At 36.1% G+C, this 177,236-nt stretch carries 148 protein-coding genes, 1 tRNA gene and 1 rRNA gene; 78 read left to right on the top strand and 72 right to left on the bottom strand.

Annotated elements, in window-relative coordinates; translation table 11 throughout:
- The 13 genes from C1634_RS20420 to lpxB all read right to left on the bottom strand — a co-directional run.
- Positions 1-4,796, bottom strand: a 4,796-nt coding sequence (locus C1634_RS20420) for a GEVED domain-containing protein (RefSeq protein WP_109739048.1), incomplete at its 3' end; no start/stop codon positions are given.
- Between the two features lie 228 nt (positions 4,797-5,024).
- Positions 5,025-9,455, bottom strand: a complete 4,431-nt coding sequence (locus C1634_RS20415) for a GEVED domain-containing protein (protein WP_165835367.1) — start codon at positions 9,453-9,455, stop codon at positions 5,025-5,027.
- Between the two features lie 168 nt (positions 9,456-9,623).
- The gene (locus tag C1634_RS20410; protein WP_109739046.1) at positions 9,624-11,642 is read right to left on the bottom strand and encodes a M43 family zinc metalloprotease; all 2,019 of its coding nucleotides are present in this window, start codon (positions 11,640-11,642) and stop codon (positions 9,624-9,626) included.
- A 337-nt stretch (positions 11,643-11,979) separates the two neighbouring features.
- Positions 11,980-12,645, bottom strand: coding sequence for a DUF6048 family protein (locus tag C1634_RS20405; RefSeq protein ID WP_103232030.1), 666 nt, complete (start codon positions 12,643-12,645; stop codon positions 11,980-11,982).
- Complete coding sequence (locus C1634_RS20400) at positions 12,611-13,087, bottom strand: DUF6452 family protein (protein ID WP_103232038.1); 477 nt, start codon at positions 13,085-13,087, stop codon at positions 12,611-12,613. The genes C1634_RS20405 and C1634_RS20400 overlap by 35 nt, the downstream gene beginning before the upstream one ends.
- Before the next feature lie 79 nt (positions 13,088-13,166).
- Positions 13,167-14,573: a 23S rRNA (uracil(1939)-C(5))-methyltransferase RlmD gene (rlmD, locus tag C1634_RS20395; protein ID WP_109739045.1), complete on the bottom strand. Its 1,407-nt coding sequence runs from the start codon at positions 14,571-14,573 to the stop codon at positions 13,167-13,169.
- A 160-nt stretch (positions 14,574-14,733) separates the two neighbouring features.
- Entirely contained in the window at positions 14,734-16,275 is a 1,542-nt protein-coding gene (locus C1634_RS20390) for a TlpA family protein disulfide reductase (protein WP_109739044.1), read from the bottom strand.
- 309 nt (positions 16,276-16,584) lie between these two features.
- The gene (locus C1634_RS20385; RefSeq protein ID WP_103232032.1) at positions 16,585-17,352 is read right to left on the bottom strand and encodes a succinate dehydrogenase/fumarate reductase iron-sulfur subunit; all 768 of its coding nucleotides are present in this window, start codon (positions 17,350-17,352) and stop codon (positions 16,585-16,587) included.
- A gap of 24 nt (positions 17,353-17,376) precedes the next feature.
- Complete coding sequence (locus tag C1634_RS20380; protein ID WP_103232033.1) at positions 17,377-19,389, bottom strand: fumarate reductase/succinate dehydrogenase flavoprotein subunit; 2,013 nt, start codon at positions 19,387-19,389, stop codon at positions 17,377-17,379.
- A gap of 15 nt (positions 19,390-19,404) precedes the next feature.
- Positions 19,405-20,067 (bottom strand): succinate dehydrogenase cytochrome b subunit, encoded by a 663-nt coding sequence (locus tag C1634_RS20375; protein ID WP_103232034.1) that lies wholly within the window; start codon positions 20,065-20,067, stop codon positions 19,405-19,407.
- 146 nt (positions 20,068-20,213) lie between these two features.
- Positions 20,214-21,986: a ComEC/Rec2 family competence protein gene (locus C1634_RS20370; RefSeq protein ID WP_228410124.1), complete on the bottom strand. Its 1,773-nt coding sequence runs from the start codon at positions 21,984-21,986 to the stop codon at positions 20,214-20,216.
- A gap of 142 nt (positions 21,987-22,128) precedes the next feature.
- On the bottom strand, positions 22,129-23,220 hold the full coding sequence (locus C1634_RS20365; RefSeq protein ID WP_103232036.1) for a glycoside hydrolase family 99 protein: 1,092 nt from the start codon (positions 23,218-23,220) through the stop codon (positions 22,129-22,131).
- A 40-nt stretch (positions 23,221-23,260) separates the two neighbouring features.
- The gene (gene lpxB / locus C1634_RS20360; RefSeq protein WP_103232037.1) at positions 23,261-24,364 is read right to left on the bottom strand and encodes a lipid-A-disaccharide synthase; all 1,104 of its coding nucleotides are present in this window, start codon (positions 24,362-24,364) and stop codon (positions 23,261-23,263) included.
- A gap of 78 nt (positions 24,365-24,442) precedes the next feature.
- Here lpxB and C1634_RS20355 point away from each other — a divergent pair, with 78 nt between their 5' ends.
- The 3 genes from C1634_RS20355 (at position 24,443) to C1634_RS20345 (ending at position 26,954) form a co-directional block, all read left to right on the top strand.
- Positions 24,443-24,952 (top strand): DUF2480 family protein, encoded by a 510-nt coding sequence (locus C1634_RS20355; protein WP_109739043.1) that lies wholly within the window; start codon positions 24,443-24,445, stop codon positions 24,950-24,952.
- A 1-nt stretch (position 24,953) separates the two neighbouring features.
- Complete coding sequence (locus C1634_RS20350) at positions 24,954-26,213, top strand: protein O-mannosyl-transferase family (protein ID WP_103235195.1); 1,260 nt, start codon at positions 24,954-24,956, stop codon at positions 26,211-26,213.
- Positions 26,214-26,294: 81 nt separating this feature from the next.
- Positions 26,295-26,954 (top strand): DUF937 domain-containing protein, encoded by a 660-nt coding sequence (locus C1634_RS20345; RefSeq protein ID WP_103235196.1) that lies wholly within the window; start codon positions 26,295-26,297, stop codon positions 26,952-26,954.
- A 59-nt stretch (positions 26,955-27,013) separates the two neighbouring features.
- Here C1634_RS20345 and C1634_RS20340 read toward each other — a convergent pair whose 3' ends face one another.
- Positions 27,014-27,133 (bottom strand): 30S ribosomal protein THX, encoded by a 120-nt coding sequence (locus tag C1634_RS20340; RefSeq protein ID WP_065119703.1) that lies wholly within the window; start codon positions 27,131-27,133, stop codon positions 27,014-27,016.
- Between the two features lie 57 nt (positions 27,134-27,190).
- On the opposite strand from C1634_RS20340, the gene C1634_RS26135 reads away from it, so the two are divergent.
- On the top strand, positions 27,191-27,367 hold the full coding sequence (locus C1634_RS26135; RefSeq protein ID WP_165835366.1) for a hypothetical protein: 177 nt from the start codon (positions 27,191-27,193) through the stop codon (positions 27,365-27,367).
- Here C1634_RS26135 and C1634_RS20335 read toward each other — a convergent pair.
- Positions 27,364-28,758, bottom strand: a complete 1,395-nt coding sequence (locus C1634_RS20335; RefSeq protein WP_103235198.1) for an MATE family efflux transporter — start codon at positions 28,756-28,758, stop codon at positions 27,364-27,366. The genes C1634_RS26135 and C1634_RS20335 overlap by 4 nt on opposite strands.
- Before the next feature lie 112 nt (positions 28,759-28,870).
- On the opposite strand from C1634_RS20335, the gene C1634_RS20330 reads away from it, so the two are divergent.
- The 3 genes from C1634_RS20330 to C1634_RS20320 all read left to right on the top strand — a co-directional run bounded on the left by C1634_RS20330 (position 28,871) and on the right by C1634_RS20320 (position 32,973).
- Positions 28,871-29,233 carry an ankyrin repeat domain-containing protein gene (locus tag C1634_RS20330; RefSeq protein ID WP_123921524.1) on the top strand — a complete coding sequence of 121 codons (363 nt, stop codon included), beginning with the start codon at positions 28,871-28,873 and terminating at the stop codon, positions 29,231-29,233.
- Positions 29,234-29,370: 137 nt separating this feature from the next.
- Positions 29,371-31,125 carry an aspartate--tRNA ligase gene (gene aspS, locus C1634_RS20325; protein WP_109739042.1) on the top strand — a complete coding sequence of 585 codons (1,755 nt, stop codon included), beginning with the start codon at positions 29,371-29,373 and terminating at the stop codon, positions 31,123-31,125.
- A 516-nt stretch (positions 31,126-31,641) separates the two neighbouring features.
- Positions 31,642-32,973, top strand: a complete 1,332-nt coding sequence (locus C1634_RS20320; RefSeq protein WP_103232147.1) for a M12 family metallopeptidase — start codon at positions 31,642-31,644, stop codon at positions 32,971-32,973.
- Positions 32,974-33,059: 86 nt separating this feature from the next.
- Here C1634_RS20320 and C1634_RS20315 read toward each other — a convergent pair whose 3' ends face one another.
- Both C1634_RS20315 and C1634_RS20310 read right to left on the bottom strand, forming a co-directional pair.
- Positions 33,060-34,334, bottom strand: a complete 1,275-nt coding sequence (locus C1634_RS20315; protein WP_103232148.1) for an adenylosuccinate synthase — start codon at positions 34,332-34,334, stop codon at positions 33,060-33,062.
- Between the two features lie 179 nt (positions 34,335-34,513).
- Positions 34,514-35,083, bottom strand: a complete 570-nt coding sequence (locus tag C1634_RS20310) for a Crp/Fnr family transcriptional regulator (RefSeq protein WP_103232166.1) — start codon at positions 35,081-35,083, stop codon at positions 34,514-34,516.
- A gap of 182 nt (positions 35,084-35,265) precedes the next feature.
- Between C1634_RS20310 and C1634_RS20305 the strand changes: the two genes are divergently transcribed.
- Positions 35,266-35,796 carry a hypothetical protein gene (locus C1634_RS20305; RefSeq protein ID WP_103232149.1) on the top strand — a complete coding sequence of 177 codons (531 nt, stop codon included), beginning with the start codon at positions 35,266-35,268 and terminating at the stop codon, positions 35,794-35,796.
- Between the two features lie 69 nt (positions 35,797-35,865).
- Here C1634_RS20305 and C1634_RS20300 read toward each other — a convergent pair whose 3' ends face one another.
- Positions 35,866-36,711 carry a mechanosensitive ion channel family protein gene (locus C1634_RS20300; protein WP_109739041.1) on the bottom strand — a complete coding sequence of 282 codons (846 nt, stop codon included), beginning with the start codon at positions 36,709-36,711 and terminating at the stop codon, positions 35,866-35,868.
- A 331-nt stretch (positions 36,712-37,042) separates the two neighbouring features.
- Between C1634_RS20300 and C1634_RS20295 the strand changes: the two genes are divergently transcribed.
- Positions 37,043-37,591, top strand: coding sequence for a hypothetical protein (locus C1634_RS20295; RefSeq protein WP_103232151.1), 549 nt, complete (start codon positions 37,043-37,045; stop codon positions 37,589-37,591).
- Here the strand turns inward: C1634_RS20295 and C1634_RS20290 are convergent.
- From C1634_RS20290 to C1634_RS20275, 4 genes are all read right to left on the bottom strand, one after another.
- On the bottom strand, positions 37,588-38,322 hold the full coding sequence (locus C1634_RS20290; protein WP_103232152.1) for an SDR family NAD(P)-dependent oxidoreductase: 735 nt from the start codon (positions 38,320-38,322) through the stop codon (positions 37,588-37,590). The genes C1634_RS20295 and C1634_RS20290 overlap by 4 nt on opposite strands.
- 292 nt (positions 38,323-38,614) lie before the next feature.
- A complete protein-coding gene (gene yajC / locus C1634_RS20285; protein ID WP_103232153.1) occupies positions 38,615-38,977 on the bottom strand; it encodes a preprotein translocase subunit YajC in 363 nt (120 codons plus the stop codon).
- 10 nt (positions 38,978-38,987) lie between these two features.
- Positions 38,988-39,494: a DUF1573 domain-containing protein gene (locus C1634_RS20280; protein ID WP_109739040.1), complete on the bottom strand. Its 507-nt coding sequence runs from the start codon at positions 39,492-39,494 to the stop codon at positions 38,988-38,990.
- 1 nt (position 39,495) lies between these two features.
- Positions 39,496-40,401, bottom strand: coding sequence for a transcription antitermination protein NusB (locus C1634_RS20275; RefSeq protein ID WP_103232154.1), 906 nt, complete (start codon positions 40,399-40,401; stop codon positions 39,496-39,498).
- A gap of 90 nt (positions 40,402-40,491) precedes the next feature.
- Here C1634_RS20275 and C1634_RS20270 point away from each other — a divergent pair, with 90 nt between their 5' ends.
- A complete protein-coding gene (locus C1634_RS20270) occupies positions 40,492-42,153 on the top strand; it encodes an ABC transporter ATP-binding protein (protein WP_103232155.1) in 1,662 nt (553 codons plus the stop codon).
- A gap of 99 nt (positions 42,154-42,252) precedes the next feature.
- Positions 42,253-42,588: a DUF3276 family protein gene (locus tag C1634_RS20265; protein WP_034701927.1), complete on the top strand. Its 336-nt coding sequence runs from the start codon at positions 42,253-42,255 to the stop codon at positions 42,586-42,588.
- Positions 42,589-42,803: 215 nt separating this feature from the next.
- Here the strand turns inward: C1634_RS20265 and C1634_RS20260 are convergent, their stop codons facing one another.
- The 13 genes from C1634_RS20260 to C1634_RS20200 all read right to left on the bottom strand — a co-directional run bounded on the left by C1634_RS20260 (position 42,804) and on the right by C1634_RS20200 (position 57,862).
- Positions 42,804-45,134: an FG-GAP repeat domain-containing protein gene (locus C1634_RS20260; RefSeq protein ID WP_123921520.1), complete on the bottom strand. Its 2,331-nt coding sequence runs from the start codon at positions 45,132-45,134 to the stop codon at positions 42,804-42,806.
- A 223-nt stretch (positions 45,135-45,357) separates the two neighbouring features.
- On the bottom strand, positions 45,358-46,974 hold the full coding sequence (locus C1634_RS20255; protein ID WP_165835365.1) for a T9SS type A sorting domain-containing protein: 1,617 nt from the start codon (positions 46,972-46,974) through the stop codon (positions 45,358-45,360).
- 204 nt (positions 46,975-47,178) lie between these two features.
- Positions 47,179-47,254 (bottom strand) — tRNA-His (locus C1634_RS20250).
- Positions 47,255-47,289: 35 nt separating this feature from the next.
- Positions 47,290-48,009 carry a bacillithiol biosynthesis deacetylase BshB1 gene (gene bshB1, locus C1634_RS20245; RefSeq protein WP_103232158.1) on the bottom strand — a complete coding sequence of 240 codons (720 nt, stop codon included), beginning with the start codon at positions 48,007-48,009 and terminating at the stop codon, positions 47,290-47,292.
- A gap of 82 nt (positions 48,010-48,091) precedes the next feature.
- Complete coding sequence (locus C1634_RS20240) at positions 48,092-49,744, bottom strand: tetratricopeptide repeat protein (RefSeq protein ID WP_103232159.1); 1,653 nt, start codon at positions 49,742-49,744, stop codon at positions 48,092-48,094.
- Positions 49,745-49,834: 90 nt separating this feature from the next.
- On the bottom strand, positions 49,835-50,707 hold the full coding sequence (locus tag C1634_RS20235) for a PstS family phosphate ABC transporter substrate-binding protein (protein WP_103232160.1): 873 nt from the start codon (positions 50,705-50,707) through the stop codon (positions 49,835-49,837).
- Positions 50,697-50,894 carry a DUF308 domain-containing protein gene (locus tag C1634_RS20230; RefSeq protein WP_185145152.1) on the bottom strand — a complete coding sequence of 66 codons (198 nt, stop codon included), beginning with the start codon at positions 50,892-50,894 and terminating at the stop codon, positions 50,697-50,699. The genes C1634_RS20235 and C1634_RS20230 overlap by 11 nt, the downstream gene beginning before the upstream one ends.
- Before the next feature lie 76 nt (positions 50,895-50,970).
- Positions 50,971-51,810: an energy transducer TonB gene (locus tag C1634_RS20225; RefSeq protein WP_103232162.1), complete on the bottom strand. Its 840-nt coding sequence runs from the start codon at positions 51,808-51,810 to the stop codon at positions 50,971-50,973.
- A gap of 29 nt (positions 51,811-51,839) precedes the next feature.
- On the bottom strand, positions 51,840-52,406 hold the full coding sequence (locus C1634_RS20220; RefSeq protein ID WP_103232163.1) for an ExbD/TolR family protein: 567 nt from the start codon (positions 52,404-52,406) through the stop codon (positions 51,840-51,842).
- 11 nt (positions 52,407-52,417) lie between these two features.
- Entirely contained in the window at positions 52,418-53,026 is a 609-nt protein-coding gene (locus C1634_RS20215; protein WP_103232164.1) for an ExbD/TolR family protein, read from the bottom strand.
- Positions 53,027-53,087: 61 nt separating this feature from the next.
- Positions 53,088-53,951, bottom strand: coding sequence for a MotA/TolQ/ExbB proton channel family protein (locus tag C1634_RS20210; protein ID WP_109739038.1), 864 nt, complete (start codon positions 53,949-53,951; stop codon positions 53,088-53,090).
- A 240-nt stretch (positions 53,952-54,191) separates the two neighbouring features.
- Complete coding sequence (locus tag C1634_RS20205; RefSeq protein ID WP_109739037.1) at positions 54,192-57,206, bottom strand: leucine--tRNA ligase; 3,015 nt, start codon at positions 57,204-57,206, stop codon at positions 54,192-54,194.
- Positions 57,207-57,388: 182 nt separating this feature from the next.
- Positions 57,389-57,862, bottom strand: coding sequence for a lipocalin-like domain-containing protein (locus tag C1634_RS20200; RefSeq protein ID WP_103233856.1), 474 nt, complete (start codon positions 57,860-57,862; stop codon positions 57,389-57,391).
- A 145-nt stretch (positions 57,863-58,007) separates the two neighbouring features.
- On the opposite strand from C1634_RS20200, the gene C1634_RS20195 reads away from it, so the two are divergent.
- The 3 genes from C1634_RS20195 to C1634_RS20185 are packed head-to-tail and all read left to right on the top strand — an operon-like array spanning position 58,008 to position 60,443.
- Positions 58,008-59,039, top strand: a complete 1,032-nt coding sequence (locus C1634_RS20195) for an acyltransferase family protein (RefSeq protein ID WP_103233855.1) — start codon at positions 58,008-58,010, stop codon at positions 59,037-59,039.
- Between the two features lie 22 nt (positions 59,040-59,061).
- The gene (locus C1634_RS20190) at positions 59,062-59,817 is read left to right on the top strand and encodes a glycosyltransferase family 2 protein (protein WP_103233854.1); all 756 of its coding nucleotides are present in this window, start codon (positions 59,062-59,064) and stop codon (positions 59,815-59,817) included.
- A complete protein-coding gene (locus C1634_RS20185; RefSeq protein WP_109739036.1) occupies positions 59,817-60,443 on the top strand; it encodes a deoxyuridine 5'-triphosphate nucleotidohydrolase in 627 nt (208 codons plus the stop codon). Before C1634_RS20190 ends, C1634_RS20185 begins: the two co-directional genes overlap by 1 nt.
- Here the strand turns inward: C1634_RS20185 and C1634_RS20180 are convergent.
- From C1634_RS20180 to C1634_RS20155, 6 genes are all read right to left on the bottom strand, one after another.
- Positions 60,435-61,673: a 3-deoxy-D-manno-octulosonic acid transferase gene (locus C1634_RS20180; RefSeq protein ID WP_103233852.1), complete on the bottom strand. Its 1,239-nt coding sequence runs from the start codon at positions 61,671-61,673 to the stop codon at positions 60,435-60,437. The two genes, C1634_RS20185 and C1634_RS20180, sit on opposite strands and share 9 nt — an antisense overlap.
- A 6-nt stretch (positions 61,674-61,679) precedes the next feature.
- Positions 61,680-62,024 carry a cupin domain-containing protein gene (locus tag C1634_RS20175; protein WP_103233851.1) on the bottom strand — a complete coding sequence of 115 codons (345 nt, stop codon included), beginning with the start codon at positions 62,022-62,024 and terminating at the stop codon, positions 61,680-61,682.
- Positions 62,021-62,488, bottom strand: coding sequence for a DUF1648 domain-containing protein (locus C1634_RS20170; protein ID WP_103233850.1), 468 nt, complete (start codon positions 62,486-62,488; stop codon positions 62,021-62,023). The genes C1634_RS20175 and C1634_RS20170 overlap by 4 nt, the downstream gene beginning before the upstream one ends.
- Positions 62,489-62,510: 22 nt before the next feature.
- On the bottom strand, positions 62,511-63,227 hold the full coding sequence (locus C1634_RS20165) for a C40 family peptidase (RefSeq protein WP_109739035.1): 717 nt from the start codon (positions 63,225-63,227) through the stop codon (positions 62,511-62,513).
- 86 nt (positions 63,228-63,313) lie between these two features.
- On the bottom strand, positions 63,314-63,961 hold the full coding sequence (locus C1634_RS20160; protein ID WP_109739034.1) for an O-methyltransferase: 648 nt from the start codon (positions 63,959-63,961) through the stop codon (positions 63,314-63,316).
- A gap of 140 nt (positions 63,962-64,101) precedes the next feature.
- Positions 64,102-64,254 (bottom strand): CCPGW family putative bacteriocin, encoded by a 153-nt coding sequence (locus tag C1634_RS20155; RefSeq protein WP_103233847.1) that lies wholly within the window; start codon positions 64,252-64,254, stop codon positions 64,102-64,104.
- An 857-nt stretch (positions 64,255-65,111) separates the two neighbouring features.
- Here C1634_RS20155 and C1634_RS20150 point away from each other — a divergent pair.
- Genes C1634_RS20150 through C1634_RS20140 form a run of 3 tightly spaced genes read left to right on the top strand, consistent with a single transcriptional unit; the run spans position 65,112 to position 67,297 of the window.
- The gene (locus C1634_RS20150) at positions 65,112-65,705 is read left to right on the top strand and encodes a hypothetical protein (protein WP_103233846.1); all 594 of its coding nucleotides are present in this window, start codon (positions 65,112-65,114) and stop codon (positions 65,703-65,705) included.
- Positions 65,706-65,757: 52 nt separating this feature from the next.
- Entirely contained in the window at positions 65,758-66,330 is a 573-nt protein-coding gene (locus tag C1634_RS20145) for a hypothetical protein (protein ID WP_103233845.1), read from the top strand.
- A 4-nt stretch (positions 66,331-66,334) separates the two neighbouring features.
- The gene (locus tag C1634_RS20140) at positions 66,335-67,297 is read left to right on the top strand and encodes an HTTM domain-containing protein (protein WP_109739089.1); all 963 of its coding nucleotides are present in this window, start codon (positions 66,335-66,337) and stop codon (positions 67,295-67,297) included.
- Between the two features lie 52 nt (positions 67,298-67,349).
- Here the strand turns inward: C1634_RS20140 and C1634_RS20135 are convergent, their stop codons facing one another.
- Positions 67,350-68,183, bottom strand: coding sequence for an OmpA family protein (locus tag C1634_RS20135; RefSeq protein WP_109739033.1), 834 nt, complete (start codon positions 68,181-68,183; stop codon positions 67,350-67,352).
- 87 nt (positions 68,184-68,270) lie between these two features.
- Between C1634_RS20135 and tilS the strand changes: the two genes are divergently transcribed.
- The 7 genes from tilS to C1634_RS20095 all read left to right on the top strand — a co-directional run bounded on the left by tilS (position 68,271) and on the right by C1634_RS20095 (position 76,188).
- Positions 68,271-69,623 (top strand): tRNA lysidine(34) synthetase TilS, encoded by a 1,353-nt coding sequence (gene tilS / locus C1634_RS20130; RefSeq protein WP_109739032.1) that lies wholly within the window; start codon positions 68,271-68,273, stop codon positions 69,621-69,623.
- Positions 69,596-70,171 carry an RNA polymerase sigma factor gene (locus C1634_RS20125; RefSeq protein WP_109739031.1) on the top strand — a complete coding sequence of 192 codons (576 nt, stop codon included), beginning with the start codon at positions 69,596-69,598 and terminating at the stop codon, positions 70,169-70,171. Before tilS ends, C1634_RS20125 begins: the two co-directional genes overlap by 28 nt.
- A gap of 63 nt (positions 70,172-70,234) precedes the next feature.
- Positions 70,235-71,191 (top strand): redoxin domain-containing protein, encoded by a 957-nt coding sequence (locus C1634_RS20120; protein ID WP_103232305.1) that lies wholly within the window; start codon positions 70,235-70,237, stop codon positions 71,189-71,191.
- Positions 71,192-71,548: 357 nt separating this feature from the next.
- A complete protein-coding gene (locus C1634_RS20110; RefSeq protein WP_109739088.1) occupies positions 71,549-73,618 on the top strand; it encodes a protein-disulfide reductase DsbD family protein in 2,070 nt (689 codons plus the stop codon).
- A 275-nt stretch (positions 73,619-73,893) separates the two neighbouring features.
- A complete protein-coding gene (locus C1634_RS20105) occupies positions 73,894-74,421 on the top strand; it encodes a biopolymer transporter ExbD (RefSeq protein ID WP_109739030.1) in 528 nt (175 codons plus the stop codon).
- A 109-nt stretch (positions 74,422-74,530) separates the two neighbouring features.
- Complete coding sequence (locus C1634_RS20100) at positions 74,531-75,313, top strand: alpha/beta fold hydrolase (RefSeq protein WP_103232324.1); 783 nt, start codon at positions 74,531-74,533, stop codon at positions 75,311-75,313.
- Positions 75,314-75,384: 71 nt separating this feature from the next.
- Positions 75,385-76,188: a patatin-like phospholipase family protein gene (locus tag C1634_RS20095; RefSeq protein ID WP_103232307.1), complete on the top strand. Its 804-nt coding sequence runs from the start codon at positions 75,385-75,387 to the stop codon at positions 76,186-76,188.
- Between the two features lie 35 nt (positions 76,189-76,223).
- Here the strand turns inward: C1634_RS20095 and C1634_RS20090 are convergent, their stop codons facing one another.
- A complete protein-coding gene (locus C1634_RS20090; RefSeq protein ID WP_103232308.1) occupies positions 76,224-77,228 on the bottom strand; it encodes a DHH family phosphoesterase in 1,005 nt (334 codons plus the stop codon).
- Positions 77,229-77,462: 234 nt separating this feature from the next.
- Here C1634_RS20090 and rpmH point away from each other — a divergent pair, with 234 nt between their 5' ends.
- Positions 77,463-77,621, top strand: a complete 159-nt coding sequence (rpmH, locus tag C1634_RS20085) for a 50S ribosomal protein L34 (protein ID WP_040997588.1) — start codon at positions 77,463-77,465, stop codon at positions 77,619-77,621.
- 153 nt (positions 77,622-77,774) lie between these two features.
- Positions 77,775-78,485 carry a cell division ATP-binding protein FtsE gene (locus C1634_RS20080; RefSeq protein WP_103232310.1) on the top strand — a complete coding sequence of 237 codons (711 nt, stop codon included), beginning with the start codon at positions 77,775-77,777 and terminating at the stop codon, positions 78,483-78,485.
- An 11-nt stretch (positions 78,486-78,496) separates the two neighbouring features.
- On the opposite strand, the gene C1634_RS20075 is transcribed toward C1634_RS20080, so the two are convergent.
- The 3 genes from C1634_RS20075 to C1634_RS20065 are packed head-to-tail and all read right to left on the bottom strand — an operon-like array spanning position 78,497 to position 81,229.
- Positions 78,497-79,189 carry a tRNA1(Val) (adenine(37)-N6)-methyltransferase gene (locus tag C1634_RS20075; protein ID WP_109739029.1) on the bottom strand — a complete coding sequence of 231 codons (693 nt, stop codon included), beginning with the start codon at positions 79,187-79,189 and terminating at the stop codon, positions 78,497-78,499.
- On the bottom strand, positions 79,189-80,643 hold the full coding sequence (locus C1634_RS20070) for a sensor histidine kinase (protein ID WP_103232312.1): 1,455 nt from the start codon (positions 80,641-80,643) through the stop codon (positions 79,189-79,191). Before C1634_RS20070 ends, C1634_RS20075 begins: the two co-directional genes overlap by 1 nt.
- A 1-nt stretch (position 80,644) precedes the next feature.
- Positions 80,645-81,229: a riboflavin synthase gene (locus tag C1634_RS20065; RefSeq protein ID WP_103232313.1), complete on the bottom strand. Its 585-nt coding sequence runs from the start codon at positions 81,227-81,229 to the stop codon at positions 80,645-80,647.
- Positions 81,230-81,277: 48 nt separating this feature from the next.
- Between C1634_RS20065 and pdxA the strand changes: the two genes are divergently transcribed.
- The 5 genes from pdxA to accC all read left to right on the top strand — a co-directional run bounded on the left by pdxA (position 81,278) and on the right by accC (position 85,320).
- Positions 81,278-82,369, top strand: a complete 1,092-nt coding sequence (gene pdxA / locus C1634_RS20060; protein WP_109739028.1) for a 4-hydroxythreonine-4-phosphate dehydrogenase PdxA — start codon at positions 81,278-81,280, stop codon at positions 82,367-82,369.
- An 84-nt stretch (positions 82,370-82,453) separates the two neighbouring features.
- Positions 82,454-82,984 (top strand): YceD family protein, encoded by a 531-nt coding sequence (locus C1634_RS20055; RefSeq protein ID WP_103232314.1) that lies wholly within the window; start codon positions 82,454-82,456, stop codon positions 82,982-82,984.
- Positions 82,985-83,051: 67 nt separating this feature from the next.
- Positions 83,052-83,255: a 50S ribosomal protein L32 gene (gene rpmF, locus C1634_RS20050; RefSeq protein ID WP_002976251.1), complete on the top strand. Its 204-nt coding sequence runs from the start codon at positions 83,052-83,054 to the stop codon at positions 83,253-83,255.
- A gap of 127 nt (positions 83,256-83,382) precedes the next feature.
- Entirely contained in the window at positions 83,383-83,865 is a 483-nt protein-coding gene (gene accB, locus C1634_RS20045; protein ID WP_103232315.1) for an acetyl-CoA carboxylase biotin carboxyl carrier protein, read from the top strand.
- Between the two features lie 99 nt (positions 83,866-83,964).
- Positions 83,965-85,320, top strand: a complete 1,356-nt coding sequence (accC, locus tag C1634_RS20040) for an acetyl-CoA carboxylase biotin carboxylase subunit (RefSeq protein ID WP_109739027.1) — start codon at positions 83,965-83,967, stop codon at positions 85,318-85,320.
- Between the two features lie 50 nt (positions 85,321-85,370).
- Here accC and C1634_RS20035 read toward each other — a convergent pair whose 3' ends face one another.
- On the bottom strand, positions 85,371-87,038 hold the full coding sequence (locus C1634_RS20035) for a hypothetical protein (RefSeq protein WP_103232317.1): 1,668 nt from the start codon (positions 87,036-87,038) through the stop codon (positions 85,371-85,373).
- Between the two features lie 109 nt (positions 87,039-87,147).
- On the opposite strand from C1634_RS20035, the gene rocD reads away from it, so the two are divergent.
- Genes rocD through C1634_RS20000 form a run of 7 tightly spaced genes read left to right on the top strand, consistent with a single transcriptional unit; the run spans position 87,148 to position 94,170 of the window.
- Positions 87,148-88,395, top strand: coding sequence for an ornithine--oxo-acid transaminase (gene rocD / locus C1634_RS20030; protein WP_103232318.1), 1,248 nt, complete (start codon positions 87,148-87,150; stop codon positions 88,393-88,395).
- Positions 88,396-89,178 carry a glycosyltransferase family 2 protein gene (locus C1634_RS20025; protein WP_103232319.1) on the top strand — a complete coding sequence of 261 codons (783 nt, stop codon included), beginning with the start codon at positions 88,396-88,398 and terminating at the stop codon, positions 89,176-89,178.
- 1 nt (position 89,179) lies between these two features.
- On the top strand, positions 89,180-89,944 hold the full coding sequence (locus C1634_RS20020; RefSeq protein WP_103232320.1) for a polysaccharide deacetylase family protein: 765 nt from the start codon (positions 89,180-89,182) through the stop codon (positions 89,942-89,944).
- Between the two features lie 52 nt (positions 89,945-89,996).
- Positions 89,997-90,743 (top strand): glycosyltransferase family 2 protein, encoded by a 747-nt coding sequence (locus tag C1634_RS20015; protein WP_103232321.1) that lies wholly within the window; start codon positions 89,997-89,999, stop codon positions 90,741-90,743.
- A 4-nt stretch (positions 90,744-90,747) separates the two neighbouring features.
- Positions 90,748-91,734 carry a glycosyltransferase family protein gene (locus C1634_RS20010; protein WP_103232322.1) on the top strand — a complete coding sequence of 329 codons (987 nt, stop codon included), beginning with the start codon at positions 90,748-90,750 and terminating at the stop codon, positions 91,732-91,734.
- A 3-nt stretch (positions 91,735-91,737) separates the two neighbouring features.
- Positions 91,738-92,925, top strand: a complete 1,188-nt coding sequence (locus C1634_RS20005; RefSeq protein ID WP_109739026.1) for a glycosyltransferase — start codon at positions 91,738-91,740, stop codon at positions 92,923-92,925.
- Positions 92,926-92,928: 3 nt separating this feature from the next.
- On the top strand, positions 92,929-94,170 hold the full coding sequence (locus C1634_RS20000) for a glycosyltransferase (RefSeq protein ID WP_109739025.1): 1,242 nt from the start codon (positions 92,929-92,931) through the stop codon (positions 94,168-94,170).
- Here C1634_RS20000 and C1634_RS19995 read toward each other — a convergent pair whose 3' ends face one another.
- The 4 genes from C1634_RS19995 to C1634_RS19980 all read right to left on the bottom strand — a co-directional run bounded on the left by C1634_RS19995 (position 94,171) and on the right by C1634_RS19980 (position 98,479).
- Positions 94,171-95,430, bottom strand: a complete 1,260-nt coding sequence (locus C1634_RS19995; RefSeq protein WP_103233347.1) for a glycosyltransferase — start codon at positions 95,428-95,430, stop codon at positions 94,171-94,173.
- A 27-nt stretch (positions 95,431-95,457) separates the two neighbouring features.
- Positions 95,458-96,111 (bottom strand): glycosyltransferase, encoded by a 654-nt coding sequence (locus C1634_RS19990; protein WP_103233346.1) that lies wholly within the window; start codon positions 96,109-96,111, stop codon positions 95,458-95,460.
- A 2-nt stretch (positions 96,112-96,113) separates the two neighbouring features.
- Positions 96,114-96,911, bottom strand: coding sequence for a glycosyltransferase family protein (locus C1634_RS19985; RefSeq protein ID WP_109739024.1), 798 nt, complete (start codon positions 96,909-96,911; stop codon positions 96,114-96,116).
- 182 nt (positions 96,912-97,093) lie between these two features.
- Positions 97,094-98,479, bottom strand: coding sequence for an MAC/perforin domain-containing protein (locus tag C1634_RS19980; RefSeq protein WP_103233344.1), 1,386 nt, complete (start codon positions 98,477-98,479; stop codon positions 97,094-97,096).
- Between the two features lie 433 nt (positions 98,480-98,912).
- On the opposite strand from C1634_RS19980, the gene gltX reads away from it, so the two are divergent.
- Positions 98,913-100,421 carry a glutamate--tRNA ligase gene (gltX, locus tag C1634_RS19975; protein WP_103233343.1) on the top strand — a complete coding sequence of 503 codons (1,509 nt, stop codon included), beginning with the start codon at positions 98,913-98,915 and terminating at the stop codon, positions 100,419-100,421.
- Between the two features lie 49 nt (positions 100,422-100,470).
- Positions 100,471-101,427 (top strand): acetyl-CoA carboxylase carboxyltransferase subunit alpha, encoded by a 957-nt coding sequence (locus tag C1634_RS19970; protein ID WP_109739023.1) that lies wholly within the window; start codon positions 100,471-100,473, stop codon positions 101,425-101,427.
- A 56-nt stretch (positions 101,428-101,483) separates the two neighbouring features.
- Here C1634_RS19970 and C1634_RS19965 read toward each other — a convergent pair whose 3' ends face one another.
- Positions 101,484-102,257, bottom strand: coding sequence for a DUF6759 domain-containing protein (locus tag C1634_RS19965; RefSeq protein ID WP_103231241.1), 774 nt, complete (start codon positions 102,255-102,257; stop codon positions 101,484-101,486).
- A 145-nt stretch (positions 102,258-102,402) separates the two neighbouring features.
- Between C1634_RS19965 and tsf the strand changes: the two genes are divergently transcribed.
- The 10 genes from tsf to C1634_RS19915 all read left to right on the top strand — a co-directional run bounded on the left by tsf (position 102,403) and on the right by C1634_RS19915 (position 120,148).
- Entirely contained in the window at positions 102,403-103,227 is an 825-nt protein-coding gene (tsf, locus tag C1634_RS19960; protein WP_109739022.1) for a translation elongation factor Ts, read from the top strand.
- 194 nt (positions 103,228-103,421) lie between these two features.
- Positions 103,422-106,769, top strand: coding sequence for a T9SS type B sorting domain-containing protein (locus tag C1634_RS19955; protein WP_103231243.1), 3,348 nt, complete (start codon positions 103,422-103,424; stop codon positions 106,767-106,769).
- Positions 106,770-106,848: 79 nt separating this feature from the next.
- The gene (locus C1634_RS19950; protein ID WP_103231244.1) at positions 106,849-109,671 is read left to right on the top strand and encodes a T9SS type B sorting domain-containing protein; all 2,823 of its coding nucleotides are present in this window, start codon (positions 106,849-106,851) and stop codon (positions 109,669-109,671) included.
- Between the two features lie 143 nt (positions 109,672-109,814).
- Positions 109,815-112,667 (top strand): T9SS type B sorting domain-containing protein, encoded by a 2,853-nt coding sequence (locus C1634_RS19945; RefSeq protein ID WP_103231245.1) that lies wholly within the window; start codon positions 109,815-109,817, stop codon positions 112,665-112,667.
- A gap of 113 nt (positions 112,668-112,780) precedes the next feature.
- Positions 112,781-116,179: a T9SS type B sorting domain-containing protein gene (locus C1634_RS19940; protein WP_165835364.1), complete on the top strand. Its 3,399-nt coding sequence runs from the start codon at positions 112,781-112,783 to the stop codon at positions 116,177-116,179.
- 203 nt (positions 116,180-116,382) lie between these two features.
- Positions 116,383-117,177 carry a hypothetical protein gene (locus C1634_RS19935; protein WP_103231246.1) on the top strand — a complete coding sequence of 265 codons (795 nt, stop codon included), beginning with the start codon at positions 116,383-116,385 and terminating at the stop codon, positions 117,175-117,177.
- 288 nt (positions 117,178-117,465) lie between these two features.
- Positions 117,466-118,230 carry a DUF6759 domain-containing protein gene (locus tag C1634_RS19930; RefSeq protein ID WP_103231247.1) on the top strand — a complete coding sequence of 255 codons (765 nt, stop codon included), beginning with the start codon at positions 117,466-117,468 and terminating at the stop codon, positions 118,228-118,230.
- A 96-nt stretch (positions 118,231-118,326) separates the two neighbouring features.
- Positions 118,327-119,004 carry a tRNA (guanosine(46)-N7)-methyltransferase TrmB gene (trmB, locus tag C1634_RS19925; RefSeq protein WP_103231248.1) on the top strand — a complete coding sequence of 226 codons (678 nt, stop codon included), beginning with the start codon at positions 118,327-118,329 and terminating at the stop codon, positions 119,002-119,004.
- A gap of 17 nt (positions 119,005-119,021) precedes the next feature.
- Positions 119,022-119,717, top strand: a complete 696-nt coding sequence (locus C1634_RS19920; RefSeq protein ID WP_228410123.1) for a DUF6759 domain-containing protein — start codon at positions 119,022-119,024, stop codon at positions 119,715-119,717.
- Complete coding sequence (locus C1634_RS19915; protein WP_103231249.1) at positions 119,714-120,148, top strand: DUF6759 domain-containing protein; 435 nt, start codon at positions 119,714-119,716, stop codon at positions 120,146-120,148. The genes C1634_RS19920 and C1634_RS19915 overlap by 4 nt, the downstream gene beginning before the upstream one ends.
- A 259-nt stretch (positions 120,149-120,407) precedes the next feature.
- Here C1634_RS19915 and rpsB read toward each other — a convergent pair whose 3' ends face one another.
- The 3 genes from rpsB to rplM form a co-directional block, all read right to left on the bottom strand.
- Positions 120,408-121,169 carry a 30S ribosomal protein S2 gene (rpsB, locus tag C1634_RS19910; protein WP_045501217.1) on the bottom strand — a complete coding sequence of 254 codons (762 nt, stop codon included), beginning with the start codon at positions 121,167-121,169 and terminating at the stop codon, positions 120,408-120,410.
- A 182-nt stretch (positions 121,170-121,351) separates the two neighbouring features.
- The gene (gene rpsI / locus C1634_RS19905; protein ID WP_045501218.1) at positions 121,352-121,738 is read right to left on the bottom strand and encodes a 30S ribosomal protein S9; all 387 of its coding nucleotides are present in this window, start codon (positions 121,736-121,738) and stop codon (positions 121,352-121,354) included.
- 6 nt (positions 121,739-121,744) lie between these two features.
- Positions 121,745-122,200, bottom strand: a complete 456-nt coding sequence (gene rplM, locus C1634_RS19900) for a 50S ribosomal protein L13 (RefSeq protein ID WP_027375420.1) — start codon at positions 122,198-122,200, stop codon at positions 121,745-121,747.
- Between the two features lie 348 nt (positions 122,201-122,548).
- Here rplM and C1634_RS19895 point away from each other — a divergent pair, with 348 nt between their 5' ends.
- Positions 122,549-123,658: a DUF3667 domain-containing protein gene (locus C1634_RS19895; protein ID WP_103231250.1), complete on the top strand. Its 1,110-nt coding sequence runs from the start codon at positions 122,549-122,551 to the stop codon at positions 123,656-123,658.
- Positions 123,659-123,700: 42 nt separating this feature from the next.
- On the opposite strand, the gene C1634_RS19890 is transcribed toward C1634_RS19895, so the two are convergent.
- Positions 123,701-124,033, bottom strand: a complete 333-nt coding sequence (locus C1634_RS19890) for a hypothetical protein (RefSeq protein ID WP_103231251.1) — start codon at positions 124,031-124,033, stop codon at positions 123,701-123,703.
- A gap of 280 nt (positions 124,034-124,313) precedes the next feature.
- Between C1634_RS19890 and C1634_RS19885 the strand changes: the two genes are divergently transcribed.
- From C1634_RS19885 to C1634_RS19855, 7 genes are all read left to right on the top strand, one after another.
- Complete coding sequence (locus C1634_RS19885; protein WP_123921518.1) at positions 124,314-124,712, top strand: hypothetical protein; 399 nt, start codon at positions 124,314-124,316, stop codon at positions 124,710-124,712.
- The gene (locus C1634_RS19880) at positions 124,709-125,995 is read left to right on the top strand and encodes a hypothetical protein (protein ID WP_109739021.1); all 1,287 of its coding nucleotides are present in this window, start codon (positions 124,709-124,711) and stop codon (positions 125,993-125,995) included. The genes C1634_RS19885 and C1634_RS19880 overlap by 4 nt, the downstream gene beginning before the upstream one ends.
- Before the next feature lie 258 nt (positions 125,996-126,253).
- Positions 126,254-129,601 (top strand): methylmalonyl-CoA mutase family protein, encoded by a 3,348-nt coding sequence (locus tag C1634_RS19875; RefSeq protein ID WP_103231255.1) that lies wholly within the window; start codon positions 126,254-126,256, stop codon positions 129,599-129,601.
- Positions 129,602-129,774: 173 nt separating this feature from the next.
- Positions 129,775-129,975 (top strand): hypothetical protein, encoded by a 201-nt coding sequence (locus tag C1634_RS19870; RefSeq protein ID WP_103231256.1) that lies wholly within the window; start codon positions 129,775-129,777, stop codon positions 129,973-129,975.
- Positions 129,976-130,054: 79 nt separating this feature from the next.
- On the top strand, positions 130,055-130,939 hold the full coding sequence (locus C1634_RS19865; protein ID WP_103231257.1) for a hypothetical protein: 885 nt from the start codon (positions 130,055-130,057) through the stop codon (positions 130,937-130,939).
- Positions 130,940-130,997: 58 nt separating this feature from the next.
- The gene (locus C1634_RS19860; protein WP_109739020.1) at positions 130,998-131,708 is read left to right on the top strand and encodes a Dph6-related ATP pyrophosphatase; all 711 of its coding nucleotides are present in this window, start codon (positions 130,998-131,000) and stop codon (positions 131,706-131,708) included.
- 307 nt (positions 131,709-132,015) lie between these two features.
- Complete coding sequence (locus C1634_RS19855; RefSeq protein ID WP_103231259.1) at positions 132,016-133,125, top strand: serine hydrolase domain-containing protein; 1,110 nt, start codon at positions 132,016-132,018, stop codon at positions 133,123-133,125.
- Positions 133,126-133,139: 14 nt separating this feature from the next.
- On the opposite strand, the gene C1634_RS19850 is transcribed toward C1634_RS19855, so the two are convergent.
- Positions 133,140-133,859 carry a hypothetical protein gene (locus C1634_RS19850; RefSeq protein WP_103231260.1) on the bottom strand — a complete coding sequence of 240 codons (720 nt, stop codon included), beginning with the start codon at positions 133,857-133,859 and terminating at the stop codon, positions 133,140-133,142.
- Positions 133,856-134,179, bottom strand: a complete 324-nt coding sequence (locus tag C1634_RS19845; protein WP_103231261.1) for a PadR family transcriptional regulator — start codon at positions 134,177-134,179, stop codon at positions 133,856-133,858. Before C1634_RS19845 ends, C1634_RS19850 begins: the two co-directional genes overlap by 4 nt.
- A 90-nt stretch (positions 134,180-134,269) precedes the next feature.
- On the opposite strand from C1634_RS19845, the gene C1634_RS19840 reads away from it, so the two are divergent.
- Entirely contained in the window at positions 134,270-134,785 is a 516-nt protein-coding gene (locus tag C1634_RS19840; protein WP_228410122.1) for a 2'-5' RNA ligase family protein, read from the top strand.
- A gap of 29 nt (positions 134,786-134,814) precedes the next feature.
- Here C1634_RS19840 and C1634_RS19835 read toward each other — a convergent pair whose 3' ends face one another.
- Together C1634_RS19835 and C1634_RS19830 are read right to left on the bottom strand one after the other, a co-directional pair.
- Entirely contained in the window at positions 134,815-136,173 is a 1,359-nt protein-coding gene (locus tag C1634_RS19835) for a T9SS type A sorting domain-containing protein (protein WP_103231263.1), read from the bottom strand.
- Positions 136,174-136,175: 2 nt separating this feature from the next.
- Positions 136,176-136,667 carry a hypothetical protein gene (locus C1634_RS19830; RefSeq protein WP_123921516.1) on the bottom strand — a complete coding sequence of 164 codons (492 nt, stop codon included), beginning with the start codon at positions 136,665-136,667 and terminating at the stop codon, positions 136,176-136,178.
- Between the two features lie 100 nt (positions 136,668-136,767).
- Between C1634_RS19830 and ruvC the strand changes: the two genes are divergently transcribed.
- The 4 genes from ruvC to C1634_RS19810 all read left to right on the top strand — a co-directional run bounded on the left by ruvC (position 136,768) and on the right by C1634_RS19810 (position 139,991).
- Entirely contained in the window at positions 136,768-137,322 is a 555-nt protein-coding gene (gene ruvC / locus C1634_RS19825; protein WP_103231265.1) for a crossover junction endodeoxyribonuclease RuvC, read from the top strand.
- A gap of 151 nt (positions 137,323-137,473) precedes the next feature.
- Positions 137,474-138,544, top strand: coding sequence for a DUF4407 domain-containing protein (locus C1634_RS19820; protein ID WP_103231266.1), 1,071 nt, complete (start codon positions 137,474-137,476; stop codon positions 138,542-138,544).
- 161 nt (positions 138,545-138,705) lie between these two features.
- A complete protein-coding gene (locus tag C1634_RS19815) occupies positions 138,706-139,299 on the top strand; it encodes a phage tail protein (protein WP_103231267.1) in 594 nt (197 codons plus the stop codon).
- Positions 139,300-139,304: 5 nt separating this feature from the next.
- A complete protein-coding gene (locus C1634_RS19810; protein WP_103231268.1) occupies positions 139,305-139,991 on the top strand; it encodes a T9SS type A sorting domain-containing protein in 687 nt (228 codons plus the stop codon).
- A gap of 202 nt (positions 139,992-140,193) precedes the next feature.
- Here the strand turns inward: C1634_RS19810 and C1634_RS19805 are convergent, their stop codons facing one another.
- From C1634_RS19805 to C1634_RS19770, 8 genes are all read right to left on the bottom strand, one after another.
- Positions 140,194-142,062 carry a GEVED domain-containing protein gene (locus tag C1634_RS19805; protein WP_103231269.1) on the bottom strand — a complete coding sequence of 623 codons (1,869 nt, stop codon included), beginning with the start codon at positions 142,060-142,062 and terminating at the stop codon, positions 140,194-140,196.
- A gap of 350 nt (positions 142,063-142,412) precedes the next feature.
- Positions 142,413-143,873 carry an IMP dehydrogenase gene (gene guaB, locus C1634_RS19800; protein ID WP_109739018.1) on the bottom strand — a complete coding sequence of 487 codons (1,461 nt, stop codon included), beginning with the start codon at positions 143,871-143,873 and terminating at the stop codon, positions 142,413-142,415.
- A 185-nt stretch (positions 143,874-144,058) separates the two neighbouring features.
- Complete coding sequence (locus tag C1634_RS19795; RefSeq protein ID WP_103231271.1) at positions 144,059-144,565, bottom strand: DUF4252 domain-containing protein; 507 nt, start codon at positions 144,563-144,565, stop codon at positions 144,059-144,061.
- Between the two features lie 11 nt (positions 144,566-144,576).
- A complete protein-coding gene (locus tag C1634_RS19790) occupies positions 144,577-145,905 on the bottom strand; it encodes a DUF4252 domain-containing protein (protein ID WP_228410121.1) in 1,329 nt (442 codons plus the stop codon).
- Complete coding sequence (locus C1634_RS19785; RefSeq protein ID WP_103231272.1) at positions 145,880-146,554, bottom strand: hypothetical protein; 675 nt, start codon at positions 146,552-146,554, stop codon at positions 145,880-145,882. Before C1634_RS19785 ends, C1634_RS19790 begins: the two co-directional genes overlap by 26 nt.
- Positions 146,529-147,038, bottom strand: a complete 510-nt coding sequence (locus C1634_RS19780) for an RNA polymerase sigma factor (RefSeq protein WP_103231273.1) — start codon at positions 147,036-147,038, stop codon at positions 146,529-146,531. The genes C1634_RS19785 and C1634_RS19780 overlap by 26 nt, the downstream gene beginning before the upstream one ends.
- 100 nt (positions 147,039-147,138) lie before the next feature.
- Positions 147,139-148,299 carry a GlmU family protein gene (locus tag C1634_RS19775; RefSeq protein WP_109739017.1) on the bottom strand — a complete coding sequence of 387 codons (1,161 nt, stop codon included), beginning with the start codon at positions 148,297-148,299 and terminating at the stop codon, positions 147,139-147,141.
- A gap of 278 nt (positions 148,300-148,577) precedes the next feature.
- Positions 148,578-148,829 (bottom strand): type B 50S ribosomal protein L31, encoded by a 252-nt coding sequence (locus tag C1634_RS19770; protein ID WP_103231275.1) that lies wholly within the window; start codon positions 148,827-148,829, stop codon positions 148,578-148,580.
- Positions 148,830-149,012: 183 nt separating this feature from the next.
- Here C1634_RS19770 and C1634_RS19765 point away from each other — a divergent pair, with 183 nt between their 5' ends.
- The 5 genes from C1634_RS19765 (at position 149,013) to C1634_RS19745 (ending at position 154,129) form a co-directional block, all read left to right on the top strand.
- A complete protein-coding gene (locus C1634_RS19765) occupies positions 149,013-150,422 on the top strand; it encodes a hypothetical protein (RefSeq protein ID WP_103231276.1) in 1,410 nt (469 codons plus the stop codon).
- Positions 150,422-150,748 carry a nucleotide pyrophosphohydrolase gene (locus tag C1634_RS19760; protein WP_034692883.1) on the top strand — a complete coding sequence of 109 codons (327 nt, stop codon included), beginning with the start codon at positions 150,422-150,424 and terminating at the stop codon, positions 150,746-150,748. Before C1634_RS19765 ends, C1634_RS19760 begins: the two co-directional genes overlap by 1 nt.
- A 69-nt stretch (positions 150,749-150,817) precedes the next feature.
- Positions 150,818-152,041 (top strand): 3-phosphoshikimate 1-carboxyvinyltransferase, encoded by a 1,224-nt coding sequence (locus C1634_RS19755; protein ID WP_103231278.1) that lies wholly within the window; start codon positions 150,818-150,820, stop codon positions 152,039-152,041.
- Positions 152,042-152,118: 77 nt separating this feature from the next.
- On the top strand, positions 152,119-152,796 hold the full coding sequence (locus C1634_RS19750; RefSeq protein ID WP_103231279.1) for a hypothetical protein: 678 nt from the start codon (positions 152,119-152,121) through the stop codon (positions 152,794-152,796).
- A 349-nt stretch (positions 152,797-153,145) separates the two neighbouring features.
- Entirely contained in the window at positions 153,146-154,129 is a 984-nt protein-coding gene (locus C1634_RS19745) for a phosphatidylinositol-specific phospholipase C (protein ID WP_228410120.1), read from the top strand.
- Between the two features lie 207 nt (positions 154,130-154,336).
- Here the strand turns inward: C1634_RS19745 and C1634_RS19740 are convergent, their stop codons facing one another.
- The 3 genes from C1634_RS19740 to C1634_RS19730 all read right to left on the bottom strand — a co-directional run bounded on the left by C1634_RS19740 (position 154,337) and on the right by C1634_RS19730 (position 160,743).
- The gene (locus C1634_RS19740) at positions 154,337-156,163 is read right to left on the bottom strand and encodes an alkaline phosphatase (RefSeq protein WP_109739087.1); all 1,827 of its coding nucleotides are present in this window, start codon (positions 156,161-156,163) and stop codon (positions 154,337-154,339) included.
- Between the two features lie 156 nt (positions 156,164-156,319).
- Positions 156,320-157,828 (bottom strand): RagB/SusD family nutrient uptake outer membrane protein, encoded by a 1,509-nt coding sequence (locus C1634_RS19735; protein ID WP_109739016.1) that lies wholly within the window; start codon positions 157,826-157,828, stop codon positions 156,320-156,322.
- Positions 157,829-157,854: 26 nt separating this feature from the next.
- Positions 157,855-160,743, bottom strand: coding sequence for a SusC/RagA family TonB-linked outer membrane protein (locus C1634_RS19730; protein WP_103232628.1), 2,889 nt, complete (start codon positions 160,741-160,743; stop codon positions 157,855-157,857).
- 394 nt (positions 160,744-161,137) lie between these two features.
- On the opposite strand from C1634_RS19730, the gene C1634_RS19725 reads away from it, so the two are divergent.
- From C1634_RS19725 to C1634_RS19680, 10 genes are all read left to right on the top strand, one after another.
- Complete coding sequence (locus C1634_RS19725; RefSeq protein ID WP_103232629.1) at positions 161,138-161,926, top strand: SDR family oxidoreductase; 789 nt, start codon at positions 161,138-161,140, stop codon at positions 161,924-161,926.
- Positions 161,927-161,995: 69 nt separating this feature from the next.
- On the top strand, positions 161,996-163,672 hold the full coding sequence (locus tag C1634_RS19720; protein ID WP_228410119.1) for a BamA/TamA family outer membrane protein: 1,677 nt from the start codon (positions 161,996-161,998) through the stop codon (positions 163,670-163,672).
- A gap of 207 nt (positions 163,673-163,879) precedes the next feature.
- Positions 163,880-167,020, top strand: coding sequence for a SusC/RagA family TonB-linked outer membrane protein (locus C1634_RS19715; protein WP_109739015.1), 3,141 nt, complete (start codon positions 163,880-163,882; stop codon positions 167,018-167,020).
- 20 nt (positions 167,021-167,040) lie between these two features.
- On the top strand, positions 167,041-168,561 hold the full coding sequence (locus C1634_RS19710; RefSeq protein WP_228410118.1) for a SusD/RagB family nutrient-binding outer membrane lipoprotein: 1,521 nt from the start codon (positions 167,041-167,043) through the stop codon (positions 168,559-168,561).
- A gap of 82 nt (positions 168,562-168,643) precedes the next feature.
- Positions 168,644-170,989, top strand: a complete 2,346-nt coding sequence (locus tag C1634_RS19705) for a phosphocholine-specific phospholipase C (RefSeq protein WP_103232631.1) — start codon at positions 168,644-168,646, stop codon at positions 170,987-170,989.
- A gap of 187 nt (positions 170,990-171,176) precedes the next feature.
- Positions 171,177-171,755 (top strand): hypothetical protein, encoded by a 579-nt coding sequence (locus tag C1634_RS19700; protein ID WP_103232632.1) that lies wholly within the window; start codon positions 171,177-171,179, stop codon positions 171,753-171,755.
- A 108-nt stretch (positions 171,756-171,863) separates the two neighbouring features.
- Positions 171,864-172,664 (top strand): WxL protein host-binding domain-containing protein, encoded by an 801-nt coding sequence (locus C1634_RS19695; protein ID WP_103232638.1) that lies wholly within the window; start codon positions 171,864-171,866, stop codon positions 172,662-172,664.
- Entirely contained in the window at positions 172,657-175,410 is a 2,754-nt protein-coding gene (locus tag C1634_RS19690; RefSeq protein ID WP_109739014.1) for a COG1470 family protein, read from the top strand. Before C1634_RS19695 ends, C1634_RS19690 begins: the two co-directional genes overlap by 8 nt.
- Entirely contained in the window at positions 175,407-175,940 is a 534-nt protein-coding gene (locus C1634_RS19685; protein WP_103232634.1) for a hypothetical protein, read from the top strand. The genes C1634_RS19690 and C1634_RS19685 overlap by 4 nt, the downstream gene beginning before the upstream one ends.
- Before the next feature lie 9 nt (positions 175,941-175,949).
- Complete coding sequence (locus tag C1634_RS19680) at positions 175,950-176,519, top strand: hypothetical protein (protein ID WP_123921514.1); 570 nt, start codon at positions 175,950-175,952, stop codon at positions 176,517-176,519.
- A 644-nt stretch (positions 176,520-177,163) separates the two neighbouring features.
- Here C1634_RS19680 and rrf read toward each other — a convergent pair.
- Positions 177,164-177,236: ribosomal RNA gene (gene rrf, locus C1634_RS26595) — 5S ribosomal RNA — on the bottom strand; the annotation flags it as partial.

Below are 177,236 nucleotides of genomic sequence, written 5' to 3'. Positions count from 1 at the left end.
AATACTGAACTTACAGGGTTTGGATAAATCATGATTCCAGTCTGATCTATCGGGTTAGAAACGATAGGCTTAGAGATTCTTACCGTGTAATCCTCTACTTCTCCATTCTTGAAGTCTGCACAGTTTACAGGAATACCATCTCTTGACATTGCTACTCTCATGACAACATACTTATAGTCTGTCATGCTTACAAAAGCATCGGCAGGTACATTGAACTTACCGGAAACAGGGCTGTTTGAATTTGGAGAAGAAGTGTACACTCTTTCGTTAATATCAAACTCTCCATTTCTGTTGAAGTCAATCCATACAGCAATTCCTTCGTTATAAGTAGTTCCCGTCCATTTCTTCTCAATGATAATCTCATTGTCTGTAGAACCCTGGATCATTTCGATGAACGTTTTAGGAACTCCTGTATAATCTGTATACGTGGAAGCTCCGGATTCATTCTCCATCGTTTTCTTACCTGTAGGCTTCACTGTAACTTTAGAAATATGCTCTCCTGTAGAACTTTCTGATTTCATCTTACAGTAAATCACTGTAGGAGTCGTGAAATAGTAAGGAGGAGTATAATTTCCTGGAGTACCACTACAGATATTCACAACCTGCATTTCATATTTCGTTAATTCTGTAAGACCTGTCAATACAAGGTTATTAACTACAGATGGTACTTCTGTCCAGCTTGGAATACCTACTTTTCTATATCTAAGAACATAAGTTGCTCCCGGGAATGGATCCCATGTAATCTCTGCTGATGTTGGAAGCAATTGTGTAATGGTTAATCCTGGAGGAGGAATCTGACATATTCTTTCGGTTGTAAATACTTTAGGATTAGAATATGGATTCAGAGTAGTTTCTCCGTTACACTGATTAGCAATCTGAACTTCATAAGTGGTGTAAGGCTCTAAAGGTGTTACACTTCCTAACACATACGTGTTTGCAGGAGCTGCAGGTAAACTTACAATATTCCATGTTGTAGTTCCTACTTTTCTCCATCTCATCGTATAAGTAGAACTTGGTACTATCGGAGCCCATGTAATCAAGGCTGTAGTTGGAGTAATATTACCCACGGTCACATTTGGAGGCGTTGGATCACATCTTGTCGTAAATGTCTTGATTGGAGTGGCGGTTCCCACAATATCTCCACAAATAGCAGCTACTTCTACTTCATAAGTGGTAGCAGGTATCAATCCATTAATGACTAATGGAAGGTTACCCAATTGGGTAGAAGCATATACTTGTGTCCATGCTGTTGTTCCCTGAACTCTGTATCTTACCACGTAGCTTACTCCTGTTCCTGTAATGGTAACAGTAGCCGTTGTATGAGTGGTAGTAAATGTAGGAGCATTAGGCATTGCATTGCTGCAAGGTCTTATTCTTACCCGGTAATCTTCTACTTCTCCATCTACTGCATTCTGACACATAATAGGAGCACTTGTACGTTTCAGTACAACTCTCATCGTTGTTGTCAGTGGTCCTGTATATGCATTTGAAGGAACAGCAAAAGTGGCAGTAACCGGAGTTGTTGTATTGGCAGGAGAAATTAAGATTCTCTCAGCATCTGTGAACTGTCCGTTTCTGTCAAAGTCAATCCATGCTGTTACAGCATCGTTTCCTGTTGCACCGGTCCAGCCTTTTGCTACGGAGATTTTATTATTTTGAGAATTAACATCTAAAGTAATAAGAGTCTCTGGAGTAGTATAGCTTATATAATTAGTCTGTACTGAAGTATTATTCATTAGAGGAACTCCAAGGTTCGAAGAGGTAACAGTTACATTCGAAATATGGTCATTCGTTCCAGAACCTGTCATCTGACAGTAAGACAACGGCGGCGTTGTAAATGCTACTGATGATGAGTATGATCCTGTAGAACCTCCACAAGTGGTTGAAACCTGAACTTCATAGTTTGTCTGCTCTGTAAGACCCGTAATTCCATAGAAGTTCTGACCAGCTGGTACAGTAGCAGTCTGCCATGCACCACTTGGAGCAACTCTCCATCTTACAGTATATGTAGCTCCTGTTGTCGAAATCCATGATACAGTTGCATTATTTGCAGAAATATTATTTACTGTAATACTCGTTGGTGGAGCTGTTGTACAGGTTTGAGGATCTACAAATCTTACCGGATAATCTTCCACCTCTCCCTGAGTGAATGTTCCACAAGGAGTGTTAGTACTGCTTGTACTCATTACGACACGCATACGCGTTGGTTGAGTTCCTGTATAAACTCCACCTGCAGCATTAGGAACAGGGAAAGTAGCCGTTACAGGAGTAGTTGTACTGGCTGTCGTATTCAGAACTCTCTCATTTGTTTCAAATGTTCCGTTTCTGTTAAAATCGATCCACGCTGAAATTCCATAAGAGCTGCTAGAACCTGGCCAGTATTTGTTCACAGAAATTTTATTTGTATTTCCTGAACCTCTTTCCAAGATCACTATTCTTGTAGCATCTGTTGTATAATCTTTATATCCGTCCGATCCTGAATTACTAAACATAATAGGCGTATTCGTCGGAGTAACTGTTACATTATTAATATAACCACTTGTACCAGTATTACTTGTAGGAGCAGCTGTACAATAAGTAAGAGGCGGAGTTGTAAAGTTCACACTTGGTGAGAACGCTCCTGTAGTACCTCCACAAATAGTAGCTATCTGAACTTCATACTGGGTCTGATCTACTAAGTTAGTAAGAAGCTGACTACTTGTAAGTGGGGTTGTAATGTTAATCGTTGTCCATGTAGCATCGGTAACCTTTTTGTATCTCAATGTATACGTTGCTCCTATGGCAGGAACCCAGCTTACAACAGCTGTACTTGCAGTAAGATTTGAAACGGCAATATTACTTGGAGGAGTCGCTGAACACGGTTGTAAAGCAATAACATTTAATGTAAAGTCCACATAGTTACCAGCATTCGCCGGTCCACAAGCAGTAAGAACTCCCAACTCTGATGTCGCCATTCTTACTCTATAGTTACCAGGAGCCTGTCCTGCTGCTATTGGGATAGTACCCGTAGCAGTTGCAGTATAGCTGGTAGTAGCAAGAATAGTTTCTCCAGCGCCGTTGAAATTCATATCATTATTCCAGTCAACCCAAATATAATAGTAATAAGTATTGCTTCCTGCAGCTGCAAGGTTCACATTTACTGAAGTACTAGGTATTGCGGAAATAACAGTCGCAGAATTATTGACATATGCTGTATAGCTGTTTGCAGTATAATTCAAGTTTGAAATACCCCCTGTTGTTGTAATATTATTCAGATAATATGACGTACTTGAAGTACCTCCTGTAGGTATACAATATCCTGTATAGAAAGAAAGAGCGCCTTTCCATGTACTTTGATCCGTAGCACTACATCTTGCTCTTACCCATGCATAATATGTTGTATTAGGTACTAATGGTGAAAGTGTTGCAGTGGTTCCGGAAGGAACATTTAGTGAGGGTACAGTTGCCCCGGTTGGAGCCGTATTGCTTGTACTGTAATAAATATCATACCCTCCTGCCGGCACGTATCCAAAAGCGGTCCAGTTTAGTACTGCACTTGTAGGCGTTACCGTACCAATAGATAATGATCCGGTTGCAGGCATAGGTGGACATGTAGGAGGTGTAGTGATCGTTATTGACCCTTTCCATGTACTTTGATCTGTAGCACTACATCTTGCTCTTACCCATGCATAATACGTTGTATTAGGCACTAATGGCGAAAGAGTTGCAGTGGTTCCGGAAGGAACATTTAGTGAAGGCACCGTTGCTCCTGTTGGAGCCGTGTTGCTTGTGCTGTAATAAATATCATACCCACCAGCTGGCACGTATCCAAAAGCTGTCCAGTTTAGTACTGCACTTGTAGCGGTTACCGTACCAAGGGATAATGACCCTGTTGCAGGCATAGGTGGACATGTAGGAGGTGTGGTAAGGGTTATTGGTCCTGACCATGCACTCTGATCTGTAGCACTACATTTTGCTCTTACCCATGCATAATACGTTGTGTTAGGCACTAATGGTGAAAGAGTTGCCGTAGTTCCGGAAGGAACGTTTTGTGACGGAAGTGTCGCTGCCGTCGGAGCAGTGTTCGTCGTACTGTAATAAATATCATATCCCCCTGCAGGCGCAGATGAATAAGCTGTCCAATTCAGTACTGCGCTGGTAGCCGTTATTGTTCCCGTAGATAAAGATCCTCCGGGAGGCATAGGTAAACATGTAGGCGGGGTACCAAAAGTTAATTGAACATTTGGTCTGCTGGCCGATAATGTACCATTTCCTGTAGGTGCTGTAGTATCCGCTTCGAAATACATATGACTTGCCGTGGCAGTACTATATTTAAAGCCTGCTCCAGCCGTTCCTGAGCCTCCTCCGGATCCTCCATAATTGGTTTCAACTAAAACCAAAAGATTATCCGTTCCATTATAATTGTATGGAAGCTGTAGTTGAAGGGTATTCCAACCAACCGCTAGGCTGGTTACGTTCGCACTGTATACTAGAGTAGCTCCAGTAGTTATCGTGTTCCAGCTTTGAGCCGTGATGGCTGTAGTAGCAGCTGGTACAGATTTTAAATACACTTTGACCGGGAAGGTAATATTCATCGTTGCGGTAGCCTCCCATCCAACGGATAAAATGCTTCCTCCACCCGGAGTGTTTATTTCTGCAGCAGTATAAAGCGATGCAGACCTCTGATACCCATAATAGGGAGTCAAAGGATACCGCTGTGTACTAGTTCCTGTTCCAATGGTGACTATCTGGGCATGCAATGACATCCCAAAAACCAACCCGAGAAACAGAAGTAAAGAGGTAAAGAGTTTCTTCATAATGTTTTGGTTAGAAATATATGTTAATCTTACAAAATTAATTATATTTTTATCAATAAACAATTAGATAACTCAAATCATTAGCACATATTAATAAAAGAGTTATTCAATTTAAAGATCCACACTTACGGGCTATAATTGAATAATAATTCGTAAAAAATATCATTTATTATTACAAAAAATGAGCCTCCATTTCTGAAGGCTCATTCTATTTGAAATTTAGTTTATTTATTCTTTGATAAATTTCTTCTGAACTGTTTTACCGTTATCATCGATATCAATCACATAAACACCGTTGATCAATCTGCTTACATTGATCTGGCTGTTGAGTAAAATACCATCTCCGATTACCTGTCCTGCAGAATTGTAAATCTTATATTTAGCTCTCTTGCTAATATTCTTCACAAATAATACTGAACTTACAGGGTTTGGATAAATCATGATTCCAGTCTGATCTATCGGGTTAGAAACGATAGGCTTAGAGATTCTTACCGTGTAATCCTCTACTTCTCCATTCTTGAAGTCTGCACAGTTTACAGGAATACCATCTCTTGACATCGCTACTCTCATTACAACATACTTATAGTCTGTCATGCTTACAAAAGCATCTGCAGGTACATTGAACTTACCGGAAACTGGACTGTTTGAATTTGGAGAAGAAGTGTACACTCTTTCGTTAATATCAAACTCTCCGTTTCTGTTGAAGTCAATCCATACGGCGATTCCTTCGTTATAAGTAGTTCCCGTCCATTTCTTCTCAATGATAATCTCATTGTCTGTAGAACCCTGGATCATTTCGATGAACGTCTTAGGAACTCCTGTATAATCGGTATACGTGGAAGCTCCGGATTCATTCTCCATCGTTTTCTTACCTGTAGGCTTCACTGTAACTTTAGAAATATGCTCTCCTGTAGAACTTTCTGATTTCATCTTACAGTAGATTACTGTAGGAGTCGTGAAATAGTAAGGAGGAGTATAATTTCCTGGAGTACCACTACAGATATTCACAACCTGCATTTCATATTTCGTTAATTCTGTAAGACCTGTCAATACAAGGTTATTAACTAATGATGGTACTTCTGTCCAGCTTGGAATACCTACTTTTCTATATCTAAGAACATAAGTTGCTCCCGGGAATGGATCCCATTTAACCTCTGCTGATGTTGGAAGCAATTGTGTAATGGTTAATCCTGGAGGAGGAATCTGACATATTCTTTCGGTTGTAAATACTTTAGGGTTAGAATATGGATTCAGAGTAGTTTCTCCGTTACACTGATTAGCAATCTGAACTTCATAAGTAGTGTAAGGCTCTAAAGGTGTTACACTTCCTAATACATACGTGTTTGCAGGAGCTGCAGGTAAGCTTACAATATTCCATGTTGTTGTTCCTACTTTTCTCCATCTCATCGTATAAGTAGAACTTGCTGCTAGCGGAGCCCATGTAATCAAGGCTGTAGTTGGAGTAATATTACCCACGGTCACATTTGGAGGCGTTGGATCACATCTTGTCGTAAATGTCTTGATTGGAGTAGCTGTCCCAACAATATCTCCACAAATAGCAGCTACTTCTACTTCATAAGTGGTAGCAGGCGTTAATCCATTAATGACTAATGGAAGGTTACCCAATTGAGCAGAAGCATATATTTGTGTCCATGCTGTTGTTCCCTGAACTCTGTATCTTACTACGTAGCTTACTCCTGCTCCTGTAATGGTAACAGTAGCCGTTGTATGAGTGGTAGTAAATGTAGGAGCATTAGGCATTGCATTGCTGCAAGGTCTTATTCTTACTCGGTAATCTTCTACTTCTCCATCTATTGCATTCTGACACATCGTAGGAGCAGTGGTACGCTTAATTACCACTCTCATCGTTGTTGTCAATGGTCCTGTATATGCATTTGAAGGAACAGCAAAAGTGGCAGTAACCGGAGTTGTTGTATTGGCAGGAGAAATTAAGATTCTCTCAGCATCTGTAAACTGTCCGTTTCTGTCAAAGTCAATCCATGCTATTACAGCATCATTTCCTGTTGCACCAGTCCAGCCTTTTGCTACGGAGATTTTATTATTTTGAGAATTAACATCTAAAGTAATAAGAGTCTCAGGAGTAGTATAGCTTATATAATTAGTCTGTACTGAAGTATTATTCATTGGAGGAACTCCAAGGTTCGAAGAGGTAACAGTTACATTCGAAATATGGTCATTTGTTCCAGTACCTATCATCGGGCAGTAAGACAACGGCGGCGTTGTAAATGCTACTGATGATGAGTATGATCCTGTAGAACCTCCACAAGTGGTTGAAACCTGAACTTCATAGTTTGTCTGCTCTGTAAGACCTGTAATTCCATAGAAGTTCTGACCAGCTGGTACAGTAGCGGTCTGCCATGCACCACTTGGAGCAACTCTCCATCTTACAGTATACGTCGCTCCTACAGTAGAAATCCATGATACAGTTGCTGTAGTAGCTGCAACATTATTTACGGTAATACTTGTTGGAGGAGACGTTGTACAAGGTTGAGAATCTACAAACCTTACTGCATAATCTTCCACCTCTCCCTGAGTGAATGTTCCACAAGGGTTAGCATTATCGAAATATCTCATTACGACACGCATACGGGTAGGAAGAGTTCCTGTATATACATTACCACTCGCAACTGTTGGTACTGCAAAAGTAGCTGTTACCGGAGTGGTTGTATTATAGGTAGTATTAAGAATTCTCTCACTTGTCTCAAATGTCCCGTTTCTGTTAAAGTCTACCCAAGCTGAAACTCCATAAGATGTAGGAGAACCTGGCCAGTATTTGTTCACAGAAATTTTATTATTGGCAGAACCTCTTTCAAAAGTAACGACTCTTGTAGCGTCTGTTGTATAATCTTTATATCCGTCCGATCCCGAATTACTTAGCATAATAGGCGTATTCGTCGGAGTAACTGTTACATTATTAATATATCCACTTGTAGCAGTATTACTTGTAGGAGCAGCTGTACAATAAATAAGAGGCGGAGTTGTAAAGTTCACACTTGGTGAGAACGCTCCTGTAGTACCTCCACAAATAGTAGCTATCTGAACCTCATAGGTAGTCTGTTCCAATAATCCTATAAGCAATTGATTACTTACCAAAGGAGTATTGACTGCAATCTGCTGCCATGCACCAGAAGGCGAAACTCTATATCTTACAATATAAGTAGCTCCTGTAGTTGACGTCCATGTAACATTAGCTGTTGAAGGGGTTACATTATTTACAATGATATTAGAAGGCGGAGCCGTAGTACATGCTGATAAATCAATAAATTTCACCGCATAGTCTTCGGTCTCACCATAAGAATAAGTACCACAAGCAGCAATCGGGCTGTATTCATTCATTACAACACGCATTCTTGTTGTCAGGTTTCCGGTATAAACACCACCTGCAACGTTTGGTATAGTGAATGTGCCTGTTACCGGAGTTGTTGTATTACTTGGAGAAGTTAACACTCTTTCACTCGCTTCATAGATACCATTACGGTTAAAGTCAATCCAAACTCCCGTTAAGAAGCTATATTGATAACCTGGCCATGCTTTTGAAACTGAAACAGTAGCAGTACCTCCTCTTACCAAAGTAACTAATCTTGTAGGGTCTGTACTATAATCCGTATAGCCACTTTGATCAGAATTACTTACCATAGAAGGAGCACCCTGTGCATTGACAGAAACCTGGTTGATGAACCCATCAATAAAAGTACTTGTAGCTGATGAAGCACAATAACTAAGTGCCGGAGTTGTAAAAGTTACGCCGGAAGAGAATGCTCCTTGAGTACCTCCACAGACAGTAGCCACCTGAACTTCGTACTGGGTCTGTTCTGTCAGCCCCGGAATTGTCGCACTCCCCGAAAGAGGAGCCGTGACGTTAATTTGCTGCCATGCGCCAGCAGGTAAACTTCTATATCTTACTACATAAGTAGAACCTGTAGCCGTATACCAGTTAACAACTGCTGATACAGTAGTTATATTGTTCACCGTGATATTCGTAGGCGGTGCAGTGGTACATGCAGTCAACTGATGACTCACCAACTGTACTCTCGGAATATCCGAATACCTATCCGATGCCGAAGGAGGCGAGGCAGGATTTGGGTTCGTTGTATCTTCATAATAGAGAATACCTCTATTAGCTCCTGCATTATAAGATCCCCAAGCTGTACCTGGAGATGATGAATAACCTGATGTCTTTTCATTGACAGCAATCACAAGATTATCAGTTCCATTCCAAATAAATGGAGTGGTCAACTGAAGAGTCACCCAGTTTCCATTTGTTATGGTAGGCAAATCTCCGGTATACACTTGAGTTAAAGAACCCAGTGGAATCCAGTTTGTATTGCTCGAAAAGCTATTTTGGGTGGTGTTACCCATGTAAACTACCCAATCCTTATAACTATCCTGAGGAGTTGATAAGGTGTTTACATAAAACTTTACGGCCGTGATATAGGTCGACGTACCAATGGCAGTCGAAACTTCCGCAGCTGTATAAATCTGCTGGGAATAACTATATCCATAATAGGAACGTATGGGGAGATACACCGAGGTACCTGTTCCTGTCCCGATCTGGCCTGCCTGGGCTGAGACCTTTGATACAAGGCCTGTACAGATCAAACAGAGAAACAGAATTAAAGAGGTAAAGAGTTTCTTCATAATGTTTTCATTATTAATATTAATCATACAAATCTAAACATTTTTTATTATTAATTTATAGGTACAATTAGCTTTTTTTTGAAAAAAAACAACAATATCTCCACTTATGCTTTAAATAAAGAAATCCCCGGGAAAGCCCGGGGATTTAATAATATTCAAAGATTACTTCTATTTCTTGATGAATTTAAAGTTTTCAGAAATATTATTATCTTTTATAGTAATAATATAATTTCCTTTTAGCAGCTCACCCACATTCACTTTATTGTTGTCAATTGTGCCTTTTTTCACAAGTTGACCTACTGTATTGTGGATTTCAAAAGTTGCCTTACCTGAAACTTTAGTAACATTAATAATATCATTTACAGGGTTTGGATAAATTCCGAAATTGTCTTTCTTATTAACTTCACTTGTACCTAAAACCTGAGCTTTCATTACCTTTCTTTGAGAAGTTGTAAAACTACCACCTGACATTAAAACAGTTCCAGATTGAGTTGAAATGTTATAATATCCTCCATCAAGACCAATCCCGTCACCATAAACATCATTAATAGTGAAAGTATAACAGTCATCTGTACTTAATGTCCAGTTTTGAGTAATTAATGCTGGAAGAGACGTAGCTGTTTGTGGAGAATTAGGATAACCATTTCCACTATATACAGTAGTTCCTGCACTGTTCTTTAATGTCCAGTTTGTTTCTGCTCCATAAAAGTCTAACTGTAGATTAAATACTACATTTTGAGCTACAGGCATTGGTGCCCCTACATAAGTATCATTAACAGTATTGTTGGAAGCTCTTTGATCCGCTCCTCCATTTACAGTACCAATACTGATTGTCATTGGTCCACCTAATGTACCAGCAGTAACCGGAAGGCTAAGTAACTGAGATTTATCCTGACCTAGGTTACCCGTCCAGTTATAAGGAGTTTGTGCAACACCGTTAATTGTATAATTGATCTGTGCTGAAGTAAGCGCTCCTGTACCTCTGTTGAATAAAGATACCGGTACATTCAGTGATCCTGAACAAGTAACTGCAGAACAGGTTCTTTCTAATTTAACCTCTGCATCATTTGCGAACAAAGGAATTGCGATATCTTTAACTGAAGTCTTCAATGAAGCTCTTCTAGGAGAATTATTCATCACAGCTGTAATTCTATCTTTTTGATTAATTGTAAAGATATTCATACATGTGTCATTGGTATAATCCATATAGTTTTGAACCATTTCCATCACTGAAACATCATTACAACTTGCAATGGAAGGACAACCGCCATTTGCATCATGAGCGGTAGGAGTATCAGCACAGTAATCATCCCCACAAGCAGCATCTCCCCAAATATGTCTTAATCCTAAGAAATGTCCCACCTCGTGAGTCATTGTTCTTCCTTTATCATAAGGAGCGGATAACATGAAAGTACCATTAGTATTCAAATCACTAGTTCCAAATGTCGCAAAATTAGCTACAACACCATCTGTTTTACCATATCCACCCAGCGGATCTAACCCTTGAAGGTTTGAGCCATCCGGAAACTGAGCATACCCTAATAAGTTCGTATTTGGAGAAGCAAATTTCACACTCCACATGTTCATATATTGAGTAGGATCCCAAATAGTTTCAGGTTTCACATAAGCATCAATAGCATCTTTCTTAAAAGAATTTTGACATAAATTTACTCTGTCAATTCCATTGGTTGGGTTTCCATTGGGATCTACTTTTGCCAAAGCAAACTGAATTTGAACGTCTGCTCCTACAGCATTAGTATTAAATCCTGGAGTTCCTGTCAATTTGCGGTAATCCTGATTCATTACTGTAATCTGAGACATTACCTGCTCATCAACAATATTCGGAGCAGTACCCACTGCCTCTCCACCATGAATCACGTGAACAACTACAGGAATGGTAACAATACCTCCATTCTGTGACTTTTCATTTTTAGCTTTTTGAATTAATGGTCTCAACCAATCTTCAAATTGTTCTGTAGTAGGCCTTCCAGGAAAATGTTTTCTTAAAAAGTCTTCATATTCTGTTGTTCCACATCTGTCGAAACCATAAAATTTCGCAAGTTCCTGTGGAGATTTCGAAACAGACTCTGTCTTCTGTCTAATCCCACTAGTATTTTGTGCACTCATTAAACCGGCACATAATAAAGGTAATAAAAAGAGTGATTTTGAAGTAGTAGATTTTTGCATCTTTAATTTTTATAAACTTTACAAATATATTAGTTTTTAACAAAAGTTGTAATATATTTAAAAAAAATAATCCACAAATTAAGAAAAATATAAATATCAAGCCACAATTTATATAAATATTTACTTTTCACATACCTATTCACATCCATAATCATTTACAACAAAAAGAATATATTCATATAAATACCATAACACATGTCACACAATGATTAAAAATTAAAAATCAGGATTAAGATCATATTTCAAGATATGTACATCTTAAGGATATACCTATAGTTAAAAAGAGTAACCCCGAGGAAATTCCCCGGGGTTTATACTTATATAAAATATCTTTAATTTAGAATTTATATGCAATATTCCATGCAAATCCCATATTGAATTTTGATGAACTTTTTCCGAACCCAGGAACTATCATTGGAGAGATATCATCCTGCTTAGAAGTATATACCAAATATCTCGGCTGAAGATTCACATCAATATAGAAGTTGGAGCTGAATAACTGTACTCTGCCTCCTATGGTTCCTTCCAGCCAAAAAGAAGACTGAGATGAGGAAGGAAAGGCTTCAGAAGAACTACTTCCACCGAATCCACGAACGGGAATTGCCATATATTCCTGATTATAAAAAGATCCAGCAACTTTTCCTCCGGCATAAAATCCGTTGAATTCATTTTCTGCATCTTTTGCCAGCATATAAAACGCTCCTAGCTTAACAAAGGGACCGCTTGCTTTAGCATCATATCCATTCTTCTGATATACATTTTTTTCAAAACCAGCTTCTGCAATGGCATGAACATTTCCTCTGATTTTTGAAGAAATAAATCCCTGATACAGTTTTCTGTCCGAAAAAAATCCGGCTCCGGTGTTCAATACATCAAGGCCAACCATAAAATTGGGTTCATATTTTTCGTGAACCTTCTTCTCTGCTTCCTTTTTTTTGTCTTGTGCCCAGCTTATTACTCCAAATAAACTAAAAAGAAAGGTAAAGATTAGTCTTGTCTTCATTCTCTATTTGATTTTGTCCGATTTCTACCTTTTGAACAGGATTCGGAGTTACTAATTCTGAAGTTAAATTCTCATAAGACTTCTTGATCCCACATCCTGGAGATACATAGGTCGACTTTGTAGTATAATTGACCCTTACTTTAGATTCTACTCCTTTAACTCTAACTTTGAAATAAACGTCTGTATAAGGCGAGTTATCCACGCGTAAAGGAATTAGTCTGGAATCAATGTTTACAAGTTTACCCAGATCCACTTTTCCTGCACCATAGTCTACTGCTACATATAGTGTATCCACAGTCATTTCCTTTCCAGTTGATAGTGATCTGAAAGCAACCTTCATTCTGGGAGTTCCTTCACCACTTTCGCAGATATCATCATCTCCTCCACAGGAAAAAAGCATTCCTAAAAAACAGATCGCTATGAGAAATTTAAAGTACTTCATCTGTACATTTTTATTTTTTAATTGAGTCAGATGGAACTGACGTTTCATATTAAGATTTAAAATTCAAATTTAAATAAATTTATTTTTTAATCAGCAATGCAATGTTCTCAACATGGTGTGTTTGTGGGAACATATCTACCGGAAGTATTTTCACTAAAGTATAGTGATCTTTCATCAAAGCAAGGTCTCTCGCCTGCGTTGCCGAGTTGCAGCTTACATAAACTACTTTTTCCGGTGAAAGCTTTAAGATCTGCTCTACTACCTTCTGGTGCATTCCGTCTCTTGGTGGATCTGTAATCAAAACATCTGCTTTTGGATGATTTTCTAAAAACTCGTCATTAAAGACGTTTTTCATATCTCCACAATAGAAAGTTGTATTGGTTAAACCATTCAGTTCAGCATGTTCAATTGCCGCATCGATTGCTTCCTGAACAGATTCGATTCCGATAACCTGTTTTGCATTTCTTGCCACATATTGAGCAATCGTTCCAGTTCCTGTGTATAAATCGTAAACAACTTCATCACCTTTTAGATCGGCAAATTCAAGCGTTTTTCTATATAATTCTAAAGCTTGTTTGTAATTGGTTTGAAAGAAAGATTTTGGTCCTATTTTAAACTTCAATCCGTCCATTTCTTCCATAAGGTAACCTTCTCCGAAATACACGTTGATATTTAAATCATAAATAGAATCATTCTGTTTAGGATTAATGGCATACACCAATGTTTTTATCTGTGGAAACTGCTCCAACAAATAATCAAAAAGCTGAGTGCGGTTTTCTTTTTCTTCTCTGTAAAGCTGGAATAAAACCATCCATTCTCCTTTAGAGTTTTGTCTCATCATTAAAGTTCTCAGGAAACCTTTCTGCTCTCTCACATCAAAGAAATCTAGCCCTTTATTCTCAGCAAATTTTTTGACTGCCAAACGAATGGCATTCGACGGATCTTCCTGAAGGAAACATTCTTTTAAATCTAAAATCTTGCTCCACATTCCCGGAATATGGAAACCAAGCGCATCTCTGCTTCCGAAGTTTTCTTCAGAACTGATTTCGTATTGAGTCAACCATCTTGCATTAGAAAAAGAAAATTCCATTTTATTTCTGTAGAAATATTGTTCTTCAGCGCCTAAAATTGGAACCGTTTCAAAATCTTCAATTCCTCCGATTCTTTTAATATTATTGTAAACTTCTTCTTGTTTAAAATCAAGCTGCTTTTCGTAGCTCATATTCTGCCATTTGCACCCACCACAAGTTCCGAAGTGAATACATTTTGGATCAACTCTGAATGGTGATTTCTCAACGATTTCTTTTACTTCAGCCTCAAAATATTTTGACTTTGATTTTTTAACTCTTGCATTTACAACGTCTCCGGGAATCGCACCGGAAACCAAAACAGTTTTCCCTTCTTCAGTTTTTCCGATAGCCACACCTTTCGCTCCTGCTGCGAAAAGCTTTATATTTTCAAGAATTACATCTTTCTTCTTTCTCATATCAATTTCTTGTGACGAAGACAGCTTTCTACTCTATACTTCATCTATTTTCTATTTTTTCTAATAAACTTTAAAACCTTTCAGTTCCAATTTCGTTTGCAAAAATACAATAAAAAAAACCTTATCCGAAGATAAGGTTTCTATACTGTGTTAAAGTTTATTATTTTGTTGGAGCCGGCTGCGGATTTGCAGGTTGTGGAGCTTGCTGCATTGCAGAAGGGTCAAGCTGTAATTGTGGCTGCATCTGCACATTGGGTTGTGCTTTCGGAGCAGAAAGCCCAGTCTGCTTATCAAGAACTGTTACCAGTTCCTGCTCACCAAGATTCACAAAAGATCTGCTGGCAATTTTACCGTCTTTATCGATGATCACAAAGCAAGGTAATTTGAATCCGTATACACCATATTTCTTGGCAATATCAGAATTAAGACCTCCTTCTCCGTAAACATTTACTCCTTGAATTCCTTTTAAAAGAGAATTGCTTGTTTTAATAAACTGATCTTTTGTATCGTCTACGTTTACAAATACAAAATTCATTTTAGATTTGTAGAAGTTTACTACTTCTTTTAATACAGGTACTGTAGCTTCGCTGATATAAGGATTCCATGAAGCATAGAAGAATACCATATAAGGTTTTCCTTTGTTTTCAGAAAGCTTATACGCTTTTCCGTCCTGTTTTGTTAAAGCTACATCTGGAGCTGCTTCTCCAATTTTAAGTCCTGTAATTGCTACCTGCATTTTTAAAAGGTCACTTTTAATAGTAGCATCTTTGATATCTGAATCGATGATTTTTTTAATCTTGTCAATGTTTGCCGCTGGGCTTGTTGGATGAATATCAGCCTGAGCCATTACAAACGCTAAAAGATAATCTTTTGCAGTCTGAGATAAATCTTTCTTAGTTTTTAAATATTGAGCGAACATCTCAGAAGTTGTAACTCCGGTTTTCCCTTTGCTGTTTGCTTCTGCATACTTCTGAAAATCAGGAGTCATTTTTACAAGAAGATATTGTCTGTAAAGAGGGATCGTTTTCACCATCGCTTCTTTGTCAGTTTCCAATTGAGTTTCGTAATCTTTGAAAGCTTTAGAAGCCTTATAAGATGGATTCCCTGACATTGGTCCGTGAGACATTTCATAGTTAGCAAGCAGGTTAAGAATAGTTACTTTCACGTCGTTTTTCTTCCACTCTAAAAGCCCTTTGCTTGGGTTGTTTTTCTTTGCAAGATCATCAACATTTTTATTAATGTCTGCTTCAACTTTATGCATCCCTTTTAGAAAAGCTGCTTCGTCTCCACCCATTAATGCTCCTAAGTTCACTTTGCTACCGTACTCTGCAAGGAATTTCATAGTTGCTGTAAGGAAATCATTATTCTTTTTAGCGTCTCCAGTAATTACGTATTCACTTGGGAAAGTAGTTCCGTTTCCTGAAATATTTACTTTTTGTCCTCCTTCAAGATAGATCAGGTTTTGTCTGCCTGCATAGTTGATTACATACATTCCGTCTTTAGGAGCATCGAAGTTTCCTGAGAAATTTCCGTCTTTATCTAAACCAATATTAACCAAAGGCAGGGTTCCTACTCCTGAAGCTTCTACAAATTCAATTCTTTCTAATGATGAGCTTCCGGTAATTTTCCCTTTTACTTCTACTTTTTTTGAACAAGACATCACAAAAACTGTGATGATAAACAATAAAAGATATTTTTTCATTTCAATTTTTAATATTACACAAAAATAAGCTTTTTAGGGCTTGTTAATTCACACTAATTATTTTTTTTAAAAATTTTATTATTACGGTTCAAAAGGGATATTCCAATTATTTCATGGTTCTCTTTTGTCACGGTAAGACGTTTTTGAAAGTTTTTGAAAAAACGATTCAACTACCCTTCAAATATATACTTATTAAATAAAGAATGACTCAAATCTATCAATAAGTTAACAAACTTTAACAAGGCTATGCCTTTCATAAAAAAATCGCCTCCAAAAATGAAGGCGATTTTTTATGTATTTGAATCAATTCTATCCTTGATCTACAAGAGCAGCCATATATTCTCTGTTCATTCTAGCGATGTTTTCAAGAGAAATACCTTTAGGACATTCTACTTCACATGCTCCGGTGTTTGAACAGTTTCCGAATCCTTCTTCGTCCATAGCTTTTACCATGTTCAGAACTCTTCTCTTCGCTTCTACTCTCCCTTGAGGAAGTAATGCATATTGAGAAACTTTAGCTCCTACAAATAGCATTGCAGATCCGTTTTTACATGTCGCTACACAAGCTCCACATCCGATACAAGCAGCAGCGTCCATTGCTTTGTCTGCATCTTCTTTTGGAACCGGAATTGCGTTAGCATCCAATGTATTACCGGAAGTATTCACAGAGATGAAACCTCCTGCTGCCATTACTCTGTCGAATGCGCTTCTGTCTACCATCAAGTCTTTGATAACAGGGAAAGCAGCACTTCTCCAAGGTTCAATTACGATCGTTTCTCCATCTTTGAACATTCTCATGTGAAGCTGGCAGGTTGTGATACCCGTATCAGGACCGTGTGCTCTACCATTGATGTAAAGAGAACACATACCGCAAATTCCTTCACGACAGTCGTGATCGAAAGCGATAGGCTCTTTTCCTTCTTTGATAATGTTTTCGTTCAGAATATCCAACATTTCCAAGAAAGAAGAATCTGTGGAAACATCTGATATTTTGTAGGTCTCAAACTGACCTTTAGTTTTGCTATTTTTTTGTCTCCAAATTTTTAGGGTAAGATGAAGGCCTTTTTTTGCACTCATAATTATTTATTTATAGGTTGGAGATTATTTGTAACTTCTTGCTTTAACTTCAATGTTTTCGTAGATCAGCTCTTCTTTATGCAGAACTTCTGTTGTGATATCATCAGTCTGATATTCCCAAGCTCCTACATATTTAAAGTTGACATCGTCTCTTTCTGCTTCACCTTCAGGAGTCGCATGATCTTCTCTGAAGTGTCCGCCACAAGATTCATTTCTGTGTAACGCATCGATAGCCATTAATTGTCCTAGTTCGATAAAATCTGCCACTCTGAATGCTTTTTCAAGCTCAGTGTTCATTCCATCAGCATCACCAGGAACTTTCACATCTTCCCAAAATTCTTTTTTCACCTGAGCAATTTCAGCAATAGCTTCTTTTAATCCTTCAGGAGTTCTTCCCATCCCCACTTTATTCCACATGATGTGTCCTAGTTTTTTATGGAAATGATCTACAGAATGTGTTCCTTTATTATTTAAGAAGAAATCTACTTTTCCTTTAATGTCTTTTTCAGCTTCATCAAATGCTGCTGAATTAGTAGGAATTGTTCCCGTTCTGATATCTGCAGAAAGGTAATCTGCAATCGTGTAAGGAAGAACGAAATATCCATCCGCCAATCCTTGCATCAAAGCAGAAGCTCCCAATCTGTTTGCTCCGTGATCAGAGAAGTTAGCCTCCCCAACAACGAAACATCCAGGGATTGTAGACTGAAGGTTATAATCAACCCATACACCACCCATTGTATAGTGAACTGCAGGATAGATTTTCATTGGAGTTTTGTAAGGATCATCAGCAGTAATTTTTTCGTACATAACGAATAAGTTACCATACTTCTCCTCAATCCAAGCTTTTCCTAAATCATAAATCTGCTGATCTGTAGGATTATGAATATGTTTTTCGATAGCGGCTTCTTTACCTTTTTTGATGATCTCTGTGGAGAAATCTAAGTAAACACCTTCTTTCGTTTCATTATTTTCGATTCCGAAACCAGCATCACATCTTTCTTTACCAGCTCTAGACGCAACGTCTCTAGGTACTAAGTTTCCGAATGCAGGATATCTTCTTTCTAAATAATAATCTCTATCTTCTTCTTTAATATTTTCAGGTCTCAATTTACCATCTCTGATGGCTACAGAATCTTCAATCTTCTTAGGAACCCAAATTCTTCCTGAGTTTCTAAGGGATTCAGACATCAAAGTAAGTTTAGACTGCTGCGTTCCGTGAACAGGAATACAAGTAGGGTGTATCTGTACATAACAAGGGTTTGCAAAATACGCTCCTTTTTTGTGGATCTTCCAAGCTGCAGAAACATTGGATCCCATTGCATTGGTAGAAAGGAAATAAACGTTTCCGTATCCTCCTGAAGCGATTACTACAGCGTGAGCAGAGTGTCTTTCGATCTCACCTGTTACAAGGTTTCTTGCGATGATTCCTCTTGCTTTTCCGTCAACAATAACAAGATCTAGCATCTCATGACGGTTGTACATCTTGATTCTTCCTTTACCGATCTGACGGCTCATTGAAGAGTATGCTCCTAATAATAACTGCTGTCCTGTTTGTCCTTTTGCATAGAAAGTTCTTTTTACCTGAACCCCACCAAATGAACGGTTATCTAGCTGACCGCCGTAATCTCTACCGAAAGGAACCCCTTGGGAAACACATTGGTCAATAATATTTGCAGAAACTTCAGCTAATCTGTAAACGTTAGCTTCTCTTGCTCTATAGTCACCACCTTTGATGGTATCATAAAACAATCTGTAAGTAGAGTCACCATCACCTTGGTAATTCTTAGCTGCGTTGATCCCTCCCTGAGCTGCAATAGAGTGTGCTCTTCTTGGAGAATCCTGGTAGCAGAATGCTTTTACGTTATATCCTTGCTCAGCTAGTGTAGCTGCAGCAGAACCTCCTGCCAAACCTGTACCTACAACAATAATATCAATCTTATCTCTGTTGTTTGGTGCAACAAGGTTCATATGGTCTTTATGATTTTTCCACTTGTCTTTAAGAGGACCCGCTGGAATTCTTGAATCTAATTTACTCATACTAGTATATTGATATTATTGAGTTATAAAATGGTAAACTGCTACGATGATAAATCCTGCAGGAATAATGATTGAATACCATTTCCCGAAAGCTTTGATCACCGGAGTATATTTTGGATGTCTTGCTCCGATTGACTGGAATGAAGACTGAAACCCATGAGCTAAGTGTAATCCCAATAGAACAAAAGAGATCACATACAGAGCCACTCTCCAAAGATCAGCAAACTTCTCATGAAGCTCGGGCCAGAAACGTTCTGCATCAGGAGTCAATCCGTCCACATACTTGTAATTAATTTCATGCAGCCAGAAATCATATAAGTGAAGCGCCAAGAAAGCTAAAATAACAGCTCCTGAAATAATCATATTTCTGGACATCCATGAAGAATTCACTGATGCGTTGTTTGCTGCATACTTTACCGGACGCGCTTTATTATTCTTGATCTCCAATACAAATCCCATCGCAAAATGGAAAATTACTGCAAAGCCAAGAATAGGCTGCATTAAGAACTGCACAAAAGGATTATAGCCCATAAAGTCAGATGCTGTATTGAACGCATCCTTATTCAGAACTGATAACAAATTGGTTGTCAAATGCAGTATAAGAAAAACCAGCAAAAACAGAGCTGATAATGCCATAGCGTATTTTCTACCTATCGTAGAACTCGTTAAACCTGCCATATAAGTTTAAATTTGAATTTCCCACAAAATTAAGAAATGTTAACAAGATCGAAAAGTGAGAAATCTCACAATTAGACAGTTTGTAATCTTTCTAAATAAGAATGATACACATTATAAGTGGAGGAAAACGTATAAATTATAGAGCATTATTTCAGATCATACACCTTATCTCTGAAAACAACTTGCTGAGTAGAGGGTAAAAAGGTTTTTATTTCAAAATACCCCACTCTTCTGGAAGCGCAATAAGGCCTCACAATATACTGTAAAACCTTTGTCTTATTTTCCCTATTTGAAATCCAGAAACAAGCATTATTTCCTTTTTTTATTGAAAAAATTTTGCTTTTACTAAAGGTATGAACCAATACCTCTTCTTTCTGATTTTCAAAGACATTGCTTCCGACTCTTATCATCAGAAACACAACAACAGCCATCATTAATCTCATAGAATTTTTAAAATTAAATTTTAAGATGACCGGCCTTAATAAACAGATAACTGCTGACACGGAGAGAACCTCTACCCCATTCATAGAGATATTTTCAAAGAATAATAAGTCTATATCAGCAAACCAATGGATCATTTTCAACAATATCTGAATAACGAAATCATATATTCCATTTATAAGCCCAAAGTCAATTCCACAGGAAAAAAGAGCAGTCATCAGGAATGAAAAAACGATAATTATTTCAGAAAAAGGAACGATAACAAAATTTGCAATGATGGAGATGAATGAAAACTGATGAAAATAATACAATACCAGAGGCAGCGTTGCCAACTGCGCTGATAAAGATATTGTGATCGTGTTAAAGAGAATCTTTTTTAAATAATTATCCTGCTTTGGAAAATGTTTCAAAAGAGGCTGATTCAACCAATATATTCCCAAGACGGCCAGAAAACTAAGCTGAAATCCCACCTCAAAAAGCTGCTGCGTGTCTCCAATTAAAATACAAAAAGCTGATAATGCCAAGGAGTGAAGTAAATCGGGTTTCCGCTGAAGCAACACAAATATAAAATAGACCGTCAGCATGATACACGAACGCAAAACAGAATTTCCAAATCCTATGAAAGCAGCAAACAGCCAGATAAAAGACAAGCTTAGAATAATTGCATATTTCCTGAACCTTAGGGGAATAAAATGGATCAGTAAAAAGTAAACCATTCCAAAAATAACCACAATATGAGTCCCGGAAATCGCCAAAAAATGAATCAAACCGGACCTATTGAAATCCAGTATAGTATCCGCATCCATTTCTGTACGATCCGCCAGAATAATACCTTTTAAAAACTCTTTGGTTTTCACCGACATTCCGGCTTTATCAATCTTCCTGAGAACTGTAAGTCTATATTGCCGTAGTTTATCTGGAATTGTCAGATCATTCCGTTCTGCAGATACAATTTCTTCTGAAAGATAAACCTGGTAGTCAATATGTCTTCTTTTCAGGTATTGAAAATAGTTAAATTGAAAATCATATTGAGGCGCTTTTGGTGATGTTATATACCCTTCAGCTTTATAGTAATGGATAAAATCCAGCTCTTGATGACCCTTAGGAATATAAAAAATTGAATTTAAAACCCCATTTCTTACCCTGGCTGCCCCTTCATACTTTCTATATTTCTCAGTAGAATTTAATTTTTGAGAGATTTTAAAAGTAACGGATTCTTTTTTCTTTACCAGCAAATGAACATCCCTTGAAGAAATAGTATAACCATGAAGAATAATCCCCGTTCCAAAGAACAAAAGTGCAAGTAAAATAACTTTAATTTTGTGCAGAAAATAAGAATGAAAACATATGGTGGTGAGTATAACCAGGCAAATCGCAATACCTAAATAAAATATAATTCCTGACAGTAGAATCTTATCCTGAAAAAGAATTCCAAGAATAAAAAATATTACCAGAATGAGGAGAGGCTGCTTTTGCAATTTCAATTAATTATCCTTGGAAAATAGATAATTAATCAATGAAATATGATCTCTTAAATAGCTAAATAAGTACTTTACTTTTCACCAAAGGTATTAAAAGAGCACTTGATTTTTTGCTATAAAATTAAAGTTTGAAAGTATGTTATTTCTTTTTCAAAAATTTATCCGTCAAACGCTTCGTTTCTTTGATATAAAATAAGGGATCTTTCCCATAATCTTCATATTTGAAGTTCCCCACTTTTTTAGGGATAGCCGGTTCTATTTGTGTCCCTTCATGCCATTCGTTGAATGATGTGATTCCGATAAAATCGGGGTTTACTTTGATGGCAGCATCAAACATATTTTCGTAATACTTACCACCATTTCGGCTTTTGAAATTCGCTTCGTTCCATGGACGGATTCTGGTATCTGAATACCCGGGACCCACACAAGGGATAAAAATCAGATGATGATCATTGGCATATTTGGATAAGAAATCCCAATTTGCCGTTGTGCTTCCATATACAAAACCTTCGCTGGCAAAATAGGTATAGAAGCCATCAAAACCGGATGAATCAAAAAATTTCGCATCATCTTTCTCTACCCACAATCCAATATAAAGAGCATCCAAATCTGTATTTCTAACCGTTTTCTCTCCATCTTTGGATAATATTTTCACCCATTCTTCTTTAGGAATTTTATAGCTGTCATATACGTAAAACAAAGGTTTTCCTTCTTTTTTATAGAAAGCATGATGGTGGGAATACGTTTTTACAAGATAGGAAAGCTGCTCTTTTAATTCTGAAGTACTTTTATAGAACGGCTCAATGTGAAATGCAATTTTTAAATCAAAACGATCGGCAATATCCAGGTATTTGATGAGACTTTTATCGGTAAACGAATCTTTTCCAAGCCAGCTGACTACAACTACCCCTACTCCGGATTCTTTGATCATCTTCATATGTTTTTCAATGATCTTCGTGTCATTGGAACTATAATTTCCAAGGGCAGGATAAAAATTAGCACCAATATCATCGCCCCCTTTATGATGTCCCAGATTATTCCACTTCGGATTGCTCCAGTGAGGAATGATCTCATGCTTCCAGTGTTGATAACTTCCGTCATTTGCTGGATTTCCATACCATCCATAATAGAATATCTGAACTTTATCTCTTGAACTGTTCTGCTGGGCAAAACTTTTTGAGAAAAACAATGTAAATGTCAATAATAAAAGAAAGCGGACAGAATAATTCATAGTTAAAAAGCAGATTAAATTCTTAGATGTTTGATAACAATTATACTTTTAAAATTACCTCAGCAGCATGCTCACTGGCTCCTTTCCCTCCAAGCTTTTCTCTTAAAAGAGTATAATCATTCAGGACCTGTTCTCTTTTTTCTCCGGTAAGGATTTTGTGAAGTTCTGCCACCAGATTTTTAGTATTCAGATCATTTTGAATCAATTCTTTAACAACTTCTCTATCCATAATCAGATTGACAAGGGAAATGTAATTGATATTTTTAACTAATCTTTTAGCAATAGCATAGGAAATTTTGCTTCCACGATAGCAAACTACTTCAGGAATATTCAGCAGAGCGGTTTCAAGTGTCGCTGTTCCGGAAGTCACAAGAGCGGCTTTGGAGCACCTCAGCAAATCATATGTTCTATTGGATACAAAATGAACATTGTCATCCACATATTTCTGATAAAATTCTTTAGGAAGACTAGGAGCACCGGCAATGACAAACTGGTAGTCTTTAAAATGAGGTCTCACAGAAAGCATTATTTCAAGCATTTTCTCAACCTCCTGTTTTCTGGAACCGGGTAAAAGAGCGATAATTTCTTTTTCGTTCAGCCCGTTTTCCGATTTGAATTTCTCAGTGCTGATTTCTTTCAGATCAGAAATAGCATCCAGCAAAGGGTGACCTACAAAATGGGAATGCACTCCATGTTTTTTATAAAACTCTTCTTCAAAAGGAAGAATTACCATCATTTCATCCACATATTTTTTAATCGTCTCCACTCTGCCTTCTTTCCAGGCCCAAAGTTGTGGGGAAATATAATAAACGACTTTGATTCCCAATTCTTTGGCAAATCTGGCAATCCTCAGATTGAAACCCGGATAATCTACCAAAATCAAAACATCAGGTTTATTATTCAGGATATCTTCTTTACATATTTTAATATTATTCAGAATTGTGCGTAGGTTCATCACCACTTCCAGGAATCCCATAAAAGCCAGGTCCCGATAATGTTTTACCAGTGTTCCGCCCTGAGCTTTCATCAGATCACCACCCCAGAACCTGAATTCTGCATTTGGATCTTTTTGCTTTAAGGCTTTCATCAAGTTGCTGCCGTGCAAATCACCGGAAGCTTCTCCTGCAATAATGTAATACTTCATTTCTATAGTAAGGATAGAGAACAAATTAAAATAGATATGATCTTAATTCGTAAATTTGTTCAAAGATAATGATAAAAAATGTCAGAAGAATTTGAAATACGGAATAAAGTTGCAGAAAGCGGCCTTATCAATTTTGACCTTACCACTTTACTTCCAAAGGGGGAAAGAAAAGGGATTGACCTTAAAGATTTCCTTTTTCAGGAAATGATCCTGAAAGAAAAAGATTTCCGTGAAAAGGTAGATGCCATCGATACTGAACAATACAAAGACGCTTATATATACATTTACAATTCTGTGGATACTATTATCCCGCTTTGGGCTTATTTTGTATTGACAGCAAAGATAACCGACGTTGCCAAAAAAGTAGTGTTTGGAAACCGTGAGGATCTTGAAGTTATTTTAATGCACAATGCCATCCAGACTCATGATTTTGAGGAGATGAGAGGAAAAAGAGTCCTTGTAAAGGGCTGTTCAGATAAAGAAATTCCGGAAAATGCTTATATAGAGCTGGTAGAACAGCTAAAACCTATTGTAAAATCTCTGATGTTCGGAGAAGCCTGTTCTAATGTCCCTATTGTAAAGAACTAATATGAACAAATATTTATCAGCCATATTTTTGTTTATTATTTTTCTTGGGATTTATTACGCTGGAAGTTTTTCAAAAATTCCTTTCGCAGACTGCGTAGGATTCGTTCTCTCAGCAGAAAAAGAAGAATGGGCAGTAGTGGCTGATGCTACAAGTCATTTTTTATATATAAATACCGTCATTTTAATTAAAAATCTGATCGGTATGAATGCCATTGAGGCAAGCCGGTTTTTGGTTGTCTCGTCAGGTGCAGCAACTGTTTCTGTTATTTATCTCACTGTAAAAAGTATTTCAAAAACAGAATGGGCATCCCTTACGGCTGCTTTTGTTTTTGGTTTCAGTTTCTCATTTTGGAGAAATGCGGAAATAGTAGAAGTATATACCTATAATTCTCTCTGGGTAAGCCTTTTTTTCTTTTCAGTTATAAAAAGTTTCACAGAAAATAAGAGGATCTATATATTGCTGAGCAGCCTATTTTTAGGAATCAGCTTATGGGTTCACATTCAAAACATCTTGCTAATACCCGCCTTACTGATCTTTTTATTTTATTTCAGAAACGAAAGAAAATACGCAATAGCTTCTCTATTTATTTTTGCAGCATTGTTTGGTTCTTTATTTATTCTAAATATTTCCCAGGGGCTGCCTTTCAACTCACCATATAGCTCTGATCAGGGAACCTGGGTAGAAGATTCTTTGAAAAAAAGTACAATTCAGTATGTGAAAGATTTTTTCCAATCTTTGGTGTATCTGATATATAATTTCAATCTATTTACCTATTTCGGAGTCGCAGGCATTCTGCTTTTGTACAAGACTCATAGAAAGATGTTTTTTGTCTTTGCTGTCGGGGCAGTATGTGTATACGGGTTTTCTACGTTTTATGCTGTATCAGATAATTACGTTTTCTTTTTGCCCTTCAATATAATTTTTGCTTTGTCAATCGGGTATGGTCTTTCTTCTGCAAAGTATGCCCGTTTAAGAAAATTTTCATGGGTATGCTTACTGATACCTGTGGGATATCTTCTCTTTTACAACGTTATACTTTTAACAGATAAAGGAAAGGAATTTCATGTATTTAAGGAGTACAAAGGCGGTCTGGATTATTATGCTCTTCCATGGATGAATAATAATGTAGGCATTCTGGAGTTCACTATTGATAAGAAGCAAGCTCCTGAACCTATCGAATGGATGACAATAAGTGCTCTAGAGTACATCAAGGTATTAAAAAGCAAAGGGTACACGGAAGAACAGATCCGAAAACTTTAACAATAATTATGAGAGGCGGTCATTTTATGAGGCATATTTTTTGATAACTTTGGTTCACTTAATACTTAATAAACACAAAAAATGAGTTTAATCGACCTACTTACAGGGAACACAGGCAATCAGGTTGCTGAACAAGCTGAGAACAAATTCGGAATCAGCAAAAATCAGGTAATCGCCTTATTAGCAGTAGCTACCCCTCTTATCATTTCTTATCTTAGAAATAAGTCTCAGGATGCTAAAGAAGCAGAAGCTTTAAACAGCGCTTTAGATAAAGACCATAACGGAAGTATCTTGAACGACGCTTCTCAGATTGAAGCCAGACAGAATGAAGGAGGATCCATTCTTGGTCATATTTTTGGTGATCAGAAAAGTACTGTTGAAAATCAATTGTCACAGAATACTGGAATTTCAATAGACAAAATCGGTCCTATTCTGGCGATGCTGGCACCCGTAGTAATGGGTTATATTGGACAGCAGAAACAGCAGAGTAATGTAGGAGCTGGTGGCTTAGGAGATCTATTAGGAGGAATTCTTGGGAATGCTTCCAACCAGGCTCAGGCTCAGCAGTCTAATCCTTTAAATGACATTCTTGGAAGTGTTTTAGGAAACGGCGGACAATCTCAATCATCAGGAAATCCACTGAACGATATACTAGGAAGTGTATTGGGTGGTGGAAACCAACAGCAACAAGGCGGCGGCGGTTTAGGCAGCATCCTTGGCAATATTCTTGGAGGAAAATAATTAATTTAATTTCATAAAAAAAGACCGGAGAGATAATCTTCGGTCTTTTTTATTTTTAATTACTTTTTAGATTTTTCTTCAGAAGCGGCAAAAGATTTTGAGGCTTTTTTAGGCCTTCTTTTACCATAACTCCCGGAATTGATTTTTCCTCTTCTTGATTTTTTGTCTCCTTTTCCCATAGTAATATGTATTTGTTATACTACGAATTTAAAGAATACAGTTCTAAAATCCAATTAATGAAGCTGTTAAAGTTTTATAAATTAGGAAGGGAAGCTGGAGGAATGAGGTTGGAAGTGACTCTTAGATTGCTATTTTCGATTCTCTGTCATCAGGTCAGTACCTCTGTTTATAAAGGATATTTTAGATATTTCAGACCTGTAGTACTTCCCTCTTCCATCATCCATCCCTTCTAAACTTTTATAGTTTTCCATTTTCCTTTTTTAAATAAAATAAATGCGACTACAGTAATCAATGTTTCTGCAGCAGGAATTGAAATAAAAACACCTTTTGGCCCCATATCCAGATGCTTTGATAAAAAATACGCCAACGGAATCTGAAACAGCCAGAAGCCAAAAAGATTCACCCATGTAGGCGTCCAGGTATCGCCAGCTCCATTAAAGGCATTGATCATTACCATACCGATTCCATAGAAGATAAATCCTGTACTCATGATCTGAAGAGCATTTTTAGCAAAATCTTTAATCGCTACATCCTGAGTGAAAAAACCGACTAAGAAATCACCCATAAAAATAAATATCAGGCTTACCACCAACATAAAGATGGCATTATATTTTACCGTCTTCATCACCGACTGTTCTGCTCTCAACATCTCATTGGCTCCCATATTCTGTCCTACCAGTGTAGAAGCTGCATTACTCAGTCCCCAGGCTGGAAGTATAAAGAACATCATCAATCTTAAAGCCGTCTGATAACCTGCTGAGGCATTTTCGCCTCCTGTTGTCGCCACAAGCTCCGCAAGAAAGATCCAGCTGCATGAAGCAATAACAAACTGAAAAATTCCCGGTGTTGCAATTTTTACAATGGATTTGATTAATTCTGAACTCGGTTTAAAATAAGAAAGTTTAATACGAATCTGGGTATCAGCAACTAAAAGATGATACAACTGGTAAATAACCCCAATACTACGGCCTATTGTTGTTGCCAAAGCAGCTCCGGTAAGTCCTAAAGCAGGAACAGGTCCTAGCCCCTTAATCAGGATCGGGCAAAGAATAATATTGGCAATATTCGCTATCCATAAACTTTTCATGGCGATCATCGCATTTCCCGCACCTCTGAAAATACCATTAATTAAAAATAAAAGCATGATAATCGTACTGCTCCCCATCATAATTCTGGTAAAATCCTTTCCATAGGCTGCTGCTTCTGGTTTTGAGCCCATCAGGATCAGAATTTCTTCGGCATACACCACTCCCAGTAAGCTTAAAATAAAAGTAATAATAAATGAGACCAGTAATACCTGCGCAGCACTTCTGGAAGCTTGTTCCGGATTTTTCTCACCAATTCGTCTTGCCACCAAAGCTGTTGCCGCCATACTCATCCCAATCGCAATAGAGTACATTATAGAAAGTACAGATTCCGTGAGCCCTACCGTCTGAATTGCAAAACCACTTTCTTTCAAATGGCCGACAAAATAGAGGTCAACAAGTGCAAATACAGATTCCATAGCCATTTCCAGCATCATGGGAATCGCTAAAAGCAGGACAGCACTTCTGATATTCACTTTCGTAAAATCAGTTTCCTCCCCACTGAATGCTTTTTTCAAAAACTCAACATATCTTGTCATTTCGCAATCAATAATTTATGTAATCCCAAAAATACAAATCCAATTATTAACAAAACTTAGCAATTGGTAATAAAATTTAATTTAGATTTGTATATTCTTAAAAATTATCCTTATGAAAAAAATAATCTCTACTACTTTTCTATTTGGAATGTTACTATCTGGCAGCATGTTATCTGCCCAGAAGATGACTCAGGAAAAGATGAAAGCCATTTATTCTGATGATATAGCAACATTTAAAAAACAGTTTGCCCCAGGAGATTACAACAAATGTTTCCTCGTTGGAGATATACTTTATTCACCACTTGGTTTCAGTGTAATGTCTGATAGAAAGAACATTATCAACTTCCTGTTGGCCAACAAGGCCAATGTTAATAAAAAATGTCAGAACAGAACACCTCTTGAAGTAGCTGATGAAACAAAAGGTACTGAAGAAATAAAGAAAATTCTGATAGAAAAAGGCGGTAATAGAGATTAAAAAACCTGAAAACAATATACGAAACTTCCGAAAGGAAGTTTTTTTTATTTATAAAACCTGCAAAAATCTTATCTTTGCCAACGAAAAATTCGAGGTTCGGAATTGAACCTTAAACATTGAACTTTAAACAAATAATTATGTTTCGATCACACACCAACGGAGAGCTATCTCTGAAAAATCTGAATGAAGAAGTTACACTATCAGGATGGGTACAAACTATCCGTGATAAAGGATTTATGATTTGGGTAGATCTTCGAGATCGTTACGGAATTACCCAGCTGGTTTTTGATCAGGAGCGTTCTTCTGCGCAATTGATGGAAGAGGCTAAAAAATTGGGACGTGAATTTGTGATTCAGGCTACCGGAAGAGTTATTGAAAGAGTTAGCAAAAACCCTAATATTCCTACAGGAGAAATTGAAATTCTTGTAGAAAAACTGACTATTCTGAATGAATCTCAGCTGCCTCCTTTCACTATTGAGGATGAAACAGATGGTGGTGAGGAATTGAGAATGAAATACCGTTACCTGGATATCAGAAGAAATCCGGTAAAAGATAAACTGATCTTCCGTCACAAAATGGCACAGAAAGTAAGAAATTATTTATCTGAAGAAGGTTTCATTGAAGTGGAAACTCCTGTTTTGATCAAGTCTACTCCGGAAGGAGCAAGAGACTTCGTGGTACCAAGCAGAATGAATCCGGGCCAGTTTTATGCATTACCACAATCTCCACAGACTTTCAAACAACTTTTGATGGTAGGTGGAATGGATAAGTATTTCCAGATTGTAAAATGTTTCCGTGATGAGGATTTAAGAGCCGACAGACAGCCGGAATTTACACAAATCGACTGTGAAATGGCTTTCGTAGAACAGGAAGACGTTATGAACGTATTCGAAGGAATGACTAAAACCCTTATTAAAGATATTACAGGTCAGGAATTCGGAGATTTCCCAAGAATGACTTTCGCAGATGCGATGAGAAAATACGGAAATGACAAACCGGATATCCGTTTCGGAATGGAGTTCGTAGAACTGAACGAGCTGGTAAAAGGAAAAGACTTTAAGATATTTGATGATGCGGAATTGGTTGTCGGAATCAATGTAGAAGGATGTGCAGAGTATACAAGAAAACAAATTGATGAACTTGTGGATTGGGTAAAACGCCCTCAGGTTGGAGCTTCAGGAATGGTTTGGGCAAAATTCCAGCAAGATGGAGTAAAAACCTCATCCGTTAACAAATTCTATAACGAAGAAGATCTGGCGAAAATCATTGAGAAATTCGGAGCAAAAGAAGGAGACTTAATGCTGATCCTTTCCGGAAACGAAAACAAAGTAAGAGCTCAGCTTTCTGCATTGAGAATGGAGCTTGGAAATCGTTTGGGACTTAGAAAAGGAAATGTATTCGCACCGCTTTGGGTAGTCGACTTCCCTCTATTGGAATTTGATGAAGAAAGTGGACGTTACCATGCAATGCACCACCCGTTCACCTCTCCAAAACCTGAAGATATCCACTTATTGGAAACAGATCCAGGAAAAGCAAGAGCAAACGCTTACGATATGGTTCTGAACGGAAATGAGATCGGAGGAGGATCTATCAGAATTTTTGATAAAGATCTTCAGTCTAAAATGTTTGATTTGTTAGGATTTACAAGAGAAGAAGCTGAAGCTCAGTTTGGATTCCTGATGAACGCTTTCAAATACGGAGCACCGCCGCACGGAGGGTTGGCATTCGGGTTTGACCGTTTGGTAGCGATCCTTGACGGAAACGAAGTGATCAGAGACTATATCGCTTTCCCTAAGAACAATTCAGGACGAGATGTGATGATCGATGCGCCTGCATCGATTGCTGATGCACAGCTCGATGAATTAGAATTAAAACTAGACTTAAAAGCATAAATGTAAAGCGGGGCATTTGCCCCGCTTTTTTTATATTCTAAATTACAGGAATCTTCTATTAACCCTGCAGTTACTAATGCTTTTTACTGACCAGATTATTTTTGAAAAATAAGCATTCATGAGGTTGCATTATTTGCAGTCCATCACATTATAAATTTCAATAAACTTTATTAATTTGGTAATATAATGAGCTTTATATTAGTAAAAAGGAGCAATTTAGCTATCATATCAAATATTAGTGAAATAATTTAATTCGAAATTTAATAGTAAAAAATAAAACATTATAAATTAATTAACGAAATTATTACATTAATTAAACAAATACACGATAAAACAATAATTATATTATGTTATATTCAAATATAATATATTATCAATACATTTACAACATACAGCTGGGTTAAAATGATGACTTAATCAAAATTAGAAATTAACTTATTTTGTAATCTTTTGCGTAGGGTAATACTATAGCTGTTCATATTTTACAACCTGATCACCAAACCAAAATTAAATAATATGAAAAGTAAACTATTACTCCTATCAGGATGCCTTGTTTTGGCACTAAATTCATGTAGGTCGGATATTGAAAATCCACAATCAGATTCAATGGATCCTACAACGACGAAGCTAGAAAATGCAAAGATTCACAAATTATTAATTAACGGAACTTACACGTATGTTAATGAAGTAAATGGTGAATATTTTTATGCAGATGATATTACGATTAGCTCCGAGCAGTTTGATAAATTAAAGATGCAGGCCAATTCTCAAATGTCAACAGCTGAGAAAAGTACCATTGTAAGCTCTTTTATTAAGACCTGGCCGAATGCAACAGTCTATTATACATTACCCAGCCAAGGAAGTCTGAGTACTCAGAATTATAATACATTTCTTACCAATATCAACAAAGCGTTTGATATGATTTCTTCTCAAACCAGTGTTCAGTTTGTTGAACGTACCAATCAAACAGAGTACATCACCTTTACTTATACAACAACCAACAGTTCTCCACTTGGATGGCAAAAAAACAGGGTTAACGGTATTAAAATCTATAATACCACTTATCCCGCAATTATTGCTCACGAAGTGATGCACTCTATGGGAATCATGCATGAGCAGTGCCGCCCAGATAGAGATCAGTACATTATTGTAGATGTTAACAAAGCTGTAGAGGGAAGCCGTCATAACTTCAATCTTTATAATGATTACGCAGGACATGGCGCATTTGATTTCGGTTCAGTCATGATGTATCAATCTACGGACTTTGCTATCAACTCAAGCCAGCCGGTAATGACTAAGCTGGACGGATCCACATTCACCAAGCAAAGGACAGGATTGTCTGCCGGTGATTATGCCGGAATAAATCATTTGTATGGACCTGTGAATGCTAGTTCTGCAATCAACGGAACGTATACGATGACAACATCTTTAGCGAATGATAAAAATTTGGATATTTCCGGAAGTTCCACAGCAGATGGTACCGGTATAATTCTGTATTCAGCTTCTACAGGGAATAACCAGAAATTTACTTTCAGCAAATCAGATCACGGTTATTATATCATCAAATCTATATTGGATCCTACAAAGGTGCTCACCGTAAAAAGTAACGGGACAACGAATGGAACAGCTGTTGAATTAAGAACCAATTCCAATACAGATTCTCAGAAATGGTTATTATTCAATCTTGGAAACAATGGCTTTGGATTCGCTCCTAAGAATGCTCCGGCATTGAGATTAGAGGTAAAAAATGGCTTAACAGCTAATCTTACCCCTATTGTAATCGGCACTACGGACCAAACGGTTCAGCCTTCTACAAAGCAGCGTTTTATACTTACAAAAGTTAACTAAACTTTTTCATCCAAATAAAGAAGCTAGGAAATGTATTTCCTAGCTTTTTATATTTATCAGATCAGTATATACTTCCTGCTCTATAATTATTTACTGATTAATTTCAACATTTCATTTCTTCCCGGCCCGGTCGAAAGATATGCCACTGGGATTCCTAATTCTGTTTCCAGAAATAATAGAAACTCATTGACTTCTTTTGGCAACTCCGAAGGACTTTTCATCACAGAAAAATCAGCATCCCATCCATTCATCCATTTCAGTATGGGTTTCCCATTTTCCGGAAGCAAACCTGAAACAGCTACTGTTTTTCCATCTTCCAGTTCATAGTGGGTACAAATGGCAATTGATTTCAATCCGCTTAAAACATCTGCTTTTGTCAGAACCAGCTGAGTTACACCGTTGATCATCACCGCATACTTTAAAGCAGGAAGATCAAGCCATCCAGTTCTTCTTGGACGTCCTGTATTGGAACCAAACTCATTTCCTTTTGTTCTGATCTCCTCGCCTAACTCATCAAATAACTCTGTCGGAAACACACCGTTTCCCACTCTGGTACAGTATGCTTTGGCAATCCCGAAGATTTCACCGATCTTTTTCGGTGAAACACCTAATCCACTGCTCGCTCCAGAAGCTGTTGTGGAAGAAGACGTTACATAAGGATAAGTTCCATGGTCAATATCCAGCATGGCGGCCTGAGATCCTTCTGCTAATATTGTTTTCCCTTCTGCCAAAGCGTTATTCAGATATATTTCCGTTTCAGTACAGTTGAATCTTTTCAGAAAATCTACTGCTTCGAAAAACTCATTGCTGATCTCTTCCAAAGAAGGAATTTCCATATTCCCTTCTGCAAGCATTTTGTAATCCCTCTCTAAAATATGCTGCACTCTGCTTTTAAAGTCGGGAGTAAACATATCTCCTACTCTGAGATTCTGTCTTAAAATTTTATTTGAATACGCCTGTGCAATTCCGTTTTTGGTTGTTCCGATTGTGGTATAATCAGAACTCTCCTCCATAAAAATATCCAGAAGTTTGTGAGTAGGCAGTACAAAGTGAGCCTTTAATGAAATAATGATATTGGTTTCCGGCTGAACCGTTTCATCAAATGACTGAAGATTTATAATTTCTTTTTTAAAACTTACAGGATCCAGGACTGTTCCTGTGCCAATAACATTTTGTACTCCTTTCATAAAAATTCCCGAAGGAATCATTTTAAGGGTAATTCTTCGTCCATTTCGTTCAATGCTATGCCCAGCATTAGAGCCGCCATTAAAACGTGCTGTAATGTCATAATTCTCACTGATTAGATCGATAAACTTTCCTTTTCCTTCATCTCCCCACTGCAATCCTAATACAATATCCATATTCGTACTTTAATTTTATGAGGCAAAGCTATGGCAGTCAATGAGAAAGACCATTGTCATTTGACAAAAAGAGATTTATTGGGAAATTAGATACTAGAAGTTAGTAAAAATTCACAAACTCTATTACTCTTGCACTCAAAGTGGTATCATCTATCAATTATCATTTATCACTGATAATTTTAAACTATATTTCTTCTGATCCTGCTCAATGATGAAGGAGTAACCCCAAGATAAGAGGCCAGCATAGATTGCGGAACTCTATTGGCGAGACCGGGATAATGATTTAAAAAATGAATATAACGGGATTTCGCATCCTGATTCAGCATGATACTCGCTACCTTCAGTTTATTCTCAACGACAAAGGCATGGATTCTGGTAAATAAAACCGGCCATACTGCAATTTTCTCTTCCAGTATTTTAAGATGTTTAAGATCGATTACCAGCAATACAGCATCGGTAATAGCCTCAATATCTTCATGAGCAGGAAGCTGGTCCGTAAAACCCTGAAAATCTCCGATAAACCTTCCTTCATAGATGAAATACCTGGTAAAATCATCACCCTGTTTATTATAATACAAAGACCGGAAAACACCTTCTTTCACAAAAGCAATTCTCTGACTTACCTTTCCTGCTTCTATAAAAGGCTCTCCTTTCTTTACAGTGATTTCGTGAATTCCCTCAGCAATCAAAAGTTCATCCTGAGGATTCAGTATCCCGAATTTTTTGATATAGTTAAAAAGCTCTTCCATATTTTTGTTGTAACCACGGATTACAGTAAGATAAAGGTATAAAACTGGCTGATAAAAACAATTGTCATTTGACAAAAAGCATTAAAAAAGGAACCTTAAATTTTTTTGATAAAAAGTATATAATTAAAATGGCTTTAAACATTGTATAATTTCAATATTTTTGCACCCAAAAAATTTTAAACATGGAAGAGAAAAAAATACATATTCATTTTAATGAGAATATTGTCCGTAAACAATTGTGGCAATATTTTTATTATTCTTGGAAAAAGAAACTTCCGGTTCATTTGATGAACTTATTTTATGCTCTATTGGCCATCTTCATTTTTGATAGCCTCTTTAGTAATAAAAGCAGATATGACTTTCTAAGATTTACAACAACATTTTTAGGGATTGCTTTTATTGTTTGCCTGATCAACTTTTTTTATCAAAAAGCAAATTATTCTAACAAAATGAATAAACATATTGATGAGCTAAAAGGCTACCATCCCATAACAGAATTTATTTTTGATGAGGAAAGTATTCATATTAAATGTGAGCAATATGATATAAGAAGTATTTGGGGGAAAATCACTTATGAAGTTTCTAATAAAATGATTTTAATTCATATCGATATGAACACTATTTTCACATATCTTATCAGTGAAGATGAAACTGATAAATATGCTGAAATTCTTGAAATATTGCAAAGAAAAGCAAGACAAAAAGGTAAATGATTTTATAACAAATAAAAACTCCTGCATCATTTTATTAATGCAGGAGTTTTTTTATTATTTCAAATACAATTATTTATTGTAAACATGAACATCTCTTTGTGGAAAAGGAATTCCGATTCCTACTTTGTCAAGAGCTTCTTTGCAATCTATGATCAGTTCTTCGTTCATCGCCCAGAAGTTTTCAGTAGAAGTACTTACTCTTATTGATAAATTGACAGCGCTATCCCCAAGTTCAGTAACCATTACCTGTGGCGCTGGTGTTGCAAGAGCATATTGATTGCTTCTTATTACGTTCAGCAAAATTTCCTTGGTCTGCTTTAGGTCAGCATCATAGGCAACCCCAATATCCAATGATGTTCTACGGGTTCCTAATTGGGTAAAATTGGTAATACTGTTATTTGACACCACCCCATTTGGAATAACAATCAAATGGTTCTGTGGGGTAACCAGTTTTGTATGAAAAATATCTATAGCCTGTACTGTTCCTGAAACGCCGCTATTAGTAGAAATAAAGTCGCCTATCTTAAAAGGTTTCAGCAATAAAATAAGGATTCCACCTGCAAAATTTGTCAGTGATCCTTGCAATGCAAGACCTATGGCCAAACCTGCAGCACCAATCATTGCAACAAATGCAGAAGTCTGTACTCCTAGCTGAGTAACTACTACAATAAAGAGAAGAATATTAAGCCCCCAGTTGATAATATTTAAAAGAAAATGCTGTAAAGAAGCTTCCATATTACGTTTTCTGAAACCTTTCGCAACAAGCTTTTTGATCATTCGTATCATCCACGACCCGATAAGATAAATTAGTAAAGCAGAAATAACCGCTGTAAAAACTCTCGGTGCCCATGAAATTGCTGAAGAAATTAAAGTGTCCCAGTGCTGTTGAATTTTATTCAATTCTAAATCGTCCATTTTATACTGTGTGTTTACTATTTATATTGATGAGATATTGACTTCTGCTGGATTAAAAAAATGAAATTGAATACTACCTGTCTAAAATAAAATTGACCTTACACTTCAAAAGTGAAAGCAAATGATATTATAGATTAAAATAGATTGGCAGCAGAACGGATTGTTTCAGCTTCTCAATAATCATTCAGAAATTGAATCTTACAGAAAGAAATAATTTTCAGGTCATAGAATTACAAAAACGATACCGAAGTTCTCTTATTCCGGAATTAATATTTTATCAACCTCTTATCAATTAATTATATATTTTTGATAACAATCTTTTTATAACAACATGATGGAAAAGTCTATTCAATTTGAAATTATTTTTAATGAAAACAGAGAAAGAGAGAGCCAGAAATTTTTCTTTCAATATAGATGGAAAAAATATTTTCTTCCATTGAAAATATTAGGAACTTGTGCTTTATTCTTTTTGTTAATTGGCTTTTTACCTATAAAAATTTTTGATAAAAGTATCATTCCCTATACATTCAAATTCCTTGGATTTCTGGGTATCGGATACATTTGCTTGTTGAGTGTACTCTATTTTAAATCAAAAAAACAGACCTATCAATTGATTGAAAAACGCATCGATGAATTGAAACAGCAGAATGAAAAAAGAAGCTTCATTATTCTTAATGAAGAATCTATAACCATTCAGAAACCTACCAATATAACAGGTTCTAACTGGGATAAAATAAGGTATAAAATTATCGGTGACTATCTTATTCTGAACCTCCTGCAAAACAAAATCAATATCATCTTTACATCATCCGCTTTTGAGGGATCTGATTATTATACTTTCAGGGATTTTGTTCAAAAATATTCTAAACAACGGGATTAAGGCAATTTTGCCACCAAACCTTCGGGCAGTAATTTTAAAATCATATAAATCATCTTCCATTTAAAATTCGGAACAATGGTAAAAGAATTGCCTGCGTTGACAATAAATTTCGCCACATAATCAGGCTCCATGATCAAGGATTCATTCAGTTCCAATCCTTCATTGATCTTTGTTCTGATATAGCCAATCACCAAGGCATTCACAATTATTTTCCGGGAAGCTACTTCCTGTCTTAATCCAGCTAAAAACTGAGTAAATGCAGACTTGGTACTTCCGTACACAAAATTGCTTTTTCTTCCTCTGACTCCGGATAACGAGGAAAGACCAATAATCCTTTCCAGATTTATATTGCTTTTATCCATAGCAATAATACTCAGGATGGATACTCCACCCATATAATTGACCTCCATCATCTGTTTAGCTCTTTTGAAATCAGCCAAAGCTTTTTGATTATCAACTAAAAATCCTGCGGCATACACTACAATATGAGGCTTTACGGGAAGATCTGCACAGAATCTAGGATGGGAATCAAAATCTGCAGCATCAAAATACAAAACAGAAATTCTTGAACGGTCCAGATTATTTGAATTTATAAAGTCTTCCAAAGCAGTTGTATTTCTGGAAGCCGCGGTCACTGAAAATCCCTTTTCAAGATATTGCCTGATACATTGTTTTGCTACATCAGAATTGGCCCCCAGAATAAGAACTGTTTTGTTTGTGTTTTGACTCATATGGCAAAGATAATTTTTTTATTAAACACTACTCTCACTAATTGTTTTCACAAATGGGCATAAATGTTCCCAAGCATATTATCAACTATTGAGAAAAGGAAATATGATTTATGAGATTCTTCGCTCCATTTTTTGAATTAAGTCTACAGACTTCCACTCTGTATTCAGAATGACAATTTCACTAGTGAAAAACATTAATCATCTTTATAATATAGGTCAAAACATTATCAATAAAAAAGCAGCGGCGGGTGAACGAAGTTCACCCGCCGCTGCTAAATATCTTCAGACTGAATTATTTCTTTTCTTCAGTTGCTGTTTCTTTTTTGTCATCTGCTTTATCAGCAGATTTCGCTTTATCTCCAAAACGGGATTCTGTCATTTCTCTTGAAACCGCCGCTTTTTCAAATTTCAGTTTTCCGGATAATGTTTCGATCACAAAACCGTCATCCTGAACCTGAGCAATTCTTCCGTGAAGACCTGAGGTAAGAACTACTCTGGTTCCTACTTTAAGGTTTTCCTGAAAGTTTTTTTCCTGCTTTTGTTTTCTCATCTGAGGTCTTATCATCAGGAAATAAAATCCGACGAACATCACCCCCATCATGATCAGCATCATCGGTGAAGATCCACCCTGTGCCTGTAAAAATAATGTCAACATATATTAATTATTATGGTTGAATGTTCGCTGTGAACGTTAATCTGATTGGAGATTTTTCTACGTTTGCAAAAACATCTGCATATTTCTGAACGTTTCCGTCAAAGCTTGAAGAATCAAAGTGCAATGTAACTTTTCCTTTTTTACCCGGCATAATCGGTTCTTTTGTGAAATCAGGAGCTGTACATCCGCATCCTGGCTTAACTTCAGAAATAATTAAAGGGTTTTTCCCAGTATTGGTAACTTCATATACGTGCTCTACTTTGTCTCCTTTTTTGATTTTTCCAAAATCGAAGCTGTTTTCAGATAAAGCAACAGAAGTAGATGGTTCGTTCGAAACCGGAGCAACTGCTTCACTTGTTGCAGGTGTTGCTGCAGAATCAGTGATTACCGGAGCCGCAACAGCCGCAGAATCAGTAGTTGCAGTTTCAGTACTTTGAGTTTCTTTGTTTTCTTTTTTACATGAAACTAACCCAAAGCCTATAATAGACAAGGCGATAATTGATAACGTCTTTTTCATTTTATATTCTATTTTGATCTTTACAATATTTATCTAAAATACCATTGATGAAGATATTGGAACGGTCTGTAGCAAATACTTTTGCAATTTCAATATATTCATTAATAATAACTCTTGAAGGGGTGAAAGCAAAATTATCAAGCTCTGAAATAGATGTGGATAAAATTACTTTATCCATTAAAGAAACTCTTTCAATATCCCAGTTTTCAAGTCTTTCTTCCAATTTCTTTTCATTCGTTTCCCAGTTGTTCAGAGTGTCTCTCAACAATTTTGCAGCGAATGTTTTATCCTCTTCATCTTTAATCATTTTGATTAAAGTTCTGCTTTCTTCATCTTCTCTTAGGAAACCGATTGTTTTCTGTACCATTGAGTTGGCAATGTGAATATCATCATACCATGAAAGTTCCTTATCTCCTAAATAATCATGAAAATCTTCATTCTCAGCAATATATCTCAAAAATAATTTACCGATAAATTTCTGATCTTCTTCAAAAGAGTATCCATCTTCTTTCATGAAATCCTGATAACGTTTTCCGGCAGTAATTCTCTGGAAAGTTTTTACCAATAAATCATCATGCATATCCCATTTCAACTGTTTATGCTGACCTGTAAAAAATAATCTCTCAGGGTTTTCTTCCAGTTTAAGCAATACCTGGTTATTGATGAATTTTTGGTTAGGATTAATATCAGCATCAGTCTTAAGATATTTATTCTTACCAATTTCGATCTGATGTTCTGCCAATTCTTTCAGAGCTACCAAAAAATTGAGCTGATAGATGTATAGATAATAGATTTTTTCTATCCCGGCAAACATGTTTTTCTCTAAAACATCAAATTTTACAGGATTTTGGTAGTATGAATACACTGACTGTACTACTTTTTCACGGATTTGTCGTCTTCCTAACATTCAAAGAGCTTTTTTATGGGTGCAAAGATACAAAATTTAAAATTGACGAATTCGTAGTGTGATGACATTTTTGTAATTTTGTCAAACTATATGAAAGCGTTAAAAACCTTAAACCCTTATTTTTGGAAACACAAAATACTATTGTTTTGGGGGGTACTATTTATCATTGCCAGTAATTTCTTCAATATATATAAGGTCCAGTTTGTAGGAAAATCTGTAGATGAGCTTACAAAAAGTGGAAACATTGGCTTCAATAACCAAGTTTTGATCTATGTAGGAATTATTGTAGGATGTTCTCTTTTGACCGGATTTTTCACCTTTATGATGAGGCAGACCATCATTGTTGCCTCAAGAAGGATAGAATATGAACTTAAAAATAGAATCTACAGACATTATCAGGATTTATCTTTAACGGATTATAAGCAGACCACCATCGGAGATTTAATGAACAGATTGAGTGAAGATGTTGTTGCGGTAAGAATGTATCTTGGTCCTGGTGTCATGTATGTGGCCAACCTGATCGTTCTTGTGGTGATTACGGCTATTTATATGGTGAAAACAGATGCATCCATGACATTATGGACTTTGCTGCCTCTTCCGATTTTATCTTTTGCTATTTATAAAGTGAGCTCAATCATTAACAAAAAGTCGAAGATCATGCAGAAAAGCCAGTCTGCGATTTCAACTTTTGTTCAGGATAGCTTTTCAGGAATCCGTGTGGTGAAATTTTTCGCCAGAGAGAAATATATTGGAAAAAACTACGGGATCAAAGTCACTGACTATCAGAATAAAGCATTAGATCTTGCGAAAACTGAAGCTTATTTCTTCACCATTATTCTCTTTGTAATTGGGCTATTGAATGTTGCTGTGATCTTGATTGGGGGCTCCAAATATATTGCCGGTGAATTAAGCATCGGTAAAATTGCAGATTTCTTTATGTATATCAACACTCTGATTTTCCCTTTCTCTATGGTAGGATGGGTAACATCTGTGAACCAGAGAGCCGAAGCATCCATGCAAAGGATCAATGAATTCATGGATAAAAAATCTGAGATCGTTAATACTAATTTTGAAAACTATCCTATAAGAGGGGATATAGAATTTAGAAATGTTTCCTACGTATATCCCAACACAGGAATCAAAGCGTTGGATAACCTAAGTTTTAATGTTAAAGCCGGAGAATCTTTAGCAATTATGGGTAAAACGGGAAGCGGAAAATCAACGATTGCACTGCTTCTATGCAGACTGATAGATCCTAGTGAAGGAGAAATTTTGATTGACGGTAAAAACCTGAAAGATCATAATCTGGAAAACTACAGAAACTTTATCGGCTATATTCCTCAGGAGAGCTATTTATTCTCTGATTCTATCGAAAACAACATTGGTTTTGCCATTGATAATCCTTCTCATGAGAAAGTATTAGAGTATGCCAATATTGCCGATGTTCACAAAAATATTGTAGAGTTTAAAGATCAATATAAAACACTTGTAGGTGAACGGGGGGTGATGCTTTCGGGGGGACAGAAACAAAGAATTTGTATTGCAAGAGCCTTAATTAAAGACCCCAATATCATTATTTTTGATGATTCTCTGTCTGCTTTAGACACTGAAACAGAGCAAAATATTCTTGAAAATATCGATAAAAAAATCAGTAATGCCACATCCATAATCATCACACACAGAGAGTCTAGCGCTCAAAAAGCCGATCAAATCATCAACCTAACTGAAATTGCCAATTCTGTAACTGCTTAGCCATTTCGTTCTCAATTGTTAAATAAATCATAAAAAAAATTTTGTGATTAAAAGAATTCTTTTATATTTGTTCTTAACAAGATTAAAAAATATCTAACAATGAGTGAATACAAGGAACGCCATGAAAATGAGATTTTCACGAAGGTGTTAAAAGCAGGGAGAAGAACTTATTTCTTTGATGTGCGCGAGACGAAAGCAGGAGATTATTATCTTACAATCACTGAGAGTAAGAAGAATTTCGGAGAGAATGGGGAAGCTACATTCGAGAAGCATAAAATTTACCTTTATAAGGAAGATTTTAAGAGTTTTCAGGAGATGTTTAATGAGTCCACAGATTTCATCATTAATGAAAAGGGTGAGGATGTAATTTCAGAAAAACACGACAAAGACTTCAAAAGCAAATCATTCACAATTGATTCTGACGACGAAGTTTAAAAAAGAATATCTAAAAACACAAGCATCTGAAAAAGATGCTTTTTTTATGTCTTAAAGTCAGGAATTTTCCACAATCTTGTTATAGCAAAACCTATAATAACATGTTTAGCTAAAGCCTTTTTGACTATTTTATCCATAAAAAAACGGGCTAAAGCCCGTTTCTATTGTTTATTGTGATGAATATTTTTATTTAAAATTCATTGTTAATGATCTTCCTATTTTGCAGATACTATTTCTTTTGATTCCTGCTTATTGAAAGTTGCTGATTTCAGGAAACTGAATAACACTTCTGGCAGCTCATTTTTACAAGGATCAGCATTTCTGTTATTCATGTTAATTACATTGTTTGTAACATTCGCAGCAGAAAACATGACAATACCTCCATCTTTTCTAAGGGTAGCCAGTTCTTCATTCTTAGTGCTTGGATCAAAATTCCCGAAGCACATTACATTGTTTTTGGTTTGTAGAACCGGAAACTTTTCAGAAGTAATACCTGATAAGGTACTTCCATTCAATTTAAATAATTTATAATCTCCGTCAAAGTTTCTGTGAGCGATAATTTCAGCAGCACCATCAGCATCTATATCACCAACAGCTAAACCTTTCCAATCTGAAGCTGAGCCCCAGTTTGTAAATTCAGTAATTTTTGTGAGAACACCACTATCGTTTACACGATAAACATGGATACCATTGTATATAGCGTTATTATCATCCGCATCAACAAGGAGTACGATCTCATCCTTCCCATCTTTATCAAGATCACCTGATGCTACTGCTTTGATTTTAGAACTAGCAGGCAGGTTAAGCGTATTTACATACACTGATTGCATATCTGTGCCAACAAATTTATTCACTCTAACCTCTTTATTAAAATTTCTTACGGTAATAACATCATCTTTTCCTCCGCTGATAAAATTTCCGGCAACAACACCAACCCATTCTGATTGAGCCCCCCATCCTGTATACTTCGTATGCTCAACAATGTTTCCGTTTTCAATTTTCAAAACATAAATACCATTTTCATTTGCATCTGTATGATCATTCAAAGCTATGATTTCGCTCTTATTATCTCCGAAAAAATCACCTGCTGCCAATCCTTTCCAGTTATTGGAACCACCGTATACTTTATTGCTGGTGACCGTTTGAAAACCTCTATCGTGTGGTTCCAAAGTCTGTATCAAACCATCAAAATTTCTTATGACAACAAATTCTTCTTTGCTATCCCCATTAAAATCACCACTCGCAATTCCTCTCCAATCAGAATCTTCTCCATACTCATGATCTGTATTGACAGGTACAACTAAATTTTCAAAATTTGATAAAAGTGCCCATGTGATAGAAGAATCAAATACCGTTATATTGCTGTAATAATTTTTGGCAGCCTGTAAATCTGAAACTATCTGATATAACGTTTTATCATCATATTGAGATAAGTAGAGCCATAAATAAGCTGTATAAGTACCATATCTAATAGCCACAGTAGGATCAGAGGTATTAGTATTATACTTGATATTCCAATTCTCACCATTATAATTAACCCCATTTTTTATATGTAAAGGAGAGATATAAATATCTTTTGTCAGCGTTTTAGTATAGGCGTTTATATCAGCATTGTTATAAATAGGACTCCCATTGATTGAAATACCATACTTATTACATTCATACGGAAACGCTGCTGTCAAATCAGCATGGGAAATATCTTCGCGTAAGTCATCGTGTTTCCAATATGTCCAGACATTAGACCCTAAGCTGGAATTAAGTTGTGTATTTGATTTTATAAAATTAGCGATTTGATTAAGCTTGATAAGATAATCGTTATCATCCGTTGCCCTGTACATCTGCACCAATACTCTTCCAACTGAACTTTGCATATTAAATGGTAGAATTACTCCTGCATAATTTACTGGCGGATTATCATTCCGTTCTTTATAATAACCTATACTAGTATTAGGGCTAGAACCAGGCTCTAAGTGCCATTGATCTCCATGATAATCAAGTGTTTGTTTTATTTTTTGCACAAGATCAGCAGCAATTGTCATATAGTTTTGCCCTGCATAGCGGCCAGTTGAATTATATGTTAAATTTTGAATAGTAGTGTCATTTTTAACTATTGCCGCGAACTTAGCCATAGGATAAGTAATATTAGCACTATGTACCAAGTGAGAATAAGGCAAACCTGAATCCGTTGTTGCATTGTAGTGGTTAGTAGACCACGTAGGTCCTGAATTTCCCCGGTAATCATATATCGTACTTAACCCCTGCACCTGACCTCTAAGATCGTCCCTTCTATCAATTGTATTTCCAATACACTTGATCAAAGTATTAGCATATTTTGGATCATGTGTTTTTTCATACATGAGAACCAATGCTTCCATATGAGCAGGAACCCCCCACGCAAATTCAAGCTGGTCCGAACTTGTAGAATTACCATTCCACTGGTCGAGTCCCCTGGTATCAAACAGACGTTTATAATAAGATTGGGAACCTGATTGAGAATAAGATTTTATTGCAAAAAGTGCAATAAGAATTGTAAAGAGTTTTTTCATGTTAATAGCTTTGATTAAGATAATTTTAATGAGATTATTTCTCACGATTCTGTTTAAACAAATATAAAAGTTTTAATCACCAACCATAGAATTTATTTAAAGAACTTTTAGAAACCATTTTGCAAACTAAATGAAGCATTTGAAGTGCAGGAAGGAAAAAACACAAAAAAACAAAGCCTTTCAAAATTTGAAAGGCTAAAATATGGTAAGATTTATAAGTAAATTATTTCTTAATAAATTTCTCTGTAATTACTTTATTTTCTGTCACTACATTTAAAATATAGATTCCTGACGGAAATGCTGAAATATCTACCTTTGATTCTTGTGTAGTTTTTATGAGCTGTCCTAATGTATTAAAGATTTCTGCCTTTAGAATTTTATCATTCGTTTCTATATTCAAAACATCTTTAGCTGGATTAGGGTATATTCTAAACTGATTAATTTTCATTTCTGCTACGCCAAGATTCCCTATCAATTCATAAGCTCCAACATCAGGATTCCCCATACGAACCAGTTCTGTAATATCATCTGTTGGTGCGTCTGTCAGCTGACCATAATTGATTGCAACACTATTGGGTAATAAGGACAAACCATCATCTGAAGTCCTTAAAATACCATCTGCTCCAGAAATATTGGCTTCATTTTTAAAATTAGGATTCGTCTGGAATATATTATTAGGATAACCATACAAAGAATTTTGGTTTGCCGAGGTATAAAAGTTGGACGGTAATTGAAATAAGTTATTGTAGAAATAATTCTCAGCAGGCCAATCGTTATGATTTTTGTAATCTGCTCCAGGCTGACTATCCGTCCCATTAATATTGCCCCAAAATATATTATTTTTCACAAAATTATTTCCTAAATAAGTAAAAAATCCGCCACCTCTTGTTCCTGTGTTTTTGTAAATGGTATTGTTGATTACCTTATTCTTTCCGTAATACAGAAAAATTCCTCCCCCCATATAGTTTGAAGTATTTTCGTAAAGTACATTATTCACAATGAGATTTGAACCTTTTTCAGTATAAATTCCACCACCGCCGTAGTAATAAGTATCAATCTGATTGATACCCCCTTTATTTTTGCCGATTACATTTTTACTGATTATATTATCCACACCCAAAACGGCATATATACCTCCCCCATCTCCAGTAGCAGTATTATCATGAATATAGTTATTGGTAATAGTATTTGTTCCTTTATACACACTCACACCTCCTCCATCATAAAAAGCCTTGTTATTATAAATCTCATTATTTGAAATCATGGTATTGCTAGTTGAAGTATAGATTCCACCACCTGAATAGCCAGAGTTCATATAAATCTTGTTATTGGATATAATATTATTTCCATTAATAAAATATATGGCCGGTCCCGCTAATCTCGAAGCAATATTTCCGTTCACATTATTATTGACAGTACCATTAGCAAAACCATTAGTAATAGAAAATCCGTCTAATCTTACCCCCATTGCATTTACACTATTTCCAGAAAATAATACAACATGGTAACAGTTGTCAGTTATAGTTCCTAAGGTACCTATATCACCGCTCAGTATTGTTATATTACTGTTGATATTTCGGTCTGTTAAAGATGTTTCAGTTCCATTAAAACCGCCATAAACAGAAATACCATCTTTTAAATAAAACGTTTTATCCTGGCTATCTGAAGGAGAGATATTTCCAAATGGATCTCTTGTAGGAATGTAAGTTCCGCTAGCTACCCAAATTTCATCTCCAATCTGGCTCATATTTATTACTGCCTGCAAATCATTACTTGCTGTAGACCATGAAATATAAGGTGCAATGCCCGTATTGGAATTAGCATTTACATACCTTACCATTGAAGAAATTAGTATAGAATTAAATAAAAAAAGTAAAAAGTATATATTTTTCATCCCCAATTATGTTGATAATTACCGTGCAAATATACTTGTTTAAGATAGTATAAAAAAAATTAACACACTAAAAAGTGTTATAACGCCCTAATTTGGCTATCTTAATTAAAATAAAAAAAGCACATTTTCAAAAGAAAATGTGCTAATTTAGGGTGAATGAGGGGTCTCGAACCCCCGACCTTCGGAACCACAATCCGACGCTCTAACCAACTGAGCTACAATCACCGTTTTGTGAGTGCAAATATAGGACATTTTCCTCAACTACCAAACAATTCCATCAAAATTTTTCAAAGAAATTAACTTTTCAGATGTAAAGCCCTCAGCATAAGTAACTCCCGATAATCGGCCTAAATCCTGTGCACGGTATGTCAAACTCTCATAAAAGTCTTTTGTAGTAATCGGAGTCTCGGGTTCCTTAGAAGCCGGGTCATAAAACTGGGTTTTATAAGCCATACAGGCTTCAAGTTTTGTGTTAAGATATTCCGAGATATCAATTACAAATTCCGGCTTGATATCTTTCCACTGAATATAATGGAAAACATGCTTCGGTCTCCATACTTCCTGAGCTTCTCCTTCATCAGAAGTTTCAATTTTTCTTAATCCGGATAAAAAGCACGCATCCGACACTAATTTTGCTCCTTTTGCATGGTCCGGATGTCTATCATCAATTGCATTCGCTAAGACGATTTCTGGCCTGTATTTTCGAATCATTTTTACGATTCTCATTTGATACTCTTCGGAATTGACAAGAAAGCCATCTTTCATTCCAAGATTCTCTCTTGCAGACAGTCCTAAAATTTTAGCAGCGTCTGAAGCTTCGGATTTTCTTGTTTCATCTGTACCTCTTGTTCCGAGTTCTCCTCTTGTAAGATCTACAACGACACATTTTTTCCCCTCCGCAACCATTTTAGCAATAGTTCCGCCACATCCCAGCTCTACATCATCAGGATGTGCACCAAAAGCAAGTATATCAGTTTTCATACATTCAAAGATAGGATTTAAAATAAAAACTTCCCAAACATAATGGATGGGAAGTTTTAATATCTATAATTTAAATTTTAAATTACTTATTGATCTCTGCATTTAATTTTACAGCGTCCTGGTAAGTAGGATCTAACTGTAAAGATTTAGCTACATAATCTTTCGCTTTTGCAGCATCAGAATCTTTGTTCATATAAGCTACTGCGAAATAAGCATAAGCAAGAGTTTGCTTGTTCGCTTCCTGGTCAGCAGGTTTTACTGTACTGATGAATTTCTCGTAAGCCAATTTTGCAGCATCATTATTTCCTGCCTGTTGGTAAGAATATCCCTGGCTGTAATAAGCCGGAGCCCAATCAGGAAGAAGAGCTGACATTTTTTGCCATGTAAGGATTGCTCCGTTCCAGTTTTTAACATCCTGGTAAGCTGTTGCCAACTTGAATAATGCATCAGAATCCTGAGCATTAGCTGCAACCTGCTTTTTCAAGGCTTCAATGGCTGGGTTAGTAGGTCCTTTATCAACTTCTGCCTGAGAAGCACCTCCACCACCCGCGATGTTAGCCAATTCAAGATCCCATTTCATTGTTTCATCTTTTGCAGCTTTTGCAATAGCAACTTTCTGCTGAGATTCTGTCATCAAAGCTGTCTTTTTAGCAGCATCTTTCTCATCTTTTGCTAAACCTGCAGCAATAAGCCCTTGTAGACCTTGGTCAGCAGGCTGTATTCTTGTCTTTTCAGCTTGAGAAGCAAACGTATCCATGTTTTGTTTAGCATCTGCATAGTTTTTATCTGCATATGCCTGATAAGCTCTTAATTTGAACTTAATAGGGTCTTCGATTTTATCAAAGATCTTATCCAAAACAGTTTTAGAGTTTGCATAGTCTTCATTTGTGAAGTATAATTTTGCAATTTCTAATTGAGTATATGGATCTTCGTCAGCGTATTTTGTATAGTTGATAAGGTCTTGAGTTGCTTTTGCATTCTGCTGATATCTGATATCATAACCCGCTAATGCTTTATATGCAGGAGCATACGTTGCATCTACCCCAATAGCTTTATCAATGTTTTGTTTAGCTTGTTGCCATTGTTGTGCTGCCATCCACAAAGTTGCCATTCTTGTATAAACGGAAGCTTTATTTTTAGCAGTAGGTAATGCTTTATCATAAGCAGACATAGCCTCTCCCGGCATTCTTTTTAGTCTGTAAGCATCTCCTAATGTATAATAATAATGTGCAGGAACACCTTTTTTCTCAGCTTTTTCAATCGCCTTAGTTAAGAACTGGATAGCAAGATCAGGTGAACTGTTCTTTTCAAATAAAGTTAAAGCTTCTGCTGCTCTGAACAGAACTTCAGCATCTTTCTCTCTGGAATCAGTTACTACTTTCTGAATTTCAGCTACAGCGCTTTTATCACCTTTACCTAATTTAACAGCAGCTAAACCGATTTTGTTCAGATAGCTTTTTGCATCAGCAGCTAATCCTTTGTTGAAACTTTCAGTTGCTTTAGCATAGTCTGGCTCTCCTTGTCTTAAGAAAGTATTTCCTAAATAGAAGTAGTTTTCAGCTGTAGGCTCTTTAGCGATCATGTCAGTGAAGTTTGTTTTTGCCTGCGCAAATTTATCACTGTCTATACTGTTAATACCATCCTGCAGTGTTTGTGCAGAGGCAAAACCGGTAAAAAATACTACGGCTGCTCCAAAAGCAATCTTCTTTACATTCATATTCATTATATCTTTCATTTTATATTTTCTAATAATTGAGTTATATTCTACACAATTTTCAGACCAAAAACATTTTTTTAATAGGAATAAATTGTGAATTTAATAATTTTATCGCATCTGCACCTCTCTTTTGTAGATGTTATAAGGCTGTAATCCCTCTTTCTGAACAATTTTTTGTCCTAAATGAGTACATGAAAATCTTATAAATCCGTTGGCTATATTAAAGTTACCTTCATTAATAAGGAAATAAAGTACTCTTGTAAATGGATATTCCATTGAACTAAGTCCTTTAAAATCGGCATTATATGATTTTCCTTTTTCTACCACAGGAAGAACTTTCACCATTTCTCTTAGTTTTTCTGAAGTTTTATCATAAGGACGGCTAAAAGTATTAAGGCCTATAACACCTATTTTATTGGGATATTTCCCTAGCTCCTCTATGATCTTCTGATTTCCCGGAATAATGGAAAATTGAAGATCTTTTGGTTGCTTTTTAAATTTTTCAGCAACAAAATTCAGATTACTTGAGTTGGTTCCATCAAAGATAAGTTCCTTTTTATCAGACATCAATCCCTTCTCAATTTCCTCCATTGAAATACTTTCTTTCGGAGAATCTTTAGGAACAACAAAAACTACCGCATCCGCAGCAAATTTAGCAGGAAGGAACTTCAAATCTGTTCTTTCTTCGTATGTTTTTATTTCATCAGGATTAAGATTTCTGGACATCACGATCACTTTAGCATTACCTTTAAGAAGATCAAGAAGTCCTAAATCTTCCTTTTTAGTTTCTACTTTGATATGGGTTTCAGGGTAATTAATCATATAGCCGCCGGCTAATGCTTCTGTGACACTTTGAAAGGATTCGTCAGTAAAAATTGTAAGATCACCTTTGTGATATGAAGGAGCGTTTTGCTCCTTTTTGCAGCCTGCAAGCATCATGCTTAAAACAAAAATTACTGCAAGCTTGAAACTATTCTTCATTTCTCGATTTTTTAATTCTTGAGATCGCTCTGTAAATCCTGAAAATACCATAAATAACCAATACCACTCCCAATGCATAGGCAACAGCAGGTTCTAAAATAGTAAAGAAGAATTTATAGATAATCACTACAATTCCTAAAACGATATAAAACAATCCCGTAACCAGGGATAACCAATTGAACATCATGTAACAAAAATACCAAAAAAAATAAAAAGAGAAGCATATGCTTCTCTTTTTATTTATATTTTGAATAAATTAAGTCTTATTCAAAGTTCATAGTAAATGGTACGCTATAGTAAGATCTAACGCTTTCTCCATTTCTTTTAGCTGGAGTCCACTTTTTAAGTTTCTTAACTACACGAACAGCTTCACTGTTGAAGTCGCCATTGGGAGATTTCTCTTCAATAGTAACCGCAGAAACAGTTCCATCTTTTTCTACAACGAACTTAAGCTTAGCTTTAAGTGTCCCTTCACCTCCTTCCATTAAAGAAGTATCGAAGTTATCTCCCAAGAACTTTCTTAATGCTCCCATTCCTCCAGGATATTCTGCAGACTGGTCAACATCTTTATAGATCTCGTTCGGGTTATTCGTTTTCACTTCTACAGTACTAGCTTTAGTACCTGTAGATGGTGGTGGTGGTGGTGGCGTATAAGCCGGAGCTTTTACCCCCTCCTGATTATTCAAACCAGTTGTAGTTTCCAACTGTTTTGTAATCGGTGGTGGTGGAGTTTCAATTTTCGGAGCTTTTACAGGCTCAGGAACTACGTTCTGAATCACCTCAATTTTCTCCTCTTCCTTTGGTGGAGGTGGTGGAGGTGGTTCTTCTTCTTTAGGCTGCTCGATAATCGGATCTTCTTCAAGAATATCTACTAGATCTGCCTTCACTTCTTGTTTAGGTGGAGCCGTAAGATTCTTGATCGTAAGATAGATGAACGGAGACAAAGCTGCCAAAAGGAATAATGCTGTTCCTATAATAAAAGACTTAGTTAAAAGTCTAGGATACTGATGTCTAAGATCATAGGCACCATATTCCTTGTTTCTATTTTCAAATACGATCTCGTCTAAAGTAAGATTCTGACCGTATACATTTTCATCTGCCATAGATTATATATAACAATTTTATGGTTAAATTACTTTGTAGCAGCAGGTGCAGCAGCACCTCCTATTTTCTTTTCATAAATAGCTTTTTCCCAAGGCTTCAAATCAGTAACACCATACTGCTCGCTTTTGGTAATTGCCATTTCGTCAAGAATATCAACAAAGTTCTTATATACAGCATCATCAGTTGGCTTAATGATCACCGTAAATTTACTTTGATCTACAGCTCTAGATTTTGCCTGCTGAATTACTTTTCTAATTCCTTCTCTATCAAGAGTAGTTTCCAAAAGAGTTTGGTCGTTCAAAGAACTAGCATCCTGTTGGTGCCAAAAAACTCTATTGTTTTTTCCTAATAAGATAGAAATTGAGTTAGAAAGTTTAATTTCTGTTGGTGGAGGTTTAGGAGCATCTGGTTTTGGTTTAGCCGGAAGACCTAAGTCCATAACATTCGGTTTACTAAATGTAGTTGTGAACATAAAGAAGGTAATCAATAGAAAACCCAAGTCCACCATCGGAGTCATATCGACTCTGGTGTTTTGCTTCTTGGAACGGACCTTGCCGCCCTTGCCGCCTTTTTCTTGTACTTGTACTTCTGCCATTTCTATCGATATTATTCGTTAGGTTTACCTTCTTGTGATGTAATCAACCAAAATTTAAGAAAATCAATATCTCTTAAACCCTCAAATAGACCTTTAACTTTCGGGTATTGAGTCGTAACGTCACCTTTAATGGCTAACTTGTAGTCAGGGTTAACGCTTAAACTTTCTTTTACCCAGTCAATTAACTGCTTATTTGTACTGTCCATAGGAATTCCTGAAGGACTTCTATAATTTTTCTGCTCATCTGCAGGCATATCCAAATAACCTTTAAGTTGGTTCATTGGAACTCCAATTGCCTGAACTTTCTGGAAAGCAGCTTTTTGGTTGTTGTCAAAAGTAATACCATACTTCTGTCCCATTTTATCCAAAAGAGCAACTCTTTCTGATGCATTTTCTACTGGTTGGAAATAGAATTTTCCGTCCGGAGTAGCATTGATAGTCATTAAACTAGCATCAGGAAGTAATTTTTCCGAAATTGAAGATGGCGGTTTGATCTGCTCCACGTCAGGTTTTTTAAACTGAGTGGTCAAGATAAAGAACGTAAGAAGTAGGAACGCAACGTCACACATTGCGGTCATGTCCGTCACTACTCCATGTCTTTTTGGTTTGACTCTCGCCATTATTATAAAATATTTTTGATTAAACTTCTTTTAATTGCTAATGCAAATACCTTGCTAATTCTTAGTTGAATTCAGCAAAAGATTGTTGGATACTCATAGAGATCTCGTCGATCTTGTAAGTTAATCCATCAATTTTAGATGTAAAGAAGTTATAAAGGATAATAGCGATTGCTGAAGTACCAATACCTAATGCCGTGTTGATCAAGGCTTCAGAGATACCTGTAGATAGAGCAGCAGCATCTGGAGTACCACCTCCTGAACCTAATGCAAAGAACGCCTTGATCATCCCGATTACTGTTCCAAGTAGTGCGATTAACGTTGCAACTGTACCTAGAGTAGAAAGGATCATCATGTTTTTCTCAAGCATTGGCATCTCAAGAGTTGTAGCTTCTTCGATAGCTTTGTTAAGCGCTACCATTTTCTGCTCTTTATTTAATGTATTATCGTGAGAAAGCGCTTTGTAAGTAGTAAGACCTTCTTTTACTACGTTACCTACAGAACCTTGTTGTCTGTCACATTCTTCGATAGCTTCGTCAATTTTGTTTTGGTTTAGTAAGCTTCTTACTTGTACAACGAAGTTGTCTAAGTTCCCTTTTCCAGCTGCTTTACCAAGAACGAAATATCTTTCAAAAGAGAAAACAATTACAGTAATCATGAAAGTAATCAAGATTGGTACAATAACCCCTCCTTTGTAGATAATACCTAAAAACGATTCTGGATGAATGTCTTTTCCTTCAACACTTGAAAAAGCTACAGAACCACTTCCAAGCTTATCTGCATCTTTAAAGTTCCCTGGGCTCCCCAGAACAAATAAGTAAATACAAACTCCTATAACGAATAAAATAGGAATAATAATAGCTGGATTTAAACCTCCTGCTTTTCTAGCAACTACTTGCTCATCATTTTTTGAAACATTCATTTCCATATTTAACTAAATTATATTGTTTTAAAATTTTACAGGGTGTAAATTAAAGGCAAAATTAATTAAAATGCAAGAGTCTTAATTAAACATTTTGCTTTTTTTTGATAAAGAAATTTTAATACGATTTCGATATAATAATTATTTTAAATTATTTTATTTATTTTCCTCAAATTTAACATTTGAGTTAAAAAATCAAAAAAATAAGACACCCATTTTTTTGATTTTCCCAATGTTAATTTTTTTTTAAATTACGATATTCACAATACGGTGATGAACCACAATGATTTTTTTAGGGGTTTTCCCTTCCAAAATCTCTTGCATTTTCTCATTTGAAATCACCAAATCTTCCACTTCTTTGGCAGATAATTGAGCTGAAAGCGAAATTTTGAACTTCATTTTGCCATTTACGCTTACCGGATACTCAATTTCGTCCTCAACCAGATAATCTTCATTCAATACTGGGAACTTTTCAAATTCTATCGATGTATCGTGTCCTAATAAACCCCACAGTTCTTCACAGATATGAGGAGCATAAGGAGAAATGATAACGGCTAACGGCTCTAAAATATTGCGCTTGTTGCATTTTATTTTCTGAAGCTCGTTTACAGCAATCATAAATGATGATACAGAGGTATTGAAAGAGAAATTTTCAATATCATATACTACCTTCTTTATTAAGGTATGTAAAACTTTGTATTCTGCTTTTGTAGGTTCTTCGTTTGAAACTTCAAATGTTTCTCCATTGAAATATAAGTTCCAGAATTTCTTAAGGAAACCATATACTCCACTTAACCCCTGAGTATTCCAAGGCTTGGATTGTTCTAATGGTCCTAAGAACATTTCATACAACCTTAAACCGTCTGCTCCATATTCTTCACAGATAACATCAGGGTTTACAACATTGTATTTTGACTTGGACATTTTTTCTACTTCACGATCTGTGATGTATTTTCCATCTTCCAGGATAAATTCAGCATTCGCATAATCTGGTCTCCAAGCTTTGAAGGCTTCAGTATCCAATTCGTCAGAAGTTCCTTTTAATAAAGATACATCAACGTGAATTTGCTGAGTTTGATATGAATCTTCAAAATTTCTGATTTCAACTTCTTCCCCATCGATTTCATCAAATTTCTTTTTAAAATTTTCCAAAATTTGATTTCTTACATCATCATTAAGTATATATATACCAAGTTCTTTTAATGAATCTTTTTTGAAGCTATTTCTTGAAACAAATAGAGTAATACTAGGAGTAACTTCTGCAATTGAAGATAGATTTGCCAATTTATTCTTAATTTCTAATTCAATTTTAAAATTAAAAATAACCCTGTACACAAATGCACTCATTCCTAAAATCATCCCTTGGTTGATCAATTTCTGGAATGGCTCATCATGATTGATGTATCCTCTATCCTTTAGGAACATGTTCCAGAAACGGGAATATAATAAGTGACCTGTTGCGTGTTCACTTCCTCCTATATATAAGTCTACCTGTCCCCAATAGTCTGAAAGATCCTTTGCACAGAATTCTCCGTCATTTTGCGGATCCATATATCTAAGGAAATACCATGAGCTTCCTGCCCAACCCGGCATTGTAGATAATTCTAAAGGGAAAATTGTTTTATCATCAATAAGGTCTGTAGCTACCACTTTCTGATTAGCTTCATCCCATGCAAACTCTTTTGCATTTCCTAGTGGCGGATCTCCATCTTCTGTTGGTAAATATTTTTCAACTTCAGGAAGTTCCAGCGGTAAAGCAGAAGCTGGCAACGTGTAAGGCATCCCATCCTTATAATATATAGGAACAGGTTCTCCCCAGTAACGCTGTCTTGAGAAAATAGCATCACGTTGTCTATAGTTGGTTGTTCCATGACCGATTCCTTTCGTTTCGATCTCTGAAATCATTTTTGCTTTCGCTTCATTATAATGCAGCCCGTTTAAGAAATCAGAGTTTACACAAACTGAATCTTTGGAATCAAAAGATTTTTCCTGAACATCTTCTTCAGTTTCTACAACCTTTTTAATTTCAAGATTGAATTTCTTTGCAAATCTGTGATCACGCTCATCATGAGCAGGAACAGCCATTACAGCTCCTGTTCCATATCCCATCAATACATAGTCTGAAATATAGATTGGCATTTTCTCATTGCTGAACGGATTGATTGCATAACTTCCGGTGAAAGCTCCGCTCACGTTTTTCACGTCAGACATTCTGTCTCTTTCCGTTTTTTTGGAAGTTTCTTCAATATAAGTATCTACTTCTACTTTTTGAGCATCTGTAGTAATAGTTTCTACTAAAGGATTTTCAGGAGCCAATACCATAAAGGTAGCTCCAAAGATGGTATCAGGTCTCGTCGTAAATACCTCAACATTCTCATCATGACCTTCTACCTGGAACTGAACCTGTGCACCCTGAGATTTTCCGATCCAGTATTCCTGGGAATCTTTCAAAGGCTGTGGCCAGTCTAAAGTATTCAATCCTTGTAATAGTCTTTCAGAGTAAGCAGAGATTCTCATACTCCACTGCATCATTTTTTTCTGGAAAACCGGGAATCCTCCTCTTTCAGATTTCCCATCCTTCACCTCATCATTTGCCAATACCGTTCCTAGTGCAGGACACCAGTTCACAGTAGTTTCAGCTCTGTAAGAAAGACGATAGTTTAATAAGATGTCTTCTTTATCAATATCAGAAGCATCTTTCCATTCTTCAGCGGTGAAATTTAATTCATCGTTCTGATTGGCATTTAATCCTTCTGTTCCTTTTTCTTCAAAATGTTTGATAAGCGAATCTATAGATTCTGCCTTATCAGTATCCTTATTATACCAAGAGTGATACAACTGGATAAAAATCCATTGTGTCCATTTATAATAGGAAGCATCTGAAGTTCTTACTTCTCTGCTCCAATCGAATGAAAATCCGATTTTTTTTAACTGCTCTTCGTACCTGTTAATATTTTCTTCCGTAGTGATTGCCGGATGCTGTCCTGTCTGGATCGCATACTGCTCAGCAGGAAGTCCAAAGCTGTCATATCCTACCGGGTGAAGTACATTAAACCCTTGATGTCTCTTATATCTCGCATAGATATCCGATGCAATATATCCGAGCGGGTGGCCTACGTGAAGTCCTGCCCCTGATGGATACGGAAACATATCGAGTACATAAAACTTTGGTTTATCTGTGTTATTAGAGGTTTTATAGGTTTGATTTTCCTCCCAGTATTTCTGCCACTTTTTTTCTATCTGCTGATGATCGTAAAACACTTTATATAGATGTTATATGTTAGACTTTAAAATTTTGAATTATCTTCTCTTTTTAACAAGATTCACAAAAATAATGATTTTAAAGTAAATAGAAATTTAATTTATGATGAATTGTAATTCTAGGCTCAACAAAAAAATCCCATCCGGAGATGAGATCTATTTTTATATCCTGAAGTATACTATTATTGGCTAACTCTTTTGAACGTATAAGTTCTTGTCTGGAATATAGTAGGATCCTGAGTTTCTTCTCTTACAGCAAGATTAAGTGTTGTATTATCCAAAGTAATAATCTTTGCATTTACCGGCTCTACGATCCCCTGAATTTTCATTTGAACATCTTTTCCTTCCTTATTGTAGGTATAGTTGAATTTTATATCTGAAAGAATAGCACACTGGCCAGGTGTAGCAGTATCTCCCCAGTTTGTTTTTCCACCTTTGGAATCAACACTAAACCACCATCTGGTCTGCTTCTGGCAGTCCGTATAAGTAATCGTGTTAGAAACCGGGTCTTCACCAACCTCTACAGTAGTAACTACTTCTTTCAATGGCTGCCATGTCCCAACTAGTGGTGCTTCCAGAACAGTATCATTATCACTACTACATCCTGTAGCGGCAAATAACGACAAACCTGCAAATAGTAATGCTAATTTCTTCATAGATCAATTTTTTCAAGCGCTAAAATTATAATTTTTTTGATTTATATTACTATTTTTTATGAAAAATTATTTTATCGACGTTTATTTATATATATTTTAAAACTCTCGGACCTCATTTTCCCTTTATTTAACAAATATTGAATACATGAGCATCATTCATTCTATTAAAAAAGTTATTTTTGCAGGAAACAAAATACAAATGCAGGATATAACGAAAAACAATTTTGATTTTATACGTGTTCTCCTTGCCTTTATTGTCTTTCTTGGACATCTTGGTACACTCAGCGCATCTCCCGATCTCAAGATCTTTGAACATAGCCCTATAGAAATTGCCGTTTTCGGTTTCTTTGCAGTGAGCGGATTTCTTATTGCAAGGAGCTACGACAGGTCTTCAAGCCTGAAAAGTTATTTAAAAAAGAGAATCAAAAGAATTGTTCCCGCTTACTTATTGGTTATTTTTTTATGTGCGATTTTATTAAGTTTGGTAAGTACGTATTCTTTCACCGAATATTTCAGTAATACACAAGTTTACAAATACTTCTTTTGGAACTCATTATTTTTAAATTTTAAAGCACCCTGGCTTCCCGGAGTTTTTGGAAATCAAGCAGTGAATGGTGCTCTATGGACGCTGAAAATAGAAATGTGCTACTATTTCTCTGTTCCTCTGTTGTTTTTGCTTTTCGGAAAGAATAATAAATACAGAAATATAAGTTTGGTTATTTTATACTTTTTATCACTTATTTATCTCAATTATTTTGAATCTTTAAATAAAATTTCACTCGCAAAACAGCTTCCTGGAACATTATCCTATTTTATCCCTGGAATGCTGATTTACTTTAATTTTGATAAATTCATCAAACATAAAAATATAATTTTCATCATTGCTCTTGCTACGGTGTGGATTGATTTATATTTAAAAATTCAACTTTTTTCTCCAATGATGATCGGTGTTATCGTAATGTATATTGCCTATTCATTCAAATTCCTAAATAATTTTGGGAAATATGGTGATTTCACCTACGGAATCTACATTTTTCACTTTCCTATTATCAGAACTTTCCAGACTTTAGGATTGTTCGAAGATTACAATCCATTTGTAATGGCTTTTGTATGTATGTTGGTGGTTATTGTGGTAGGTGTAAGCTCCTGGCATCTTTATGAAAAAAGATTTTTATAATTTTACAATCTAAAAAACATTAATGAAAGATCTTGTCTCCATTATTACTCCCTGTTACAATTCGGCAGAATTTATTGAGGAAACCATACAGTCTGTTCTCAATCAAACCTATGAAAACTGGGAGTGGCTGATTACGGATGATCTTTCTAAAGACAATACTGTTGAGATCATCAGAAAATACAATGATCCCAGAATAAAGCTGCAGGTATTGGAGAAAAATGGCGGCGCAGGAAATGCAAGAAATAATAGTCTTGAAAGAGCTCAGGGCAGATACATAGCCTTTCTGGATTCTGATGACTTCTGGTATCCTGAGTATCTTGAAACCATGACAGATTATATGCAGGAACATCATGCAGAACTTGTATACTGTAATTATTCGAGATGTGATGAGCAGCTTCAACCTATATTAAAAGATTTCCTTGCAGATAAAATTGTCACTTTTTCCAATCTGCTGAAAACCTGCCGACTGGCTCCGGTTTCCACAATGTATGACACAAAAAGAGTGGGAAAGTTTCTGTTCCCAGTAAAAAGTAAGCGTGAGGACCACGTTATGTGGCTTAATCTTTTAAAAGTAATTCCGGAAGGGATGCCTATTAATAAAACACTGGCAAAATACAGAATGCGCGAAAACAGTGTTTCCAGAAATAAAAAAAACATCATCAAAGATCAATATCTTGTTTATAAAGACTTCATGGGATTTTCAACGGTAAAATCACTATATTATACAGCTAATTGGGCGCTGAATGGATTCATGAAGTATTCGAAAATTTTCAATTAATGGAGTATTCAAAAGAGTTTAAAGCCGCTCTGAGCGCTTTTTCCGGTACCGAGAAAGACAAACTTATTTTCAGACTCCTGAGAAAGGATAAATTATTGTCTAAAAAACTGTATTTCGAACTTATCGATCCGGAGACCACCGACGATAAGAGAAATGCCATAGAGGAAATTGTAGAGGAAAAAGTTCTTTTAGCATCAAAATATACCGGAAACGCTCCCTATTTCCTGACTATCATCCGAAAGATCAGTGCAGAAATCACTGAACATATAAAGATTACCACTGATAAATTTGGGGAAGTTTCACTGAATCTTCTTCTTATCAATAAAATTTTGGATAATAACAGTGACCTCAGCAGACAAAGGTTTGACAATGTTTACAAGCTTTATATTTACATTATCAACAAAGTATTCAAATCTTTAACTCTTATTAAAAAACTGGATGAGGATTACTGGATGGAAATTGATGAATATCTGCGTGACACTCAAAAGAAGATCTCAGACAACCATTATCTTCAAAAACTCTGCATCAACAACGGTCTTGACATCAGTTGGCTCGAATGTGAAAAAATTCCGGAAAACGTGGAACAGATTATGAAGGAGATGAAAAGCCAGGGATACTTACGATAAAATTTTCTGAAGAATCATTTCGGTAGAATTAGGTTTTTCATCTACGAATTTCCCGGCATTCTGAGACATTTCTGCAAGTTCTTCTCTATTATCTTCATTCAAGAGAAATAAAACGAATTCTGAGGCTGTATATTCGTCTGGAAAAGATTTCCCGCCATTCGCGGAGACAAGATCATCAGCTTCCGGGTTCTTTCTGTAATGGTTTCCAAAAATCACAGGAACCCCAAAGGTTGCTGCTTCCAGAATATTATGAAGGCCTGCGTCATGAAACCCTCCTCCCACAACGGCTGCATCTGCATAGGAATATAGTTTTGACAATAACCCGATGCTGTCTATGATCAGAATTTGAGAATTAGCAACTGATGGTTGAGCATTTTTTATTTCGCTGTATAATAAAGCATTTGGAAAGGTATTTTTTAAATGCTCTACTCTTTTCAGATCATGTGGTGCTATAATGAGTTTCACCGTATTATTTTTACGGGAAACTACCTCTGCTATTTTCTCCTCTGCCTGCCACGAGCTTCCAAAAACAACGGCTTTATTCTCTCCTTTGAAACTTGCAATAAAGTCTACATGATTATCCCGTTCACGAAGTTGTTTTACTCTATCAAATCTCGTATCTCCCGTTATGGAAGACTTTACCAACCCTACACTTTTTGCCAAAGCCAATGAAAACTGGGTCTGATGAAAAAACCAATCTACATTTTTCTGAAGCTGTTTTACAAACCATTTTCCATAGGAGGTAAAGAAGGACTGTCTTTCATAGAACAACGCAGAAATAACATAGATCTTTGTTCCTTTATTTTCCAGTTCAACAAGCAGATTATACCAATAATCATATTTAACCGTAAAAAATAGTTCGGTATTAAATTGTGATATAAACTCTTTTACACTGCTTTTTTTATCAAATGGAAGGTAACAGATCACGTCTGCAATATGTTGCTTTTTCACAACGTTTTCATATCCTGATGGAGAGAAAAAGGTCACCAGAACTTTGTGCTGTGGAAAATTCTCTTTCAGCTTTTCCAAAACGGGTAATCCCTGCTCATACTCTCCTAAACTGGCAGCATGCATCCAAATTACTTTATCTGTTTTTGAGAATGCGGATTTTACTTTGCTCAAGGACAGCCTTCTTCCTTCAACGCCTTTTTTAGTTTTATCATTAATCAACGCAAAAGCTTTCATTCCGAAAGTAAGGAGACTGATAAATATATTGTATAGGAAAGCCATTTTTAATTATTCTTTAATTTCAATTCTATCCTGATCTGTAGGTGGATTGGATATGACTAAAAACTCAATTTCTTCGGTGGATTCATTGGATATAAAATGCCTTGATCCTGGTGCAATGGAAATAGATTCACCTTGTTTAACCAAAAACTTCTCTTCATTGATATACAAGACAGCTTCTCCTTTCAGAATATAAAAAAACTGTTCTGCTATCTTATGAAAGTGTAATTTTTCTGAAGATCCGGCAGGCATCTTTTCCTGCTTCACAGATAAGTTTTGGGTGTTTTTCAGAATCCAGCTGTCACAATGGTCTCCCCAAATATAATGTTCTGAATTGTCTTTGGAATGTATCATTTAAATAGATTGATAATGACCAACATTACAGGTAAAAATGCAATAACGCTTAAAATGGTAGTAGCAATCGAAATTCTCGGTTTTGCATTTTCATCTGAAGCACGCCTGATCATATAATCCTGATTGTTTATAAAGATCAGCATAAGGAATGCAAATAGAACCCTCATAAAGATCTTCATAATTAAAAACTGGGCGTGTCTGTTCTGATCTGTAATTTCTACCGGAAAATTCGTTCCTTCAGGATGTCTTGTAGCAAAGGTAAAAACAGCATACATTACTGTAGCCAATACAGGCATTAAAAAGGCATAGATCTTTCCTCCGAACCTATCCGGTTTTCCGTCCAAATCCATATGAACAGGAATTCTCTTCGGCAAAGTATTATAGTTCTTGATGGTAAACCACCACAGAAAAACAACCCATCCAAAATTAAAAATATCAAAAATTGTAAAGAGAATATTTTCCATTTCAGATCAGATTTGTTGGAAATTAAATTACGCTTTTAAGCACTCTCAATTTATGAGTATGCTTATTCATTTCTTTATTGAAAATTCCTGTAGAATCCAAGGTGTCGATTCTCACTTTTCCGGAAGCATGGATGATTTTTTGATTCTCCAGCATAATTCCTACGTGAATTATTTTCCCGTCTGCATTTTCAAAGAAAGCAAGATCTCCGGGCTGTGTTTCTTCTATAAAAGTAAGAGGTTCTCCCACCTCAGCCTGTTGTGAGGCATCTCTGGGTATTTTAATATTGTGAATTTTATATACCAATTGGGTAAAGCCTGAGCAGTCTACAGCAAAAAAGCTTTTGCCACCCCACAGATAAGGTACATTAAGGAATTCTTTTGCAGCCAATGCGATACTTTCCCGTACGTCATGACTTCTTCTGGAAGCCACCACTGGAAATTCCACTTCGGACCCCATAGACAGCAACGTTTTTCCGTCATTCATCATTACGGAAGAAAAATCTTCAGTAACGACAGTCACTTTTCTTCTGGCCAGATCTTCATCTGTTACCGGTTTCAATTGTTTGGTATCCATCCATCCTTCATAGCCATCGTAATGCATCTTGATTTTGGTCCAGTTTTTATCTACTTCCAAAATATCTGCACTTTCTCCGAACAATATTTCCGTAACAATTTCAGCTCTGTCAGAATTTTCTGCACGAACCGGCGCTACTGTAACAATACAAATTCCTTTATTCATTAACTCTCAATTTTAAGATTGAATAATTCAAAGAGTAAAAATACGGTCTGTACACTCTTTAAATGTTTAATCTTTGGATATTTTAATTACTTTCTGCGAAGAAAGTTGACTCCATCACGCAAAGGTAAAATAAGATTTTCAAAATCTTCGTCTTTTGCCGCTAAATCATTTAATTCCTGGATAGACTGGGTAGATTTCAACTTTGGATTTTCTTCCAGTACTTTTCCGTACCACAGAACATTATCAAACAGAACTACAGTTCCTGACTTCGTATGTGGTTTTATGAGTCTAAAATATTCGGCGTAGTTCTCTTTATCTGCATCTACAAAAATCAGGTCAAAAAACTCATCTGTTTCTTTTAAAAACTCTTTAGCATCCTGAAGTTTGAAATCAATCTGATCAGCATATTCGCTCGACTCGAAATATTTCTTCGGCAGATAGGCAAGATCTTCATTCACATCCAACGTTGTAATTTTTCCTTCTTTTGCCAGTCCTGAAGCCAGGCATAATGTGGCATAGCCCGTAAATGTTCCTATCTCCAGGATATTTTTCGGCTGCATCATTTGGGAAATCATCGTTAGCAGTCTTCCCTGCTGGTACCCCGAAATCATATGCGGCTGTGTTGTTTTTTGATACGTTTCTCTTCTCAGTTTTTTCAGAATTTCGGATTCCGAAGAAGCGTGTGCTTCTAAATATCTGTCCATTTCAGGATTCTTTTCTTCAAAAAAACTCATACAACTTTAATTTAAACAAATTTAAGGATTTTAAAACTTCTTTTTTTAATTTTCAGTTTCTACCCGAAGATAAGATACAAAAAAAAGAGAGAAATAAATCCCTCTTTTTTAGTCTATGTCTTTCAATGCAGGTGATATCTTTAATAGGCTATACAATATTCTCCTTTAGAACCACAAACCCATCCCGGGCAGCAGTCAGAGGTTCTTTGACATATTATTTGTGGATTACACCATAAATCAGCTCCTTGTACAGCTTTCATTTCTCCTCTTGAAAGTTTTTTTAAATTTTTCATAATTGTTTTAGTTTAGTATTAATTCCTACTCTTAAGATTTTCGGATTTCTCTATATTATTTCCTTTTACAGAGATTTAAATATACACATTTTATTATAAATCAAATAATTACATACCGTATAATTTATTTATCTATAAAATAAATTCCGCTTTTTCAGGGAAATACCCATATAAAATACCGGGAAAACACGGATGTTATTTTTGTGGTATTAGTGATAAGTTTGCAATACGAATAACGGGTAAAAACACTAAGAGAAAACAAGATGGTTGCAGGAGAGACACAAACTAACCATGAGAATCGCAAAAAAGTTGTACCGAAAGGTAGAACAGATTCTTCTGCAGCAAAAACTAAGACAGAAATATCCACTTCATTTTTGCAACGAATTATTTCTCTCTTGAAAAAAGAAGAATTAATTTGATTAAAAAGTAAATCCCGGCCACCTTCGGGATTTATTTTTTTTAATGTAAGGTTATTTCTACTCAGGTCATATCAGATAGTCTATCTGATCGTCAGATTAACAATCTATCCCGCACAGGGATTAATCTTTTACCAACATCCATTCAAAAGAACTTGATGAAGTTCTTCCGACAAATTTTTATCAAATTTTACATTTTACGCATCTACAAAGCAGTTTTGAAAATCCTTAGATAGGCTGTTATTTGCAGATTATTACCTCATCCCATCTTTAGATTTAAGGTTAAAGGTTAAAATCCCTACACAAAAACAGGATAAACACTTATTCTAAAGCACTCACATAATTCTACATTTGATCTAAGTTTTCCAACCATGAAACACTCACAAAAAGGAGGAACCCGAAAATCCTAAACAGAGTAGGGATATTTTTAAAAACAACCACATGAAAACAAAGACTTTATTTTTAATTGGAGCAATAGTGGGACTTGTTATTATATTTTCCCAGCTAAAACCTCAGGAGATGTCTTTTTATAAAGAAAAGGGCAATTACATCGTAGACAACAATTACATCATTAAAGATGTCAAAAAAATCTCTGATGAAGACATGAAAAATTTACTAAGCCTACAAAAACTTCATCAGAATGGTTTGGGTACCAATTTTATTGTATACAAAATCAACAGACAGTACATCATCCGCGGATGCTTGATAAAAGCCAACATTGACTGGAAAAAATATGGTGATCTGAGAGCTAAAGTAGATGGTATCTTAAAAAAATACGGAGCTAAAGAATTGGTAACAGATTATTATGCTATTCAAAACAATCAGGTTGCTACCAACGCTGCATTGCTGAGTCAGAAAGACATTGCATCCTTAAGTAAATTAACGATAAGAGGTGCTGAAGAATATACCATCTGCCCGCCAACGATGGGTAGAAAGAACCTTACCAATGTGATTATAAAATCTATAAAAGCCAATACAGCTATTGATCCCAGAATCAATGTAAAACTGAATAATGTATTGGTAAATTACAAATAACAGCAAAAGGCTGTCTTCAGAATGAAAACAGCCTTTTCTTAAATCTTTTGCCATGAAAAGAAAGCTTCAGTTATCCGGGATTTTTATTGTTTTACTACTGGTCTTTACGATTGGTTTGAAGGGAACATTTGATGGCTACTATGGTTTTTATTATGAAAACAAAAATTATGAAAAACCTTTAGCTTACAAAATTTCAGAAAACATTGCCCAGTCAAAGCCCGTCAATATGTTTGCCTCTTATACCGGTTTTGATACAGGCTATGGCTTTTACGCACCCAATGTTGCCAGTGATTTTGTCATGAGTTTTGAACTGAAAGATAACAATGGAAATATTCTGGAACAAAAGACCATGCCTTATTTTAAAAGTAAGGAAAGCAGAGTGAGATATACGACAGTCTTTAATATGTTTCTTGATAAAATTTCTGATAAAAACAAGTACGACAGCAAGTACTATCAATATCTGGACATCATTATCCGACAGATTGCAGCGCATGTCATGAAAGAAAATCCAAAAGCAACAAAGGTTACTACAAAACTTTATCTGTACGACTACCCTACTATTGCAGATTTCAGACAGGGAAAGACGAATGAAAATTTGATTCTTATTGATGAATTTAAACATTAAAGCGATGAAAAAACTGAATGTACTTTACACAAAAGTTGAAAATTTCTTTTTCAAGCAGGATAATCAAACAGAATTTTTAAGTTTCTTTAGAATTGCAATAGGACTTATTATTCTCTTACAATTCATTGCAGTGATGCCTGATTTTGAAAAATTATTTTCTAGCAGCAGTGTCATTCCACAGGATATCATGAGTGTTTTCACTCCGGATTGGCTCATTACATTTTCAAAAGCTGTCAGCTTTTTGCAGACTTTGGGTATTGAAGAAGGCACCACAATTATGATGACCAAAGTATCATTTATCACATTGTGTATTTTTGTTATCACCGGATTTTATTCCAGAATCTCTGCTCTGCTATTATTGATACTGCAAATTGCATTACTCAAAGGAAGTTCTTTCTTTGCGTATGGTGCAGACTTTTTTACGAGTATGTCCTTGTTTTATCTGATCCTTTTTCCGTCCGATTCCCATTTTTCCCTCAGAAACTTTATTTTCAGTAAAAAACCTGGAAATATCAATATTACTCCGGTAAAAAGGTTATTTCAGATTCATATTTCTATTGCTTACTTCTTTTCGGGACTGGACAAAGCTTTAGGCTTCAATTGGTGGAACGGAGAATCTATCTGGAAAGCCATCCATCTGCCCTACTCCAACAGGGATCTGAATATTGATTTTAGCTGGCTTATAGAACATTCTTATATTTTGAGTTTCATCGGATGGAGCACTATTATTATTGAGATGTGCTATCCATTTTTCATATGGTACAAACCCACTCAGAAGACATGGCTTTTCCTAACGGTTTCTATGCATATAGGAATTGCATTGGTTCTCAACTTATATTATTTTTCAGCAATTATGATTGTTTGGAATATCACCAATTTTTATTTTGAACAACCCATTAAAAAGACCGTCCGTTCTTCAAAGAAAAAAATATCTGCCCATTATATTGCGAAACAAATAGGTTCATAAAACAACAAATCCCGAATGGCTTCGGGATTTGTTGTTATGTATGGTTGAGTGATTATTTCTTAGGAGTGATATCCATCAGCTTCATAAACTCATCAAGTTTAGGCATGATGATGATTTCCGTTCTTCTGTTTTCAGATCTTCCTGAAACACTCATATTAGTCGCTTTCGGGTTATATTCTGAACGACCACCAGCGGTAATTCTTGCAGGATCTACTCCAAACTGAGTCTGAAGAATTTTAGCAACAGACGTACCTCTTAATGCAGAAAGATCCCAGTTGTCTCTCGGAATATTTGGAGAGTTCAACGGAGCATTATCTGTATTACCTTCGATCAATACTGAATATTTATCATAATCATTGATTACTTTAGCCACTTTACCTAACACTTCCTGAGCAGCAGGCAAAATGTTGTAATCTCCTGTTTTGTACAGCATTTTATCTGAAAGAGAGATCATTACTACCCCTTTCAATACTTTCACCTGTACATCCTGATCTGACATATTATCCAAAGATCTTTTCAGTTTGTTAGACAATGCAAGGTTCAAGCTGTCGTTTTTAGCATTGCTTGATATCAACTGCTTAATATAAGAGTTGGAAGCATTGATTTCCCCTACAAGTTTATCAATGTTAGCAGAACTTTTTCCTGTATTAGAAAGACATGCATCAAGTGATGACTTCAAAGCATCATGCTGACTTTTCAACAAATTGTTTTCCCCCGTCAATGCAGAGTTTTGAGATTTCAAATCCTGAATTTCTCTTTGTCTTTCTCCAATATTTTCAATACACTGTTTATAGTTTATGCTCAATGCATCATATTGCTTCTTGCTAACACAAGATGTCATTCCCAGCGCCATTGCAGAAACTGCTAAAACTTTTAAAATCTTCATAAATAATCATTTTTAGACTACTCAAAGTTAGGGAAATTCAATTGAATTATATCGGTTATCTTTGCATAAAAGAAATTCTCAACAAATATGTTGGAAAAATCAAGCTTTATCAGTCAATTAAAAAATCTCGTTCACGAGCCTGAAAATCACACGTATCTTCTGGCCGTAAGCGGTGGAGCAGATTCTATGGTTCTTGCCTCTTTATTCAGGGATTTAGGGTCCGAAATTCAAGGTTCAAAGTACCGTTTTCAGGTTGCTCATATCAATTATAAACTCCGTGGTCATGATTCGGATCTGGATCAGAAAACAGTACAGGATTTTTGTGAGAAAAATCATATAAAATTTCATCTGTATGAAGTTTCTGAAAAAGATCAGAAGCCGGAAAATTCCATTCAGCTTTGGGCAAGAGAACTTAGATACACCTTTTTTAAAGAAATCCAGCGAAAGGAAAAACTGGAATTTCTGGTGACAGCTCATCATCTGAACGACCAGCTGGAAACATTTATCATCAATCTTTCCAAGGCTGCGGGCATCAATGGATTAAGCGGAATTCCAGCGAATGACAATAATATTCTCAGACCTATTTTAAATTTTTCAAAAAAAGAAATTTATGAATTTGCTGAGCGAAATACGATTGAATTCCGGGAAGATCTTTCCAATAAAAAAAATGATTATCTACGTAATAAGATTAGAAATGTGATTGTTCCGGCACTGATGGAAACTAACGATCACTTTCTGGAAAACTTCAGAAAAAGTTCTTTGTACCTGAATCAAACCAAAGATTTTGTACAGAAGCAAATTCAGGAGTTAGAAAATCGCATTACAATATTTAACAAAGACTATAAAATATTATCAAAAGAAAAACTTGATCAGGAAAGTGATTTCGTAAAATTTGAAATTTTAAAAAAATATGGGTTCAGCCAGGAGGAAGAAATCCCTAAAATTTTTAAAGCCGAAAACAACAGTTCTTTTTTTTCAAAAGAATATCAGTTGATCGTCAATCGTAATGAACTGATATTTATGAATAGAAACGATGAACAGGGCTCCAAAGAGGAAATAGTACTGATCGATCATTTTGATTTTTCCGAAAACCAAATCAGCATCAATCTCGTAGATCATATTGAAAACATTGATGGAATCAATAAGGAGATTGTATGGGACTTTGATGCTGAAAAAATTCACTTCCCATTACGTTTAAGAAAACAAAAAGAGGGTGACGAGTTTTATCCTGTGGGGTTTTCGGGGAAAAAGAAAGTTTCCAAGTTTTTTAGAGACGAGAAATTATCTATTTTGATCAGGGAAAAGGTCTGGTTATTGTGTGATTCCAGAAACCACATTTTGGGAGTTATCCCTCTCAGACAGGACCGCAGGTATCAGGCAGATAGAAATACTCAAAAAAAGATAATCATAAAATGGACAGAAGAACAACTAATTCGTTAGCTGTTGATGATTTTAAGAAAGACAGCAATATCGCTTTTGGTATCTTATACCAACAGTATTTTGACTATACCAAAAAATTTATCCTTAAGAATAAAGGCAATATAGAAGATGCGGAAGATATTTTCCAAGACGCACTGCTCATCCTTTATCAAAAGCTGAATGCAGATGATTTCAACGTTCAGACCTGTCTGGGAAATTACATCATTGGAATTTCTAAAAATCTATGGCTGAAAAAATTAAAAAATAGAAATTTTTATATAGAGTCCCCGGAAAGTTATTTCATAGAAAATCAACAGGAAATCACTTCTGCTATTGAAAATGAAAAATATTACTGGGAAAAACTTTTTGGTTATGTTAAGTCTATTTCTTCACACTGTCAAAATTTGATCCACGATATTTTTATTGAAAATAAAAGCATTGAGGAAATTCAGAACAAATATCAATATTCAAGCAAGCATAATGCTCAGAACCAAAAATATAAATGTGTAGAGCAGATCAGAAAAATAAAAGACAAAAAAAACACTCTGATTATTAATGAGTTAAAATAAATTATTAAATGAATGGGTGATTTTTTCCTTTTTAAGGGAACATAATAAAAAAACAACATTCTTATGTTCAAAAAAATGGTATTGAGCTTCCTCATATTGCTAGGAATCTCGTTTAATGCGCAAAGCACGGGTATCAATTTTCAAAAAATTGATTTAGAAGCGGCGAAAAAAATCGCTGCAAAAGAGAATAAACTTATTTTCATTGACTTGTACACTACCTGGTGTGGCCCCTGTAAGCTGATGGCAAAGAAAACATTCACCGATCCTCAAATTGGGGAAATGTTCAATAAAAACTTTGTCAACCTTGCTATAGATGCAGAAAAAGAGGGGGTCAACCTAGCCAAAGAATTTAAAGTGGTCAACTATCCTTCTTTTTTATTCCTGGATCCAAAGGGTAAGCTGGTTCAATATGATTTCGGATATTATAATCCCACCCAGTTTTTAGAAGTCGGAGCATCTGTTTTAAGAAAAAAAATGGTTCAAACCGATAAAACCTTAGATCAGGTAAAAGGAAAAATGGTTGGAGATAAGATCGAAAATTTTACGGCAAAAGACCATGTAGGAAATACATTTTCTTCATCGCAAGAAAAAGAAAAACTTATTATTGTTTTTATCAGAGGTCAATGGTGTCCTTACTGTAACAAATATATTGAAACGTTACAAAACCTGGCACCCGAACTAAAATCTAAAAATGCAAGGTTAGTCATTATATCTCCCGAAAAACCAGAATTTATAGAAAAGACGATCGGCAAAACAAAAACTGATTATACGGTTCTATATGATGAAGGGTATAAAATCGCAGAAGCTTTTGATGTTCTGTATACTCCCGACAGTGAAACTCTGAATTTCTATAATTCCAGATTGAAAGATGACTTTGCTAAAAGCAGATCAGATAACTCAGGAAGGCTTCCTGTCTCTGCAACATTTATTCTTAATGAGGGCAAAGAAATTATATGGAGGCATTTTGATCCAGATTACAAAAAGAGAGCCTCTACAGAAGATATTGTAAAGCAATTATAACAAAGTCTGATTCGAACTTATTATTTATAACTTAAGTTTGGGAGGTTGAATAGCATGGCTGAAACAGAATTTAATTCTTTACTATTGATAAAATCAATAACAGCTTTGAGTCTTAAAAGGATTGATATTTTTACTACAGCTAAAGTAAAATAGAAAATATTTCACTTGAAAAGCTTCTAAAAAAGAAAGCTTCTAAGTTTTTTAAGGACGAAAAATTATCTATTTTAGCGAGGCAAAAAATTCAGATACTGTCTGATGATGATTCTGTATTCAGAATACGATCTTTCAGACAAAACAGATGATACGCAAAGGATGAGAAAACAAAATGGAGTCTCAAAATTTTTAATGAAACGAAAAATGAAATTTAGAAATTGGTTTTTATTAATTCTACTATTTTTAGCAACGGGAATTAATGCACAGATAAAGAACCCTGTAAAGTTTAAATTCACCATCAACGATCTGGGAAACAACCAGTACGAAGCGGTATTGAATGCCACGATGGAAAGCGGATGGCACATTTACTCAAAAGATCTACCGGAAGACACCGGAATTCCCACTGAGTATAAAGTGACAGGTAAAAATATTGAACTGATCGGGAAATTTTCCGAAGTAGGTAAAAAACATGAGGAGTTTTCTGAAGCATTCGGTGGAACGATTGTCTTCTACTCCAACTCAGCAGGGTTCAAGCAGAAATTTAAATTAAAAGATCCCACAAAACCTGCAGATGTTACGTCTGAGATTACTTATCAGACTTGTGATGACAGAGTTTGTCTGGCTCCAAATACATTAGAATTCAACCAAAAAGTGACTCCGAAAGGGGCAACGGAAGAAGCTACGACTGAGGAAACGGCAGTTCCTGTAAAAGATTCATTAAAAGTGACTGAAACAGTTACCGAAAATCCTTCAAAAACAGTAGCTACCATCACAGAGGCTTCAAAACTGGATCCTAAACAACTGAAAATTGAAAGTATAGATTTCAAAAATCCATTGACGGATTGTGGTACAGCTTCCACCAAAGTGGATGAAAATTACTGGACTTATTTATTCTTAGGATTTATCGGTGGGCTTATCGCATTGCTTACTCCTTGCGTTTTCCCGATGATTCCATTGACCGTTTCATTTTTCACAAAAGGGAATAAGAACAAAGCAAAAGGAAAAAGAGATGCCCTTATTTATGGGTTTTTCATCCTTCTTATTTTCGTTTTATTAAGTATTCCGTTCCATATTATCGACGGAATTGCAGGAAATATCTTCAACGAAATTTCCACAAGTGTATGGCTGAATATTGCATTCTTCATCATATTCATCTTCTTTGCCGGAAGCTTCTTCGGGTATTATGATATTACTTTGCCAAGTTCTATCGCCAACAAGTCTTCTAAAGCGGAAGAAGCAGGAGGAATCATTGGCATTTTCTTTATGGCATTAACATTGGTTATCGTTTCATTCTCTTGTACAGGACCTATTTTGGGAAGTTTATTAGGAAGTGCGGTAACAGGTTCTACCAACGTTCCGATGTTATTGACATTTGCATTGGCAGGATTTGGATTAGCATGGGCTATTGTTTTCGGACTGTTGGCTTTATTCCCGCAAGCATTGCAAAGTCTTCCGAAATCCGGAGGATGGATGAATACGGTAAAAGTAGTTTTAGGTTTCGTAGAACTGGCTTTAGCATTGAAATTCTTATCTAAAGCAGATCTTGTATCTAAAACATTCTTCTTAAAAAGAGAACTTTTCATCGCTATCTGGATCATTGTTGCATTAGGATTAGCATTATATTTATTAGGATTTATCAAATTCCCGCATGATGATAAAAAGCCTAAAATTTCTATCACAAGAAAGATATTAGGAGTATTGGGAATTGGCTTTGTGATCTATCTGATTCAGGGATTAATTCCATCTGACCGTCCGAAGCTTCAGCTATTAAGTGGAATTTTACCTCCATTGAATGTAAGTTATTTCCATGATGAAAAAGACGGAATTTTAGGAATGCATCCGGAGCACGACTTCTTCAAAGCAATAGAACTGGCCAAAAAAGAAGACAAACCCATCTTGATTGACTTCACAGGATACGGATGTGAAAACTGTAGAAAAATGGAGGAATTCGTATGGAGCGAACCAGACATTTTACCAGTCCTTCAAAACGATGTCGTATTAGCATCTCTGTATGTGGATGATAAAGAAGAGCTTCCTGAGGATCAAAAAACTAAAATTGACCTTGGTGAAGGACAGATCAAAAAGGTAAAAACAATTGGTGACAGATGGAGCTTATTCCAACAGGTTAACTTCAATAATAACTCTCAACCACATTATGTTTTAATCACTCCGGACGGGAAAGTAATCAATACTCCGGTTTCAGGATATATGCCAAAAGAGGATTTCAAGAAATTCCTGGAATGTGGTGTTAACTTCTATAAAAAGAATAAATAAACCATTTACATATTATTTAAAAACTCACACTTTACCGTGTGAGTTTTTTTGTGTAGATCTTTAGGCAAAGATCATCCTGAAAATTCAATAATCAGTAAGCCAGCAATATCATGATGATACACTTTTAGAAAAACAGATTAAAAGAAACGGAAAATTAAAATTTATTACGAAAACTATCAATAGATTCATGAATCTATTGATTATTTCACAAGTAAGGCATGTGTTTTGTAAGAATTAATTAACAAATACCGTTTAACATTTTAAAACTTTTAATCATGGCAGAAGTAATTGCACAAGAAAAACAAGGCAGCAAACAAAAGAAAAAAATGATCAGAGTAGACATGACTCCTATGGTAGATCTGGGATTCTTACTCATCACATTCTTTATGTTCACCACTAATTTTACAAAACCTAACGTAATGGATTTAGGACTACCGGCAAAAGACCATAATCCCAACCCCCTCCCAACTGATAATGTAATCGGAGATAAAAATCAGGTTACATTTATCCTAGGAAAAGACAACCGTGTATTTTATCATCAGAGCAACCAGAATGATCTGAATACAGGAAACCTTAAGGAAACTGATTTCAGTGGAATAAAGATTTCAAAAATCATCGCGGAAGCTTATCAAAAAGCTCCTGATCAGAAAAAATTCACGGTAATTGTAAAACCTACGGACGAAGCCAACTACAAGAATTTTGTAGACATGCTGGACAATCTCGCTATTTCTAAAAAGGAAAGATATGGTGTAACAGACATCAAACCTTGGGAAACAAAGGTTTATAAGGAATTAACTCAATAAAACAAGAAGAGCATTTTTAAAATGCTCTTTTTTGTTTACATTTGAAAGGAAAAGAGAGCGGCTGCATACAAAGGCTGCATTATTTTTAACCTTCTATAATTTTGGAATCATGCTGAACTTTGAAAGAAAAGGAAACGGAAAAGAAACATTGGTACTTCTTCACGGGTTTATGGAGAATCTATCCATATGGAATGATATGGAGCCTTATCTTTCTAAAGATTTTTCACTGCTGAAAATTGATCTTCCCGGCCACGGACAGTCTGAAATTCTTGCAGAAGTTCACACCATGGAACTGATGGCTGATGAAGTAAAAAAAGTTTTAGACCAGCAAAATTTAGAAAAAGTACATCTTTTGGGACATTCTATGGGAGGTTATACTTCGTTAGCTTTTGCAGAAAAATATCCTGACTCTTTAAAAAGTTTAACGCTATTTTTCTCTACCTATTTTCCGGATGATGAGGAGAAAAAACAACAGCGCATCAAAAGCTATAGAATTATAAAGGATGCATTTGCCCATTATGCAAGAGCCGGAGTTCCCAATTTATTCAATCCTAACGAAAGAGATATTCTGGAAGGGAAAATTGAAACCGCTCTTGAAACTGCACTTTCCACCAATAACCTAGGTGCACTAGCCTGCGTAAAAGGAATGGTAGAAAGAACCGATAAAAAACATGTCCTGGAAAATCTGGAAGCTAAAATTCTGGTATTGGCAGGAAAACATGACAACGCTGTAAAAACCGATATGATGATCAAACATCTACCGGACAGAACGAATATCAAATCATACATTCTGGATTGCGGACATAACGGACATTGGGAAAAACCTGGTATCTGCGCCGAAATCATCAATACAGAACTCCTTCACAATCTTCCTAAAAAACTGGTTTTCTAATCCCCAGTTTTCTAATGAATTAAAGTCTTGTTTACAAAAAATCCTGTATATTAGTAAGGATAATTTTCGCAATGGATTTATTCTCATTCAAAAAAAAGAAACCACCGGTTATCGGGCTTACACTTTCAGGTGGAGGCATGCGTGGCATTGCTCATATTGCCGTGTTGAAGGCTTTGGAAGAATATAATCTGAAACCACATATTATCTCCGGAACCAGTGCCGGTTCTATCATTGGGGCTTTTTATTCTTTTGGAAAAACGCCGGATGAGATGATGGAAATTGTAAGGCAGACTTCTTTTTTTTCGAGATCAGCTTTAAAATTATCAAAGAACGGAATTTTCAGCTCGAATTTTATTTTAAAATTGTTCAAAGATTACTTTCCAGAGGACAATTTCAGTATTTTAGGAATTCCTGTGTATGTGGCCGCTACCGAAATGACCCATGGTATTGTAGATTTTTTTTCTGAAGGGGAGCTTTTCGGTCCGTTACTGGCTTCATCCAGTGTTCCATTCATTCTTCCTCCGGTAAGGATAGGGGAGAAAATTTATGTAGATGGCGGTGTTCTGGACAATCTTCCCATTGAACCTATTATTGACAAATGTGACTTCCTGATTGCTTCTCATGTCAACTCGATCAGTTATGACGAATTGAAAAAGATGAGTCTGATGAAAGAATTCGACAGAATCCTCCACTTAGCCATCGCAAAATCGGTCTATTCTAAAGCGAAATACTGCAATATATTTTTAGATCCGCCTAAAATGACGAAGTACAGTCTTTTCAACAAAAGATATATAGATGAGATGTTTCAGCAGGTTTATGAATACACCTGTCAGGAGCTTGAAGAAAAAGGATACCGAAAAGATTTGAGGGTCTAAGACTTTACCCCTTGTCTTTTTACATTTTTGTCCTTCTAGAAGTTTTCCTCTTTTACTTTATTTTTAAAGGTTTCTATCGTTCCAGCCAAAGATTCCAAAGATTTTCCACCGGCAGCATTGATATGCCCTCCACCATTGAAATATTTTCTTGAAAACTGATTCACATCAACATCATCTTTACTTCTGAACGAGATTTTAACAAAATCCTCATATAGATCTTCCATAAAGAATGCAGACATTTTTACTCCGGCAATGCTCAAACCATAGTTTACAAAACCTTCCGTATCTCCTTTCTGGAAACCTAATTCTTTAAGTTCATTTCTAGTAAGGCTTAAAACCGCTACAGTACCATCATTCACCACTTCTATTCTTCCCAGAACCAAAGCAAGTAAATGTAAACGGGAAACTGTATTGGTATCCCATGTATTGGATGTGATCATGGCAGGATCTGCACCATGTTCAATAAGATTGGCAATAATTCTGTGTGTGGTAGCACTCGTAGAACGAAAACGGAAACCACCTGTATCTGTCATAATCCCTGTATAAAGGCATTCTGCCATATCCTGGTTCACCAGTTTTTCATCATTCATAGCTTCAATGAAATGATAGATCATCTGTGAAGTTGCAGGGATTACCGTATCTGAGTAAACAAAGTCAAATTTTTCCGGCTGCTGGTGGTGATCAATAAGAATTTTCTTCCCCTGAGCTCTAACCAGCCAATCTCCAAGTAAGCCAATTCTTGATGGAGAATTGAAATCCAGGCAGAAAATAACATCTGCTCCTGCAATCATATCAGACGCAAGCTTTCTTTTGTACTCAGCAATAATCACTTTTTTAGATTCCGGCATCCACTTCAGAAATTTCGGAAAATCATTAGGGACAATAACCTCGGCATGAATTCCCTTAGCTTTCAGATAATGCTTCAATCCTAAACTAGAACCAATAGCATCTCCATCCGGGTTATAGTGGGTAAGGATAACTATTTTGCTCTCTTGTGTAAGTAATGTATTGATATCTAAAAGTTCTGCTGGTGTAAACATCCGGTGTTTATTTTCGTTAAAATTAAAGTTTTCAAAGATAGAGCTTTTATATAAATCATTTAAATATTATTTTTGCACCCGAAAATGGTTTTCCCATCGGGGGTTTATAAATACCTGATCAAAAAACATTCAATTTAATTTAAAAAAAGATTATTAAAGTTTGTATCTTATAAAAATTTATATATCTTTGCAACCTGAAAATTAATAGATTAATTACGATTTAAACATATAGTAATGAGTAAAAGAACATTCCAGCCATCAGAAAGAAAGAAAAGAAACAAACACGGTTTCAGAGAAAGAATGTCTACGCCAAATGGAAGAAGAGTTTTGGCTGCGAGAAGAGCTAAAGGCAGAAAGAGTTTAACTGTAAGTGCTTCACGCGCGAAGAGATAATTCTACATTATCATATACAAATCATGCTTGAGAAGTTCCTTTTCAGGCATTTTTTGTTGTTAAAATTTACTAAAATTAGAGTCAGATAGACTTCTTTTTTCTATTTTTAAAGATTGAAATTTTTTTGTTAGAAACAGCCTTTAAAATTAAATTATGCCACATACAAATATCTCTGGAGAAAACATCATAAGTTTACAGCAAGCCAAGATTGCACAAAAAAGCTTCACTGTACTTTCCGATGTAAATCTTAACATTAAAAAAGGTAGATTCTGCTATCTTATCGGAAAAACAGGTTCTGGAAAAAGCTCCCTTCTGAAAACGCTTTACGGACACATTCCATTAGCATCAGGACACGGATCTGTGGTAGGATTTGATCTTGCAAAATTAAAGCCCTCTGACATCCCTAATCTAAGAAGAAAATTAGGAATCGTATTCCAGGATTTCCAATTACTTTCTGACAGAACCGTTGAAAAGAATTTAAAATTCGTTCTTGAAGCAACAGGATGGAATGATAAAGTAAAAATGGAAGACCGTATTAATGAGGTTTTGGGAAGTGTGAACATGAAAAGCAAAAAGCACAAAATGCCACACGAACTTTCCGGAGGAGAGCAGCAGCGTATTGCGATTGCAAGAGCGCTTCTTAACCACCCTGATCTTATCTTAGCAGATGAGCCGACAGGAAACCTTGACCCGGAAACATCCAATGAAATCATGACCTTATTAAAGCAGGTAGCCCTTGAAAACGGAGCTGCAGTAGTAATGGCAACACACGATTACCATATGATTCAGAACTTCCCTGGTGAAGCAATCAGATGTGAAGATGGAAAAGTATCAGTATTGGATACGGCTGAATTGTTTGAGTAAGAATTCAACCTCTATTTAAAAACATGAAACTCTTTGGTGAGTTCAAGATATTGGTCCGAGTATTGTCTCGGACTTTTTTCTATAATAAAGTCAGATTCGCGGATCTCTTTTTCTTGTGATGAGAACTCCAGAATCAGTCTTTTAGCTTTTGAATTTTCAATTCCTTTGATATGTATTCTTTGGTTCAGAAACAGATGATTTTCTTTTCCAATTGAAATAAAAACTTCTCCTGCTTCCACAGGAATAATTACCGAAAAAATCCCGCTCCCAGACAGAAGCCCGGACGCTTTGGATATTAACTGTCTGAAATTTAATTCTACAGTTTGGCGTGCAATCTTATCTTTCTCTGATCCTGACTCTTCAAAATAAGGAGGATTAGAAACAATCAGATCAAATTGCTCCTCAGATTCAAAAGTTTTAAAATCCTGATGTTTATTTTTCAGTCTTGTATGAAATGGAGAATTTTCAAAATTGAGCTTTGTAAGCAATGCAGCATCTTCATTAATATCAAGTCCCAAAAAATCAGCCTTCAAATTTCTTTGTGCCAGCATTAAAGAGATTAGCCCTGTTCCTGTTCCTACTTCCAAAATACGGGAAGCATGTTCAACATCAGCCAAAGCTCCAAGCAGAACACCGTCTGTTCCCACACGGAAGACGTCTTTAGACTGCTGAATTTCAAATTGTTTAAATGTAAAAGGCTTCACTATAAATTGGTAGGCAGTGTAATGATGAATGTGGACCCCTTCCCTACTTCAGATTTCACAGAGATCTCCCCTTTATAATCTTCAATCATTTTTCTGACCATCGATAATCCAAGTCCCATTCCACTGTTTTTAGAAGTAAAATTTGGTTCAAAGATTCTTTCGTACATATTATCGGGAATTCCTATTCCGTTATCCTGAACAGAAATAATAACTCTTCTCTGATGCTGTTCTACATCTACATTGATGATGAGTTTTCTCTGATCGCTTTCTGCCTGTTTTGCATTGGTCACAAGATTGGTTATAATCCTGGAAAGATAAATCCTATCCATATTGATCATAATATTGGTCTTGTTGGCATGCATGAAAATACTGTCATCATTGAATACGCGGAGAATATCTTCAACCTCCGTATTCAGATTGATCACTTCATTATTTTTTTCAGGGAGTTTTGCAAATTCTGAGAACGCTGAAGCTACCGTAGCAATCAGGTCTATCTGATCTACCATCGTTTTGCTCATCTGCTTTACTTTTTCTTTAATATTCGGATCTTCCGGATCAAATTTTCTTTCGAAATTCTGAATCGTAAGTTTCATCGGAGTCAATGGGTTTTTCACCTCATGAGCAACCTGTTTGGCCATTTCCCTCCATGCTTCTTCTGAAGCTTTGAAACGCAGCCTTTCCTTCTGATCCTGGATTTGAAGAATCATCCTGTTGTACGCTCTAGCCAAAGCATTAAGCTCATCATTTTTATAATATCTGATAGGACGCATTTCATTTTCAAATAATGTAATACGGGTAATCATATCAGAGAACTTCGTAATTGTTTTTGCAAGGCTGTTGGACGTCACCCAGCTGATCCATACACTAAACAGGATAAGGAATATATCGACTAAAAGAATGTATTTTACATATTGATGAAGAACCTCCAAATAAGCAGATTCATTGTGATATAAAGGAATATAGACAATTCCGATAGGCTCAAGCTCATTGTTTTTCAACAAGAGATATGAAGAGGTTAGCTTAGCATCTTTAGAAGCATCATAATTCACCATATCTACCCTTGCATCGGTAGACAGCATTCTATTGACGATCTCTATGGGAATCGTTTTCTGCTCTACTAGGGCTTCATCTTTATTGGAAAGCAGATAGTCACCTTTCAGATCATAAATAAAAATGTCATGCTGGTTGATATCCGCTATTTCAAAGATTTTATTCCCTAAAACTTTCGGAAGGTCTTTTGTTTCTATAAGAGTCTGGCTTACCGCATAGTCCAGATACCGCATAACAGCATTGGTCTTATCCTGCATATCGATATTACTCTGCTGCAGAGAGTGATTCCTCAACACAAAGTAAGGAACGAGCGATGTAGCGACAACACTTAAAAAGCATACCAGCAAGAAGCCGAAAAATACCCGGTTCCTTAAGCTATATCCTTTATACTTATTAATTGACATTCTACTTTTTAATTAACCTAGCAATATACTTACCAATAATATCAAATTCCAGGTTAACTTTATCACCAATTTTCAAGTTTTTCATATTGGTAAATTCCCAAGTATAAGGAATAATGGCTACAGAAAACTGAGCATCTTCACTTTTAGCAACTGTAAGGCTGATTCCGTTTACCGTGATGGATCCCTGAGGCACCGTTACAAAGCTGCCGTCATTCTCATACTTCATCGTAATGAAATAGCTTCCGTCTTTATTTTCAATACCAACAACCTCACCGGTTTTATCAACATGTCCCTGAACAATATGCCCATCCAGTCTTCCATCCATCTTCATGCAACGCTCCAGATTCACAACAGTTCCCAATTCCCATTTTCCAAGATTTGTCTTTTCTAATGTTTCATTGATGGCTGTTACTACATATTGATTGTCTTTTATCTCTACAACCGTAAGACAACAACCGTTATGCGCAAGGCTCTGATCAATTTTTAATTCGTTTGTAAAAGGGCATGTAAGGGTAAAATCTATATTGCTTCCTTTTTCTTCAATCTTATCAATAACACCAACTGCTTCAATAATTCCTGTGAACATATTATTTTTTGCTAAATTTGTAAATTATAATCTTCAAAGATAATCAAAATGAGCCCAAAAAACCATAAAGTACGAGTAGGAATTTCAATCGGTGATTTCAACGGCATCGGCCCGGAGATCATTATGAAGTCTCTGAATGACAAAACCATTACAGATTTTTTCACTCCTGTAATTTTTGGCTCGGGAAAATTATTCACTTATCAGAAAAACATCTTTAAGCTGAATCTTAATTTCAACTATGTCAACGAAGCTTCGCAGGCTCAGCCAGCAAAACTTAATATGGTAAACCTTACTAAGGAAAACGTTAATGTAGAATTAGGAGTTCCAACAGAAGAATCCACGAAAATGGCTATTGATTCTTTGGAGGCCGCTACAGAAGCTTTGATGAAAGGAGACATTGATGTTTTAGTAACCGCTCCCATCAATAAGGATGAGATGGTAAAAATGGGTTTTAAACATACAGGACATACAGGGTATTTTGAAGAAAAATTCGGCAAAAAGGGATTAATGTTCCTGGTAACTGAAGACCTTAAAGTAGCCGTATCCACGCATCATATTCCAATTGCCCAGATCACTGAAAATATTTCCAAGGAAAAAATAAAAAAGCAGATCAGGGTTTTAAACCAAACGCTTATAGAAGATTTCTGTGTTCAAAAGCCTAAAATTGCAGTTCTTGGATTAAATCCTCACGCAGGAGACGGCGGTGTTATCGGAAATGAAGAAATTGAAATCATCAGCCCTGCCATCAAAGAACTTTCTGACAATGGCATATTGGCATTCGGACCTTTTCCTGCAGACAGCTTCTTCCAACCGAATAAATATAAAAGCTTCGATGCTGTTTTAGCGATGTATCATGATCAGGGATTAGCTCCTTTCAAAACACTTGCTTATGAGGAAGGTGTAAATTATACAGCCGGGCTTCCGTTTATCAGAACATCTCCAGATCACGGGGTAGCGTATGATATTGCGGGAAAAAATATTGCCGATGAACAGAGTTTTACTGAAGCGATCTTCACTGCTATTAAGATTTTTAAAAACAGAAGTGAGTACAGAGAACTCATGAGTGAGCGCCTTCAGCCTAGAAAAATGGTTACAGACAACGGAATAGACGAAGATCTACCGGATGAAACTGAAGCATAAATCTTTAAAACAAGTTTTAAATTAATTTGTTTCAGATTTTATTTGTTATTATAAAAAAAATGCATATTTTTGCACACTCATTTTATGGACAAGTTAAGAAACTATGACGTAAGCTTTTCCGGGCTTAAAAACGGAAAACACGAGTTCAAGTTTGAGATAGATAAAACGTTCTTTCAATTATTTGATACTGAGCAGGAATTTACAAATCCTAGAATAAAAGTAGATGTATTACTTGATAAACACACTACTTTTTTAGAATTTGAAATTAAAATAAAAGGATTGGTCGAGTTGGTTTGTGATATTACAAATGAAAATTTTGACTATCCTATTGAGAATGAAATCAAAATTTTGGTGAATTTCGGGGAAGAATATGATGACAGCAATGAAGAGGTCATTACGATTCCTACCAGCGATCATGCATTCAACATAGCGCATTTGATCTATGAAAATGTAATGCTATCTATTCCCATGAAGAAGGTTTCACCGAATATAAGTGACGAAGATCTTAATATTCTTAACCAGTTCAGTCCCAAAGAAATTGAGGAAATTGAAGAAGAAGAACATGAAAGTGATCCTAGATGGGATGCTTTAAGAAAATTAAAAGACAATAATTAAATAGAATAATTTAAATATGATGAGATGATGAATCTCATCGCTCATCAATTAAAAAAGTTATTAGAAAATGGCACATCCAAAGAGAAGACAATCGTCCACAAGAAGAGATAAGAGAAGAACTCACTACAAAGCTGTAGTTCCTCAATTAGCTAAAGATGCAACAACAGGAGAGCTTCACCTATACCACAGAGCTCACTGGCATGAAGGAAAACTTTACTACAGAGGTAAAGTAGTATTGGAAAAAGAAGTAGCTGCTACTGAAGAAAACTAAGAGTCGCTTTTCATTGAAAAAGCCTCATTTTAATACAAAAACCGCCCAATTTTGATAAAATTTGGCGGTTTTTTGTTGTTTTTTACGTTTTTTTGGTATCTTTGACCCAAAATCAAATATCAAATTTATGGACATTAAAGACATACAAAATCTTATTAAGTTTGTATCTAAAGCTGAAGTTTCAGAAGTAAAGTACAAGACTAAAGATTTCGAAATCACTATTAAAACTCCATTAGCTGGAAGCGATGCTGTTTATGCACAACCTGCAGTATACCACACTGCTCCGCAAGCGGTAGCTGCTCCGGCACCTGTTGCAACTCCGGCTGCTGCTCCTGCTGAGAAAGCTGAAGCTGCATCTGATGACAGCAAATATATTACAATCAAGTCTCCAATGATCGGTACTTTCTATAGAAAACCATCTCCTGATAAAGATGTATTTGTAAATGTAGGTGACGAAGTTTCTGTAGGTAAAGTAGTTTGCGTTATTGAAGCAATGAAACTATTCAACCAGATTGAATCAGAAATCAGTGGAAAAATCGTTAAAATTTTAGTTGACGATACGACTCCTGTAGAGTATGACCAACCATTATTCTTAGTAGATCCATCTTAATTAGAAGTTAGATGTTAGACATTAGATGTTAGACTAAAATTCTACATTCAAATAACATTAATCTAATTTTCAAATTATCTAATTTTCAAATTTAAGAAGATGTTCAAAAAAATATTAATAGCCAATCGTGGCGAAATTGCAATGCGTATTTTACGTACTTGTAAAGAAATGGGGATCAAAACCGTTGCTGTATATTCTACTGCTGACAAAGACAGTCTTCACGTAAGATTTGCTGATGAAGCGGTATGTATTGGCCCTGCAATGAGTAAAGACTCTTATCTTAAAATCTCTAACATTATTGCGGCTGCGGAAATAACCAATGCCGACGCTATCCACCCAGGTTACGGATTTTTATCTGAAAATGCTAACTTCTCAAGAATCTGTCAGAAGAACGGGATCAAGTTTATTGGTGCTTCTCCTGAACAAATTGAGAAAATGGGAGACAAAGCTAACGCCAAAGCGACCATGAAAGAAGCTGGTGTACCATGTGTACCAGGTTCTGACGGATTGATCGAATCTTACGAACACGCTGTAAAAGTGGCTGAAGAAACCGGATACCCGGTAATGATCAAGGCTACTGCTGGTGGTGGTGGAAAAGGGATGAGAGCCGTTTGGAAAGCTGAAGACCTTAAAGATCACTGGGAATCTGCAATTCAGGAAGCTATAGCAGCCTTTGGAAACGGAGGTATGTATATGGAAAAACTGATTGAAGAGCCTAGACACATCGAAATTCAGGTTGCTGGTGACCAATTCGGTAAAGCATGTCACCTTTCTGAAAGAGATTGTTCTGTACAAAGAAGAAATCAGAAACTGACTGAGGAAACTCCTTCTCCTTTCATGACAGACGAACTTCGTGAGAAAATGGGTGACGCTGCTGTAAAAGCTGCTGAATTTATTGGATACGAAGGTGTAGGAACTATCGAATTCCTTGTAGACAAGCACAGAAATTTCTATTTCATGGAAATGAATACAAGAATCCAGGTAGAGCACCCTATTACTGAGCAGGTAATTGATTATGACCTTATCAGAGAACAAATTCTTCTTGCAGCAGGAACTCCTATTTCAGGAATCAACTATTATCCTAAATTACATTCAATCGAATGTAGAATCAACGCAGAAGATCCTTACGCAGACTTCAGACCGTCTCCAGGAAAAATCACAGGATTAAACATTCCTGGTGGACACGGAATCAGAGTAGATACTCACGTATACTCCGGATACAGCATTCCTTCTAATTATGACTCAATGATTGCTAAGCTTATCACTACGGCTCAGACCCGTGAGGAAGCTATTGCTAAAATGAGACGTGCCCTTGAGGAGTTCTATATTGAAGGAGTAAAAACAACTATTCCTTTCCACAGACAACTGATGGATAACGAAGATTATCTTGCAGGAAACTATACTACAAAATTCATGGAGGACTTTGTAATGGATAAGAAATATGATAATCACTAAGATTATTATTACCATATAAAAACAGACAGTTCAATGAACTGTCTGTTTTTTTATAAATCATAAAATTCTTCCCCATCTTCACTTAGCCATCCTACTTTTCCATTTTCATCTTCAAAACGGGAAAAACGCATTGTAAGGTCATCCAGTTTTTTATACTTAATCTCCACATCATTGATAAAAGCAGACCTTGGTGAATACAGTCCTAATTTACCCTCTCTTTTCAGTTTATAATACCGGTCTAAAGAAATATTACTATTCGAAAAATCGCGGCTTGAATAATAGGTGCCTCCAAGACTCAGCATTGGCAAATCGGCTTTGAGATCTAAAATATCATCATAAGAATCATAAGAATTTCTGTTAGAATTATTCTGTTGTGATGTTAAACCTAAATAATCCACATGATAGAAAGGAAGTTCCTTACTTTCTTCTGAAACCACCAGAAAAAAAGGAATAAATCTATTTTCTTTTGTTTTCCTTTTTAAAACCACAGTCATAGGTTTTGAAGCAGTAGATTTCTGAAACAAAACGTTCTCATCATCTTTATTAATAGATGAAACACCTTCAAAGGGATTTAAGAAAGAGTATTTATTTTCCATCCGTATTTCATTACTTGCAAGAGGAGGATGAAATGATGAAACTCCATAATAAAAGACTTTATTATTTAAAGTAAATTCCTTTTCGTTGAATTCAAAATTTACATATTCCGATCTGGACATGCCCATTCTTGCACCACAGACAGCAAAATCTCTTAAATTATTTATAAATTTTGATGTTTTACTTTTTTTATAAATCTCATCTACTGTTTTTATTTCATTCCCGTCCAGTACAACATACATAAGCAGTCCATCATAGGTAGGTCTATGCCTTACAAAATTAGGGTTAAATCGGGTAGGCAAAATTTTCCGATATCCTTTTTCTATAAGCTTATTTCCATAGAAATCATAAAAATACCACAGACCATTCTCCTTTGCCAATATAGCATCAGCACAAATCATAATTTTCTCAAATGAAGACATGAGAACAGCCCCATCCTGATCATCATTTACACCGTATACTATTTTATCTCCAATAGTTTTTTTAGTAATTTTCAAAATCTGAGCATTGAAAAGAGTAGCAAACTTTTTATCAATAAATAGTACATCGCTGTTTCTAAACATATTTTTGAGCAGATCTTTCGCTCTAAAAAGATAAATATTGGCATCTACAATAAAAAAGTTAATCCCTTCAACTTTTTGAAAAGCATATTTTAAACTATATTTACTTGCATCCTCTTCTAGTTTGTAACCATAGTTTTCCTGGTATAACAATTGAGTAATATGGCCAGAATATGTGATCTGCCTCTGCACATTATCTGTTAATAATAATGAGCCATAGAAACAATAAGAGTATGATGTTTTTTCCCTTTTGTCAATAACTTTGAACGGCTTATTTCTAAACTGATCAAATTCTTTGATATCATCCGTTTTGACTGAACTGATAAGTTGAGCATCTTTCAAATAAAGATTCTCTTCTTCCTGATTTTTGAACGTTTCGGTCCTTGTTTCTACAAGTTCTATTTCATTATTCAGTTGATATCTTTCGATTTTATAGGTGAATTCTTTTTGAAAAGTATAAATATAAAACTCGCGATAGCCATTATGAAACAGAAGATATTTTTTATCCTGAGCCTTAACAACAGATAAAAATATTGCGAAAATAATTAATAATAGTTTTTTCATTCAGAAGGGTTATTCATTTTAATTTCAAAAATACATTTTTATTTTTCTCTAAAAATGCCAACATCTTAATCTCGCTAATATTGCGTAAATTTGTAGAAAACCTAAATATATGTCAACAGCAGAACAAACAAAAAACTCACAGTATTTTATTGACCTTGAAGACAAACATGGAGCACATAATTACCACCCACTTCCAGTAGTTCTAGATCGTGGAGAAGGCGTTTTCGTTTGGGATGTAGAAGGCAATAGGTATTATGATTTTCTTTCAGCATATTCAGCTGTGAACCAGGGACACTCTCACCCTAAAATTGTAGGAGCATTAGTAGAGCAGGCACAAAAGCTGGCTTTAACTTCAAGAGCTTTCTACAACTCCAAATTGGGAGAATACGAACAAAAAATTACAACTCTTTTCGGGTTTGATAAAGTTTTACCCATGAACTCCGGAGCTGAAGCCGTAGAAACAGCAGTAAAATTAGCCAGAAAATGGAGTTATGAAGTAAAAGGAATTTCGGAAAATGCCGCAAAAATAATTGTTTGCGAAAATAATTTCCACGGAAGAACCACTACTATTGTTTCTTTCTCTAACGATCCGGATGCTAACCAAAACTACGGACCTTTTACCCCTGGATTTATCAAAATTCCTTATAACGATATTGCAGCATTGGAAGAAGTGCTGAGCAGAGAAGCCGGAAATATTGCAGCATTCCTGGTAGAACCTATTCAAGGTGAAGCCGGAGTATATGTTCCTGACGAAAATTTCCTTAAAAACGCTTCAGAACTTTGTAAGAAGTACAACGTTCTTTTCATTGCAGATGAAGTTCAGACTGGTATCGCAAGAACAGGTAGACTGATTGCATGCCACCATGAAGATGTACAGCCGGATATCTTAATCTTAGGAAAAGCACTTTCCGGAGGAATGTATCCTGTATCTGCTGTTTTAGCTAATGATAGCATCATGAATGTGATCAAACCTGGACAACATGGTTCTACATTCGGAGGAAACCCAATTGCATGTGCCGTTGCAGTTGCAGCACTAGATGTAGTAGCTGAAGAAAAACTATCTGAAAGAGCTGAAGAATTGGGACAACTATTCAGAGCTGAAATTGAAAAGCTGATCGAAAAGTCTGATCTTATTACCAAAGTAAGAGGAAAAGGACTTTTAAATGCGATCCTGATCAATGATACTCCTGAAAGCTCTACTGCATGGAATCTTTGCTTACAGTTGAAAGAAAACGGATTACTGGCAAAGCCTACCCATGGTAACATCATCAGACTGGCACCACCATTGGTAATCACTGAAGAGCAATTGCTGGATTGTGTGAAGATTATTGAAAAGACTATTCTTGAGTATAAATAAATGACTCTTTCCCTTGCAATCATTACTTATAATGAAGAAGAAAATATCGTAAGACTTTTAGATTCATTAGTAGATATAGCTGATGAAATGATCATTGTCGATAGCTTTTCTACGGATAGGACAAAAGAAATTGCTACTCAAAAATATCCTCAGGTACAATTCTTTGAGAAAAAATTCAACGGGTATGGTGAACAAAAAAACCATGCCCTTAGTTTATGTTCTCATGAATGGATTCTATTTTTGGATGCTGACGAAATTCCTGATGAAACCCTGAAAAGATCCATACAAAAAATCGTTTCTTCAGCAAACCCAGAATTCAATGTATATAAGGCCAAATTCAACAATCATCTCGGCTCTCATCTGATCAAATATGGAGGTTGGGGAAATGTATACCGTGAAAGGCTGTTCAGAAAAAAATATGCAATGTATTCTGATGATAAAGTCCATGAATTTTTGATTACCGATGAAAAAACTGGTGTCCTGGAGGGAAGACTAGATCATTATACCTACAAAAGCATCCATCATCATGTCTCAAAAATCAACAAATATTCCGATATGATGGCGGAAAAAATGTTTGAAAGAGGAAAAAAGATCAACAGATTCAAAATCATTGTAAGCCCAATATTTGAATTTATCAAAGTTTTGATTTTCAAACGTGCTTTTCTGGATGGATTTCCTGGGTTTTATATTGCCAAAACGATGTCCTATTACACCTTTTTGAAATATATTAAGCTGCGTGAAAAAATAAGACTCATGGAACTTGAAAAAAAAAGGTTAAAATAATATGATCTTTTATTTGATCCCTATTGTATTGGCGGTATTTATCGTCGTGTATTTCCGTCTGTATCTTTTTGCTTTCCCATACAACAGACTGGTTATTCTCATGTACCATCAGATTGAAAAGGAAAGTCATGAAGATCTTACCATAAGTCTGGAAAATCTTGAACAGCAGTTTTCTTATCTGAACCGTAAAAAGTATACTTCTAAGTTTTTTTCAGAGCTCAGTATTGCGACGAAAAAAAACATCATTATCACCTTTGATGACGGATATAAAAACAATCTTGAGTATTTACCATCTTTATTGGAAAAGTACAATCTTAAGGCTACCATTTTTATTCCTACAGGATTTATCGAAAAAGGATATAAAAATTATTCCATGATGACTTTTGAAGAAATCAGAAATTTGGATAAAAATTATTTCGAAATTGCACTTCACAGTCATGCTCATGAAAACCTGAAAAATGTCTCCATTGATTTTATAGAAAAAGATCTAGAAAGGAATATGGAAGTTCTTGACGCTCATAATATAGAGTATTCAAGGGTTTTAGCCTATCCGTATGGAAAATACCCCCAAAAAAAAGAGGAGAAATCTGCTTTTTTTTCTATTTTGAAAAAAATAGGAATTGATTTTGCAGTAAGAATTGGAAATAAGGTGAATTATTTCCCTACACAGCATCATTACGAACTGTGCAGGGTTGATATAAAAGGCAAAGATTCGCTAATAAAGTTCAAATTAAAACTTATCTTTGGGAGATTAAAACTATTTTAAAAACGATTTTAAAGAAGTATCAGTGTACTTCTCTATCAAACAAAGCGTTGTAATGAATATAACTGGTTTGATCATAACATATAACGAAGAAAAAAACATACAGGATGTCCTTGAGTCTTTTGATTTTTGTGATGAGATAATAGTAATAGACTCATTTAGTAAGGATAAAACTGTAGAAATTGCAAAGAAATTCCCCCATGTAAAAGTGATTCAAAATAAATTTGAAGACTTTACAAAGCAAAGAAATCTGGCTCTGGATGCTTCTAAAAATGATTGGGTATTATTTTTGGATGGTGATGAAAGAATAACTCCCGCCTTAAGGCAGGAAATTATAGAGGAGATGAATAAATCCGGGCAAAAGGATGCCTATTATTTTTACAGGAAGTTCTTTTTTGCCCAGAAACCGATTCATTTTTCAGGAACACAGTCTGATAAAAACTTTAGGCTTTTCAGAAAATCGAAGGCCAGGTATATGGCAGGAAAAAAGGTACATGAAACTCTGGAAGTTAACGGAACCATCGGGGTTTTTAAAAATAAATTACTTCATTATTCCGTTTCAGATTATGAATCATATAGAAAAAAAATGGTTCATTACGGAATTTTAAAGGGTAAAGAACTGGCTGCAAAAGGGAAAAAGTACAGTGTTTTAGTTCAATATCTTAAAACAGCTTTTAAATTCTTTAAAGCCTACATAATGAGACTTGGTGTTTTAGACGGTAAAGAAGGGTATCAGTTATCTTACCTGCAATCTTTAAGCGTGTATGAAACCTATGAATCATTAAAAAAAGAGCAAAATTAGTTGAATGAAGATTTGTATCATTAGTTATGATTTTTGGGATTATGATAAGTATATTGTTGAAACATTATGCAAACGGGGTATTGATGCGCATCATGTAAAGATCAGTACCGTTACTCATTCCAACTTCAATGAAAGAGCAGTAAATGCTTTAAGCAAAACTTTTTTAAGCAAAAATCTTAAGACTGAAAAAAGACAAAAATACGTTCTGGATTCCCTGGAAAAATTGGGACATCAGGACCAGATACTGGTGATGAATCCGGATACATTTGATCTTTCGACCCTTAAAAAGATTAGAAAATATACAGACCGCCTGGTCACTTATCTTTACGATAATCTTGAAAGAGTTCCTGTAGAAGATAAACTCTATCTTTTTGACAAAGTGTTCTCTTTTGATTATATAGATGTCAAAAAGCATGGATTTGAAAAACTGACGAATTACATCTATCTTCCTCACTGCGCGAAAGAAATTCAGCAACCGGAAATGGATCTTTTCTATATCACATCGTATGATAACAGAAGGGTTTCCCTGATAAAACTGCTGGCTAAAAAGCTGATTGAACAGGGGCTGAAATTCCAGATTATGATCATCGGAAAAAAATCATGGAAACATCAGCTGACCAATATGTTCATGACCGTACCTAAAAACCTTTTCCTGATTTTCAGCATCAAAAAGATTCCTCATAACGATCTCCCAAAATATTATAAGAACTCAAAGGTCTTGCTTGACCTGATGCGCGAGGGCCAATATGGGCTTAGCTTCCGGGTTTTTGAGGCCATGTCTCTGGAAAAGAAAATCATTACTGATAATGAAGCCATTAAAACCTATGATTTTTACAATCCCAATAATATTTTGATTTTAAACAAAAATATTAGTAATCTTGACAAATCTTTTTTTGAAAAACCTTACGAAAAAATTCCGGAAGAAATCTATTACAGATACACTTTGGATAGTTGGGTAAATAAAGTTTTTGAACTGGATACTAAAAACTAGCAAATGGGAATCTTAAAAAAAATAAAAAAACACTTCGAAAGAAAAGAAAAACTCAAATATCTTCAGTCTCAGGATATTGTCAACATCAATCTGTATGACGCTTCCCAAAAAACAATCCTGTTTGCTTCAAGAGATTTTCCTGCCCATGATAAAGAATCCGGAGCCAACAGACTGAAAGAACTTATATTCATTTATAAAGAATTAGGATATAACTGCATTTTATTCGCTCCCCATATTTTTGAAGACAATTCTTATGTAAAGTTTTACCAGCAGCACAATGTTATTGTCTATACAGAGAACAATAAGTATAAAAATATCTATGATTTTCTGTCTTCTTTTAAAAAGATAGATTACGTTTGGTTTAATGGTCCTCTGGCCCTGAATCTGTTCTACAAAAAGATGAAAGCTCTTTTACCTTCTGCCAAATTCATTTACGATATGGTAGATATTCATTTTTTAAGGTTTAAAAGAGCGATCGACCTGGAGCCAACCCGCATTTCTTTAAAGAAAAATTATAAACATTTTTTCCGCTTGGAAACCGTTGTTGCTCCACAGCTGGATTACATTATTGCGATCTCTGACAAGGAGAAAGAAATTATGAGCCAGTACGCAGATCAAAATAAGATCATTACCATTTCCAATATCCATTATCCTAAAATTGATATTTCTGAAAGGAAAAATTTCAGTGAGAGTAAAGGAATTACCTTCATTGGATCTATCCACGAACCGAATATAGATGCTGTAAAGTTTTTATATGAAAAAATAATGCCCATCGTCTGGAAAACAAATCCAGAACTGGAAGTAAGCATTATTGGAAATGTTGCTGAAAAGCTGGATCTTAAACTATATCCTAAGTTTAAATTTTTAGGATTTGTGGAAAGCATTGAAGAGCATTTCATGAATTCGAAAGTTATGGTAGCTCCTTTAAGATTCGGTGCTGGGGTAAAAGGAAAGATCGGACAGGCCTTTGAGTTTTTTTTCCCTGTAGTTACCACAGATATCGGTGCTGAAGGAATGAAACTTACAGATAAAAAAAATGTATTGATTGCCAATGATGAAAAGATTTTTGCAGAAGCGATTATTCAGCTGCATAATGATGAAGAGCTTTGGAATACTTTAAGCCAAAATTCTGTAGACAGTCTGAGAGCATTTTCACCCGAAGAAGTAAAAGAAAAACTTAAAACATTATAATCCATGTCATTAAGTGTAAATTATCATGGTTTTTTTGACGGTAATTTTGGAATTTCCGAAGCAACCCGACTGAATGCCTTAGCATTGGAAGCAATCGGCATCAAAGTAAACCGCATCAATTATTCCAGTGAAACTTTTGAAAGAATCGATAGCGGTGCTGAAGCATCATCTCCGATTAATGTTTTCCACATTAACATCAATTTTATCAACAATTTTTTCTCTAAGAATCAGGATCTGAATCTTAAAGATCATTACAATATCATTTACTGGGCCTGGGAATTTCCTGAGGTTTCTGATAAGGTCGTTGAAATATTAAATGTTTTTGATGAGCTCTGGGTACCTAGTGATTTCTGTGTGAATATTTTCACAAAATATACAGGAATTCCGGTAATCAGATTTTCTCATCCGATTCAAAAAATGGCTGAGTCTAAAGATTTTGACCTGAGCCAGTATAATATTTCTCCAGATTCAAAGGTCTATCTTACGATTTTTGATTCTTTGAGCACGACGATCAGAAAAAACCCGGAAGCTACGCTTGAGGCCTTCACAACGGTTTTTAAGGAGGATAAAAACAGTGTTCTTATTGTTAAGACCCATAATCTTGAAAAAAGTAAAGATGCTCAAAAAGCATTGGAGGCATACAATAATATTCCCAATGTGATCATTATCAATGAGCATTTTTCAAAGGAAAAACTGCACTCCCTGATCCAGCAGTCTGATGTGTTGATCTCGCTGCACGGTTCCGAAGGTTTCGGTCTCACAATGGCAGAGGCAATGGCTTATGGAAAAATTGTAGTCGGAACAGGCTATTCCGGAAACCTCGACTTTATGAATGTAAACAATAGTTTCCTGATACAGTATGACTTCATCAAAACTTCCAATACAAAAGGATTGATAGACGAAGGGTTAACGCTTGCCAAGCCCAGCCTGAAAGATGCCGTTGAAAAGCTTCAGTATATTAAAAATAATTTTGATGCCCTGGCTTCAATAAGAGAAAATGCAAAATCTCAGATCGCCGAGAACTTTTCAATCCAGTCCATTGGGGAACTGTTCAAAATTAGATTGAATTTTATTGATGGTTTTGGTAAAAAAGAAAGCACTGGAGGTAGTGATGTAAATAATGTTTTTTACCTGAGCGAAATTGAAAGATTACATACGAAAATCAACTATCTTGAACGAACTCTTTACAATAAAGCAAGAAAGAAAGTGAATGCTTTCCTCAAAAAAATCAAAGGCAAGAAGTAATTATTTCTTGCCTTTTCTATTTCTGAAATACATCTTAATATTGTAGATAAACTGAATCGGAGCACTTTTCTTGTAGATTCTTAAATCTTTTTTTAACAGAATGTTTTCCACATACAGTTTGATTAATGTTGATTTGTTCTGCTCAATTCTTTTTTCATTAAAAAGCTCTTCACATCTCATTTTGATCAGCTGTCCTACTCTTTTCAGCGAAAGGTTTTCTATAATGGTTTCCTGCCCTTTTTCAGCTTTTTCCTGTACATCTTCCCTTCCTTCATAAACAGCTGTCAAATAATCTCCTGCTTCCTGCAATGAAGGTTCTGACCATACTGTATTGGCTGAATAATTGATCACATTGGAGTCGGAAACAATCACTTTTGCCGGAACCAAAAAGCTATTTCCCGTATTCATAAATTCCAGATTCCCGGAATATCCTGTAGCAATTATCGGCTTTTTAAAATACATCGCTTCAGCCATTGTCAAACCAAATCCTTCAGATCTATGAAGAGAAATATAGCTGTCACAATTGCTGATCACATAGTTCAGGGCATTTTTATCAAAAACCTTTTCAACAATTTTGATCTTCTTTGAATCTCCTATTGCCTGGATCAGTTGTTCTTTTTCCGTAGGAAATCTTTGAGAGCGTGAAGTTTTAATCGTCAGAAATGCATTATTTTCTCTCTGATCAAAAGTTTCTCTGAAAACTTTAATAAGATTGATCACATTTTTCCTGTCAACGGAACTATTATAATCAAAAATGAACAGGAAATTAAAAAGGCTTTTATCATAAAATTGCAATGCATCTTCATCATCGGTTTCTTTCAAATCAATATTGATGGGATGTGGAATAACCCTTACCGGCAGGCTCACATATTTTTCGATGCATTCTTTACAATAAGTAGATGGCGTCCAGATCTCATCAAAAAGGTTCATATTCATCACATAATCTTCAGGAATTGTTTCAGACTCCCATGCCATGTAAAGAATATTATATTTATCCTTAAAGAATGAATGATCAAAATAATCAAAGAAATTAGGAGTCTCTGAAGGAGATATCTGGATCAGATTGATCGGATATGGTGCATGATCAGAAAACTCTGTAAAAGTAAGGTCATTATTATTGTGATTGGTCGTCACATTATAATTGATCAGGCTGATAGGAACCCCTACACTCTGTATCGCCTTACAATTAAGTCTTGTTGCTTCAGCAATGCCAAATTCTCCATTAATAAATCCAAAAACGTTAATTCCTAAATCTGCCATTTTAGTTTTCTATATAATTCAAACTGATTAATCTTCCAATGTTTCATAAAAATCATTCTGCTTTTTCTGCTTTTCAAAATTCTTTTTATGCACTAATGATAATTCGTATTTTTTGGGAACTTCTGTAAAGTTTTTGTTTCCATACAAAACTTCATGTACTTTGTTTTTCCAGAAGATTTTTTTATTGTTCTTGATAATCCTTGCCTGGTAGTCAGGGAAATTAATATACCCTTCGGCATTCATATCCCAGCCCATCTGCTGTACATATTCTCCTGTAATTCCTTCTACAATATTGATTCTCGGTACCAGGAACATTTCAACACTTTTTTCTTTTTTAAGATAAGGTTTCAATGTTTTGATGAATTGCTCGGTAGGGTATTCATCTGCATCAATCTGGAACAGATACTGACAGTTTGCTTTTTCTATTAACCTGTTTTTAAAAGTTGCAAAATCCCCGTCCAGTCTTGCTTCAAGTTTTACAATCGTATCATAATTAGCAAGCAATTCTGTCACTTCTTTGTTTTTATTGGTGATATCCTGAAGAACAATAATCTCATCATTCTTGTCGATCAAAGGAAGGAGAATCTCCAATAATTTTTTTAGTTCTTTTACTTCATCATTGACGGTAATTCCGTAAGAAACTGTTATAAATTTGCTGGAAAAGCGTGAAAGTAGGCTCATAACTAATTGTAGATTATAGGATAATTGCCGGAAAAGTGGGTGAAATAATTTTCAGCAATAATTTGTTGTACATAATTTTTATATTTCTTCGTGGGATAAAAGCAGCTTCCCGCTTTTTTGTAGTAATATCTTCTGAAAAATCCCGGAAGTTTTCTCTCGTTATTTTCTACTTCATTCCCTTGTTCTGTTCCTTTTATTTTGTATAAAATCTGAACATTGAATGCAGGGGGTAAAGCTTCAAACCAATTATTGATCTGGGAAAAATAGGCGAATGGCGTTTCTTCAAAACTATTCAGCTCCCCTTGATTATGATCTGAATAATAATATTCTTCAAAGATATCAGCCACTTTTTCAGGTCTGAAAACAAATACTCCGCCATTGATGCTTCCCTGTAATAAAGGATTCATTTCAAAATGACGATCTGTAAAATATATTTCACTGGTCTCTTCCAATATTCTTGGAATATGTCCCCAGGTTTTTTTGAACTCTTCAGTTCCTCTCGGATCCAAAATAGCGCCAAAGTATTTGTCTTCCGGAAGATAATCAAAAATTGAAGGTGCTTTATCTGAAATAATGATATCAAGATCCAAAAAAAGAACCATATCATAATCTCTTGTTTCTGCGGGAATCAGCAGTTTTTGAGATAGAAGCGGACGATGAAAAGTATCATCCATAGGTTTGTCAATAATCTTTAAATCTGCTCCACATTTTTTAGCATAGCTTTCAAACCTTGCTCTATTTTTGTTGTACATTTTCCAGTACTTCTCTCCTACAATAAAAAGACAGATTGCTTTTTTCATTGATCCTCTAAATTTATAAGTTACAAAAATACATTTTTAATGATAAGACTGCCTGAAATATTCTTTCGGTATTGTCATTATCAGCGAAAAAAAAATCTTTATTATTAAATTCCCTTCGTTACTGCATCAAAAAACCGTCCCAAAAATGAGACGGTCTGCTTGTAAAATATCAATATATTTAATTAATAGGCATAGAATTCAATTCCCTCAGAAGCATAACCAGATGGTCTTACGCCTGATCTTGAATAATAATGATCTTTACCATTCCAATATCTGTAAATAGGAACTGTATTAGGCTGCTGAGTTGCAAATGCATTAAACTCAATTCCTTCTTCTACATACCCCTGGTAATACCCCGGAGTTTTTGTATAATAGTGATCTCTCCCGTTATAATATCTGTAAATAGGAACAGTGTTTGGAGCTTTATATAAGAATGCATTGAACTCTATCCCTTCAAAAGAATACCCGCTATAGCTTCCCGGAGTTCTTGTATAGTAATGATCTAATCCGTTGTAATATCTGTAAATTGAAATGGTGTTGAATTCAAGATACACTTTATTGTCAATAAGATATTGATCTACATAAGCTTTAAGCTGAGCTTTTTTAGCCGCATCTTTCACTAGATCGTAAATAATCACCAATCCGTTGTTTCCAAAATCTACCAAAACTGAATTGCTTGCATTAGAGCTGTTCTGCCAGTTGGAAATATTAATTTTAGGATTTGTCTGATCAAGATTCAGATCTCCTACCAATCCTTTTGAAGGGTCTCCTCCTCTTGTTTTATAGGCTAATTTTTTAGAATAGTTCATGGATGATTCAGCAGTGTTCACATCATTTGTAACATCTACATCAAAAATATCTTTCATCCCTACTTTCACCCCGATTCTTGCAGCACGATCACGGCTTTGGCTTCTTGTTTCTGCCTGGAACATAACATCCAGTTTAGCACCTGTATAGATATCAAGTGTTACGTGAGTTCCGTAGTCCTGTACAATCTGTTGTGGAGTTTTTGTCTGTAAATCCTGAACAAATTCCGGAGTCAGATAATCTCCCAACATATCTGTCGTCGCATTGAATCTTAATCTTTTCTGTCTGATCGTCAGGTTATAACTTCCGTAGATATATTTTGCATCAAACTTATTGTTTGTAGTTACTGCAGAATTGAATCCTACTGAAAGTGTTTTCTTAAACAAAGGAATACCGGCTGTAACATTTACTTTGGTAGAAACCATTTTAGAGTATGACTCTGCATTTTCACCATATTCCTCAACATATTCCTGTGAGAATGTGTTTTCGCTCACTAATCTGTTCGCTTGTTCTGTTTTAAAACGATCAATATCAATCACTTTAAAACCTGCTGCAGTAGCATTGGCATATTCACCGGCAACATTATAACCATGCCCTAAGACGTCATAAATCCCGTCTCCTGCAAATTTGGCAGCCGATAAACGATTGCTTTTTGCTGCTGGACTGTCGGGAGTTACTTCAGTATTCAGCTCTTCTGTAGAACATGAGCTCATGAAAAGCATCAGTAAACTACTGAAGCAAAATAAAATTTGTTTTTTCATAGTAATATTTAAAAGTTTCGGCAAATATAATATTCAACAAGCAGTGATAAAAGCAATAGCACAATGATATATATCATTATTTAGTGAATTTAACATTTAATTAAACTCCTATTAATAAATGACATACTCATCACTATTTGTAATGTAAGAAAACAAAAAGAGTGAAAAATCTAATTAATCAAACACGCCAGAAGCTTTTATTTCCAGCACAATCCGCCAGTATAGGGCTTATATTTTCACAACACCTTATTTTAAATTATCATTTATAGCTTACAATAATTATTCGTCATTATACGATTGATCGCTTTTAAACAGTGTTTCATGAAAATCTATAGAAATAAATAAAAAAGTTAGAGTCAAAAAACCAATACCGGGTTATAAATCATCTCGTAAACGCATAATTTTAAGTAAATTTGCAAAAATTAAAATTGAAATGGAGAAAGTAAGAGTACGTTTTGCTCCAAGTCCTACAGGACCTTTACATTTGGGAGGCGTAAGAACTGCATTATATGATTATCTTTTTGCTAAAAATCAAGGGGGAGAGTTTGTATTAAGAATTGAAGATACAGATACCGCAAGATATGTAGAAGGAGCTGAAGAATATATAGAAGAAGCTTTAGAATGGTGTGGAATTATCCCTGATGAAAGTCCTAAGAAAGGAGGGAAATATGCTCCTTACAGACAATCTGAAAGAAGAGATATCTATGATCGATATACAGAGCAGATCTTAAAAACAGATTATGCTTATATCGCTTTTGATACTGCAGAAGAATTAGATGCAATTCGTGCAGAGTACGAAGCAAAAGGTGATGTTTTCTCATATGACAACAAAACCAGAAACCGTTTAAGAAACAATCTTGCCCTTTCTGAAGAAGAAGTTCAAAAATTATTGGACGAAAAGACTCCTTATGTCGTAAGATTCAAAATGCCTGTTGACAGAGTATTGAACCTTCAGGATATCATTCGTGGAAAGTTCTCCGTCAATACGAATACTTTAGATGATAAAGTTTTGGTAAAGAATGACGGAATGCCTACCTACCACTTCGCAAACATCATTGATGACCACGAAATGGAGATTTCTCACGTCATCCGTGGGGAAGAATGGCTGCCTTCTTTAGGACTTCATACACTTTTATACGAAGCAATGCAGTGGGAAGCACCACAATTTGCACACCTTTCTTTAATTCTAAAACCAGAAGGGAAAGGAAAATTAAGCAAAAGAGATGGTGATAAATTCGGGTTCCCGGTATTCCCGCTTGATTTCAAAGATCCTGTTACAGGAGTAATTTCTAAAGGATACAGAGAAAACGGTTATCTTCCAGATGCTTTCATCAATATGGTAGCACTATTGGGATGGTCTCCTGCAGATGATAAAGAAATTCTTCCTTTGGAAGAGATGATCAAGGAATTCGACCTTCATAAAGTACACAAAGCTGGTGCAAGATTCAGTAAAGAAAAATCTGAGTGGTTCAACCATCAGTATATGCAGATGAAGTCTGATGAAGAGATTCTTGAAATCCTGAAAAATACAGATCTGGATTTTTCCGGGGCTTCTGATGAGAAACTGATGAAAGTAATTCATCTGATGAAAGAAAGAGCAACGTTCCCGAAAGACATCTATGAAAACGGAAAATTCTTCTTTGAAGCTCCAACGTCTTACGATGAAAAAGCTTCAAAAAAAGCTTGGAATGACGAAACTTCTGCAATTTTAGGAGAATTGGCATCTGCTTTTGAAGCTACAGACTTCACGGCTGAAACATTGAAGCAGACCATGCATGATTTTGCTGAAAACAAAGGATTGGGTATGGGTAAAGTGATGATGCCACTACGATTGTCTTTAGTAGGAGAATTGAAAGGTCCGGACGTTCCGGATATTCTGGAAACCCTTGGTAAAGAGGAAAGTGTCTCCAGAATAAACAATGCTATAAATAATTTTAAATAGAATAACCATAATTTTTCATACATTTGAAAGATTTAATTTACTTCAAGAAATGGAATATTTAAGTTTCGAACTTCCTATCAAAGAATTGATGGATCAATACCAGACGTGTTCTTTAGTAGGAGAAGAAAGTGGTGTTGATGTAAAATTAGCATGCAGCCAGATTGAGGATAAGATTTTAGAAAAGAAAAAAGAAATCTATGGAAATCTTACCCCTTGGCAAAGAGTACAAATGTCTCGTCATCCAGATCGTCCTTATACCTTAGACTACATCCACGGAATGGCGGATAAAGGCAGTTTCTTAGAGCTTCACGGAGACAGAAATTTTGCTGATGATCCGGCTATGATTGGAGGATTGATTACCCTTGACGGTCAAAAAGTAATGATCTTAGGGACTCAAAAAGGGAGAACAACTAAAGAAAGACAGTATAGAAGATTTGGAATGCCAAATCCGGAGGGATACAGAAAAGCTTTAAGACTAATGAAGCTTGCTGAGAAATTCAATATTCCTGTGGTAACTTTAGTAGATACACCGGGAGCTTATCCAGGATTGGAAGCTGAAGAAAGAGGACAGGGAGAAGCTATTGCAAGAAACATTTTTGAAATGGTTCAGCTGAAAACGCCAATCTTCACTTACATCATCGGAGAAGGAGCCAGTGGTGGAGCATTAGGAATAGGTGTAGGAAATAAAGTATATATGTTGGAAAACACTTGGTATACCGTAATCGCACCTGAAAGCTGTTCTTCTATCTTATGGAGAAACTGGGATCACAAGGAAGATGCAGCCAATGCATTGAACCTTACTCCAGCAGATGCTTTAAGAGAAAAGTTCATCGACGGGATTATTGAGGAACCGCTTGGAGGTGCTCATTATGACCAGGAGACAACTTATTTAAACTTGAAAAATTCTATTTTACAAAATATCAAAGCTTTCTCCAAATTTACAGGACAGGAGCTTGAAACCCAGAGACAAGATAAATTCATTGCGATGGGTCAGTTTAAAGGATAAAAAATAAAAAGGTTAAGAATTTCTTCTTAACCTTTTTTCTTTAGTTTTCTTCTGTTCTATTCTGCAACGTTCAATGCTATTTCAATATCCTGTTCAATTTTCTTTAAAGAAGAATATTTGGCATCACACACCATGGTTGTCATGACATATTCACCTTTATCTACCAAAATAAAGTTTTCTCCTTTTGCAGGAACAGTTAGGTTATAATATTTTTTGCCGCTTATTTTTACAATAAGGTTACAGGCTGATCTGTTTTTAATATTGACGTACGCTTCACTTTTATTGACATCATTATTAAAGAGATGAGTCAGCATGGCTGCCCTTCTTTTATTTTCTTCGCTTGGTTCAGATTTAGAGGTTCCCGCAGTCTTTGCCGCAGAACCTACTGAACCTACTGAAGCATAGGTCGTTCTTCTTTCTTCTTTTAAAGCATCAATAGCAGCAGCTGTATTATTAGAAACAGGCTTACCATTAGCGGTATAGGTTTTATTCGCTGCGACTGTTTTACCACTGTTTAGCTCGTTATTCTTTACGATATTTTCAATTTTTTCTTTACTGATCGGTTTTATAGTAGGCTTTGCTTCGGGAGAATTACCTGCCATAATAATATCAATCAGTTTTCTTTTAAAAAAATCTGTTTTAGCGTGTCCCGGATTCTGTTTCAAAAAGCCGGCAATGACTCTTGCCTCTTTTGAAATCTCTGCTTCCTGTTCTGTATAGATGATTACAGTTTCTTTTTCAACAACAGCTTTAGATTTTGTTTTTTTCTTTTTTTGGGAAAAACCAAGTGAGAAAATGCATATAAATAGGAGGAATAAGATTTTTTTCATTAATCAAATCTTTAAAATAGTATTAAATATATTAATAACGTGAAAAGTCATTTTTTAGTTTATCATTAAAATCATTATCTTTGCACTGCTCTAAATTTAAGCTAAAAATTAATACTAATCTTAAATAAAAAAAATAATAGATATTATGTCTTATACACCAGCTGCTGCAGACGTAGCAAAATTGAGAAACCAAACAGGTGCAGGTATGATGGACTGCAAGAAAGCTTTAGTTGAAGCTGAAGGAGACTTCGAAAAAGCGGTAGATATCCTTAGAAAAAAAGGACAAAAAGTTGCTGCTAACAGAGCTGACAGAGAATCTGCTGAAGGTGCAGTAATCGCAAGAGTAAACGAGGACAACACTTTAGGTGTGGTAATCTCTCTAAACTGCGAAACTGACTTCGTTGCTAAAAACGAAGCGTTCATCGAACTAGCTTACGAATTAGCTGAAATGGCAATTTTCGCTGCTACTAAAGAAGAACTTTTGGCTACAGATTTCCACGGACTTACTGTTGCTGACAAATTAATTGAGCAAACAGGAGTTATCGGTGAAAAAATCGAGATCGGTTCTTTCGAAAGAATCCAAGGAGATTTCTTAGGAGCTTATATCCACGCTGGAAACAAAATTGCTGCAATCACTTCTCTTTCTGCTAAGGTAGACGGATCTGACGAAGCTGCTAAGTCTGTTTCTATGCAGGTTGCTGCTATGAACCCAATCGCTTTGGACGAAACTAGAGTTTCTCAGGAGACTATCGACAAAGAATTAGAGATCGAAAGACACAAACTTACTGAAGAAGGTAAGCCTGCAAACATTATCGACAATATTCTTAAAGGTAAAATGCAGAGATTCTACAAAGACAACACTTTGGTACACCAAGACTTTATTAAAGACTCAAGTATCTCAGTTGCTGATTACGTAAAATCTGTAAACGCAGACCTAAAAGTAACAGGATTTGTAAGAGTAAGCTTATAATCCATCTTTTAAAAAAATATGAGATCCCGGTGAAGTTCACCGGGATTTTTTTATTCTAAAAAGGCGTTATTATTAACACAATATGACGAGAGTTTTAAATATTCGATAATTACACAACAATCACGATTTCAAAGTTTTTTTTGTATAAAAAATTGATTATTAATGTTTAAATTTGCGGCCCCATATAATAACGCATGAAAAAATTTCTACTGGCTATTTGCTCTTTTCTTTGTTTATTTGCTAATGCACAATTGGATTCTGAGCATTGGATCGCTCCTATGTCGGCAAGCAGTCTTCTTGGAACACCGAAAGGATATCTTTACCTTTCAACCAATGAAACAATTCCCTTTTCTGTACAGGTGTATAACAACAACAATGTAATTTCTACTGTTCAGGTAAGCAAAGGAAATCCGACACAAGTAACCATCCCTAACAATATGATGATTGCTTCTGCCCCATCCGGGTTGTTTACTTCCACCTCAATGGGATTATATGTAAAAGGAAGTAAAAAATTCTTTGCCAGCTATAGATTTACTGTACAGGACCAGGCGGAATTTATTACCTCAAAAGGATTAGCCGGACTTGGAAAAACTTTCTTTGTGGGAATGGCCCCTAATACGACGGCCAAACCTTATGTGAACTCTACTATTGGAGTCACTGCAACGGAAGACAATACTACTGTAACGTTATCCGGATATAACCCTGGTGTTGTTTTTTCTGACGGTATTTCAGCTCCGTCAAGAACTTTCACAATCAATAAAGGAAAATCATACATCCTTGAAGCGCAGAGTAATCTTAATCCTAATAACTTAGCAGGACTGGTAGGAGCAAAAATTGTTGCCAGTAAACCAATCACTGTAACCAACGGAAACTTCAACAGCATCTATACTACCCAAAACAATACGAATGTAGACGTTCTTATGGATCAGGCTGTTCCTGTGGAAAGACTGGGAAAAGATTTTGTAATGGTAAAAGGAAACGGACCTGCAAATTCAGGAATGGAAGCAGCCGTAGTGATTGCAACGGTAAATAATACCAAACTTACCGTAAATGGAATCCTTTTGAATAATGTGACCTTAAATGCGGGACAATATTATGTTGTTCAGGGAACTAATTATGTAAACCAGGTGAACGGAAATTACAATATGAGTATTTCCGCCAACAATAATGTATATGTATATCAGCTTCTTGCTGGAACATCTTCAGGTACGGTGTATGCGACAGGCGGAATGAACTTTATCCCTCCATTAAGTTGTTTCTTACCCAAAGAGATCAACGAAATTGGATTTATTAATAAAATAGGAAATGATACTTTCAATACCAGACTTAATATTATTACTCAGACAGGTGCTGCAGTAACAATTAATGGAAATCCAATTGCAGCGGGTACCGGACCGGCACCTGTGACAGGAAATCCTAACTGGGTTACCTATTCTATTCCGAGTGTAACAGGAAATATAACCGTTGCTTCTACAAAACCGGTTACAGCAGGAATTGCTGCCGGAAACGGAGCGGTAGGATATGGAGGTTATTTTGCCGGATTCTCATCTATTCCGGTGATTACAAAAACAGGCGATTGTTATAATGGGGTTCTTCTTTCTGTAGAAAGTGGTTATGATGCCTATCAATGGTATCTTAACGGAACTCTGATCAACGGAGCTACATCACCGTCTATCAACCCGGATTTATATGGCTCGGGAGTGTATACTTGTTATATTACCAGAACCAATTGTGAATCCAGACTTACTGCAGAATTTGATTATACCGTATGTCCGCCCATCACTACGACTACTTATGATATTGGATCATGTGCTACAAAAATCATCAATCCTGTATTGAGCAATTCCACTCAGGCTGTGGATCCAACCAACACAAGCATTATTGTACATCCTACCAATGGAACTGTTTTTGTAAACCCTACAACAGGACAGATTACCTATACTCCTAATGCAGGTATTACAACAAATACATCTGATACTTTCACTTATTATATTCAGGGAACCGGAAATCCGGCTGCTTTTGAATATTTTAAAATTATAATCAACACTCATGTGTTCCAGGTAACCAATGCTTCTTTGACTTCTTGTGCAGCAGCCAATGGAAACGGAACATTCAACCTGACTACAGCAATTATCACTCAGGAGCCGGGTGCTGTGGTTACTTATTTTACCAATGCTAATTTAACAGGGCAGATTGCCAATCCAGCAGCTTATTCGGGACAGTCGGGAACGATCTATGTGAATGTAACCTCTTATGGATGTTCTAAAACAGCTACCATCACATTAAATACCTATCCTACTCCCAACCTTAATACGAGTAACTTCAATACTGCGATTTGTGATGATAATTTTGATGGAGTTGTAAATGTCAACTTTACCAATGTAACCCCACAAATTGTAACGAATCCAGCGAACTTCATTGTAAAATATTATCTAAATCAGGCTGATGCAAATGCTGGAAACAACAATAATCTTCCTGCTAACTGGACTTTCACAGCCAATACAATTGTCTATGTAAGAGTATCCGGTGTTGTTGGAGAATGTCCTCCTGCTTTGGGCCAAATCAACTTTACTATTGGAAACAAGATTCCTTTGATTACCAATAATGGACAGGCTGATATCTGTGATAATGATCTTAATGGTTCTGAAGCAGTAAACCTTAATGATTATAAAGCTTTATTCACCACAGATCCAGGGGTAATTCTATCATTCTACACCTCACTGGCGAATGCACAGGCAGGACTAAATCCTATTGCAGCATCGCAAACGCTTACTTCTTTTAGCAATGTTTTTTATGTAAGATTTCAAAGCAGTACGGCATGTACTAATACAGCTGTTTTAACTCTTACTCTTAAAACGCCTAAAAAATCAACCCAATTACGTGATCAGGTTATCTGTTCTAATGAAAAAATAATGCTGGATGCAGGTCCCGGATTCACTTCGTACTTATGGAGTACCGGCGCTACTTCTCAAAATATTTCTGCAGGAGCCGGAACTTATTATGTAGATCTTGGATTCAACGGATGTGTATACCGTCAGTATGTAAATGTAACAACTTCACAAGCACCTATTATTACTAAAATAGATGTTGTAGGCTCTACAGCCACTATTTTTGTAACCGGAGGAACAGCTCCTTATAAATATTCATTAAACGGTTTCGATTACCAGGCTTCCAATGTTTTCACAGGATTATCAAGAGGTCTTCATACTGTATATGTATTGGGTTCTGATGGATGTAGTCACGTAACCAAAGAGTTTTTGGTTCTTAACCTTATCAATACGATTACCCCGAATGGAGATGGAATAAATGATGTTCTTAATTATTCAGAATTAAGGATCAAACAGAACGTTACAATTGAGATTGCGGACCGCTACGGAGCCTCTGTATATAAGTCTTCTGACAAAAATTATACATGGGACGGAAAATCGAATGGGAGAAACCTTCCTACGGGAACATATTGGTATATAATCAGATGGACAGAACCAGATACGAAATTACCAGTTTCGTATTCAGGATGGCTTTTAATTAAAAATCGGGAATAATCTTTTAACATTTATTTAAATTTTATTAAAAGTATTTCATTTTTTATTTTAATTTTGTAGAAATCCTAATTCCATACACATGAAAAGATTTCTACTCAGTTTGGTATTAATTTTTTTGACAATTAATACACTCTTTGCACAAAGGGATAGCGAGCATTGGATTGCTCCTTATTATGACAGTGTTGGAGGGTATACGAACATGATATACCTTTCCACTGATTCTACAACTCCCTTTGATGTAACTATTTACAACAACAATGCTGTAGTCACGACGGTTACCATCAGTAAGGGTAGCCCGCAAACCTACAAGGTTGCCAACAACCTTATTTCTACAGGTACAACTACAGAAGCATTCAATGTAGGTAATAAAGGACTATATTTAAAAGCATTAAAACCTTTTTATTGTAGTTTAAGACTTGCTCAGAGTGTTCACGGAGAAGTTATTACCAGTAAAGGAAGAGCTGGAATCGGAAAAACATTTTTCGTTGCGAGTGCTCCCAATACCAATACAAGCAGTATTCAGAACTTTACAGCAGGTATCCTTGCTACTGAGGACAATACTAATGTAACCGTATCATGGAATCCTACTGCCGGAGTCGTTTTTATCAATGGAACTCCTCCAGGTAACACCCATACCTTTACCTTGCAGAAAGGACAATCTTTCATTCTTGCAGGATCAGGTACCCAGTCGGCCAACAAGAATGGTTTTATCGGAGCAAAAGTGGTAGCAGACAAACCTGTAACCCTTACTAATGGAAGTTGTAATGCCAACTTCTCTACTTCACCATCCGGTAGTGACCCGGTTCTGGATCAATCTGTACCGGTTGACAGACTTGGAAATACATTTGCTATTGTAAAAACAAGATCTACTGTCCCTACCCAGAATATGGAAGGAGGACTTATCATTGCTACAGAGGACAACACTGAAGTCTTCTTAAATGGTGGTGGTATGCCAGTGGCAACACTTGCTGCCGGAGGATGGTACAGAATCAATGAGACCAGCTATGTGGCTCAAGGTACTTCGGGGCATTCAAATATGTTTATTTCAACAACCAAAAACGTATATCTATATCAGTTCGTAGGGGTAGGTAATAGTGAAGCTACCAACGGGTTCAACTATATACCGCCATTGAACTGTTTCCTTCCAAGAAAAATTGATGAAATTGGAAAGATCAATGAAATGCCAATTGGAACAGCTGGAGCCAGTGCAGTTCAGGATATTATTGTAAAATTAAATATCTTAACAGAGACAGGGGCAACAGTATTGGTAAATGATGCGCCTCCAGCTGCGACAGACGGTCCATATCCATTGGCAGGAAACTCCAACTGGGTAACGTATGGAATTACCGGAGTAACAGGAAATATTAAAATCACTTCTACAAAAGCTGTAACAGCTGGTATCAATGGTGGATTCAGTTCTGCAGGATACGGTGGTTACTTTGCCGGATTCTCATCAATCCCTGTAATTGCTAAAAAAATAGGAGAATGTGTACCAGGGATTATTCTTGAAGTAGATGACGGATATGAAACATACCAATGGTACCGTGATGGAGTAGCTATTTCAGGGGCAACTACTTACACTTATACACCTACACAGTCAGGAAACTATACTGTAAAAGTAACGATGGGAACATGTCCTCCAGTGACAACTCCTATCTATAAAGTACAAAACTGTTTAAAAGAAACGACACAAGCGCTTAATGCTTGTTCTACTAAAATTATTACGCCTACGTTTACATCGTCAACACAAGCAGTAGTTCCAACTACAGTAGTAATTTTAACTCCTCCTACAAAAGGAACCGCTGTGGTTAATCCAAACGGAACAATCACCTACACTCCGAATGCAGGATATTTAGGATCAGACAAGATTATTTATAAATTCTGTGGAAACTCAGTAGAGTTTACAGATTGTGAGCAGGTAACATTAAACCTTACTGTAGTACCATTCATTGTAACAGATACTTCTATTAAGGCATGTTGGTACGATGTAGCTCCTTATGCTTATTTTGATCTTACCAAAGCTAAAGTAACAGACTATAATGCGGTTACAAAAAAATACTACCGTACTTTAAACGATCTTACGGCAGGGATCAATGAAATCACAACACCAGAAAACTTCCCTTCAACAGGTGGATTTGTATATGTGAAAGTAACGACTGCTGAAGGATGTACAGCGAATGCAAAAATTGAATTAATTGTACTTCCAATCAAAAAATCTCCTATCCTGGTAGATCAATATATCTGTATGGATGCAAAAACAAACCTGGATGCAGGTTCTGGATACGACTCATACCTATGGAGCACAGGTGCTACCACTTCAGGGATCAGAGATGTAGGCGTTGGAGAATATTCTGTAATACTAAGTAAGAACGGATGTTTCCTTACTCAGACTGTAAAAGTGAAGAAAGTTGAAGATCCGGTTATTCAAACCATTGAAATCAACAACAACACAGCGACAGTAATTGTAAGCGGAGGGAAAGCTCCTTACAAATATGCAGTTGACGGAACGGCTAACTGGCAGGATTCAAGTACTTTCACAGGTTTAACAAGAGGACAGCATACTTTCTATGTAAAAGATTTTTATAACTGTACTCCTATTTCTGTTGAAATTACCATCCCTAATCTATTAAATGCCATTACCCCTAATGGAGATAATGTAAATGATTATATAGATTACAGTGAACTGGCTTATAAAGACAACCTAACATTTGTAGTATATGACAGATATGGAAATATGGTATTCACCGGAAATAAATTCAATAACTTCAGATGGGACGGTAAGCACTTTGATAAGAAAATAGGAACAGGAACTTACTGGTATCATATCAACTGGACTGAGTCCAACAAAGAAAAGACTCCAGTAAAATATACAGGTTGGATTCTTGTTAAAAACAGAGAGTAATAATTAGTTTAAAACTATATTTTATAAGCCACGATCATCAAATCGTGGCTTATTTTTTTAAATTAATAATGAATATCATAAAATATTTCAATCACTAATCAACTATTCTGTTATTTTTGTACAAACTATAACTAAATATATATATGAAGAAGATTATATCGATTCTTCTGTTCTTGTTTGTGGCAACTCAAATGCTTTTTGCGCAAAGAGATACGGAACACTGGTTTGCTCCTATGGCAGCCCGATCCCCCAAAGTTGTCACTCCTATGCAGGCCCTTTATTTCTCTACAGATTCTGCGACTCCATTTACAGTAGACATTTATAGTAACAATACTATACTGGGTACCGTTACAATCAGTAAAGGTTCTCCACAGACATTTAATATTCCGTTGAATAGAATGGTTGCTACGATCAATGGGGAACTATTCACCCCTGGAAATAAAGGTTTGTACACTAAAGGATCAAAACCTTATTTTGTCACTTACAGATTCTCGGTAAGTCAGCACGGGGAAATACTAACATCAAAAGGAAAAGCCGGGATTGGGACAAAATTCTATGCGGTAACCTCTCCTATAGAAGAACTCAACGGCGAGTATAATTTCACCACCGGAATTCTGGCAACAGAAGACAATACCAAAGTGACAGTTTCCAATTATTCTGCCAACGTAGCATTCACCAACGGATGGACTGGGGTGACCAACCCTACGCTTACTTTTACATTAAATAAAGGGCAATCCTATATTATTGAAGGAATAGGTGATAAAACAGTCAATAAAGAAGCCTTCATTGGAGCCAAAATAGAATCTGACAAACCTATTTCAGTGACTAACGGAAATTTCAACGGACAGTTCGCAATGGCTGCAGGTGGTTCTTATCAGGGATCTGATATTATCATGGACCAGTCTGTACCGGTAGACCGACTCGGAAATGAATTTGTCGTTGTAAAAGGAAACGGTGACATCAGCAGAAGAATGGAAGATGCTTTGATTGTAGCTACTGAAGGAGGCACTCAGGTATATATTAATAATGCAGCAACGCCAGCTGCAACATTAGCTGAAGGTGAAAGTTACAGGGTAAACAAAATCAATAATAACAACTATATCAACCAAGGGAATGATCATTACAACATGTACATCAGAACGACAAAGAATGTATATGTTTACCAGCTGATGGCAGGGGTTGGAGCCAGTAATGCAACACTTGGGTTCAATTATATCCCGCCATTGAACTGCTACCTTCCAAGAAAAATTGATGAGATTGGAAAAATCAAGGACCTTCCTTATTCTACAACTCTTACAGGACATATCGTAAAACTAAATATTCTTACAGAGGCTGGAGCCAATGTTACCGTAAATGGAGCTCCTTTACCAGCTACCCAGGGTCCATATCCAGTAACAGGAACTCCAAACTGGGTCTCTTACTCTGTACCTGATATTACAGGAAATGTGACCATTAATTCTACAAAAGCTGTTACTGCAGGTATCTCCGGAGGTAGTGGTGTAGTAGGATATGGTGGTTATTTTGCAGGATTCTCCTCCATTCCTGTTATCGCAAAACAAAATGGTGAGTGCATCCCCGGAATTGTTCTGGAAGTTGATGACAGCTTCGATACTTACCAGTGGTATAAAGAAAATAATCCTATTCCAGGTGCAACAAGCCACTCTTATACTCCTACACAATCAGGAAACTATACGGTAAAAATTACAGTCGGATCGTGCCCGCCGGTATTCACCCCTGTGTATAAGGTGTATACATGTCTTAAGAAAACAATCATAAACGATACGGTATGTGACGGAGTAAAACAGATTGTACCCACATTCTCCAATTCTACCCAAACTGTAGTACCGGGAACGGTAATCATCATTACTCCTCCCACTAATGGGAATGCCGTTCTAGATCCGGCTACTGGTGTCATAAGCTATGCTCCGACGTACGGTTATATTGGTCCGGATAAGATCATTTATAAGTTTTGTGGAAACAATCCTGATTTTACAGATTGTGAAGAAGTGACATTAAATTTAACCATATCGGAAAGTCCTGTAGTGAATGATGCTTTAATAAGAACCTGCTTCCTGGAAGCTAATATTGCTACCGGATTGTTTAATCTTACCAATGTCAATGTAACGCTGGCTACCGGAATTACCAAGAAATACTACCCTTCTCTTGCAGATGCTCATGCCGGAACCAATGAAATTCTGACCCCTGCTACTTATATCGCTCCTAATGGGGTCGTTTATATAAAAGTAATTAATGGGAATGGCTGCTACAGAGTGGCAATGGTAACCCTTGTAGTTCTCCCTCCTGTAAAATCAGATGTGTTAGTAGACAAAATCATCTGTATGGAAGAAAAAACCACACTGGATGCAGGTCCTGGATTCAAAAGCTATGAATGGAGTACCGGAGCAACCACTCAATCCATCAAAAATGTAGGAGTGGGAGTCTATTGGGTAAAACTAAAAACCGGAGAATGCATCACCCTGCAGACGGTAAAAGTATATGCATCGGAACAGCCCGTTATTTCAAACATTGATATCTCAAACAATACAGTAACAGTGAATGTTATAGGAGGTACTCCACCTTATAAATATTCTATGGACAATATAAGCTGGCAGGATTCTAATCTATTTACCAATATTGCGAGAGGAAATGCCAGCGTCTACGTAAAAGATGCTTATAATTGTGAACCTATAAAAGTCGATATCACGATTCCCAATCTGATCAATGTCATTACTCCTAATCAGGATGGAGTAAATGATGTGATAGACTACTCTTCACTGGCCGTTAAAAACAATCTTGTATGTAATATTTTTGACCGATATGGAAGCAAAATCTTCCAGGCAGATAAAACCAACGGATACAAATGGAACGGAACGGCAGACGGCAGCAAAAGAGTTCCTACAGGAAACTATTGGTATGAAGTAGGCTGGAATGAGCCTAATGCCAAGCAAACACCCATAAAATTCACAGGTTGGATTATGGTAAAAAACAGAGAGTAATCCTACAGGCATAAAGTTTTGAAAGCCACGATTTTGAAATCGTGGCTTTTTTATTATGTTTTCAACTATTTAATACTTTTTATTATTAAATTTGTGATAAATACTACTACTGAATGAAGAAAATTCTATCTTTTTTATTTATATTTTATTTTTTCACCTCTGCTTTTGCCCAATTGGACCGAGAGCATTGGTTTGCTCCTATGATGGATAGGACAAGTGCTACCAATCCTTATCAGAAACTGTATTTATCCACCAGCAGAACGACTCCTTTTCCGGTAAGTATTTATAACAATAACGTACTGATCGGAACGGTGAATATCAGTAAAAATAATCCACAGAAATTCGATGTATTAAGAAATTATATTATCACCACTCTGCAGGCAGATTTATTTACCCCTACCACCAAAGGATTATACCTTAAAGCAGAATTTCCTTTTTATGCCAACTTAAGGTTTTCGGTATTCAATCATGCTGAAATCATTACTTCCAAAGGAATCTCGTCTAAAGGAACCAGCTTCTATGCCGCCTCTGCTCCGATCACTGTGAGCAACAATATTCTGAATTTCATGACCAGCGTACTGGCAACAGAAGATAATACCACCGTTACTATTTCCGGATACACTCCTACCGTTCAGTTTTCCAACGGGATGACCGGAGCCACAAATCCCACAATGACTTTCACCTTAAACAAAGGACAATCTTATATTATTGATGGAGTTGGAGATATAACAGGAAATTTTGATGGCTTCATTGGTTCAAAAATCATTTCAAACAAACCGGTCAATATCACCAATGGAAATTTTAACGGACAATATGCCGGAAACTTTCCTTCCAGTTCGGACATTTTAATGGATCAGGCAGTACCTGTCAACAGACTGGGGAATGAATTTGCTCTTGTAAAAGGAAACGGACCCATAGGATCCAATATGGAGGGTGCTGTTGTCATTGCTACTGAAGACAATACCCAGATCTTTGTTAATAATGAAATTCCTCCTATTGCAACCATCAATGCAGGAAAATATTATGTTGTACCTGATTCCAAATATATCCTTCAGGGAAACGGACATTATAATTTGTATCTAAAAACATCTAAAAATGCCTATGTCTATCAGATTTTAGCAGGAGATTCCAACTCGGGAAATGAAACTGCTACCGGAGGATTCAATTTTATTCCGGCTTTGAACTGCTACCTTCCCAAACAGATTAATGAACTAGGACTTATTAATGAAAATTTTGTTCATTCCAATGGGAATCCTTCAGGAGGTCTCAACATTCCTACAAAACTCAACCTTATTACGGAAAGAGGAGCTACCGTTACTGTAAACAGTGCTACGCCTCTTGCAATCACAGGTCCTTATAATATGACAGGAACCACCAATTGGGTAACCTATGGAATTCCTAATGTGACGGGAACCATTACAGTTGTTTCAGACAAAGCTATTATGGCAGGAATCACTGCTGGAAGTGATGCCGTAGGATACGGAGGTTTCTTCGCTGGTTTCCCCACACAGCCCGTTATTTTAAAATCAGGCGACGGATGTATTCCTGGGGTAGTTCTTACCGTAGATCCTCTTATCTATGATACGTATCAATGGTACAGAAACGGATCACTTATTCCGGGAGCTACTGCTTCTTCATTCACTCCTACGCTACCTGGATATTATACCTGTTCTGTAACGATGGGTAGCTGTGCGCCATTAGTCACCGAACAACTTAAAGTTCTTAACTGTACAAAACTGACCAATGCAGCCTACAATGTATGTACTACACAGACTATAACACCTGCTTTCAGTACTTCATCACAAACACCTGCTCCGGGCACTGTAGCGATTACAACAGCACCTGCATTGGGTACTGCAGTGATCAATTCAACGACAGGGATCATTACTTATACCGTGACAACTCCCGGTACATCAGGAACGGACACATTCACGTATACATTCTGTGGAAATGATCCGGACTTTCCTGATTGTGAAACGATCACCGTTACGATTAATATCCAGGCTCTTGTTGTCATGAATACGACCTTAACGGCCTGTGACATAAACGGACAGGGAACCTTCAACCTCACGACAGCAAACGTTACTAGTAATTCACCGGTTACGATTACTTATTACCCTACTCTTTTGGATGCTCAGAATGAAAACGCAACAGCATTGATCACCAATACAACAGCTTATACTGCACCCAATGGTACAATCATATATGCAGTTGTCAAAAACAATATAGGATGTAAAAGTATAGCGCAAATCACATTATCTCTTTTCAATAAAGCGATTGTTTTAGATAATTACAATGGTATTTTCTGTGATGATAACCTGGATGGAACAGTTACTGTTATCCTTCCTAATATTACTCCTCTTGTTCTCAATAATCCTAATTTCTTTACCAATGTAAGGTATTATGCAAACCTGGCGGATGCCAATGCAGGAAATATCAATACGCTTCCTAACAGCTGGAGTTATACAGCCACAACTACTATTTACATCAGAGTAGATTCTCCGGACGGCTGTGCTGCTGTGATCAAACCTTTGCAGTTCAGTATCGGAGCTAAAGTACCATTAATCACCAAATCTGTTACAGAAAGTGTTTGTGATGATGATTTAGATGGAATAAAAAGTGTCAATTTAGCACAGTTTATCCCTCAGTTTACATTAGATCCTAATGTTACTTTCACATTCCACGCCACTTTATCAGATGCTCAGAACAATGTGAATATCGTCTCCTCACCGGTTAATATTACAACCTCTCAAACATATTATATCCGTTTTGAAAAAAATGGAGTATGTCCTGAAGTGGCAACCCTTAAAATCAATATTAAGATCCCTAAAAAATCGGATGTATTAAAAGATAAAGCTATTTGTCCAAAGACAACGACTACTTTAGATGCAGGCCCTGGATTCGAAAGGTATTTATGGAGTACAGGAGCTACCACCCCTTCCATTACCAATGTTGCTCCGGGAAGTTATTGGGTAGAGCTTACCTTCAATGGCTGCGTTTACAAACAGTATGTGAACGTTACAGAACTGCCAATTCCTGTGATTACTTCTATTGAAATCGACGGAACAACAGTAAAAGTGGGAGTAAGCGGAGGCACACCACCTTATGAATATTCTTTGGACGGTGTGATATGGCAGAGTTCCAATGTTTTTTACAACGTACCCAGAGGGGCTCACAATGTATTTGTAAGAGACTCTAAAATGTGTGAGGAAGTCAAAAAACCATTTGCCATTATCAATCTGATCAACACCATCACTCCAAATGGAGACGGTTATAATGAGGGAATCGATTATTCTGCCCTCATGGCCAATGAAAACCTTGTATTCCGGATCTTTGACAGGTATGGTGCTGAGGTCTTCAGGGGAACTCCCGAAAACAGATATACCTGGGATGGAAGAATAGGCGGAAGATATGTTCCTACAGCCACTTACTGGTATTTTATCACCTGGACAGAGTATGGCTCTGCTCTTACGGTAAAATATTCGAGCTGGCTATTGGTAAAACACAGATAAGACAAGGAAACCGGAAGAAAGAATAACTGAAAACTCAGCACACTTTTCTTCCGGTTTTTTATTTGAATCTTTATTTTTTTAAGTTAATGACAAGTTTCTAACAGTCCTTAACAATTAAATCCCAAAGTTTAATATAACTTTAACCACTATTCATCATCTAATTAGGCAAAATTGCTATATTTCTATGTAATTTTGCGCATTATATGAAGAAACTGTTTACTCTACTGCTATTGGTTTTTCTGGCAAAAATGAATGCACAAATATATTCCGGAGAGGTATTTCTGAGAGACAACTCTATTTTATATCTCAATCAGGTATATGTTACGAACCTGACTATACAAAAAACCGTTCTTACGGACTACAATGGTAATTTTAAGATTCCAGCTAACCCTGGAGATGTCATCCGGTTTACCTCTATTGTTACCGAAAGAAAAGACATAAAGCTAACTCCTCAATCGATGACGCAGAAAAATCTGGTTGAGCTTAAAATTGCCTATTATGAAATTCAGGAAATTGTCCTCAGCAGGTTCAAACCTACTGGAAACCTACGGTATGATGTAAATTCGTTAAGAAAAGAAGATAAAGCATATGCGCTCAAGAAAGTCATTGGTCTTCCTGAACCGAAAGGTGACGGAACTCCACCTGAACTTCCTGTTGCCGGACTACGAGATGGCGGATTGACCTTCAGCCTTGAAAGCATCTATGATATTCTTTCCGGGGATAGAAAGAAAAAGCAGCGTTACCAGGCTTACGAAAGAATGAACACCTCCGTTGCCCAGATCAAAAATTATTTAGGAAAAGACTATTTTACAAGATTCAAAATTCCTGAGAATTTAATTGATAATTTCCTTCAGTTCGTTTATACCTCTGAAAACATCCAGGCCTATGTATTGGCTGGTAACTTTGAGGCAGTAAAGATTCCTATTGAAAAATATCTGCCGATCTATCAGAAGAGACTTAGAAGCTCACATCTTCAGGAGGTTGTAAGCAGCAATTAAAAATTCCGATAAAAAATAAATCAGACTATACAATAATCCATGTTTCACGCATGGATTATTTTTTTTGAAACAATAAAAATTTAGCCCAAACCTTTACTATAAAATATTTCAATATAGATAATTCAATTTTAACAATATATAATTCTATAATATTCAAAAAAATATTAAATTTATCTCACGAATAGGTGTTTAAAATAAAAATACTTATATTCCGTTATCCAAATAAAAACTAACCAGCGCAAAACGTAAATTAAATGAGAAACACCAATTCTAATTTAATATTAATTAATGAAAAAAGTACTTTTACTTCTTGGCTGTATGTTTCTTTTTATGGTGTCTGCTCAAAAAAAAGGCAAAGACTATAGTAATATTCTGAAGAGTAATAATATCTATGAGATCAATGCATTTTTAAGAGATGCCCATCCAGATGATCCACGAAGATCTGTTCTGAAACCAAAGGTAATGGACCTGATGAAAGAATACATCAAAAATGCACACCCTGCTGATCAGAAGGTAAAAGACATGCAGGAAATGCTTGCTATGCTGAGAAGAAGACCTTCTACAAAGATCACCTTCGATGAAATGAATGCGATCATCAAACAAAAACAAATTGCAAAGTATAAAGCTGAGCTGGCAGCGAAACAGTTTACTGCCGTTTATACTCCAAGCACGACTCAGAATACCTATGTTGTCAATACAACAGCAAATACTGCAGTTCTCAATGCTGAAGCAGAAGAATTCAACATGCTGATGGCCGTCTCTCCCGTAGAACATAAAAACAAAACAGTAAAAATCCTCAATTCCTTATTTGATAATGATCCTAATGCTAAAGAGTGCATTGTCATGATTCAAAACAAATCTGACTGTAATATCATTGTAAGAATGGAAGGTGTAGGCACCACCAAATACAGACTGGCAGTACCTGCTCAGGGTGAAGGTTCTATTGTCATAGAAAAAGGCCAGTACCTTTTCTCCAGTTTGGTTTGCGGAGCGCAATATGCCTCACAAAAAACAATACAAAGAGCCATTATGGTCGCTTTAGGAAGCCAATAATCTCAATCATAAACGAATTAGTTCTCTGCCTTTTACCTGCAAAAGGCAGAGATTCTCCATAAATTTTTAGTATTTTTGCACTCATTTTATAACTCAATGGGCAAGAATAAATTAGCAAGATTTACAGAAAACAAAATATTACCGAATGTAATACAACCTACAAGAGAAGAGGCCTTAGAAGGCTTCGATCTTAAAGGAAAATGGAGAGAAAATTTCTTTAAAAACGAGAATCCAATTGTATTGGAATTAGGTTGTGGAAAAGGAGAATATTCTGTAGGACTTGCCAAAACATTTCCTGAAAAGAATTTTATAGGAGTTGATATTAAAGGGGCCAGATTCTGGTTTGGTGCCAAAGAAGCTGTAGAAAGTAACATGAATAATGTCGCTTTTCTGAGAACTCAGATCGAACTCGTTGATTATTTTTTTGCTGAAAATGAAGTAGATGAAATATGGATTACGTTCCCGGATCCACAAATAAAATATAAAAGAACAAAACACAGATTAACACATCCGGATTTTTTAAACCGATATAAAAAGTTCCTGAAGCCAGGAGGTATCGTTCACCTGAAAACCGATTCAGAGTTTCTGCATGGGTATACACTGGGATATTTACAGGGGGCAGGCTATGAAATTATCAGCGCGCACCATGATATCTATGGGGCACCTGAATACGATCCTAATACGGAGCATTTGAGAGATATCAAAACGTATTATGAAGAGCTATTCTCGGCTAAAGGAAAAACAATTACTTATATTAAATTCCGGATAAGCTGATGAAATAAACAAACTTGATGAAAAAAAAAATTTCAACGATTTTATTCTTCACATTTCTAATACCCGTCTTTACAAATGCTCAAAAAAGCAATAAAGACATTCTAAAAAACACAAACATCAAAGAAATTGAAGAATACCTGAAGAACGCACACCCTGACGATCCTAAGAAAAGCGTGCTAAAACCAAAGCTGATCGCTTTAAAAAATGCAGAATGGACAAAAGGAGCCCGTACAGCCAAACCTATGGAAGCAAGGCCTGTAATCTCTGATATTCCTAAAAGCATTATGAGAAACCCAAATTCAGACGATGCTGAAGAGTTTAAAAAACTCATCACTGAAACATCTGCTGAACACAAGGATAAAACGGCAAAACTTCTGAATGCAATGTTCAATGAAGATATTACCCGTAAGGAAGCGATCCTTTTATTCAAAAATAATTCGGACTGCAATATCGTACTGCGAATTGAAGGAAAAGATTATTACAATCTTGCCGTTCCAGCTCGTGGAGAAAATTTCATTGTGCTCAATAAAGGGTCCTATACGCTCAACAGTAATATCTGCGATATGAAATACATTTCACAGAAAGACATTAAAAAAAGTATATTTGTAACGGTAGGTAACCCGGGACAGGCTGAGACAGAACTGAAATCTACCCATAATGAACCGGAAAAAAAACCTTCGAAAAAAGAGAAACCCAAAAATAAAATAGGATGAAAAAACTATTCGTTTTTATCGGAATTTCAATGATTCTTACCAGCTGTAATGTAAATTATGGAGGTTATCCGGTAAGAACATCTTACCCTGGCAATAATTCAGGGAGCACAGCCAATACAGAAAGAGAATATAACGAGCTTATAAAGGTTTATAAGCCGGAAACAGCCGATGTCCTTAATGATCTCCTCAACAGTGATGATCCCAAGAATCCTAAGACCTCTATTTCGGTAGAAAACAAATCTCCCTGCAATATGGTACTTACTGTAAGCGGGAACAATTTCTTCAAGAAAATCCCCATAGGTGCTGGAAAGATAGGATATACAATGGTTCCAAAAAATCAAAACTACAGGTTATCCGGAGTTATCTGCAACTCGAATTATCAGAGTACAAAATTTGTAACCACCTCCTATTCTATAAAACTTTCAAAATAAAAAATATAACCCGCAGGATTCTGTGGGTTTTTCTTTTTAAAGAAGCATCGGTAATAAGGAGTTTAATAGACACTCAATAGATTATCTTTTGGACTTTCTAAACCCGGATAAAGAACAAGCTAAGCAGTCTGCAAATACTCGATAGAGCAGCCAGAATACCTAGTGACCCTTTAGCAGTCCGTAAGAGTTCTTGGCATAAACAATAAAAAAACGCTGGACCTAAATCCAGCGTTTTTCCTATATTAAAGAAAATCTTTAATTATTCTGCATCGAAATCAGCATCTGTATCAGCAGATACTTTTTCTCCTTCTTCTTTAGATTTTTCTTTATCAGCTTTTCTTTGAGACTGACCTTCTTTGATAGAATCAGAAACAATGCTCAAGATCATATCGATAGATTTAGAAGCATCATCGTTTCCTGGGATAACGAAGTCTACTTTTCTAGGGTCAGAGTTTGTATCAACAATACCGAAAACTGGAATACCTAATTTCTTAGCTTCAGTTACTGCGATGTGTTCTCTTAAGATATCAACTACAAAGATTGCAGAAGGAAGTCTAACCATGTCAGAGATAGAACCTAAGTTTTTCTCCAAGTTAGCTCTTTGTCTGTCAACTTGTAATCTTTCTTTTTTAGATAAAGTTTCGAACGTACCGTCTTTTTTCATTTTGTCGATAGAGTTCATCTTCTTTACAGCCTTTCTGATAGTAACGAAGTTCGTCAACATACCACCTGGCCATCTTTCTGTAATATAAGGCATATTAAGTTCAGAAGCGTGTTTTGCAACAACTTCTTTCGCTTGCTTCTTAGTAGCTACGAAAAGAACTTTTTTACCTGCAGAAGTTAATTTTTCTAAAGCGCTGCACGCTTCATCCAACTTAACTGCTGTTTTATGTAAGTCTACAATGTGAATACCATTTTTCTCCATAAAAATGTATGGAGCCATATTTGGATTCCACTTTCTAGTCATGTGACCGAAGTGTACACCAGCCTCTAGAAGGTCTTTTACATTTGCTTTTGCCATGTTTTCTGTTTTTGTTAGTTTACTTTCCGTCTTTTAAACAATCAACAACTTCTTTAGATGGGAGAAGCGTTTGGATGCTAAACGTAACGGGCAATTTTTTTGTTTTGATAAATAGATTTAGATATAAGACAACAGACCGAATAAATTCTGAAATCTGAGATCTTGTATCTGAAGTCTGAAAATTAACGTTTTGAGAATTGGAATCTCTTTCTTGCTTTTTTCTGACCTGGCTTCTTTCTTTCCACCATTCTTGCGTCTCTTGTAAGTAAACCAGCAGGCTTTAATGCTAATCTGAACTCAGCGTTGATCTCGCATAAAGCTCTTGAAATACCTAATCTGATAGCTTCTGCCTGACCTGTATTTCCACCACCGAAAACATTTACGGTAACGTCGTACTGACCAACAGTCTCAGAAAGGATAAACGGTTGGTTTAATTTGTAAACCATCACGTCTGTAGAGAAATAAGTTGCAGCATCTTTACCGTTTACTGTAATAACACCAGAACCTGGTCTTACATAAACTCTTGCTACAGAAGTTTTTCTTCTTCCGATTTTGTGAACTATAGACATAATTAATTATTTAAATTCGTTAACATTAATTGTTTTAGGCTGTTGAGCTTCATGTTTGTGCTCAGTTCCTTCATATAAATAAAGGTTCTTAAGGATAGCAGCTCCTAATCTGTTTTTAGGTAACATACCTTTTACAGATTTCTCTAATACCTTTAAAGAATCTTTCTTTTGAAGTTCAGCCGCAGTCATAGACTTCTGTCCACCAGGATAACCTGTATGCCAGATGTAAGTCTTATCAGCCCACTTATTTCCGGAAAGCGTAATTTTCCCAGCATTCAAAACGATCACGTTATCACCACAATCTACGTGAGGTGTAAAGTTCGTTTTGTGCTTACCTCTCAAAATCTTTGCAACCGTAGAAGCTAGTCTTCCTAACGGCTGTCCTTCAGCGTCTACCACAACCCATTCTTTATTAGCAGTAGCTTTGTTCGCTGAAACAGTTTTGTAACTTAATGTATTCACACGTTTTAGTTAAAGATTAAACATAATTTACCCCTAAAAGGGTGTGCAAAGGTACAAATTATTTTTGTAACCCAAAAACATATTTTATTTAATCTATAGAATATCTGTTATAGTGCTGACCTTTAATAGATTTTAACATCATTAATACGTTTGGCATAAATCTTGAAAAATGTTGTGGCGATGAAAAAAACACTTAGAAGATTCTAAAAACACACATGACAAAGCAAAGAGTTTATTCCCTCAACTCTTTCTTTTATTAAATTTACTTTAAAGATTTCCGTAAAACACATTAATACAACTACTGTTTCATTGAAATAATTATATTTGTATCAATCATATTAATAATTCATGAGCCACGGAAAACTAAGAGATGATAAAACCTGTCTGAACTGCGGACACCAGGTTGAAGAAAGGTTTTGCCCCCACTGCGGGCAGGAAAACACTGAACGTAGACAGCCTTTCTACTATCTCTTCACCCACTTTATTGAAGACTTCACCCATTATGACGGACAATTTTGGGGAACATTGAAAAACCTGATTTTTAAACCCGGAAAACTTACAAACACTTATCTGGAAGGCAAGAGACAGCAATTCGTCCCTCCTGTAAAACTTTATATTTTTGTCAGTTTTATTACTTTTTTCATGTTTGCTCTTTTTCCGATGATCAATATTAATTTATCAGAAGGAAAAGATGCCGGAAGTCACAATACACCAAGTTTTTTCGACAAAATAAAAGTGGCAGAGACCCAGAAAATACTCGACAGTATAAAAGCGGAAAAAAATCCCAGTCAGGGAGATTCTGCAACGATAAAAAAAATTAATACATTATTATCTGATTCTGTTAAATTAAATGATCTCAAAGAAACCTTTGAAATGAATAAGAAAATCGATGCAGATGTTAATTTTGGAGGATATAGAACAAAAAAGTCCTACGACTCTGCAACGGCTAAAGACCCATCAGCTTTGGATTTTATACAAACTCCATTAGCTCACAAGTTCTTCGAACTAAAGGAAAATGGTCTTACAAAAGCAGAAATCTTTAAAAATTTGGCGGAAAAATCTTTCCATAATATGCCGAAGGCGCTTTTCATCTATCTTCCGCTGTTTGCATTCTTTTTATGGATTTTTCACAAGAAGAAAAAATGGTGGTATTTCGATCACGGAATTTTTACACTGCATTATTTCTCATTCCTATTACTGACTATTCTATTTATATTCCTACTCGCAAAACTGGTAGATCTTACAAGCATTGGGCTGATTAATATATTCTTATATTTAATAATAATATCACTGTCAATATATAGCATAGGATATTTCTTTATTGCCCACCGCCGGGTTTACCATTCCCATGGATTAGTAAGTATGATCATTGGTATGACATTACTGACCATTAATTTTATGGCATTTATGATTTTGGTTGTCGGCCTTGCCCTGGTAAGTTTCCTGATGATCCATTAATAATAAATAAGGCTGTCAAATGAGACAGCCTTATTTATTTTATTATTTTCTTAACGACTTGCTTGCCCTAAAGCTTGCAAATAGATAATAAGCGACAAAAACTGTTGAAAATTTCAGGATAGAAGGGATCGCCAGTTCTAGTTTAAAAATCAAAGTTCCTATAAGAACCAGAATTCCCATCGCTAAAAATGACAGGCCTAATTTCTTGGGCAGTGTAAAATTAGGAGTATCCAGATAATAAGCAATTCCCCAGGCAGAGCCAAAGGCAAAAGCATAATAAATATCCAGTCCGATATTCTCTGAACTGATAAAGAAATAATTGATCAGGAAGCTTACTACTGTTCCCAATGCGAAGTACATCAAAGCTTTTTGCATGTCTGTAAAAATATTTTGCAAAAGTAGAGAATTTAATTGGGGTGCAGAATCCTTGTAAATATTTAATTATTGAATTAAAGGCTGCTTTTTATTCAGAAAAACCTGATCGGATTATTTTAAACAATACAATATCACCCAAAAAGGTAATTGACCGCAAACATTACAAATTATAAATTTGAAGTAGAATCAAAAGCTGAATATCATCACACCTATTTTAAAAGGTATTGGAATGAGACCTCTGACTTTGAAAAAACAGACACAAAACCAAAAATTAATAGACATGAAAAAAATCCCAAAAACAACAGTAAAAATTGCTCAATTTAACGAGAGTAATGTAGAGGTGAACGTAATAATCAGCGCCAACACACAATTTGGTGATCCCCATTTTATTATTAATGGAAAGTGGATAGAAGACAATAATTTAAATGATGATAAATTTTCTTTTACCATTCCAAAAGCAGATATAGAATCTGATAAATTACTTTTTGCAACATCTTTTAATACGAGCATGCAGATGAATCACTTGCAGATTTTAATCAATACATGCAGAATAAAATTTGAATTCCCCCAAATTCCCGCCAAGAACTTTCATTTCAATCCTTTTGAGGGTAAAAAAATTGAAGATTTATCTGACAGGAAGAGCTATCCTGTTTATAAATTCATAAATGTTAAGTTATGAAAAAAATATTAATACTAGCAGCTCTGGTGGCTAGAACGACATTACTATTTTCTCAAAATAAAGAAATTAGTGCAGATTTAAACAAATTGGAACTCTCCAATGCACCAAGTGTAATGCTTCTCGGTTTAGCAAGCTCTGATTTGGAAACTCCAAAATCAAAAAAGGCTTTCATGACCAGTATTGTCAATTCTTTCAGCGAAAATGAAGGTCTTCCCAATGCCTATGCAGTAGAACTTACACCCACCCATTTATTTCCTCTGACGGAGATGGATGCTTTGAAATATGCCGGTATTAAAAGCATTAAAAAAGCTGATAATACTTACGAGTACAAGAAAAACATTTTCAGTGAAGTAAAAAACGTTTCATTCTCATTTGCGTTTCTAAAAAATTATAAAATTGAAAATCTTGACACAGAAAACCCTTCGGTATCTTTTTCTTTGCGAACTACTATATTTAAAATAAGAAATAAAAAAAATATAGCTGATATTGTCGCTTCCAATGACATGATCTCAGAAATGCTAACCCGTATCCAAAAAGATTTTGAACACACACAAAAATTTATGGATATATACTCGTCTGGTGGCAGCCAAGATGAAATAACCGAAAAGATTGAAAAAGCATACGATGAATTTGTAACAGATTTTTATAAAACCGGAAAATATAAAAAATTCATTGACGAAACTGAAAAATATAAAAAGTACCTTGACGAAAAACCTGCTTTTCAATTAGATGTGGCTTCGGCTTACAGCACTTTCTTTTTGGATAATCAATTCAAGAATAATCAATTTGGGAAACTGGGAGTTTGGATGACGATGAGTTCCGGAATCAACTTGGAAAGAGATCCAAAGAAAAATGAAATTCCAAAGGAAAGTGAAGATCCGAATAAGGAAAAGTCAAAACTAACCATCAAAGAAACCTCCGCCACAGGAATTTCAAAAACTGAAAAAAGGTTAAACTTCTATGCCGTTGCAAGATATCTTCAGGATAAAACGGTTTATGATCTTACCAACGGATTCAGCAGAACGAACAATTATGATTTTGGTGGAAAAATAGAATTGGTATACAATAAATTCTCTATTGGCTATGAATTCATTTACAGAAGCAGCGATCTGGATAACACCTACCGTTCTAATGGAATTATCAACTATAAAGTGTCCGACAACGTATACATCAATGCCGCTTTTGGAAAAAATTATGGTGACAAGAATAATCTCATTTCATTTTTAGGATTGAACTGGGGATTGGATAGCAAAAGGAAAACACTTTTTTCGGAAAAACAATAAAACAGAAAGTTTTCCTGAAATAAAGACAAAATTCCAGATTCAGGTAATCTAAAAAAAATCGGCAGATAAACATCTGCCGATTTTTATTCTTCCATTAAGTAGAGTAATAATCTGTAAATCCGGACTTAACCTCTACACAGGTCTGCCTGGTTAAAAAAATAATTATTCTAAATGTTTAAAAATTAAAGCATTAGCTCAGGAGTCCGGGTTTTCATTTTATTACTATATTTGAGAACTTAGAAACTTTCTAGAATTTTTATGGAAACCCAAAAATATACTCCAACCAACAAGGTAAGAATCGTAACTGCGGCCTCATTATTTGATGGCCACGATGCTGCGATCAATATTATGCGTCGTGTTATTCAGGGAACAGGATGCGAAGTGATCCATTTAGGACACGATAAATCAGCAGAGGAAGTTGTGAATACAGCAATCCAGGAAGATGCCAATGCTATTGCATTAACTTCATATCAGGGAGGTCACAATGAATATTTCAAATATATCTATGACCTTTTAAGGGAAAAAAATTCACCGCAGATCAAAATTTTTGGCGGCGGTGGCGGTGTAATTCTTCCGGAAGAAATCAAAGAATTGATGGATTACGGGATCGACAGAATTTATTCTCCGGATGATGGTCGTGAGCTTGGCCTTCAGGGAATGATTGATGATTTGGTCAACAGATCAGATTTTGCAACAGGGAAAGAAGTAACGGCAGATGATTTAGATTCTATTAGCTTTGAAAATTCTACAAGCATTGCTAAAATCATCTCTGCAGTGGAGAATTTCTCGGAAGAAAAACCTGAGCTTGTAAAAGCAATCGACGAAAAATCTAAAGATTTAACCATTCCAATTATTGGTATTACAGGTACTGGTGGAGCTGGTAAATCTTCTTTAACAGATGAATTGGTAAGACGTTTCTTACGTTCCAATACTGATAAAAAAATTGCTATTATCTCTATCGACCCTTCGAAAAAGAAAACAGGAGGTGCTCTATTGGGAGATAGAATCCGTATGAATGCAATCAATGACCCGAGGGTTTATATGCGTTCTATGGCAACCAGAGAAAATAACGTTTCGGTTTCTCCGTTCATTCATTCTGCATTGAATGTCTTGAAATTAGCTCACCCTGATGTTATTATTTTAGAAACGTCTGGTATCGGGCAGTCCGGTTCCGAAGTTTCTGATTTTGCAGATGTTTCCATGTATGTGATGACTCCTGAATATGGAGCTTCTACGCAGCTGGAAAAAATCGACATGTTAGACTATGCGGATCTGGTAGCTTTAAATAAATCTGACAAACGTGGTGCTCTTGATGCTTTACAAGCGGTAAGAAAGCAGTTCCAGAGAAATCACTTATTGTGGGAAAGCCCATTAGACGATATGCCTGTTTACGCAACAAAAGCATCTCAGTTTAATGATCACGGAACAACGGAATTATACAACAGATTAATCTCAAAAGTAAACGATAAATTCTCCGACTTACAACTAAAAACGTTTGTTGAACAGGAAATTACAGAAGAAGTAACCATTATTCCTCCAAAAAGAGTTCGTTATTTATCTGAAATTGTTGAAAACAACAAAATATATGATGCTAATGTTGAAAAACAGGCTGAGTTAGCCAGAAAAATGTATCATATTGACGGAGTAAAAAACATTATTTCCAATGAAGTTTTAGATGCCGAATATCAAAAAGCAGAAAAAGATCTTCAACAGGAAAATATTGACTTCCTAAAAACATGGGATGATACGAAAAAAGCCTTCCATGAAGAGTTTTATTCTTATTTCGTTCGTGGAAAAGAAATTAAAGTTGAAACTTCAACAGAGTCTTTATCCCATTTAAGAATTCCAAAAATTGCCTTACCAAAATATACGGACTGGGGCGATCTGATCAAATGGAAAGGTCAGGAAAACCTTCCGGGAGGATTTCCTTTTACAGCAGGAATCTATCCTTTCAAAAGAACAGGTGAAGATCCTACAAGGATGTTTGCCGGAGAAGGAGGACCGGAAAGAACCAACAGAAGATTCCATTATGTTTCTGCAGAAATGCCTGCAAAACGTTTATCTACAGCCTTTGACTCTGTAACTTTATATGGTCAGGATCCTGCTTTACCACCAGATATTTATGGTAAAATCGGAAATGCAGGAGTTTCTATTGCAACACTGGATGATGCAAAAAAACTGTATTCAGGATTTGATTTGGTGAATGCATTGACTTCAGTTTCAATGACAATCAACGGACCTGCTCCAATGCTGCTGGCTTTCTTTATGAATGCAGCCATTGACCAGAATGTTGAAAAATACATCGCTCAACATGGATTAGAATCTAAAGTTGAAGCTGTTTTAAAAGCAAAATTTGACGATAAAGGACTAGAAAGACCAAAATATAATGGTGAATTGCCTCCATCTAACAATGGTTTAGGGTTAAAACTATTAGGAATTACAGGAGATGAAGTTATTCCAGCTGAAGCTTATGCTGAAATTAAGGCTAAAACGATTGCTACCGTTCGTGGTACCGTTCAGGCTGATATTCTAAAAGAAGACCAGGCTCAGAATACCTGTATTTTCTCTACTGAATTTGCCCTGAGATTAATGGGTGACGTTCAGGAGTATTTCATTACAGAAAAAGTAAGAAACTTCTACTCAGTTTCTATTTCAGGATACCATATTGCAGAAGCAGGAGCCAATCCGGTTTCTCAGTTGGCATTTACCTTAGCAAACGGTTTCACTTATGTAGAATATTATTTGTCAAGAGGAATGGATATCAATGATTTTGCACCCAACTTATCGTTCTTCTTCTCTAACGGTATCGACCCTGAATATTCAGTAATCGGACGTGTAGCAAGAAGAATCTGGGCAAAAGCTATGAAATTAAAATACGGAGCTGACGAAAGAAGCCAGATGTTGAAATACCACATCCAGACTTCAGGACGTTCTCTACACGCTCAGGAAATTGATTTCAATGACATCAGAACGACTCTTCAGGCGCTTTACGCGATCTATGATAACTGTAATTCACTTCATACCAATGCTTATGACGAGGCGATCACGACTCCTACTGAGCAGTCTGTAAGAAGAGCAATGGCCATTCAGCTGATTATCAACAAAGAATTAGGGTTGGCTAAAAACGAAAATCCATTACAAGGGTCATTTATCATTGAAGAACTGACGGATCTTGTGGAGGAAGCTGTTTATACAGAATTCGACAGAATTACTGAAAGAGGGGGTGTTCTTGGAGCAATGGAAACCATGTATCAGCGTTCTAAAATTCAGGAGGAATCTATGCATTACGAATGGCTGAAGCATACCGGAGAATATCCTATCATCGGGGTTAATACTTTCCTTGGAAAAGACGGCTCACCAACAGTTCGTCCTGGAGAAGTTATCCGTTCTACGGAAGAAGAAAAACAGGTTCAGATTGAAACGCTTCATAATTTCCAAAAATCGAATGAAGATAAGTCTGAGGCAGCATTACGACAATTGCAATACGCAGCTATCAATCAGCAAAACTTATTTGGTGTGATGATGGATGCCGTAAAATACTGTTCTTTGGGACAAATTACCAACGCTTTATTTGAAGTAGGCGGTAAATATAGAAGAAATATGTAAGCCTATATTTGGACATACATTTTTTATACATTAAACCTCAAGGAAATTTCTTTGAGGTTTTGTTATTTTTAATGTGAAAAAATTCCCAATTTCCAGCACATTCAGTCACAATGTTTGTTAAAAGCAAAAAAATGAATTGACCTTTACTATATATTTGCCATCAAAAAATTTGAATGAGAACATTTATTAAAATTATTTCGGTATTGGGTCTTTTTGTGGTATTAAGTTCCTGCAAAACATCTCCTGTAAAAACTTCTCAAAAAAGCGATATGGTTAGAAATGCTGAAGAACTACAAAAAAGAGAACAGGCGGAAAAAGATAGAGTGGATGTTACAAGCTCACAAAACAACTACGGAAAGCCCGCTTCAAAATAAGGAAATCTCCTTTATGATTAAAAAACTCCTGACATGTTCAGGAGTTTTTTGTATTTTTAATCTAAACAAAACTGATATCATGGAAAAAGAATTTCGAATCAATGAGCCATGTCATGTAGGCAGAGAAAATATGCAGGACATCCCTGGTGGCAGTTTTTGTGGTTTTTGCTCAAAGAAAGTCCATGATCTTACGCAAAAAACGAATGAAGAAATCAAAGTATTATTGCAATCCAATGACTCCATTTGTGGAAGAATTCAGGCTGGCAGAATATCTACTCCTGATAAAAAGCCAGTCATCAGTTATAGTTTGTCTGATATTCCTTTTAGTAAAGTAGCGGGAGGAATTTTTCTCTCCGTTCTGTTAACATCTAATATCCAGGCACAAAAAACAAAAATGGATACCCTCCGAAGCTATGATAATCTGGATGGGCTTATTGTCTATGCACCAAAACCAGTAGATGAACCGCCTTATGGATCAAAAGGATATTATCCAAAAAGTAATACTACCAGAAACCTGAAAGTAAAGCTTTTGAATAATGAAAAAATCTTAAACCAAAATTATTTTATTACGATTCTTACTCCCACCAAAAAATTCAGTTCGGGCTATGAGAATTATATAAATATTCCTTCCGATGATATCAAATTAAAAAACATCTTTGTGATTGAAGGTCCAAAAGGTCAGAATGATGAATGGAACAAAAACAAATATTTTCTTTTTGTTGAAGACAGGCAAATTAAAGATGATTCCCCTATAAATCTAGATCTGAATAAAGCAAAAGAATTGCATTCAAATCAAAAGAATAACGACTTTCTATATTTTCTTGATGGTCAAAAAATTTCCAGGGAAGAATATGAAGAAAATAAAAACAATATCCGGTCTTATTTTCTTACGGAAGCCTATGCGAAAGAACTCTTTGAAGAATATGATGTAGAAAACGGAGTGATCGTATCCTACCGGCAGTAGTATTTCATATCGCATCAATCATAAAATCTCCCTATTTTTGAGAGATTTTTATTTTTACATGAAACCAAAAGCTTTATTCAACTGGAGCAGCGGAAAAGATTCTGCTCTTGCCCTTTACAAAACCCTTCAGGAAGACCAATATGAAATTTCTACACTGCTGACAAGTATCAATGCAGAATTTCAAAGAATCTCTATGCATGGTGTTCACGTTTCTCTTTTAGAAAAACAAGCGGAAAGCCTCGGAATTTCTTTAATTAAAATGGAGCTTCCCAAAGAGCCGTCCATGGAAGAATATCAACAAATTATGAGTAAAACGATGGCTGAAGTTCAGGCTCAGGGTATTACCCATTCCGTTTTCGGGGATATTTTTCTGGAAGACCTGCGTACATATCGCGAAGACCAGCTCAATGCAATCGGTATGAAAGCCGTATTTCCTCTTTGGAAACAGAACACCTCCAACCTCATCCATGAATTTTTAGAATTAGGATTTAAAACAATTGTTACCTGCGTGAACGGATCTTACCTTGATCAAAGTTTTGCAGGGCGAATCATTGATCAGAAGTTTCTTGATGATCTCCCTGCAAATGTAGATCCCTGTGGTGAAAATGGGGAGTTTCACACCTTTACTTTTGACGGACCTATTTTTAACACCCCGGTTCCGTTTGAAATTGGAGAAACGGTAAAGAAAACCTATCCCAAGCCTAAAACATCTCCTGAAGAAGAAAATGGAGACTATGTTTTCTGGTTCTGTGACCTGCTGTTAAAATAAGCCTGTGAACATTCATCTACAGGCTTTTCAATCGATTATTTTAATTTGGTGACCCTTTCATTCATCATCCCGACGACCCCACTGAATATCTTTTCCATTGGTCATCCCATTCCCAAAAACGACTTCTTTTCAAATCCACCTTCGTGATCTTGTGACAGATCATCTATTCAATACTCTTTAAAGTTGTATTAAATCCAGATTAAATCGATCCCAAACCTCTTTCTAGCACGCAATTTGTATCCCTTACTGCTCTTCTGGATATTTTAGTATCTTTAAGAGTACAATCATTATTTAAAATACAACACCAGTGATAAAAAATTTAGTATTCCTCTCCATTTTCTGTTTCTTGTTTTCCTGTACAACCGAAAAACCATCAGCTCCTCCTGTTGATAAAAAAGCAATTATTGATTCTACGATCTCCGCTTTTCAGAAAACCCTTCTAGAGCAACAGATTGATTCTGCTTTTAAAAAGTATCATTTTAATGGAAGTATTGCCGTTTTTAAAGATTCTACTACACTGTACAAAAGAGAAAACGGGTATTCAGATTTTAAGAAAAAAAGTAAAATTGACAGCAGTACCATTTTTGCCATAGGGTCAGTAAGCAAGCAGTTCACAGCCGTTTTGATCTTACTCCAGATGGAACAAGGAAAACTGAATGTGACCGATAAAGCTTCGAAATACCTCAAGGAATTTCAGACCAAAGAATATGAAAACATAACGATTCACCAACTATTAAATCATACTTCAGGATTGAACATGATGGGTGGAAAGCTGATGTTTAAGAGCGGATCAGATTTCTTCTACTCCAACGATGGGTTTAATACTCTTGGAAAAATTGTAGAAAAGGTATCGGGTAAATCATATGATGAGAATGTTCTTGAGCTTTTTAAAAAAGCTGGGATGGCTCATTCCTCCACAGGGGATATTTTTAAAGGAAATAATTTTGCCAGTGCTTATGTTGGCTCCCCTGCTAAATTTTCAGAAGTGCCCAATATGCCGAAAAGATTAGGCGGACGGGAAATAGGAACTCCTGCCGGCGGAATATTGTCAACTATTCAAGACCTTCATTCATGGAACAATGCCTTGTATGGCGGAAAAATTTTAAAACCCGAAACCCTGAAGCTGTTTATGGCAAAAAGTGCGGAAAGACATCATGCCATATTTGGAAAAATGGGCTATGCCTACGGAATCATGCTGAATATCGGGCAGCCTAATTCTTATTTTCATAGTGGCTATATCAAGGGATCTCCTTCATTAAACATCTATTATCCTGACACCAAAACGTCTGTGATCATTCTGTCTAATATTGCAGATGAGGAAAAAGGAAAAGGTGTGATCTTCAGACCTCATATTGAAGTAAAAAAGATTACAGATCACCTTGAGAACACCCTTACACAGCTTAGATCCAAACATTAGTTTTAATCATAGATCTACGCGATTTTAATGAATTCCTTCATCTTTATTAAATTCTTTTTATGTTCAAGAAAATTCAATACAGCAAAAACAAGGGCTGTCTGTAGTGCAAATGGAAGAATCAAGGTGATCGAGGTCATGAAAACATCACTATGATTCTGTTCTTTGATAAACTGGTAACCATAAAATCCGCTCTTCATCGCTACCTGAGTCATTGAGGTAGTACATACAACCATCAATCCCAGGTTCTGCTGATACATGGTATACAGACATTTTCCCCTATATTTAAAATCAGCCTTTATATATTTCCAGATTTTATAATTAAAAATCCAGACCAATATGGTCATCACTACAAATGAACCGTTTAGCAGTCTGAAAAAGAGCTCATATTCCTCTTGATTTCCTGCTATAAAGATCAGCAACAGATTAATCACCAAAGCTGACATACTTACTATTAACGATTTTTTGAAAAGACCGCTATATTTCTCCTGGATAATTCTTTTGGCAATCAAAGGTATTTTCTCCGGATAAAATAACAGATAATTGACCATCTTAAATTCTCCATTCCAGGATTCTTTGATCTTTATGAAAGCATCTTCAAAACTCAAATTCTCATTGAACTGCAGATCCGAAATCTGACTCATCATATGATCTCTTATTTCCACAAGAATATCCAATGAAAGCTGCTGAGCAACAAGATAATCTGTGACTTTACTTTCCTGTGCTTCGGTTATCATATATTGAAAATTGTCTGTAGATTTAACAAATAACTTTTCATCTCAGTCTCTTTTTCTGCCTGTTGTTTCTTACCTTTTTCAGTCAGCAGATAATATTTCCGGTCTCTACCGTTGATCTTCTGAAGTTCGGAAATAATCATCCCCTCACTTTCCAATTTGTGCAGCAATGGATAAAGTGCCCCTTCAGTCATTTCGAGCTCACCTTGTGTAAGCTCTTTTGCCCTTTGGGTGAGCTGGTAGCCATACATTTTAATCTCTTTTGAAAGAAGCTTCAAAATAATATTCTGCAGGGTACCTTTATAAAGACTGTTCTTTTTCATGAAATGATTTCTATACATTGCAAACATATGCATAATTTTCTTATGCATGTAATTTTAATCTAAAATCTTTTAATTTGTCTTATGAAAAAAATGTACTTCATAGCAATCTACCCTCCTCAAGAGATCATAGAAGAAGTAAAAGTCTTTAAAAGAGATTTGGCAATTAATTATACTAATTCCAAAGCATTGAAAAATGAAGCTCACATTACTCTTTTCCCTCCTTTCTCCAGAGAAATTGAGCTGGAAAGTGATATTCATACTGCTTTCCAAAAGATCAATACAGCAATGGATCCTTTTACTATTGAACTGAACGGTTTTGGAAGTTTTCCCAATCCCAAAAATCCTGTATTATTTATTCGACCAGAAGAAAATTCACACCTGGCAGAAATTTATCACAATGTAAAGCAGCAGTTTAATTTTGCAAAATATTCTTTCACTCCGCACGTGACTGTAGGATACAGAGATCTGACCTGGGAAAATTACCTCAAAGCCTGGGAAAAATATAAAGAACAGAAGTATCAAACTAAATTTTTAGTTGATAAAATTTTACTATTACGCCATGAGGAACAATGGGTTCCAATTGCAGAAAAAAGACTGGAAAAATAAAACCGGCTGTGGGAGCCGGTTCAGTAAATTTATTCTTTTATAATTTTCTGAGAAATAATCAGGTTCTTGTTTTCTTTTACATTCAACAGATAAGTCCCTACCGGGAAGTTTTTAATATCAACCTTTATTCCAGAATCTTTCAATTCAAATCTAGATGGGATAAGCCTTCCGGAAGCATCATATACTTCAATTTTTACATCTTTTGAAAAATCCTGCTTTCCTTTAATATAAAATTCTCCGTTTGTAGGATTCGGATAGATACTGAAACGTCTTTCTTCAGCTTTTACTTCTGAAACTTTGAGAGTAGATTTAGTCATTGTCCAGGAAACGTTTGTAACATGTAACGTACTGTGGTTATCTACTTTCAAAAGTGGATTATTATCTACTACAGAAAATGTCAAAGTATTATTTCCGCTATTAAGTTGTGCAGGAGTAATGGTAATGCTATTTGCTGTAGATCCTAGAACCGTCCCATTGAGGCTCCACGTATTGACCAATGTATTAGGAATAGGAAGAATTTCAGTGACATTAAAAGTAACATTTGCGGTAGCATCCACGGAAGTATTATTTGCTGGAGTATAAGAATCTACAGGAGAAACCAGGGTGTGTATCTTTTCAATAATTGCTTCTTTACACACAGAACAAAACTGCTGGTTAAGATATCTCATCTCACAACTCTGATGCGGCCGGAACCAGCTTGGACTTTCGGTATAAGGATACACTCCTACTCCGTTCAACCCTACCCAATTTTTCCATTTTATAGTAGCAGGGTCTGAGTTTTGTGTTTTATTTGCGGATTCTAGTGAACCGGCAAACCAATATTCATCGGCTAATTTACCAAAAGAATGCCCCAGCTCATGCACAACAATCTCATTGGCAGATCCGTTTAAGGAAGCAAAAGCATAAGTTCCTCCGCACCCGCCATATTCGGTAGAATTACCCAATACATAAGTGATATCATAATCTGGAATATTGGCAGCAAGAACCTGCCCTACTTTATTGGTTGTATTACTATAGATGCATCTATGTACTCCCACATCGAAAGTAGATCCAAGATAATTATTAGGATTGGATACAGGGATTACAGGTTCTGTAACATCTGTTGCTGTTCCCGGATGTTTTACTCCCGACTCTGTTGAAACCACTTTTACGGCATAGGCATTAAAGTAATTTTTATATTCTGTATAAGGACTTTTTGTAAAAAGATAATTGATGGTATTTTGAGCTGATGTGGTGAAAGCAGTTTGCTGTGCAGCGGTAAACCCGTCTCCCAGCACGGCAATAATAACACGCTTGCTATTGTCTCCATTCTGCAAAAGTGGAACTGTTTCGAAGGTCTGGGCAAAGCAGCAGCTTCCGATAAAAAGGGATAATAAAGTTTTTCTCATAATTATAATTTTTGTGTGAACAATAGTTGTACCCCATCCTCTGTTGCCTTCTCCACCTTCACGAGCTGAACATTTCCTGAATAAGAAAATCGGGCACTGAACTCCGTATTTTGAAGAGAAGCTTTATGTCTTGAAATTCCTTCTTTTTCATACACTTCCAGCTCAGGATTTAAAGGATCTTTCACAAGCTGTTTCGCCACTTCTTTTCCACCTGACTCTGCCAATGTAATGATAAGATCTCCTTGATGAACTTCATTTCTATCAAAAGAAGTGATCTGCTTCAATCTGCCATCTGTAATTTTAGTATTCTGAAGAGCAATTTTTACATTTCCTGACTGATCCTTATCCGCCTTGAAAAACAAATAAATAATACGATCATTCTTTACTGTTGCTTTTGTCTGAATCAGCTGCCTATCTTGTGAAAATTCGTTCTCTTTCTGGAAACTGCATAACAGAAAGACAGGAACAATTAACATATTAAACACATTTTTCATAATCATTTTTGTTTAAAGTTACTAAAGTTTTAAATATAAATAAAACCACTTTTAATACTTTTCACCCTTCAAAAACTTAGAAAGTCCTATCTTTGAGGCAATGATTTCAGAGAAAATAATTTTAGGGATTGACCCGGGAACAGCCATCATGGGATTTGGTATTATCTCCGTAAAAAAAGGAAAAATGGAGATGGTTTCTATCCATGAGCTCATCTTGAAGAAATATCCTAATCACGAAACAAAGCTTAAATATATTTTTGAAAGAACACTGTCTCTTATCGATGAGTTTCATCCTGATGAAGTAGCTCTGGAGGCTCCTTTCTTTGGAAAAAATGTACAAAGTATGCTGAAACTTGGCCGTGCACAAGGGGTTGCTATGGCTGCCAGTCTTTACAGAAATATTCCTATCACTGAATATTCTCCAAAAAAAATCAAAATGGCCATTACCGGAAACGGAAATGCAAGCAAAGAACAGGTAGCAGGAATGCTGCAAAACCTTCTTAACTTAAAGGAATTTCCTACAAAATACTTAGATGCTTCCGATGGTCTTGCCGTTGCGGTATGTCATCATTTTAATTCCGGGACCATAGCGGATACCAAATCGTATTCCGGATGGGAGAGTTTTTTGAAGCAAAATCCGGATAGGTTGAAATAATTTTATCTTTCTGTTTATAGTTTTCAACTACTAACTTTAACTTATTAGATTATAATAATTTACATAGATATGCGTGGTTACTTGGTAAAACATAATACTATCTTTAACATTGGTATGATTTTTAGTATTACCTTTGTATAAATTTTCAGCTATGAAAACAAACCAACAAACTATAAATCAAGGAACTCATAAAATAAACTGGTTCCAAAAGTTTCTGATGGTCTGTTCCGGAGGGAACATCCATATTTTAAGAAAGACTCCAAGTGAATGGAATAAATTTTCCGGGATTGGAGGAATCGTACTTTTCACTGCGGTATTTGCCACTTTATCTGCAGGATATGCTATGTATACTGTATTTGACAATATTTGGGCTTCAGTAGGATTTGGAATTCTCTGGGGATTGATGATTTTCAATCTTGACCGTTATATTGTTTCTTCCATCAAAAAAACCGGAACCTGGTGGAATCAAATTCTGATGGCCATTCCGCGTCTTATTCTTGCTACATTTTTAGGAATTATTATTTCTAAACCATTAGAGCTTAAAATCTTTGAAAAAGAGGTGAACAAGCAATTGAACACCATTATCCAAAGGAATAAAAAACAGCTTCAAGGAGAGATGAACGGAAGAATTCTTCAGCAAAGCGGACCTTTTGAAACAGAAAAACAACAGATTTCAGGAAAAATCGCACAGTATCAGAAATCATATGATTCTGCTTCGGTAGAACTTGAGAAAGAAATTCTGGGAAAACAATCTGGTTTAACGAGTGGAAAGGAAGGTTATGGACCTAATGCTAAACGTAAACAGGAATTAAAAGAACAGCGCAGACAAGATCTGGAAAATTATCAAAAGCAGGCCGCTCCACGACTGGAGTATTTGGATAAAGAAATATCCAAGGTGTATACCAATCTGGAAACCGAAAGAAAATCTACGGAGACTTTTGAAGATAAATTCAATGGTTTTGCTGCCAGACTTCAGGCGTTGGATGAACTTGGAAAAAACTCTGCAATTATAGGACTTGCAGCGTCCTTTATCATGGGATTGTTTATCTGTCTTGAGATTTCTCCGGTTTTGGTAAAATTAATCTCCCATATAGGCCCTTACGACTATCTTTTAGAAAAAACGGAAAACGATTTCAGGCTGTATTCCAAAGAAAAAATTGAAAAAGGAAATGCTTTGACAGATTTCAGGATTGAAGATTTTAAGGATAATCTGAAAAATTAAAGTTATTTTTCAAAGAGCAGCACATTAGAGAAAAAAACTATAAAAAAATCAATTTCAATTAATAAAATCTAACCTTTCACTAAATAATGAAAGGTTTTTTTATTTATAAACGTTTTATGTAAAATATTTTATAAATTTATACTACTTAAAACCTTGTCATCATGAAAAACTTATTTATTGCATGTACACTGCTGATCAGCAGTGCATTCACTCCTTCCTTAAAAGCTCAGGCATCGGAACCATTTTTAGGTCAAATTGCTTTTGTTCCTTATAATTTTGTTCCTAAAAACTGGGCATCATGTGACGGACAACTTCTGTCTATTGCACAAAACACAGCCCTTTTTTCACTCCTGGGAACTACTTATGGAGGAAACGGAACAACCACTTTTGCTCTGCCGGATATGAGAGGAAGAGTACTTGTTCATAACGGACAGGCTCCAGGAGGACCCACTACTTATACTATGGGACAAACCGGAGGAGCTGAGAGTGTAACGTTATTGGTAACACAAATACCGGCACATAGCCACACAGTAAATGCCGTAACGGCCGAGGGAAATCAAAATTCTCCTACCAACAGCCTTCCGGCAGATACCAAACTTCTTGACAAAGAGTATTCTGATGCAACAGCAAATACTACCATGAAGAGTACAATGGTAAACAATACAGGAGGAAATCAGGCCCATGAAAACAGACCTCCTTTTATTACTTTGAAATGCATTATTTCATTAGTAGGAGTCTTTCCATCACAAAACTAACAGTTATGAAAATTCTTTACTTAGTATGTCTTGCCCTGGGAAGCTCAGCTTTTGCGCAGACAATAACCTTTAAGGGATGCCCTAATTACTTTGATGCTACAACTTATACTTTTAACAAAACAGGAGTAGATGCTTTTAACAAGAACATTTATATTACAACTCCTATTGATGATCAACAACCTTGCAGCGGATTAGGCAACTGTGACTTTAAAATCCAGTGGAACAATGCTCTTACGAGATGGGAATTTCTTGGGGATGAAGGAAATGGTACTTTCACAACTCCATTTTTAATTTATTATAACTCAACAGGAAACAATTCTGTTCCTATACCTCCAGGCAACAGTATCGGAACCTGGGTTGAAAATACAGCCATGACAAACGGACAATGTGGAGGGAATCTTACCGCTGTAAACTCTACAATGACTGGTGATGTACAGAATACCACATTAGGAACATCAGAAAATTCAAAAAATAAAATCCAGATTTTCCCTAATCCTGTGAGTGATTTTATTACTATTTCCGGTATTGACAACGGATTGTCTGTCCAAATCTATAATATGGACGGACGTCTTGTAAAATCTGAATCGTTTGATTCAAAGATTGACGTTTCTCAACTTGTCCCTGGTGGATATGTCATGAAAATAAATACCAGAAATTTTCAGACTCACCAATTTAAATTTGTGAAAAAATAAACTCCTATTTTATAGAAAATAGATGATTAAAGCTTTCGGAAATTTCGGAAGCTTTTGCTTTTCAGGTTTTTCTGTAAGGTGTAATTTTAAAGGGCAAATTCTAAAAAGGCCATCAAATTTAGCTTTAGATATATTAGGATTGAATGAAAAAATGCCTCCAATTAATTGGAGGCATCAATATTTATTTTAAATTTTGATCAATTTATTTGATGATCAATTTAGAAGCTTTAGAATCTTTTCCATTAGAAACCTGAATCATGTAAACTCCTTTTTCTAACTGTTGATCTACTTTGAAAACTCCACTTCCTTCTTCAGTTACAGATGGGCTAGCTACCAATCTTCCTGACATATCAGAAATAGAAACTTTCAAGTTTTTACCGTTTTTAGCTTTAATGAAGATCTTATCACCAGTTGCTACCGGGTTAGGATAAATTGTTAAATCACCATTATCTGCTTTCACTTCACTTGTTCCCAAGTTGGTAACAAACTTTACAGTATAGTCTTCAACCTGTCCGTATTTTAATTGTCCACAAGGAGTCATGTTAGTATTTTCATCATCTACAAGGACTCTCATTCTTAACGGAGTATTCAATACCGCAGAAGCAGGAGCTGTAATTGTAGTACTGTAAGTTCCTATTAGTGTTGTAGGATCTGCAATAATATTATCAGCTGAACCAACAAGCTCAGAGGCTTCAAAAGTTCCGTTATTATTATAGTCAATCCATACTCTCACATCATTATTTGAATCTGAAACATTTACCTGAAGATTATGAGTACCGGTTGCTGCAAGTTCAGTTGATGTAGCTCTCAGACAGCTTGCGCCTGTATAATCTTCATAAAAATTAGCAGAACTCTGCCAATATCCTGTAGATGCATTATTAATATTCCCTAACTTCACTAAAGTTGGTCCTACAAAATAATTACTTGGGTTAGCTATACCACTTGGATTACATGTCGCAGCAATAGGTGTTCCAACCGGAGTTGTTGCAGAAGGTGCCGTTGCTCCTAATGAAGTACTTAATCCCCCTTTCATTAAAAAGAAGTAAAGAGCAGCTCTATCATGTTGCCCATTCGTAAATTTGAATGCTATTGGGTTAGTATAATTCATCATATTATACTGTACTCCCTGGTAATTTACTCCAGAACAATAATTCATATCATTATTGGTAGGTGCCGGGAAGTCATTAAGTAAGCTTCTTGATCTTTCTGTATCACAAACCTGATCATCATCTGTAGTACAGGTATTAGTAGTAGGTGGGCAAAAAGTAGTAGTTGTATCTCCTTGTGGTGCATTAGGGTCTACATTCCCAAAAGTGTGAAGCAGTCCCATACTATGTCCAAACTCATGAGCTAAAGTAATATCATCCTGTAGGGTAACCACGAAAGATTTCATGAAAGATTCGTAAGAAGAATCAGGGTTTTGAGGCAATCCTGCCCATCCCATGATACCATATTGTCCACCACCATCTACTTTATTCATAATATAGATATTAAAGTAAGAAGCTTCTGGCCAGTGTGGAGCAATAGTTTTTACCTGTGCCGTAGTAACACCGTTTGCACCATTACGTTTTACCCCGTAAGAATCATAACCTGTAAGAGTCCCACCATTATATCGAACAATCCCTGTAGTAGCATTACAGCTAGGATCTCTTTTTGCTAATACTAATTTGATCGGCATTGTAGCCGCATTACCAAAATCTGCAGGGATTCCCTGAGCCCATTGATAAGTACCTGCATACATTTGATTACAACGGTCCAACCAAGCCTGAATCTGTGCATCACTCTTGTTATAAGCACTTCCTACAGTAGCACCAGTAGGTGCTATTACGTGTACAACTACAGGAATTTCATAAACTCCATTTACAATCTTATATGCACTTGCATTTTTAGCAGAAGTATTTTGATTACTGCTGATAATTTTGTTACGGATATTACGAATCATTTCGTCAATTTCCCCATTCTGTTTTTGATGTACTCTTTGTTCGTTATCAAAATCACACCAATCTTTTTTCTGCTGTGCTGATACCGAAAGTGAAAGTAGCAATGCTCCACAAAGTATAGTTCTCTTCATTTCAAAAATTTAAAAAAATTAAACAAGTTGCAAATTTATTAATTTTATGAATTAATCAGTGCTATTTATAACTAAAAATCATCACAAAATTTAAAACTTCACTACAGTTAGTAGAAAAAGACACATTATTGTTACAATTTAATCCAAAAATAAAATTAACATCATTTTAAATAGCGTCTATTTTAATTAAATTATTATCATTAAAAAACACAAAATACAATCAAATAGACAATTCAATAAAATGAAAAATTCAAACTAATATATTTTAAATCAAAACATTAATATAAAATCATAAAATGAAAAAACCGCACTAATTGTGCGGTTTTTCATATAAAAATTTAATTATAATTTTATAAAGAATAATTCGGAGCTTCTTGTGTAATAATGACATCATGCGGATGAGATTCTTTCAATCCACTTCCTGTAATCATTACCAATTTAGAATCTTTTTGCAGTGTCTCAATATCTTTAGACCCACAGTATCCCATACCAGCTCTCAAACCTCCTGTCAACTGGAAAATTACATCTTCCAATTTTCCTTTATGAGGTACTCTACCTTCGATTCCTTCCGGAACGAATTTCTTAGCTTCACTCTGGAAATATCTTTCTTTACCTCCTCTCTTCATTGCCGAAAGACTTCCCATTCCCTGGTAAGACTTGAATTTTCTTCCCTGGAAGATAATTTCTTCTCCTGGAGCCTCATCTGTACCAGCTAAAAGTGAACCTAGCATTACTGCACCTGCTCCACTTGCAATAGCTTTAACGATATCTCCTGAAAGCTTGATCCCTCCATCAGCAATTACTGTTACATTTTGAGACTTAGCATATTCGTAAACATTATAGATGGCTGATAGCTGAGGAACTCCTACCCCTGCAACTACTCTGGTAGTACAGATAGAACCTGGACCAACACCTACTTTAAGTACGTTTGCACCTGCTTCAATAAGGTCTTTTGCAGCTTCTGCGGTAACAATATTCCCTCCTACAATATCAAGGTTCGGATATTTCTTTCTGATTTCAGCAATTTTATCGAGAACTCCTTTAGAATGACCGTGAGCAGAATCAATTGCTACAATATCAACTCCGGCTTTTACCAAAGCTTCAATTCTTACCAATGTATCTTCTCCTACACCTACTCCAGCCCCTACAATAAGACGACCATTTTCATCTTTATTCGCGTTAGGGTATTCCAATTGATTGTCAATATCCTTGATCGTAATAAGTCCTACAAGTTTATTCTCTTTATCTACAATAGGAAGTTTTTCAACTCTGTTCTTAAGAAGGATTTCTTTTGCCTTTTCAAGGTTGGTATTTTTGTCAGAAGTGATCAGATTTTCTTTGGTCATGATCTCTTCTACTTTCATATCAAGATTTTCCTGATACTTTACATCTCTGTTGGTAATAATTCCGATCAGAACATTATCAGCATTCACTACTGGAAGGCCTGAAATTTTATATTTAGACATCAATGCTTTAGCTTCAGCTAAAGTATGGTCTTTGGATAATGTTACCGGATCAGAGATCATTCCGTTTTCGGAACGCTTCACGCGGTTTACCTGAGCAGCCTGCTCATCGATCGTCATGTTTTTGTGAATAAAGCCTAAACCTCCGACTCTTGCTAAAGCAATTGACAGATCAGCTTCAGTAACAGTGTCCATCGCAGCGGAAACTATCGGAACATTCAGCGTGATTTTGTCGGTAAGTCTTGATTTTAATGAAACCTGGTTAGGTAAAACTTCTGAATAAGAAGGGACTAGAAGAACGTCATCGAAAGTGATGGCTGTCTCTACAATTTTGTTATGAATAGACATCTTTACTTTCTTTGCAAAATTAGGTTATTTTAGTGAGATATGAAAATCCTTTTTAATAGTTTAAATAAAAATTAATAATCAATAACTTAAATCGAAAAAACCGCTCTATTTATAAGAACGGTTACGGTACAAAATAATTGAATATGTTTGAAACTACTTGCTAGTTACTACATCAAAGGTTTTAATTAATTATTTACAGAAATGGAATTGATCATTTTGGAAATATCATTAGTTGTAAAATTTCCTTTCACATCTACAAAAACCATTTCATGATTATTGGATCCTACGGTAAGCAGCATATTTTTAATAACATCTCCATCTTGCTTTACCCTTACATTGATATTATCTCCGTCATGCTTTATGGTAGCCCATTCCTCATAATGGTTATCATTCAGATATTGAGTATAATCATTCAGCATTTCTTTGCTCCCATTGGTTACGGTAAGCACTTTTATCTTAGAAGCCTTCTTTACCAAATTGATGGTCTCCTCACTTTCTCCTTCTTCCCTTAAAGCTTTTTTAATATAAGATTTAGCCAAAACCATAGGTACATTAATACTGGCGAACCGGGCTCCCTTGAAATCATACTTTGAATTCTGAAAAAAGTCAATGTTCGGCTTTTCTGAAACGATGCATGATTGAAGCATACTTATTGTCAGAATAGCAAGGAAAATGTTTTTAAGAGTCTTCATAGTTTAGTTTTTTATTTGATTTGTCTGAAGCTTCCTCCTGAAACTTTATCTACTTTAGCATCTAGCTCTGGATTTCCTTTCAGTTTTACAGCGGCTCCTGAAGAAACACTTACTTTCAGTTTATCAGTCACTAATAGTGAAAGACTGGCTCCTGAGGTAGATTCTGCCACTGCTGTAGCAATTTTAAGATCATCTGCTTTACAAGATGCTCCACTTGAAATATCGATCACTGCGGAAACTGCTTCCCCGGATAAACTCACACTTGCTCCACTTGAAATATCTAAAGCCAGCTTCTGCGTTGTAAGTTCGGTATTCAAAACAGCGCCTGAACTCACAGTAATAGCAGCAGCTTGTTTGGCATTAAAAGTTCCTTTAATAATAGAACCCGATTCCGCATCAATCTCCATACTATTTTCCGTAACAGGGTTTACTGCTGTAAAAATACTTCCTGATGAAGTTTTTATACTTTGAAGATTAGGAGCAGAAACGTTAACATTCAGGTTTTTAAACCTAAGATTTCGAACTCCTTTATTGTCTACATAGATTTTTAACACTCCATTTTCTACCTTAGTGATAACATATTGAAGCTTATCTGCATCTGCAATCACTTTTACACTTCTCGTATTTTCCTGCTTGAACGTAACATTTACGCCTACACTGGCATCTATTTTTGAGAATTCACCTACATTTCTGTTGTCTCCGTTCAGGTAAGAAGAGGTATTACCTGAAGTAAGGTCATTTCTCACGGAAGTGGTAACAGAAGAAGTGGTTGTTTCACCAGAATTAATGATCTTATTGACATCTGACAATTTCATTTTTCCGTTGAGAATAAAAATAATATTCTCTTCTTTGGAATCAACATTGAAAACCAGATTTTCAAGATAGTTATCTCTTTCTTCTTCAGCCAGAAACTTCATGGAAGTCCCATCACTGCTCATAGACATCAACTCATTGAAGTTAAGAGACTTCAAAGCCTTGTTTACTCTTTCCGTTTTGTCTTCGTTCATTTTTATATTGGCAAGATTTTCATCTTTTAAACGATCCGGAAAAGTGATTTTTGGGATAATCAGAATTTTAAGACCATCTACCTCGTTCAGAATAGGTTTTATTTTTCCGATGTAGGCATCATTCACATCTATGGTATTCAATAGCTTGAACATCGGTTTTTTGATATTGATAGAGGTTACTCTTCCATTTTTTTCAAAATCCTGAAAAAGCTTGTCCAATTTCTCAGTCTGTGCAGAATAAGTTGCAAAACTGCTTAGCATTATGGCTATTATAAAAAATATTTTTTTCATGGGATTGATCTGATTTTTAGTATTCGCTGTCAAGATTTTCATTTTTTTGAGAAGATGCTACTGTTTTTTTAAACTCATTTCCTAATTTGATAAAGGAGTATCTGGTAACATCTATGGCTTCTTTTTCACTACTGATTCTTTTGCCGTTTACAATCACATAAGAGTCATTGTATGCAGCAGCCGAATCATTTACATTTTTGTTGTTTGAGGAGTTGCTGACATATCTAGGTCTGGTTTCCTTTTTTAGTCTTCCTCTTTTTGGCAGGATCTCGTCCATTACATCTTTTTCTGCTACCTGGTTATCCTGAAAAACAGAATCTTTTTTCACTCCGGAAATAGAGTCTGTATGATTCACGGCAACCTGTTCCTGATGGTCACTGTTTTCTTCAATAAATCCGGACTTCTGTTTTAAGATTTCATCTTTCACCAGCCTTCCTGTATCCTGCACTTCTGTACCGGAGTTGTTATTCAGAAAGAATCCGATTCCGAAAACCAGCATTACACTGGCGGCCATCCAGAACCATTTAGGAAAAGAGGGCTTTTTCTTTTCTTCCAATGGAATAATAGGTACAGTATTCTGTTCCGTACCTTCTGCAGTCTGAAGAAAGTCTTCAAAGCTCCAGTCCATTTTTTCTTCCTTTATATCCCGGAAGATTTCGTCGTATTTATCTTGTAATTGATCTTTTTTCATAGCTCATCAGTTGTGAGATTTGTTCTTTTACTTTTTGTCTCGCACGCATAAGGTTTACCCTTACTGCATTTTCCTCCATTTCCAGCATTTCAGAAATTTCGGAAACATCGTATTCTTCTACATCTTTCAAGTGGATGACCATCTTTTGTTTCTCGGGGAGCTGATTGATAAATCCTATAATATGTTCCTTAAGGTTATCAACTTCCATACTATAAAGCTCCGATCGATGAAGCTGCATATCCGCAAAGCCTATCTTGACATCGTGATGCTTCAGCCTGTTCAGGCATTCGTTCCGGACAGACTTCAGCGCATAGGACTTAAAATTTCCAAATTGCTCAAGCTCATCCCTCTTCTGCCAAAACTTTATCATGAGATCCTGTACTACATCTTCTGCTTCATCGCTGCTCATGACAAACCGCTTCGCAAAACGATACATCTCGTCTTTGAGAATAAACACCGTATTCTTGAAAGTTTCTTGGGTCATGAGTTTTGTTTCTTATAGGTAAAACAACTGCCGTTTCAAATCTATTACATCAAAAATAAAAAAACTTCAAAAAAAATTGAAGTTTTTTATTTTTATAGAATTAATACGTATCAAAAATATGTTTTAAAATGGCTTTATCTTCTTCTGTTAAAGCCACTTTTCTTCTGGCCATAGCCCTTTCTGCCACTTCATACACTTTATCCAGCTTAAATCTTTCATCATCTTTCAATCCGCCCCATGAAAAGTTCTCCACAAGGTTGGGTGGAAAGCCTGGTTTGAATATATTGGAAGCTACCCCAATTACGGTTCCAGTATTCAACTGAGTATTAATGGCTGTTTTGGAATGGTCTCCCATAATCAGGCCTGCAAACTGTAAACCGGTATCTTCAAACGCCTTGATTCTGTAGTTCCAAAGTTTTACCGGGCTATAATTATTTTTAAGATTGGAAGAATTGGTATCCGCACCGAAGTTGCACCACTCTCCTATTACAGAGTTTCCGATGAAACCTTCATGCCCTTTGCTGGTGTATCCAAAAATGATAATATTATTCACCTCACCTCCTACTTTACAGTGAGGGCCAATAGTGGTTGCTCCATAAATTTTAGCTCCTAGATTAAACTTAGAATCTTCTCCAAGTGTAATAGGACCTCGAAGATGGCAGCCTTCCATAACTTCGGCATTTTTACCGATATAGATTTTTCCTGTTTTGGTATTCAGTGTGGAAAATTCAATTTCAGCACCTTCTTCGATAAACAGATCTTTTTTATCTCCTAAGAAGCCATTTGTTGAGGACAATTCCTGTGAGGTTTTTCCTTTGGTAAGCAATTCAAAATCGAAATCGATGGCGTGATGATTATAGGAAAATAAATCTTTTGGCCTTTTAAAGAAAATAAGATCTTCCTTAATATCCGTCATTTTTTCAATCTGATTCAGAGAAAAATCTTTCATATTGATTTTAGCAGCGATCAATTCGTCTTCATAAACCAACGCTTCTCCCGGCTTAAGATCTTTAATCTGCTGAATTACAGTTTCCGTAGGCAGGAAATTCGGAACTAAAAAGAGACTTTCTTTTTCCTCCGGACTTTTAAATTTATCCTGAAGATACATTTCCGTGAAATAAGACACTTCTGTGTTTTCCAGGATTTTCTGCCATCTCTCAGAGAATGTCAGGATTCCGCATCGCATCGCAGCAACCGGGCGGGTAAAAGTAAGTGGAAGAAAGTCTTCCCAATATTGTGCGTCTGAAAATACTAATTGCATTTTTTAGAAGTTAAAGATTAAAAGTTAGAGAATAGAGCCTGAGTTAAAGTTCACTGAAATAAACCTGCAGATTCTAAATTCTGTCTAAACAAAAATACAAAAAGAAGTGGGAAGTTGGGAAATATGGAATAAGTTTTGGCTAAAGCCAATGAATAGAATTTTTTATTTTATTAAACAGGCTAAAGCCCGTTCCTATTGAATATCAAGCAGAGCCTTGATTTACATAAAAAAAGTCTTCCAAAGATTGGAAGACTTCTATATTTTTAAGGATACAAAAATTACTTAGCGAATTTTTTGTATTTGTTCATGAACTTATCAACTCTACCAGCTGTGTCAACTAATTTAACTTTTCCTGTGTAGAAAGGGTGAGAACTAGAAGAGATCTCCATTTTGATTAGAGGATACTGCTGTCCTTCATACTCGATAGTGTCTTTTGTTTCCGCAGTAGACTTGCAAAGAAACACCTCGTCGTTACTCATATCTTTGAAAACAACAAGTCTATAATTTTCTGGGTGGATTCCGTTTTTCATAATACTATTTTTAAAAAAATTAAGTTTGCTTCCGAAATAGTAATGGATATTTCTCTGCTAAATTTTAGGTTGCAAAAATACAACATTTTTTCTAATTTCCAAATACTCAATTCATTTTTTTTTCTTGATAAGAAATTTAAAGTATTTTCGTTAAATTTGGAACCTACTTAAACTTTAATTTCAATGAAATTCAAATTATTACTGGCTTTTTCCTTCTGGATGTTACTGATAGCGGTATCGTGTAATAAGGATGATATTACGTTTGACAGCCCTACCCAGCCGCTGAGGTTTTCAAGAGACACCGTATTCTGTGATACAGTATACCATCAGGTGCGTTCAGAAACATATGTTGTAAAGGTATATAATAATGAAGATAAGGATATTATGATCCCAAGAGTAAATCTTGAAAAAGGAGCTGCATCATTATATAGAATCAATGTAGATGGAAAACCTGGGTATGATTTTAAGAATGTTCCTTTAAGAAAGAAGGACAGTCTTTATATTTTTGTTGAAATAGCCCCTACAGCTACCGGGCCTGAAGCTATTGCTGAAGATAAAGTTCTTTTCACCGGACCTACGGGACAGCAGCATGTGACTTTATTCTCTGTAGTTCAGGATGCAGAATTTTTTATTCAGACTCCCGGGAACCCGAATGTGATTACCAATTCTACAACGTGGAGTAATAATAAAGCAAAGATCATCTACGGAAAACTTACCATCAATCCAAGCGTAACCCTTGATATAAATGCTGGAACCAAAGTGTATTTCCACAAAAACAGTGGCATGAAAGTTTCTTCCGGAGCGGTCTTAAATATCAATGGAACAATGGCCGATCAGGTTATTCTTCGTGGAGACAGAAATGATCCTTATTATGATACCATTCCTAAAAACTGGAATTCTATCAAAATGGAAGCAAATTCTACTCTTAAAATGAACCATGCAAGACTTTTCGGAGGAACGAGAGGGCTTGATATGAGACAGACCAATGCTACGATTACCAATTCATTCATCCATACATTCTTTGAATACGGAATTTACGCGGTAGGTTCTACTGTGAATGCCAACAATCTTGTGATGAACAATTGTGGTTTATCTTGTATCGGAATATTCCTGGGTGGAAAACACAATTATACCCATGCTACGATTGCTAATTATTCTAAAACAATGAGTTCTTTCGACAGAGCAGGAATTTTTGCAGCTAATGAATGGAAGAATGATGCAGGACAAACACAGCAGGGAGCCCTACAGCAGCTTAACATCAAAAACAGTATTGTATATTCTGACAGAGATGATGCTGTTCATTTTGAAGCAACTCCTGGACAGCAGTTTGAGTTCTTACTTCAAAATTCACTCATAAAATATACCAGTGCTACAGGCGCAGGCTTCACTTTTGACAATAATCCAGGTGTGGTACAAACAACAAAGAATACCGATCCGCAGTTTGTCAATTATTTTATGGCTAAAATGAATTTAAGAGTAAAATCTACTTCTCCAGCCATTGGAAAAGGGAATGCAGCTGTTGCAGCAACTGTACCTTTAGATATTGTCAATGTATCCAGAACGACCAACCCAACTCTAGGAGCTTATCAATAATGGAAATTACCCAGTTACAACAGCAAGTCGATGAATGGATCAAAACCATTGGGGTAAGATACTTTAATGAGCTTACCAATATGGCAATGCTGACAGAGGAAGTAGGTGAAGTGGCAAGAATTATTGCCAGAAGATATGGTGAACAAAGCGAAAAGGAAAGCGATAAGAATAAAGATCTTGGTGAAGAACTGGCAGATGTACTTTTTGTAACATTGTGTCTGGCCAACCAGACCGGGGTAAATCTGCAGGACGCTTTTGACAGAAAGATGAAAATAAAGACTGACCGGGATAAAGACCGGCATCAGAATAACGAAAAACTTAAATAATTATAAATGATGAGTTGGAATTATCAATGAATTTTAAACTCATCATTTTTAAATATAATGTAGATCATAATGAAGCTAGAAAAATCAAAATTATTAGGAGGAAAAACAGTACAGATCAGCGGTTCGAAAAGTATTTCGAATCGTTTATTGATTCTGGAAAGTCTGTTTAGCAATATAAAAATCGGAAATTTATCCAATTCTCAGGATACACAGCTATTGAAAAAGGCATTATCTGAGGATACGGAAGTGGTAGACATTCATCATGCGGGAACGGCAATGCGTTTTCTTACTTCTTATTATTCTATTCAGGAAGGGAAGACGACTATCCTTACCGGATCTGGGAGGATGAAAGAAAGACCGATCAAAAACCTGGTAAGTGCTTTGAGAGATCTTGGAGTAGAAATTGAGTATATGGAGAATGAAGGTTTTCCCCCTTTAAAAATTATAGGAAAAAAAATTACTCAAACATCTGTAAATGTTCCGGCAAATATTTCAAGCCAGTTTATCACGTCTCTGCTTCTTGTTGCAGGAAAACTGGAAAACGGACTGGAAATTAATCTTGTAGGAGAAGTTACATCAAGGTCTTATATTGAAATGACTCTTGATATTCTTACTAAGTTTGGGATACAAAACAGCTTTGAAGGAAATACCATCAAAGTACACTCTTTCACTCCTGAAAATAGTTCTGCCATAGTACATTATGAAGTCGAAAGCGACTGGAGCTCAGCATCATACTTCTACTCCATCTGTGCTTTGGGAAGAGAAACAATTCACCTGAAAAGCTTTTATAAAGAGTCTACTCAGGGAGATTCTGCAATTGCAAAGATATATGAGGATTTCTTCGGAATCAAAACAACTTATATTGAAGAGGAACACCAACTTACATTGGAACCTCAGTCTGATTTTTCTTTCCCGGAAAAAATTGTTCTGGATATGAACAACTGCCCGGATATTGCACAAACGTTATGTGTAACGGCGGCAGCTTTAAAGATTCCTTTCGATATTTCCGGATTGGGAACATTAAGAGTAAAGGAAACCGACAGACTTCTTGCATTATATAATGAGCTTAAAAAACTTGGTACTGTAACAGAAATTACGGATTTAACCATTAAATCTATCAGTTTTGGAGAACCGGAAGACGATATTTCGATCAAAACGTATCAGGATCACAGAATGGCAATGAGTTTTGCTCCGTTTAGTCTGATTAAAGAACTTAATATTGAAGATGAAGATGTAGTAGAAAAGTCTTATCCAATGTTCTGGAAAGATCTTGAAAATATACTGACCCATTAATTTCAGAATATAAGAATGTGGTAATTTGAAAATGATTTTTATTTCGGATTACCACATTTTAATTTTATATAATAACCATGAAACATTGCTTTTTCTTTTTGTTTGTTTTATCTGTTTCAAGCTTATCTGCCCAGAATCTGAAAAGTTTTTCGGTTCCGAAAGGGTATTCTCAGATTGCAGAAGCCAAAGGTGATCTTGACAAAGATGGAAAAGATGAAATTATCCTGATATTTAATACGGATATAAAAGCATCAGACATGCAAAACCCGGAAGGTACAAGTGACTACCAAAGGGTTTTTTATATTCTGAAAAAGGAAAACAGCGGTCTAAAAGTATGGAAAGAAAATTCTGCCATTCTTTTTTCAAGCGGATTCGGATTTTATCCTTCAGATAATACTCTTACAATCAATATAAAAAATAATAGTCTTATTATTGAACAGCTATTTTTTACCAATTCAAGGCATACCCAGCAATATAAACATACCTTCAGATTTCAGAACGGAGATTTTTATCTGATAGGTTTACACGATCATTTTGAAGATACCTGTGATTTCAGTTTTACCAATGAAATCAATTTCTCTACAGGAAAGGTTATTGTTGACAGAGAATATTCATCCTGTGATGATGAAACTAAAGTACCCGAAAACTTACACAAAGAATTTACCCATAAATTCCCGCTTATTAAAATGAATGATTTCTTTATCGGAGATCACAACTTCAGACTTCCCGGGCTGAAGGAGGATTTTGTTTTTTAGGATGAAAGATTGAAACTGAATGCTGGATATTACTTTTTGCTCAATTTTTAAACGCAAAGTAGAATAATTCTATCGCCATATTAAAGTGAGCTAAGAGGCCGACATATGTCGTTGATGAAGCTTGACTTACACATCCGTTTAGAAAAAATCAATTTCTTTGATTTCATCTTTGTTCACTTTATATTTCCGGATCAAAAAATAAACTTTGCGTTAATAAAAGTCTTTCTTCCAGCTTCCTGACTTTATACCAACTTAATTATCTATTAAAGTTAAATTAACTCCTCATGTTTTGATATATTCTTATTTTTAAGCTGCATTAAAAAATAAAAAAACTATGTTCAAACAAAACATGAAACGTTTTACAGCCATCACTCTTGGGGTTGTGACTGCGTCTATCTTTTTTTCCTGTTCCAACGACTCCATGATGGAAAGAGATTCTAATGAAAACTCTTCAATGTCGTTAGCAAAAGTAAGCAATAAGACTTCATTACTGCCTATCGCAATGAATAGCTGGATGTCTGGTCTTCAGGATAATATTTCTATTTCAAAAATTTCCATTCCCGGAACTCATGATTCCGGAGCACGTGTAGATGCTCCAGTTGTATCAGGTACGGCTAAAACTCAAGACCTCAGCATTGCAGAACAACTGAATGCAGGAGTCCGTTTTCTGGATATCCGCTGCAGACATATTGACAATTCTTTTGCTATTCATCACGGAGCTATTTACCAAAATCTGAATTTTGATGATGTCTTGAATGCGTGTTATGCCTTCCTAAACAGCCATCCGTCTGAAACGATTATTATGTCTGTAAAGGAAGAATATGACGCTTCAAACACGACCAGAAGTTTTGAACAGACATTTGACTCATACGTACAGAAAAACTCTTCTAAATGGGATCTTGGAGCCAATATTCCTACATTAGGAGCTGTGAGAGGAAAGATCAAGTTATTAAGAAGATTTTCTTCGGGATCAACTAAGGGAATCAACGCTTCTCCTTGGGCGGATAATACGACATTTGACATCAACAATTCCGGTGTACAGCTGAAAGTTCAGGATTATTATAAGGTAACAAACAATGATGATAAATGGAACGGAATTTCCAGCCTGCTTAATGAAGCAAAAAATGATAGCAATGGTAAACTTTTCGTGAACTTCACCAGCGGATATAAGCCTGGAATCTTCGGGATCCCAAGCATTCCGACGGTATCCAACAATATTAATCCAAAACTTAAAACATTCTTCCAAACAAATACTCACGGATCATACGGAGTAACGCCCATTGATTTTGTGAATGCTGAGCTTTCTGAGCTCATCGTGAAGACCAATTTCTAATTTATTATTTGTTAGATATATTCATAGGCTGTCTCTCTTGTTGAGGCAGCCTTTTTGAATTTTGTTCTGCTTTTATTTCTTGCAGATTATCCAAAAACATCTGCTTAATCTGTGAACTCTGCGGGAGCTTTAAATTAACAAAAAAAAAGGCTGTTTCCCTAATGAAACAACCTCTCTTTGTAAAAGTAAAAGTATTAAAATTAAAAGCTATTTTTGAATTCCATAAGCTGCCAATATTTTATTGAAGATCTCTGTGTTTTCAAACAGTCCTGTGAATTCTTTGGAATTCGGTCCGTAAGCAAAAACACTTGCCGGAATAGAGGTATGATCATTGGTACTGAAATTTCCAAATACCCAGCCGTCTTTCAGGCTTCCATCCAAAAGCGTTAAACCTCCTGTTTCATGATCTCCTACGACAATTACTAAGGTTTCTTTATTCTCGTCAGCAAATTTCATCGCCTTACCAACTACATGATCAAAATCCAGTAATTCTGTAACCAGCTGTTCGATGTTGTTGCTATGCCCTCCTCCATCAGTCTGAGAGGCTTCTATCATCATAAAGAATCCTTTTTCATTCTTCTTTAAATCATTTAAGGTAAGGTCGAATGCATCAGCAAGCCAGTTTCCTCTTCCGTTGGTGATTCTTTGTGAAGCCAGAGGATCAATAACCAGAGTTCGGTTGTTTATTGTAGTCACAGATTTCAGATCCTGATACAAATCAACTTTAGCCTCTTTAAATTTTTTTAGATTTTCCTGGGATAATCCACTTGTAGGACCACCAATCAGAATTTTCGTTTTTGAAGCCGCAAAATCTTTCAGTATAGATTCTGAGCTGTTCCTGTTATCAGAATGCGCATAGAAGTCAGCAGGAGTAGCATCTGTAACATCTCCTGTGGAAATCAATCCTGAAACCATTCCTTTCTCAGCGATAATATCTGGAATCTGTGCCAGTGCTTTTCCCATATTATCAACCCCTACAAAAGTATTTTTGGTCTTTACACCGGTTGCAAATGCTGTAGAACCCGGTGCTGAATCTGTAATATAGGCATTGGATGAATTGGTTTTGGAAAGGCCTGTGGATTTCATGTTGAAAACATTCAGCTTTCCTTTATTGGCTGTAAAGGCAGCATAATATTGAGGCAAAGAAGTTCCGTCCGGAATAAGGAGAATAATATTCTTTACTTTTTTCTCCACTCCGTCTGATTGATAGGTCGGGGTATAAGTACTGTACTCTTTTGTATTTTTATAAAAGTTTTTCGGAATAGAATTCATGAACTTTTTAAGATCCGGAATGTGATCGGTATTGATATAATCTACTCCCAAATCCATAAAATTCACCCAAGCATTCGGAAAATCCGGAGCCCCGTAAAAACGAACAGGTTTTTGCTGGGAATGAGCTTTTTCAACGGCTGTTTTAATCCTTGCCGTTTCTTCGTCTCTAGGAATTCCTTTTCCATTCCATTTTACCAATCCCGGAAGGTCTGCACTGAACATCCCTACTCTTTTCAATTGGTCTGCAGAATAGCTTTTGTCAAGATCTCCGTCAAAGTAAAGATAATTCGGATAGTTTTTAAAATCTCCCGGCTGAGGTCTGTCTCCAGTAATCACAATTTTAATTCCTGTGTTTCCTGTAATCTCGGGATATTTCTTCAATGTACTGACCAAAGCTGCCAGTGATGTTTTATAATCTTGCTTAATATCAATCAGCAGCTGCAGTTTTTTGTTGGCATCCTGATAGATATTTCCTTTGTTCAGCTTGATTTGTTTTGAAATAGGATCGAGGTACAAATTTTCCAATGTTCTGTCTGCAGAAAGTTCTTTCTCGGTATGAGCTACCCAAAGTTGATCCTTTACCAGAAAAACATCTGCCTCTATGGAACCAAAATTGGCATAATAAGCCTCCCAAAAAGGGATCTCCTGCATATAATCATTATGTGAATGGGCATTCCCTACATTGTAATGTAAATAATTCTGTGCCTGATTTTTGGAAAAAATAGCCAGGGCTAATACAGCCCATATTTTTGATAATTTCATTCGTATATCTTTATTGTTTATGGATCGAAAGGAACGCCCAACATCCATATCTGTATATGTCCACATCTGCCATGGACGTTTCATAATCCCTTTGAAAAAACTATATCATCACAGAAATCTCTGCAATGATATAGTAGCCTATAATAAGGTTAAATTTTACCAGCCTTCATTTTGTTTGATGATCCCATGACTGTTTACGATTTCAGCCTGAGGAACTGCCCAAACATTATGTACAGCTGGATTAAAGTTTCTTGCTGCCCAGACTACCTGTCCATTGATACCGTGCAGAGGCTTAGCATACGCCGCCTGCGCATCTCCCCAACGTACAAGGTCTCTGTGCCTGTCTGCCCATTCACCTGCCAGTTCACAACGTCTCTCATGTTTCAGATCTGCCATGGTACACCCATTTTTTGCAGACAAACCTGCACGTACTCTGATCATATTGATCTCCTGGTCTGCAGATTTCCCCTGCATCAGTAAAGCTTCTGCTTTGATAAGAATTACCTCAGCATAACGCATGATCGGAACCGCAAGGTCTGTACATGGATAATCTCCGTTAGCACTCACGTGACCGCTGTTCAATTGATATTTGAAGGCATCCATATATTTATTGAACTGGTATCCGGTAAGGGAATTGCTGGAAGCATATGTTCTTTCCTTTCCATTAAATGTAAACTTGTCACCTATTTTCAGGATGGTAGCACTTCTTCTAAGGTCTCCTGCTTCGTACTCGTCAAATAGTTCTTTAGTCGGTTGGAAATATCCCCAGCCATTATACTCTCCCCATCCTTTATTTTCAAGCATTACTCCCGGAAGAATACTTCCCCATGCGGTAAACTTAGGCGTTCCAGGGATAGACCAGATATATTCTGAACTGTAGCTGTTTTCAGCCTTGAAGACATCGGAAAAATTGTTCAGAAGACTTCTATTTCCTTTCGTCATTACTTCATTAGCCCAAAATTCTGCATTCTTCCAGTCTTTCATAAACAGATATACTTTTGCTAAAAGCGCCCATGCCGCAGCTTTATGAGGTCTTCCATAATCTTTTGCAGGAAGCTCAGCCTGAGTAGGTAATAATTCTGCGGCTCTTTTCAGGTCGTTTACGATGTAAGTATAATTTTCCATCACGTTTGCCGCTCTCGGAATCGGATTGGGATCAGGATCTTTTGAACGGTCAATAATAGGAATTCCTGCTTTTTCATTCCCGTAAGAATAGGCAAGTTCAAAATACATTCTGCTGCTCATGAACAAAGCTTCTCCAAGATATTTGTTTTTGATAGCCTGTGAAGTCTGGATATTATCAATATTACGGATCACACGATTGGCAACTCCGATTACGTTGTATCTTTTGTTCCACTGGGTTTCAAGATCTCCTGCTGCGATGTAGTTGCTGCTGAAGTTTTTTGCATTATCCGCTTCACTTTTCGCTCTTCCGGTTACCATATCATCACTGGCATTGATAAACCAGAACAATCCTCTTCCATAAAATTCTCCGTCGAATAAAGGCTTATACATGGCGTTTGCTCCGGTAATCAGATCATTTTCTGTTTTCCAGAAACTGGCTTCTGTAGGGGTGCCTTCCGGCTGAACATCCAGCTCTCCTGTACACGATAAAAGCATTGCAGATATTCCTGAGATTAAAAATATTTTATTGAATAATTTCATTTTTTTACTTTTTGTTGGTTAAAAAATTATAAACCGATCTCCACCCCAAAGATGAATGAACGTGCCTGAGGATATCTTCCGGTATCTACACCATAAGAATTCATTCCTACTTCAGGATCAAATCCTGTATATTTCGTTATCGTAAACAAGTTGTTGGTTGTCATATACACTCTCACTTTGTTTACATCCAGCTTGCTGTAAAGCTCTTTCGGTAATGAATATCCGATAGTAAGGTTCTTCAGTCTTAAATAAGATCCGTCTTCTACATAGAAATCCGATACTTTGGAGTAATTACCGCTTGGATCTCCGTGTACCAGCCTTGGAATATCAGTATTCGTGTTCTGAGGCGTCCATGCATTCAGGATATCCCTGTCCATATTATAGTTTTGTCCTGTTCCACCTGGGTTCAAAGAAATAAACTTCATTCCGTTGAATATTTTATTTCCGTATACTCCCTGGAAGAATAGGTTCAGATCAAAGTTTTTCCACGTCATGTTATAAGAGAATCCGTAAGAGAATTTAGGATAGGGGCTTCCAAGATTGACAAAGTCATTATTATTAAGCACTCCTGTATTTCCTTCTTTCTTCAGGAATTTGATATCTCCGGGTTTAGCATTCGGCTGGATAAGGTTTCCGTTGGCATCTTTATAATTGTTGATTTCTTCCTGAGTCTGGAAAATTCCTCCGGTCTTATAGCCATAGAAAGAATATAGAGGATCACCTACTTTTATACGGGTTGGTTTCAATACTCCTCTTACTCCATTGTCGTTGATAAATATCTCATCTACATTAGCTAACTGCTTTACCGTATTTTTTAGTTGACTCATTGTCGCTCCGACAGAGAAAGTAAAATCACCTGAAACGACCTTGTTATAATTGATCCCTAATTCATACCCTCTATCCTGGAACAATCCTGCATTTACATACTGATTATTATAAGTTGCCGTACTTGGTAAGCTTACGTTGAAGATCTGATCTTTGGAATTCTTTATGAAGTAATCGAACTGTAAAGAAAGGCTGTTGTGAAAGAATGAAGCATCCACCCCGAAGTTGGTTTGCTCAGACTTCCCCCATTTCAGATCCGGATTTGGACGTGTAGTGGCGTAATACGCAATATTCTGTGAAGGATCCTGTCCAAAAATAACATTATTATCTCTCGTCATCAATGGATTCACAGCTTGTGGTGAAATTCCTCCAAGATTCCCCAGAATACCATAGCTTCCTCTCAGTTTCAGACTTGAAAGCCATGAAATTTCCTGCATAAAGTTTTCTTTCGAAACCACCCACGCACCGGAAACCGCATAATAGTTTGCAAATCTGTTTTGTTTTGCTACGAGTGAAGAACCATCACGTCTTCCCAATAAACTTACGATATACTTTCCTGCATAGTCGTAATTTACTCTCGCCAGATAAGAAACCAAAGACTGTTTGAATCGGTAACTGGAAACATCTTTATTAGTATCCGCCGCATTCTGAAGATGTTGGAAAACCTCAGCTTCACTTCTGAAGTCGTAAGATTTTGCTACAAAACCATCATCAATTGTTTTCTGGAAAGTAAAGCCTCCAAGAAAATCAAAATTATGCTGTCCGGCAGAAATTTTATAGGTTAACAACTGTTCTGCAAGTGCTGTAGATGAGTTGTTAGACTGGTATTCTAAATTATTGGTATCAAAAATTTTCCCGACTTCCAATACTCTGTACGTAAAGTTCTTTACATCCCCCAGCTTAAACGTCTGTGAGAAGTTGGAACGGAATTTTAAATCTTTTGCTAAAGTAATTTCAGCATAAGGATTGATTAAAATCTCATGGGTAGGATTTCTAATGCTGATCCTTTTAAGATAAGCAACCGGGTTGATCATATCTCCGTAACCTCCTGCCACATCAATCGGCAATCCAGAGAATGCACCGTTAGGAGTATACACCGGGACATTTGGAGGATAATACATGGCAGCCACTAAAGCTCCTGTATACCCACTTTTTGTATCGGCTGTATTTCCGTCAGAGTAATTATAGTACATATTTTCCCCGATCGTCAACCAGTCTTTTACCTTATGTTCAGAATTGACTCTGAAATTGTATCGTTTTGCCTGAGTATTCAATAGAATTCCTTCCAGACTTCTGTGGTTCATTCCCACAAAATATCTGGATTTTTCACTCCCTCCGCTTAGGTTGACATTGTATTCCTGAATAGTTCCTGTCCTGAAAATTTCTTTCATCCAGTCTGTTCTGGTAATTCTTCCGTCAGGATATTGGTTAGGGTTAAAAGCGATTGGTAAGCTGCCCAGTTTTCCGGCATTTTCATAGGCCTTGTACATTACATCCTGGAATTCAGCTGCATTCAGAGACTCTTTCAGTCTCCATGCCTGATTCACTCCGTATTTAACATCAAAATCTACCGTAAGATTTCCTTTTTTCCCTCTTTTAGTGGTGATAAGGATAACCCCTCCGGAAGACCTTGCCCCATAAATCGCGGCAGAAGCATCTTTAAGTACAGAAATATCCTGTATATCGTTTGGATTAATAGACGGTGTTCCGTTAAAAACCACTCCATCTACTACGTAAAGAGGAGTTTCTCCATTGATTCCTCCCAGACCACGAATATTTACCTTAGGTGCTCCGTTAGGATCTCCACCTTCGTTCACTACTGTTACTCCGGGAGCTTTACCCTGAAGAACTTCTCCTACCCCAGACAGAGACCTGGAAGTAAGCTTATCCAGTGAAGCCTCCGAAACAGCGCCGGAAACTTTACTTTTTTTCTGTGTTCCGTATCCTACAACGACAATCTCGTCGATGGATTTTTCTTTTAAGCTGTCTTTTTTTTGAGCGAGGAACATCGGTGAAGCTGATATTGCACCAATAAGTAATACCCTACCCGTTAAATAAGTTACTGAGACAGGGATTTTAAATACATTCATGATATCCTTTTTGATTAGGTGCAAAATTAGACCAGTCCGCTCCCACCACTCATTAAGGTTTCCTTATGTTTTTATTAAGAAATTTTAGCTTTTTACAGACATCACCTACCACACAGCAATAATAAAACACTCACAATCAACAATATATGTAATTAAAAGTAATCATTCCGTTGATATTCTATGCATGATTGAGATTAACTTTATTTTAAGTTTATCATCCCTTGAAAAAAATATCAAAACAAGCATTTAAGCCATTTCAGAAATAATAAGTGGCAGAGTTCCTATTTCTTTTTTTACATTTGCTGAAAATAGATTTTACTTTTGAACACAGATCTGCAAAATGGTCTGATGGATGTCAGAAGAAAAATAAAAACAATAAAATCATACGAATTCAATGACCATCATCATTACAGGAACCTCATCAGGAATCGGGTTTGCATTGGCCGAATATTTTGGAAAAAAAGGGCATAAAGTATACGGATTAAGCAGAAAGCACACAGAAAGCCAATATTTCAGGTCTATCCCTACTGATGTTACCGATAACACTGCTGTTCAGAATGCTGTTGCTGAGGTTTTAAAAACAGAAACAAGAATTGATGTTCTGATCAACAATGCCGGAATGGGAATGGTAGGTGCTGTGGAAGATTCCAGCAAAGAAGATATTTTAAAACTTTTCAGTCTGAATCTTGCAGGACCTGTACAAATGATGAGCGCTGTTCTTCCGAAGATGCGTGAACATAAATTTGGAAAAATCATCAATGTATCCAGTATCGGAAGTGAAATGGGTCTGCCTTTCCGTGGATTTTATTCAGCTTCAAAGTCTGCTCTGGACAAAGTAACGGAAGCGATGAGGTATGAAGTATACCCTTGGAATATTGAGGTATGCTCACTGCATCTGGGAGATATCAAAACTAATATTGCAGAAAACAGAGTTATAGCACAGGTTTCACAACCATATAAAAATGTTTTTGACAAAGTTTATGCGCTGATGAATTCTCATGTGAATGATGGAACTGAGCCTTTGGAAGTGGCAGAATACATTGAAAAACTTTTAGCAAAAAATAAATGGAAAGCTCATTATTATTTTGGTAAATTCGGGCAGAAAATCGGAGTTCCTTTGAAATGGATTCTTCCACAGGGAACTTACGAGAATTTGATGAAGAAGTATAATAAACTGGACTAGTTTCAGTTGTATAGAAAGCTAATTAATAATATAATTTGTAAACCATTAAGAAGGATTAAGTGGTAAAGAATGAGTAAGACAAGCTTTGCTTTACGTTTTATCTTATCATTACACTTAATTTCATCACTTGTACATTTGGGATTGAAACTGTTTCTGAAAATATTTTTTGTACTGTTCTGCGTTTTTACACAAGCGCAGAAGAAGCAATATTGGCTGATTGATACAGAAACCAAGGTCAGAAAAAAAGTAAAAGATTCCACTTCTGCCGTAAAGTTCCTGGACTCATTGGCCCAGAATAATTATTTCTTTACCAAACTGAAAGAGGTAAAAATAAAGGGCGACAGCACCGAAATTTTCTATGATAAAGGGAAGAATTTTAATCAAACTTATGTTAGCCTTACCGATTCTCTTGTCCAGAAGCTAAAGATTCAGAAAGATTTTTTTACTAAAAATTTAGATTCCACCAAGAAAAGCATCAACAAAACTTATATAGATGATGGGTATTCTTTCAGCAGAATAAAATCTAAATTTAAAGGACAGAAAAACGGTTATCCTATTGTAGAACTTGACATTAACAAGAATGATAAAAGAACGATCAATAATTTTGTCGTTAAAGGATATGAAAAAGTTCCCAGAAGATTCATCAAAAACCTGGAAAAGGAATTTAAAGGCAAAAATTACGATGACAAAAACCTTCTGGCTATCAATAAGACTTTTCAGAGCCATCCCTTCCTGACTCTTGAACGGCAACCACAAACCTTATTTACAAAAGACTCTACGAGTATTTACCTGTTTCTGGAAAAGAAAAAGACCAATACTTTTGATGGGGTAATTGGTTTCGGGAACGACAAAAGCTCCAAGTTTACGTTAAACGGTACCATGAATGTGAATTTCAGGAATATGTTCAACGGTTTTGAAACTGTCAATTTATACTGGCAGAGAAACCCTGATAAAGGACAGAATTTTGATCTGCAGGTAGATATTCCGTACCTGTTCAAATCAAATGTCGGGATGAATACAAAAGTAAATATCTACCGACAGGATTCTACATTTGCCAACGTAAAATTCCTTCCGGCTTTTTATTACCATATCAACAATCGAAATAAAATCGGTTTAAGAGCAACTTTGGAAAGCTCAACCATTATTGACACCCTGTACGTTCAGGGAAAAGATTATACCAAAAATGGGATCGGGGTATGGTTTGAAATGACCGAACCTACCGATATCGACCTTTTCCTTTATAAAACAAGGATCAATGCGGGATATGACTTTTTAACAACAACCTATTCTAAAAATAATATCAAAGCTACCCAAAACCAGTTTTATTTCTTTGGGGAACATAATTACCATATTTCAGGGAACCACTTCCTGAACATTAAGGCTGAAGGCGCCATGATGGATTCTAAAATAGAATTCTCTGCCAACGAATTATACCGTTTCGGGGGCTGGAACTCCATGCGGGGATTCAATGAGAACTCTCTCGCCGCCGACTTTTACTACTATGGAGGATTGGAATACCGTTATCTGATCGGTAATCAGGCCTTTTTCGATCTCTTTGGGCAATACGGACAGCTCAATAATAAATCGCTGAAAGTAAAGCCTAAACTCTACAGTGTGGGGCTTGGTTTTAATTTCTTCATTCCTATCGGTCTGATGAGTTTCCAACTGTCTAATGGTAACGAGTTCGGAAATCCTTTTAAGTTTAATGATATCAAAATTCACTGGGGAATCCTGAGCAGGTTCTAGAAATACAGCAAATTTTGTCCCAATATTTCAGCTTCCTATCATATTACTATTTATAATACAATAAAGCAAAAGTCCTTATACGAAAGACTGTTTTCATTTTACCATTCTATTAATTCTTTCTGTTAAAAAATATTAAAATCGTATTTTTATTTTAATACTTCATTAAAATACAGGTAACAGTGCTCCGCTAAATTTGTCTTCAAAAAAATGAAGAAGACTCTAGCTACTTTTGCCGTTTTTTTACTTCCCCTTTATTTTTCCGCTCAGGAAATCAATATCTCAGGAAATGTAAAATCAGAAAACGGTTCTAGTGTTTCCGGTGTAAACATCACCGACAAAAACACAGGAAAGACTGCTACTACAGATCAAAATGGTAATTTTACCATTTCTGCAAACCCTAAAGACATTCTTGAGTTTTTTGCTCCTGATTTTTCTGTTTATACCGTTGAGGTTTCTTCCAAAAAACAGTATTCTGTTGTTTTAAAAAAGCCAAACGAAAAACAGATTGAAGGGGTTGTGATTACCGCATTAGGTATTGCCAAGAAGAAAGAAAAGATTGGATATTCTACTCAGGAAGTGGGAACAAAACAGTTTGAAACCATCACCACTCCAAGTATTGGTAATTTATTCTCAGGGCAGGTAGCCGGTCTGAATGTTTCCAACCCAACAGGAATGCAGCAGGCACCACAGTTTACTTTAAGAGGAAACTCCAACCTGGTTTTTGTTATTGATGGGGTAATTGTCGAAAGAGAAGTTTTCCAGAATCTGGATCCTAACAATATTGAAAACATCAACGTATTGAAAGGAGCTACCGCTTCCGCTTTATATGGTTCAAGAGGTCGTTACGGAGCAGTTTTGATCACAACAAAAAATGCTAAGAAGAAAGGGTTTTCTGTGGAATTTTCTCAGAATACCATGATTACAGGAGGATTTACCAATCTTCCAAAAACCCAGACAGAATACGGTAACGGTTCTCACGGAAAATATGAATTCTGGGACGGAGCTGATGGTGGGGTGAATGATGGAGATATGATCTGGGGACCAAAATTTGTTCCGGGTTTACAGATTGCCCAATGGAACAGCCCTATCAGAGATAAAGTAACAGGGCAAGTAGTTCCATGGTATGGAGCAGTGACAGGAACTCAATATGATGATAAATCAAGATACGAAAGAGTTCCAATCGACTGGAAATACCACGATAACTTAAGTACTTTCTTAAAGCCTGCGGTAATTAACAACAATAATTTCGCCATCAGCTATAGAGATAATAAAGATATATACAGGTTTTCAGGAAACTTCATGAATTATGATGATCGAATTCCTAATTCCTATCTTCAGAAATACGGCATCAACTTCTCTTCTGAGAACCATCTGGGAGATAAATTAATATTTGATACGAAATTCAATTTCAACCAGGCTTTTACTCCTAATATTCCCAACTATAATTACAACCCAAGCGGACATATGTACACGATCCTGATCTGGATGGGAGGTGATGTAGACGGAAAAGCCTTGAAAAATCATATGTGGATTCCGGGAAGGGAAGGAACGGCACAAGCCAACTGGAACTACGCCTGGTACAATAATCCATGGTTCGGAGCTGAGTATTATAAAAATCAGAACAGAACGAATATCATCAACGCACAGACCGCTTTAGAGTATAAGGCTACCCAGGATCTTTCAGTAAAGGGTAGAATATCTCTTGTGGAAAATCATAGCAAAACGGAAGTATTGAGCCCTTATTCCTATTTCAATTACGATGCGCCAAGAAGTGGAGGTTATATTTTAAGGGATAACAAAACATGGAACCTCAATTATGATGTGCTGGCAACTTACAAGAAAAAAATATCTGAAAACTTTGATTTTACAATCAATGCTGGAGGTTCAGCTTTTTATTATAAAAACAATAATAACGAAAGATCTACGGACGGTTTGAAAATTCCGGAAGTGTACACGTTTGAAAACTCGATCGGCGCCCTGAAAAATTATTCCTATCTGAAGGAAAAGTTGATTTACAGTGCTTATTCTACGATTGATATCGGGTTGTACAATGCTTTCTTCATTAATATTTCAGGACGTAACGACTGGTCTTCTACTCTGCCTAAGGCCAACAGATCTTACTTCTATCCTTCAGCTTCCATCAGTGCGGTTATTTCAAACCTTGTAAAATTGCCGGAATCTATTAATATGTTGAAACTTTCTGCTTCATGGGCCAAAGTAGCGTATGACTTCCAGCCTTATTCTATCAGAAATTATTATCTGAATAATCAAGGAGTTACGTTCAACGGAAATCCTACGTATTATTATCCAACCACTCTGAACATAGAAAACTCTCTGAAGCCGGAGCAGACAAAATCTTATGAATTAGGGTTAAGCGCAGGTTTCCTGAACAACAGAATTACCTTAGATGCCACTTATTTCAGAACATTAGATTATAATAATATTCTTCAGTTCCCGGCTGCAGAATCATCAGGTTTCACTTCTCAATATGTAAACGGGAATGAGTATACTACCAAAGGATTTGAAGTTTCCCTTGGTTTGGTTCCGGTAAAAACCGCTGATTTCAGTTGGAAAACTTTGATCAACTGGAGTACTTATGAGCAAAAGCTGACTTCCATCTATGACAATATGCCGAACTACAAAAACATCAAGTTAGGTGAAAGAATGGACAGTTATTATGATTATACATGGCAAAAATCTCCGGATGGAAAAGTTATTCTTGATGCCAATACAGGAATGCCGACAAGAGCCAATGCACCAAGCAACCTGGGACATTTCAATCCGGACTGGACCTTTGGTTTCAACAACACTTTCAAATACAAAAAATTCACTTTAAATATTGGAATCGATGGAAGCATCGGAGGTGTAATGAGATCGCAGGTAGTAGAAAAAATGTGGTGGGGAGGAAAACATCCTAATTCCGTAGCGTATAGAGATCAGGAATATGCAAATCCGGGATCCTATTATTTTGTACCGGATGGGGTTAATTTTAATCCAACAACAGGTCTTTATACTCCACATACAAAAGCGATAAGCTTCCAGGACTGGGCGCAGAATTATCCATATCAGGCAAGAGTAACGCAGGATGAAAGTGAAGAGTTTGCTAACGTTTTTGACAGAACTTTCATTAAGCTTAGATCTGTAGTACTGGAATACGATTTCTCTTCATTACTGAACCCAAAAGGAATGGTAAAAGGTTTCACTGCCAATATTTCTGCTTATAACCTGGCGATGTGGAAAAAATCAAAGAATCTTTATTCTGACCCTGATTTCCAGGCAAAAACTGAAAACGATATTCAGGATCCTTCGAGCAGATGGTTCGGAATCGGTTTTAATCTTAAGTTTTAACTAAAAAGTACGTCAAGACAATGAAAAATAATATCAATAAAGTGAAAGGGCAAAAAGGTAAAACGGGAAAGTGGCTGATGAAATCTATATTTGCTGCAGGACTTCTGACATTGGCTTCATGTGAATCCAACCTTGATAAAATCAATGAAAACCCTAATGATCAGGCCAGCATTGATCCTAAATTTCTTCTGACCTATGTGGAAAAATATACGTTTCAGGTAAACGGTGATAATATGTATGCCTCAAGAATGATGATTGGTACGGATGGTGAAAATGCATACCAGTATATGAAATGGAATGATACCTCTTTTGAAGTCTACACCAAAGGACTCCTGAATACAGGAAAAATGATGCAGGAAGCTGAAAAGACAAAGAATAAAAACTATGCCGCTATTGGGAAATTTCTGAGAGCTTATCATTTTTTCAATATCAGCTTAAAAGTAGGAAGTGCTCCGTATTCTGAGGCTGCAAAAGGAGAATCCGGAATTACACAACCAAAGTATGATAGCCAGGAAGCCATCATGTCCGGAATTTTATCAGAATTGAAAGAAGCCAATGATCTTATTAATACCAATGATAAAATTGAAGGTGATATTGTTTATAATGGAGATGCTTTAAAATGGAAGAAACTCATCAACTCATTCCGTCTGAAAGTTCTGATCACTCTATCAAAAAAAACTACGGTAGGAAGTTATAATATTGCTACAGAATTTGCTTCTATTGCAGGAAGCCAGTCTCTGATGACTTCTATTGCAGACAACGGTGAGCTTAAGTTTGCGGATGCTGCAGACAGCAGATATACCATGTTTAACAACAGCGGATATGGTTCCAGTTTGTATATGGCAGACTATTTCATCAATCTATTCAAAAGCAGACAAGACCCGCGTCTGTTTACGTTTGCAGCACAAACTACCGGAGCTAAAGAAGCCGGAAAAGCCATCACAGATTACACAGGATACAACGGAGGAAACCCCACTTCTCCTTATTCTGACAATGCTGCTCTGATCACGGCAAAAAACATCTCTAAAGTGAACGACCGTTTTTATAAAGATCCAACCAATGAGCCGGCTTCAGTGCTGAGCTATTCTGAATTAGAGTTTATTCTGGCAGAAGCTACTGCCAGAGGATGGATTTCCGGATCTGCAAAAACACATTATGATAATGCCATCAAAGCAAGTTTCAGTTTTTATCAGACCTATGTAAAAAATCCGGGACAATATTTCTCAGGTTTTGATGTGAACCAATATCTGGCAACGCCATTGGTCGTTTATAATAATGCTGATCCTTTGCAGACACAGGTGGAAAAAATCATGACCCAAAAATATATGACGATGTTCCATCAGGCACAATGGACTTCCTATTTTGATTATTTAAGAACCGGATATCCAAACTATCCTCTGAAAGATGGGGTTGCTGCACCGTTCAGATTCAGATATCCACAGTCTGAATACAACTATAACAGCACTAATTTAAAAGCTGCAATAGCCGCTCAGTATGGAGGAAATGATAATATTAACTCTAAACCTTGGTGGTTACAATAGAAATCTGATTAATTTTATATAAAACAAAGAAACCGCAGGAAAATCCTATTAACTTGCGGTTTCTTTCTTATTACGATTGAATATGAACAGAAGAGAATTTTTAGAGAAATCAAGTCTTTTATTAGCAGGATTGGGAACTTCAAGTGTTCTTCATCCTTCCATTTTAAAAGCTTTAGCCATTGATCCGGCTGCCCAGTCTACATTTTTTGATGCAGAACATGTCGTAATCCTGATGCAGGAGAACCGCTCATTTGACCATGCTTTTGGGGCCCTCAAAGGAGTGAGGGGTTTCCTGGATAAAAGAGCTTTTGTAAAGCAGGATGGACATTCCGTTTTCTTTCAAAAGAATGACGAAGGAAAATATGCATCTCCTGCCCGTCTGGATTTAAGAAATACAAAATCAACCTGGATGAGTTCCCTGCCCCACTCATGGGCAGATCAACAAAAAGCTCTGAACAAAGGAAAATATGACCAGTGGCTTCAGGCTAAAGCTTCAGGAAATAAAGATTATAAAAATATTCCGTTGACATTAGGGTATTACAACCGTGAGGATCTTCCGTTCTATTATCAGCTGGCCGATGCCTTTACCATATTCGATCAGTATTTCTGCTCATCCCTTACCGGAACTACTCCAAACAGATTGTTCCTATGGTCCGGAACATTAAGAGAAGAGCAAAACGGAAAAGTAAAAGCCAATGTTGTCAACGAAAATATTGATTATGACAAAACGAAACAGGCAAAATGGAAAAGTTTCCCGGAGATTTTGGAACAGCAGAATGTTTCGTGGAGAATTTATCAGAATGAAATAAGCCTTCCAAAAGGAATGTCCGGAGAAGAGGAAGCCTGGCTAAGTAATTTCACTGACAATCCGATTGAATGGTTTTCAAAATTCAACGTAAAGTTTTCAAAAGGATATTATCAGAATATCCCTAATATCATAGCTTATCTGAAACAGGAGATTGAAAAAAATCCTAAGCAGAAAGAAAGACTGGAAGCCATGATGGCCGAAGTTCAGGAAGATCAGGTAAAATACCATCCGGATAATTATTCAAAGCTTTCAAAAGAGGAAAAAAACCTTCATGAAAAAGCTTTCACGACCAATGCAAACGACCCCGATTACTGGAATCTGGAAATCGGAAAGGATGAAAACGGAGAACGACTGGTTGTTCCGGAAGGTGATGTATTGTTCCAGTTCCGTAAAGATGTGGAAGAGAAAAAACTTCCACTGGTTTCCTGGCTGGTAGCTCCCGAACATTTCTCTGATCACCCGGGATCGCCATGGTATGGGGCATGGTATATTTCTGAGGTGTTGAATATTCTTACCAAAGATCCTGAAACCTGGAAAAAAACAATATTTATCATCAATTATGATGAAAATGACGGGTATTTTGATCACGTTCTTCCTTTTGCACCACCGGTGAATCCAAGCCAGCCTGTGGATATGAATGGGAAAGAAGGAGTAGAATATGTAGATCAATCTCAGGAATATATGTCAAATCCTTCATTAAAAAATTATGAAAAAATTGAAGGAACCGTAGGTCTTGGGTATAGAGTTCCCATGATCATCGCTTCACCATGGACAAAAGGAGGTTTTGTCAATTCTGAAGTTTCAGATCACACGTCTGTGCTGCAGTTTCTGGAGAAATTTATCATGAAAAAATTCAGTAAGAATGTTCATGTTGACAATATCAGTGACTGGAGAAGAGCGGTATGCGGAGATCTTACCTCTGCCTTCAATTCTTCCAGTGTAAAAGCTCCACAGATGAATTATCTGGATCAGAAAGAGTATACTAAAACCATCAATGCAGCCAAAAACAAACCTGTTCCCAATTTAAAATGGTATTCTGAAAGTGAGCTTAATAATCATTTACTTGAAATTCAGGAAAGAGGGCTGAAACCATCTAATCCGCTGCCTTATCATTTTCATGTCAATCTGGAAGGCGGGAATATAAAAATGAGCAATTTAAAAGAGAATGGAGTTCCTTTGCTTATCTATGACAGAACTCAATTCAACAGTACTCATTATCATTTTTCATATGCATTATATGCAAAGCAGGAATTGTCCCATGCTGTACATTCCGGAGCATATGAGTATGAAGTTTTCGGTCCCAATGGCTTTTTCAGGAAGTTTAAGGGAAGCAATATTCCAGAATTAGAGATAGTTTTGCTAAATATGACTTCAAAAAATCAGATTGAACTGATTATCAGAAACCACAAAAGCAAAAATATTTCCATAAGCATGGAAGATCTGTACGGAAAAACTAAAAAAACAATTTCTGTACAAAAACCGGAAGAAAAAATCAGTATCGATCTTGATAAAAATAAAGGCTGGTATGATTTGAAATTAACGCTAAACGATCATCTATGGCATTTTGCAGGAAGAATAGAGACCGGAAAAGTTTCTGTATCTGATCCGCATTGGGCATAAAAAAAAGATTCAAATATCTACAAAAACCTGTACCAAAAAGTACAGGTCTTTTTTTGAGTTATCTTTAAAACATCTTTCAATTATAATGCATTACATAACGCAAATAAGCATCAATATAAAAATTATCATATATTTTTTTCAAATTATACTGAATTTTGTTATATTCACTTAACTAATTATCAGTATCATGAAAAAATTAAATTTAACTATTGCAATGTCATTATTTGCGTTTGCTCTGTCTGGGAATCTGAGCGCCCAAGACCTTGCTACAGATAACCACACGGTTACCATTTCTATTCCCGAAGTTGCATTGGTAGATATTGAACCGGCTGCCACGAAAAATATTATTCTTGGATTTACAGCGCCTACAGAAGCAGGAAATCCTATTATTCCAGCTACGGCCAATACTACTTTATGGCTTAATTACTCTTCTATTAAATCTGTGGCAGATCCTACCCGTAACGTAAGCGTAAAAATGAACGCTATCATTCCTGGAGTAGATCTTCATGTAACGGCGGCGGCTGCCACCGGAGCAGGAGCAGGTACATTAGGAACTTCTGCAGGTCTGCTTACATTAACTGGTAGTGACCAGACTATTATTTCTGGAATTGGAAGTGCTTTTACAGGAAATGGAGCTAATAACGGCCACAATCTTACGTATGCTCTTGCTGCAGGAAGCGGCCCTGGAGGGGTGGCAGCTTATGCAGACTTACAGGCAACAGCTACTGTAGTAGCTACCGTTACGTATACAATATCAGATAATTAGAATTTAAATAAAATTCTTTTCTGCATTCGAAAACAAGAAGAAGCTGACATTCAGTTTCTTCCTGGTTTTGTATTATTAATGATTAACTCCAAACTTTAAATAATGATGATGATAAAGCGTATTCTTCTTTTGATCACCCTGATATTGCAGTTCAGCTTTTTACATGCCGGTATTGTGATTCTCAACGGGCTTACGCATTCTTACAAAATTGAAAACGGAAAGGTCTACAAAGGAAAAGTTGCCATTGAAAATACAAGCAAAAATCCTCAAAGTGTAAAATTGTTTTTACAGGACTTCACCTACCAGGCTGACGGAACTATCAACTACACAGCACTGCATACCAATAAACGTTCTAATGGAGAATGGGTAAAACTTAATACCAACCTGGTTACTCTTAAAGGTAAGGAGAAAACAGAGGTATTTTATGAAATTACGGTTCCCAATCAAGCCATTGATCCCGGAAGCTATTGGAGTGTCATCATTGTAGAACCGGTGGAGGACATAAAGCCTAGTGACAATAAAGCAGGAGTAAACATTACTTCTGTTATACGATATGCTATACAGATCATTACAGATTCTGAAACAGAAAAAGCCAAGCCAATCCTTAAGTTTGAAAGCGTAAAAGTAGAAAAACAAGAGGGAAAGCAGACTGTAATGGTGGCCATTGCAAACAATGGCAATCTTTATTGTAAACCAACAACGGCTATTGAAATCTATAATCGTAAGACGGGGGAAAAATTAGGTACGTATTCAAGTTTAACTATGGGACTGCTGCCCAATACGTCCAAAACATTTTACATTGATATCAGTAAAGTACCTCCTGAAAAATATAAAGCAGCAATTATAGCAACTGATGAAGAGGAGAATGCATTTGCACTCAATGTGGAATTAGAAGTAAAAAATGATTAGAACTTGGACTTTATTTATTATTATATCATTATTCCCGGTATTTATTTTTTCTCAACAGCAATCTAACCGATTGATGAGTAAAAAAGATAGTTTATTACCGGGAATGTCTACTTCTATCCCATTCACATTAGAAAATAATTCAGCTGAAAACAGGACATATGATATTTCTGTGGGTACCTCAAGTCCACATATCATCCCAATTTTAGCAAAAGGAGAACTTCAAATTGCTGCTCATGAAGTATCAGTCTATCTGGTTCCTTTACGTATTGCAACAGAAACTGGTCAGGGTATTTATTCTGTAACGTTGAATATTACAGACAGAAATAATGGAATATCCTTTGCAAAAACTTCAAAAATAACGGTTTCCGGAAACCGGAATATATCTGTCACAGCTTTGAATTCGCCAGAGTTTGTAAGGGCTGGAGAAACTATCCGCGCTTCTTTTCTTTTAAAAAATAATGGCAATGTAACAGAAGATATTATCTTGGAAAGTAAAAATGCGATTGTTGATAATGAATCATCATTAGTATTGGCACCCAATGACTCAAAAATCATAACGATTCACAAAGCAACAAATCCTGAACTTTCCCAAAACGAATTTCAGAACCTTAATCTTTCGGTCTATTCGAAAGGTAATTTCAAAGACAATCAGAGTGTCTATATAAGCACTCAGGTGATATCAGTAAAACCATCTGAAAACGACATTTATCACAGGCTTCCCGTTGCTGTTTCGTTATCTTTCATTGGAATGCAGAATATGGGAGTGTATAATGATGGTTTTCAGGGAGAAATCTACGGTAAGGGAACACTTGATAAGGACAATAAAAACCAGATTGAATTCCGTGCTGTCACGCACAATCCTATAGAGCTCAATACATTTACTCAATATGAGGAGTATTTCGTGAATTATAAACGGGATAAATTTTCGGTTCATCTTGGTGACAAAACTTATTCTTCTTCATACCTCACAGAGTTTGCAAGATATGGCCGAGGAGCAGAAGTTCGATATGATTTTAATAAAGTAAGTTTCGGTGGTTTTTACAACCATCCCAGATTTTTCAGGGATATAAAAGATGAGTTTAATTTCTATTCAGCTTTCAAGATCAGAAAAGAGTCTCAAATTTCTGTAGGATATCTTTACAAGACCCCCAGAAAGGGAGAGATCAATTACAGTGATGTAAGGCTAGACTCTGATGCCCATCTTCCTTATGCTAAAGGAAAATTTAAAATCACAAAAAATATTAATCTTTCCGGTGAAGCAGCATACAGTACAACAAAAAAAACAGATGGTACAGCTTATATCGTTCAGGCCGAAGCTAATTTTGAAAGATTCAATGGAAGCTTAATGTATATGAAAGCAAGCCCTGAGTTTGCAGGATATTTCACGAATACCAATACTTTTAACGGTAATATTTATTACAATATTTCTAAAAAGCTGAGTGTTTTTGCCAATTATATGCAGGACGCCAAAAATTTTCAACGGGATACCTTATTACTGGCAGCACCTTATCGAAAATATGTCCAATATGGGCTACAATACAAATATATGCCTAGTGGTTTTATCATCCTTAATAACGGCTATCAAACTTACAAGGATCGTTTGGAACCTAAACAGTTTGATTATTATGAACGGTATTTTAAAATCAGTATTAATCAACAGATAGGTGTATTCCAGATAAATCTTGACGGGCAGTTTGGGAAAACAGATAATTACCTTCTTGGATTTAGCGGCAACTCTAGTTTCTATTCTGCTAATCTCTCATTTCAGAAATTCAGAACTTCCTTTAATCTATTTGGAAGCTATGCCATCAGTTCAAGATATCAGCTCGAAAATCAGAAAAACTTTTATTATGGAGCAAGAATCTTCAGCCGGTTTTCTGACAAGACCAGCTTAAGCCTTTTTTATCAGAACAATTATATGCCGGAAGAGTATTTCAAAGACAGGAATTTATTTGAACTTTTGTTCCATCAGCAATTATTCCCGGGAAATGAACTTGATCTTTCAGGCAGATATTCATTACAAAGAGGAGAAATAGGAAATAAGGATTTTATATTTTCAATGCGGTATACATGGCGCCCTAATATTCCGGTACAGAAAACGGCTGAATATGTAACTTTAACGGGTAATATCAGTAATCTGGGCATCAAAAAAACTGAGGGAATAAAATTGATGCTCGGAAGTTATTTGTCAATTACAGATAAAGAAGGCAATTATTTATTTAAAAATGTTATCCCGGGCAATTATTTTCTGGAGATAGACCGATCAACGACGGATATCAGTGATATTCCGACCCAAACTTTTCCAGCGGCAATATCGCTTATTAATAAAGAAAATACTTTAAATTTCGGATTAACAACTGCCGCTAATGTTCAAGGACATATTCAGTTCCTTGAAACTGGAGAAAAAGATAAAACGGATATTGAACAGCTGCAGGCTATAAAAGGAAAGAAGAAAAGGGAAAGTATCATTGTAGAAGCCACCAGTAATGACCAGACTTATCGTAAGATCTGCTTCATTGGGGACGACTTTGATTTCACTTATCTCCGACCAGGGGATTGGATTGTAAAAGTGTACCGCAATGGTCTGGATAAGCGCTATAAAATTTCAACAGACAAGTTTCAGTTTACTTTAAAACCTACAGAAACAAAGAAATTGAGCATCAATGTTGTCAAACAGCAGATAGAAATAAAATACCAACAGGAGTCCTTAAAAGTAGGATATAATGAAATAAAAAAGAAAAGATGATTTTGATCCGTCCCATATTATTACTAGTGTCTTTTATTGCATCCGGTTGTATCTATTCCCAGACTGCCAGTACCACTGTTACCCTTACATTGCCTAAAGTAACTTTAATGGATATTGAACCTACGGGAAATATTATTTTAAATTTTACAGCACCTACTGAGGCTGGAAATGCTTTAGGGGTTCCAACTCCCAACACATCCAAATGGGTCAACTACACTTCTGCTATTGCCTCCGCAGGGCCTACCAGAAAAATTACGGCATCAATTAACAAACTTATCCCTGGAGTGAATATAAGACTTCAGGCAGCAGCGGCTTCGGGAGCAGGCGGAGGAACGTTAGGTACTTCTTCAGGGCAGGTTATTCTTACAACTACTCCTGTTACAATCATTAGTGGTATTGGAGGGGCATATACTGGTAATGGTCCTAATAATGGCCATGCACTTACCTTCTCGCTCGCTACTAATACTTATTCTAACTTAGAAGCACAGGCTAATACATCTATTATAGTTACCTATACCATCACAGAATAAAATCTAAAAATGAAAATCAACAGTCCTTTTCTCAGAGAAATACTCTTACAAAGATATCTATACATTATTGCTTTAATAATGGGCAGCTATCTTGAGGGGCAAACCATAAATATTGCGGGAACTAACTGGACGGTAAGTGTCCCTACAATCACTGAGGCTGGAACCAACTATACCGGAACTTATGACAATCCAAGCCAATTAACATTATCGGGTAATTTACCCGGATCTTTTCTAAATCTCCTTAGCAGTGCAGGTGCCAAGATCAGTATGCACTATGTTCCCACTTCCTGGAATAGTGCTTTGAAACTTTACGCAAAAAGAAGTGGTGGTACTACAGCGATCACCGGTCTTTGTGTATTATGTACCGCTACAATTTCCGGTGGAAATGTCAATTTTATAGAAATACCACAAGCCGGCTCTGTAACGCTTTCAACGATCACTTTTACCGGAGTATTAGGTCTTGGCAACAGTGTAAACTATTCTGCCATGAATGTGCAGCTGGAGATAGGGGGTGTTTCTGTAACCATTCCTGCGGCAACATATAGTGCACAAATAGTCTTTACAGTAGGAGCAAATTAAAGTTTCTTTTCAATATGATTTCAATTCAAATGCCATAAATAAGAACCGTTTCTTTATAGAAGCGGTTTTTTTATTTCTTTTGGATTAAAATAAGATGGGTTCTGAAGGCTTATCTTTCTTTTTTACACACCAATAGCTTTTACCGATGATAAGCTGTTTATGCCCTTAAAATGACGATGATAGATTATTGAATGATAAGTTATGAGTTATGAGATCCGAGGTTGGGGTTCGCGTTTCGAGATCCGAGGTTCGGGATGTGATTGATCAGTTTTGATTATTCTCCATGTATGATATTCAATAGGAGCGGGCTATAATCCTGAGCTTAGTCGAAGGAAGCCCGTTCTGGTCAAAAACTCCATTTCCATCTGGCTTTAGCCAAAACTTATCATTGGGATAATCCTATTAACCGAAATAAATAATAATAATAATAATAATAATGATGATGAAGCTCAATTAAAGATTGAAAGATGGCTCAGCAGGAATGGGTAATGAGCAATGAGGAATGAGCTGGAAAATAGAAGATAAGGAGGATTGGATGTAGAGATGGATATCTCAAGTATATTATAGAGGTTGGGTGGTGTAGGTATATAACAACAAAAAAGTCCTTTATCGTATGATAAAGGACTTTTTAAAAATAAAATAAAAACTGGCGGCGGCCTACTCTCCCGCGTTAGCAGTACCATCGGCGCTGGTGGGCTTAACTTCTGTGTTCGGAAT

The organism is Chryseobacterium viscerum (assembly GCF_002899945.2).
Classification (GTDB): domain Bacteria; phylum Bacteroidota; class Bacteroidia; order Flavobacteriales; family Weeksellaceae; genus Chryseobacterium; species Chryseobacterium viscerum.
The sequence above is the reverse complement of the archived record's forward strand: the minus strand, read 5'-3'. Positions and strand labels throughout refer to the sequence as shown.

Coding starts and splice junctions, on each gene's coding strand:
- C1634_RS20055 (WP_103232314.1), top strand. CDS start 82,454: ATGGACAAGTTAAGAAACTATGACGTAAGCTTTTCCGGGCTTAAAAAC.
- C1634_RS20400 (WP_103232038.1), bottom strand. CDS start 13,087: ATGAAGTACTTTAAATTTCTCATAGCGATCTGTTTTTTAGGAATGCTT.
- C1634_RS20345 (WP_103235196.1), top strand. CDS start 26,295: ATGAGTTTAATCGACCTACTTACAGGGAACACAGGCAATCAGGTTGCT.
- C1634_RS19980 (WP_103233344.1), bottom strand. CDS start 98,479: ATGAAAAAACAAATTTTATTTTGCTTCAGTAGTTTACTGATGCTTTTC.
- C1634_RS19835 (WP_103231263.1), bottom strand. CDS start 136,173: ATGAGAAAAACTTTATTATCCCTTTTTATCGGAAGCTGCTGCTTTGCC.
- C1634_RS19830 (WP_123921516.1), bottom strand. CDS start 136,667: ATGAAAAATGTGTTTAATATGTTAATTGTTCCTGTCTTTCTGTTATGC.
- C1634_RS20375 (WP_103232034.1), bottom strand. CDS start 20,067: ATGGCAGGTTTAACGAGTTCTACGATAGGTAGAAAATACGCTATGGCA.
- tilS (WP_109739032.1), top strand. CDS start 68,271: ATGTTGGAAAAATCAAGCTTTATCAGTCAATTAAAAAATCTCGTTCAC.
- C1634_RS20410 (WP_109739046.1), bottom strand. CDS start 11,642: ATGCAAAAATCTACTACTTCAAAATCACTCTTTTTATTACCTTTATTA.
- C1634_RS19970 (WP_109739023.1), top strand. CDS start 100,471: ATGGAATATTTAAGTTTCGAACTTCCTATCAAAGAATTGATGGATCAA.
- C1634_RS20315 (WP_103232148.1), bottom strand. CDS start 34,334: ATGGATATTGTATTAGGATTGCAGTGGGGAGATGAAGGAAAAGGAAAG.
- rpsB (WP_045501217.1), bottom strand. CDS start 121,169: ATGGCAAAAGCAAATGTAAAAGACCTTCTAGAGGCTGGTGTACACTTC.
- ruvC (WP_103231265.1), top strand. CDS start 136,768: ATGATTTCAGAGAAAATAATTTTAGGGATTGACCCGGGAACAGCCATC.
- C1634_RS20140 (WP_109739089.1), top strand. CDS start 66,335: ATGAAAAAACTGAATGTACTTTACACAAAAGTTGAAAATTTCTTTTTC.
- C1634_RS20275 (WP_103232154.1), bottom strand. CDS start 40,401: ATGTTAGGAAGACGACAAATCCGTGAAAAAGTAGTACAGTCAGTGTAT.
- rpmH (WP_040997588.1), top strand. CDS start 77,463: ATGAGTAAAAGAACATTCCAGCCATCAGAAAGAAAGAAAAGAAACAAA.
- C1634_RS20235 (WP_103232160.1), bottom strand. CDS start 50,707: ATGAAGAATAGTTTCAAGCTTGCAGTAATTTTTGTTTTAAGCATGATG.
- C1634_RS20145 (WP_103233845.1), top strand. CDS start 65,758: ATGAAAAGAAAGCTTCAGTTATCCGGGATTTTTATTGTTTTACTACTG.
- C1634_RS20035 (WP_103232317.1), bottom strand. CDS start 87,038: ATGAAAAAACTATTATTAATTATTTTCGCAATATTTTTATCTGTTGTT.
- tsf (WP_109739022.1), top strand. CDS start 102,403: ATGTCTTATACACCAGCTGCTGCAGACGTAGCAAAATTGAGAAACCAA.
- C1634_RS20010 (WP_103232322.1), top strand. CDS start 90,748: ATGAAGATTTGTATCATTAGTTATGATTTTTGGGATTATGATAAGTAT.
- C1634_RS20020 (WP_103232320.1), top strand. CDS start 89,180: ATGATCTTTTATTTGATCCCTATTGTATTGGCGGTATTTATCGTCGTG.
- C1634_RS19850 (WP_103231260.1), bottom strand. CDS start 133,859: ATGATAACCGAAGCACAGGAAAGTAAAGTCACAGATTATCTTGTTGCT.
- C1634_RS19765 (WP_103231276.1), top strand. CDS start 149,013: ATGAAATTCAAATTATTACTGGCTTTTTCCTTCTGGATGTTACTGATA.
- C1634_RS19770 (WP_103231275.1), bottom strand. CDS start 148,829: ATGAAAAACGGAATCCACCCAGAAAATTATAGACTTGTTGTTTTCAAA.
- C1634_RS20415 (WP_165835367.1), bottom strand. CDS start 9,455: ATGAAGAAACTCTTTACCTCTTTAATTCTGTTTCTCTGTTTGATCTGT.
- C1634_RS20200 (WP_103233856.1), bottom strand. CDS start 57,862: ATGAAGAAATTAGCATTACTATTTGCAGGTTTGTCGTTATTTGCCGCT.
- rocD (WP_103232318.1), top strand. CDS start 87,148: ATGTCAACAGCAGAACAAACAAAAAACTCACAGTATTTTATTGACCTT.
- C1634_RS19870 (WP_103231256.1), top strand. CDS start 129,775: ATGAGAACATTTATTAAAATTATTTCGGTATTGGGTCTTTTTGTGGTA.
- C1634_RS20280 (WP_109739040.1), bottom strand. CDS start 39,494: ATGAAAAAGACGTTATCAATTATCGCCTTGTCTATTATAGGCTTTGGG.
- C1634_RS19680 (WP_123921514.1), top strand. CDS start 175,950: ATGAAAATCAACAGTCCTTTTCTCAGAGAAATACTCTTACAAAGATAT.
- C1634_RS19950 (WP_103231244.1), top strand. CDS start 106,849: ATGAAAAGATTTCTACTCAGTTTGGTATTAATTTTTTTGACAATTAAT.
- C1634_RS20000 (WP_109739025.1), top strand. CDS start 92,929: ATGTCATTAAGTGTAAATTATCATGGTTTTTTTGACGGTAATTTTGGA.
- C1634_RS19740 (WP_109739087.1), bottom strand. CDS start 156,163: ATGAAATTATCAAAAATATGGGCTGTATTAGCCCTGGCTATTTTTTCC.
- C1634_RS19705 (WP_103232631.1), top strand. CDS start 168,644: ATGAACAGAAGAGAATTTTTAGAGAAATCAAGTCTTTTATTAGCAGGA.
- C1634_RS19860 (WP_109739020.1), top strand. CDS start 130,998: ATGAAACCAAAAGCTTTATTCAACTGGAGCAGCGGAAAAGATTCTGCT.
- accB (WP_103232315.1), top strand. CDS start 83,383: ATGGACATTAAAGACATACAAAATCTTATTAAGTTTGTATCTAAAGCT.
- C1634_RS19935 (WP_103231246.1), top strand. CDS start 116,383: ATGAAGAAACTGTTTACTCTACTGCTATTGGTTTTTCTGGCAAAAATG.
- C1634_RS19815 (WP_103231267.1), top strand. CDS start 138,706: ATGAAAAACTTATTTATTGCATGTACACTGCTGATCAGCAGTGCATTC.
- C1634_RS19885 (WP_123921518.1), top strand. CDS start 124,314: ATGAAAAAAATCCCAAAAACAACAGTAAAAATTGCTCAATTTAACGAG.
- C1634_RS20025 (WP_103232319.1), top strand. CDS start 88,396: ATGACTCTTTCCCTTGCAATCATTACTTATAATGAAGAAGAAAATATC.
- C1634_RS19805 (WP_103231269.1), bottom strand. CDS start 142,062: ATGAAGAGAACTATACTTTGTGGAGCATTGCTACTTTCACTTTCGGTA.
- guaB (WP_109739018.1), bottom strand. CDS start 143,873: ATGTCTATTCATAACAAAATTGTAGAGACAGCCATCACTTTCGATGAC.
- C1634_RS19700 (WP_103232632.1), top strand. CDS start 171,177: ATGAAAAAATTAAATTTAACTATTGCAATGTCATTATTTGCGTTTGCT.
- C1634_RS19775 (WP_109739017.1), bottom strand. CDS start 148,299: ATGCAATTAGTATTTTCAGACGCACAATATTGGGAAGACTTTCTTCCA.
- C1634_RS19915 (WP_103231249.1), top strand. CDS start 119,714: ATGAAAAAACTATTCGTTTTTATCGGAATTTCAATGATTCTTACCAGC.
- C1634_RS20380 (WP_103232033.1), bottom strand. CDS start 19,389: ATGAGTAAATTAGATTCAAGAATTCCAGCGGGTCCTCTTAAAGACAAG.
- trmB (WP_103231248.1), top strand. CDS start 118,327: ATGGGCAAGAATAAATTAGCAAGATTTACAGAAAACAAAATATTACCG.
- accC (WP_109739027.1), top strand. CDS start 83,965: ATGTTCAAAAAAATATTAATAGCCAATCGTGGCGAAATTGCAATGCGT.
- C1634_RS20390 (WP_109739044.1), bottom strand. CDS start 16,275: ATGAAAAAATATCTTTTATTGTTTATCATCACAGTTTTTGTGATGTCT.
- yajC (WP_103232153.1), bottom strand. CDS start 38,977: ATGTTGACATTATTTTTACAGGCACAGGGTGGATCTTCACCGATGATG.
- C1634_RS20120 (WP_103232305.1), top strand. CDS start 70,235: ATGTTCAAAAAAATGGTATTGAGCTTCCTCATATTGCTAGGAATCTCG.
- gltX (WP_103233343.1), top strand. CDS start 98,913: ATGGAGAAAGTAAGAGTACGTTTTGCTCCAAGTCCTACAGGACCTTTA.
- C1634_RS20260 (WP_123921520.1), bottom strand. CDS start 45,134: ATGAAAAAACTCTTTACAATTCTTATTGCACTTTTTGCAATAAAATCT.
- C1634_RS19720 (WP_228410119.1), top strand. CDS start 161,996: ATGAGTAAGACAAGCTTTGCTTTACGTTTTATCTTATCATTACACTTA.
- C1634_RS19995 (WP_103233347.1), bottom strand. CDS start 95,430: ATGGCAGATTTAGGAATTAACGTTTTTGGATTTATTAATGGAGAATTT.
- C1634_RS19880 (WP_109739021.1), top strand. CDS start 124,709: ATGAAAAAAATATTAATACTAGCAGCTCTGGTGGCTAGAACGACATTA.
- C1634_RS20210 (WP_109739038.1), bottom strand. CDS start 53,951: ATGGAAATGAATGTTTCAAAAAATGATGAGCAAGTAGTTGCTAGAAAA.
- C1634_RS20095 (WP_103232307.1), top strand. CDS start 75,385: ATGGATTTATTCTCATTCAAAAAAAAGAAACCACCGGTTATCGGGCTT.
- C1634_RS19865 (WP_103231257.1), top strand. CDS start 130,055: ATGGAAAAAGAATTTCGAATCAATGAGCCATGTCATGTAGGCAGAGAA.
- C1634_RS20005 (WP_109739026.1), top strand. CDS start 91,738: ATGGGAATCTTAAAAAAAATAAAAAAACACTTCGAAAGAAAAGAAAAA.
- C1634_RS19990 (WP_103233346.1), bottom strand. CDS start 96,111: ATGAGCCTACTTTCACGCTTTTCCAGCAAATTTATAACAGTTTCTTAC.
- C1634_RS19715 (WP_109739015.1), top strand. CDS start 163,880: ATGAAGAAGACTCTAGCTACTTTTGCCGTTTTTTTACTTCCCCTTTAT.
- C1634_RS19845 (WP_103231261.1), bottom strand. CDS start 134,179: ATGAAAAAGAACAGTCTTTATAAAGGTACCCTGCAGAATATTATTTTG.
- C1634_RS19755 (WP_103231278.1), top strand. CDS start 150,818: ATGAAGCTAGAAAAATCAAAATTATTAGGAGGAAAAACAGTACAGATC.
- C1634_RS19795 (WP_103231271.1), bottom strand. CDS start 144,565: ATGAAGACTCTTAAAAACATTTTCCTTGCTATTCTGACAATAAGTATG.
- C1634_RS20170 (WP_103233850.1), bottom strand. CDS start 62,488: ATGGAAAATATTCTCTTTACAATTTTTGATATTTTTAATTTTGGATGG.
- pdxA (WP_109739028.1), top strand. CDS start 81,278: ATGAGCCCAAAAAACCATAAAGTACGAGTAGGAATTTCAATCGGTGAT.
- C1634_RS19945 (WP_103231245.1), top strand. CDS start 109,815: ATGAAGAAGATTATATCGATTCTTCTGTTCTTGTTTGTGGCAACTCAA.
- C1634_RS19745 (WP_228410120.1), top strand. CDS start 153,146: ATGAAACGTTTTACAGCCATCACTCTTGGGGTTGTGACTGCGTCTATC.
- C1634_RS19810 (WP_103231268.1), top strand. CDS start 139,305: ATGAAAATTCTTTACTTAGTATGTCTTGCCCTGGGAAGCTCAGCTTTT.
- C1634_RS20300 (WP_109739041.1), bottom strand. CDS start 36,711: ATGGACGATTTAGAATTGAATAAAATTCAACAGCACTGGGACACTTTA.
- C1634_RS20125 (WP_109739031.1), top strand. CDS start 69,596: ATGGACAGAAGAACAACTAATTCGTTAGCTGTTGATGATTTTAAGAAA.
- C1634_RS20230 (WP_185145152.1), bottom strand. CDS start 50,894: ATGATGTTCAATTGGTTATCCCTGGTTACGGGATTGTTTTATATCGTT.
- aspS (WP_109739042.1), top strand. CDS start 29,371: ATGTTTCGATCACACACCAACGGAGAGCTATCTCTGAAAAATCTGAAT.
- C1634_RS19710 (WP_228410118.1), top strand. CDS start 167,041: ATGAAAAATAATATCAATAAAGTGAAAGGGCAAAAAGGTAAAACGGGA.
- C1634_RS20215 (WP_103232164.1), bottom strand. CDS start 53,026: ATGGCGAGAGTCAAACCAAAAAGACATGGAGTAGTGACGGACATGACC.
- C1634_RS20355 (WP_109739043.1), top strand. CDS start 24,443: ATGTCAGAAGAATTTGAAATACGGAATAAAGTTGCAGAAAGCGGCCTT.
- C1634_RS20350 (WP_103235195.1), top strand. CDS start 24,954: ATGAACAAATATTTATCAGCCATATTTTTGTTTATTATTTTTCTTGGG.
- C1634_RS19920 (WP_228410123.1), top strand. CDS start 119,022: ATGAAAAAAAAAATTTCAACGATTTTATTCTTCACATTTCTAATACCC.
- rpmF (WP_002976251.1), top strand. CDS start 83,052: ATGGCACATCCAAAGAGAAGACAATCGTCCACAAGAAGAGATAAGAGA.
- rpsI (WP_045501218.1), bottom strand. CDS start 121,738: ATGTCTATAGTTCACAAAATCGGAAGAAGAAAAACTTCTGTAGCAAGA.
- bshB1 (WP_103232158.1), bottom strand. CDS start 48,009: ATGAAAACTGATATACTTGCTTTTGGTGCACATCCTGATGATGTAGAG.
- C1634_RS19940 (WP_165835364.1), top strand. CDS start 112,781: ATGAAGAAAATTCTATCTTTTTTATTTATATTTTATTTTTTCACCTCT.
- C1634_RS19930 (WP_103231247.1), top strand. CDS start 117,466: ATGAAAAAAGTACTTTTACTTCTTGGCTGTATGTTTCTTTTTATGGTG.
- C1634_RS19875 (WP_103231255.1), top strand. CDS start 126,254: ATGGAAACCCAAAAATATACTCCAACCAACAAGGTAAGAATCGTAACT.
- C1634_RS20320 (WP_103232147.1), top strand. CDS start 31,642: ATGAAAAGTAAACTATTACTCCTATCAGGATGCCTTGTTTTGGCACTA.
- C1634_RS20385 (WP_103232032.1), bottom strand. CDS start 17,352: ATGAGTGCAAAAAAAGGCCTTCATCTTACCCTAAAAATTTGGAGACAA.
- C1634_RS20310 (WP_103232166.1), bottom strand. CDS start 35,083: ATGGAAGAGCTTTTTAACTATATCAAAAAATTCGGGATACTGAATCCT.
- C1634_RS20295 (WP_103232151.1), top strand. CDS start 37,043: ATGATGGAAAAGTCTATTCAATTTGAAATTATTTTTAATGAAAACAGA.
- C1634_RS19725 (WP_103232629.1), top strand. CDS start 161,138: ATGACCATCATCATTACAGGAACCTCATCAGGAATCGGGTTTGCATTG.
- C1634_RS19695 (WP_103232638.1), top strand. CDS start 171,864: ATGATAAAGCGTATTCTTCTTTTGATCACCCTGATATTGCAGTTCAGC.
- C1634_RS20225 (WP_103232162.1), bottom strand. CDS start 51,810: ATGGCAGATGAAAATGTATACGGTCAGAATCTTACTTTAGACGAGATC.
- C1634_RS20080 (WP_103232310.1), top strand. CDS start 77,775: ATGCCACATACAAATATCTCTGGAGAAAACATCATAAGTTTACAGCAA.
- C1634_RS20335 (WP_103235198.1), bottom strand. CDS start 28,758: ATGACAAGATATGTTGAGTTTTTGAAAAAAGCATTCAGTGGGGAGGAA.
- C1634_RS20195 (WP_103233855.1), top strand. CDS start 58,008: ATGAGCATCATTCATTCTATTAAAAAAGTTATTTTTGCAGGAAACAAA.
- C1634_RS20270 (WP_103232155.1), top strand. CDS start 40,492: ATGAAAGCGTTAAAAACCTTAAACCCTTATTTTTGGAAACACAAAATA.
- C1634_RS19820 (WP_103231266.1), top strand. CDS start 137,474: ATGAAAACAAACCAACAAACTATAAATCAAGGAACTCATAAAATAAAC.
- C1634_RS19965 (WP_103231241.1), bottom strand. CDS start 102,257: ATGAAAAAAATCTTATTCCTCCTATTTATATGCATTTTCTCACTTGGT.
- C1634_RS20070 (WP_103232312.1), bottom strand. CDS start 80,643: ATGTCAATTAATAAGTATAAAGGATATAGCTTAAGGAACCGGGTATTT.
- C1634_RS20090 (WP_103232308.1), bottom strand. CDS start 77,228: ATGTTTACACCAGCAGAACTTTTAGATATCAATACATTACTTACACAA.
- C1634_RS19750 (WP_103231279.1), top strand. CDS start 152,119: ATGAAACATTGCTTTTTCTTTTTGTTTGTTTTATCTGTTTCAAGCTTA.
- C1634_RS20220 (WP_103232163.1), bottom strand. CDS start 52,406: ATGGCAGAAGTACAAGTACAAGAAAAAGGCGGCAAGGGCGGCAAGGTC.
- C1634_RS19780 (WP_103231273.1), bottom strand. CDS start 147,038: ATGACCCAAGAAACTTTCAAGAATACGGTGTTTATTCTCAAAGACGAG.
- C1634_RS20255 (WP_165835365.1), bottom strand. CDS start 46,974: ATGGTAAGGTATGTAAATGCTAATTCCAATACGGGCATTGCACCTTAT.
- C1634_RS19895 (WP_103231250.1), top strand. CDS start 122,549: ATGAGCCACGGAAAACTAAGAGATGATAAAACCTGTCTGAACTGCGGA.
- C1634_RS19730 (WP_103232628.1), bottom strand. CDS start 160,743: ATGAATGTATTTAAAATCCCTGTCTCAGTAACTTATTTAACGGGTAGG.
- C1634_RS20105 (WP_109739030.1), top strand. CDS start 73,894: ATGGCAGAAGTAATTGCACAAGAAAAACAAGGCAGCAAACAAAAGAAA.
- C1634_RS20165 (WP_109739035.1), bottom strand. CDS start 63,227: ATGAATAAAGGAATTTGTATTGTTACAGTAGCGCCGGTTCGTGCAGAA.
- C1634_RS20330 (WP_123921524.1), top strand. CDS start 28,871: ATGAAAAAAATAATCTCTACTACTTTTCTATTTGGAATGTTACTATCT.
- rlmD (WP_109739045.1), bottom strand. CDS start 14,573: ATGAGAAAGAAGAAAGATGTAATTCTTGAAAATATAAAGCTTTTCGCA.
- C1634_RS20155 (WP_103233847.1), bottom strand. CDS start 64,254: ATGAAAAATTTAAAAAAACTTTCAAGAGGAGAAATGAAAGCTGTACAA.
- C1634_RS20305 (WP_103232149.1), top strand. CDS start 35,266: ATGGAAGAGAAAAAAATACATATTCATTTTAATGAGAATATTGTCCGT.
- C1634_RS26135 (WP_165835366.1), top strand. CDS start 27,191: ATGAAGCTGTTAAAGTTTTATAAATTAGGAAGGGAAGCTGGAGGAATG.
- C1634_RS19785 (WP_103231272.1), bottom strand. CDS start 146,554: ATGAAAAAAGATCAATTACAAGATAAATACGACGAAATCTTCCGGGAT.
- C1634_RS19735 (WP_109739016.1), bottom strand. CDS start 157,828: ATGAAATTATTCAATAAAATATTTTTAATCTCAGGAATATCTGCAATG.
- C1634_RS20240 (WP_103232159.1), bottom strand. CDS start 49,744: ATGAAAGATATAATGAATATGAATGTAAAGAAGATTGCTTTTGGAGCA.
- C1634_RS20110 (WP_109739088.1), top strand. CDS start 71,549: ATGAAATTTAGAAATTGGTTTTTATTAATTCTACTATTTTTAGCAACG.
- C1634_RS20185 (WP_109739036.1), top strand. CDS start 59,817: ATGGAGTATTCAAAAGAGTTTAAAGCCGCTCTGAGCGCTTTTTCCGGT.
- C1634_RS19985 (WP_109739024.1), bottom strand. CDS start 96,911: ATGAAAAAAGCAATCTGTCTTTTTATTGTAGGAGAGAAGTACTGGAAA.
- lpxB (WP_103232037.1), bottom strand. CDS start 24,364: ATGAAGTATTACATTATTGCAGGAGAAGCTTCCGGTGATTTGCACGGC.
- C1634_RS20175 (WP_103233851.1), bottom strand. CDS start 62,024: ATGATACATTCCAAAGACAATTCAGAACATTATATTTGGGGAGACCAT.
- C1634_RS20265 (WP_034701927.1), top strand. CDS start 42,253: ATGAGTGAATACAAGGAACGCCATGAAAATGAGATTTTCACGAAGGTG.
- C1634_RS19955 (WP_103231243.1), top strand. CDS start 103,422: ATGAAAAAATTTCTACTGGCTATTTGCTCTTTTCTTTGTTTATTTGCT.
- C1634_RS20290 (WP_103232152.1), bottom strand. CDS start 38,322: ATGAGTCAAAACACAAACAAAACAGTTCTTATTCTGGGGGCCAATTCT.
- C1634_RS20405 (WP_103232030.1), bottom strand. CDS start 12,645: ATGAAGACAAGACTAATCTTTACCTTTCTTTTTAGTTTATTTGGAGTA.
- C1634_RS19790 (WP_228410121.1), bottom strand. CDS start 145,905: ATGAAAATCTTGACAGCGAATACTAAAAATCAGATCAATCCCATGAAA.
- C1634_RS20065 (WP_103232313.1), bottom strand. CDS start 81,229: ATGTTCACAGGAATTATTGAAGCAGTTGGTGTTATTGATAAGATTGAA.
- C1634_RS19760 (WP_034692883.1), top strand. CDS start 150,422: ATGGAAATTACCCAGTTACAACAGCAAGTCGATGAATGGATCAAAACC.
- C1634_RS20190 (WP_103233854.1), top strand. CDS start 59,062: ATGAAAGATCTTGTCTCCATTATTACTCCCTGTTACAATTCGGCAGAA.
- C1634_RS20180 (WP_103233852.1), bottom strand. CDS start 61,673: ATGGCTTTCCTATACAATATATTTATCAGTCTCCTTACTTTCGGAATG.
- C1634_RS20160 (WP_109739034.1), bottom strand. CDS start 63,961: ATGAGTTTTTTTGAAGAAAAGAATCCTGAAATGGACAGATATTTAGAA.
- C1634_RS19840 (WP_228410122.1), top strand. CDS start 134,270: ATGTACTTCATAGCAATCTACCCTCCTCAAGAGATCATAGAAGAAGTA.
- C1634_RS20135 (WP_109739033.1), bottom strand. CDS start 68,183: ATGAAGATTTTAAAAGTTTTAGCAGTTTCTGCAATGGCGCTGGGAATG.
- C1634_RS20015 (WP_103232321.1), top strand. CDS start 89,997: ATGAATATAACTGGTTTGATCATAACATATAACGAAGAAAAAAACATA.
- C1634_RS20365 (WP_103232036.1), bottom strand. CDS start 23,220: ATGAATTATTCTGTCCGCTTTCTTTTATTATTGACATTTACATTGTTT.
- C1634_RS19690 (WP_109739014.1), top strand. CDS start 172,657: ATGATTAGAACTTGGACTTTATTTATTATTATATCATTATTCCCGGTA.
- C1634_RS20100 (WP_103232324.1), top strand. CDS start 74,531: ATGCTGAACTTTGAAAGAAAAGGAAACGGAAAAGAAACATTGGTACTT.
- C1634_RS19685 (WP_103232634.1), top strand. CDS start 175,407: ATGATTTTGATCCGTCCCATATTATTACTAGTGTCTTTTATTGCATCC.
- C1634_RS20150 (WP_103233846.1), top strand. CDS start 65,112: ATGAAAACAAAGACTTTATTTTTAATTGGAGCAATAGTGGGACTTGTT.
- C1634_RS19890 (WP_103231251.1), bottom strand. CDS start 124,033: ATGCAAAAAGCTTTGATGTACTTCGCATTGGGAACAGTAGTAAGCTTC.
- C1634_RS20340 (WP_065119703.1), bottom strand. CDS start 27,133: ATGGGAAAAGGAGACAAAAAATCAAGAAGAGGAAAAATCAATTCCGGG.